Here is a 221,597-nt window from a genome sequence, read left to right on the forward strand (position 1 = left end):
CCGCCTACCACAATGGCAAGTTCGTCGATGTGTCCGATGCTGACGTGAAGGGCAAGTGGGCCGTGTTCTTCTTCTACCCGGCCGACTTCACCTTCGTGTGCCCGACCGAGCTGGGCGACCTGGCCGACAACTACGCTGAATTCCAGAAGCTGGGCGTGGAAATCTACGGCGTGTCCACCGACACCCATTTCACCCACAAGGCCTGGCACGACACCTCCGACACGATCCGCAAGATCCAGTACCCGCTGATCGGCGACCCGCTGTGGACCCTGTCCAAGAACTTCGAAGTGCTGCGCGAGAACCAGGGCCTGGCCAACCGTGGCACCTTCATCGTCGATCCGAACGGCATCGTCCAGGCTGTCGAAGTGACCGCCGAAGGCATCGGCCGCGACGCCCAGGAACTGCTGCGCAAGGTGAAGGCTGCCCAGTACGTGGCTTCTCACCCGGGCGAAGTCTGCCCCGCCAAGTGGAAGGAAGGCGAAGCCACCCTGGCCCCCTCGCTGGACCTCGTCGGCAAGATCTAAGCCGCTGTTGCCCTCCCGGGCTACCCGCCCGGGAAGCAGAATCGACAGCCGGCCCCGAGCCGGCTGTGTTTTATGTGCGCCGCTACCGCGGGTACTGCATTCATCACGGATGGAATCATCATGCTGGACGCCAACATCAAGACCCAACTGAAAGCCTACCTGGAGAAGGTCACGCAGCCGATCGAGATCGTTGCGTCGCTGGACGCTGGCGACAAGTCTCGTGAAATGCAGGGCCTGCTGAGGGACCTCGCCGAGCTCTCCGACAAGATCACGGTGACCGAGTCCCGCGACGACGGCAATCGCAAACCCTCGTTTTCGCTCAACCGCAAGGGCGGCGACATCGGCGTGCGTTTCGCCGGCCTGCCGATGGGCCATGAATTCACCTCGCTGATCCTGGCCCTGCTGCAGGTGGGTGGTCACCCGCCCAAGGCCGAGGCCGACGTCATCGAGCAGATCCGCAACCTCGAAGGCAAGTTCGAGTTCGAGACCTACATCTCGCTGTCCTGCCACAACTGCCCGGAAGTGGTGCAGGCGCTGAACCTGATGGCGGTGATCAACCCCAACATCCGCCACACCATGATCGACGGCGCGCTGTTCCAGGGCGAGGTCGAGCAGCGCCAGATCATGGCGGTGCCCACCGTGTTCCTGAACGGCGAGCACTTCGGCCAGGGCCGCATGGAGCTGGGTGAGATCCTCGCCAAGATCGACACCGGCGCGAGCAAGCGCGCGGCGGAAAAGATGGCTGCCAAGGAAGCCTTCGACGTGCTCGTCGTCGGCGGTGGCCCGGCCGGCGCGGCGGCGGCGATCTATGCCGCGCGCAAGGGCATCCGCACCGGCATCGTCGCCGAGCGTTTCGGCGGCCAGGTGATGGATACGCTGGGCATCGAGAACTTCATCTCGGTGAATTACACCGAGGGCCCCAAGCTGGTCGCCAGCCTGGAAGAGCATGTGAAGCAGTACGAAGTGGACGTGATGAACCTGCAGCGCGTGGCCGCCATCGTGCCGGGTGACCTGGCCGAGGTGAAGCTGGAGAATGGCGCCGCGCTGAAGGCGAAGACGGTGATCCTGGCGACCGGTGCGCGCTGGCGCGAGATGAACGTGCCCGGCGAGAAGGAATACCGCGGCAAGGGCGTGGCCTACTGCCCGCACTGCGACGGCCCGCTGTTCAAGGGCAAGCGGGTGGCGGTGGTGGGCGGCGGCAACTCCGGTGTCGAGGCCGCAATCGACCTCGCCGGCGTGGTTTCCCATGTGACGCTGCTGGAGTTCGCCGACAAGCTGCGGGCGGACGCGGTGCTGCAGAAGAAGCTCTTCAGCCTGCCCAACGTTACCGTGCTGACCAATGCGCAGACCACGGAGGTGACCGGTACTGACAAGGTGAACGGCCTGGTCTATAAGGACCGTGTGTCGGGCGAGAGCAAGCGTATCGACCTGGAAGGCATCTTCGTCCAGATCGGCCTGTTGCCCAACACCGATTTCCTGAAGGGCACGGTGGAACTGTCGAAGTTCGGCGAGATCGTGGTCGATGCCAAGGGCCAGACCTCGGTGCCGGGCGTGTTTGCCGCCGGTGATTGCACCACGGTGCCGTACAAGCAGATCATCATCGCCATGGGCGAGGGCGCGAAGGCCTCGCTGAGCGCCTTCGATCACCTTATCCGCACCTCGGTCGAGGCCTGAGCTTCTGACCACCGGGCCTGAAGACGGGCCCACGAAAAGCCAGCGTAGCCCCAACCACAACAGAGAGTCGCCCCGCCCAGTGCGGGGCTCTTTTTTTGTGCGGCGGGATGTTCGCGCCCGACGGGAGGGCGCGGCGAGGAAGGCGTTCCGGCTGGGCTCTGTTCGCCTGAGGGCCGGCCAGCCCGAACGTCCTCCCGGACCGTTCAGGCCCTTCGCCGCAGTGAGCACCCCAAGCAGACGGCGACCGGAATGCCCAGCCCGATCCAGGCGGCGACGTCGCCCAGTCCATCCGACACCAGCCCCGCGGCCAGTCCGCCGGCCGTCAGCAAAGCCAGCACCACAGGCCATGCCCAGATGCGCATCATGGCTTCGCCTCCTGGCCGCCGCGGCGCCACCACAGGTAGAGGCCGCTGCCGAGCACGACGATGGTGATGAGGTCCAGCAGCGCCCACAGCGCCTTCATCGGCAGCCCGCCGTAGTCGCCGAAGTGCAGGGGCTCGGAGAGCTGCAGCACGGTGACGTACCAGGGCCGGCCGCTGGCTTCCAGCACCTCGCCGTTGTCAGCATCCACCAGCAGCGCCTGTGTCAGCCGGGCGGTGAGCGGGGTGTCGCCGCTCAGCAGTACCGCGTGATGGGTGGGCGTGCTGCGCAGGGTGCCGGGGAAAGCGATCATGTCGACCTTCATGCCCGGCGCGGCCAACAGGGCGCGCTCCATCGCGCGTTGCACGCTGCCATCGGCGGCCGCTGCGCCAGCGGCATCGGGCGCCAGCACGGTGTGGGTCGCGCCCGCCTGCAGCGCGGCCACCTGCTCCGCCTGCCAGGCCTTGAAGATGAGTTCCGCCCAGGTGTTCACCACGCCGGTGAAGCCCACCACCAGCGCCCATACCACGGTGACGATGCCCAGCAGGTTGTGCAGATCCAGCCAGCGGGTGCGGGTGGCGCGCTGGCGTCGTACCGTGCCGAAGTCCAGCTTGCGCATGAAGGGCGCATACAGCACCACGCCGGAGACGATGGCGGTCACCAGCAGCAGCCCCATCGCGCCGAGGAAGAGCTTGCCCGGCAGGCCGGCGTACATGTCCACATGCAGCCGGTACATCACGCTCATGAAGCCCGAGTCGAACTGCGGCTCGCCCAGTACTTCGGCGGTACGGGCATCGACCAGCACCAGGCGGGAGGCGCTCTCGTCGGTATCCACCCGGGTGTCGAGCTTGACGTACCACAGGTTCGGATCGTCTTCCCCGGCGAAGAAGTAGAGCGGCACCAGACTGGGATAGTGGGCGACGGCAGCTTGCGCCACCGCGTCTAGGCTGGCCCGTGGCGTGTCGGCCGGCATCTCGGGCGCATGGATGCCATCGCCTGCCAGATGATCGATCTCATGAGAGAAGATCAGCGGCAGGCCGGTGAGGCAGAGCAGCAACATGAAGAGCGTACAGACGAGGCTGGACCACTTGTGGATCCAGCCCCACCGCCGCATCGCAGCGGCCGTCATCAGAAGTCGACGGTGGCGCTGAGCACGAAGGTGCGTGGTGCGCCTTGCACCAGGTAGTAGGAGTTCGGATAGCCGCCGGTAGAGGCCCAGTAGTCTTTGTTGGTGACGTTATCCACCCGGGCGCGGAAGGTGACCACCTGGCCGCCCAGGGTGGTCAGGTAGCGGGCGCCGAGGTCGTAACGGGTCCAGGACGGGATCTTGTAGGCATTGTTTGCACTGGCGTATTGGGATGAGGTGTGGATCGCCCGGGCATTGAGCGACAGACCGGGCACGCCAGGCACCTCCCATTCGGTGCCGAGATTCAACTGCGTGGAGGGAACGCCGATGGCGCGTTTGCCCTCGGTGGCGCTGTCGCCGGTCTTGCGCTGCTCCGCGTTGAGGAAGGTGACGCCGCCTAGTACGCGCAGGCCGTTGATCGGTTCGCCATAGGCGGTAATTTCCAGGCCGCGGTTGCGTTGCTCGCCGGCCTCCTGGAATTCGCCGTCTTTATCCGCGCCAAAGGGGCGTGCGGTCTGAAAGATCGCCACCGCGCCGCCCAGTTTGCCGCCATCGTACTTCAGGCCGATTTCACCCTGCTTGGAACGGTAGGGAGAGAGCACCCGGCCCGGTGTCGCACTGGAAGTACCGGCGGTTTCGCCTTTTTGCAGGCCTTCGATGTAGTTGGCGTAGGCGGAGAATTGCGGCGTCAGCTTGTAAACAACGCCCACCATGGGCGAAATCGCGCTCTTGTCATAACTCGCGCCACGGGCGCCGGTCACGTTGTCGTAGGCCTTGGTTTCCAGGTTCTGGCTGCGGATGCCCAGGGTCAGCAGCAGGCTGTCGTCCATGAAGCCCAAGGTGTCGGCGATGGAGATGCCGCTGGCCGTGGTGCGGTCGGTGGTGCGCGGCGAGGACAGGTCGCCGGAGCTGGCAACAGCCGGCATGGGCAGTTCGACCGGGTTGTACAGGTTGCTGGGCAGCGGACCGCCGGAAGCAAAGGCATTGCTGGAGTCCAGGCTGTAGCGGGAGGCCGAGACGGCCCAGGCGTGGGAGATGCTGCCGGTACGGGTGCTGCCCCGCATGCCGACTTCGCCGGTGCGGACGATGTCCTCGCGGGCGTTGTCGAAGCGGGAGCCGGAGAGCACGCCGTCCGCGGTGGAGCGCGGGTTAGCCAGCACGTTCTTTTCGCGGCCCACGCGCATGCCGGCGGCCAGCCAGGCCGTCACGCTGCTGGAGAAGTCGAACTCGGCGCGGAAGGTGCCGAAGGTTCCACGTTCCTGGGAGTAGGTCCAGGGCTGGGCATAGTTGTCCTCCGCATCCGGCACGCTGGGGATGGCGCCGGTGGGCGTGACGCTGGGGCGGGGCTCATCGAAACGTTGGTATTGGTAGCCGGCATCGGCGGAGAGGCGGAAGCTGTCGCCGCGGTAGTCGAGGCCGATGGAGAACATGTCCAGTTCCCGGCTTTCCTTGTCTACTGCGGTGTCGCCGTCGCGCCGGGCGGCGTTGATGCGCACGCCCAGGCGATTGTCCGGGCCGAAGCGGCGGGCGACGTCGGCAGCCACAAAGGCCTGGCCACCGCTTTCCACGCCGACGGTGATCTGGGTCAGCGGATCGTTGGGGGCACGCTTGGGCAGGAGATTGACTGCACCGCCTATTCCACTGCCGCCCGGGGCGGCGCCGTTGAGAAAGGTGTTGGCGCCACGGAACACCTCGACTCGCTCCAGAAACTCGGTGGCGACGTACTGGCGCGGCAGCAGGCCGTAGAGGCCGTTGTACATCATGTCGTCGGAGTACACCGGGAAACCGCGGATGACGTACAGCTCCTGGAAGTTGCCGAAGCCGCGGGCGGTGCGAACGGAAGGATCGTTCAGCAGCACGTCGGCCACGCTCCTGGCTTGCTGATCCTGGATCAGCTCCGCGGTGTAGGCGGTGGTGTTGAAGGGCGTTTCCATGATGTCGCGGTTGCCCAGCAAGCCGACGCGGCCGCCGCGGGCGACCTGGTTGCCGGCGAAGTTGGGCGGCAGGCCGGCGGCGGAGGCGTCGGCGCTGGCGTTCACCGTGACGGTGGCGAGTGCGGTGGCGCCGTTGCTGGAACTGGGCGCGATTTCCACGGTGAAGGTGCGCTCGTCGCGGGCCTGCAGCCGCAGGCCGCTGCCGGCGAGCAGGCGTTCCAGCGCTTCGCGCGGGGTGTAGTCGCCGCGTAGCGCCGGGGCGCGGCGGCCGGCGGTGATGTCGGAGGCGAAGAAGACCTGCACGCCGGCGCGGCGTGCGGCTTCGTTCAGGGCGCGGTCCAGCGGCTCGGCTGCCTGGTCGAAACGGACGGGAGCGGTTTGCGCGTGGGCGGCGCAGGCGAGCAGCACGCCAGCGGCCAGCGTGGACAGGCGCAGGGCGGCGCGGGGCAGGAGAGAGGAGGAGCGAGCCACGGGTTTTCCTTGAAAGTGAGGACTTCAAGGACCATGTCGAGCGCCGCCGCGCCCAACCCTACCTCTCCCGGCAGAAAAATTTTCAGCGCGGGCTGATATCCACGCTGCCGTCGGCTTGCGGGCTTACCCGCACGGGCAGGATGCGCGGCAGCAGGGAGAGCGCCTGGTCGGTGTTGGCGGTGTCGAACACGCCGGAAACCTCCAGGGCGGCGAGGTGCTCGCCGTGCAGGCGCACCGGCTGGCTGCGATAGCGGGCGATTTCTGCCAGGGCTTCGCTCAGCGGGGTGTGGTCGAACACCAGCCGGCCTTCGCGCCACGCGCTTTCACGTTCCAGATCCACCTGGCCGGTCTGTGCGGCGCTTCCGTTGCGAGTGGACAGGCGCTGGCCGGGTGCCAGCCGGCTTGTGCTGCCGTCGATGGCGGTTACCTGGACGACACCCTCGCTCAGGGTGACACTGGACTGTTCCGGGCCGCGCACCACGTCGAACATGGTGCCGACCACCTGCACGCTGAAGCGGCCTGCATCCACCTCGAAGGGGCGGACGAGCATGGGGGCGACGGCGAAGGAGGCGCGGCCCTGCTCCAGCATGCTGCGGCGGCTGCGCAGATGCCAGGACACGCGCAGCGCGCTGGCGGTGTCCAGCGTGATCTGGCTGCCATCCGCCAGCGTTACCGTGCGCTGCTCGCCGACGGCGGTCTGGAAGCGCTCCTCGGCGTAGGGCGGGTCGAGCAAGATCAGCGCCGCCAGCAGCAGGCTGCCGCCGATGGCCGCCGCTACCCGCTCCTTCCGCCTGGGCTTCTTCCGCGCCCGCGGGACGCTGCCGGGCAGCGGAAAGAGCTGCTTCAGCGCTTCCCGCTCCTCGCTCAGCAACTCGTCCAGGGCAGTGGCGGGGGCTTGCGTATCGTCGGAGGGTGGGCAGGAGTTAGCTCGGTGCGGGGGCATTGCGGGGCGCGGGCGCGGGACGTGGCGGCGTGGAGGAGGCCGCGATTGTATCGTCCAGGGCAAGGCGGCAGGCTGCCATGCCCAGGCGCAGGTGCTTCTCTACTGTCTTCAGCGAGATGCCGAGTTGGTCGGCTACTTCGGCCTGTTGCATCTGGTGGATCTTGTGCATCACGAAGACATCGCGGCAGCGCGGCGGCAGCGCCTCGATGGCGGCGGCGAGGCAGGCCAGGCGCTCGCGGCCGGCGAAGAGCTGCGCCGGGTCGCGGCCGAAGGGCGAGGGGTCGGCGCACTCCGGCAGGTCTGCCGCATGCTCCAGCCACTGCCGTTGGGCGGTTTCGCTGCGATAGCGGTCGATGGCGCGGCGGGAGGCGATCTCCCGCAGAAAGGCCAGCGGTACCCGGATCTCGCCTTCGGGCGGGCGTTCGATCAACTCCACGCAGACATCGTGCACCACGTCCTGGGCTTCGGCCCGGTCGCCGCCGCGGCGACCGATATGCTGGCGCACGTGGCTGACCAGATCGTCGTAGTGGCGGACGATGGCCGCCAGCAAGCGGCTGCCCTTGGGGGTGGGGCTGCTGGTGCTGCAGGAGAGGGGGGAGGTGGCGACGGGCAAACGCTTGGATTCCGGACTGGCGGAGCGGAGCTGCCGCAGGGATGGCTTTAATGAGAATTATTACCATTCCTTTTCCTGCCTGCAAGCATCCCGCGTCGCCAAGTCTCTCCGTCGTGGCGCGATGGTCTCAGGCCGCGCAGGCAGTCCGCCGGTCCAGCCGGCCGCTCCAGGTGGTCAGGCCGAAGGCCAGCAGCACCACCAGCGCGCCGACCCAGGGCGTGTTCATCAACCCGGCCTCCGCCACGATCAGCCCGCCCGCCCAGGCGCCGCCGGCGATGCCGAGGTTGAAGGCGGCGATGTTCAGGCCGGAGGCCACGTCCACCGCATGCGGCGCGTGACGCTCGGCCTGCTGCACCACGTACACCTGCAGCCCCGGCACGTTGCCGAAGGCGACCGCGCCCCACAGCAGCACGGTGAGCAGTGCCAGCACCGGATGCGGCGCGGTGAAGGTGAGCATCAGCAGCACCGCGGCAAGCAGCAGGAAGATGAGTTGCAACGCGCGTATCGGCCCATGGCGGTCTGCCAGCTTGCCACCCCACAGATTGCCGACCGCAACCGACACCCCGTAGACCAGCAGCACCAGGCTGACCGCGCCGGCGCTGAAGCCGCTCACCTGCTGCAGGATGGGGGCGAGGAAGGTGAAGGCGATGAAGGAGCCGCCATAGCCCAGCGCCGTCTTCGCATACACCATCAGCAGCCGCGGCTGGGCGAGCACCTCCAGCTGGCGCAGCAGCGAGGCCGGCGGCGTGTGGGGAATGCGAGGCGGGACGAACAGCAGGCTGGCGAAGAACGCCACGACTCCGAGTGCGGAGACCGCGAGGAAGGTGGCGCGCCAGCCAAAGTGCTGGCCGATGAAGGTGCCCAGCGGAACACCGGTGACCAGCGCCACCGTCAGCCCGGTGAACATGATCGCGATGGCGCTCGCTGCCCGTTCCTTTGGAACCAGCCCGGTGGCGATGGTGGAGCCGATGGAGAAGAACACGCCGTGCGCCAGTCCGGTGAGCACCCGGGCGGCGATCAGCGACTCATAGCCCGGCGCATGCCAGGCCAGCAGGTTGCCGGCGGTGAACAGCGCCATCAGCGCCAGCAGCAGCTGCTTGCGCGGCATGCGGCCGGTGAGGGCGGTGAGCAGCGGTGCGCCGATGGCGACGCCCAGTGCATAGAGGCTGACCAGCAGGCCGGCCGAAGGCAGGCTGACGGCAAGATCGGCGGCGATGGTCGGGATCAGGCCGACGATGACGAATTCGGTGGTGCCGATGGCAAAGGCGCTTACGGTTAGCGCCAGCAGGGCGATGGGCATGGGAGCACTCCGGGTTGGGGAGTGCGCAGTCTGGCGCCGGTATTGCTGCGGAAAAACGCGGCTTTCGTGGAAGGATAATTGCGGTGGGGGCAAGAATCGCCGGCTGGCGTCTGCGCTCGTCGCAATGAAAGCAGGCCGGAAAGCAAAAAGGGCCTGGTTGCCCAGGCCCTTCTGCCGAATCCGTGTGGTGGTGATGGGCGGAATCGAACCGCCGACCTACGGGTTATGAATCCGTCGCTCTAACCGTCTGAGCTACATCACCAACCGAGCTCGCGAATATAGCGGGCACCCGAGAGGCCGTCAATATCGCTTTTGCGATGCGGAATGCGACTTTTTGCGTAGGCAATCGGCTTTGCGATGGCAGAGGGCTTGATTTATAAGGCTTTTGGATTGACATCGCTTGGTGCTTCGGGGATGATCGCGAACTATCTTTCCCTAAGTCCCGGCCCTGCCGGTTCGCCTTGCGCACCTCCCGCTTCCTTGCTCTTGGTCTGATCCTGTCCGTCTTCGGCGGCCAGCTTGGCTGCGCGTACGCACTGCGCCCTTTTCCGGTGGCAGCGAAGAAGATGGAGATGAGCTTCGCCGGCGGCGACAGCGTCGCGGTGGATGACACCGCCTACCGCCTCAGCCCAGGCGCGCAGATCCGGGACACGCGCAACTTCATCGTGCTGCCCAGCCACCTCCGTGGCGAGTACAAGGTGCGGGCGGTGATGGACAACAATGGCCAGGTCCACCGGGTATGGTTGCTCACCCCGGAAGAGGCCGCGGTGGTCGACCCCAAGCAGTGATCAAGCGAATTCCATGAAGAAGCTGTACATCCGCACCTTCGGGTGCCAGATGAACGAGTACGACTCCGACAAGATGGCAGACGTGCTCGGCGTGGCCGAAGGGCTCACCAAGACGGACAACGTGGAAGAGGCGGATGTGATCCTCTTCAACACCTGTTCGGTGCGCGAGAAGGCGCAGGAGCGGGTGTTCCACGACCTCGGCCGCGCCCGGCTGCTGAAGCAGCAGAAGCCGGAGCTCATCATCGGCGTCGGCGGTTGCGTGGCCAGCCAGGAAGGTGAGGCCATCGTTGCCCGCGCGCCCTATGTGGACGTGGTGTTCGGGCCGCAGACCCTGCATCGCCTGCCGGCGCTGATCGAAGCGCGGCGGCGCAGCGGCCGCTCGCAGGTGGACATCTCCTTCCCCGAGATCGAGAAGTTCGACGCCCTGCCGCCGGCGCGGGTCGAGGGCGCCAGCGCCTTCGTCTCCATCATGGAGGGCTGCTCCAAGTACTGCACTTTCTGCGTAGTGCCCTACACCCGCGGCGAGGAAGTCTCCCGTCCGCTGGACGACGTGCTGGCCGAGATCGCGGGGCTTGCGGGCCAGGGCGTGAAGGAAGTGACCTTGCTCGGCCAGAACGTGAATGCCTGGCGTGGCGCCATGAGCCGCGACGACGAGGAGGCCGGCGACTTCGCCTTCCTGCTCGAATGCGTGTGCGAGATCCCCGGCATCGAGCGCGTGCGCTACACCACCTCCCATCCGCGCGAGATGACGCCGCGCATGTTCGAGGCCTATGCCCGCCTGCCCAAGCTGGTCTCCCACTTGCACCTGCCGGTGCAATCCGGCTCCGACCGCATCCTGGCGGCGATGAAGCGCGGCTATACCGCGATCGAGTTCAAGTCGGTGGTGAAGAAGCTGCGCGCGGCGCGGCCGGACCTGTCGCTGTCCTCCGACTTCATCGTCGGCTTCCCCGGCGAAACCGAGGAAGACTTCGACAAGACAATGAAGCTGATCGAGGAGATCGGCTTCGATTCTTCCTTCAGCTTCGTCTACAGCGCCCGCCCCGGCACGCCGGCGGCCGAGCTGGAAGATCCGGTGCCGCAGGAAACCAAGCTGGCCTGGCTGGCGCGGCTGCAGAAGCGCATCGACGAGCAGGCCAGCGCCATCAGCCAGGCCATGGTCGGCACGGTGCAGCGCATCCTGGTGGAAGGACCGTCCAAGAAGAACCCGGACGAGCTGGCCGGCCGCACCGGCAACAACCGGGTGGTGAACTTCATCGCGCCCTCGCCCAACCGGGCGCGGCTGATCAACCAGTTCGTAGACGTCCGCATCACCGCCGCGCTGCCCCACAGCCTGCGGGGCGAGATCGTCGTCCGGGAGTCCTGATGCCTGATCTCGAAGTCGTGCTGGAGCCGGTGGACAACATCCGTCTAGCCAACCTCTGCGGCGTGCTGGACGAGAACCTGCGCCAGATCGAAAGCGCCTTCGACGTCACCATCGCCCGCCGCGGCGAGCGCTTCGCCGTGCATGGCGACACCGCGCGCAGCCAGCTGGCGGCGCAGGCGCTGCGCCAGTTCTACGGCCGCGCCGGCAATCACCTGTCGGTGGACGACATCCAGCTCGGTCTGGTGGAAATCGCCAACCGTACCGAGCCGCTGCTGCCGGCGGCGCCGGCGCTGCTCACCCGCCGCAGCGAGCTGCATGGGCGCACGCCGCGCCAGGTCGAATACCTGCGCAACATCCAGGATCACGACATCACCTTTGGCATCGGCCCCGCCGGCACCGGCAAGACCTATCTGGCGGTGGCGAGCGCGGTGGACGCCTTCGAGCGCGACCTGGTCGAGCGCATCATCCTCACCCGGCCGGCGGTGGAGGCGGGCGAGCGCCTGGGTTTCCTGCCCGGCGACCTGGCGCAGAAGGTCGACCCCTACCTGCGGCCGCTGTATGACGCGCTCTACGACCTGATGGGCTTCGACCGCGTCGGCAAACTGTTCGAGCGCGGCAGCATCGAGATCGCGCCGCTGGCCTTCATGCGTGGCCGCACGCTGAACAACGCCTTCATCATCCTGGACGAGGCGCAAAACACCACGCCGGAACAGATGAAGATGTTCCTCACCCGCATCGGTTTCGGTGCCCGCGCGGTGGTGACCGGCGACCTCACCCAGGTGGACCTGCCGCGCGGCATGCGCAGCGGCCTGCGCGAGGCGCGCGACGTGCTGGCCGGCGTGCGCGGCCTGGCTTTCACCGAGTTCCACAAGGAAGACGTGGTGCGCCATCCGCTGGTCGCGCGCATCGTCGATGCTTATGACACCCAGGCTGCGCGTGTCGCGCGGGCCGAAGAAGAGAAGAAGAGGGAGCGTGGAGATGCCTAAGCAGGCAGCCAGTCCGAAGATCGTCGCCATCGGTGCCGACGGCAAACGCAGCCGGATCAAGGCCGAACGGCTGGAGATCGAGATCGGCGACGGCCGCCGCCTGCTGCTGGGCTTCCCGCCGCAGGGCTGGGGCGAGCTGGAGATCGAGGCCGAGACCGCCGACGAGGCGGAGGTGCCTGTCGTCAGTGTGCAGGCCAGCGCCTGCAATGTGCTGACGCTGCGGGTGGATGTGCACCGCGACCTGCTGCCGGTGGAATCCTTCTCCCTGCCGGAACAGGCCACGCCGCCGGCCCTGGCGCTGACGGTGCAGAAAGCGCTGGACGGCGCCGACAAGGCCGCCGCGCCGAAGAAGCACCTGTTCCGCCGCTGGGCGCAGGCCGCGCTGCTGCGCGACGCCGAGGTCACCATCCGCCTGGTCGGCGAGGACGAAGGGCGCACGTTGAACCGGGATTTCCGCGGCAAGGACTACGCCACCAACGTCCTCACCTTCGTCTATGGTGAAGAGGGCGAGGCAGGCGTGCCGCTGTTCGGCGATCTGGTGCTGTGCGTGCCGGTGGTGCTGCGCGAGGCCGTCGCTCAGGGCAAGACCGCGGACGCCCACTTCGCCCACCTGGTGGTACACGGCATGCTGCACCTGCAAGGCCACGACCATGAGAACGACCGCGAAGCCGAAACCATGGAAGACCTGGAGCGCGAGATCCTGAAGCGCCTGGGTTATGCCGACCCTTACGCCGCCGAGCGCGCCTGACGGCGCAGGCCTCGGGTGAGGCGTCAGGAGTGGGGCGGCATGCAACTTGCGTGCGCTTCACTCCTTACTCCTTACCTCAACACCCCTAATGGACAGTCCCTCAGGCAAACCGCAACCGTCACTGATAGAACGCTTCTCCGCACTGCTCTCGCGCGAGCCGGAAGACCGCGAGGAGTTGCTTGCGCTGCTGCACTCCGCCTTCGAGCGCAACCTGCTCGACGCCGACGCGCTCTCCATCATCGAGGGGGCGCTGGAGATGTCGGACCTGCAGGTGCGCGACGTGATGGTGCCCCGCGCCCAGATGGATGTAATCCGGGTCGAAGACCCGATGGACAAGATCGCCGACTTCGTCATCGATACCGCCCACTCCCGCTTCCCGGCCGTGGGCGAGAACAAGGATGACGTCATCGGCATCCTGCTCGCCAAGGATCTGCTGCGCTTCTTCGCCGGCCGTGAGTTCGACTTGCGCGGCATGCTGCGGCCGGCGGTGTTCGTGCCCGAATCCAAACGCCTCAACGTGCTGCTGCGCGAGTTCCGCGTCAGCCGCAACCACATGGCCATCGTGGTGGACGAATACGGCGGCGTCGCCGGCCTGGTCACCATCGAGGACGTGCTGGAGCAGATCGTCGGCGACATCGAGGACGAATACGACTTCGACGAAGTGGGCGACGCCATCCGCCTCGACCAGTACGGCCATTACCGCGTCAAGGCCACCACCGAGGTGGACGCGTTCAATGCCGCCTTCGCCACCGACTTCAGCGATGACGACGCCGACACCATAGGCGGCCTGGTCATCCGCGAGCTGGGCCACCTGCCCAAGCGCGGCGAGAGCGTGGTGCTGGGCGACCTGCGCATCCAGGTGCTGCGCGCCGACAGCCGGCGCATCCACACCCTGCTGGTAGACCGCATCCCGGCGATCTCCGCCGCCAACGGCAGCTGACCCGCGATGCGCTTCCTGATCGCGCTGCTCGCGGGCAGCGCCAGCGTGTTCGCCTACGCGCCCTTTGGCGCCATGCCGCTGGCCTTCTTCTCCCTCGCCGTGCTGGCCGCCCTGCTGACTTGCGCCCCCGGCGCGCGCAGCGGCTTCCTGCTCGGCTTCGCCTGGGGTTTCGGCGCCTTCGTGGCGGGCGTGTCCTGGCTGTTCGTCGCGCTGCACCGCTACGGCGGCATGCCGGCGCCGCTGGCGGCGCTCGCCATCGGCCTGTTCTGCGCCTATCTCGCGCTCTTCCCCGGGCTGATCGGTGCATTGCAGGCGCGCCTGCAGCAAGGTGGTGCATGGCGCCGTGCAGCCCTGTTCGCCGGCCTGTGGACGCTGGGCGAATATCTGCGCGGCGTGCTGTTCACCGGCTTTCCCTGGCTGGCGGTGGGCTACACCCAGGTGCCGCCGTCGCCGCTGGCCGGTTTCCTGCCCGTGCTGGGCGTGTATGGCGTCGGCGGTCTGGTGGCCTTCGTCGCCGCGCTGGCGGTGGCGGCCGACTGGCGTCGGCGGCGGCAGGTCGTCGGTGTGGCCGCGATGGTGGCGCTGCTCTTCGTCGCCGGCGCCGGCCTGCGCCAGATCGCCTGGACCCAGCCGGTGGGCGAGCCGCTCAAGGTTGCGCTGCTGCAGACCAACATCGAACAAGACCTGAAGTGGGCGCCGGCGCGGCTGCAGGACTGGCTGCAGGTCAACGCCCGCATGGTGGCGGACAACCCGGCGCAGCTGGTGGTGCTGCCGGAGACCACGCTGCCGCTGCTGTCCGACATGCTGCCCCGCGGCTACCTGGACCTGCTCGCCGACTATGCCCGGGCAGGCGGCGGCGACCTGGTGCTGGGCCTGTTCACCCGCGACGCCGACGACAACATCTACAACGCCGCCGTCAGTCTCGGCAGTGCGCCATCGCAGCACTACGCCAAGCGCCACCTGGTACCTTTCGGCGAATACTCGCCGCCGCTGTTCGGCTGGTTCTACCAGCTGGCGGATATTCCGATGTCCGACCAGACCCGCGGCGCGCCCCATCAGCCGCCGCTGGCCGTGGGTGGCCAGAAGGTGGCGGTGAACATCTGCTACGAAGACCTCTTCGGCGCCGAGCTGCTCGACAGCCTGCCGGAGGCCACGCTGCTGCTGAACATCTCCAACCTCGCCTGGTATGGCGACTCGCTTGCGCTGCCGCAACACCTGCAGATCGCCCGCGCCCGCGCGCTGGAAACCGGCCGGCCCATGCTGCGCTCCACCAACACCGGCATGACCGCGGTGGTGCAGCCGGATGGTGAGGTCAGCGCCCGGCTGCCGGCCTTCGAATCGGGCGCGCTACACGCCGAGGTGCGCGGCTACCAGGGTCTGACGCCCTACGCCCGCTGGGGCGACGCCGCAGCGCTGGGCCTGGCGGCGCTGGCACTGCTGGGCGCGGTGTGGCTGCGCAGCGGGAGAGGTCGCGCCGCCTGAGGCGCCTCCTGCGGCGATGGGCTGCTGGCAAGCAGGCCATCGCGCCGCAGCGCTGGCCTGCTCCCTTTCCCCTTGCGGGAGAGGGTGCGCCCCGAAGTGGCGGCTCAACGCGAGCCCAACCCTCGCGCCCCCTCTCCCCCGGCCCCTCTCCTGCGAGGGGAGAACGCCATGGGAGCGCCCCCGGCCAGCATCAGCTTCCCCTGCGCCTGTTGCAAGCCAGCCTTCCTACTATCCGGAAAATGCAAACCCTCTCCTGGGCGCTTTATGTTCAGGCCAAGGTTTCCCTAAACTGCCCGGACCCCGCCTGCCGCGTCCGTCAGAGAAGCGCGGGCGGGCCCGGTCTGCCTGAGTCTCCGTGCTGGAGCGGGGCGGCCCGAGGGACCGCTTGGCGGTCTTTCCCTTTCCCCAACAAGCAGGAGCTCCTATGCACGCGTTTTCCAGAAAGCTGGCCGGTGGTCTGTTGGCCGCCGGCGTCTTCGCCACGGCCTCCAGTGCGGCGGCCGAAGAAGTGATCAAGATCGGTTTCGTCGGCGAGATGTCCGGCAGCTTCGCCGAGTTCGGCCGGCAGATGCAGACTGGCATCCGCGCCTACCAGAAGCAGCATGGCGACACCGTGGCGGGCAAGCGCATCGAGGTGGTGTATCGCGACGTCGGCGGACCCAAGCCGGAACTGGCGAAGCGGCTGGCGCAGGAACTGGTGGTGCGGGAGAAGGTGCAGGTGCTGGCGGGCTTCGGCTTCACGCCTAACGCGGCGGCGGTGGCCCCGGTCGCCACCGAGGCCAAGGTGCCCATGGTGGTCATGAACGCCGCCGCCGGCGGGCTCACCAAGCTGTCGCCCTACATGGCGCGGGTGTCCTTCACCTATCCGGACATGGTGCCGCCCATCGCCGAATGGGCGGTGAAGCAGGGCTACAAGCGCGCCTATGTGCTGGTGGCGGACTACGCCCCCGGCTTGGATGTGGAGGCCGCCTTCATGAGCGCCTACAAGAAGGCCGGCGGCGAGGTGATCGGCAATGTCCGGGTGCCGATGACCACGGTGGAGTTCGCGCCCTACCTGCAGAAGGTGAAGGATCTGAAGCCGGACGTGCTGTTCAGCTTCGTCAATGCCGGCGACGTCTCGCCCGCCTTCATGAAGGAGTTCCGCGCCCGCGGGCTGGACCAGGCCGGCATCAAGCTCATCGGCACCGGCGACATCGTCATGGAGAACAGCCTCAAGGCCATCGGCGACAACGGCCTGGGCGTGGTCAGCGTCTATCCCTACTCTGCGCTGCACGGCTCGGAACTCAACCAGCGTTTTGCCAAGGACTTCGTCGAGCTGGGCGAGAAGCATGAGCCGCCCACCATCATGGGCGTGGCCGCCTACGACGGCATGGCTGCCATCTACGCCGCGCTGCGCAAGACCGGCGGCAAGGCCGACGGCGAGAGCCTGATGGCGGCGCTGAAGGGCGTCAGCTTCGAGAGCCCGCGCGGCCCGCTGAGCATAGATGCCACCACCGGCGACGTGGTGCAGAACCACTACATCCGCCGGCTGGAGAAGGTGGGCGCGGTGGCCGGCGCCGAAGGCGGGCTGGGCAACGTCGAGTTCGAAACCTTCGCCCCGGCGCGCTGAGCCATGAGTCGCGCAGATCGCCCGCTCCACGCCTGGAGCGCGGCGGAGATGGCCGCCGCTTACGCCGCCGGCGAACTGTCGCCGGTGGCGGTGGCGGAGAGCCTGTTCGCCGCCATCGCCGACGACCGCCACGCCATCAACGCCTTCACCCTGCTGGACCGGAAAGGCGCGCTGGCGGCGGCCGCCGCTTCCGCCGCGCGCTGGCGTGCTGGCCGGCCGCTGGGGCCGCTGGACGGCGTGCCGGTGTCCATCAAGGACATGAGCAACGTCGCCGGCTGGCCCACCCGGCGCGGCTCGCTGGCCACCGCCGACGAGCCGCTGCCGCCGGCGGACGCGCCCGCGGTGGCGCTGCTGCGCGCAGGCGGCGCGGTGCTGTTCGGCAAGACCACCACCACCGAGTTCGGCTGGGCGGTGATGTCCGAGAGCCCGCACGGCGGCGTCACCCGCAACCCGCATGCGCCGGCGCACACCGCCGGCGGCTCCAGCTGCGGCGCCGCCGCCCAGGTAGCGATGGGCTGGGGGCCGCTGGCGCTGGGCAGCGATGCCGGCGGTTCGGTGCGCATCCCGGCAGCCTACTGTGGCCTGGTCGGGCTGAAGCCGACCTTCTCCGCCATTCCCAACCCGCCGCAGAGCGCCTTCGCCGAGTTCGCCCACCTCGGCCCGCTCAGCCGCAGCGTGGCCGACTGCCGGCTGGCGATGCAGGTGCTGGCCCGGCCGGATGCGCGCGACCCCGCTTCGCTCTACCCGCGCCAACCCGGCGGTTTGCCACGACGACCGCTGCGCCTGGCCTGGGCGGCGCGGCTGGGGGGGCAGGCGATGCTGGACGAGGACATCGCCCGCGGCTTCGCCGGCCTGGTGGAGACGTTGGCGGCGCAGGGGCATGAGTTGGTCGAAGTGCCGCTGGACTGGCTGGACACCGCGGAGGAGGGCTGGAACCTGTGGGCCTCGCGGCTGCACGAGTCCTTCGTCGACTGGCCGGCCGAGCGCCAGGCGCTGCTGGACCCGCGGCTGCTGCGCACCTGCCGCCTCGGCGGCGCGCTGGATGCGGCGGCGCTCGCCCGCGCCCGCAGCCGGCTACGGGTGGCGGCCAACCGCCTCACCAGCGTGTTCGTCGACCACGATTTCCTGCTGACGCCGGCCACCGCCACGCCGGCGCCGCCGCTGGGCTGCCTGGCACCGGCAGCGCATCCGCAGGCAGCGCGCATCGAGCAGGAAAGCGGCAACTGGTTCGCCCTCACGCCCTACACCTACCCCTTCAACCTCACCCAGCAGCCGGCGCTCGCCCTGCCGTTGGGCTGCACCGCGCAGGGCCTGCCCTTCGGCGTGCAGGTCGTCGCCCAGCGCTACGCCGACGAAACCCTGCTGGATTTCGGCGAGCAGCTGGAAGCGCTGCTCGGCAAGGTGGTACCGGCGCCGGCAAGCGCGCCTTATCTGGGCTGAGCCCAGGGGCCGGCGCAGGCCGCCCGGCAATCGGCAGCCCGACCGCCGCTCGGGCTGCGTCCTCCGGCGGGCCAGGGCGGGGCTTGCCCAGGCCCTGCCCTGCGACCTGCCAGTCCGGAGCGAGGCCGCAGAGGCTGAAGAAGCTCCGGCGAGGCTTGCTTGCCGGCCGATGGTGCGAGGGGAAAAGGCGGCGGCGACGCGGGAGGAGGGCGGCTCTCGTGGCGGGTGAACGCCGTCGCCACGCCTTTCCCTGTCATTTGCTCACCAATGTGGTGCGAACAGCATGGCTGCGGTGATAGGCTGGCGGCCGTTTTGCCGGTGTTCCGCGACGCCGGCCTGGACCCTCACCAGCCCCCGAACCGCTCCGCCGCGCCGCAAGGCGGGGGAGCATGACCTCCGCCTGCCGCCCATGAACCGCCACCTGCCCCGCCTCGCTGTCCTCGCGCTCCCCGCCGCCCTCTTCGTATCCCTCTCGGCGACCTACTTCTTGATGCCGTCCTTCGCCGCGAGCGCTGCCGACAAGGCTGACGCGGCGGCCCAGCGCCCGGCGCTCACGGTGACGGTGGACGTGCCCCGGCGCGACTCGCTGCCGCTGCGCCTGAGCGCCAACGGCGACATCGCCGCCTGGCAGGAAGCCAGCATAGGCGCCGGCGTGGCCGACCTGCGGCTCACCGAAGTGCGGGTCAATGTCGGCGACGTGGTCAAGGCCGGCCAGGTGCTGGCGGTGTTTGACGAGGAAACGGTGCGCATCGACCTCGCCCAGGCGCAGGCGGCGGTAGCCGAAGCCGAGGCGGCGGTGGCGGAGGCGGCGGCCAATGCCCAGCGCGCCCGCGAGCTGCAGGAGAGCGGCGCGTTGAGCCGCCAGCTCATCACCCAGTACCTCACCGCCGAGCGCACCGCCCAGGCCCGGCTGGCCTCGGCCAGCGCGGCGGCGGACGCCCAGGCGCTGCGGCTGAAGCGCACCAGGGTGCTGGCGCCGGACGACGGCGTCATCTCCGCCCGCAGCGCCACCGTGGGCGCGGTGAACGCCATGGGCACCGAGCTGTTCCGCATGGTCCGCCGCGGCCGGCTGGAGTGGCGCGCGGCGTTGACCTCCGCCGAGCTGGGCAAGGTCGCCGCCGGCACCGGGGTGACGCTGACGCTGCCCAGCGGCGAGCAGGTGGCCGGCGCGGTACGCATGGTGGCGCCCACGGTGGATACCCAGTCCCGCTCCGGCCTCGTCTATGTAGACATTCCGCGCCCCGGCGGCGCCCGCGCCGGCATGTTCGCCCGCGGCGAATTCCAACTCGGCGCCAGCGAGGGCATGACGCTGCCGCAGCAGGCGGTCGTGGTGCGCGAGGCCTTCAGCTACGTCTTCCGCGTGGGCGACGACGGCCGGGTGAGCCAGCTCAAGGTGCGCACCGGCCGTCGCGTCGGCGAGCGGGTGGAGGTGCTGGAAGGGCTGCCGGCGGAGGCCAGGGTGGCGGTGGTCGGCGCCGGCTTCCTCAACGATGGCGACCTGGTGCGGGTGGCGGAGGCGCCGGCGCCCGCCGCCGTGCCCGCCGCACGCTGAGGCCGCGTCCATGAACGTTTCGGCCTGGTCCATACGCAATCCGATTCCGGCGGTGATGCTGTTCGTGCTGCTCACCTTCGCCGGCCTGCTGTCCTTCAACGGCATGAAGGTGCAGAACTTCCCCGACATCGAGCTGCCGACGGTCACCGTCACCGCCTCGCTGCCGGGCGCCACCCCCGGCCAGCTGGAGAACGACGTCGCGCGCAAGATCGAGGACGCCATCGCCACCCTGCAGGGCCTGAAGCACATCTACACCAAGGTGCAGGACGGCGGCGTCGTCATCACCGTCGAGTTCCGCCTGGAGAAGCCGGTGCAGGAGGCGGTGGACGACGTGCGCTCGGCGGTGGCGCGGGTGCGCGCCGACCTGCCGGGCGATCTGCGCGACCCCATCGTCAACAAGGTGGACCTGGCCGCCCAGCCGGTGCTGGCCTTCACCATCAGCTCGCCGCGCATGGATGACGAGGCGCTGTCCTGGTACGTGGACAACGACGTCTCCCGCCGCCTGCTGGCGGTGCGCGGTGTGGGCGCGGTGAACCGCGTCGGCGGCGTCACCCGCGAGTTCCGCGTCACCCTGGATGCGCTGCGCCTGCAGGCGCTGGGCGCCACCGCGGCGGACGTATCGCGCCAGCTGCGCCAGGTGCAGACCGAGAGCGCCGGTGGCCGCGCCGACCTGGGCGACGGCGAGCAGCCGATGCGCACCCTGGGCACGGTGAGCGGGGCCGAGGAGTTGTCGCGGCTGGAGCTGGCGCTGTCCGACGGCCGCCACATCCGCCTGGCCGACGTCGCCACGGTGGAAGACACGGTGGCCGAGCGCCGCGCGCTGGCGCTGCTGGACGGCAAACCGGTGGTGGGCTTCGAGGTCTCCCGCAGCCGCGGCGAGAGCGAGGTGGAGGTGGGCGCCGCGGTGCAGGCGGCGCTACAGGAGCTGCACGCTGCGCGGCCGGACATCCAGATCACCGAAGCCTTCAACTTCGTCGCCCCGGTGCAGGAGGAGTACGACGGCTCCATGCACCTGCTGTACGAGGGCGCGCTGCTGGCGGTGGTGGTGGTGTGGCTGTTCCTGCGCGACTGGCGCGCCACCCTGGTGTCGGCGGTGGCGCTGCCGTTGTCGGTGATCCCCGCCTTCATCGGCATGTACCTGTTCGGCTTCTCGGTGAACGTCATCACCCTGCTGGCGCTGTCGCTGGTGGTCGGCATCCTGGTGGACGACGCCATCGTCGAAGTCGAGAACATCGTGCGCCACCTGCGCATGGGCAAGTCGCCCTTCCAGGCGGCGATGGAGGCGGCGGACGAGATCGGCCTGGCGGTGATCGCCACCACCTTCACCCTGATCGCGGTATTCCTGCCCACCGCCTTCATGAGCGGCGTCGCCGGCAAGTTCTTCAAGCAGTTCGGCTGGACCGCCGCGCTGGCGGTGTTCGCCTCGCTGGTGGTGGCCCGCATGCTGACGCCGATGATGGCCGCCTACCTGCTCAAGCCCACTGCCGACCACCCCGAGCCGCGCTGGCTGGTGCGCTACGAAGGCTGGGCGCGCAGCTGCCTGAAGCACCGCGGGCTGACGCTGCTGGGCGCGGCGCTGTTCTTCATCGGCTCGCTGATGCTGGTGCCGCTGCTGCCCACCGGCTTCATTCCGCCGGACGACAACTCCCAGACGCAGATCTACCTGGAGCTGCCGCCGGGCAGCACGCTGAAGCAGACCGAGGCGGTGGCCGAGCAGGCCCGCCAGCGGGTGGCGGCGCTGCCGCAGGTGCAGAGCGTCTACACCACCATAGGCGCCGGCAGCGCCGGCGGCGATCCCTTCGCCCCGCAGGGCACGGCCGAGGTGCGCAAGGCCACCCTCACCGTGCAACTCACCCCGCGCGGCGAGCGGCCGCGCAAGCAGGGCATAGAGAACGACATCCGCCACGAGCTGGAGAGCCTGCCGGGCGTGCGCAGCAAGGTCGGCCTCGGTGGCTCGGGGGAGAAGTACATCCTGGTGCTGGCCGGCGAGGACCCGCGCGCGCTGCAGAGCGCCGCGCTGGCGGTGGAGCGCGACCTGCGCACCATCCCCGGCCTCGGCAGCATCGCCTCCACCGCCAGCCTGATCCGGCCGGAGATCGCGGTGCGGCCGGACTTCGCCCGCGCGGCGGACCTCGGCGTCACCAGCAACGCAATCGGCGAAACGCTTCGGGTGGCGACGCTGGGCGACTACGACGTGTCGCTGGCCAAGCTCAACCTCGCCCAGCGCCAGGTGCCCATCCTGGTGCGGCTGGACGACGCCGCGCGTAAGGACCTCGCGGTGCTGGAGCGGCTGGCGGTGCCGGGCGCGCGAGGACCGGTGCTGCTGGGCGAGGTGGCGACGCTGGAAGTGGCCGGTGGCCCGGCGGTGATCGACCGTTACGACCGCTCGCGCAACATCAACTTCGAGATCGAGCTCTCCGGTGCGCCGCTGGGCGACGTCACCGCCGCGGTGGCGCAGCTGCCCTCGGTGCGCAACCTGCCGCCGGGCGTGCGGGTGGTGGAGGTGGGCGACGCCGAGGTGATGGGCGAACTGTTCGCCAGCTTCGGCCTGGCGATGCTCACCGGCGTGCTGTGCATCTACGTGGTGCTGGTGCTGTTGTTCAAGGACTTCCTGCACCCGGTGACCATCCTGGCGGCGCTGCCGCTGTCGCTGGGCGGCGCCTTCGTCGGCCTGCTGCTGGCGCAGAAGAGCTTCTCCATGCCCTCGCTGATCGGCCTGATCATGCTCATGGGCATCGCCACCAAGAACTCCATCCTGCTGGTGGAATACGCCATCGTCGCCCGCCGCGACCACGGGCTGTCGCGCTTCGACGCGCTGCTGGACGCCTGCCGCAAGCGCGCCCGCCCCATCATCATGACCACGCTGGCGATGGGCGCCGGCATGATGCCCATCGCCCTCGGCTCCGGTGCCGCCGACGCCAGCTTCCGCTCGCCGATGGCGATCGCGGTGATCGGCGGCCTCATCACCTCCACCGTGCTCAGCCTGCTGGTGGTGCCGGCGGTATTCACTTATGTGGACGATGTCGGGCAGTGGGTGAAGCGGCGTTTCATGCCGCGCAAGGCGGAGTGATGGCGGTGGCTTTGCGGGCTTTTCTTTCCGCAAGGCCAGTCGTTGCCGCAATGGGTTTTTCCTTCCTCTTCTGTCGCGGGGTGTTGGGGCGCAGAGAGGCTACGCAGGCAGGGGGGGGGAGATAGGCTGAGCCGCCTGAATCGGCTATTGGCGTCCTGTCGGACGCGCCCCTCTGCCCGGCCCTCCCCCGCAAAGGGGGAGGGAGCAAGACCTGGCGCCGGGGTAGCGGTCTCGCGCGGAAAGGACACATAACAGGTCGGCGCGGAAGCGCGGTTTTTATCTCCTTTCCCCTCGCGGGAGGGCCGGGGAGAGGGGGAAGCGCCCGCCAGGGCGCCAGCGGCGGAACGAGCGCCACGGCCCTGCGAGGGGAGAGGAGCAAAATCGCGTCTCCGCTGGCTCGGGCTCCTGATTTTGGCTCCTGATGGCCCTGCACCGAGTTCCACCCTCACATCTGGTAATTCACCGTCAGCATGAGGTTGCGCGGAGCGCCGTACTGGTTGCCGCCGTGGCTCAGCCCGTGCCTTCGCAATACTTGCGGTCGAACAGGTTGTTCACGTTCAGCCGCCATCTTTGCGCGGGCCCACTTTCAATGGGGTTATTTAATAAATAAGAATCGTTCTCTTATAGAATCACGCTTTTGCCGTTCCCGGTCACGTCAATGTCCGCTCCCGCCGCCGTCAGCCCGCTGCTCGCCAGCTTCCATGCCGCCTACCGCGACCTGGTGCGCTTCCTGACCCGCCGCACCGGCTGCGCCGAGACCGCCGCCGATCTCGCCCACGAAACCTGGCTGCGGCTGGCGGAGCGGGAGCGCGCCGGGGGCGGCGCGGGCGAGCTGGCGTCTGCCGCGGGCGAGGGCGGTGACGGCCGCCGCGCCTATGTGTTCGCGGTGGCGGCCAACCTGGCGGTGGATCATCTGCGCCGCGGCGGCCGCAGCCTGGAGCGCTTCGTCGCCGTCGGCGACGGCCTGGAGGATCTGGGGCCGGCGGTGCCGGACGTGGCGGACACCCACCTCTATCGCCAGGCGCTGGAGAAGGTGCTGGGCGCGCTGAACACGCTGCCGCCGCGCACCCGCGACGTCTTTCTCGCCCACCGGCTGGACGGCACCTGCCATGAGGAGCTGGCTCGCAGCCACGGGGTTTCGGTGAAAACGGTGGAGCGTGACGTGATCCGCGCCATGGACTGCGTGCAGGCGGCGCTGCTGCAGTGGCGCGGCAGCAGCGCGGCGCCGCGGCGCGGCCGGCGCAAGGCGCTGTCCGCCCTGCTGGGCTTCGCCGGGCTGGGCCTGAGCGGCGGCCTGGGCTGGCAGGCCTGGCGGCAGTGGGTGGCGGATTTCCGCCTGGAACTCGCCACCGCCACCGGCCGCTTCACCGAGCGGGCGCTGCCGGATGGCAGCCGGGTACAACTGGATGCCGACAGCCGGCTGGAACTCTCCTATTACCTGGCGCGGCGGCATGCGGTGCTGCTGCGCGGCGCCGCCTTCTTCGCCGTCGCCCGCGACGAGGCGCGGCCCTTCGTGGTGGATGCGCTGGATGCGCGCATCACCGTGCTCGGCACCCGCTTCGCGGTGGATGTGCAGGGCGGCGCGGTGGCGGTGGCGGTCGAATCCGGCCGGGTCCGGGTGGCCGCCGGCGATGGCGAGCTGCGCGAACTGGGCGCCGGCGAGCGGCTGCGGCTGCAGGCCGGCGGCGGCATCGTCGCCAGCGGCCAGGCGGCGGAAGCGGCGCCGTGGCGCGAGGGCTGGCTGGATTTCGACGGCGTCGCGCTGGGCGAGGCCGTCGCCCGGCTGGGCCGCTACCGCGCCCAGGCGGTGGCGGTGGCGCCGGAGGCGGCGACCCTGCCGGTGCTCGGCCGGGTGCGCATCGCCCACAGCGAACAGTGGTTGCAACTGCTGCCGCGCAGCCTGCCGGTAACGCTGCGGTCGCAGCCCGGCGGCGGCCTGCTGATCGCCCGCCGCTGAGGCGGGATACAGGGCGCGCAGCCTGGCCGTGCAAGTTCTTGCCCATGCGCCTGAGGGAATCCGCGGGCCTGTTCGTTCCAGTCGTAGTAGCTCCCAAAACGACAGGAAACCGAACGCCATGATCTGCCGCTCTCCCTTGCTCGCCGTCGCCGCCTTGTCCCTGGCGGTGCCGGCTGCCTTCGCCCAGGTCGGTGCCAGCGCCGCCGCTGCCGAATTCGATATTCCCGCCCAGGCGCTGGACCAGGCCCTCAGCGCCTTCGCCCGCCAGGCCGGACTGCAGCTGCTGGCGGCGCCGGAGCTGGTGCGCGGCCTGCGCAGCCAGCCGCTGAGTGGCCGCGGCGACACCGCTGCCGCGCTCGCCGAGCTGCTGCGCGGCAGCGGGCTGCGCGGCCGCATCGAGGGCAACATCCTGGTGATCGAGCCGGCCACCGGCGGGCGCACGCTGTCGGAAGTGCGGGTGTCGGCTACAGGCATCTCGCCCTCCGAACTGCCGCCCGCTTATGCCGGCGGTCAGGTGGCCAGCGGCGCGCGGCTGGGCGTGCTGGGCAACGTCGATGTGATGGACGCGCCCTTCAACATCACCGCCTACACCGCGCAGACCATCGCCGACCAGCAGAGCGCGACGGTGGCCGAGGTGCTGCGCAACGACCCCTCGGTGCGCTACACCACCAGCGACGGCCATAACGCGGAGAACTTCACCGTCCGCGGCTTCGACCTCACCTCCACCGAGCTGGCCTTCAACGGCCTCTACAACATGCTGCCCGGCACCCATGTGCCCACCGAGTTCCTGGAGCGGGTGGAGGTGTTCAAGGGGCCGGGGGCGATGCTGTCCGGCATCGCCCCCAGCGGTGGGGTCGGCGGCGTCATCAACCTGGTGCCCAAGCGCGCCGGCGGCGAGCCGCTGACCCGCCTCACCGCCAGCTACGCCTCCGCCTCCCGCTTCGGCATCGCCGCCGATCTCGGCCGCCGCTTCGGCGAGGAGCAGCGCCTGGGTGTGCGGGTCAACGCGTCCTCCAGCGACGGCGAGACCACGCTGGAAGACCAGAAGAAGAAGGAGCGCTTCCTCTCCCTCGGCATGGACTACCGCGGCGACGGCTGGCGGCTGGAGCTGGACGCCTATTCCTCCAAGCAGGACCAGTCCAACGGCAGCCCGCTGTGGGTGGGCTTCACCACGCTGGGCCATGTGCTGAAGGCGCCGGACCCGACCAAGAACGCGCTGCGCGGTACCTATGTGAAGCAGCAGACCGAGGGCGCGGCCCTGCGCGGCGAGTACGACCTGAACGCGCACTGGACGGCCTGGGCGGCGGTGGGCGGCTCGCGCTACCACTACAAGGGCTACCTCAACGGCACCCTGGTCGAGGTGCTCAACGACGCCGGTGATGCCCGCGGCCAGACCAATCACCAGAAGGGCTTCACCAAGGGTCTGTCGGCCGAGGCCGGCGTGCGCGGCAGCTTCACCACCGGCGCGGTGGCACACCAGCTGGTGGCCAGCGCCTCCTCGGTGCAGATGCGCTCCAGCGGCGGGCGCGTCGGCCTGGCGACCGGTGCCGCCTACGTCACCAACATCTACGAGCCCATCCCGAACCCGACGCTGGCCGGCCCCTACGGCGCGGTGTGGACCACGGTGGACAACACCTACACCAGCTTCTCGCTGGCCGACACGCTGTCCATGCGGAACGACTCGGTGCTGCTGACGCTGGGCGCGCGGGCGCAGCGGGTGCGCCAGTCCATGGCCACGCCCACCGCCTACGACGAGAGCGCGGTGACGCCGCTGGTGGGGCTGGTGCTCAAGCCCTGGGGGCCGGCGGTGTCGCTGTACGCCAACTACATCGAGGGCCTGAGCCCGGGCATCACCGTCGGCATCACCTACGCCAACGCAGGCGAGACGCTGACGCCTTACCGCACCAAGCAGGCGGAAGTCGGCGTCAAGTGGGAAGCCGGCGTGGGTGATGAAGACGGCGTGCGCTTCACCAACACCCTCAGCCTGTTCCAGATCGAGAAGCCCTTTGCGGTGTCGGTGGCTACCGGCGCGCCGCTGCCGACGCTGAAGCTGGATGGCGAGCAGCGCAACAGCGGCGTGGAATGGAACGTCTTTGGCGAGGTGGGCAAGGGCCTGCGGCTGCTGGGCGGCGGCGCCTACACCCATGCCGAGCAGGTGCGCGCCTCCAGCACCGCCAACAACGGCAAGGACATGCCCGGCGTGCCGAAATGGACCGCCAACCTCGGCACCGAATGGGACACGCCGCTGCTCGCCGGCCTGACGCTGAGCGCGCGCTGGATCTACACCAGTTCGCAGTACCTGGACGTCGCCAACCGGCTGGAGATTCCGGCCTGGCACCGCTGGGACATCGGCGCCCGCTACGCCACCCGCATCGCCGGCAAGGCGGTGGTGGTGCGCGCCAGCGTGGAGAACCTGGAGGACCGCCACTACTGGTCCGGCCGCTTCTACCCCGGCGGCCAGGCCACGCTGGGCGCGCCCCGCACTTTCAAGCTTTCAACCTCCGTGGATTTCTGACATGAACCTGGCTGTCGCCTCCGGACTGCTGCTCGCGCTCGCGGGCTGCACCGCCTTCTATCTCGCGTCGCCCCAGCAGCGCTGGCGCGCGGCGCCCCTGCCGGCGCGGCCGGCGCGCTTCGCCGCCGGCGCACTGCTCGTCGCCGGCATGGCGGCGTTGTGCCAGGCGCTGCAGCCGCTGGCCGCCATTTACGTGCTGCTGACCTGGGTGATGCTGTTGCTGGTGCTGCTGCCCTATCTCGGCGCGCTGCTCGCTCTCAGGCGGGGGGCTTGAGATGAGCGCCTCTTCCGCGCCCCCCATCCGCCGCGACTGGCTGGCCAAGACCGTGGCCGGCGTGCTGCTCGGCTTCACCCTCGCCATCGGCTGCAGCGGCGTGTTCGCCTGGCTGGCGGACGGCATGCAGATGAGCGTGCGGGCGCAGCTGGCGATGTGGATGGTCATGCCCATCTGGCTGGGCATCTTCAGCGGCGTCTATTTCTTCCGCAGCGGCCTGCGCGCCTGGGCCTGGCTGGGCGGCGCCAACGCGCTGGTGTTCGGCGCCCTGGCCGCCGCGCAGTGGCTGTGACTCGACAAGGACTTTCCCCATGCGCTCGGAACTGATCCGCATCTACAAAGCCGTCCATACCTGGACCGGCATCCTCACCGGCATGGCGCTGTTCATCGCCTTCTACGCCGGCGCCCTCACCGTGTTCAAGGCGCCGCTGGCGCGCTGGGCCTCGCCGCCCGCCCTTGCTGGCGAAGCGGCCGCGGTGCCGCTGGCCGAAGCGCCGGCGCTGATCGCCGCCACCCTGGCCGCGCGGCCGGAGACGGCGCGGGACTTCTCCCTCAACCTCAAGCTGGACGAGCACCAGCCGGCGCGCCTCAGCTGGCAGGTGCGCGACCCCGACGCCGACGACCACGACAGCTTCTCGGTGCGTCACTACGCCGCCAGCCTGACGGCGGAGGGCGACGTCAGCATCGAGGAGGCGCAGCCCTCCAAGCTGGCGGAGTTCATCGACGTGCTGCACCGGGTGGTCGGCCTGCCGGCGGACACCGACCCCAACCGCTGGTTCATGGGCGTGGTGGCGGCGCTGTACGCGGTGGCGCTGGTATCCGGCGTCATCGTGCTGCTGCCCTCGCTGGTGAAGGACTTCTTCGCCCTGCGGGTGGGCAAGAACCTGAAGCGGATGTGGCTGGACGCGCACAACGTGGTCGGCATCGTCAGCCTGCCTTTCCACCTGGTGATGGCGATCACCGCGGTCGGCTTCGCCTACCACGACGGCATCTACGCCCTGCAGAACAAGATGCTGCACGGCGGCGGCCTGGCCGCCGCTTTCTCGCCGCGTGGCGGCGGGCCGCAGGAGGCGCCGCCGCGCGACCCCGCCGCCATGCTGCCGCCGGCCGAGCTGCTGGCGCGGGTGCATGCGCTGTCGCCCGGCTTCGAGCCGGAGCGGCTGCAGTACGCCCAGGTGACCGGCCCGCGCGCCACCGTGCGCGTCTGGGGGCACGACGCCACCGCCTTCTCGCCGCGCTTCGTCGGTGGCTTCGTCGCCCTCGATCCCTACAGCGGCAAAGTGGTGAACACCGAATACCTGCCCGGCCAGCAGGATGCGCCGCACGCCACCGTCAGCAGCCTGTTCGCGCTGCACTTCGGCGCCTTCGGCGGCACGCCGGTGCAGTGGATGTACTTCCTGCTCGGCATGGCTGGCGCCTGGCTGTTCTACGGCGGCAACCTGCTGTGGATAGAAAGCCGCCGCCGCAAGGCGCCGCGCGACGGCAGCGGCATGCCGGTGCAGCGCCTGGACACCCGGCTGATGGCCGCCGCCACCGTGGGCGTCTGCCTGGGCTGCGTCTGCGGCATCTCGCTCAGCATCGTCGCCGGCAAGTGGCTGCACGGCCAGGTGGCCGACCTCGGCAGCTGGCACCGCTACAGCTATTACGCCGCCTTCTTCGGCTGCCTGGCCTGGGCCTTCCTGCGCGGTGGCGCGCGTGCCTCGGTCGGCCTGCTGTGGCTGGCGGCCATGCTCACCTTCGCCATTCCGGCCACCAGCCTGCTGGGCGCGCTGGTGCCGGCGCTGGGGCTGTGGGCCCACCCGGCCGCGGCGACGCTGGGGGTGGACCTGACCGCCGCCGCCGGTGGGCTGTGCTTCGTCTGGATGGCGCGCGCCACCGCACGGCGGGTGCATGGCGGGCCGGCGGACAGCGTGTGGTCGGCGCGGGCGCCGGACGCGGGCGGGCTGGCGGAGGGGGCGGCGACTGTCGCCAGCACGCGCTGAGGCGGGTGGAGCAGCGGCCGGCGGCCTCAGCCGGCCCGCTGGCGAGGGTGACGAGGCCGCGCTGCCGGCGGAAACCGTGGTTTCCGCTGCCAAGCAGGTGCGCGCCAAGGGCGGAATGCCAGTAAAATCCGCTCCTTTGCGTTCGCTGCGCGGCGCTCGCCGCCCGAGACCATGTCCCTGTCCAAACCCACCTTCCAGCAAATCATCCTCACGCTCCAGCAATTCTGGGGCGACCGCGGGTGCGTGCTGCTGCAGCCCTACGACCTCGAGGTCGGCGCCGGCACCTCGCACACCGCCACCTTCCTGCGCGCCATCGGCCCGGAGCCGTGGAACGCCGCCTACGTGCAGCCCTCGCGCCGTCCCAAGGATGGCCGCTACGGCGAGAACCCCAACCGCCTGCAGCACTACTACCAGTTCCAGGTGGTGCTCAAGCCCTCGCCGCTGAACATCCAGGAGCTCTACCTGGATTCCCTGCGCGCGCTGGGCATAGACCCCAACAGCCACGACATCCGCTTCGTCGAGGACGACTGGGAGAACCCGACGCTGGGCGCCTGGGGCCTCGGCTGGGAAGTGTGGCTGGACGGCATGGAGGTGACTCAGTTCACCTACTTCCAGCAGGTCGGCGGCCTGGACTGCAAGCCGGTGCTGGGCGAGATCACCTACGGCATCGAGCGCCTGGCGATGTATCTGCAGGGCGTGGAGAACGTGTACGACCTCACCTGGGCCGTGTATCCGGACGGCACCCGTGTCAGCTACGGCGACGTCTTCCACCAGAACGAGGTGGAGCAGTCCACCTACAACTTCGAGCACTCCAACGTCGATTTCCTGTTCTCGCTGTTCAACAACTACGAGTCCGAGGCCAAGCGCCTGATGGAGGTCGGGCTGGCGCTGCCGGCCTATGAAATGGTGCTGAAGGCGGCCCACAACTTCAACATGCTGGATGCCCGCGGCGCCATCTCGGTGACCGAGCGCGCCGCCTACATCGGCCGCATCCGCAACCTGTCGCGCGCCGTCGCCCAGGCTTATTTCAAATCCCGCGAAGCGCTCGGCTTCCCGATGCTGCCGCAACAGAACAAGGAAGCCGCGTGATGACGGCCCAACATTCCCTGCTCGTCGAACTGCTGACCGAGGAGCTGCCGCCCAAGGCCCTGCCGCGCTTGGGCGAAACCTTCGCCACCAAGATCGCCGACGGCCTCAAGAGCCGCGGCCTGGCCGCCGCCGATGCCGGCTTCCGCTGGTTCGCCAGCCCGCGCCGCATCGCCATCCTGATGCCGGCGGTGTTCGCCGCGGGCGAGGCGAAGCAGGTCACCGAGAAGCTGATGCCGGTCACCGTCGCGCTGGACGCCGATGGCCAGCCGACGCCGGCGCTGCTCAAGAAGATGGAAGCCAAGGGCATTCCGGCGGACGCGGTGGCCGGCTTCGAGCGTCGCATGGACGGCAAGGCCGAAGCCCTGTTCCACACCGCCACCGTGGCCGGCGCCAAGTTGGCGGACGTGCTCGCCGCGGTGGTGCAGGACGCGGTGAAGGCGCTGCCGATTCCCAAGGTGATGCGCTGGGGCGACGGCGACGCCACCTTCGTGCGCCCGGTGCACAAGCTGGTGATGCTGCACGGCGCCGAGGTGGTGCCGGGCCGCGTGCTGGATCTGGAGTCCGGCCGTATCACCAAGGGCCATCGTTTCATGAGCCGGGGCGAGATCGAGATCGCCAGTGCCGAAGCCTACGAGCCGACGCTGCTGGCCGAGGGTAAGGTCGTGCCGGACTTCGCCGAGCGCCGCGCCGACATCGAGCGCCAGCTGCTGGCCGAGGCCGAGCGCCAGGGCGGTCGCCTGGGCGAATACGCCGACCTGTTGGACGAGGTGACCGCGCTGGTCGAGCACCCGACGGTGTACGTCGGCGAGTTCGAGGCCGAATTCCTCGCCGTGCCGCAGGAATGCCTGATCCTCACCATGCAGGCCAACCAGAAGTATTTCCCGTTGTTCGACGCCGCCGGCAAGCTGCAGAACCGCTTCCTCATCGTCTCCAACATGCGGGTCGCCGATCCGACCAACATCGTCACCGGCAACGCCCGGGTGGTGCGGCCGCGCCTGTCCGACGCCCGCTTCTTCTTCGAGACCGACAAGAAGCAGAAGCTGGATTCCCGCCTGCCGCGGCTGGCCAACGTGGTCTATCACAACAAGCTCGGCAGCGTGCTGGAGCGGGTCGAGCGCCTGGAAGCGCTGGCCGGCCGCATCGCGGTTCGCCTGGGGGCGGACGAAGCCGCTTCCCGCCGCGCCGCCCGCCTGGCGAAGGCCGACCTGGTGACCGAGATGGTCGGCGAGTTCCCCGAGCTGCAGGGCATCATGGGCCGCTACTACGCGCTGGCCGATGGCGAGGGCGAAGTCGTCGCCGACGCGGTACAGGCCCACTACCAGCCGCGCTTCGCCGGCGATGCGCTGCCGGCCGGCAACGTAGCCGCCGCGGTGGCGCTGGCGGACAAGCTGGACGCGCTGGTCGGCTTCTTCGGCATCGGCCAGGTGCCCACTGGCGACAAGGACCCCTTCGCCCTGCGCCGCGCAGCGCTGGGCGTGCTGCGCATCCTGATCGAAACCCCGCTGCCGCTGGATCTGGCCGAGCTGATCGCCGACAGTGCCGCCGGCTTCAAGCCCGGCCTGCTCACCGCCGAAGGCTTCCAGACCCAGCTGCTGGAGTTCATGCGCGAGCGCCTGAAGAACCTGCTGCGTGGCGAAGCTGGCGGCAAGGCCGCCGACGCCGCCGTGGTGGACGCGGTGCTGGCGCTGGCGCCGACCCGCATCGACCTGGTGCCGGCCAAGCTGGCCGCGGTGGAAGCCTTCCGCGCGCTGCCGGAATCGGCCGCGCTGGCCGCGGCCAACAAGCGCATCGTGAACATCCTGAAGAAGGCCGAGGGCACGCCGGGCGAGCCGGATCCGGCGCTGCTGCAGGAAGCCGCCGAGAAGGCGCTGTTCCACCGCGTGGTCGAGATCGCGCCGCTGGTGAAGTCGCACATGGCCGGCGAGGGCTACACCGAGGCGCTATGCGCGCTGGCCGGCCTGCGTGGCGAGGTGGATGCCTTCTTTGAGTCGGTGATGGTGATGGCCGAAGAGCCGCTGATCCGCCAGAACCGCCTCGCACTGCTGGCCCAGCTCGCCGGCCTGATGAACCAGGTCGCCGACATCTCGCGGCTCTCGGCATGAGTCGCACCGTTCGCCCGGCCGCTCGCGCGCCGGGCGGCGTCCTTCACCGTCGTAGAGGGCTGGCATGAAACTGATCGTTCTCGATCGCGATGGCGTCATCAACCAGGACTCGGACCAGTTCATCAAGTCGCCCGAGGAATGGAAGCCGATACCCGGTTCGCTGGAGGCCATCGCCCGCCTCAACCAGTGGGGCTGGCGGGTGGTGGTGGCGACCAACCAGTCCGGCGTCGGCCGCGGCCTGTTCGGCATGGACACGCTGAACGCCATCCACGAAAAGATGGTGAAAAGCCTGGCGCAGGCGGGCGGCCGGCTGGATGCCATCTTCTTCTGCCCGCATGCGGCCGACTCCACCTGCGATTGCCGCAAACCCAAACCCGGCCTGTTCCACCAACTGGCCGAGCGCTTCAACGTGGACCTGACCGGCGTGCCGGCGGTGGGCGACAGCCTGCGCGACCTGCAGGCCGGTACCGCGGTGGGCTGCACGCCTTACCTGGTGCTCACCGGCAAGGGCATCAAGACCAAGGACGATCCCGCGCTGCCGGCGGGCACCCTGATCTATCCGGACCTCGCGGCGGTCGTCGCCGATCTCACCACCTGAGTTTCATCGTGATCTTCCTGCGTTCCCTACTGTTCGCCCTGGTCCTCATCGTCGTCACCCCGCCGTATGCGATTTTCGGCGCGTTGACCTTTCCCCTCCCGCTGCGGATACGCCATCGCATCGTCACCTCATGGGCACCCTTGGTGCTGTGGTTCGTGCGTCATCTGCTGGGCATCCGCTATACCGTCATCGGCAGGGAGAACATTCCGGCCGGGCCGGCGGTGATTCTGTCCAAGCACCAGTCGGCCTGGGAGACCATGGCGCTGCAGGTGATCTTTCCGCCGCTATGTTTCGTGCTCAAGCGCGAGCTGCTGCGCATCCCTTTTTTCGGCTGGGGGCTGGCCCAGATCGCCAGCATCGCCATCGACCGCGCGGCCGGCAAGGATGCGCTGGCGCAGGTGGTGGAGCAGGGGCGGGCCCGGCTGAAGGCGGGCTACTGGGTGGTGGTGTTCCCGGAAGGCACCCGGGTGGCGCCCGGTACCACGCGGCGCTACAAGGTGGGCGGCGCCTGGCTGGCGCGCCGCGCGGGGGTGCCGGTGGTGCCGGTGGCCCACAACGCCGGCGAGTTCTGGCGACGCAATGCCTTCCTCAAGTACCCGGGCGAGATCACCGTCAGCATCGGTCCGGCGATCGATGTGAGGGGCATGAAGGTGGAGGCGATCAATGCCCAGGCCGAGGCCTGGATCGAAGGCGAGATGCGGCGCCTGTTCCCGCACCACTATCCCAACTCCGGCATTCCGACCCTGATCCCGGAGCAGGAAGAAGCAGCGCTGTAAAGCATGCGGAGCAGCGGTGGCCTTGGCTTTCCCCCGAACGGCGTCGTTCGATGGCCCCCCTCGGAAGCCGGTGAACAAAAAAAGCCCCGCGTGAGCGGGGCTTTTTTTCTCCCTACCTGATTCTTTGATCAGGCAGCTTTCTTGCTGGCCTTGGCCGAGGCGCTGACAGCCTTGACGGTGGCGTTGGTCGCGGCAGCCACGTTGGCTTCGGCGATCTCGGCGACCTGCTTGGCGGTCTTGCTCAGGCTGTCGTAGGCGCTGTTGGCGGCGGCGATGGCGGACTTCACCGCGGCGACAGCAACGTCGGAGCCGGCCGGAGCGGACTTGGCGGCCTGGTCCAGCGCGCTGGCGATGCCCTTGTTCAGCTCGGCGACCTGGGCTTCCAGCAGCTTCGAAACTTCTTCCTGGCTCTGCGAAGTGATCTCGTAGACGCTGCGGGTGTAGGCCACGACCTTCTCGACCAGCGGCTGGGCCAGGGAGCTCTGCAGGCTCACCAGCTCCTGCACGTCCTTGGCGGCCAGCAGGGCCTTGGTATTGGCAACGCCGTCTTCAAGCACGGAACGGGCGGTGTTCAGGTTCAACGCGGCAAGACGCTCGGCGTTGGCGAATGCGGTGTTCGCCAGCGAGAGCAGGGTCTCGACGTTGGCCTTGTTGATGGTGATGAATTGCTCAGGGGTAGCAGTCATGACAAGCTCCTTGGTGAGGAAGGTGGCATCGCGGAACAGGAAAACCGATGCCGGATGTTGCGTCGCAACACTGAGGTGATTATAGGGGGGATACCCCTGCTGTCAACCCCGTCATTGTGCATTGCACAATTCAGTGCGGATTATCATCGTCCCTGCTTACGGCAGCCTGACTGCTTGCAAATGAAATACCCGTAATGAGCAGCAGCGAAAAGCAACCTGCATGTAATCCACTTGAAATGTTGCGGAGCAGGTTGCCCAGGATGATGTCGCCGGCGTTACGCGCTTAGTCGTGCTTGAAATCCGGTTTGCGCTTCTCGACGAAGGCGGCCATGCCTTCCTTCTGGTCGTTGAGCGCGAAGGCGGAGTGAAAGACGCGTCGTTCGAACAGCAGACCTTCGTTCAGGCTGCTTTCGAAGGCGCGGTTCACCGACTCCTTGATCATCATGACCACAGGGAGGGAGTAGCCGGCGATGGTCTCGGCGGCCGCCAGCGTCTCCTCCAGCAGCTTGTCGGCCGGCACCACACGGGAAACCAGGCCGGCGCGCTCTGCTTCAGTCGCATCCATGAAACGGGCGGTGAGGCACATGTCCATCGCCTTGGCCTTGCCGACCGCACGCGGCAGGCGCTGGGTGCCGCCGGCGCCGGGCAGGATGCCGAGCTTGACCTCCGGTTGCCCGAACTTGGCGGTGTCGGCGGCGATGATGATGTCGCACATCATCGCCAGTTCGCAGCCGCCGCCGAGGGCGAAGCCGGCCACTGCGGCGATGACCGGCTTGCGGCAGGTCTTCACCCGTTCCCAGTTGCGGGTGATGTAGTCGCCCTTGTAGGCGTCCATGTAGGAGAAGGTGGCCATGGCGCCGATGTCGGCGCCGGCGGCGAAGGCCTTCTCCGAACCGGTGATGACGATGGCGCCTATGCCTTCATCGCTCTCGAAGCCGTCCAGCGCCTTGCCGATCTCGTCCACCAGGTTGTCGTTCAGGGCGTTGAGCGCCTTCGGCCGGTTCAGAGTGATGAGGCCGACACGGCCGCGGGTTTCGACGAGGATCAGTTCATAGGACATGCTGCGGTCTCCTGCTCTTTGCGTTGGGGATTCGCCGCCCGGCCGTTTGGGGTAGCACCGGCTCGCTTGCGACCTGGTTGAAGCGGGTTGAGCGACGCCGCTCAGCGGTTCTCGTTCTTGGGCTGGATGACGGCGCGCACGCGGCCGTCGCCGGTTGCCGTCGGCTTGCTGCCCGGGGCGTTGGTGACGAGGTAGTTCTCGCTGATGGAGTCGTACTCGATGTAGTGGCCGCGCACCTCGTCACCGCCGCTGTTCACCATCGCCCGGTTGAACAGGCGGGCCTTCTCGGCGCGGCTGTCGTATTCGATGCGCTCGGCTTCACCGTATACATACTCGTCGCTGCCGTCGCGCTTCTGGCGGAAGGAGGCAAGCCCTTTGTCGTTGGTGGCGACGCCGTTCTGGAAGCCGTCCGCCCCCTGGGTGACGACCAGCTTCTCGCCCTTGATCGTCAGCGTGCCCTGGGTGAGCACCACCGCGCCTTCGAAGATGTGGACCTTGTTGCGGTCGTCCACGGTGACGCGGTTGGCTTCGATGTTGACCGGCTTGTCACGGTCGGCGCGTTCGGCGTGGGCGAGCGGGCTGGCGAGGAGCAGGGCCAGCAGGAGGGCAGGCAGGCGTGGTGTCATGAGGGATTCCGGGGGCGGCGCGGCATGTTGACCTTGGCGTCGCCGATCAGGGTGAGGTTGCCGAACAGGTTGTCTGCCCGCAGGCCGCGGGCGGTGGCGGTGGACTGGCCCTGGGTGAGCACCACCGGGGTGTCGGTGGCGGCACGATGATCGTCGGGCCAGACGGTGAGCTTTTCCGAGGCGAAGGTGATTTCCGGGCGGTCGGCGCCACCCTCGCGGCGGCCACGCACCTCGCCGCTCATGTCCACCCGCTCGCCGCCGGGGGAGACGTCGGCCTCGGCGGAGGTGAGGCGCAACTGGCGGCCTTCGCTCTGCATGGTGAGGCGGGGTTGGTCCAGCTTGGTCGTGTCGTCCTGCGGGTAGTGGGTGAGGCGTTCGGAAATCAGCTCGTAGCGCTGCCGGCCGTCTGAGCCGAAACCAAGGATGCGGGTCTGCTCGGCGATGAAGTCAGGGCCGGTGCGCTGCGCGCCGGCGGCCGCCGGGTCTTCCACCCGCGAGACGCGTTCCAGCCACACCGTGCCGGCTGCGAGCAGGGCGAGGGCGAGTACCGGGTAGAGGCGGTCGATGGAGGCGCGCATGCTCAGTCCAGGTAACGCTGTAGCATGACATCCAGTCTGCCCTGGGCGGCGAGCAGGAAGTCGCAGGTTTCGCGCACTGCGCCGCGGCCGCCGGGCTGGCTGGTGACGAAGCCCACATGTTCGCGGACGAAGGCGTGGCCATCGGCCGGCGTGGCGGAGAAGCCACAGGCGCGCAGGATGGGCAGATCCACCACGTCGTCGCCCATGTAGCCGGCGGCGCTGCGTGGCAGGCCGCGGCGGGCGAGGATGCCGTCCAGGCAGCCGCGCTTGTCCTCCACGCCCATGTGCAGTTCGGCGATGCCGAGGTTGGCGGCGCGCAGTTCCAGCGCACGGGAGCTGCGGCCGCTGATGATGACGACTTCGATGCCTGCCTGCTGCAGCATCTTCAGGCCATGGCCGTCGAGGCTGGAGAAGACCTTGATCTCATCGCCGTTGGGGGTGAAGTAGAGGCTGCCGTCGGTGAGCACGCCGTCCACGTCGAAGCCCATCAGGCGGACGGCGGCGGCGCTTTCCCGGGCATGGTCGATGCTGCGCATTTCAGATCACCTTGGCGAGCATGAGGTCATGGGTGGTGAGGGCGCCGGCGAGTTCGCCCTGGGCATCCACCACCAGCAGCTGGCTGATGCGCAGCCGTTCCATCATCGCGGCGGCCTCCACCGCCAGTGCGGCGGGGGAGATGGTGCGCGGATTGCGCGTCATGACGTCCGTCAGGCTGGCGCTGCGCACGTCCACGCCTCTCTCCAGCGCGCGGCGCAGGTCGCCGTCGGTGAAGATGCCCTGCGGCGCGGCGCCGGGTGCGGCGATCACCGTCATGCCCATGCCGCCACGGCTCATTGCCAGCAGGGCTGCACTCAGCGGGGCATCGGGGGGGACGACAGGCACTGCATCGGCGTCGCGCATCACATCTTCGACATGGGTCAACAGACGGCGGCCAAGGGCGCCGCCGGGGTGGGAGCGGGCGAAGTCGTCGGCGCCGAAGCCGCGGGCATCGAGCAGCGCCACCGCCAGCGCATCGCCCAGCGCGAGGGCAGCGGTGGTGCTGGCCGTGGGGGCGAGGTTGAGCGGACAGGCTTCCTCCGCCACCGCGGCATCCAGGTGTACGTCGGCCTCGCGCGCCAGCGGCGAATCCAGGCGGCCGGTCATGGAGATCAGCCGCGCGCCCTGGCGCTTCACCAGCGGCACGATGGTCAGCACTTCCTCGCTGCTGCCGGAGTTGGACAGGGCGATGACGACGTCTTCGGGCGTGATCATGCCGAGGTCGCCATGAGCGGCCTCGGCGGCGTGTACGAAATACGCCGGGGTGCCGGTGCTCGCCAGGGTGGCGGCGAGCTTGCGGGCAATGTGGCCGGACTTGCCGATGCCGGTGACGATGACCCGGCCACGGCGCTGCAGGATGATCTCCACCGCGCGCTCGAAGTCGTCGCCAATGCGTTCGGCCAGCGCGGCGACGGCGGCGGCCTCGATGCGCAGCACCTCGCGGGCGAGCGCGGCGATGCGATGCGGCTGGGCAGGTTGCGGCGGAAGTGGGGTCATGGGGGCGCTGCGGTTAAACTGGCGCGCAATGCGCCGAAAGGCCGGCAGCGCGGCGATTCCCACGGGCGCGGCCGGTCCGGTAGCCCGCGATTGTATAACAGTCGGGTCTCCCGCCGGGGGAGGCCCAGTTGCCGGAAGCCGAAGGCGCCGATGCTGAATACCCTGGATTTCGTCCTGCTGCTGCTGGCCGCGGCAGTGGTCGTGGTGGCCCTGTTCCGCAGTCTCAATCTGCCGCCAGTGCTGGGTTACCTGCTGATCGGCGCGCTTGGCGGTCCGCATGCGCTGGACCTGCTGCACGAGCCGGCCACGGCCCAGCATCTGGCCGAGTTCGGCGTCGTTTTCCTGATGTTCTCGATAGGTCTGGAGTTTTCCCTGCAGCGGCTGTATGCGATGAAGCGCATCGTGTTCGGCCTGGGCGCGGCGCAGGTGCTGGGGACGACCCTGCTGACCATGGCGTTCGGCCACCTGGGTGGCTTGGGCTGGGGCGCCAGCTTCGTGCTCGGCGGCATCCTGGCGATGTCCTCCACGGCCATCCTGTCCAAGCTGCTGACCGACCGGCTGGAACTGGATCGCCCGCATGGGCGCGAAACCATAGGCGTGCTGTTGTTCCAGGATCTGGCGGTGGTGCCGCTGCTGATCATGTTGCCGGCGATGTCACGGCCACCGGAGGCGCTGTTGATCACCCTGGGGCTGGCCGCGGTGAAGGTGGTGGTACTGCTGGCGCTGGTGTTGGGGTTCGGCCAGCGGCTGATGCATCGCTGGTTCACCGTGGTGGCGCGGCGCAAGTCCGGCGAGCTGTTCATGCTCAATGTACTGTTGATCACCCTGGGGCTGGCGTGGCTGTCGGATCTGGTCGGCCTGTCGCTGGCACTGGGCGCCTTCCTCGCCGGCATGCTGATCTCGGAAACCGAGTATCGCTACCAGGTGGAGGAGGACATCAAGCCTTTCCGCGACGTGCTGCTGGGGCTGTTCTTCGTCACCGTCGGCATGTTCCTGGATGTGGGCGTGATCGCGCGCAGCCTGCCGGCAGTCTTCGGCCTGCTGCTGGCGCTGCTGCTGTGCAAGTTCCTGATCGTCTTCGCCGCCTCCCGCGCCTTCGGCTCGCCGGCCGGTACCGCGATGCGGTCCGGCCTGTGGCTGTGCGCCGGTGGCGAGTTCGGCTTCGTGCTGCTGTCGCAGGCGGTGGATCTGAAGCTGCTGCCCGGCGGTATCGAGCAGGCGACGGTGGCGGCGCTGGTGCTGTCCATGCTGCTGGCGCCGCTGATCGTGCAGGTGAGCGACAAGCTGGTGATGCGCTTCGTCGCCTCCGAATGGCTGCTGCGCTCCATGGAGCTGACGCGGGTGGCAGCGCAGTCCATCAACACCGAGAAGCACATCATCGTTTGCGGCTACGGCCGCAGCGGTCAGTACATGGCGCGCTTCCTGGAGCAGGAGAACGTCAGCTACATGGCGCTGGACCTGGACCCGGAGCGGGTGCGCGAAGCACGGGCCGCCGGCGACAGCGTGGTCTACGGCGACGCGGGCAGGCGGGAGACGCTGATGGCGGCCGGCATCCTGCGGGCGAGCGCGCTGGTGATCTCCTTCGCCGAGGTGGAGACCGCGCTGCGCGTCATGCATCACGCCCAGGCCTTGCGGCCGGGCTTGCCCATCGTGGTGCGGGCGGCGGACGAGGCGGAGATGGATAAGCTGTCGGCCGGCGGTGCGGCGGAGGTCGTGCCGGAGGCCTTCGAGGGCAGCATCATGCTGGCCTCCCATGCACTGGCGCTGATCGGCGTGCCGCTCAACCGTGTGGTGCGGCGCATCCGCGACATCCGCAACCAGCGTTATGCGCTGATGCGTGGTTTCTTCCACGGCGTGACCGACCTCGGCGAGCCGGAGGCGGTGCAAGCCAGGCTGCAGTCGGTGACGGTGCCGCCGGGCGCGCCGGCGGTGGGGCGCTGCATCGGCGATCTTGCGCTGGAGGAGATCGGCGTCGGCGTGTCCGCGGTGCGGCGCCGGGGCATACGCGGGGTGTCGCCAGCGGCGGAAACCCGGGTGGAGGAGGGAGACATCCTCGTGCTGGTGGGCCTGCCGGCGGGCCTGGAGGCTGCCGAAGCACGTTTGCTGAAGGGTGTCTGAGCGGCCCGTAAGGCTGTGGATGAGATGCGTACAGCATTGTTCCGTGTGGCTGAAAAGACAATATCGTTGCCGCGCTGCAACAGTCCGGGGCGTCGCCAGGGGGCTGTCTGGTAGACTGCGCGGTTTGCAAGTTTTCAACGACGAGCCGTGGCGATCGAAAGCCCTGAACTTCCTCCGCTGGTCAGCCTCCGTGGCGTCCGCTTCGCGTACGGCGAGCGCGAGGTGCTGCGCGGCATCGATCTGTCGGTGCATCGGGGGCAGGTGGTCGCCATCATGGGCGGCAGCGGCTGCGGCAAGACCACGCTGCTGCGCCTCATCGGCGGTCAGTTGAAGGCCACCGGCGGTACCGTGGAAGTGGCCGGCCACGATCTCGCAGCCCTGGGAAACGCGGACCTCTACGCGCTGCGCCGGCGCATGGGCATGCTGTTCCAGTTCGGCGCGCTGTTCACCGACATGTCGGTGTTCGACAACGTTGCCTTCCCGCTGCGCGAGCACACCGATCTGCCGGCCGGCATGGTGCGCGACCTGGTGTTGATGAAGCTGCAGGCGGTGGGGCTGCGCGGCGCGGCGGCACTGATGCCCTCCGAGCTTTCCGGCGGCATGGCACGGCGGGTAGCGCTGGCCCGCGCGGTGGCGCTGGATCCGATGCTGATCCTGTATGACGAGCCCTTCGCCGGGCTGGACCCGATCTCGCTCGGCATCATCGGCCAGCTCATTCGCCGGCTGAACGATGCGCTGGGCGCGAGTTCGGTCATGGTCACCCACGATGTGCACGAGTCGCTGGGCATCGTCGATTACGTCTATTTCGTTTCCGAAGGGCGCATCGTCGCGCGCGGCACGCCGGACGAGATCCGCGCCTCCACCGATCCCTTCGTGCATCAGTTCGTGAATGCCGAGGCCGACGGGCCGGTGCCCTTCCACTATCCGGCGCCCGCCATCGCCGAGCAGCTCGGCGGAGGGGTGGGATGAGCGGCCTGGCGAATTTCCTGCGCCGCATCGGCGCGATGGCGGTGGACGGCGTTTGGCGGCTGGGTTTCGCCACCCGCTTCCTCGGCCTGGTGTTGCTGTATTCCGGCCAGTCGCTGCGGCGGCTGCCGCTGACCATACGCGAGATCTACTTCAGTGGCGTGCTGTCGCTGCTGATCATCCTGGTGTCCGGCCTCTTCGTTGGCCTGGTGCTGGGCTTGCAGGGCTACGACATCCTGCAGCGCTTCGGTTCCAGTGACGCGCTGGGCACCATGGTGGCGCTGTCGCTGCTGCGCGAGCTGGGCCCGGTGGTGGCCGCGCTGCTGTTCGCCAGCCGTGCCGGTTCGGCGGTGACCGCCGAGATCGGCCTGATGAAGACCACCGAGCAGCTGAAGGCGATGGACATGATGGCGGTGAATCCCATCGCCCGCGTGGTCGCCCCGCGCTTCTGGGGCGGCGTGATCTCCATGCCGCTGCTGGCGGCGATGTTCTCCGCCATGGGCATCTTCGGCGGCTGGTTGATCGGCGTGGTGTTCATCGGCGTGGATGACGGCGCGTTCTGGTCGCAAATGCAGGCGGCGGTGGATGTGCGCTACGACGTGATGAATGGCGTCATCAAATCCTTCGTGTTCGGCGTCGCGGTGTCGCTGATCGCGGTCTTCGAGGGCTATGACTGCACGCCCACGGCCGAGGGCGTATCGCGGGCCATCACCCGCACGGTGGTGAGTTCCGCGCTGGCCATCCTGGCCCTCGACTTCGTACTGACTTCCTTCATGTTCCGGGGACAATGATGAGTCGCAAAACGCTGGATCTTTGGGTGGGGCTCTTCGTCGTTCTCGGCTTTGGCGCCCTGGTGTTCCTCGCGCTCAAGGTGGGCAACTTCTCCGGCCTGGGCGGCAACGCCACCTATTCGATAGAGGCGCCTTTCGACAACATCGGCGGCCTCAAGGTGAAGGCGCCGGTGAAGAGCGCCGGCGTGTTGGTGGGCCGGGTGGCCGACATCCGTTTCGACGAGAAGAGCTTCCGTGCGATGGTGCGGCTGGATATCGACAGCCGTTACGAATTTCCGCGCGACACCATCGCCACCATCCTCACCTCAGGCCTGCTCGGCGAGCAATACGTTGGCCTGGAGCCGGGCGCGGACGAGGCCGTGTTCAAGAACGGCGACCGGGTGCAGATCACCCAGTCTGCCGTCGTGCTGGAAAAACTGATCGGGCAGTTCCTGTTCAACAGGGCTGCCGAGCCTTCCGCCGAGCCGCAGAAGTGAGCCGGTGTCCGCAAGGGGAGAAGAGACCGATGAGGAACGCTGCCGCTTCATCCGCCCGCAGCAAAGTGCTGGCGCTGGCCTGTGTCAGCCTGCTGGCGGTCGGGTGTGCGAGCCGTCCGGCCAATCCGGAGGATCCGCTGGAGGGCTACAACCGGGCGATGTTCTCGTTCAACGAGCAGGTCGACCGCGCGGTACTGAAGCCGGTCGCGCAGGGCTACGACACTGTCACGCCCACGCCGCTGCGCATTGCCATCGGCAATGTGTTCAGCAATATCGGCGATGTCTGGATAGGCGCCAACAACCTGCTGCAGGGCAAGCCGCAGGAGGCGCTGTCCGACGGCATGCGGGTGCTCGTCAATACCTTCTTCGGCTTCGCCGGCATTCTCGACATCGCCAGCGAGATGGGCTTCACCAAGCACGACGAGGACTTCGGCCAGACCCTGGGCACCTGGGGCGTGGGCGAGGGCGCCTACGTGGTGCTGCCCTTCTTCGGGCCTCGCACGGTACGCGACAGTGCCGGCCTGGCGCTGGACCTCTACGCCGATCCGGTGACCGGCATCAGCGACGTCCCGGTGCGCAACTCGCTCACCGGGTTGCGCGTGATCGATACCCGTGCCCGCCTGCTGGGTACCGAGCGCACGGTGGACGAGGGTACGCTGGACAAGTACGCCTACATCCGCGACTTCTACCTGCAGCAGCGCCGCTACAAGGTGAACGACGGCAACCCGGCGAATATGTACGAGGATTTCGACGCCGAGGATGGCGCCGCGGCGCTGGGCCGCGGAACCGATGCCGCCGCCCATTCGGCGGTGGAGCGGCTTGAACTGGTCGCGGTGGGGAATGTCGGAGCTACTCCGGCGGCCCTGGCCGCTGCCCCCAGGAATCGGGACACAGAATGAGAAAACTCCTTGCTTGCCTGGCGGTCTTGATGACCGCCTTCCTTACCCCTGCGCAGGCGGCCGAACCCAATGGCGCGCCGGATGCGCTGGTGCGCGACGTGACCAATGAAGTACTCGCCATCGTCCGCCAGGACAAGGCCATCCAGGGCGGCGATACCCGCAAAGTGCTGCAACTGGTGGACGAGAAGGTGCTGCCGCACTTCAACTTCCGCCGCATGACCATGCTCGCCGTCGGCCGCGACTGGCGCAGCGCTTCGCCGGATCAGCAGCAGGCACTGACCGACGCCTTCCGTACCCTGCTGGTGCGCACCTACTCCAATGCGCTGACCCAGTACCGCGACCAGACCATAGACTTCAAGCCGCTGCGCATGGCGCCGGCCGATACTTCGGTGCAGGTGCGTACCGAAGTCCGCCAGCCCGGCGCCCAGCCCATCGGCATCGACTACATGCTGGAGAAGGGCAACGACGGCTGGAAGGTGTTCGACGTCATCGTCGCCGGCGTCAGCCTGGTCACCAACTACCGGGGCACTTTCGCTCAGGAGATCCGTACCGGCGGCGTCGATGGCCTGATCCGCTCGCTGCAGGAAAAGAACCGCGCGCTCGAAAGCGGCAAGGCCGGCGCATGAGCCTGTCCGGCCCTTTCCTGGCGACGGTGCGGGTGGTGCGGTGAGCGAGGCGGGCGTGCTGCGCCTCAATGGTCCGCTGACCATGCGGACCGCGCCCGAAGTCCTGCAGCGCGGGCGCGATGCTATTGCCGCCGGAGACGTGGTGATAGACTTCGCCGCCATCGCCGAGGCGGACTCCGCCGCCCTGGGCCTGCTGCTCGACTGGCTGCGTGCGGGCCGCGAAGCCGGTCACCAGGTTCAGGTGCGCGGCCTGCCCCGCGGCCTGCAAAGCCTCGCCGAACTCTACGGTATCCAAGACCTCCTGCCGCTGGCCCCCTGAAAGCTGTTTCGATGACCCTGCCCGCAATCCGCATTTCCGGTGTCACCAAGCGTTATGGCGCGCTGCAGGCGCTCGGCGGGGTCGATCTGGAAATCGAGCAGGGCGAGTTCTTCGGCCTGCTCGGCCCCAACGGCGCCGGCAAGACCACGCTGATTTCCGCCCTCGCCGGGCTGGTGCGACCGGATGGCGGGACGCTGGAAGTGATGGGCCACGATGTGGTTTCCGACTACCGCAATGCCCGTCGCCGGTTGGGCGTGGTGCCGCAGGAACTGGTGTTCGATCCCTTCTTTTCGGTGCGCGAGATGCTGCGCATCCAGTCCGGCTACTTCGGTATCCGCGGCAACGACGACTGGATAGACGAGATCCTCGCCAACCTTGACCTGACCGCCAAGGCGCATCAGAACATGCGCGCCCTGTCCGGTGGCATGAAACGCCGGGTGCTGGTCGCCCAGGCGCTGGTGCATCGGCCGCCGGTCATCGTGCTGGACGAGCCTACCGCCGGTGTGGATGTCGAGTTGCGCCAGGGGCTGTGGCAGTTCATCCGCAAGCTGAACCGCGACGGCCATACCATCGTGCTGACCACTCATTACCTGGAGGAGGCGGAAACGCTATGCGGCCGCATCGCTATGCTGAAAGGCGGCCGGGTGGTGGCGCTGGACTCCACCGCCAACCTGCTGCAACGCTTTGCCACCCATACGCTGAGCGTGCGAGTGGAGCGACCGGAAATCGCAGCTAGCCTGGGCGGTGTAAATGGCGAGGCAGGCTGGATGGAGTTCGCCTTCGAGAGCTATCACGAGGTCGAGCCCCTGCTGGCGCGCCTGCGCGAAACGGGCGCCGGCCTGATCGAGATGCGGCTGGGCGAGCCGGATCTGGAACGGGTCTTCGTCGAGGTGATGCACAGTGCCTGAAGTGTCGCAACAACCCCGCCAGCCGGCCGAACTCCCCCCGGTGGGACGCGAGGTGCCGCTGGCCGGCTTCCGCACCCTGCTTTACAAGGAAGTGCTGCGTTTCTGGAAGGTGGCTTTCCAGACGGTGGCGGCTCCGGTGCTCAACGCGGTGCTCTTCCTGCTGATTTTCGCCCATGTGCTGGACCGCCACGTGACCGGCTATGGCGAGGTGGACTACACCGCCTTCCTGGTGCCCGGCCTGGCGATGATGTCGCTGCTGCAGAACGCCTTCGCCAACAGCTCGTCTTCGCTGATCCAGAGCAAGATCACCGGCAACATCGTGTTCGTGCTGCTGCCGCCGCTGTCCTACCGCGAGTTCTATTCGGCTTATGTGATCGCCTCGGTGCTGCGCGGGCTGTTCGTCGGCGCCGGCGTGCTGCTGGTGTCCATCCCCTTCGTCCATTTGCCGCTGGCGCATCCGCTGTGGATACTGGCCTTCGGCGTGCTCGGCGGCGCCTTCCTCGGCTCGCTGGGCGTCATCGCCGGCATCCAGGCGGACAAGTTCGACCAGCTCGCTGCCTTCCAGAACTTCCTGATCATGCCGCTTACCATGCTTTCCGGCGTGTTCTACTCCATTCATTCCCTGCCGCCGCTGTGGCAGGATGTGTCCCACGCCAACCCGTTCTTCTACATGATCGACGGCTTCCGTTACGGTTTCTTCGGCCAGTCCGATGTCTCGCCGTGGCTCTCCCTGGCCGTGGTCGGTTTCTGTTTCGTTGCGCTCGCAGTGCTTACCCTGGCCATGCTCGCCCGGGGTTACAAGCTGCGTGCATGAGGTGATCAAGACATGTTCGACGCGAATGAAATCAAGCGCCTGATCGGCGCCAGCCTGCCCTGTGACTTCGTCGCCATCGAGGGTGACGACGGCGTCCACTTCACCGGCATCGTTGTCAGCGCTGCCTTCGAAGGCAAGCCCATGGTGCGCCAGCACCAGGCGGTGTATGCCTCGCTGGGCGCGCTGATGGGCAACGAGATCCATGCCCTGCAGTTGCAGACCTACACGCCGGCCAAGTGGGAAACGGTGCGCGGCGAACTCGGTCTCTAAACGGAACCACGATGGATAAATTGTTGATCGCCGGCGGGCGCCCGCTCGCTGGCGAAATTGCCATTTCCGGCGCCAAGAATGCGGCGCTGCCCATCCTCTGCGCCGCGCTGCTCACCCGCGAGCCGGTGACCTTCACCAACGTTCCCCGCCTCAACGACATCGCCACGCTGTTCAAGCTCTTGGCGCAGATGGGCGTGAAGGTGGAACGCGGTGCCGGCGATGAGGTGACGCTGGATGCGTCCGGCCTGGACAATCCGCTGGCGCCCTATGAAATGGTGAAGACCATGCGTGCCTCCATCCTGGTGCTGGGGCCGCTGGTGGCGCGCTGCGGCGAGGCCAGGGTGTCGCTGCCGGGCGGCTGCGCCATCGGCGCACGCCCGGTGGATCAGCACATCCGCGGCTTGCAGGCGATGGGCGCCGACGTGCGGGTGGAGCATGGCTACGTGCAGGCCAGCGTGCCGCGCCTGAAGGGCGCGCGGTTGTTCACCGACATGGTGACGGTGACCGGCACCGAGAACCTGATGATGGCGGCCTGCCTGGCCGACGGCGAAACGGTGATCGAGAACGCAGCCCGCGAGCCGGAAGTGGTCGATCTCGCCAACTGCCTGGTCGCGATGGGCGCGCAGATTTCCGGTGCCGGTTCGGACGTGATCCGCATCCGCGGCGTCGAGCGGCTGCACGGTACGACCCACCGCATCATGCCGGACCGCATCGAGACCGGGACTTACCTGTGCGCGGCGGCGGTGACCGGCGGCGAAGTCCGGCTTACCGGCACCTCGTCCTGCTATCTGGATGCGGTGGTGGACAAGTTGATGGACGCCGGCTGCGATGTCACCAGCGAGCGCGAAGCTATCCGCATCAAGGCGCCTGCCCGGCTCAACTCGGTAAGCCTGCGTACCGCGCCCTATCCCGCCTTCCCCACCGACATGCAGGCGCAGTTCATGGCGCTGAACTGCGTGGCCCAGGGGGCCGCGATGATACGGGAAACCATTTTCGAGAACCGCTTCATGCATGCGGTGGAGTTACAGCGCCTGGGGGCCGACATCCGCATCGACGGCAATACCGCGGTAGTGCACGGCGTCGAGCGGCTGCAGGGGGCGACGGTGATGGCGACCGATCTGCGCGCCTCCGCCAGCCTGGTCATCGCCGGCCTGGTGGCAGAGGGCGAGACCACGATAGAGCGCATCTACCACCTGGACCGCGGCTACGAGCGCCTGGACGACAAGTTGGCCGCGCTGGGCGCCAGCGTCCGGCGTCTGAGCTGAGCGCGATCCCTGCCGGCGCGGCGGTGCTTGCAGCCACCGCGCCCGCGACGGGCATCAGAGGTCGTACTGGCCGGCCGCTTCCGGCTGCCAGGTGACCTCCAGCACCTTCAAGCGGATGGCTTTGCCGTCCGGCGTGGCCCAGTCGATGCTCTGGTTGGCCGACAGGCCGAGCAGGGCGGCGCCGGCCGGGGTGAACACCGAGACCTTGCCGGCGGCGGCGTCCGCTTCGCGCGGATAGGCCAGCGTCAGCTCATACTCGCGGCCGGTGTTTTCCTCGCAGAAGCGGGCACGGCTGTTCATGGTGATGACGTCGGCCGGCATGTCCTCCGGCTCGCGCACGTCGGCGCGCTCGAGTTCGTCGCGCAGGGCATCGAGATCGCCGCGGGCGCGGGCCGCCGGGGCGAACAGCAGTGCCTCCAGGCGTTCGAGGTCGCGGGACGAAACGATGATTTCCGGTTTCATGGTTCTGCTCCTGGGTAATGAAGTCGAGAGCACGCATCGCGATTATGCGATACGGGAAAACTCGAGCGGATTACGGGGGCGGGGAGTCCGCCGGAAAAAGTAAAAGGCCGAACCGCCGTCGGCGGTTCAGCCAGTGGGTCGGAGGCTAACAGAAGCCACCACGGGTTACAATGTCGGCCCAATCCCCGCAAGGTTTTCGTCCGTGTCCAGCATCACCCTCGCCCTGTCCAAGGGCCGCATCTTCGAGGAAACGCTGCCGCTCCTGGCTGCCGCCGGCATTGTGCCGACCGATAATCCCGAGTCTTCGCGCAAGCTCATCATCGGCACCAACCGGCCGGACGTGCGCCTGGTCATCGTGCGCGCCACCGATACGCCCACCTATGTGCAGTACGGCGCCGCGGACCTCGGCATCGCCGGCAAGGATGTGCTGCTGGAGCATGGTGGCGCCGGCCTGTACCAGCCGCTGGACCTCAACATTGCCCGCTGCCGCCTGTGTGTGGCTGCGCCCAAGGGCTTCGATTACGCTGCGGCGACGCGGCCCGGCGGGCGCATCCGCATCGCCACCAAGTACATCGACAGCGCCAAGGCCCACTTCGCCGGCAAGGGAATGCATGTGGACCTGATCAAGCTGTACGGTTCGATGGAACTGGCGCCGCTGGTCGGCCTGGCCGACGCCATCGTGGATCTGGTGTCCACCGGCGGCACCCTGCGGGCTAACAACCTGGAGGAGGTGGAGGAGATCATGGACATCAGCTCCCGCCTCATCGTCAACCAGGCCTCCTTGAAACTGAAGCGCGACCTCATCCAGCCAGTGCTGGAGGCCTTTGCCGGAGCCGTGAAGCCATGAGCAAGACCGCCATCCGCCGCCTGGATGCCCGCAATCCTGGCTTCCTCGCCGAACTGGACGCGCTGCTCGCCTTCGAGTCGGAGGCGGATGAGCGCATCGACAACGCGGTGACCGAGATCCTGCGCGGCGTACGCACCACCGGCGATGCGGCGCTCATCGAATACACCCGCCGCTTCGATCATCTCGATGTGAGCGATATGGCGGCGCTGGAGCTTCCAAAACATGAGCTGCAGGCGGCGCTGGCCAGTCTTTCCTCCGCCCAGCGCGATGCGCTGGTGATCGCTGCCGAGCGGGTGCGCGCTTATCACCAGCGTCAGAAGGCGGAGTCCTGGGAGTACGTGGAGGCGGACGGCAGCCGGCTGGGGCAGAAGGTGACGCCGCTGGACCGCGTCGGCCTCTACGTACCGGGCGGCAGGGCCTCCTACCCGAGCTCGGTGCTGATGAACGCGATTCCGGCCAAGGTGGCCGGCGTTGGTGAGCTCATCATGGTGGTGCCGACGCCGCGCGGCGAGAAGAATCCGCTGGTGCTGGCGGCGGCCGAGATAACCGGCGTGGACCGCGTCTTCACCATAGGCGGGGCCCAGGCGGTGGCGGCGCTGGCCTACGGCACCCAGACCATTCCGCAGGTGGACAAGATCGTCGGCCCGGGCAATGCCTTCGTCGCCGAGGCCAAGCGCCGGGTGTTCGGCACCGTGGGCATCGACATGGTGGCCGGGCCCTCCGAGGTATTGATCATCTCGGATGGCAGCGGTCATGCCGACTGGGTGGCGATGGACCTGTTCGCCCAGGCGGAGCACGATGAACTGGCGCAGTCCATCCTGCTCTGCACCGACCCCGCCTTCATCGACGCAGTGCACGAGGCCATAGACCGGCTGCTGCCGACCATGCCGCGGCTGGAAACCATCGCCAAGTCGCTGGCCAACCGCGGTGCGCTGATCCATGTGGACAGCCTGGAGCGGGCCTGCGCCATCGCCAACCGGATCGCACCGGAACACTTGGAGCTGGCGATGGAGAAGGCGGAGGATTGGATAGACCACATCCGTCACGCCGGCGCCATCTTCGTCGGCCACTGGGCGGTGGAGGCGCTGGGCGACTACTGCGCCGGCCCCAATCACGTGCTGCCGACCATGCGCAGCGCGCGCTTCTCCTCGCCACTCGGCGTGTATGACTTCCAGAAGCGGACCAGCATCGTCCATATCTCGGAAGCCGGCGCCCAGCACCTGGGCAAGATCGCTTCAGTGCTGGCTCACGGCGAGGGCTTGCAGGCCCATGCCAGGTCGGCGGAGATGCGGCTCAAGGTCTGAGCCGGCGTTTGACAGAACCGGCCCTGCGATCGCGGGGCCGAGTGCTTTCAGGCCAGGATTTCTCCCAGCGCGGCAAGCAGTGCATCGCACTGTGCATCGGTGCCTATGGTGATGCGCAGGAACTGGTCAATGCGCGGTGCCCGGAAGTGGCGCACGATGATTGCGCGCTCGCGTAGCGCCGCCGCCAATCCGGCGGCGTCGCGCCGGGGATGGCGGGCGAAGACGAAGTTCGCCACCGACGGCAGCACCTCGAATCCTAGTTCTGAGAGTTGCTCGGTCAGGCGGCTGCGGCTGGAAATCACCCGGTCGCAGCTATCGCGGAAGTGCGCTTCGTCTTCCACCGACGCGACCGCGCCAGCCAGTGCGAGCCGGTTCAGCGGGTAGGAGTTGAAGCTGTTCTTTACCCGCTCCAGCGCTTCGATCAGATCCGGGTGGCCCACGGCGAAGCCCACCCGCAGGCCCGCGAGGGAGCGGCTCTTGGAGAAGGTCTGCACCACCAGCAGGTTCGGGTAGCGTTCCACCAGCGGGATCGCGCTCTCGCCGCCGAAGTCCACATAGGCTTCATCCACCAGCACCACTGCATCCGGGTTGCCGGCCACGATGCGCTCCACTTCCGTCAATGCGAGCAGGCGGCCGGTCGGGGCGTTGGGGTTGGCGAAGATGATTGCGCCCGCCCGCCGGCCCGCCAACGGCAAATAGTCTTCCGGACGCAGACTGTAGTCATCGGCCAGGGGGAGGGTTTCGTAGGCGATCTCGTAGAGACCGCAATACACCGGATAGAAGCTATAGGTGATGTCGGGGAACCACAGTGGGTGGTCCTGCTTCAGCAAGCCGAGGAAGGCATGGGCCAGCACCTCGTCCGAGCCGTTGCCGACGAATACCTGCGCCGGGGTGAGCCCATGGCGCTGCGCCAGTACGGCTTTCAGCTTGTCTGCATTCGGATCCGGATAGAGGCGCAGGCTGTCGTCCGCCGCTTCACGGATCGCAGCGACTGCCCGCGGCGACGGGCCGTAGGGGTGCTCGTTGGTATTAAGCTTGATCAGCTTGTCGAGCTTGGGCTGCTCCCCCGGCACGTAGGGTGTCAGGCGGTGAACGATGGGGCTCCAGTAACGGCTCATGATGGCTTGATGGGTCCGAGTGCGAGAGGGCCGGGCAGGTGCCGCCAGGCCAGACGGCAGCAGCATGGCAAGGCCGAAACCCCGCGCCGAGGCGGGTTTTGCCCGAAGCTTGCTTTGCTGCTGCGGAGCCGGGCGATGTTATCATGGGCCTCGATTCCCACCTGTAGTGATGTTTCAAGCCATGCGGCAAGCAGACGTAAAGCGCGACACCCTGGAAACCCGGATCTCCGTCCGGATCGACCTCGACGGTACCGGCAAGGCGACACTCGCCACCGGGGTGCCCTTCCTCGACCATATGCTGGATCAGATCGCCCGCCATGGTGCCATCGATCTCGAAGTGAAGGCGGAGGGGGACGTGCACATCGATGACCACCACACGGTGGAAGACGTCGGCATCACGCTGGGCCAGGCCTTTGCTCGCGCCATCGGTGACAAGAAGGGCATACGCCGCTACGGGCATGCCTACGTGCCGCTCGACGAGGCGCTGTCGCGGGTGGTCGTTGATTTCTCTGGCCGTCCGGGGCTTCACTACTTCGTCGAATATACCCGCGCGCGTATTGGCAGCTTCGATGTGGATCTGGCGCGGGAGTTCTTTCAGGGCTTCGTGAACCACGCCGGAGTCACCCTGCACATCGACAATCTGCGGGGCGACAACGCGCACCATCAGTGCGAAACCATCTTCAAGGCCTTCGGGCGGGCACTACGTATGGCTGCTGAGCGCGATGATCGTGCCCTGGGCGCCATTCCCTCCACCAAGGGCGCGCTCTGAGCAGCGCTGGCTGCCCGGGCGCACCTCTCATCCAGACAGACGGATACCAGCGATGACCTGTGTGGCCATCATCGATTACGGCATGGGCAATCTGCGCTCGGTCGCCAAAGCAATCGAGCATGTCGCTCCGGGGCGTGAGGTCGTGGTGACCTCCGATCCCGCGGTTGTTGCGGCGGCCGAGCGGGTCGTCTTTCCCGGCCAGGGGGCGATGCCGGACTGCATGCGAGAGCTCGATCTGCGCGGCCTGCGCCCGGCAGTGCTGCAAGCAGCGGCAAGCAAACCCTTTCTCGGGATCTGTATCGGCCAGCAGATGTTGTTCGAGCACAGCGAGGAAGGCGATGTGCCCGGTCTGGGCGTGCTGGCGGGCAAGGTGGTGCGGTTTCCCGAGGCGCGCATGGCGCTTGCCGACGGAGCTCGGCTGAAGGTTCCGCACATGGGCTGGAACGAGGTCTGGCAGCGGACGGCGGCCCACCCGATGTGGGAGGGTATCCCCGACGGAGAGCGCTTCTACTTCGTCCATAGCTACTTCGTGTCGCCGGCGGATGATGCCGTGACCGCCGCCGAGACCGACTATGGCCTGCGCTTTACCAGTGCGGTAGCACGGGCTAATATCTTTGCGGTCCAGTTCCACCCGGAAAAGAGCGCGCAAGCAGGTTTGCAGCTGCTTTCCAACTTCATACGCTGGGCGCCGTGAGCGCAACCGGTTCCTTTCTTCATCCCTTACTGTTTCAGATCCCGGTATGTTGCTGATTCCCGCCATCGACCTCAAAGACGGTCACTGTGTTCGCCTGAAGCAGGGCGAAATGGACGATGCGACGGTCTTCTCCGAAGATCCGGCTGCCATGGCGAAGCACTGGCTGGACCAAGGCGCACGTCGCCTGCATCTGGTAGACCTCAACGGCGCCTTTGCCGGCAAACCGAAGAACGAGGCTGCCATCCGCGCTATCACTCAGGTGGTCGGCGACGACATTCCGGTGCAATTGGGTGGCGGTATCCGCGATCTCGACACCATTGAGCGTTATCTGGACAACGGTATCACCTACGTCATCATCGGTACTGCGGCGGTGAAGAATCCCGGTTTCCTGCACGATGCCTGTGGTGCCTTTCCCGGCCACATCATCGTCGGTCTGGATGCGAAGGACGGCAAGGTTGCGGTGGATGGCTGGTCCAAGATGACCGGCCACGACGTGGTCGACCTGGCGAAGAAGTTCGAGGATTACGGCGTCGAGGCCGTGATCTACACCGATATCGGTCGCGACGGCATGCTTTCTGGCGTCAACATCGACGCCACCGTGCGTCTCGCCCAGGCGCTCCGTATTCCGGTAATCGCCAGCGGTGGCATTGCTTCCGTGACCGACATCGACGCGCTGTGTGCGGTCGAGGCGGAAGGGGTGATGGGGGCCATCACCGGCCGGGCGATCTACGAAGGCACCCTGGATTTCGCTGCAGGTCAGGCGCGCGCCGATGAACTCAACGGCGCCGCTTCCTGATGCTCGCCAAACGCATCATCCCCTGCCTCGACGTGAATGCGGGGCGCGTGGTGAAGGGTGTCAACTTCCTTGAGTTGCGGGATGCGGGCGACCCGGTGGAGGTTGCCCGGCGGTACGACGAGCAGGGCGCGGATGAGATCACCTTCCTGGACATCACTGCCAGCTCCGACGACAGGAACATCATCCTGCACGTCGTCGAGCAGGTAGCGGACCAGGTCTTCATTCCTCTGACGGTGGGCGGTGGCGTGCGCACGGTGGAGGATGTGCGCCGGCTGCTGAACGCGGGGGCGGACAAGGTCAGCATCAACACCGCGGCGGTGAACAATCCGCAGGTGGTGCAGGAAGCCAGCGACAAGGTCGGCAGCCAGTGCATCGTGGTCGCGATTGACGCCAAGCAGACTGCGCCGGGCAAATGGCAAGTGTTCACCCATGGTGGCCGCAACAACACCGGACTGGATGCAGTCGAGTGGGCGCAGCGGGTTACCCGTCTCGGCGCGGGGGAGATCCTGCTGACCAGCATGGACAGGGATGGCACCAAGGCCGGTTTCGACCTGGGGCTTACCCGGGCGATTGCCGATGCGGTGGCGATTCCTGTGATCGCCAGCGGAGGCGTGGGTTCGCTTGAGCACTTGGCTGAAGGTGTCTCTCAAGGCCGCGCGGATGCGGTGCTTGCCGCCAGCATCTTCCATTTCGGGCAGCACACGGTGCGGGAAGCCAAAGAGTTGATGCGAGAGCGGGGAATCGAGGTCAGGCTGTGAGTGCGAGTACCAAGTGGTTGAATGAGGTCAAGTGGGACGAGCACGGCCTGGTGCCGGTCATCGTGCAGGAAGCGGCCACTGGTGACGTGCTGATGTTTGCCTGGATGAACCGCGAGGCGCTGCAACGCACCGCGGAATTGCGCGAGGCGGTGTATTGGTCCCGCTCCCGGCGCAAGCTGTGGCACAAGGGCGAAGAGTCTGGCCATGTACAGAAGGTCCTGGATATCAGGATCGATTGTGACAACGATGTGGTGCTGCTCAAGGTCGAGCAGGTTGGCGGCATCGCCTGCCACACCGGGCGGCACAGCTGCTTCTTCCAGCGCTATCTCGCGGATGGCCGGTGGGAGGCCGTCGAGCCGGTTCTCAAGGACCCGAAGGATATCTACAAATGATCGATATCGAAGTGTTGCACCGTGTGGCAGCGACCATAGCGGAGCGCAAGGGCGCCTCTCCCGAATCCTCTTACGTCTCCAGCCTCTATGCCAAAGGTACTGACGCGATCTGCAAGAAGGTCGCCGAAGAGGCGGCCGAGACCATCATGGCGGCAAAGGACGGCGAGCGCCTGCACATCGTTCGCGAGGTCACCGACCTCTGGTTCCACTCCCTGGTGTTGCTGGGGCACTATGGTCTTTCCGTAGACGACGTGCTGGCGGAGTTCCGCCGTCGTGAAGGCGTGTCCGGCATCGACGAGAAGCGGTCGCGCAAGGGCTGAGAGGCGGCGATGAGCGGGTGCATCTTCTGCCGTATCGTTGCTGGAGAGATTCCGGCGCGCAAGATCTTCGAGGACGAGCATGTCCTCGCCTTTCACGATATCCAGCCTCAGGCTCCGGTTCATATCCTCGTCATCCCCAAGGTTCATATTCCTTCGATGGCCGAGCTGGTCGCAGAGCACGAAGCTGCCATGGGGCGTGCGATGGTGGTTGCGGGGCGGCTGGCCCGGGAACAAGGCTGTGCTGATGGGTTCAGAGCCATCGTGAACACCGGGCGGGTCGGTTTGCAGGAGGTGTATCATCTTCATGTTCACGTGTTGGGCGGGCCGGACCCCCTGCCGCCCATGCTGAAGCGTTAAGGAGAGCGGTATGGGTTCATTGAGCATCTGGCACTGGCTGATCGTGCTGGTCATCGTGCTGCTGGTTTTCGGCACGAAGAAGTTGCGCAACATCGGGCAGGACCTGGGTGGTGCGGTCAAGGGTTTCAAGGACGGGATGAAGGAGGCTGACGGCGGCGCCGATGCCGCATCCCAGCAGAAGATTTCCGGCCACGGCCAGACCATCGATGGCGAGGCGCGGGAAAAGGTCGAGAAGACCCATTCCTGATCTACGCGTAACCCGCGAGGCGAGGGGCGCCCACAGGAGCGCCCCTTCGTTTTCGCAGCGGACCTGAAATCATGTTCGATTTTGGTTTTTCGGAGCTGCTCATCATCGGAGTGGTGGCGTTGATCGTCATCGGGCCCGAGCGCCTACCCAAGGTGGCGCGCACGGCGGGGCATCTGCTGGGGCGATTGCAGCGCTATGTTTCGGACGTGAAGTCGGATATCCAGCGTGAAATGCAGCTTGAGGAATTGAAGTCGCTGCAGCAGCAGGTGCAACAACAGGCCAGCGACCTGGAGAACTCCATGCGTTCCCAGATGGCGAAGGTGGAGGCTGAAGTTCATCAGACGGCGGAAGAGGTTCGCGCTGCTCTGCCGGAGGTCGCGCAAACGCAGGCCAAGGTGGAAGGGGGGGGCGCACCGGTTGGAGAGGCGCCCGTCGTACCGGCCGAGCCCAGCCCTCAGCTTGAACTTGGCTTGGGGGGCGACCAGGCCAAGGAGCCTGCGGCTTCATCGTCGGCCAGTGACACGCCCAGGATTGCGGACAAGGCATGAGCGAGCAGCACGAGACTTTCATCGCCCATCTGGTTGAGCTGCGTGATCGCCTGCTGCGGGCAATCATCGCCATCGTCGTTGTATTCGTCTGCCTGATGCCTTGGGCCGGCACCATCTACGACTTGCTCGCAATGCCGATGATGCGCACTCTCCCCGAAGGTACGCACATGATTGCGACCGGCGTGGTCACGCCGTTCTTCGTGCCGGTAAAGGTGACCATGCTGGTGGCTTTCGTGATTGCGCTGCCCGTGGTGCTCTATCAGGCCTGGGCCTTCATCGCACCGGGGCTGTACGCCCACGAGCGGCGGCTGGCGATTCCGCTGGTGCTCGGCAGTACGGTGCTGTTCCTGATGGGAATGGCCTTCTGCTACTTCTTCGTATTCGGCACGGTCTTCAAGTTCATTGCCGAGTTTGCGCCGAAGAGCATTGTTCCTGCGCCGGACATCGAACAGTACCTCTCCTTCGTCATGTCCATGTTCCTTGCCTTTGGCATCACTTTTGAAGTGCCGGTCGCCGTCATCCTGCTGGTCAAGGCCGGGCTGGTGGAAATCAGCAAGCTGAAGGAAGTGCGGCCCTATGTGATCGTAGGGGCTTTCGTGATCGCCGCCATCGTCACGCCGCCGGACGTGGTGTCGCAGTTCATGCTGGCAGTGCCGATGTGCCTGTTGTACGAACTGGGCATTCTCCTGGCGCGTTTGGGTGAGAAGAAGCCGGGCATGGGCACGGCCGTGGCGACTACCGCCGCGCTGGATAAAGAGCTGGATCGTATTGAGGCTGAGGAAGGCAAGGGCAAACAGGGCTGAGGCCTGTTTCCAGGCCCCGATCTCTCACTTGTTGCTCAGTTGCTGCGGTGGGGGGCGGCGGCCGACTTCCACCTGCAGATCCAGTTCGTTGTTCTGGCGGCGGATACGGAAGTGCGCGCTGTGACCGGGTGGCAGCGCGGCGACCAACTCAAGCATACTTTTGGGGTCGGCTACGGTCTTTTCATCAACCGCGACCAGTACGTCCCCTGGTTTGATCCCTGCTTTTTCCGCCGGGCTGCCGCGCAACACGCCGGCGATCAGTGCGCCCTCGGTGCTGCCCAGGCCAAAGCTCTCCGCCATGTCCGGGGTGATCTCCTGTATCTCCACGCCGACCCATCCGCGAGTGACCATTCCGGTGGTGACAATCTGCTCCAGGACGTTGCGCGCCAGCGAAACCGGGATGGCGAAGCCAATACCCAAGGAGCCGCCGGAACGCGAATAGATCGCCGTATTGATGCCCACCAGGTTGCCGCGGGCGTCTACCAGCGCGCCGCCGGAATTGCCTGGGTTGATGGCGGCGTCGGTCTGGATGTAGTTCTCGAAGGTGTTGATGCCAAGATGGGTGCGTCCCAGCGCGGAGACAATGCCCATGGTGACCGTTTGGCCGACACCGAAAGGGTTGCCTATGGCCAGTACCACATCGCCCACCTTCAGGCCTTCGGCGCCGGCGAAAGTGATGGCCGGCAACTGGGCATCTGTTTGGATCCGTAGCACAGCGAGGTCGGTTTCCGGGTCCTTGCCCACCATGCGGGCGGGGAATTTCCGCCCGTCGTTCAGTGCCACCTCGATTTCATCTGCGGCGTCGATGACATGGTTGTTGGTAAGGATGAAGCCGTCCGGGCTGACGATGACGCCCGAACCGAGGCCCGCGCTGCGCTGGCTGTCATTGTTGCCGTTGCCTTGGCGGTCACCGAAAAAGTGGCGAAAGATGGGATCGTCCAGCAGGGGATGGCGTGGATTCTGGACGGCCTTGCTGGTATAGACGTGGACGACCGCCGGCATGGAGCGCTGTGCAGCGCTTGCATAAGAGCCGGGGGCCGCGGCGGTATCGCCGCCGTTCTCTTCCGGCGCCTGCAGGATGGCGACCACCGAGGCGGGTGCTGCGTCGCGCAGCCATTCAGGCTTGAGCGTATTCAGAACGAACAGGGCCGCGACGCTGATCGTCACGGCCTGGGCGAAGATCAGCCACAGGCGGCGCATAATGTTGCCCGGTCTAGGCAAGGGGCCAGTGTGGCGCTTGCCGGAGTTGGTAGGTAGAAGAGAGGGGGAGATCGCATGCAACTCATCGAGCTGCAAACTCACTTGGATGAACTGCTGGAAGTCCCGCGGCTTCGCGATTATTGCCCAAACGGTTTGCAAGTGGAAGGACGCCCCCAGGTGCTGCGAGTGCTGTGCGGCGTGACCGCCAGCCAGGCATTGGTTGATGAAGCGGTGGAGCGGGGCTATGACGCAATCTTCGTTCATCACGGCTACTTCTGGCGCGGAGAAGATGGCCGGATCACCGGCATTCGCAAGCGCAGGCTGACTGCTTTGCTGAAGCACGATATCAGCCTGTTTGCCTATCACCTGCCTCTGGATCTGCATCCGGAACTGGGTAATAACGCTCAACTCGGCAAGTTGATGGGCTGGCATGCCGAGTCCCGCTTCGCCGATCAGGATCTGGGGTGGCTGGGGAGGCCTGCTGCGGTGCCGGGAGCGGAAACCGCCGGACAATTGGCGCGCTCGATCGCGGCGCGGCTGGGCAGGGACCCGACGCTGGTGGGGCCGGGGGAGCGCCTGGTGCGGAAGGTGGCTTGGTGTACCGGCGGTGCCCAAGGCTACTTCGAGCAGGCAATCGCCGCTGGGGCGGATGTGTACATTTCCGGGGAGTTGTCGGAGCAGACGACTCACCTCGCGCGCGAAGCTGGGGTGCCTTACATTGCCGCCGGCCATCATGCCACCGAGCGTTACGGTGCGCGGGCGATGGCGGATTACATGAAGAACACACTGGGATTGGAGGCCGTGTTCTGCGATATCGACAATCCCGCCTGAGGCACTTGAGGCTGATCAGGCCGTAGCGTCTGTCTCTTCCTGGGTCGGGCGGTAAGGTCCCAGTTCCATTTCCAGAATGGCGGCGAGGGTCAGGATGTCGTCGATGACATTGAGCGGGAAACCTTCCCGGGTGCCGTCGCGATTGTCCCGCAGCAGGGTCTGCAGGTAGGCCTGGGCTTCGCGGGTGCCCCAGGTGGCTTGGAGCGCGCTGATGATGTGCGGCATCTGCTCAAGGGTGGCGGTGGCGCGGCGTGCCTGGTCGAAATTGTCCCAGGTGACGGCTTTCACGTTGAAAGTCTTGTTCAGTTGCCGCGCCAGCCCGTCGAACTCGGAGCGCAGCCCCGCCGCCCGATAGACCTCCAGCAGCTTCAGCCACGGCGTCACTGCCTGCTTTGGGTTGCTGCGGATGAATTCGGCCAGCGTTTCCGCGGCTCCATGCACCCGGCCGAAACTCATCATGATCTCCGCCAACTCAATTGCGGAGTCGTGTTCTTCCACGTTCTCGTCTTCCGGTTCCAGCGGGGCGACTGCCCGGCGTTCTGCTTGCGAGACTGGGCTGCCGTCCCAGTCCAGCGGGGCAACGCCGGAGATGTGGGTCAGCGGCTGGGGCGTGGGAGCAGGTTCGGTTGCTGGGGCCTCAGGAGGCAGACTGGGGGGCACCTCGGAAAAGGCAGCCCTTGTCGTGACGGGGAATGTCTCGAGCCGCCTTTCCCGCTGCCGCAGGAACAGCAGGACGAGCAGGATCACGACCGCTGCGAGCAACGCCGGAATCTGCCAGGCGGTGTCGTCGTTGGTGTCGGACGGGGTGGTCGCAGGCGGGGCGGCTTCCGGAGCTGGCGGTGTTGTTGCTGTCTGCGTGGAAGGCGGATCTTCTTCTGCGGGGGGCGTCTGAGGTTCAGCGAATACTGCCGGCGCAGATGGCTCCTCGGCCGCAGGAGGAGGGGCCTCGGGCGGGGGGGAAAGCGGCTCTGGCAGGGGGCTGACTGAGGGACGCTGCAATTCTGGCGGCAGGGCAATGCCGAGGCGCGCGGCGCGGGCGCTCAGCTGGGCCTGCATTTCCTCCAGCTCCTTGATTCGCGCCAGGAGTTCCATTTGGGCGACGATGGTTCTATCGACCGCGCCGGCCAGCGCTTGCTCTTTGCGAACCCACCCCGGGGAGTCGGGCTCGGCGCTGTAGTTCCGGGGGGGCGTCGCCTCTTGCTCGCCGACGACCAGCCGGTCGTTCCTGCTTCGAGCCGGGGCTGTGGGGTTGCCCTGCTCGCCCGCCGGGATTTGGCGCTGGCGCGAGGGGGTATCCGGCGACAGGGCGGCAGCTGCCTGTTCGGTGGGGTGGCTCCTGGTCCGTGCCTGTTGCGCAGGCGAGGGTATGAGTAGATCGGTGCCGGGAGGCAGTTCCCGGGAATGCGAGCCTGCGTTGGGAAAGCGTTCGGGGTTGGCGCGCGCCGTTGCGGCGATGAAGCGCCGCTGCGCTGCGCGATCCTGCGGGTGCAGGGCTTCGGCCAATGACGCCAGGGATTCCCCGGGGGCCGTGGTCCAGTGCTGCCCGGCAGCAGCCGGGGCGGGCGCATGCCCGCCGCTGGCGGGCGTTGTTTGCGTGGCGGCGGCTGAGGGAGGGCTGGCGGCTGATGCGGCCGGCCGCTGGGGGGCGTCCGCCACCTGATCCGGGAATGGAAGCAGCAGGGTGTAACGGCGCTGCAGCCGCGAGTCGCAGGCGTTCTGCAGGGTCAGCTGGACGGCCGGTTCGTTTACCGCCGCTGCGCTGCTGATGATGATGCGGGCACTAGCTCCGCTACCGGTGGCCGAGATGCGGACATTGCGCACAGCCGGAAGTTCGCCTCCCTCTTCGGTGGCGACCCGCAGGCACTCGCCCGCGTCGTCCACCCGGCCATCGAGCGAGCGGAGCTCGACCCGGAAAGGGGTGCCTAGAGGCGAAACCGAAGTTACTTCGCCAAGGACTACCGCCCCGGCAATGCCGGGCCAGGCAAGGGGCAACAACATGACGAGCGCGGTAAGCGAAGGTCCTTGTGATCTCATCGTTCCGCGGGTCCGTGGGGGGAAGGTTGCATGTCGGCGTTTTATCAGAGTCTTGGGCGCTATTCCAGCGCCTGCGCCGCATCCCGTCGCATGGCTGCATGCCGTCGTCGATTTCTGTTGCAGTAGGGGGCGAAGTAGGCGTGGCGACAGGGGATGCGGCAGTGCAACGTGAAGCTGCTGCCGGAGTAAGATCGGGGCATTTCCATACTTAGCCGTACGTTCATGCCGCTTTCCAATTCTTCCCTTGGCCGCAAGCGGGTTCATCTGCGTCGTATCGAGGTGGAGGGCTACCTGCGCAATGATGGCCTGTTCGAGCTCGAGGCGTCGCTGTGCGATGTCAAGGATGTCGATTATCCGCTGGCGTCGGGTGTCCGCCCGGCGGGCGAGCCAGTGCACCTGATGCGACTGCGGCTTACGCTGGACGCCACCTTCAACATCCTCGCCGCCGAGGCTTGTTCCGACCGTGTGCCTTATCCCGGAAGTTGCGACACCATTGGACCCGCCTACCAGCGGCTGGTCGGCCTCAACCTGGTGCAGGGCTTCCGCCGCACCATCGCCGAGATGTTTGCCGACGTCGCCGGGTGTACTCATATCACCGAGTTGCTGAACAGTCTGCCGACGGCAGCGATCCAGACCTTCGCCACTTTTCAGCGCGACGTCGATGACAGCGGCGGAAAGCCCTTCCAGCTCGACCGCTGCCATGCGCTCGAAACAACTTCGGAGGCGGTGCGACGCTACTACCCGCGCTGGTATCGGGGGCAGAGGGAGCCGGTCTGAAGCGTCCTGTGCGCTGCGGAAAACCGGTTATAATCCCGAGGTTCTTACGGTTACCACGCCTTGACAGCGAGGCCTCCGATAGACACGGCGTGGGCAGGGTTTTTGCCCGGGTCAGAAGCGGCAGGTGCCGGACGAGGGAGACGGTGCCCGTCGCGGAGCGAAGCTCCGAAGCGTCCCATCAACCTGTTCGCGGCGAGGAGTGCGCCGCGGCTTCGATCGAAGGGCAACCATGAAGATTCATGAGTATCAGGCAAAAGAACTGCTGAGAAAGTACGGCGTGGTCACGCCGCGCGGCATCCCCTGCTTTTCCGTTGATGAAGCGGTGAAGGCAGCCGAGGAACTCGGCGGCAACATCTGGGTGGTGAAGGCCCAGATCCACGCGGGCGGCCGTGGCAAGGGCGGCGGCGTCAAACTCGGCAAGTCGCTGGACGAGGTGCGCACCCTGGCGGGTCAGATCCTCGGCATGCAACTGGTGACGCACCAGACCGGCCCGGAAGGCCAGAAGGTCCGCCGGCTGCTGATCGAGGAAGGCGCCGACATCAAGAAGGAATACTACGTCGCCGCGCTGACCGACCGCGCCACCCAGAAGGTCGCCATGATGGCGTCCTCCGAAGGCGGCATGGACATCGAAGAAGTTGCCCACAACACCCCCGAGAAGATCATCAAGGTCTTCGTCGATCCGCTGGTCGGCCTGACCGACGAGCAGGCCACCGAGCTCGCCAAGGGCATCGGTGTGCCGGAAGGCTCCATCGCCAAGGCGGTGGATGCGTTCAAGAAGCTCTACACCTGCTACATGGAAACCGATGCCTCGCTGGCGGAAATCAACCCGCTGATCCTCGAAGGCAACGGCAACATCAAGGCGCTGGACGCCAAGTTCAATTTCGACTCCAACGCGCTCTTCCGTCATCCGGAAATCGTCGCCTACCGCGACCTGGATGAAGAGGATGCCGACGAAATCGAAGCTTCCAAGTTCGATCTCGCCTACATCTCGCTGGACGGCAACATCGGCTGCCTGGTGAACGGCGCCGGTCTGGCCATGGCCACCATGGACACCATCAAGCTGTTCGGCGCCGAGCCGGCCAACTTCCTCGACGTCGGCGGCGGCGCCACGACCGAGAAGGTCACCGAAGCGTTCAAGATCATGCTCAAGAACCCCAAGGTGAAGGGCATCCTGGTGAATATTTTCGGCGGCATCATGAAGTGCGACACCATCGCCACCGGCGTGGTCACCGCGGCCAAGGAAGTGAACCTGTCCGTGCCGCTGGTCGTGCGCATGAAGGGCACCAACGAAGACCTGGGCAAGAAGATCCTCGCCGAATCCGGCCTGCCGATCATCGCGGCCGACACCATGGCGGAGGCGGCGACCAAGATCGTCGCTGCGGTCAAGTAAAGGATAAGGGAGAGAACGAATGTCCATCCTGATCAACAAGGACACCAAGGTCATCACCCAGGGCATCACCGGGAAGACCGGCCAGTTCCACACCGAGAAGTGCCAGGAGTATGCGAACGGCAAGAACTGCTTCGTTGCCGGCGTGAACCCGAAGAAGGCTGGCGAGAAGATCTTCGACATCCCCATCTACGCTTCGGTCAAGGAAGCCGCCGGTGAAACCGGCGCCACGGTTTCCGTGATCTACGTGCCGCCGGCCGGTGCTGCAGCGGCGATCTGGGAAGCGGTCGAGGCCGACCTGGATCTGGCGATCTGCATCACCGAAGGCATTCCGGTCCGCGACATGCTGGAAGTGCGCAACAAGATGAAGGCCAAGGAAGCGGCCGGTGGCAAGAAGACCTTGCTGCTGGGCCCGAACTGCCCTGGCCTGATCACCCCGGAAGAGATCAAGATCGGCATCATGCCGGGCCACATCCACCGCAAGGGTCGCATCGGCGTGGTCTCCCGCTCGGGCACGCTGACCTACGAGGCGGTCGCGCAGCTGACCGAGATCGGTCTGGGCCAGTCCTCCGCCGTCGGTATCGGTGGCGATCCGATCAATGGTCTGAAGCACATCGACGTGATGCAGCTGTTCAACGACGATCCGGACACCGATGCGGTGATCATGATCGGCGAGATCGGCGGTCCGGATGAAGCCGAAGCCGCTCAGTGGTGCAAGGCCAACATGAAGAAGCCGGTGGTTGGCTTCATCGCCGGTGTCACCGCTCCGGCCGGCAAGCGCATGGGCCACGCCGGTGCGCTGATTTCCGGTGGTGCGGACACGGCTGACGCCAAGCTTGCCATCATGGAGGAGTGCGGTTTCAAGGTGACCCGTAACCCGTCCGAAATGGGCCGTCTGCTGAAGTCCCTGCTGTAAGAAAAACGGACTTGCCGTCTTGAAAAGCGCCGGCTCATGCCGGCGCTTTTTTGTCTACGCCGGCATGGGGCCACGCTAGAATGAAACGATAGGTCCGGAACGGGCCGACAGCAGGCGGGGCGTGCCCCTGATTTTGCACAGAGCGGCCGCGATTGCCGGCCGATTCAACGATGACAGCTGCGGGCGGCATCGCGGAGCCATCAGGCAGGGAGCGTGTGTGGCGGTAGTGGAAACGCAGGGAGGCGCACCGCTGTTGCGCTGTGCCTGCCGAACCGATGTCGGCCGGGTAAGGGCGCGCAACGAGGACGCGTACCGGACTGTGCCGGACCGGGGCTGGCTGGTGCTGGCCGACGGTATGGGCGGCTACCGCGGCGGCGACGTGGCTGCTGCCATGGCGGTTGACGCGGTAGTCTCCCGCCTCGAGGCTGAACAGGCGGTATTGAAGGATGCCGCTGCCTTGACGCAAGTGTTGCGCTCGGCCGTAGCCGAGGCCAATGCAGAGATTCATGACGTTGGATTGAGGCGCGTCGAAGTGGCCGGAATGGGTTCGACCATAGTGATAGCGACCTTTCTGCCCGGAGTCATGGTGTGCGCGCATGTCGGCGACTCCCGCCTCTATCGCTTTCGGGATGGCGTCCTGACCTTGCTGACGAGGGATCACACCTTGTTGCAGGAGCAGGTGGACGCCGGCATGATTCACCCCGACGAAGCGCGGCGTTCCCGTTTCCGTGGCATGCTCACGCGCGGTCTCGGAATAGAACGGATGGTTGAGCTGGACGTGGCCGAGCATGAAACGCAGTGGGGCGATTGCTACCTGCTGTGCTCCGATGGTCTGACGGACATGCTGATGGATGACGAAATCGAGGCCGAGATCGGCGTCGGCGGTAGCCTGGACGATATCGCCGGGCGGCTGGTCGATCTCGCCAACATGCGCGGCGGGCGGGACAATGTGACCGTCATTCTTGCCCAGAGCGCGGGAAGCAGATAATGAAAGCAATGAATGCGTCCGTACGAGCGGGCGAACCGGGGAGCGGGTGCTAGCAATGCCGAAGTTGATCCTCAGCATGGACGGGCTGGTGCTCAAAGAGATCGTCCTGAACAAGGGGCGGACTTCGATCGGGCGCAAGCCGAACAACGATATCCAGATCGACAACCTGGCAATCAGCGGCCAGCATGCTGTCATCACCTGCATCCTCGAGGATGCCTTTCTTGAAGACCAGAACAGCACCAACGGCACCTATGTAAACGGGCAGCCGATCAAGAAGCATGTGCTGCAGAACAATGATGTGGTCGAACTCGGCAAGTACCGCCTCAAGTTTTTGGCGGATGCGTCCCAGCCCGGGCTCTCTCCTTCCGAGATGGTGGAAACGGCTGCGCTGAAGCCCTTCGAGATCGGAACCATCGCCACCGACTCGGTCGACGCCCGGCCGCTGAGGGGCGCGGCGACGGCGACGCAGACCCAGGTCCTGCCGGCGGACGCGCTGCAGCGGGAGGAATTGCTGGCGGATGATCGCCAGGGCTTCGTGCAGGTGCTCAGCGGTGCCAATGCCGGGCGGGAACTGGCGCTGACCAAGTCGCTCACCACGCTGGGCAAGCCGGGCAAGCAGGTGGCAGTGATTGCCCGCCGGCCGCACGGCTACTTCATCACCCATGTCGAAGGCACGACCTTTCCGGTGGTGAATGGCCGCACGCTGGACGTGCAGGCGCACAAGCTGGGTGACCACGACATCATCGAGATCGCTGGCGTGAAGATGGAGTTCTTCCTCCGCGCCTGAGCCTGCTCCCGGCCCCTTTCCTGGCGGCGGGGATGGGCGTGATTTTTTCCATAGGCCTCCGGCTGGGCCAGATGCTAAGGTCTCCACCTGATCACAGGGGAGCAGGACGGCAGGTGCGAGGGCACCGGCGCCGCGCAGCGATCTTTCATGAAACTCAAGGTTCTGGGATGTAGCGGGGGCATAGGCGGCGCGGGAATGCGCACCACCGCCTTTCTCGCCGACGACGACATCCTGGTCGATTGCGGTACCGGCGTGGGCGATCTGGAACTGGACGCCCTGCGCCGCATCGACCACATCTTCATCACCCATGCTCATCTCGATCACATCGTCTCGATTCCCCTGATGATCGATTCGGTGGGCGACAGCCGCAGCGTGCCGGTCACCGTCTATGCCTCGGCGGAGACGATCCGCATCCTCCGCTCCCACGTCTTCAACTGGCTGGTGTGGCCTGATTTCAGCGCCATACCTGACCGCCACCGCCCCTTCCTGCGCTTCCAGCCACTCAAGGTCGGCGAGTCCGTAAAGCTTGGGGCGCGCACCATCACGGCCCTTCCTGCGCACCATACGGTGCCCGCTTTCGGCTACTGCCTGGACGGCGGCGACGGTCAGCTGGTGTATTCCGGCGACACGGCCTATTCCAGTGAACTCATTGCCGCGATCAACAAGGTGCCGCGCCTGCGCCACCTGATCGTGGAGACCGCTTTTTCCGACGAGCAGCACGGCCTGGCGGTGGCTTCCCGGCATCTCTGCCCCAACATGCTTACCGCCATGCTGGATGAGATCCACGGCCATCCTGAAGTCCATGTGAGCCACCTCAAGCCCGGCCTGGGCGAGCGCATCATGGCGCAGCTGGCGGCCTACCGGGGGCCGCTGCGGCCCCGGCAGCTGGAACAAGGGCAGGTTCTGGAGTTCTGAACTGTTTCATGGGATGTGCGGACGCTTGCCGGGCTGGCGACCGCCGCGCGGATAAAATGGGCGCAATCGGCCCTTCATCTCGACAAGCGAACCCCTTATGAACGCAAACCCCGCAAAAGCCCCCGCTGGTGGCAGCGCGGTTGCCAGCCGCCTGGCCTTCTTCAAGGGCCTGCAGGCGATCACCACCCGCATCCACGCCGCCCATGACATCGACGAGATCATCTTCGAGCTGTCCGCCGATCTGTGCGCGCTGTTCGATGCCGAGCGCCTGTCCATCTACATGGTGGAGGAGGGGGGCAATGCCATCGTCACCCGGGTGAAGACCGGCTTGCAGGCGGCGCAGAGCATTCGGCTGCCGATCGCCGAGAACAGCGTCGCCGGTTACGTCGCCAGCAAGCGGCAGATGCTCAACATCGCCGATGTCTATGACCGCGAGGAACTATCCGCCTTCTCTCCCAAGCTGGAGTTCCGCCGCGAGGTGGATGAGACCACCGGCTTTCGTGCCCGGCAGATGCTGGCCGCGCCGGTGATCGACCCCGACAGCGGCACGCTGCAGGGCGTCATCCAACTGATCAACAACGCCGCCGGCGGGCGCTTCTCGGCGGTGGCCGAAGAGGGCCTGATGGGCCTGGCGCAGACCCTGGGCGTGGCTTTCGCACGGCGGGCCAAGGCGCCGGCGCAGCTGCGTTCCCGTTTCGATGCGCTGGTGGCGGATGGGCGCATCACCGCCGACGAACTGGCCGAGGCGACGCGGGAGGCGCGCGCTGGCGGCAAGTCGACCGAGACGGTGCTGATAGAACGCCTGAACGTGTCGGCGGCCGAGATCGGTGCCGCGGCCGCGCGCTTCTACGGCGTGGCCTATGAGCCCTTCCGCCAGGAACGTGTCAAACCCATGGATCTGCTGCGCAACATCAAGCGCGAGTATGTGCTGCAGAGCCTGTGGTTGCCGCTGGAGGAGACCACCGAAGGGGTGGTCATCATGGCGGTGGATCCGGAGCAGGTGCGCGGCTCGCGGGTGGCACAGAACGTCTTCCCCAAGAAGCGGCTGGCCTTCCGTGTCACCACCCGGGAGGAGTTCGAGCGTACCGCCAACCAGATGTTCGAGCGCTCGCTGGACTCGGGCTCGGCTTCCGACCTGCTGTCCGACATGGACGAGGACGGCGACGATGCTTCCCTGTCCGACGATGTGAATGCGGCGGCGGACAACGAGTTGGTCAAGCTGGTGAACCGCGTCATCGTCGATGCCTATCGCCAGGGGGCTTCCGACATCCACATCGAACCGCGCGGCGGCAAGGAAAAGACGCTGATCCGTTTCCGCAAGGACGGTACCCTGGTGCCCTACATCGAGGTGCCCGCCAGCTACCGCAACCCGCTGGTCACCCGCATCAAGATCATGTGCGACCTCGACATCTCCGAGCGCCGCAAGCCGCAGGACGGCAAGATCAAGTTCCGCAAGTACGCGCCGCTGGACATCGAGCTGCGGGTGGCCACGGTACCCACCGCCGGCGGCCTGGAGGATGTGGTGATGCGCATCCTCGCCCATAGCGAGCCCATTCCCATCCGCGAACTGGGCCTCAGCCCGCACAACCTCGCCGGCGTGGAGCGCACCGTCGCCAAGCCCTACGGCATCTTCTTCGTCTGCGGCCCCACCGGCTCGGGCAAGACCACCACGCTGCATTCCATCCTCGGTCACATCAACACGCCGGAGACCAAGATCTGGACTGTGGAGGACCCGGTCGAGATCACCCAGAAGGGTTTGCGGCAGGTGCAGGTGAACCGCAAGGCCGGGCTGGACTTCGCCACCATGATGCGGTCCTTCCTCCGTGCCGACCCGGACGTGATCATGGTCGGCGAAATGCGTGACAAGGAAACGGTGTCCATCGGCATCGAAGCCTCGCTCACCGGCCACCTGGTGTTCTCCACGCTGCACACCAACAGCGCGCCGGAGTCGGTGGTGCGCCTGCTGGACATGGGCATGGACCCGTTCAACTTCGCCGATGCGCTGCTCGGCGTGCTGGCCCAGCGCCTGGCCAAGCGCCTGTGCCGCCACTGCAAGCTTGCCTACGAGCCGGACGAAGCCGAACTCAACCACCTGCTCGACGAGTACTGCGAAGACATGCACGGCACGCCGGACTTCCGTGCCGGCGCCGGGGCCGCGCGGGCTGCCGTCCTCGCGCGCTGGCGCAAGGAGTACGGCGATGGGCAGGGCCGCTTCACCCTCTATCGTGCCGCTGGCTGCCCGGAATGCACTCAGGGCTACAAAGGCCGGGTGGGCCTGCATGAGCTGATGCTGGGGTCGGACGAGATCAAGCGCCTGATCCAGGAGCGGGCGCGGGTTGCCCAGTTGCTGGAGACGGCGCTGGGCGAGGGCATGCGTACCCTGCGCCAGGACGGCATCGAAAAAGTGCTGTCCGGCGTCACCGACCTCAAGCAGGTCCGCAAGGTCTGCGTGCGCTGACGCCGGCCGGCTTGGTGCCTGATGGGGGCGGAGTAGAATCCGCCCCTCTGTTTTTGTTCTTCCGCTTTACCGGAGTGCCTCCATGTTCCGCATCGCTCCCAGCATCCTCTCCGCCAACTTTGCCAAGCTCGGCGAGGAGATCACCAACGTCATCGCCTCCGGGGCGGACTGGATCCACTTCGACGTGATGGACAACCACTACGTCCCCAATCTCACCATAGGTCCGATGGTGTGCGAGGCCATCCGCCCGCTGACCCAGGCGCCCATCGATGTGCACCTGATGGTGAAGCCGGTGGATCGCATCGTTCCCGACTTCGCCAAGGCCGGCGCCAACGTAATCACCTTTCATCCGGAAGCTTCCGACCATGTGGATCGCACCCTGGGCCTGATTCGCGAGCACGGCTGTCAGGCCGGCCTGGTGTTCAACCCGGCCACGCCCCTGAGCTACCTGGACTACGTGCTGGACAAGGTGGACATCGTGCTGCTGATGAGCGTGAACCCCGGCTTCGGCGGGCAGAAGTTCATCCCTGCCGCGCTGGACAAGCTGCGCGAGGCCCGCGCCCGGCTGGACGCCTACGAGGCCAGGAGCGGCCGCCACATCCTGCTGGAGATAGACGGCGGGGTGAAGGTGGACAACATCGCCGGGATCGCCGCCGCCGGCGCGGACACCTTCGTTGCCGGCTCCGCCGTGTTCGGCGCCGCCCGCGAGACGGACGCGCACCGCTATGACAGTGTGATCGCCGAACTGCGGCGCGAACTGGCCAAGGCCGGGGCCTGACATGGCGGCGGTCGAGCGCTTCCCGGTGCGTGCCGTCCTGTTCGACCTGGACGGCACCCTGCTGGACACCATAGGCGACCTGGTCGAGGCCGCCAATCGCATGCTCGCCGAACTGGGCCGTCCGCTGCGCAGCCCGGCGCAGATCCACAGCTTCGTCGGCAAGGGCGTTGCAATGCTGGTGCGCCGCTGCCTCACCGAGGATGCTCACGCCACCGAGGTGGAAATCGAGCGTGGCATTGAGGTGTTCCGTCGTCACTATGCCGAAATCAACGGCGACACCACCCGCATCTACCCGGGCATAGAGGACACCTTGCAGGCGATGCGGACGCTGGGGCTCAAGCTGGCTGTTGTCACCAACAAGGCCGAAGAGTTCACGCTGCCGCTGCTGGAGCGCATGGGTTTCGCCGGCCGCTTCGACGCCGTCGTCAGCGGCGATTCGGTGGCGACCAAGAAGCCGGACCCCGCCATGCTGCACCACGCCTGCGGCCTGCTTGGCATAGGCGCGGCGCAGGCGCTGATGATAGGCGACTCCGCCAACGACGCCCTCGCCGCGCGTGCCGCCGGCATGCCGGTGCTGCTGGTGGACTACGGCTATAGCGAGGGCATGCCGGTGGACACCATCGAATGCGATGGGCTACTATCCTCGGCACTCGAAGCGCTGGACCGGATCGCAGTGGCATAGGCAGCCCCTAGGCAATACCCAGGCCCGCACCGGAAAACTCTTCCAAACAGCCCTCGCAGCACATCCAACACCTCCCATCGTGACTCTCGCAAACCGGGTTTCGGACAAGAAGATCGCAACCGACCGTAGCATCCAGCTGTGCTGGCGTGCCGGTTGGTGGTGGCCTGCGGGCCAATAAAAGCGCACCCCTTCGCGGGGGCCGCCGGTAGTTCCAGGCCGCCGCCCGCACCCAGTCCGAATCGTCCCCGAGTTTTGTGGAGCCACCATGCTCGAACAAGAATTCAATGCCCTGGCCGCCCAGGGCTATAACCGCATCCCGGTTACCCTCGAGACCTTTGCCGATCTCGACACCCCGCTGTCCATCTACCTGAAGCTCGCCAACGAGTCCTACACCTACCTGCTGGAGTCGGTGCAGGGCGGCGAGCGTTTTGGCCGCTATTCCTTCATCGGCCTGTCCTCCCCCACCCGCATCGAGGTCTATGGCCGCTCGGCGTTGCTGCTCACCGGCAACCGCCTGGTGGAGCGGCGCGACTACGGCGATCCGCTGAACTTCGTCGGCGAGTTCATGAACCGCATCAAGGTGCCGCCCAGCGACAGCCTGCCGCGCTTCGCCGGCGGCCTGGTCGGCTGCTTCGGCTACGACACCGTGCGCTACATCGAGCCGAAGCTGGCCAAGGCGGAGAAGCGCGACGAACTGGGTACGCCGGACATCCTGCTGCTGTTGTCGGAAGAAGTGGCCATCGTGGACAACCTCTCCGGCAAGCTCACCCTGGTGGTCTATGCCGAGCCGGAAGTGCCGGGGGCCTACAAGCGCGCCAAGCGCCGGCTGCGCGAACTGCTGGCGCGGCTGCGCGAGCCGGTGAGCATTCCGGAGGAAATCCGTGCCGAGCCGCAGCCGGAGGTCTCCAGCTTCGGCGAAGAGGCCTTCAAGGATGCGGTGCGGCGCGCCAAGCAGTACATCGTCGATGGCGACGTCATGCAGGTGGTGCTGTCCCAGCGCATGAGCAAGCCCTACGCCGCTAGCCCGATGGCGCTGTACCGCGCCATCCGCAGCCTCAACCCCTCGCCCTACCTGTTCTACTTCAACTTCGAGGACTTCCACGTCGTCGGCGCCTCGCCGGAGATCCTGGTGCGGCTGGAGGATGGCGACGTCACCGTGCGCCCCATCGCCGGCACCCGCAAGCGCGGCGCCACCCCGGCGGAAGACCTGGCGCTGGAGCAGGACCTGCTCGCCGACGAGAAGGAGCGCGCCGAGCACCTGCAGTTGCTGGACCTCGGCCGCAACGACGCCGGCCGGGTCGCCGAGATCGGCTCGGTGCGCGTCACCGAGAGCTTCGCCGTCGAGCGCTACTCCCATGTGATGCACATCGTCTCCAACGTCGAGGGCCGGCTGAAGGAAGGGCTGAATGCGCTGGCGGTGTTGCGCGCCACTTTCCCGGCGGGCACGGTATCCGGTGCGCCCAAGGTGAGGGCGATGGAGATCATCGACGAGCTGGAGCCGGTCAAACGTGGCATCTACGCTGGCTCGGTGGGCTACATCGGCTTCCATGGCGACATGGACCTCGCCATCGCCATCCGCACCGCGGTGCTGAAGGATGGCCAGATCCACGTGCAGGCCGGCGCCGGCATCGTCAGCGATTCTGATCCGGATGCTGAATGGCAGGAAACCCGCAACAAGGCGCGCGCCATGTTGCGCGCGGCGGAGATGGCCGAGGGAGGCCTGGATACCCGGGTGGAGTGAGCGGATGAACGCCCAGCGCCTTTCCGCGATACCAGCTCCGCCCCGGCAAACCCTGTTTCACCCGCAGCGCCCGGCAATGGCGGCGGAGCGATGGCGGCCCTGGCTCGCCTCCCTGCCGCGCCCGGTGCGCAACCCACTTCCAGAAACGAGACCTGCGGGGTCGAAATGCTGCTGATGATCGACAACTACGACAGCTTCACCTACAACCTGGTGCAGTACTTCGGCGAACTGGGCGCCAAGGTGAAGGTTTATCGCAACGATGAAATCACCCTAGAACAGATCGCCGCGCTGCAGCCCGAGCGTCTGGTGATCTCGCCTGGGCCGTGTTCGCCGGCGGAGGCGGGCATTTCGGTGGCCGCCATCAAGGAGTTTGCCGGCAAGCTGCCCATCCTCGGCGTCTGCCTGGGCCACCAGAGCATAGGTGCGGCTTTCGGCGGCAAGGTGGTGCATGCGCAGCGGCCGATGCACGGCAAGACCTCGCCAGTGCGCCACCGCAACAGCGGCGTGTTCGCCGGCCTGCCTGACCCGCTGTGCTGCACCCGTTACCACTCCCTCGCCATCGAGCGCGCCTCGCTGCCGGACTGCCTGGAAATCACCGCCTGGACGGAGGATGGCGAAATCATGGGCGTGCGCCACCGCGAATTCGATGTGGAAGGCGTGCAGTTCCATCCCGAGTCCATCCTGACCGAGCGTGGCCACGACCTGCTGCGCAACTTCCTCCGCGCGGCGGCCTGAGCGGCCCGCCCCGGCTTCCGCTACGAACAGACAAGGAAAAGAGCATGAGCATCACCATCCAGCAGGCGCTGCAGCGCACGATAGAGCACCGCGAAATCTTCTTCGACGAGATGCTCTCCCTGATGCACCAGATCATGGCCGGCGAGGTGTCGCCGGTGATGACCGCCGCCATCCTCACCGGGCTGCGCGTCAAGAAGGAAACCATAGGCGAGATCACCGCCGCCGCCACCGTGATGCGCGAACTGGCGACCAAGGTGGTCGTGGCGCCGCCGCATGATCACTTCCTCGACGTCGTCGGCACCGGCGGCGACGGCTCGCACACCTTCAACATCTCCACCGCCACTATCTTCGTCGCCGCCGCGGCCGGCGCGCGCATCGCCAAGCACGGCAACCGCAGCGTGTCGTCCAAGTCTGGCAGCGCCGACGTGCTGGAGGCGCTGGGCGCCAACATCGTGTTGACGCCGGAGCAGGTCGCCGAGTGCGTGGAAGCGGTGGGCATCGGCTTCATGTTCGCGCCCAGCCACCACAGCGCGATGAAGAACGTGGCCGCGGTGCGGCGCGAGATGGGCGTGCGCACCATCTTCAACATCCTCGGCCCGCTGACCAACCCGGCCAGCGCGCCCAACACGCTGATGGGCGTGTTCCATCCCGACCTGGTCGGCATCCAGGCCAGGGTGATGCAGCGCCTGGGCGCCAACCATGTGCTGGTGGTCCATGGCCTGGACGGCATGGACGAAGTCAGCCTGGGCGCGGCCACGCTGGTCGGCGAGCTGAAGGACGGCCAGGTGCGCGAGTACGAGATCCATCCGGAAGACTTCGACCTGGCCATGGCCGGCAGCCGCAACCTGCGGGTGGAAGACGCCGACGAGTCGCGCCAGACCCTGATAGGCGCGCTGGAGAACCGCCCCGGCCCGGCGCGCGAAATCGTCATCCTCAACGCCGGTGTGGCACTCTATGCGGCCAATCTGGTCGACTCCATCGGCGCCGGCATCCTGCGCGCCCGCGAGATCATCGCCTCCGGCGCAGCGCGGGCCAAGCTGGACGAGTTCGTGCGTTACACCCGCCGTTTCGGAGCCCCGCAATGAGCGACATCCTTGCCAAGATCGTCGACGTTAAGCGTCAGGAAGTGGCGGCGGCGCTGACGCAGAAGCCGCTCGCCGCGGTGCGCGCCGAGGCGGAGGCGGCCGCGCCGGCGCGGGATTTCGTTGGCGCGATGCGGGCGAGGATGGCCGCCGGCCGGCCTGCGGTCATCGCCGAGATCAAGAAGGCCAGCCCCTCCAAGGGCGTGATCCGGGCGGATTTCGATCCTCCCGCCATCGCCGCCTCCTACGCCGCCGCTGGCGCCGCCTGCCTGTCGGTGCTCACCGACCGCCCCTTCTTCCAAGGCGCGCCGGAGTACCTGCAAGCCGCCCGCGCCGCCTGCGAGCTGCCGGCGCTGCGCAAGGATTTCCTCGTCGACACTTACCAGGTCTATGAAGCGCGGGCGATGGGCGCGGATGCCATCCTGCTGATCGCCGCCTGCCTGGACCTGGCGCAGATGCGCGACATGGAAGCCATCGCCTGGCAGCTCGGCATGGCGGTGCTGGTGGAAGTGCATGATGGCGCCGAGCTGGAGCAGGCGCTGCAGCTGCAGACGCCGCTGGTCGGGGTGAACAACCGCAACCTGCGCACCTTCGAGGTTTCGCTGGAGAACACGCTGGCGCTGCTGCCGGCGATGCCGGCCGACCGCATCGTGGTCACCGAGTCCGGCATCCTGCAGCCGGCCGACGTGGCGCTGATGCGCGGCCGCGGCGTCAATGCCTTCCTCGTCGGCGAAGCCTTCATGCGCGTGCCGGAGCCGGGCGACGGCCTGCGCGCGCTGTTCGGGTAAGGACGGATGACGGGGCCGGACGCCAGCCAGCAGACGCCCGCCCGCCCCCAGGGCCGCCTGCGCCGCTGCGCCTGGTGGCTGCTTTCCGCCATCCTGCTGCTGGTCGCGGTGGCGCTGGCCGCCGCGGCCTGGCTGCTGGGCACCGAATCCGGCCTGCGCACGGCAGCCGGGCTGGCGCAGAGGGCTGGCGTGGAGATCGAAGCGCCCACCGGCTCCCTGGCTGGTCCGCTGCGCCTGGGCCGGCTGCATTTCGTCAGCGCCGATCTGGTGCTGGACCTGCGCGGGCTGGAACTGGACTGGCGGCCATCGGCGCTGCTGTCCGGCCAGCTGGCCATCCAGCGCCTGCGGGCGGAGGAGGTCGATGTGGCCCGCCGTGCCGTGCCGGACGACCAGGCCGATGCTCCGCTCACTGCACCCGGCAGCCTGCGTTTGCCGCTGGCCGTGGCGGTGGACAGCCTGGAAGTGGATCGCTTCGCCCTGCGTGATTTGGACGATCCGGCCGCGCCGCCCGCTTTCTCCTTCGACACCCTGCGCGCCGCCTTCCACAGCGATCGCGAGCATCACCGCCTGGACGGCCTGCAGCTCCGCCTGCCTTTCGGCGACGCCACCCTGGCTGCCGAACTCGGCGCCGCCAGCCCCTTTCCGCTCCAGGCCGAGGCCAGCCTCGCCGGCCAGCGCGAGGCGCATGACTACCGGCTGAATCTCAGTGCCGATGGCGATCTGCTCGCGCCGCGGCTGCAGTTGCAGGCCGAGGGCGCCGGCATGCAGGGCACCGGCCAGGTCGAAGCCACGCCCTTTGAACCGTTGCCGCTGCGCAATCTGCAACTCGAACTGAGCGGGCTGGACCCCGCGCGCTTCGCGCCGGAAGCGCCAAAGGCGCTGCTCGACCTCAACGCCGACCTGCAGGCGCAGGCGACCGCGGACGGCGGCATCGGCCTGCGAGGGCCGGTGCGCTTGAGCAACCGCCAGCCGGACACCTGGGACCGCGGCGGCCTGCCGGTGGATGGCCTGGCCGGCCAGATCTACTGGCGCGGTGCGGAAGCCGGCGTGGAAGGGCTGGAGCTGCGCCTGTCCGGCGGCGGCCGCATCAGCGGCAGCGCCAGCCGCAAGGCGCCGGACGCCCCGCCTGTGTCTGCTGGCGAACCGGTCGCGGATGAGCCGGCTGCCGTCATCGGCCAGGTGTTTGCCGCGCTGCGCCTGGAAGGCATAGACACCTCCCGGCTGGACAGCCGCCTGCCGCGCCAGCGCATCGGCGGCTCGCTGCGGGCGGAGGCGGACGACGCCCGCCAGCAGGCCGAACTGGCCTTGCAGGTGGGCAGCGCCAGGCTGGACGGCAAGGTCGAGCTGCAGGCCGAGGCGGACGGCACCCGCCGCTTCGCCGCCAGAACACAGCTGCGCAACCTGGACCCGGGCGCGGTCTATCCCGGCGCGCCGTCGGCAAGGCTCAACCTGGATCTGGATGCCAGCGGCCGCCTGGCTGAGCCGCTGACGCTGGACCTCGCCTTCGCCATGCCGGAAAGCCGCTTCCAGGGCCATCCGCTGACCGGCAGGGGCAAGCTCAGGCTGGAGGGCGAGCGCCTGCCGCTGGTGGATCTGGCGCTGGACGTGGCCGGCAACAAGGTCGCCGCCAACGGCGCCTGGGGCGGCAAGGAGGATCGCCTGACGCTGAACGTGGATGCCCGCGCGCTGGCCGCGCTGGGCTACGGCCTTGCTGGCCAGGCCAGCCTGCAGGGCGAAGTGCGCGGCGGGCTGGAAGAGCCGGCCGGCTCGATGCAGCTCTCTGCCAACGCGCTTGGCTTGCCCGGCGGCTTGCACATCGCCAACGCCCAGGGGCAGGGCTCGCTGGAGCCGGGCAGGAGCGGCCGCTTCGCGCTGGCGCTGGACGTGCTCGGCGTTCGTCAGGCGGGCGAGTCAGGCACGCTGGTGGACCACGCCAATCTCAACGCCCAAGGGCAGCGCGATGCCCATGTGATCGAACTCGCCGCCGAGGGTCTGCAGCACGACACCCTGAGCCTGCGCCTGGAAGGCGGCGCGGATACCCCCGCCAGCGGCCCGCGCTGGCGCGGCAGTCTCGCCCGGCTGGAGATCGGCGGCCGCTTCCCGCTCAAGCTGGAGGCGCCGGCGGCGCTGGAGCTGGCGGCCGATCGCGCGCAGCTCGCTGCTGCTTCCTTCTCCGCCGGCGAGCGCGGCCGCATCCGGCTGGAGGAAACCCGCTGGTCGCCCGCTTCCAGCGCGGTGCGCGGTTCGCTCACCGGCCTGGTGCTGGATCTGGCCGCCCTGCAGGAAGGCCGGCGGCGCAGTCGCGGCGCGCTGACACTGGGCGCCGAATGGGATCTGCGCCTCGGCAACACGCTGGATGGCGAAGCGCGGCTGTTCCGTGAGTCCGGCGACCTCAGGCTGGATACCGGTGCCGGGCTCAGCCTGGGGCTGGAGACGCTCGAAGCCCGGCTGACCGCCCAGGCCAACCGGCTGGGGCTGAGCTTCAACGCCCGCGGCAGCGAGCTGGGCGAGGTCGCCGGCTCCGCCAGCACCCAGTTGTCCCGCACCGCGGACGGCGGCTGGCAGCTGGCGCCGGATGCGCCGCTGGCCGGCTCGGCCACCGTGTCCATTCCCTCCATCGCCTGGGTGGGCCGCCTGCTGGAGGAGAGCGTGGAGACTGCTGGCAGCCTGAACGCCGAGTTCTCGGTCGGCGGCACGCCGGAGGCGCCCCAGGCCGCCGGCACCATCCAGGGCGCCGGCCTGCAGATCGCGCTGGTGGACCAGGGCCTGATCCTGTCCGGCGGCGAGCTGGATGCCGCCTTCGACCGCGAGCGCCTGCGCCTCAACAAGCTGGCCTTCGTTTCCCCCAACCGGGCGAGGCCGCGCGACAACCGGGTGCCTTTCGCCCGCCTCACCGCCACCCCCGGCACGCTGGAGGCCAGCGGCGAGGTGGCACTGGAAAGCGGCGACGGCCGCTTCCAGTTCAGCGCCGACCGCCTGCCGCTGCTGCAGCGGGCGGACCGCTGGTTGATCCTCTCCGGCAAGGGCGAGGCGCGCACCACCTGGACCTCGGCCAACATCGACGCCGCCTTCCGCGCCGATGCCGGCTACCTGGAGATGGGCGAGTCGGCGCCGCCGGCGCTGTCGGAAGACGTGGTGGTGATCGGTCGCAACGACCAGCCGGCGGGAGAGGGCGGCGGCTTTGCGCTGACCGCGGATGTGCGGGTGTCGCTGGGCGATGCCCTCTACCTCTCCGCACTCGGGCTGGACACCCGCCTCGGCGGCGAGCTGCGCCTGCGCCAGCAGCCCGGCCGCGGCCTCAGCGCCACCGGCACCGTTTCCACCGTGGACGGCAGCTTCCGCGGCTACGGCCAGAACCTGTCGATAGAGCGCGGCCTGGTGAACTTCCAGGGCCCGGTGGACAACCCCGGCCTCAACATCATCGCGCTGCGCAAGGGCTTGGCGGTGGAGGCCGGTGTGGCCATCACCGGCAGCGCGCGGCGGCCGGAGGTGAGGCTGGTGTCCCAGCCCAACGTGCCGGACCCGGAGAAGCTGTCCTGGATCGTGCTCGGCCGGGCGCCGGACGCCGCCGGCGGCGCCGACCTCGCGCTGCTGTTGCCGGCGGCGCAGGCGCTGCTGGGCGGCCCCGGCGGCGGCATGACGGAGGAGCTTAGCCGCAGCCTGGGCTTCGACAGCTTCTCCATTGGCCAGGGCGAACTCAACAGCGCCTCCCGCACCGCTACCAGCCAGGTGGCCGGTGGCGGCAGCACGGTGAGCGACCCCACCGTCACCGGCCAGGTGCTGTCGGTGGGTAAGCGGTTGTCTTCCGATCTGGTGCTGTCCTTCGAGCAGAGCCTGGGCGGCGCGGAGACGCTGGTGAAGCTCAGCTACCAGCTCAGCCGCCGGGTGTCGCTGGTCGCCCGCGGCGGCACCGACAACGCGCTGGATGTGTATTACTCCCTCTCTTTCCGTTGATATCGGGAACCGACGCTTGAATGCGGCGTCGGCTATGTTGTCTTATGAGCAAAATCCCAAGAGAACAGAGAGAGGCGAACGAAATGACGACGACTAACGAAAGCCGGCGAGAGACGGCGATTCTGGGCGGCGGATGCTTTTGGTGCCTGGAAGCGGTGTTCCTCGAAGTGGAGGGGGTGGAGTCGGTGGTCTCCGGCTACAGCGGCGGCCACCTGGAGGCTCCCACCTACCGTCAGGTGTGCGCCGGCGGCACCGGCCATGTCGAAGTGGTGAAGATCGAGTTCGACCCGGCGCGCATCAGCTTCCGCGAACTGCTGGAGATCTACTTCACCATCCATGACCCCACTACCCTGGACCGTCAGGGCAACGACATCGGCACCCAGTACCGCTCGGTGATCTACTTCACCTCCGACGAGCAGTTCCACACCGCGCTGGCGCTGATCGAGGAACTGGGCGAGGCGCGCGTCTACCCGCACGCCATCGTCACCCGCGTCGAGCGCGCCGGCCCCTTCTGGCCGGCCGAGGTGGAGCACCAGGAGTACTACGCCAACAACAGCGACCAGCCCTACTGCCAGTACGTGGTGGCGCCCAAGGTGGCCAAGTTCCGCGAGAAGTTTGCCGGCCGCCGGCGGCAGGGCGGGTAGAATCGCCGCTTTTCGATCACGCAGGAGAACCCCGATGACCCAGACCACCACGCCCAGCGGCCTCGTCTACGAGGACATCGAGAGTGGCAGCGGCGACCTCGCCGAGAAGGGCGCCATGGTGTCGGTGCACTACACCGGCTGGCTGACCGACGGCACCAAGTTCGACTCCAGCAAGGATCGCAACGACCCGTTCAACTTCCCGCTGGGCGCTGGCCACGTGATCCGCGGCTGGGACGAAGGCGTGCAGGGCATGAAGGTGGGCGGCACGCGCAAGCTGACGATTCCGCCGGAACTGGGCTACGGCGCGCGCGGCGCCGGTGGCGTGATTCCGCCGAACGCCACCCTGGTGTTCGAAGTGGAACTGCTGAAGGTGCTGTGAGCCGCTTCAGACCGCTCATGCAGCAAGGAGGAACGCCGGCTCGTGCCGGCGTTTTCATTCGGGCGCCCGGGTAGCACGGGTCCCGCCTCAGTTCGTCTCCGCAATCACCTGCAGGATGGCATCGCCGTAGGCGTCCAGCTTGCGGTCGCCGATGCCGGAGATGCCGGCCAGTTCATCGCGGCTGGCGGGTCGGGCGACGGCGATCTCGCGCAGCGTGGCGTCGTGGAAGATGACGTAGGCCGGCACGTTGCGCTCCTTGGCCGTTTCGGCGCGCCAGGCGCGCAGGCGGTCGAACAGCGTGGTCGGGATGCCGCCGGGAATGTCGATGCGGGCCGGGCGCTTGCTGCGGCGCTTGTCGCGCTCCGGCACCAGCCGCATCAGGAACTCGGCCTCGCCGCGCAGCAGCGGGCGGGCGAGGTCGGTAAGCGCCAGCGCACCGTAGCGTTCGTGGTCCACCGCCACGTATTCGCGCGCCACCAGCTGGCGGAACAGGGTGCGCCACTGCTTCTCGTCCAGCTCGGCGCCGATGCCGAAGGTGCTCACCTGGTCGTGGCCGCGCTCCAGCACCTTCTCGCTGCGTTCGCCGCGCAGCACGTCGATGAGGTGGCCGGCGCCGTAGCGCTGGCCGGTGCGATAGACGCAGGACAGCGCCTTGCGCGCGGCGTCGGTGGCGTCCCAGGTCTGCGGCGGGTTCAGGCAGTTGTCGCAGTTGCCGCAGGGGGCGGCGTCCTCGCCGAAGTAGGCGAGCAGGTGCTGGCGCCGGCAGGTGGTGGCTTCCACCAGGCCGACCAGCACGTCGAGCCGGTTGCGCGCCAGGCGCTTGAAGTCCTCGCCGGCCTCGGATTCGTCGATCATCCGCCGCTGCTGCACCACGTCCTGCGCACCCCAGGCCATCCACGCCTGCGCCGGCAGGCCGTCGCGGCCGGCGCGGCCGGTTTCCTGGTAGTAGCCCTCGATGGAGCGCGGCAGGTCGAGGTGGGCGACGAAGCGCACGTCCGGCTTGTCGATGCCCATGCCGAAGGCGATGGTGGCCACCATCACCAGGCCGTCCTCGCGCAGGAAGCGGGTCTGGTGCTCGGCGCGCTGTTCGGCGGGCAGGCCGGCGTGGTAGGGCAGGGCATTGACGCCCTGCTCGCACAGCCAGGCGGCGGTCTCTTCCACCTTGCGGCGGGACAGGCAATAGACGATGCCGGCGTCGCTGGGGAATTCCTCGCGGATGAAGCCGAGCAGCTGGCGCCGCGCATCCTGCTTGTCCACGATGGTGTAGCGGATGTTGGGGCGGTCGAAGCTGGAGACGAAGCGGCGCGCGTCCTCCAGCCGCAGGCGCTGGGCGATCTCCTCGCGCGTCTGGCGGTCGGCGGTGGCGGTGAGGGCGATGCGCGGAATCGACGGGTAGCGCTCCGGCAGGATGGAGAGCTGCAGGTATTCCGGGCGGAAGTCGTGGCCCCACTGGGACACGCAGTGCGCCTCGTCGATGGCGAACAGCGCCAGCCGGCCGGTGTCGCGCAGGTGGTCGAGCTGGTCGAGGAAGCGCGGCGTCATCAGCCGTTCGGGGGCGACGTAGAGCAGGTCCAGCTCGCCGTCGTAGAGCGCGCGCTCCACCGCGCGGGCGCGGTCCATGTCCAGGCTGGAGTTGAGGAAGGCGGCGGAAACGCCGGCCTCCACCAGTGCGCTCACCTGGTCGTGCATCAGCGCGATCAGCGGCGACACCACGATGGCGGTGCCTTCGCGCAGCAGCGCCGGTACCTGGTAGCACAGCGATTTGCCGCCGCCGGTGGGCATCAGCACCAGAGCGTCGCCGCCGGCGGCGACGTGCTCCACGATGTCCTGCTGCGGACCGCGGAAGGCGGTGTAGCCGAAGACGTGTTCGAGGACGTGGAGCGCGGAGGGGGCGGGCGGCATGGGCGACATCGGCCGCTATTCTACCGGCGAGCGGGGGCGCTGTATGCGGCGTGGCTTCGCTGCTCTAAACTGCGGCATCCTGCCGTCCGTCGGACAGTGTTGCGGACGACACGCACATAGCGCCAGTAACGGAGCCTGCATGAGCGACGACGATCTGCTCGAGTTTGCCGATGAACCGCAACCCGTAACCGGGCCGCACAGGGAAAGAAACAGGCAGGCGTGGAAGATACTGATCGTCGATGACGACGAGGACGTACATCGCAGCACCGAGCTGAGCCTGTCCGGCACCGAGATCCTCGGGCGGCCACTGCTTTTCCTGCATGCCCATTCCGCCGCGGAGGCGCGCAGCTTCTTCGCCGACGGCGCCGATCTGGCGGTGATCCTGCTCGACGTGGTGATGGAGACCGAAGATGCAGGTCTGCGGCTGGTGGAGGAGATCCGCAACCGCTACGCCCTGCGCGAGACGCGCATCATCCTGCGCACCGGCCAGCCCGGCTACGCGCCGGAACTGGAAGCGATACGCGACTACGACATCAACGACTACAAGAACAAGACCGAGCTTTCCCGCGGCCGGCTGTACGCGGCGCTGACAGCGGCGATCCGCACCTACATGCAGATCCACGTCATCAACGCCGGCCGCATCGGCCTCAGCAAGATCGTCAATGGCAGCGCGTCGCTGTTGCAGACCAGCGGCATCGCCGAATTCGCCGCCGGCGTCATCACCCAGATCGCCGCCTTGCTCGGACTGCAGCCGGAGGGCCTGGTCTGCGCCCGCCGCGACGGCGACACCCGGCCGGTGGTGATCGCCGCCGCCGGGCGCTTCGAGCACGCCATCAGCCATCCGCTGTCCGCCATCGGCGACCCGCTCATCGCCGACATGCTGGAGCGCGCGCTGGTGGAGGGCGCCACCGTGCTGGAGGCGGGCAACGGGCTGGCGCTGCACATCGGCGGCGGCCCTGACTGCGCGCTGGCCGCCTATGTGGATGCGGAGCTGATGGACGAAGGGCTGGATGCCCATCTCATCCAGGTGTTCTGTGCCAACGTCTCCGTCTGCCTGGACAACGCCCATCTGCTGGAGCGGCTGAACGCGTATTCCTATTACGACCAGTTGCTCAACCTGCCTAACCGGCGCCACCTGATCGAGATGGTGGACCAGCACCTTGCCGCCGGTACCCGGGCAGACGGCCTGCTGGCGGTGATCGACGTGGATCATTTCGGCGAGATCAATGGCGCTCTCGGCCACCGCTTCGGCGATTGCCTGCTGCAGGCGGTGGCGGAGCGCTTGGCGCATGGCTGCGGCGATGCGCAGGTGGCGCGGGTGGGCAGCGACACCTTTGCGGTGTTCTGGCGCGGCTGCAGCCCGGACGAGGCCGTCCTCGCCGGCCTGTTCGAGCGGCCGCTGGCGGTGGAGGGCAACGAGATCACCGTCTCCGTCACCATAGGCGTGGTGCGGCTGAAGGAGGTGCAGGGCGATGGCAGCGAAGCGCTGGAGGATGCCTTCCTTGCCCTCAAGCAGGCCAAGCGCGCCGAGCGCGGCAGCCTCACCAGCTACACCCGCCGCATCGGCGAGGAGATCCGCGACCGCGTCAATCTGCTCAACGAGCTGCGCAAGGCCTTCGCCGACGACCACCTCTTCCTCGTCTATCAGCCGCAGATCGAGCTGGCGAGCGGCCGCTGCGTCGGTGCCGAGGCGCTGCTGCGCTGGCGCGCCGCCGATGGCCGCATGGTGCCGCCGGACCGCTTCATCGCCCTGGCCGAGCGCTCCGGCCTCATCACCCCGCTGGGCGAATGGGTGATACGCCACGCTTGCCGCCAGGCCGCCGAGATGGCGGAGCTGGGCTTCGACCTCCGCATGGCGATCAACGTCTCCTCCATCCAGTTCCGCGACCCCAGCTTCCTCGACAAGCTGCGCGCCGCGGTGGCCGATAGCGGCGTGCGGCCGCACTGCATCGAGCTGGAGATCACCGAATCGGTGGCCATGGGCGAGCCGGGGCGGATGATAGAACTGTTCGACCAGATCAAGGCCATGGGCCTGGAGGTGGCGATAGACGACTTCGGCACCGGCTTCTCCTCGCTCTCCTACCTGCAGCAGATGCATGTGGACCGGCTGAAGATAGACCGCAGCTTCGTCTCCGAGCTGGACCGCCCGGGCAAGGGCGCGGAGATCGCCGAACTGGTCTGCGGTCTGGGCCACCGCCTCGGCCTGGAACTGGTGGCCGAGGGCATAGAAACCGAGGCCCAGGCCGCGGCCCTGCGCGCCATGGGCTGCGAACTGGGCCAGGGCTGGCTCTACGCCAAGCCGATGCCGGCGGCCGAGTGGCTGGCCTGGCTGCGCGCCCACGCCGGTGCTCGCGGCTGACATGGGCGCCGGCCGGGTCGCGGGCTGGCGTCGCTTCGCCGCCGGTGCGCTGACCCTGGCGGCGGTGCTGGCCGCCGGCGCCTGCGCCAAGCCGGAACCGGTGCGCATCGGCTTCATCGGCAGCCTCAGCGGACGCTTCTCGGACGCCGCCATCGAAGCGCGCAGCGGCGTGCTGCTGGCGCTGGACGACGCCAACGCCAGCGAGCCCGGCCGCCGCTTCGAGCTGGTGGTGAGGGACGACGGCCAGCGCCCGGATACCGCGCGTGAGGCCATGAAGGCGCTGATCGATGCCGGCGCGGTCGCGGTGATCGGGCCGATGACCAGCTCGGTGGCCGAGGTGGTGGTGCCGATGGCGAACGAGGCCGGCATCACCCTGCTGTCGCCTTCCGTCACCGGCAGCCAGCTGGCCGGGAAAGATGATTACTTCCTGCGCGTGGTCTCCACCGCCCAGACCTATGGCTCGGTCAGCGCGCGCTACTTCCTGGAAACCGAAGGCAGCCGGCGGGTGGCCTTGATCACCGACGAGGCCAACGCCGCCTATACCGCGGACTGGGCCGACAGCTTCGAGAGCGCCTTCAAGGCCGGCGGCGGCAGCGTGGTGCGCCGGGAGTCCTTCCGTGGCGACACGTCGTCCAGGCTGCGCCCCCAGGTCGAGCGCATCCTGGCCGCCCGGCCGGACCTGGTGGTGGCGGTGGCCAGCGTGGTGGATGTGTCGCGCATCGCCCGGCTGGTGCGGGCGCGGGAGCCGCGGCTGCGCCTGGCGGCGTCGGAATGGGCCGCCACCGAGCAGTTGATTGAGATAGGCGGCCGAGCGGTGGAGGGCATGTACGTGCCGCAGTTCTTCGATCGCGACAGCAGCGCGCCGGCCTACATCGCCTTCCGCCGCAGTTACATCGAGCGCTTCCAGGTGGCGCCCGGCATCGTCAGCGTGGCCGCCTACGACGCCGCCCATCTGCTGCTCGACACCCTGCGCGAGGCGCCGGACGCGAGCCGCGCCGAGGTGCGCCGGCGCCTGCTCGCCCACGGCGGCTTCGACGGCCTGCAGCACAGGGTGGCGCTGGACGCCTACGGGGATTCCCGCCGCGATCTCTTCATGGCGGCGGTGCGAGTGGGCCAGTACCGCAAGGTGGCGCTGCTGGACGGGGAGGAAACCCGGTGAGCGGCCAGCCGGACCCCGGTTCCAGCCTGCCGCCGCGCTGGCGCGCGCGGCTGCGGCTGCCGGGGGCGCGGCTGTCGCACCTGCTGTTCCTGCGTTCCATCCTGGTCGCCACCATCACCTTCGCCATCGTCTATCCGCTGGTGGTCGGCTGGCTGCTGCCGCAGAACGAGGGCGAGGTGGAGCGCCGCCAGATCCAGCTCGCCCGCGCCATCCGCGCCCAGGTGGAGTCGGTGCTGGATGGGCCGCGCTTCGCCGTCTCCAGCTTCGCCCGCATTCTCGCCGACCTCGGCCGCGGGCCGGAGGCGACGCTGTCCGCCCGGCTGGATGCCTTCGTCGATGCCGGCAGCGGCTTTTCCAACGTCTACCTGCTGGACGGCCTGGGCATGGTGGTCGGCGTCGGCGTGGAGTCGGAGCGCCGGCTGCTGCGCAATGAGTTGATCGGCATCGACTTCTCCTCCCATCCCCTGTGGCGGCTGGCGCAGGACGCCGCCGACGTGCGCTGGACGGACGCCTTCCTGTCGCCGGTCAGCGCCCGCCGCACGGTGGCGGTGGCCTACCGCATCGGCGCCCACACCGTCATCGCCGAACTGCAGCTGAAGGATTTCATGACGCGGGTGCAAGGCCTCAGCGAGGGCAGCAGCGTGGCCACGCTGGTGCTGGACCGGCGCGGGCATGTGTTGGTGGACTCCTCCGCCGACCCGGACACCCACTACCTGGATTTCAGCGGGTTCGACTTCGTCCGCGACCGCAGCCGCGATGAGCTGCCGCTGGTGCATTTCGAGCTGATGGGCGAGGAGATGGTCGGCTCGCTGCTGCGCATCCCTGAGCTGGACTGGGGGGTGCTGGTGATGCGGCCCACGGCGGAGGCCTATCGGCCCGCGCGCACCGCCGGCACCATCATGATGCTGGGCCTGCTGTGCGCGGTCGTGCTGGGGCTGGCCGGCGCCGGCATGCAGGCGGCGCTGTTCGGCCGCCAGTTCCGCAGCCTGGGCGAGTTCGCCGAGCGCATCGCCCGTGGCGACTACGGCCTGCGCTGGCGGCGCTCGCGGGTGGTGGAGTTCAACGAACTGGCCGCGGCCTTCGGCGGCATGAGCGAGGCCATCCATAGCCGGGAAGAAGCCATCGCCGCCAGCCAGGCGGCTTACCGCGAAATCCTGGAGAGCACCTCCGAGCTGGTGCTGAGGCTGGACGACGCGGCGCGGGTGGAATACGCCAACCCCGCCGTCTGCCGCCTGCTGGGCGTCGCGCCGGAGGCGCTTGCCGGCCAGCCGCTGGATGCCTACTTGCAAGGCGGGGAGGGCGCCGGTGGCCGCTGGTGCGACGCGGCCCTCGCCGCGCTGCGGGCCGGGGCGCCTACCGCCTCTTTTGAAGGCCAGGTGGTGGACTGCGCCGGCGGCCATCACCGGGTGGCGTGGACGCTGCACCTGGGCGAGCAGGGCAAGGGCGGCATCGCTGCCATCGGCCACGACCTCACCGCCCGCTGGCTGGCGGCGGAGGCGCTGCGCCGCAGCGAGGCCCGCCTGCGGGCGATGCTGGACAACGCCACCGAGGTCGCCATCCGGTGGTATGACGCCGCCGGCCGGGTGGTCTACTGGAACCCCGGCTCCGAGCGCCTGTACGGCTTCACCGCCGAGCAGGCCATGGGACGCACGCTGGAGCAGCTGGTGCTGTCGCCGCGGCAGGCCGAGCAGTATGCGCAGATGCTGGCCGGCATAGACCGCGCCGGCGGAACCCGGGGCCCGGAACTGATGGCGGTGCGTCGCGCCGACGGCCGGATGCTGCAGGTGCTGGCCACGCTGTTCGCCATTCCGGCGGAGGAGGAGGGCGACTACTACATCGTCGGCATCGACCTCGACGTCACCGCGCAGCTGGAAGAGGAGAGTGCCCGGCGCGAGGCGGAGCGCAAGTTCTCGGCGGTGTTCCAGGCTTCGCCGGTGCCGATGGCGGTGTGGTCGGAGGACCTGCGGCTGGTGGATGCCAACGCCGCCTGGGAGCGCTTGTTCGGTTTCGATGCCGAGGCTTCCCGCGGCCGGGCGAATCACACCTTCGGCTTGTGGTGCGATACCCGGCAGCGGGCGAGCTTCTTCGAGCGCATCGCCGCCGCGCCGCTGGTGCAGGCGGAAGAGGCCTGGATGCAGCCGCAGGGCGGCGGCGACCGGCGGCTGTGCGAGGTCTCGGGCAACAAGGTGGAGCTGGCCTCGCTGGGCGTGATGTTCGTCGTCGCCTACGAGGACATCACCGCCGAGCGCGAGGCGGCGCAGCAGCTGCGGGAGCTCAACGACACGCTGGAGCAGCGGGTGAGCGAGCGCACCGCCGAACTCAGCGCCGCGCTGGATCACCTGCGGGTGACGCAGGAAGGCCTGCTGCGCTCGGAGAAGATGGCGGCGCTGGGCTCGCTGGTGGCGGGCGTTGCCCATGAGCTGTCCACCCCGCTGGGCAACAGCCTGATCGCCTCCAACACGGTGCGCGATCACACCCGCGCCATGCAGCGCGAGCTGGCGCAGGGGTTGAAGCGTTCCTCGCTGGAGCGATACCTGGAAGAGACGGTTTCAGGCAACGACATCATAGAGCGCAACCTCGGCCGGGCCGCCGAGCTGGTGGCCAGCTTCCGCCAGGTTGCGGTGGACCAGGCGAGTTCGCAGCGGCGGGAGTTCGCCCTCACCGAGGTGGTGGACGAGATCGCGATGACGCTGCGCCCGTCGCTGAAACGCCTGCCCTACGCGTTGGAGACCGAGGTGGCGGAGGGCTTGATGCTGGACAGCTACCCCGGCCCGCTGGGGCAAGTGCTGACCAACCTGATCAACAACGCCATCACCCACGCCTTCGAGGGCCGCGACAGCGGCCGGGTGAAGGTCAGTGGCCGCGCGGACGGCGAGGCGCATGTGCTGATCGAAGTGAGCGATGACGGCTGCGGTATTCCGCCCAGCCATCTGCGCCGCATCTTCGACCCCTTCTTCACCACCCGGCTGGGCCAGGGCGGCAGCGGGCTGGGCCTGCACATCGTCGATTCGCTGGTGCGCGACCTGCTGGGCGGCAGCATAGACGTAAGCAGCGCGCCCGGCTGCGGCACCACCATGCGCCTGCGCCTGCCGCGCCGGCCGGGTGGCGGAAGCAGGGCGGAACAGCGGGCGGCCGGAACGGACGGGCCGGGCCCGGTCTGAGCGACGGCCCGCGGGGCGGTTGGGGCGGGTCCGGGGCCGGACCTCGTCCTTCGTTCAAGCGCTTCTTCGCCGGCCACCGTGGGCCTGGGTACGCGGGGCAAGGCGGGCCCCAGCGGCGCCGGTCAGGCGCTGCTCAGAGGCATTCCAGTTCGTAGTAGAGGAAGAAGTCCTTGCCCACCGGCTCGCTGCGCTCGGCGTACTTGCGCCAGCCGTTCGGGCACAGTCCGGCCATCTGCTTGTGCATGGCGGTGACCACGTGCAGGGCGGAGTAGGGCGTGTCGTCGCTGCGGTCCAACGTGTAGCGCTCGCGGATTTCGTAGCGCAGGCCGCGGATTTCCTCGGCCGGTGCGGCAGCGGCAGCCTTGGCCACCGGGGCTTTTGCGGCGGCTGGCGGGGCGGCACTGGCGGCGGCAGGCTTGCCCGCGGGGGCGCCTTCCTCATAGGTCTTCACCATGGGCTTGCGCCGGCCGCTTTCGATCTTGCCGTCGGTTTCGCGCCAGACCTTGATCGAATCGCTCTTGTCCTCGAAGAACTGCTGGAAGCGCAGGGAATCGGCCTGGTCGACGTCGGACTCGGCCATTGCCGGGCCGGGCAGCAGACTGGCGAGCAGGAGGAGGGAGAGTTGCAGGCGGGAGCGGGTCATCTGGAACGTCCTGTAGCGGGGGCCGCGATGCGGCGGCGGATGCGGGGGATTGTTTTCAGCAGGCAAAGGCACCGGCGGGGAAACCCGCCGATGCCGATGCGATGAAGCGAGAAGCCGGGGAAGCGGAGATCAGAAGTTGATCTCGTAGCCCACGCCTATGGTCTTGTCCGACGGCTTGCCGGTGCTGTAGGCGCTGTCGCCTTCGACGTCGACCTGGGCGTAGTAGCCGTAGAACTTGGAGTTCTTGTCCAGCTTGTAGTCGATGCCGACGGCGATCTGGGTGGCTTCGGCATCGGAGCGGTTGGCGGTCAGCGGCTTGCTCTCGGAGTAGCCGTACTGGGCCTTCAGCACGATGGCCTTGGTCGCCGCCCATTCGCCGCTCAGCAGCCAGGCGTCCTGCTTCTCGAAGCTGCTGCCGAACTGGTTGATGCCGGAAGGAACGCCGGCGATGGCGTCTTCGCTCTTGTGCTGGCGGGCGGTCTGGTACAGCGCGCCCACCTTCACCGCGCCCAGCTTCACTTCGCCGACCAGGCGGGTGATGTCCGAGCTGCCGGCGCTGCTGTTGCTGGCCATGTTCTGCTCGTGGGCCAGCGCCAGGTAGAGGTCTGTGCCGGCGCCATAGGTCAGTGCGAAGGAGGCGGAGTCGGCCAGGCTGTCGTCTTCCTTGCCGTCGGCGCCGATGGCGCTCTCGCCCGGCGAGAAGGCGGCGGTGAGGTTGAAGCCGCGGAAGTCCGGCGAGGTGTACATGATCATGTTGTCGCGGCGGAACTCGCCGACGAGGAAGTTCGACATGTCGCCGATCTGCAGGTCGTTGAAGCGGTCGACCTTCTCCTGGATGAGCTTCAGCGGCGTGTCGTGACGGCCGAACAGGAAGGTGCCCCAGCTGCCTTGCAGCCCGCCGACGATGTTGCGGGCGGCGAATTCGCGGCCGTTGCTGTTGGTGCCGGTATCGACCGAGATCTCGTACTCGAGCTTGTAGACAGCCTTAAGACTTTCGTTGATGTCGTAGTCGCCCTTGACGCCGATGCGGGACGCATTGCTGCGCATCTGCCAGTCGTCGCGCTCGCTGACGACCTGGCCGCCGCTGATCTGCTCCATGTCGAACTTCTGCAAGGAAGCGTTCACCTTGCCGTAAACCGTCGGGCCGGCGGCGAGGACGGTGGCGGGCGCGCTCAGTGCGAGGCCGGCCAGCAGCAAGGGCAGTGCTTTGAGTTTCATCCAAAATCTCCAGATCGGGCTGCCTGTTTGGCTGCCCGGGGTTCCTGTCTGACGGACGGCGGTATGGGAGGGGCCCGCCGTAAGGGAGTCCGCTATTGCGGCGGGCGCCAGTGTGTCCGTCCTGTTTTGCAGGAATTTAAATAGGAGGTTTCAGAAAAATTAAAGAAAGCTGTATGTCATGAAGCGAGGCCGGCTGCCCTTCTTCAGCCGGGCCGCTATCACTTTCCGCGGATACGGCGGATCAGCGCGGTGGTGGAGCGTTCTACTTCGAAGGGAATAGAGTGGACTTCGCCGCCCCAGGCGCGTACTTCCGGCGCACCGACGATGCGTTCGGGCGCCCAGTCGCCGCCCTTCACCAGGATGCCGGGGCGTGCGTCGAGGATGCGGGCGATGGGCGTGTCCTCGTCGAACCAGGTGACGAGATCCACGCTTTCCAGCGCGGCCATCACCGCCAGGCGATCTTCCAGCGGGTTCATCGGCCTGTCGTCGCCCTTGCCCTGGCGCCTCACCGAGGCGTCGGTGTTGAGGGCCACCACCATGGCTGCGCCCAGCGCCCGCGCCTGCGCCAGGTAGGTGACGTGACCACGGTGCAGGATGTCGAAGCAGCCGTTGGTGAACACCAGAGGCTGCGGCAGTGCGGCTGCGCGTTCGGCCAGTTGCTCCGGCGGGCAGAGCTTGGATTCGAAGGCGGGGCGGGCGTAGGAGCGGGTGCTCATGGTCGGAAGCGCCTGGGCAGGAGGAAAGGGCGGAATTCTAGCCCGCCGCCAGGGCGGCGCGCGGCAGCGGGATCAGGCAACGTCGGCCAGCTCGGCGGTCTGGGCGTCGCCGTCCTGCGGTTCCACCGCGCCGCAGTCCAGCGCGGCGAGGTGGCGCGCCGCCTTGGCCGCCTGCTCGGCCGCCCGCCGCAGCAGGCTGGCCTGGCGCAGCCGCTCCTGCATCTCGTGGATGTTGAGGCGGGCGTGGGCTCCGGCGGCGAGCAGGCTCTCCTTCAGCCGGGCATAGTCGCTCTCCACCCGCAGCAACTGCTCTTCCAGCGCGGCGGCGCGGAAACCCTCGGCGTCGGTTTCCGCCTGGCGGGCGAGTTCGGCGGTGGCAGTGGTGAAGGCGAGCGCGGCGGCGGCGAGTTCCTCGTCCGCCAGCGGGCCGAGCAGGCCGCCGAGTTCGGCGGCGTGGCGGCCGTAGTCGGTGCCGGTCTGCTGGTATTGCAGCACCCGCAGGCTGCGAGCGAGGCGCTCGCCCAGCGCCAGCGGCAGGCTGAGGGAGGTGATGCGGCCGCTGTAGCGGTCTATGGCTTCGGCCAGGGTTTCCAGCCGGGCGCGGGCCGTCTGTACGCCGGCGGCATTGGCCGGCTGGGCGGCGGCGCAGGCCAGCGCGGCGCAGGCGTACTGCTGGGTGCGGCCGAGCTCGCGGCGCAGGGCGCGTACCGCGAGGTCGGGCACGGCGACGGCGTTGTCGTCCAGGTACTGCGGCCGGGTCTCGTTCCCGTCGCCGCCGAAGCGGGCGGAGAGAATGCGCAGCAGCCGGTCGGCCAGCGGCACCATCAGCAGCACGCCGAGCACGTTCACCGTGGTGTGGAAGAGGGCGATCATCACTGCCGGCGTCGGCGTGCCGCCGAACCAGCCGCCGATGCGCTCGACGAAGGCGATCAGCAGCGGCAGCAGCATCAGCGCCACCGCGCTGGCGATGAGGTTGAAGAACACATGCGAGGCGGCCAGCCGCTTGGCGTTGGGCGTGGCGCCGATGGCAGCGAGGATGGCGGTGAAGGTGGTGCCGATGTTGGTGCCGATGGCGATGGCACAGGCGGTTTCGATGGGCACCAGGCCGGTCTGGGCGGCGGTGATGACCAGGGCGATGACCGCGCCTGAGGCCTGCATCAGCAGCGTCAGCACCGTGCCCAGGCCGACCAGCAGCAGGTAGCCGGTGATGCCGGGAATGGCGAGGGCGGCGAGGTCGAAGCCGCGGCCGAAGGCGGAGAAGGTGTCCTGCAGCACGCCGATGCCGATGAACAGCAGGCCGAAACCGGCCAGCGCCTGGCCCAGCGCGCGGCCGCGCACCGCGCGGGTGGCGACCATGAGGATGGCGCCGATGCCGACGAAGGGCAGGGCGAAGGCGTCGATCTTGAAGCCGAAGCCGAGCGCGGCCACCAGCCAGGCGTTCATGGTGGAGCCGACGTTGGAGCCGAAGATCACCCACAGCCCGTTTTGCAGCGACAGCAGCCCGGTGTTCACGAAGCCGATGCTGGCCAGGGTGACCGCGGTGGAGGACTGCACCAGCGAGGTGATGAGCACCCCGGCGGCGAGGCCGCGCAGGCGGGTGGAGGTGGAACGTTCCAGCATGTCTTCCAGCGCGCGGCCGGCGGCGAGCTTGAGGCCGTCGGTGAGCAGGTGCATGCCGAGCAGGAAGAGGCCGATGCCGCCGAAGAAGCCGGAGGCGGTTTCGAATGCGGAGGGGAGAGCGGTTTCCAGGATGTTGTCCTTCTCTGCAGTGCCCCGTGCGCTGCGGGGCAGGGTGTGAAGCGTAATACGGCAGCGGGGCCGGGGAGAAGCCTGCGCTTCTGCCCGGCCCCGCGGTGTTGCTGCCGGAGGGCGGTGGGGATCCCGCGCGGGATCAGGCCTCCAGGTGGGAGTACAGCGCGGTGGATAGGTAGCGCTCGCCGAAGGAGGGGACGACGACGACGATGAGCTTGCCCTTGCTCTCCGGCCGCTTGGCGATTTCCAGCGCGGCCTGCACCGCGGCGCCGGAGGAGATGCCGACCAGCAGGCCTTCCTGCGCGGCCAGCGCGCGGGCGACGGTGAAGGCGTCCTCGTTCTTCACCCGGACGACTTCGTCGTAGACCTCGGTGTTGAGGATGGCGGGCACGAAGCCGGCGCCTATGCCCTGGATGGGGTGCGGGCCCTTCTGGCCGCCGGACAGCACCGGGCTGGCATCCGGCTCGACGGCGACGATCTTCACGCCCGGGCGGCGCGCCTTCAGCACTTCGCCGACGCCAGTGATGGTGCCGCCAGTGCCCACGCCAGAGACGAAGATGTCGACCTGGCCGTCGGTGTCGCGCCAGATTTCCTCGGCGGTGGTGTTGCGGTGGATTTCCGGGTTGGCCGGGTTCTCGAACTGCTGCGGGATGAAGTAGCGCGGGTCGGCCTCGGCCAGGGCCCTGGCCTTGGCGATGGCGCCGCCCATGCCGTCCGGCCCTGGCGTCAGGATCAGCTCGGCGCCGTAGGCCTTCATCAGCAGGCGGCGCTCGCGGCTCATGGTTTCCGGCATGACGATGGTGCACTTGTAGCCGCGTGCGGCGCAGACCATGGCCAGGCCGATGCCGGTGTTGCCGGACGTGGGCTCGAGGATGATGGTGTCCGGGCCGATCTTGCCGGCCTGCTCGGCGGCGTCCAGCATGGCCGCGGCGATGCGGTCCTTCACGCTGTGGGCCGGGTTGAAGAACTCGAGCTTGAGGGCGATGGTGGCGTCCAGCCCCGCGGCCAGGCGGTTGAGGCGGACGAGCGGGGTGTTGCCGATCAGTTCGGTGACGTTGCTGGCGATCTTCATCTGGATTCCTCCGGGGAAAAGTCGGGTCGCGCCATTCTAGGAGGATTCGCCGGCGTGCCTAAGCACCTGAGCCTATAAGTTCAGAACTAAGGCAATGCAGCGGCCGGCCCGCGCGTGATGCGGGCGCGGGCCGGTCGCCGCCTTACATCTGGCCGCCGCGCAGGTAGCGCAGATGCCAGGACAGGGCCTCGTCCAGCAGGTGCGGCGTCTGCTTGCCCTCGGAGTGGAGCAGGGCGCGCTTGTAGTAGTCGTTGAGCGCCGGGCGGAAGTGCGGGTGGGCGCAGTTCTCGATGACCACCTTCGCCCGCTGCTTGGGCGACAGCCCGCGCAGGTCGGCCAGGCCCTGCTCGGTGACGATGATCTGCACGTCGTGCTCGGTGTGGTCCACGTGCGAGGCCATCGGCACGATGCAGGAGATCTCGCCGCCCTTGGCTTGCGAGGGCGTCATGAAGATGGAGATGTAGGCGTTGCGGGCGAAGTCGCCGGAGCCGCCGATGCCGTTCATGATGCGGGTGCCCATGACGTGGGTGGAATTGACGTTGCCGTAGATGTCGGCCTCTATCATCCCGTTCATCGCGATCACGCCCAGGCGGCGGATCAGTTCCGGATGGTTGGAGATCTCCTGCGGCCGCAGGATGATGCGCTCGCGGTAGCGGGCGAGGTCGGCATTCAGCTCGGCCAGCGCCGCCGAGGACAGCGAGAAGGCGGTGGCGGAGGCGCACGCCAGCTTGCCGGACTTCAAAAGGTCCAGCATGCCGTCCTGCAGCACCTCGGTGTAGGCGGTGAGGTTGTTGAAGGGGCCCTGGTCCAGCCCGGCCATCACCGCGTTGGCGATGTTGCCGACGCCGGATTGCAGCGGCAGCAGTTCTGCCGGCAGCCGGCCCTTCTTCACTTCATGTTGGAAGAATTCCAGGATGTGGCCGGCGATGAGGCGGGAGCTTTCGTCCGGCGGGCTGAAGGCGGAGTTGCGGTCCGGCGTGGTGGTTTCCACCACCGCGATCACCTTGCTCGGGTCGCAGCGCAGATAGGGTTCGCCGATACGGTCATCCACTTTCACCAGCGGGATGGGCTTGCGGTGGGGCGGCAGCGCGGTGCCGTAGTAGACGTCGTGCATGCCCTCCAGCGCGCTGCTCTGCCAGGTGTTCACCTCCAGGATGATCTTGTCCGCCTGCTCCAGCCAGGTCTTGTTGTTGCCCACCGAGGAGGATGGGATGAGGCGGCCGTCCTCCAGCACGCCGGCCACTTCCACCACCGCCACGTCCAGCTTGCCGAGGAAGCCGAACCAGACGAACTGGGCGACCTGGGACAGATGCATGTCCAGGTATTCCATTTCGCCGGCGTTGATGCGCTTGCGGCAGGTGGGGTCGGACTGGTAGGGCAGGCGCAGCTCGACGCCGTCCACCATGGCGAGGGCGCCGTCCAGCTCGGGCGCGGTGGAGGCGCCGGTCCACACGCCGATCTTGAAGTTCTTGCCGTGCAGGTTGGCGTCCATGATGCGCTTGGCCAGCGCACCGGGAACGGCCTTGGGATAGCCGGCGCCGGTGAAGCCGCTCATGCCGACATTGACGCCGGAGGGAATGAGCGCGGCGGCGGCTTCTGCGCTCATCAGCTTGGAACGGAGTGCGGGAGACAGGATACGGTCGGAAGAGGTCATGACGATGGAAAGCGTAGGGGGAACCATGGGCGCACCTCGGGTGCGTCCTCCTTTGCCTCCTTCACGCCCCGGTCGTGATGCCGGGCCCGCGGGTGGCGGGCCTTGTGTCTGCCGAATGGGGATCGGGCCTTGGGCCTCTTGCTGATGTCGGGCGGTCGGGATCGCCGGCCGCCTGCGAAGCGCGGAATTATACGGCCATTTCCATTCGGTAGCGTATGGAAATAGGGCTGCGATAGGTGCAAATGCCTTGCAGATCAAGGTGTTTTCATATTGCGGCGCAGCATTTTTACCGGTGGGAAAACCCGGACTGCATCCCCGTGCCGCACGCCCCTTCTTGCGCTTAGCAAATATCGCGCTGCAGCATATTGACTTTCATCAAAATATCGTATTGCGACCGAGAAATTCACTATGGCATGATCGGATCGACCGTGCGGAAAGGCCGGGAACCACGAAAAACAAGGCTTTCCGCGATGGAGGATCGTTCCGGCCGATGCGGCGGACGATGGCGGTGCCCGTTTCCAGCCCCAAAGCTGTGATTCCTGGATGCGCACTTGTGCGGCCCGAGTTGGCTGCGCGCCATTGTTCCGCCTGTCGCCGAAACTGCATCGATGGGGGTTGGGACATGGGTCTTGCCGCTCGCATTGCAGCTTCAACGCTTCTTCTCGTCCCGGCTGCGGCGGCGCAGGCCCAGGGCGCGCCCGCGCGCTACAACCTGCAGACACCGGTTACCGGCCTGGCCGAGCAGATCCACGACATGCATACGCTGATGCTGGTGATCTGCCTAGTCATCTTCGTCGGCGTGTTCGGGGTGATGTTCTGGGCGGTGATCCACCACCGCCGCTCCCGTGGCGCGGTTGCCGCCAACTTCCACGAGAACACCACGGTGGAGATCGCGTGGACGGTGATCCCGGTGCTCATCCTGCTCGGCATGGCCTGGCCGGCGACCAAGACGGTGATCGCCATGAAGGACACCTCCGAGGCCGATCTCACCATCAAGGCCACCGGCTACCAGTGGAAGTGGGGCTACGACTATCTGCAGGGCGAAGGCGAGGGCATACGCCTGTTGTCCAGTCTCTCCACGCCGCGCGAGCAGATCGAGGGCGGCGCCGCCAAGGGCGAGAACTACCTGCTGGAGGTCGATAACCCGGTGGTGGTGCCGGTCGGCAAGAAAGTGCGGATGCTGCTGACGGCCAACGACGTCATCCATTCCTGGTGGGTGCCGGCCTTCGGGGTGAAGCAGGATGCGATTCCCGGTTTCATCCGCGATGGCTGGTTCCGCGCCGACAAGGAGGGGGTGTACCGGGGCAATTGCGCCGAGCTGTGCGGCCGCGACCATGCCTTCATGCCGATCGAGGTGCATGTGGTGTCGGCGGAGAAGTACGCCGCCTGGGTGGCGGAGCACCGGGAGAAGGCGGCCGGCGCCGCCGCCGACGAGGCCCGCGAGTGGTCCATGGCGGAGCTGATGACGCGGGGCGAGCAGGTGTTCGGCACCATCTGCGCCGCCTGTCACCAGGCCAATGGCAAGGGCTTGCCGCCCACCTTCCCGCCGCTGGATGGCTCCCAGGTGGTGCTGGGCGACAAGGCCGGGCAGATCGACATCGTGCTGCACGGCCGGCCGAACACCGCCATGGCGCCTTTTGGCGGCGCGCTGTCGGACGCCGACGTCGCCGCCGTCATCACCTACACCCGCAACAGCTGGGGCAACCACACCGGCGAGGCGGTACAGCCGGCGGAAGTGAAGGCGGGGCGAAACAAGAGCTGAGCGCCGCAGGCGAAATCAAGGGCAACCCAGGCAGGAGGCACCGCATGGCCGCCGTCATCCCGGATCCGCTGGACCACCATCATCACCACGCGCCGTCGGGGCTGATGCGCTGGCTGACCACGACGAACCACAAGGACATCGGCACGATGTACCTGATCTTCAGCTTCGTCATGTTCCTGTCCGGGGGCGTGATGGCGCTGACGATACGGGCCGAGCTGTTCCAGCCCGGCCTGCAGGTGGTACAGCCGGAGTTCTTCAACCAGCTCACCACCATGCACGGGCTGGTGATGGTGTTCGGCGCCATCATGCCGGCCTTCGTCGGCTTCGCGAACTGGCAGATCCCGCTGATGATAGGCGCCAGCGACATGGCCTTCGCGCGCATGAACAACTGGAGCTTCTGGCTGCTGCCGCCGGCCGCCATCCTGCTGCTGGGCTCCTTCTTCGTGCCGGGCGGCGCCACCGCTGCCGGGTGGACGCTGTACGCGCCGCTGTCGGTGCAGATGGGCATGGGCATGGACTTCGCCATCTTCGCCATCCACATCATGGGGCTGTCGTCCATCATGGGGGCGATCAACATCGTCGTCACCATCCTCAACATGCGTGCGCCCGGCATGGCGATGATGAAGATGCCGCTGTTCTGCTGGACCTGGCTGATCACCGCCTATCTGCTGATCGCGGTGATGCCGGTGCTGGCCGGCGCGGTGACCATGATCCTCACCGACCGCCACTTCGGCACCAGCTTCTTCAATGCCGCCGGCGGCGGCGATCCGGTGATGTACCAGCACATCTTCTGGTTCTTCGGCCATCCGGAGGTCTACATCATGATTCTCCCGGCCTTCGGCATCGTCAGCCAGATCATCCCGGCCTTCGCGCGCAAGCCGCTGTTCGGCTACGCCTCCATGGTGTATGCCACCGCCTCGATCGCCATCCTGTCCTTCGTGGTGTGGGCCCACCACATGTTCGCCACCGGCATGCCGGCGGTCGGCCAGCTGTACTTCATGTACGCGACCATGCTGATCGCGGTGCCCACCGGGGTGAAGGTGTTCAACTGGGTGGCTACGATGTGGCGCGGCTCGCTGAGCTTCGAGCCGCCCATGCTGTGGGCGACCGGCTTCATCTTCGTGTTCACCATCGGCGGTTTCACCGGCCTGATCTGCGCGATCGCGCCGATCGACATCCAGATCCACGACACCTATTACGTCGTCGCCCATTTCCATTACGTGCTGGTGGCCGGCTCGCTGTTCGCGCTGTTCGCCGGCGCCTATTACTGGCTGCCCAAGTGGACCGGCCACATGCCCAGCGACAGGCTGGGCAAGCTGCATTTCTGGTGCTCGCTGGTGTTCTTCAACGTCACCTTCTTCCCGATGCACTTCCTCGGCCTGGCCGGCATGCCGCGGCGCATTCCGGATTACGCCCTGCAATTCACCGACTTCAACGCGCTGGCCACCATAGGGGCTTTCGGCTTCGGGCTTTCGCAGTTGATCTTCCTGGCGGTGGTGGTGAAGTGCGCCCGCGGCGGCAAGCCGGCGGCGGCCAAGCCGTGGGACGGCGCCGAAGGGTTGGAATGGACGGTGCCTTCGCCAGCGCCGTACCACACCTTCGAGGAAGCTCCGCTGGTGAAGTGAGCGCGGGCGAGAAGAGGAGGCTGCGAGATTGGAACGCCAACGGGAACGCCAGCGGCAGAACCTGTGTACCGGCCTGGGGCTTGCGGTGGTGGCGCTTGCCTTCTTCGTCGCGGTGATCCTGAAGTACAAGGTGTTGGGCGCATGAAGGGGGCGGCGCGGGGCGCCTCGCGGCCGGCTTCATGCCCTGTGTGGAGGAACTGCTCATGAACGCAGCCAGAGCCGTTCGCCTGGAACGGCAGAACCGGAAGCTGCTCCTGCGGCTGTGCGTCGGCGCGCTGGTCATGTTCGGCTTCGGCTTTCTGCTGGTTCCTTTCTACGAAAAGATCTGCGAGGTCACCGGCCTCAATCAGTTGCTGAGGCCGGATCACATTGGCGTGTTCAACACCCAGGTGGATGCCTCGCGCACCGTGGTCGTCCAGTTCGACGCCAATACCCATGACCTGCCCTGGCGCTTCGAACCGCAGATGCGTTCCTTGAGGGTGCATCCCGGGGAGTTGGTGCAAGTGGCTTACGAGGTATCCAACGTGCGCGGGGAGCCGGTGACCGGGCAGGCGGTGCCCAGCTACGGGCCGCAGCTCGCCGGCCAGTTCTTCCGCAAGATGGAGTGCTTCTGCTTCCAGCAGCAGACGCTGGAGGCGGGCGAGCGGCGGCTGATGCCGGTGGTGTTCGTCGTTGATCCGGCGTTGCCCGCCGATGTGCACACGGTGACCTTGTCCTACACCTTCTTCGAGGTCGAGGGACGGCGTCAGACTTCCGAGGCGCCGCCGCCCAAGGCCGGCCCCCGGCAGCGAACAAGTTGAGCGCCGGGGAATGGCGGGCGACAGGGCGGGCTTCCTGGCGACCTTGAGGGCGGTGCTGTGGTCCTTCCTCGGCGTGCGCAAACGCCGTGGCTACCAGGAGGACGCCAACTCCCTGGACCCGAAGGCGGTGATCGTCGCCGGACTCATTGCCGGGCTGGTGTTCGTGCTGGTGCTGGTTGCGGTGGTGCGGGTGGTGGTGGGCGGGGCGTGAGCGGCGGCGGTGGGGACGGGCGGACAGGCCGATGTTGTTCGGCCAAGTTGCTTACGCCGCGAGTGGTGTTTTTCTTCCTCCCTCTCGCGGGGGAGGACCGGGGAGAAGGGGCGCCCTGCAGGGGCGGCTTCAGTTCAGCTCAACCGCCGCCCCTCTCCCCCTGCCTCTTCCCGCGAAGGGAAGAGGGCAGCAAGACTGGCATCGCCGGCTGAACCGAATTGACAGCAATCCGGTTCAGCGAGTGAGGCAGGCAGGACAGCAGAGTGCTTGCGGACAGCCGTCGTGCCGCCTGGCCGGACCGATGGCAGCTGGAGGGTGAAGCTCATGAGTGAGACGCTGGAACGCTACTTCGTGCCGGAGCCCTCGCGGTTCCCCATCTTCGGCTCCGTGGCGCTGCTGCTGTTCGGCGCCGGCGCGGCGCTGTGGGTCAACCAGGTCAAGGCCGGGCCGTGGATCTTCTTCCTCGGTATCGCCATCCTGATCTACATGCTGTTCGGCTGGTTCGGGCAGGTGGTGCGGGAGTCCCAGGGCGGCAAGTACGGCACCCGGGTGGACGCTTCCTTCCGCTGGTCCATGGGCTGGTTCATCTTCTCCGAGGTGATGTTCTTCGCCGCCTTCTTCGGCGCCCTGTTCTACGTGCGGGTACTGACGGTGCCGGCGCTCTCCTCCGGCGAGAATGAGGCGCTGCTGTGGCAGGGCTACAGCGGCGCTTGGCCGAACGCCGGGCCGCGCGCGCTGGACACCGCGGCGGTGGAGCCCTTCACCCCCATGGGCGCCTGGGGCATACCGGCGATCAACACCCTGATCCTGCTCACCTCCGGCGCCACGCTTACCTGGGCGCACTACGGCCTGCTCAAGGACAAGCGCGGCCAGTTGAAGCTGGGCCTGCTGCTCACCATCCTGCTCGGCGCCATCTTCCTCGGCTTCCAGGCCTACGAGTACGTGCATGCCTATGGCGAGCTCAACCTGCGGCTGGATACCGGCATCTACGGCTCCACCTTCTTCATGCTCACCGGCTTCCACGGCCTGCATGTGACAGTGGGCGCGATCATGCTCACGGTGATGCTGTGCCGCGCGGTCGCGGGCCACTTCAACTCCCAGCACCACTTCGGCTTCGAGGCCGCCGCCTGGTACTGGCACTTCGTGGACGTGGTGTGGCTGATCCTCTTCGTCGTGGTGTATTGGCTCTAGCCCCGGCGGCCTCAGAGCTTGCCGTCGATGAGACCACTGGCGAAGCCGGCCATCAGCAGCAGGAACAGGGTGATGGACAGGCCCACGCGTATCGCCAGCGCCCTGGCGGTGCGCGCGCCCCGGCCGCGGTCGCGCAGCAGGAAGCCGAGGGCGGACGCCAGGCTGGCGACGATGAGCACGAGAAAGGCGATGACGACGATGCGCATGGCTGAACTCTCCGGTGAGCGTCTGCAGTGTAGGGGCGAGGCCCCGTCGCCTGCCAGCGCGGCGGGAGTGGGCACGAGGCGCCCTGCGAGGCGGCTCAGTCGTATGCGCTACGACAGCGGGAGGATGCGCCGGTGCACCGGTTGATCCTCCGTGCGCTGCCGGTGCTGGCCTGCCTCGCACTGGCCTTGCTCACGCTGCAACTGGGCAATTGGCAGCTGCGTCGCGCTGATGAAAAGAGCGCCCTGCAGGTGCGGCTGGACGCCCTCGCGCAACAGGCGCCCAAGGCGGTGGATGCCCGGGCGAGGCCGGAGGAGGGGCAGCCGCTGGTGCTGCTGGGGCGTTGGCGCAGCAGCGGCACCGTTTTTCTCGACAACCGCACCCACGAGGGCCGCGCGGGCTACCAGGTTTTCACCCCGCTGGAACTGGCGGATGGCTCCGGGCTGGTGCTGGTGAATCGGGGCTGGATCGCCGCCGGGCTGGACCGGGCTCGGCTGCCGGAGGTACCGGCGCCCGCCGGCACTCAGAATGTGGAGGGGCGCGCGCACTACTCCCCGCCAGCCGGCTTCGCGCTCGGTGGCGAGGGGGCGGATGGGCCGCGCTGGCAACGGGTGGACGCCGAGCGCTACACGGCCCGCACGGGAACGCCGGTTGCTGCCTGGCTGCTCTGGCAGACCTCGGCCGCGGACGACGGCCTGCTGCGGGACTGGCCGCGGCCGGATGCCGGCGTTGATCGCCACCGCGGCTATGCGCTGCAGTGGTACGGCCTGGCCGCGCTGGCGACGGTTTTTGGCGGCATCAGCGGGTGGCGCGCCCGGCGTGGCCTTGAACGGAGGGTTCGACATGGAAACGAGAAGGCCGGCAATGGCAAGTGCGACCCTGTCTGAGGCACCGTCTCCCGCGCTGCGGCGCCGCAGCCAGGGGCGGCGCACGCTGCTGACGCTGGCGCTGGTCTGCGTGTTGCCGGTGCTGGCTTCCTACCTCGCCTTCTATGTCTGGCAACCGGCCGGCAGGGTCAATTTCGGCATGCTGCTGACACCCCTGCCGCTGGGGGCTGAAACCTTGCCAGGGGTGGCGGGGCAAGCGGAGTTCTCCGCAGACGAACTGCGCGGCCGCTGGACGCTGGTGCTGGCGGCGCCGGCCGCGTGCCCCTCGGTTTGCCTGGACGCCCTCTACCGCATGCGCCAGACGCGCCTGGCGCAAGGCAAGGAGATGGAGCGGGTCGCGCGCTTGTGGCTGGTGAGCGATGAAGGCCGGCCGGGGACGGCGCTGCTGGCGGAGCACGCCGGCCTGCGGGCGGCGCGCGCCAGCAGCGCGTGGTTGCAGAACCTGCCGGAGGCGAATGCCGGGCGAGTCTTCCTGGTCGATCCGCGCGGGCAGGTAATGATGCGTTTCCCGGATGCAGTGGATGCCACCGAAGACACCCGCGGCATGATGCGGGACCTTCAGCGGCTGCTGAAGTACTCCGCCCTGGGCCGGGGAGAGGGGCAATGAAGGCGGCGGCCGGGGGCGTGATGAAGGCCTATCGCCGCTGCGTCTTTGTCGCGCTGGCGCTGACGCTGATCGTGGTCGTCGCCGGTGCCTACGTGCGCCTCTCCGATGCCGGCCTCGGCTGTCCGGACTGGCCGGGCTGCTATGGTCAGCTGAGTCCGCATCACGCCGCTGACGACATCCTCGCTGCCCATGCTGCCGATCCATACGGCCCGGTGAGCCTGGCGAAGGCCTGGAAGGAGATGATCCACCGCTATCTGGCCGGCGGCCTCGGCCTGCTGCTGATCGCCATCGCCGTGCTGGCCTGGCGTCTGCGCGGCGAGCGCGAGGGGGCGGCGCGCAGCGCCCCGGTAGCCGCATTGCTGTTGCTCGCGGTGGTGGTGCTGCAGGGCTTGCTCGGCAAATGGACGGTGACCCTGCTGCTGAAGCCGGCCATCGTTACCGCCCACCTGCTGGGCGGTATGGCGGTGCTCGGCTTGCTGGCCTGGATCGCGCTGCGGGCTTCGGGTGTCCGGCGAGTGGCTGCCGCGCCAGCAACGGTGGCGGCGCTGCGGCTGGGCTTGCTGCTGCTGGTCGGCCAGATCGCGCTGGGCGGTTGGACCAGCACCAACTACGCCGCGCTCGCCTGCCCGGATTTCCCCACCTGCCACGGCAGCCTGTGGCCGGAAACCGATTACCGCAACGCCTTCCATGTGGTGCGCGAACTGGGCATGACGGCCGACGGCGAGCCGCTGTCCTTTGCCGCGCTGACGGCGATCCACTGGATGCATCGCATCGGCGCGGCGCTGGTCGGCGGCTTCCTGCTCGTTGTCGGTTGGCGTCTGAGCCGGCAGTCGTCCTCGGCGCTGATGGGGGCGGCGCTGATCGGCGGCGTGCTGCTGCAGGTCACCATCGGCATCGCCAATGTGCTGTTCAGCCTGCCGCTGGGGCTGGCGGTGGCGCACAACGCCGGCGCCGCGCTGCTGCTCGGCATCCTGGTGTGGATCAATCACGGCTTCTGCCTGCGGACCGCGCCTGCGGGCCTGCGCTTCCGTGCCCGGCCGGGTCTTGTCCGGATCGGATGGTCGGCAGCGGCACATTCCCATGGGCAGGTGCTGCCCTTCCGGCCGACGGCCATGCGCAAGAGGGGGCATGCATGAAGACGATTACCCTGAACCCCGGCGACGGTCTGCGCCGCCTGCATTCCTTCGTTGCACTGACCAAACCGCGGGTTAATGCCTTGATCGTGTTCTGCGCGGTAATCGGCATGTTCCTGGCGGTGCCCGACGGTCTGCCGGCGCCCGCGCTGGTGTTCTGCGCCACGCTGGGCATCGCCTGCGTCGCTGGCGCGGCGGCTGCGGTCAATTGCCTGATAGAACAGCGGCTCGACGCCCGGATGGCACGCACACGCGGCCGGCCGCTACCGCGGGGCGATCTGGGCAGCGCGGAGGTGCTGGTCTTCGCCGCCCTGCTCGGTGGCGCCGGCCTGTGGCTGCTGGGCGGCGCGGTCAATACGCTGACGATGTGGCTGACGCTGGCGACCTTCCTCGGCTACGCGGTGGTCTACACGGTGTTCCTCAAACCGCGCACGCCGCAGAACATCGTCATCGGCGGCGCGGCCGGTGCGATGCCGCCGGTGCTGGGCTGGGCGGCGGTGAGCGGAGAGGTGGGCGCGGACGCGCTGCTGCTCTTCCTCATCATCTTCGCCTGGACGCCGCCGCACTTCTGGGCGCTGGCCTTGTACCGCACCGCCGACTACGCCCGCGCCGGCCTGCCGATGCTGCCGGTGACCCACGGCGCGGAATTCACCCGGCTGTCGGTGCTGCTCTACACTCTGGTGTTGTTCGCGGTCACCCTGCTGCCCTTCGCTACCCGCATGAGCGGGGCACTTTACCTCGCGACCGCGGTACTGCTGGGCCTGCGTTTCATCGGCTATGCCTGGCGTCTTCACCGCGATTACAGTGACGCGCTTGCCCGCCGAACTTTCCGCTTTTCCATCGTCTACCTATCATTGCTGTTTGCCGCGCTGCTGGCAGACCACTACCTGAGCCCCTGAGATACCTTCCTGATGCTTCGACCCCTGATCCTGGCGGCAGCGGTTTCGCTGGCCGCCGCCCTTGCCGGCTGCACCCCCTCCGCTCCCGGTTTTCATTCCACCGACATCACCGGTGCCGACTACGGCAAGCAACTCGCGCTCAAGGATCACACCGGCAAGGCGCGCACGCTGGCCGATTTCCGCGGCAAGGCCGTCACCCTATTCTTCGGCTTCACCCAATGCCCGGACGTCTGCCCCACCAACCTCGCAACCATGGCCGAGGTGATGCGCCAGCTCGGCCCGGAGGCCGACAAGGTGCAGGTGCTGTTCGTGACGGTGGACCCGGAGCGCGACACCGAGGAATTACTGGCCCAGTACGTCCCCGCCTTCGACCCGCGCTTCGTCGGCCTGCACGGCAGCCTGGAGGAAACCGCCGCCGTGGCGCGTGATTTCCGCGTCTTCTATCGCAAGAGCGGCGACACCAGTGGCAACCACTACACGGTGGATCACTCTGCCGGCACCTACGTCTTCGATCCGGAGGGCAAGCTGCGCCTCTATGTGAAGCACGGCGAAACGGCGGAAAACATCGCTGCTGACCTGAAGCGCTTGCTCGCAGGGCGCTGAAAAGAAAAACGGCAGCGATAACGCTGCCGTTTTCTCATCCCGTGCGGCAGGGGCTCAAACCGCTTCCGCCAGCATTCCCCGCATCTTCTGCATCGCCTTGGCTTCGATCTGGCGGATGCGCTCAGCCGATACGCCGTACTCGGCCGCCAGCTCATGCAGGGTTGCGCTCTGCTCTTCGTTCAACCAGCGGCGTTGCACGATCTGCCGGCTGCGGTCGTCCAGCGAGGCCAGGGCGTTGCGCAGTCCGCTGTCCTGCAGATGCGCCATCTGCGCCTGCTCCAGCACTTCCGAAGGCTCGGCATGCGGGTCGGGCAGATAAGCGATCGGGGCGTAGCGATCCTCTTCATCGTCGCTGCCTGCATCCAGCGGGATGTCCCGGCCGCCGAGACGGGTCTCCATCTCCACCACCTCTTCGGGCTTCACGCCCAGCTGGGTCGCCACCGCGCGAACCTCGTCGCTGCTCAGCGTGCCGCTGTCCTGCTTCATGCTGCGCAGGTTGAAGAACAGCTTGCGCTGCGCCTTGGTGGTGGCGATCTTCACCAGCCGCCAGTTCTTGAGGATGTACTCGTGGATCTCGGCCTTGATCCAGTGGATGGCGAAGGACACCAGCCGGACCCCGCGCGTCGGGTCGAAGCGTTTCACCGCCTTCATCAGGCCGATATTGCCTTCCTGGATCAGGTCGGCATGGGGCAGGCCGTAGCCGAGGTAGCCGCGCGCGATCGCCACCACCACGCGCAGGTGGGACATGACCAGCTTGCGCGCCGCTTCAACGCTGCCTTCGTCGCGCAGCCGGGTCGCCAACTCCACTTCCTCCTGCTCGCTGAGCAGAGGCATGCGATTCACCGACTGGATGTACTGGTCGATGCTGCCCGCAGCGGGAATCGGGAACGACAGGGCTTGAGACATGTATGTATACCTCCGTGTGCCGAATCTTAGCACTCGAGGTTTGAGAGTGCTAATAGGGTGGAGAGTTCCGGAGGCTCCTGGGGTGCAAACCGGCAACGAGACAGGAGACCTTGTTCGCCCTGAGCATGCCGAGGGGGACAAGGTGGCCGCAAGATCTGGCTCGAAGCTGCCGAACGACCCGGCCGCCGGAGTATGGGGGGCGGCGGTTGCCTGGACGGGAGAGCCATCCCTTTTTCGCTTCGGAGAGAGGCGGGCTGGGGGAAGGCCGTCCTCCCTTCGACTTCCGGGCAGTTCGCCTTTGATGCCAAGGGTTTGACGCGGATGTGCCTCATCGCCCTCCGTTCAAGGCCGCTGGCGGCTGTTGCACACATGCAACAGCTTCGTCGCCAAACTGTCGGTTTCCTCACATCGTGCTTGCGCCGGGTCCTTCCCAATTTGCAAAATCGCCGCAACCCCTCGTTAGAGAGGTAAGTCGGGCCCGGGCCCTGCCCAGCGGTCTCAACTTCAATTAGAGGAGAAGCAAATGCAGAAGAAACTGATCGCGCTGGCTGTTGCTGGCCTGATGTCCGCGCCGGCTTTCGCGCAGTCCAACGTGACGATCTACGGTGTGGTCGACTACGGCTACCAGTGGACCGGTGACAGCCGTGTTAGCGGTGTTGATTCCCGCAGCGCGCTGGACGGCGGTGTCAGTGCTGGTAACCGTATCGGCTTCAAGGGTACTGAAGATCTGGGAAATGGCCTGAAGGCTGGTTTCGTATATGAAATGGGCTTTGGCCGTAGCGAAACCTCTGGTGGCACCATTAGCTCTCTCAACCGCCAGTCTTACGTTTCCCTGTCGGGTGGCTTCGGTACCGTCGCGCTGGGTCGTCAGTATGCCCCGCAACACTTGATGATCGTTCAGAACATCGACCCGTTCGGTTTCGGCAAGGGTACCGTTGCGTCGCTGGCGAACGTTTACAAGGGTGATGCCCGTCTGGACAACCTGGTTGCCTACGTTTCTCCGAACTGGGGTGGCTTCAGTTTCGTGGCGGGTTGGACTAACAACTTTGCTAACGATGAGTCTGTGGAAAACGGTTACGGCGCCGGTGCATCTGCTGACGGTCGCGCGTGGGCATTCTCTCCGTCGTACAAGAATGGTCCGATCTATGTGGGTGCCAACTTTCACCAGATCCACTTCAACGGTGCTGCGGGTTCGAGTTTGACGCCGGCTCAGGTTCTTGCTGGCCAGGTGGTTAGCCTTGACGCGATTAAGGTTTGGGACCTGGCTGGTACGTATGATTTCGGTGTTGTCAAGCTTGGCGCCATTTATGGCGTTCGTGATGAGCAAGGTAGCCTCGCTAATACCGATGTGAAGCTCAAGCAGTGGGCTGTGACGGCCTCTGTGCCGGTTGGTGCCGCAGGCAAGATCCAGGCCGTTTATGGTCGTCGTAAGGCTGAGTTCGATGCCGGTAGCGATGGTAAGTCTAGCCAGTGGGGCGTTGGTTACGAGCATGCGCTCTCCAAGCGCACGGCTATCTACACGGCGTATGCTGATGTGAACAACAATAGCTCCGCTGAAACTACTCGTAATGGCTACGCGGCCGCGAATATCACTGACGCGACCGAAGGTAACGGCGTCGCTGGTGGTGGTTACGAGCGTGGCTTCAACGTTGGTATCCGTCACTCCTTCTAATCTCGTCTAGTACGAGCTTGGATGAAAAACGGGCGCTTCGGCGCCCGTTTTTTGTTTACGCCGTGTCGGCATGCGGTGCCTGCGAGCTTGCAGGAGGGTTGAGAGTGATGCACATTTGCATCATTCTTGATTCGGAGGTTGATCATGCGCACGACCGTTACCATTGACGATGCGCTTTACGAAAAGGCGCTCGAAATGGCCGACCCGGGCATGGACAAGTCGGAGATATTCCGGGAGGCCATCAAGACCTTCGTGCGGGTGCAGGCTGCCAAGCGCCTCGCTGCGCTGGGCGGTGCCATGCCCGGAATTCAGGATGTGCCGCGCCGCCGGGAAGAGCCTGCCTCGCAATGAGCGTGCTCATCGATACATCTGTGTGGATAGATCACTTCCGTAAAGGTAGCGATGCGCTGATCGACTTGATTGGACGGGATCTTGCGTTGGTCCATCCCATGGTGATAGCCGAAATCGCCTGCGGAACGCCGCCCGCCCGCAGCCAGACACTGCAGAACATCGGCCTGCTGCGGTTCAGCGACCAGGCAAGCCTGCACGAGGTAATGGCCTTCATCGAGCGTGAAAAGTTGTATGGACTCGGGTGCGGGCTCGTCGATATGGTCCTGTTGGCCTCGACGCTCATCACGCCGGGTGCCCGTTTGTGGACGCTGGACCGGCGACTCGCGGATTTGGCCGGCCGTTTCGGTGTGGCGTACCAACCGATTCTGCATTGAATGCCGCGAGCCTGGGCAAACCTCCCATTCACGGGTGCCATCGGAATGCTTTGCTCGGGCGACCTTGCTCTATGCTGCCTCGTGGCCCCGGAGGTCGAACATTACTTTCGCCATGCCGATGCCAGCATGGCATAGCCGAAGACGAGGGTGTTGCTGCCGCTATATCGGTTATGCCGATGGAGTTGCCTCGGCGGTGGTTGTCGGCGTGGCTTCAACGTTGGTATCCGTCACTCCTTCTAATCTCGTCTAGTACGAGCTTGGATGAAAAACGGGCGCTTCGGCGCCCGTTTTGTTTTTCCGGAGAGGTCTTCCCCTCCGTATAAATGTCATTACTCGAGACGCTTCAGATACTCCCGAGTAAACACACGCTCCGGCAAATCGCGCAGCGCCATGTTTTCGTAGCTGAGGACGGATTTTTCCCCCTTCTTCAGCGCGTCCTCCATTATCAGGCGGGTAGGGCGCATCCGTCCGGCCATCTCCTTGAAGTCCTCGTAGTAGCAGGTCTTGAGCAGTCTTCCGGAAAGTGCATAGAACTCCGCCTTCATGGGGCGGCCGTCCTGCTCGCGGATCCAGTACTTCACCTTGGAATAGGTAACGCTACGGTCCACTGCCGTGAGTTCAAGGACTTGAGCTGCTTGACCATCCACTGTTTCGGTGCCGACAAGGCTAGGGTTGTAATCCCCGGCGAAATTGGCACGGGCTAGGTCTCCATTGGCGACTTGGCCGGTCAGTCTCTGCGCCAGGGAAAGGCGCACCGGCTGGGAGACGCTGGGCAGGAAAACCCATAGGTCCCGGCCGCGCATCAGTAGGGCCTGGCCGCGTTCAGAGGCGGGCTCCAGGGTGAGGACGATGGTGTTCTCGTTGCCACGAGACAGGACACGGAATTTCCGTGTCTCGCCTTCCTGTTCGCCGCTGAAGTTGGTAATGGTGATTTCCGTCTGGAAACTCTCGCGCGGGAAGCGGATCTCGTCGGCTCGCGCGACCAACTGGTTGGCCGCCTCGTCTTTCTTGACCTCTGTGTTTTCCGTCTCGGCCGCCCAGGCCAATGCCGGAGCCGCAGCGCCCAGTGCGAGCGAGGCAAGCAGGTGCAGCCGGGATCGTTCGGTGTGGGACATGGATGCTATCCTTATGGCGTTCTCATTCATCGATGGCTTGCTACATGGCGATCGTACGCGTAGAGGGCGTAAGCAAGCGCTACAGACTTGGAGACCAGGAGGTTCAGGCGCTCAGTGATGTCTCGCTGGCTGTCGAGCCCGGGGTATTCCTGGCGATTGCAGGCCCATCCGGTAGCGGCAAGTCTACCCTCCTCAACATCATAGGTTGTATCGATACCCCCAGCGAGGGGCGGGTCGTCGTGGATGGCAGGGATGTATCCGGGCAGACGCCGGATCAGCTTGCCGAACTCAGGGCGCGGACGCTGGGTTTCATCTTCCAGACCTTCAATCTCCTGCCGGTATTGTCTGCCGAGGAGAACGTGGAGTATCCGCTGCTGCAATTGCCGGAGCTCAGTAAGGCGGAGCGCAAGGAGCGGGTGGCGCACTATCTGGGTATGGTGGGCTTGAGCAAGTATGCCGATCATCGCCCGAATCAGCTCTCCGGCGGTCAGCGGCAGCGAGTTGCAATTGCGCGCGCCCTGGTGACGCATTCAAAAATGGTGTTGGCCGATGAGCCCACCGCTAACCTCGACAGCAAGACCGGCGAGAGCATCCTGCGCCTGATGCGTGAGATCAACCGCAAAGCCGGCACCACGTTTGTCTTTTCTACTCATGATCGCAAGGTGATGAACATGGCGGACCGTCTGGTGCGTATCGCCGACGGCCAGATTACCGCCTTGGGCATGAGGTCCGAGCGTAAGTGGGTGTTCGTCCAGGATCGCCGCGCTTCGGGCGAAGAGGATCCGGAAGTCTAAAGGGGTCATCGATGCGTTTTTTGGGAGTGGTGCTGCTGGCGATTGCCTGCAGTGAGGCTGCGACGGCTCGTGCGGCGGAGGATGGCGATCTGGATTCGCTCTTTGATGTCGGTTCCAACCCGGCGGTTGAGGCGGGCGTGGGCGGTGGGCTGAAGCTGGGTGGCTATGCCGATTTTTCAGGGGCTTACACTGTCGGCGAGCCCCAACATTGGTCCAAACTGCGAGCCAGGCTGGAATTGGGGGCTAGTGGCGCGGCTGCGGGAATCAGGTGGAAGTTGTCAGGGCGTGCGGAAGGCGATGCAGCCTATGACCTTGAGAGTGGGCACTATCCCTCTTCCGTCCGGGATGATCAACGCGCGGGCTTTTCCTTGCGCGAGGCCTATCTGGACTTTGGCTCAGGGGACTGGGAGTTCCGGCTGGGGCGTCAACATGTCGTGTGGGGCGAAATGGTCGGGCTCTTCTTTGCAGATGTGGTTTCCGCGCGAGACCTGAGAGAGTTTTACCTCCCCGAGTTCGAAGCCTTGCGTATTCCCCAATGGGCTGCGCGAGCCGAATACTTTGCTGGCGACACGCACTTCGAATTGCTGTGGATTCCGGCACCCAGTTTCGACAAGATCGGGAAGCCTGGCGCTGATTTTTTCCCTTATCCCGATATTCCCGCGGGAACGCATATCAAGGAGCACAAGCCGACAAACGGTTTTGACAATGGAAATTGGGGGGTGCGGGCATCCCACCTGGTGGGCGGCTGGGATTTGAGTGCTTTCTATTACGAAAGTCTAGATGTCTCACCCACTCTCTATCGCACCTCGCTCGCTCCCACCTTTGAATTCCGCCATGACCGGATCCGGCAGGTCGGGGCGACCATGAGCAAGGATCTTGGTGAGTTTGTTCTAAAGGGAGAGGCGGTTCATACCCGGGGGCGCCATTTCCTTACCAGTGATCCGGGCGCGGCCAGCGGGCTGCAAGCCTCCGATACGCTGGATTATGTTGTGGGCGTCGATTTGCCCATCCAGGATATCTGGCGCTTCAATGTTCAGTACTTTGGCCGTACTTACTACGATCGCGACTTTGGCATGAAGGAGGGGCGCGATGAGCAAGGGATGACATTCCAGGTCGTGAGGCATTTCGGCGATGACCTGGAGTTCGAATTCCTTGCCGTGTCGAGTTTCAATCGAGAGGATTACATGCTGAGGCCAAAGCTGACCTGGAAATTCGCTCCCGAATGGCGTGCTCAGTTCGGAGCGGATGTGTTCGGCGGTCGTTCGGTCGGGCTTTTCGGCCGCTACGATAATAGTGACCGGGTGTACGTCGAGTTGAGGCGCTGGTTCTGATTTTCAGCAGTTGGCGCTCGCCGGCGACAAGGTGAGCGTTAGCGCTGCCAGGTCGCGCAGTGGCGAGGAGAATTTATAGAGGTTGCGTTCCCTGCTCATCGGCTTGCCGGCGAATTGGCGAAGTTGGGCGTCTGCGTACTCGAGTGGCAAATGCAGCAGTACGGCAGGGGCGCCAACACGCGGGCAGATTTTTTCTGGTCCTGCAATCCTGTATCCGAGCATCCGGCGATAGAAGCCGGCATGGCGGGGGTGAACTTCAATAAAAAGATCTGTCATCCCGTGGATGAGTCGGGACATTACATAGACGAGTTGGAAAATCGAGGCCATCACGTCGTGGGAACCGTACTCAGGGTCGATCGCGAGCCGTGTTACTTCGCAGACCTTCCTTCCCTTGGCACGGATTGCATCAATCTGGGGGCGGTAAAGCGTGTCGGCAAGCAAGCCGGCCTTGGAGTCCAGGCCCAGGGTGAGGGTGCCGAACAGGTGCTCGCCCCGGCAGGCAACCAGGATTGCGCGGCTGGGGTGAAGGTCTTGAATCGCGTGATATACGTGCAGCCCTCGGGAGCCATACATCCGCTCCACCAGAGACGCGAGCTTGTTGCGCAGGACTTCACTGCCTTGCGCAAAGCAGATTCGGTAATCTGCACGCTCGAAAATGAATTCATCATTGAGCGAAAAGCTGTCCTGCTTTATCTGCGCCCGCAGGCGGGTAGGCAGCGAAAGCGCCACGTCTGGAGACGGCTTGGCGTGGCCAGCTGTTTCGATCATCATAGGTTCAAAGGCACTCTTTGGACGAGCCCGCAGCCGGGCGGCGTATAGGGAATTCTGTGCCTTTCGACAGATATCCCTCCCTGGGTCGCCAGACTCTAATTGCGGAGCAGATATCTGGCTGTAACCGCTTGTGTGTGTTTTTTCCTTGGGGCCGGCAGGTGCATCTTGGTAGCATTTTTGCCACCCACAGGGCGTATCATAGTCGCCGTTCCGGTGAAGGGGTATGTTGACAATGAGCAAAAGCGCTTCGATTGTGTTGGCTGGAGGCCGTCGATTGCTGGCCCTTGGCATGATGATCGGTTTGGTTTCCGGCTGTGCCACCTCATATCCGCCGGCTCCCTCGGCGGCGGCCAGCGCGGATTACAACTACGTTATCGGGCCTGGTGACGCAGTTAACGTGGTCGTCTGGCGCAATCCTGAATTGTCCATGTCTGTACCCGTACGTCCTGATGGAAAAATCACTACCCCGTTAGTAGAGGATTTGCCCGCTTTGGGCAAAGATGCCAGCACGCTGGCTCGGGACATCGAAAAGGAGCTTGGCAAGTACATCAGGGAACCGGTTGTCACCGTGATCGTGACCCAGTTCGTCGGCCCCTATTCCGAGCAGATCCGGGTCGTCGGCGAGGCAGGCAAGCCGCAGGTTCTGCCGTACAGCCAGAAAATGACCTTGCTGGACGTAATGATCGCAGTGGGCGGAATGACTGCCTATGCTGATGGCAATGCGGCGACCATTCTTCGCACCGCTGAAGGCAATAAGCAATACAGCGTCCGCATCAAGGATCTCATCAAGCGTGGCGACGTGACCGCGAACGTGGAAATGCGGCCGGGCGACGTGCTCATCATCCCGCAAAGCTGGTTCTGAGTTTTTCCACATCTTCGTTCCGCCCTTGGTTTTCAACCGGGGCGGATTGCATTGTTTGGTACCCGGGCTACTAGATGGAAGAACTCGTCAGGCAGGTTGTTGGCTATTTGCGCGGCATGTGGCGTTTTCGCTGGTGGGGTTTGGCGCTGGCGTGGATCGTCGGGATAGCGGGCGGTGTCGTGATCTACATGATGCCGGACAAGTATGAGTCTACTGCGCGGGTGTATGTGGACACCCAGTCTGTGCTCAGGCCGCTTATGTCCGGGTTGGCCGTGCAGCCGAACGTGGATCAGCAGATTGCCATCCTCAGCCGGACGCTGATCAATCGTCCCAATGTCGAGAAGCTGATCACCATGGCGGATCTCGATCTCGGGGTCCGGGATCGGCAGGACAGAGAGGCGCTGATTGCCCAACTGACGCGCGATCTGAAGATCCGCGGCACCGGTCGGGACAACCTTTTCACGCTCGCCTATGAGGATGCCCGCCCGGATCGGGCGCAGCGCGTGGTGCAGGCTCTGGTTTCCCTGTTCGTCGAGTCCGGCTTGGTGAACAAGCGGCAGGATACCGACGCCGCGCGGCGCTTCATCGAGGATCAGATCAAGACCTACGAGCAGAAACTGTCCGAGGCTGAGAATCGCTTGAAGGACTTCCGGCTGCGCAATATGGGCCTGCTGGGAGATGGCGCCCGGGATTACGTGACGCAGATCGCGCAGACCGAGCAGCAACTGGCGCAGGCGCGTCTTGAACTGCGGGAGGCGGAGAATTCTCGCGACGCCATGCAGCGTCAACTGGTCGGCGAGGATCCGGTGTTGTTGCCGCAGGCGCCTGGGGGCGCCGCCAACTCGGTCTCCATTCCCGACCTGGACAATCGTATCGATGTGCTGAAGAAGAATCTGGACAGCATGTTGCAGCGTTACACCGACCAGCACCCGGATGTGTTGGGCGCTCGTCGCGTGCTGGCTCAGCTTGAGAAGCAGAAGCAGGAAGAGGTCGATGCGATGCGCAAGGCCGGGCCGGGGCGCTTCGATTCAGTGAATTCCAACCCGGTGTATCAGCAGATGAAGCTGTCGCTGGCGGAATCCGAAGCCAGGGTTGCCTCCTTGCGCGCGCGGGTGGGAGAGTACGAAGGCCGCCTGGTCCAGCTGCGGGCATCCTCTGAGCGCCTGCCGGAGTTGGAGGCCGAGATGGCCCAGCTGAACCGGGACTACGACGTCCATAAGCGCAACTATGAGAGCCTGGTGGCACGGCGCGAGTCGGCCAATATTTCGGTGGAAATGGACGCGCAGTCGGGGATCGCGGAGTTCCGGCAGATCGATCCGCCCAGTCTGCCCAACAAGCCTTCTGCGCCCAACCGGGTGCTGCTGATGCCCTTGGTCGGTCTGGTGGGGCTGGCAGTAGGGGTCGCCCTCACCTTCCTCATCAGCCAGTTGAGACCAGCGTTCAGCGACGGCCGGACTCTGCGGGAGGTGACCGGGCTTCCCGTGCTGGGTGCTGTCTCCTTGCTGCAGACGCCTGAGCGGGCCAAGGCAAGAAGGCGGGGTTTGCTGGCTTTCTCGGGAGGCGTTGCCGGTTTCGTTGGTGTAGTTGGAGTGGCGACGCTCCTGCTCAGTATGTTGCAGAAATAGCGGGGGACGGGATGAGCCTCATAGAGAAAGCGGTCCAGCGGCTGGACCAGCTCAAGCAGGCAGGCGGCGACGTGGCGCCTTCGATGGTTGTCGCGGAGGAGGCCCAGATCGCGCCAGCGACGCCCTCGGCCGGGATTACGGCCCCTGCTGCGATTGCCCCTGAAGCGGCTGTCGAGACGGCCGCTCCGGCGTCGCGCAGCATCCACATCGATCTCGGACGGCTGGCCCAGATGGGCATGGTCACGCCGGACCAGCCGCGTTCCCCTCTGGCCGAGGAGTATCGCGTCATCAAGCGCCCGCTGCTGCGCAATGCCCAGGGTCTGGGGGCGGGAGTGATTGCCAATGGCAACCTGATCATGGTTACCAGTGCGCTGCCGGGAGAGGGCAAGTCCTTCTCGGCGATCAATCTGGCGATCAGCATGGCGATGGAACTGGACCACACCGTGCTGCTGGTCGATGCCGACGTATCGCGCCCCTCAGTACTCAACCGCCTGGGTTTGCCACCTCAGCGCGGGCTGATGGACGTCTTGTCCGGCGATATCGCTGATCTGGGCGACGTCCTGTTGCGTACCAATATCGAGAAGCTCTCCCTGCTGCCCGCTGGCATGCCGCATCAGCGGGCAACCGAGTTGCTCGCGTCCGATGCGATGAATCGCATGCTGGAGCAGATGGCCACCCGCTATGCCGACCGTGTGATCGTCTTCGACTCGCCGCCCTTGCTGGTGACGACCGAGGCGCGCGTGCTGGCGACGCACATGGGTCAGGTGGTGATCGTCGTCGAGGCGGCGAAGACCACCCATGCGACGATCAAGCAGGCGCTCTCCACGATAGAGAATTGCCCCGTCAAGCTGATGGTGCTCAACAAGGCGCGGGAGCGTGGCGCCGGGGGCTACTACGGATATGGTTATGGCTACGGTTACGGTTCGGATGCCAGGTCCGAGGCGGCCTGAGGTGTCCGCTCAGACGTTCAGGCTCAAGGCCGTGGCGGCGGCGCTGGGCTGCGCTTTGGCCGCGGTTGGCGGTCTGGTGCATGCCCAGGAGACGGACGTCCGTCCCTCCGTCCAGACGCGGCTCACATGGACCGACAACGGCGGTGCGTCGCGCGATAGCAAGGAGTCTGACTGGATTGCGGAAGTGACGCCCTCGCTGGCCGTCTCGCGTCGAGGCGGGCGTTTCAACGGCAACATGAACGCGCAGTTCCGCAATACCTTCCATACCAACGACAGCAAGGGCGATACCTCCTACCTGGCGTTTCAGGGGCGAGGCGAGCTGGAGGCGGTGGAGGACCTGTTTTACGTGGACATGGGTGGCTCCATTTCGCGGAACAACCTCTCCGCTTTCTCCGGCCGTGCTGCCAGCGATGACCTCAATACCAGCAAGAACGACGAGACCCGTACCTGGTCGCTTGCTCCGCGCCTGCAGTTCCGGTTTGGCGACACCGCCACGGCGAAACTCGGCTACATGTCGCGCTGGTACGACGGCGGCAACAATCTCAAGGGTTCGCGTCTCGGCCAATGGACCGGACAGGTGATGGATCCCGCACCGCAGCGTCTGTTCGGCTGGGGCGTGGATTACACGCGCAGCGAGACGGAGTTCGACAACAGCGTCAATGCTCGCGGGATCCAGGAGGCTGGCCGGGCAACGCTGTACATCAATGTGACCCCCCAGTTCCGTCTCAGGGCCATCGCGGGACATGAGTCGAACGACTATGGCGCGGGGAACAAGCAGAGTGGAGCAATTTATGGCGGGGGCTTTGACTGGGAGGCTTCCGAGCGCTCCCGGCTGTCTGCCACCATCGAAGACCGGGTGTTCGGTACCGGCTACAACTTCAGCTTCGATCACCGTACCGCAAGGACCCAGTGGCGCCTTAGCTACATGCGCGACGTGACCTCCACGGTGCAATCCTTCTCCTCCGAGCCCCTGATCGAAGCCCAGTGCCGCGCGATCGCGGACAGCGGCATGGAGTGGAACGGCTGGCAGTTGGACCCGGACGTGATGTACGCGCTGTGTATGGCCAACCTGGGGGCTTCCAGCGCGCAGAACGTTGTTTCTAACGCCTATTTCCTGCAACGCAGTTTGCGGGGGAGCGTGACGCTGCTGGGCGAGCGCAACAGTCTTACCCTGTCGGTCACGCGCAGCCAGCGCTCCAGTCTCAACGCCATCAGCGGCCTTCCGGTAGGCGACGATTTCGCCTTGAGCACCTCGATCAAAACCAGCGCGGCCAGCGCCAGCTTCTCCCACCGGCTTACGCCGATCACCTCGTTGATATCGACGCTGACCCGCTCCCGTACCGAAGGCTCGTCCGCCAGCGGGCTGGAGACCCGCCGGCTGCTGATGTCGGTTGGCTTGAACACCGAGTTTGGCCCCAAGACCTCCGGCGGGCTCAACTACCGTTATCAGCGCGCAGAAGGCTCCGGCGGGGGCAGCGACTTCACAGAGAACGCCATCATCGCCAATCTCGGCCTCAGATTCTGATCGGGTTCACGATGTACGAAGCTTATTTCCAGCTCAGCAACAAGCCCTTCCAGCTCAACCCAGATCCCGCCTTCTTCTTCGGCAGTCGGGGCCATCGGCGGGCAATGGCCTACCTCGAGTATGGTCTGCACCAGAGCGAAGGATTCATCGTCATCACCGGGGAGATCGGTGCGGGCAAGACCACGCTGGTGCGCAGCCTGCTCGAGCACCTGGACCCGGCCAAGGTGGTAGCCGCCAATCTGGTCAGCACCCAGATCGATGCGGACGATACGTTGCGCATGGTGGCCGCTGCCTTCGGACTGCCCAGCCGGAATCTCGACAAGGCCGGGCTGCTGCTGGCGCTCGAGACCTTCCTGGTCTCCACCACCGCGGGGGGCAAGCGCGCGCTGCTGATCGTGGACGAGGCACAGAACCTCACGCCGGCGGCGGTGGAGGAGCTGCGCATGCTCTCCAACTTCCAGCTCGAAGACCATGCGCTGCTGCAGAGTTTCCTGATCGGGCAGCCAGAGTTTCGCGACATCATGCAAGGCGCGGAGATGCAGCAGCTGCGCCAGCGGGTGATCGCCTCCTATCACCTGGGGCCGCTCGACGCGGAGGAAACCCGTGCCTACATCGAGCACCGCCTGCACCACGTCGGATGGAAGAGCGATCCGGAATTCGCCACCTCGGCTTTCTCCGCGATCTACGCTCATACCGGCGGCATTCCTCGCCGTATCAATACCTTGTGCGACCGGCTGTTGCTGTCGGCCTTCCTCAACGAGCGTCATCAGCTCGGCGAGGCCGAGGTGCGTGAAGTGGTGGAGGAGCTGAAGGAAGAGTTCTCCACGCCGGCCCGTGCGCAAGCCCCGGCCTTGGCGGGCGGCGCGTCTGGCGCGGTGCTTGATCTGGACCTCTCCCGGCTGCAGGTTTCCGCGGCGCTGGCGGAGCAGGTGGCCGGGCTGGCTGCTGGTGTGGACGTTCAGCGCATCGAGGCGAGGCTCACCCAACTCGAGCAGTCGGTATCCGCCACGCTCGGGGTACTGAATCAATTGTTGCAGGCGGTTCGGCGCGAGTCGGCCCCGGAGGAGCCGCGCCAATGAGTACCGCAAAGCTGCCGCCGAAGGCGGAGCAACCCGTCATCTGCGTCGTCGGCGCGCGTCCGAACTACATGAAGATGGCGCCCATCATCCGGGCGTTCGCAGCCTACCGGCCGGCGCTGAAGACCTTGCTGGTCCATACCGGCCAGCACTACGACGCGGCGATGAATGATCGCCTGTTCGCCGACCTGCAGCTGCCGCGGCCGGACATCAACCTGGAGGTGGGGTCCGGCTCCCACGCGGTGCAGACCGCCGAGGTCATGAAGCGCTTCGAGCCGGTCATCGAGCAGCATGGCGCGCGCGCGGTGCTGGTGGTGGGCGACGTGAACTCCACGCTGGCCTGCGCGCTGGTGGCGGCGAAGCGCCATATCCCGGTGATCCATGTGGAGGCGGGGCTGCGCAGCGGCGACCGAAAGATGCCGGAAGAGATCAACCGCATCGTCACCGACCAGATTTCCGATTTGCTCTATACCACCGAGCGCAGCGCCCACGCCAACCTCCAGCGCGAGGGCGTGGCCGAGGAGCGCGCCGTCTTCGTCGGCAACGTGATGATAGACAGCCTGATGGCCAGCCTGCCGCAGGCGGTGGCGCCGGCCGAGCTGCTGGCCGCGGCGGGCCAGAATCCCGAACGTCTGGCGCAGGGCTATGGCGTGGTGACGCTGCATCGGCCGTCCAACGTGGACAGCGCGGACACACTGGTGCCCATCATCGGCGCGCTGCGCGAAGTCGCGGCCCGGCTGCCGTTGGTGTTCGCGCTGCACCCGCGTACCCGGGGCAACCTGGAGCGTTTCGGACTGCTGCGGGAGTTGGAGGCGGAGAACTTCATCATCCTGCCGCCGCAGGGTTACCTGGAGATGCTGGGGCTGATGGCCGGCGCGACGCTGGTGCTGACCGACTCCGGTGGCATCCAGGAAGAGACCACCGCGCTTGGCGTGCCCTGCCTCACCATCCGCGAGAACACCGAACGGCCCATTACCGTGGAGCAGGGTACCAATACCCTGGTCGGCGTTGCGCCGGAAGCAATCGTCACCGCGGCGCGCAGCGTGCTGGAAAGCGGCGGCAAGCGCGGCCGGGTGCCCGAGTACTGGGACGGCCATACCGCCGAGCGCATCGCGGCTCACCTCGCAGCCTGGCTGAAGACTGCTGAAGTGGAGGCCTAGCTATGGCGGCGGAAATCACCAACGCGCTCACCATCGACGTCGAGGATTACTTCCAGGTGTCGGCGCTGGCGCCCCATTTCCCGCGCCAGGAATGGGATGCCGTGCCCTGCCGCGTGGAGCAGAACGTCGATCTCATCCTCTCGTTGTTGCAGGAGCGGGACGCCAAGGCGACCTTCTTCACGCTCGGCTGGGTGGCGGAGCGCTATCCCCACCTGGTGAGGCGCATCGCCGATGCCGGCCACGAGGTCGCCAGCCACGGCTATGGTCACGAGCGGGCCAGCGCGCAGACGCCGGAGGCCTTCCTGGCGGACATCTCCTTGGCCAAGGCGGTGCTGGAAGACATCGTCGGCGAGCCGGTGAAGGGCTACCGCGCGCCCAGCTTCTCGATCGGCAAGTCCAACCTGTGGGCGCACGAGTGCATTGCGCGCGCCGGCTACAGCTACAGTTCCAGCGTCTATCCGGTGAAGCACGATCACTACGGCATTCCGGATGCGCCGCGCTTCCCCTATCGCCTGGAGTCCGGGCTGATGGAGATTCCGGTGACGACCATGCGCTGGCTGGGGCGCAACTGGCCCGCGGGCGGCGGAGGCTATTTCCGCCTGCTGCCCTACGCCGTCTCGCGCTGGCAGATCGCCAAGGTGAATGCGGACGACCGTCGCCCGGCGATCTTCTACTTCCACCCCTGGGAGGTAGACCCCGAACAACCCCGCGTGCCCGAAGCGACCGCCAAGACGCGCTTCCGCCACTACGTCAATCTCGACCGCACCGCGGAGCGCCTGCGCCGCCTGCTGGCCGATTTCTCGTGGGGCAGGGCCGACCACGTATTCCGCGACGCCGCCTGAGCGGCACAGGACGTGAACCGATGGATCGCACGCCCGTTGTCGTCAAGGCTTTCGCCGCGCAGGACGCCGCCCGCTGGGACGCTTTCGTCCACGCCACGGCAGAGGCCACGTTCTTTCACCTCTCCGCCTGGCGCGGAATCATGGAAGAGGTGTTCCGCCATCGCACCTATTATCTGTACGCCGAGCGGGCCGGTGCCATCGTCGCCGTGTTGCCGCTGGCGGAGGTCAAGAGCCGCCTGTTCGGCCATGCGCTGACCTCATTGCCCTTTTGCGTCTACGGCGGCATCGTCGGCGATGATGAGGCCGCGGCCCTGCTGGAGGCGGAGGCGGAGGCCCTGGCGCTGCGGCTGGGCGTACAGCATCTGGAGTACCGCAATCTCACCGCCCGGCATCAAGACTGGCCGAGCCAGGCGCTCTACGTCACCTTCCGCAAGGAAATCCTGCCGGAGGTGGAGGCCAACATGCTGGCCATCCCGCGCAAGCAGCGGGCGATGGTGCGCAAGGGCATCAAGAACGGCCTGGTGGCGACGCTGGATCCGGATGTGGACCGCTTCTTCGCGCTGTATTCGGACAACGTGCTGCGCCACGGCACGCCGGCCCTGTCGGTGCGCTTCTTCCGCCGGCTGCGGGAGGTGTTCGGTCAAGCCTGCGAGGTGTTGACGGTGACGGATGCCGGTGGACGCTCCTTGTCCAGCGTGCTCGGCTTCCGTTTTCGTGGCGAGGTGCTGCCCTATTACGCGGGCGACGATGTCGCCGCCCGCGACTTGGCCGCCAACGACTTCAAGTACTGGGAACTGATGCGCATCGCCTGCGAGCGCGGCGACCACCTGTTCGACTACGGCCGCAGCAAGATCGGCACCGGGCCGTGGAGCTTCAAGAAGAACTGGGGCTTCGAGCCCCAGCCGCTGTCCTACGAATACCGCCTGTACAAGCGCGACGGCGTGCCGCAGAACAACCCGATGAACCCGAAGTACCGGGCCTTCATCGCGCTGTGGCGGCGGCTGCCGCTGGGCGTGGCCAACGCGCTCGGGCCGCACATCGTGCGCAACCTGGGGTAGGCCGTGCAGGATACGCGCCCGCCCCTGCTCTACCTGGTCCACCGCATTCCCTACCCGCCCAACAAGGGCGACAAGGTGCGGTCCTTCAACATCCTGAGGCAGCTCGCGCGGCACTTCCGGGTGTATCTCGGTACCTTTGTCGACAGCCCGGAAGACCGCTGCTACGTCGAGCGCTTGGGAGAGTGGTGTGCCGGCTGGAAGGTCATTCCGCTGGACCCGCGGCGCAGCCGGCTTGCCAGCGTACGCGGCCTGCTCTCCGGCGAGGCGCTGAGCCTGCCTTATTACCGTGATGCCGGTCTGGCGGAGTGGGTCAGGCGCACGGTACGTGAGCAGCGCATCAGCCAGGCGGTGGTGTTCTCCGGGCCGATGGCCCAGTACCTGGACGTGCCTGGCCTGGCCTGCCGGGTCATCGATTTCTGCGATCTCGACTCCGCAAAATGGACGCAGTATGCCGCCGGGCGCAGTTGGCCGATGTCCTGGCTCTACCGCCGCGAGGGGCGCCGCCTGCTGGCCTTCGAGCGCCGTGCGGCGGCCGCGGTGGATGCTGCGCTCTTCGTCACCGAGGCCGAGGCCGAACTGTTCCGGTCGGCGGCGCCGGAAGTGGCGGCGCGGGTCGGTGTGATGCAGAACGGCGTGGATGCGGACTTCTTCTCGCCGGCCCAGGGCGGTGAATCTCCCTACCCGGCGGGTGGCCCGGTGCTGTTGTTTACCGGTGCCATGGACTACTGGCCAAACATCGATGCCGTGACCTGGTTCGCACGCGAGATCCTGCCGGCGCTACGTGCCCGGCTGCGCGGAGTACGCTTCTGGATCGTCGGCATGAACCCGGCTCCCGCGGTACAGGAGCTGGCCGCTGCCGACGTGTTCGTGACTGGCCGCGTGGCGGACGTGCGCCCCTGGCTGGCTCATGCCGATGTAGTGGTCGCGCCGCTGCGGGTCGCGCGCGGCATCCAGAACAAGGTGCTGGAGGCGATGGCGATGGCCAAGCCGGTGGTGGTATCCGCAGCCTCGGCTACCGGACTGGTCGCGCAGCCGGGCAAGGAGTGCGAAGTGGCGGAGACGGCGGACGATTATCTGGACCGCATCACCGGCCTGCTCGCCGACGCTATGCGCGCGGCGGCGATGGGCGAGGCGGCACGACAGCGGGTGCTGGAAATCTATAGCTGGCAGGCCCATCTGGCCGCCCTCGACCGCTTGCTGGCAGGCCATGAGGCCAAAGGCGCATGACAATGAAACGGGATATACCGCTGCCTCCGCTGGATGAACAGATGCTGACTGGTGCGGAGGCCTCCCGCTCGCTGGCCTGGGTGGCTGGAGCCATCGCCTTCGTGCTCGCCTGGCTGGTCACCTGGTACTGGGGGACGGCGACCGAGATCGCCGGGATCTGGTGGCGTTCGGATACCTTCGCCCACGGTTTGATCGTGTTACCGGTGTTCGGCTGGCTGGTCTGGCGCCGCCGGGAATGGCTCGCCGGCTCCAGGCCCAGTGCCTGGGCCGCGACGGGCTTGCTCGCTTTGCCGCTGGGGCTGGGTTGGTTGATTGCCGAGCTTGGCAGTGTGGCCGGCGCGGCGCACTTCATGTTCGTCGCCATGGTGGTGACCGGCTGCGTGGTCATGCTGGGGCGCCGGCTCGCCGCCCTGTTGCTGTTTCCGCTCGCCTTCCTGTTCTTCGGCGTGCCCATCGGCGAGTTCCTGCTGCCGGTGATGATGCAGCACACCGCGGATTTCGCCGTCGCGGCGCTGCGGCTTTCCGGCATCCCGGTCTATCAGGAAGGGCTGTACTTCGTCATCCCCAATGGTCGCTGGTCGGTGGTGGAGGCCTGCAGCGGGGTGCGTTACCTGATCGCCTCGCTCATGGTCGGGGCGCTGTACGCCTATCTGAACTACAACCGCTTGTCCCGGCGTCTGGCCTTCATGGGCGTGGCACTGGTGGTGCCCATCGTGGCGAACTGGGTGCGCGCCTACATCACAGTGATGGTGGGTTACCTGTTCGGCAACGAGGCGGTCGAGGGTTTCATCCACATCGTCTATGGCTGGGTGTTCTTCGGCATCGTCGTCTTCCTGATGTTCTGGATCGGCAGCTACTGGCGGGAGGAAGAGCTGGCGGCGCCGGCCGTCGCCACAGTCATGCCGGCGCCGCAGGCGGCGCGCTACTGGCTGGCCTGCCTGCCTTTCCTGGCGATCACTGCAGCCTTTCCGTTGCTGCTGCGCAGCCTGGAGGCGCCGGTGCCGGCATTCTCGGTGGCGCTGGAACTGCCGGAGGCTGCGCCCGGTTGGCAGCGGATGCCGGCTGAGCAGCCGGTGTTCACGCCCAGCTATCACGGCCAGCGCGGCGAGGCGTCGGCGATATACCGGGGCGAGGACGGCGGTGATGTGTTGCTGTATGTGGCCTATTACGCACGCCAGCAGCGTGGGCACGAGATGGTGACCTGGGGCAACGGCCTGCTCGGAGCGGATCGGCCGGGCTGGCGCATCCTCAGGAGTGACGTTGCCGAACTGCCGCAGGGCGGCAAGGCCAATCACGGGCAGATCACCAATGGGGTGTTGCGGTTGGATGCCTGGCACTGGTACCGGATGGACGAGCGGGTGGTAACCAGCGATTACCTCGCCAAGGCTTTCCTGGCGCTGGACCGCAGCTTCGGCCGGCCGGACGATTCGGCTGTGGTCGTGGTGCTGGTGAATGCGACGGAAGCGCCGGAGTTGGCACGCAAGCGGGCGCTGGCCTTCATCGAGGCGCATCGGCCCGCGCTCGAGCGCAGCCTGGACGCGGTGGAGATTCCCCGGTGAGGCTGCAGGATTCGCGTCCGCTGGTGGTGCACGTCGTCTACGGTTTCCGCGTCGGCGGGCTGGAGAACGGCGTGGTGAATCTGCTCAATCACATGGACCACGGCCGTTTCCGCCACACGGTGGTGGCGCTGAGCGAGTGTGATCCCGCCTTCTGCGCCCGGGTGACGCGGGCGGATGTGACGTTCATCTCGCTGCACAAGCCGGCAGGCCACGGCTTCCAGATCTATCCGCAGCTGTTTCGGCTGTTCCGGCAGTTGCGGCCGGCGGTGGTGCACACCCGCAACCTCGCCGCGCTGGAAACGGTGGTGCCGGCCTGGGCCGCGGGCGTGCCGGTGCGCATCCACGGCGAGCATGGCTGGGATGCGCGCGACCCGGACGGCACCCGGCGCAAGTTCCAGTTCCTGCGGCGCATTTACCGCCCCTTTGTCACGCATTACATCGCCCTGTCCGGACACATCTCCAGCTACTTGCAGGGCCGCATCGGCGTGCCGGCGGCCCGAGCCAGCCGCATCTGCAACGGGGTGGATACCCAGCGCTTCCGGCCTCGGGGCAATGATGGCGAGGTGGCGGCCGGCTTCCCCTACGCAGCCGGCCGCGATTTCGTTTTCGGCACGGTGGGGCGCCTGCAGGAAGTCAAGGACCAGCTCAACCTGGTGCGCGCCTTCGGGCTGCTGGCGGCGCGTTTCCCGCTGCGGCAGGACCTGCGCCTGGCCATCGTCGGCGATGGTCCGCTGCGGGGCGCGGTCGAGGCGGAGATCGCCCGGCTGGGCGTCGGTGGCCAGGTCTGGCTGGCCGGCGAGCGTTCCGACGTTGCCGATCTCATGCGCCAGCTGGACGTCTTCGTGCTGCCGTCGCGTGCCGAGGGCATCTCCAACACCATCCTCGAAGCCATGGCTTGCGCCCTGCCGGTGGTGGCGACCGATGTCGGTGGCAGTGGCGAGCTGGTCGTTGCCGGCGAAACCGGCGCGCTGGTGCCGCCCAGCGATCCGCGGGCGCTGGCCGATGCCATGGCTGCCTACGTGACGCAGCCGGCACTGGCGCAGTCGCAGGGGCTGGCCAGCCGGCGGCGGGTGGAGGAGGGCTTCAGCCTGGAAGGCATGGTCGGCCGCTACGCCGACCTCTATGCGCGCCTGCTCGACGATGCGGGGCATCCGCTGCCCGTGCTTCAACAATAGAAAGGATGTTCCATGTGCGGGATTGCCGGACTTTTCCATCTACGCGACAAACCTGAGTTCGACCGCGCCCTGGTGCAGCGGATGAACGATGTGCAGTTCCACCGTGGCCCGGACGAAGGCGGCTTCCATTTCGAGCCGGGGGTGGCACTGGCTCACCGCCGCCTGTCCATCATCGACCTTTCCACCGGCCAGCAGCCACTGTTCAACGAGGATGGCTCGGTGGCGGTGGTGTTCAACGGCGAGATCTACAACTACCAGGAACTGGTGCCCGAGCTGGAGGCCCTCGGCCACGTTTTCCATACCCGCAGCGACACCGAGGTGATCGTGCACGCCTGGGAGGCCTGGGGCGAGGATTGCGTGCGGCGCTTCCGCGGCATGTTCGCCTTCGCCCTGTGGGACCGCAAGCAGGACACCCTCTTCCTCGGCCGCGACCGCCTGGGCGTGAAGCCGCTCTACTACGCGCTGCTGCCCGACGGCACCTTTGTCTTCGGCTCCGAGCTCAAGGTGCTGATGCAGCATCCGGGGCTGGCGCGGGAGATCGATCCGCTGGCGGTGGAGGACTACTTCGCCTACGGCTACATCCCGGAGCCGCGCACCATCTACACCGGCGCGCGCAAGCTGGGCGCCGCCGAAACCCTGCGGCTGGTACGCGGCCAGCCGATGCCGGCGCCGCGCGCCTACTGGGATGTGCGCTTTACCCTGGACAACAAGCTGTCGCTGGCCGACGCCACCGAGGAGCTGGTGGAGCGGCTGCGGGCCTCGGTGAAGCTGCGCATGATCTCCGAGGTGCCGCTGGGCGCCTTCCTCTCCGGCGGCGTGGACTCCAGCGCGGTGGTGGCGACCATGGCCGGCCTGTCGGATGCGCCGGTCAACACCTGCTCCATCGCCTTCGACGACCCCGCTTTCAACGAGTCCGAATACGCGCGCATGGTCGCCGAGCGCTATGGCACCAACCACTACGTCGAGACGGTGAAGTCGGACGACTTCGATCTGCTCGACAAGCTGGCCGCGCTCTACGACGAGCCCTACGCCGACAGCTCCGCCATGCCCACCTGGCGCGTCTGCCAGCTGGCGCGCAAGCGCGTCACCGTCGCCCTGTCCGGCGATGGCGGCGACGAGAGCTTCGCCGGCTACCGCCGCTACCGCCTGCATGCGATGGAGGAGCGCCTGCGCGGCGCGTTGCCGCACGGGGTGCGCCGGCCGGTATTCGGCCTGCTCGGCCGGCTCTACCCCAAGGCGGACTGGGCGCCGCGGATGTTCCGCGCCAAGACCACCTTCCAGGCGCTGGCGCGGGATTCGGTGCAGGCCTATTTCCACGCCGTCGCCATCATGAACGACGACATGCGCCGCCGGCTGTTCACGCCTTCCTTCCGCAACAGCCTCGGCGGCTACCGCGCCATCGAAGTGTTCCAGCAGCACGCGGCGCGTGCCGGCACCGACGATCCGGTGGCGCTGGTGCAGTACATCGACACCAAAACCTACCTGGTGGACGACATCAACACCAAGGTGGACCGCGCCAGCATGGCCCACTCGCTGGAAACCCGCGAGCCGCTGATGGACCACGAACTGGTCGAATGGCTGGCGACGCTGCCCTCCGGCCTCAAGATCAAGGGCAACGAAGGCAAGTTCCTGTTCAAGAAGGCGCTGGAGCCCATGCTGCCGAACGACGTGCTCTACCGGCGCAAGATGGGCTTCGCCGTGCCGCTGGCGCGCTGGTTCCGCGGTCCGCTGAAGGACAGGGTGCGCGAAGCGGTGCTGGGCGACACGCTCGCCGCCACCGGTTTCTTCGAGCGCCGCTACCTGCAGCATCTGCTTGATGCCCACCAGTCCGGCGCCCGCGATTACAGCGCGCGCCTGTGGTCGCTGGTCATGTTCGAAGCCTTCCTGCGCAACAGCGGCCAGGCGGCCGAAGTCCGGCGCGCCGCCTGATACGGAATTCCCATGCGAGTCCTGCACGTATTCGATCATTCCATTCCGCTGCACAGCGGCTACACCTTCCGCAGCGCTGCCATCCTGCGCGAACAGCGCGCGCTGGGCTGGGAAACCTTCCACCTCACCTCGCCCAAGCAGGGCCAGGTCGCCGAGCCGGTGCAGGAGGTGGATGGCCTGCGCTTCTACCGCTGCACCGAGCGGCCGACCAGCACGCTGCCGGTGGTGGGGGAGTTGCAGCTGATGCGCATCCTGGAGACGCGCATTGCCGAGCTGGGGCGCGAGCTGAAGCCGGATCTGATCCATGCCCATTCGCCGGTGCTGAACGCCATTCCCGCGCTGCGCGCCGGCCGCAGCGCGGGCATCCCGGTGGTGTACGAGATCCGCGCCTTCTGGGAGGACGCCGCGGTGGATCACGGCACCACCCGCGAAGGCAGCCTGCGCTACCGGCTCACACGGGCGATGGAAACCTGGGCGCTGAAGCGGGTGGACCACGCCTTCACCATCTGCGAAGGGCTGCGCGCGGACATCGTCGCCCGCGGCATCCCGGCCAGCAAGGTCACGGTGATCCCGAACGCGGTGGACGTGGAGTCCTTCCAGCTCTCCGGCGATCCGGATACGGCGCTGAAGGAAAAGCTTGGCCTGGAAGGCCGGACGGTGATCGGCTTCGTCGGCTCCTTCTACGCCTATGAAGGCCTGGACCTGCTGCTGGCAGCGCTGCCGGCGTTGGTGGCGGCGCGGCCGGACCTGCGGGTGCTGCTGGTCGGCGGCGGGCCGCAGGAGGCGAACCTCAAGGCCCAGGCTGCCAGCCTCGGCCTGGCCGATCATGTGATCTTCACCGGCCGGGTGCCGCATGCCGAGGTCAGCCGCTACTACGACCTCATCGACCTGCTGGTCTATCCGCGCCACTCCATGCGCCTCACCGAGTTGGTGACGCCGCTGAAGCCGCTGGAAGCGATGGCGCAGGGGCGCATCTTCGTCGCCTCCGACGTCGGCGGCCACAAAGAACTGATCCGCCACGGCGACACCGGTCTGCTGTTCCGCGCCGGCAGCGCCGAGGCGCTGGCCGCGGCGGTGCTGGACGCGCTGCAGCGCCAGACTGCGTGGCCGGAGCTGCGCGCCGCCGGCCGCCGCTTCGTCGAGAGCGAGCGCACCTGGCGCCGCAGCGTGGCCGCCTACCAGGCCGCCTACGCCACCTGCCTGGCCTGAACCGAAGCGAGTACCCGCGATGCGCGACATACTGCTGATGCTGATCGTGGTGCCGGGCTCGGTGATCGCGCTGCGCCACCCCTACGTCGGCATCCTGCTGTGGACCTGGGTCAGCATCATGAACCCGCACCGGCTGGCCTACGGTTTCGCGCGCGAAATGCCCATCGCCATGCTGATCGGCGCCTGCACCCTGGTCGGCCTGATGATGACGCGGGAAAAGCGCCAGCCCTTCATCAACACCCCGCCGCGCGTCATGCTGCTGCTGATGCTGTGGATGTTGCTGACCACCCTCTTCGCCTTCGATCCGGCCGGCAGTTCCATCCAGCTCGAGAAGGTGATGAAGATCGACATCATGGTGCTGGTGGCGCTGATGCTGGTGCGCACCAAGCGCGAGATGATCCTGTTCTGCTGGGTGTTCGTGCTGTCGCTGGCCTTCTACGGCATCAAGGGCGGCATCTTCACCATCGCCACCGGCGGCAGCTTCCGCGTCTGGGGGCCCTACGGCTCCTACATCTGGGACAACAACCACCTGGCGGTGGCGCTGATCATGAGCATCCCGCTGCTGCGCTTCCTGCAGACCACGCTGGAAGGCAAGTGGCCACGGCGGGCGATGACGCTGGCGATGGTGCTGTGCGCCGCCTCGGCCATCGGCTCCCACTCCCGTGGCGCGCTGCTGGCGATCACCGCCATGGCGCTGCTGCTGTGGTGGCGCGGCAAGAACAAGGCCGCCACCGGCATCGTCCTGATCATGGTGGCGGCGGGCGTGCTGATGATGATGCCGGAGGAATGGTGGGCGCGGATGCACACCATGCAGACCTACGAGCAGGATCAGTCCGCGATGGGCCGGATCAACGCCTGGTGGATGGCCTTCAACCTGGCGAAGGACAATTTCTTCGGCGCCGGTTTCCGCGCCTATACGCCGCTCACCTTCGGCCTCTACGCACCGGATCCGGAACACCTGGTGGCGGCGCACAGCATCTACTTCTCGATGCTGGCCGAGCACGGCTTCCCCGGCCTCTTCATCTACGTCTCCTTGTGGCTGGCGACGCTGCACAGTGCCCGCTGGCTGCGCAAGAACGCCGCCGGCCATCCGGAGGCGGCCTGGTGCGTGCAGCTGGGGGCGATGGCCGAGGTGTCCATCATCGGCTTCCTGGTGGGGGGCACCTTCCTCAGCCTGTCCTACTTCGATTTCCCCTACAACCTGATGGCGCTGGTGGCGGCCGCCCGCTACTGGGTGGCGACCAAGGCCTGGGAGCGGGAGCCGCCGCCGCCCAAGATGCGTACGCTGTTCGGGGTGAAGCTGTTCTTCGGCGACCGCCTGCCGCGGCCTGGCGACCCGCGTTCAGCGCCGCAGCAGGCGTAGCGCGTAGTTGCGCAGGTCGGCGAAGAAGGGGCCGGCGTCGTCGCTGCGCCACAGGTAGTAGCGCACCCGCGGGCGCAGGAAGTCGGTGAAGAATCGCCGCACTTCCTGCAGCGGCTGACGGCGGAAGAAGGGGTCGGCGATGCGGCCGGGTTGCAGCAGCAGCCTCACCAGCCGCTTCACCTCGGTGCTCACCATGCGGCAGCGCAGATCTTCCCGTACCGCCGGCAGCGCCGGGACCACGCCGCAGCCTTGCACCTGGTAGGCCAGCAGGGCGAAGCCGGCACCGGCATGCACCGCCAGCGGGAAGCTGCCCCAGAAACGGCCGTTGATCTCCATCAGCACCGCGTCGCCGGTGGCTTCGTCCAGCCGGTACTCCACCATCGCGCAGCCTTCCCAGCCTATGGCCTTCAGCAGCGCGATGGATTGCTCCTGCAATTCCCGGTGGCGCGATAGTGGCACCGCGTCGCACACGCTGGAGAAGCCGCCTTCGGGCGGCCACTCGGCGATGCGCAGATGCTGGAAGCGGCGCAACACCTCGCCCTTGTGCAGGTAGAAGAACTGGCCCAGGCCACGGCCGGGGCAGTATTCCTGGATCAGCGGCCAGATGCCGGCGGCCTGGAAGCGCTCGCCGATGCGCCGCAGCGCGGCCTCATCCCGCGCGTACTCCAGCTTCTCCCAGGCGATGCCATGGGCGCGCAGTACCGGGATGGCGGTGATCGGGTCGGCCCACTTCACCACCGCCGGGTAGCGCACCTGGGCGGCGGCCGCATGCCATTCGTCCAGCGTGGCGGCGGAGAAGCCGCGGGGTACGTGCAGGCCCAGGCCGGCGGCGGTTTCCAGCGTCAGCCGCTTGTCCAGCACGCGGCGGAAGGCGTCTTCCGGCGGCGCGATGGCGCGGATGCGGCCGAGCTGGTCGCGGTGGGCGATCAGCCAGCTGAGGTCGGCCTCGGAGACGGCCAGCAGCACCGCGTCACCCAGCTCCTCGCCGAGGCGGTGCAGGGTGGCTATCAGCTGCGCATCCCGCTTCGGCCCGACGACGATGCCGCGCTCCAGGTAGCGGGAGGACAGCCCCACCGAGTTCGGCCGGCTGGCGAGGCCGATGACGCGCACGCCGGCCCGGCCGAGCTCGCGCACCACGGCGACGCCGATCTGGCTTTCGATGCCCAGCACCAGGCAGGGCGGATGGGCGTTGCTGGTGGCGGCAGGCGGCGGAGAGTTCATCGCAGGGGACTGAGGGCGGGCGGCAGCCGGCGCAGGGCCTGCTCCGCGTAACGGGTGAGGGTGGCGAACTTGCCGACCCGGGGCGGCGCCAGCCGTGTGGCAGTGCGTGGCGGCGCATAGTCGGCGAAGCCGCGGGTCGGCAGCCGCTCGCGGTGGGCGGCGAGATGGCGGCACAGGGCCTCGAAGCGGCGTACCACCACCGCATCCGGCAGGCTGGTGCCGCTGCGCAGCAGTTCGAAGTTGTGCGACAGGATGACGAACTGGCCGCGGCCCTGGGCCTGGGCGTCGTCCATCGCCTGGCGCAGCTCGGCAAAGCTGCAGGCGCCGATCTGGGCGTGGCGCAGCTTGCCCAGCCCATCGTGGAAGATGCTCATCGGCGCCAGCTCCACGCCGTTCCAGCGCTGCGGCGTCTCCAGGTCCAGCTCGCCGCGCAGATCTTCGCCGGATAGCGGGTAGGCGGCATTGAGGCTGCTATCCACCGCGATGCCGTTCGCGGCCAGGGCGGCCAGGGTGTCGCGGTTGGCGGCGAAGCTGCCGGCGCGGAAGGCACTGACCGCCGTGCCGGCGGCGGCTTCCAGCAGTTCGCGGCCGAGCGCGACCAGCCGGGTCTGCTCGGCGCGGTCGTAATGGATCAGGTGCTGGCGCTTTTTCAGCGGCTTGTCGGGGAAGACCGGCGGGCGGATCTCATCGGTCCATTCCGGGTGCAGATGCAGCTGGATTTCCTGGCCGGCGTTCCGGATCAGCTGACAGATCCGCTCCAGCCAGGCGGAGCCGAAGCGGGCGGAGAACAGTGGCTCGACGAAGAACACGCCACGCAGGCCGTGGCGGTTCAGGATCTCCAGCGTTTTCGGCAGGGCGTACTCGCCGGCGGCGGAGCGGCCGTGGATGTAGCGTTCGAAGGCCGGCGGAAAGCGCGCGTCCAGCTCCTGCCAGCTGCCGCACCAGACCTCGATGTCGAAGGTCAGGTAGACATTCATCGCCGGGTGCAGGGGCTGGCGGCCAGCCGCAGTTCGCGTATCAGGTGCAGCACCGCCGGCTGGATCACCGCGAAGCAGCTGCGGAAGTACTCGGGCGACAGGGTGTGCGGATCGTGGATGTGATAGCGCAGCGGCCGTGCCCAGTGGCCCAGCAGCACAATGTTCCCGGCCGGAATGCCGCGGGCGGCGAGGCGCTGGGCGTGGCGCAGCTCCATGACGACGTAGAGGTCGCCTTCGCCCGCCTCGAAATCCGCCAGGTTGGTGGCCTGGTGGCTATCCAGCGCATAGCCCAGTTCGGCCGCGGTGGCGATGGCCTCCGGTGTAGCGGGGGCGCCGCTGGTGGTGGACAGGCCGATGGAGCAGCAGCTCACCGCTTCGCGGCCGGCCACCGCGCAGGCGAAGGCGCTGCGGTTGATGTTGCCCAGGCAGACGAACACCAGCCGGCGTATCGCCGCCGGCTGGAGCTGGCGGAAGCGCGCCGGCGGACCGGCGATGCCGTCCCACTGGCCGAGCAGGTAGCGCACCCAGCCGCGCGGGGTGCCGTAGTTGGCGGCGACCAGCGCGCGGGCACGGGCCAGTGGACCGCTCACAGGCCGTACTCCGGCGCATGGGCACGCAGCCACAGCTCCAGCACCACCAGGACCCACACCATTTCGCCGTAGTAGCCGGGGTGCGAGGGCAGCAGGCGGCCCACCAGGTCGTCGATGAAGGCGGGCTGCACGATGCCGCGCTGCTTGAGGCCGTTCAGCGCGTCCCGTGTCAGGTCGCGCAGGCCGTCGTGGCGGCCGGCCCAGACGCCGAAGGGCAGGCCGAAGCCATGCTTCTTCTTGCTGATGATTTCGTCCGGCAGGAAGCCGCGCAGCGCTTCCTTGAAGAACCAGCGCAGCGTCTGGCCGCGCAGCTTCCATTCCTCGGGCAGGGTCAGCGAGAAGGCGATCAGCTCGTCGGCCAGCAGGGGGAAGGAGACCGACACGCCGGCCAGGTCGGCGGTGCCGATGACCTTGGGCAGGTCGTTGTCCGCCAGGGTGTATTTCCAGTCGAAGGCCAGCATGCGGTCCAGCAGCGAGGCGCCGGCGCTGCGTTCCCAGGTGCGGCGCTGGGCCTGCAGCGGGGCGTCGGTGGCCACGCGGGAGAGGAAGCTCGGCTCGAACACGGTGTCGAAGCCCAGCCGCAGCAGCAGGTTGTACATCTCCAGCCGGTCGGGCAGCGGCACCTTGGCCTGTTCGACATAGCTCGCCGCCTTGCGCGTCAGCGTCAGGCCGCCCATGCCGGGCAGGCCGAGCACCGGCTCCAGCAGGCCGCGGCGGACCAGGCCGGGCACGCGCTCGTAGAGGCCGAACACCTTCTGCTTGGCGTAGCGGGCGTTGCCGCCGAAGAGTTCGTCGCCGCCGTCGCCGGCCAGCATGTGAGTGATGCCGTCGGCGTGGGCGCGGCGCACGCAGACCCAGGCCGGCGCACCGGAGGAGTTGCCGAAGGGCTGGTCGTAGTGGGCGGCGACCTTGGGAATGGCTTCCAGCAGGTCGTCCGGCGTCACGTAGTACTCGTGGTGCTCGGTGCCGAAGTGGCGGGAAGCAAGGCGGGCGTACTCCATCTCGTCGTAGCCGCTGGCGTCGAAGCCTATGGAGTAGGTCTGCGCCGGCTTGCCGAAGACCTTGCACAGCATGCCGGAGACGGTGGAGCTGTCGGTGCCGCCGGAGAGGAAGGCGCCGATGGTGCCGTGGGCGGCCTCGCGCGCTACCGAGCGTTCGACGATGTCGAGGAACTCCGCCTTGCTCGCTTCCAGGTCGCGGTGGGGATCCGGGGCGAAGCGGGGCGTCCAGTAAGGCACGACCTCCTGCACGCCGCCGCGCCAGCTCAGTACATGGGCGGCGGGCAGCCGCTGCACGCCCTGGAAGATGGTGCGCGGCGCGGGAATGACGTGGAAGTAGAGGTAGTCGAAGATGGCCTGCGGGTCGACCTCGCGGCGCTCGCCGGGTACCGCCTCCGCCCGGTTGGCGAAGGCGCAGCGCTCGGTATCGGCCGCGTAGCACAGGGGGTAGGTGCCGAAACGGTCTACCGCCAGGTGCAGGGTCTGGCCATCGGCCAGGGCGACGGCGAAGCGGCCGCCTACATGGGCCGCGGCCTGCGCGCCGTGGGTGCGGAAGGCTGCCAGCCAGGCCGCGGCAATGCCTTGCTGTTCAGCCAGTTGTTGCAGGGCTGCGTCGTCGAAGCGCGGTGTGCCCCAGGCCAGGCAGGCGGCCTCGCCGTCGCGGGACAGTGCGGCGGCGCCGGCTGCGTGGCCGAGAAAGCCGTGGCCGAGTTCGGTGATGGCAAGCCCTTCGGCCGGGGCGGGGTACTGCGGGGGAGCGGAGCGCGAGAGCATTCCGGCGATGGTCGCAGGCAAGCGGGCCTCCTTGGATTCTGTGGTGATCATTGCGCCATCAGCGAGGATAACGCCTTCATCATGTTTTTTTGCACCTGCCCGGCTTCATAGGTTTCCAGGAAGCGGGCGCGGCCGCTGGCGGCGATGCGGGCCCGCAGGGGCTCGTCCTTGAGCAGGCGGATGCACGCCTCGGCGAAATCCGCTGGCGTGTCGGCGATGAGCAGGTCTACGCCCGGCCGCAGGTCCAGGCCTTCGGCGCCTATGGTGGTGGAAACCACCGCGCGGCCAAGGGCCAGCGCCTCCAGGATCTTGATGCGGGTACCGCCGCCGTAGCGGATGGGGACCAGCACCACGTCCGCCGCCTCGTAGCAGGGCTCGACCCGCTCCACGCCGGCGGTGACGGTGACCTCCGGCAACTGGGCCAGCGCCAGTACCTGCGGTGAAGGTCCGCGGCCGACCACGTCTACCGTGAAGGGCTGGCCGCAGCGCTGCCGCAGCAGCGGCAGGATCTCGGCGCAGAAATAGAGGATGGCGTCCTCGTTCGGCTTGAACGACAGGGTGCCGAGAAAGAGCAGCCGGGCGGGGCCGTCCTGCAGCGCCTCCGGCAGTTGGGGGAGGGCGGGAAAGGAGTTGGGCAGGATGCTGATCGCCGCCTTCGTGCGCCGCCTGGCGAGCTTGGCCGCATCCACGCTTGAACACACGCCCACCGCGTCGGCGCGCTGCAGCGCGTCGCGCTCGCTGGCGCGGGCGCTGGCCGCGTCTGCCAGGATCAGCAGCCAGCGCTCCAGGCCGAAGTCGCCCCGGCGGGCGAGGAACTCGCGCCACAGCACCTGGGACTCGATGTCGTCCAGGTCCACGAAACGGCGCAGCCAACGCAGGCCGGCGCGCCGGCCGACTTCATCCAGCAGGGCGTGGCTGCGCAGGCGGAAGCAGAAGGCGAGGTCGTAGGCCGTGGGCGGCAGCAGGCTGTCGGTGGTGTCGTTCTCGATGTCGTACAAGGGGCCGGGGAACAGCGGCAGCCGGCGCAGCAGCGTCAGCCCTGGCAGGCGGCCGGCGGCGCGGCGGGCGGAAGGGCGTATCGGCAGCACGGCGACATGGCGGCACAGCGCCGCCGCCGTCTGCAGTGTCCGGGGGTCGGTGGCGCGGCGCTGGGCGGGCAGCAGGCATAGCACCAGGTCGACCTCCGCCTCGGCGGACAGCGCCTGCAGGTGCGACCAGGCGCGCTTCTCCCAGCCGGAGCCGGTGGCGCTGGGGATGGCGGGGGAGAGGAAGAGGATGCGTTTCTTCAGGGGCTGCTGGATCACGCGGCGGTCCGGCTCAAGAGTTGGTTGAATTCGCCGACGGCGTCCTCCAGCTGGGCCAGCTTGCTGTCGAACACCTGCGAGGAAGAGAGGAAGCGGCGCTTGCCGCCGGCAATGGCGCGCAGGCGCTGCTCGATGAGTTTGCGCTTGAGGTAGCCGCGGGCGCTCGCCACCATGCCAGTGGCAGGCCAGATGGGCGGAATGCGCTCAGGCTGGAACGCCAGGTCCACCGACTGGCACCAATCCGTCCACTTGAAGGTGTTGGTTTCCCCCTCGTGGCCGGCGTTATGGGCGCAGATGGGGAACCAGGGGACGCGCAGAGCATCCGCGAGAATGGCGCCGTGCATGGCCTCGGTGATGACGAAGCTGCAGTGGGACAGCTCGTCGAGAAAGGTCCTCACGTCCAGGTGCGGCGAGATGTAGCGCATGCCGAGTCCCTCGGCGATCTGTCGCCAGATACCGTGCGGTGACGTGAAATAGGGAACGAAGCCTATGGCATCCGCCGCACCGCGTTCTGCCTGGTAGTGCCGCACGATCAGTGCAGCCGGATCTATGGTCGCGTACCGAGGCGCAAGCTCCAGCGCGCGCGCGGTGAGCGGACCGCGCACCGCGTAGCAGTGGAGGTCTGTTTCAGGGGCGATGCCGTGCTGATGCTGCCGGGCCCCGCTGCCAAGCACGTACTTGGGGCCGGGGGTGTTGAGGCGCTTGTCCAGGATGGAGCCGATACCGTACAGGGTTCCTGCCTGGGAGGTCTGTGCCAGGGCGGGCAGTACCTTGGGCCACAGCCATACGTTCAGGGCGTCGCCCACGTTGGTGGGATTGGATTCATACCAGTACAGCTCCATGTCTACACCTTGGGCGTTGAGGGCGGCGGGGGTAAAGGCTGGATCTGCCCCAGCACGGAAAGAAGGTCAGCGATCAGCCTTTCCGGGCGGATTTCGGCGCGGGCGGCGTACTCGGTGGCTGCGCGGGATAGCGCTTGCTCCTGCTCCGGATTGTCCCAGATGCGCCGGAGAGCCTGGTGCCACGCGTCGATGCCGGCGGAGGGTGGGACGAGCAGGCCGCCATGACCAACGCTCTCGGGCAGGCCGCCGATTTTGCTCGCCAACACCGGGATACCGCTGAACTGCGCTTCCGTGGCAACCCGACCCCAGGCTTCGGGCGATCGGCTGGGTACCAGCAGCAGACGGGCGCCATGGTAGACATTTTTCATATCCAATGTGGGTCGACGTAGCTCCACGTTTGCCAGGGTGGCGCTTTGTCTGGTGAGACTGCGTCTTGCCTCGTCACCCAGTGGCCAGCTCTCCAGCAACAGGAAGGGAATGTCCGGATTGCGCTTGGCCAGTTCGAGTACCGTCTCCAGTCCCTTGGATGCTACCGGGTTGATGAAAAGGGCGTAGCGTGGCCGTCTGGTCGTGGCATAGGCGGTCGAGTGTACGAGTGGCGGGATGACCTCTGCCTTGACATTGAAGCTCCGCTCCACCTCGGCCGCGGTGAAACGGGAGTTGGCGACGAAGCGGAGCAGAGGGTGACTCTGGATTTCTCCACCCAGGCGGTCGAAGACCACGTCGCGAAAATAGAGCAGTGTCGGTATGCCGGCGGCGACCAATGCGCGGGCCAGCGGCACTGGATGCCCGGCCTGCACGACGGCGGCATCCGGTTTGAAGCTGGCTGCTACCTCGTGTATCGCCGCGGCACCGACCTCATAGCCACGGAAGACCCGGTAGGGACGGAAGGTGTCGGCCGGGAAGTGCTTGCGGGAAATCCCCTTGATGACGCGGTTGCGCAGCCAGGTGCTGTCGCCAGTGCTCAGGCCGCACAGCACCGCCGGCTCGTGCCCCTGGGCCAGCATCTCCTTTGCCAGGTCGTGGGTGGAGGCTTCCGAGCCGCCGACGCGCTGGGGCAGATAAGTGTGGGTGGTGGCAAACAGGATCCGCATGGTGATAAGAGGCTTACCGTCGCGCCCGCGGATTGAGCCGGCTCAGCAACAGGCCCAGCTCCGATTTCAGCGGGTGGTCGTGCATCTGGATGCCGATGAACCAACCCACGGCTGCCAGCGGCAGGGAGAGGGACAGGATGAACAGCGCGGGCAGCGCCAGTCCGAGGAAATCGTCCGCGGCCAGCACCAGCGCTGGCCCGGCGAGGGACCACAGCACCAGGTAGTAGGAGCTGCGGGTGGCCCGCCACAGCTGGCCGGCGCTGACGTCGAAGACCACGTTCAGCGCCTTGAAGTACAGCAGCAGCTCGACGACGTAGGCCAGGCTGAAGGCCAGCACCACGCCTTCCAGCGGCCACCACAGTGAAGATGCAAGCGCGGCCATGCGCACGCCCTGCAGCCACAGCTGGGCGCGCATGACCACGTCGACCTTGCCGACGGCGGTGAGCGAGGTGCTGACCATGGAGGTGGAGGTGGACAGCACCGCGAAGCCGCACAGCAGGGAGGCGAGCGGTGCCGCCCTTTCCCACTGGTGGCCGAACAGGAAGAGGATCAGCGGTGACGCCAGCAGCGCCAGCAGCGCCAGCGCCGGCGCGGTGAAGGCGATCATGTAGGGCATGGAGCTGCAGTACATCTCGCCCGGATGGCCGCCCTCCCGCACCCGCTTGGCGAAGGAGGGGAAATAGACGCCGCGTACCAGCACGAAGAGCTGGCCCAGCGTCATCTTGCGCAGCGCGTCGGCGCGGCTGAAGAAGGCCACGTCAGCGAAGCCCAGGGTGCGGCCGAGGATGAGGTCGGGCGCGCTGGAGCCCAGCTCGGTGAGCAGCGAGCTAGTGCTGGCCATGGAGCCGAAGCGCACCACTTCCCCCAGGCCGCGGGTGGTGGGCAGCATGAAGATCTGGCCGCGGCGGATGAAGTTGAGCAGCACCACGTTGGCGACGTTGCCGGCGATCGCGCCCCAGGCCATGCTCAGGTAGCTCTCGCCCAGGTAGGCGGTGATGACGGTCACCGTGCTGGCCACCAGCGCATTGACGATGTTGACCAGGGCGATCTTGTCGAACTGCAGCTCCCGCCGCAGCAGGGACAGCAGCGGCGAGCCGAAGGGCAGGATGACGAAGTTGATCGAGATGAGGCCGAGCACGCCGGCCACGCCCGCGTTGTCGTAGAAGGCCGCGGCGGGATGGCGCAGCAGCAGCAGCAGCAGCGCGATGGTCCAGGAGATGGCCAGCGTCACCGTGAAGGCGGCGCGCAGCCGTTCGCGGGTGATCTCCTTGGCCTGGATCAGGAACTGGCCGACGCCGAATTCGCGGAAGACGTGGGCGAAGGCGAGGATGGAGGCGGCCACCGAGAAGATGCCGATCTCGCTCGGTGTCAGCAGCCGCGAGACGATGATGACGCTGGCGAAATTGATCGCGAAGGTGGAGAACTGGGAGAACGCGCTGATTCCCAGCGAACGGCGGATGCTCATTGCGGACGTTGCGGTTCGCCGGCGGTCTTCTCGATGAAGTAGCGCGGGCGTTGCTTGGTTTCCAGGTAGATCTTGGCCAGGTACTCGCCGATGATGCCGACACACAGCAGCTGCACGCCGCCCAGCAGGTAGATGGGCACCACGGTGGACGCCCAGCCGGGCACCGCATGGTCGGAGAACAGTTTCACCCACAGCGCCCAGGCGGAGATGGCGAAGCTGCCCAGCGAGATCAGCAGGCCAAGGCCTGTGATCATGCGCAGCGGTGCCGCCGAGAAGGAAGTGATGCCCTGCCAGGCGAAGGCCAGCATCTTGCTCAGCGGGTACTTGGATTCGCCGGCGAAGCGTTCGGCGCGGTCGTAATACACCGTGGCGGAGGGAAAGCCCAGCTGCGGGATGATGCCGCGCAGGAAGAAGTTGCTCTCGCCATACTCGCGCAGCGCGCTGACGGCGCGCCGGCTGAGCAGGCGGTAGTCGGCGTGGTTGAAGACGATTTCCACCCCCATGCGCGCCAGCAGTTTGTAGTAGCCCTCGGCGCTGGCGCGCTTGAAGAAGGTGTCGGTTTCGCGGCGACGGCGCACGCCATAGACCACGTCCATGCCGGCGAGGTGGGCATCCACCATCTGGGCGATGGCTTCCAGGTCGTCCTGCAGGTCGGCGTCCACGCTGACCATGGCGTCGCCGTCGGCATGGAAGAGGCCGGCCAGCAAGGCGTTCTGGTGGCCGCGGTTGCGCGACAGCTTGATGCCGCGTATCCATTTCGATTGGGCGGAGCACTCCTCGATCAGCGTCCACGTCCGGTCCTTGCTGCCGTCGTCCACCAGCAGCGCATGGCTGTCGGCGTCGATGCGGCCCTGGCTGCTCAGGCGCTCCAGCAGCTCGGCCAGGCGCTTGACGGTCTCGGGCAGGACCGCTTCCTCGTTGTAGCAGGGGACGACGATGGACAGTCTCATTGCAGCGCTTTTTCCTTGCTGGACGAGGAGGCCGAGCTGGCGCGGAAGGTCCACAGCCGGTTCAGCAGGAAGTTCCAGACCAGCGTGCCCAGGGTGGCACCGAACTGGGCGGGGACCGGATGCAGCCCGAGCTGGGTGAGGCCGGCCAGGATGGCTGCATTGAGCGCCAGCCCCACTGCCGCGGTGGCGACGAAGCGAGGCAGGGCCTCGGCATGCCGCCGGCGAGAGGCGAAGGTGTAGCGCCGGTTGAGGTGGTAGTTGAAGCCGGCACTGATGATGAAGCCGGTGCTGCTGGCCGCCACCGGCGTCACCCCGAGCAGGAGCAATACCAAGTAGATGGCGTAGTGCAGCACGGTGGCGCCACCGCCGACGACGAGGAAGCGGAACAGCTGGCGGCGCAGCATCAACGAGCGTCCCGGCGGCCCAGGTGCGCGAGGTAGCTGCCCAGCAGCACCGGCAGCACCCACAGCATGGGCACGTGGTACTTGCCGGCGCTCTCGAACACGCTGTGCAGCGTGAAGAGGTAGAGCCACAGCCACAATGGCAGCCTTGCCAGCGCGGGGAAGGCATTCGCGCGATTGCGCAGGGCCAGCGCCGCGGCGACCAGCACCGCCCACATCGCCAGCCACCAGGCATTCGCCAGCGCTTTCAGCGCGGCGTACAGGCGGTCGTCATCGCTGGCGCCGCCTACCTTGAAGGTGCCGTAGACCCCGGCGGCATCGTCGCCCATGAAGCGGGCCTGCTTTTCCGGGATCAGCGCGGCGAAGTCCGCCGGGGCCGATTTGATCCACTCCATCGCCAGGCGCTTGCCTTCACGGTCGCGCTCCAGTTCGCCGAGGCTCCCGAGGTCGACCTCGCCGCGCTTGGTGTAGCCGCCAGTGGCCTGCGGGTTGTTGGCGCGATAGAAGTTGTCGCCGCCATTGGTGGAGACGAGCACGAACTGGCCGAACACCTGGTAGTTGCGCAGCGTCCACGGCGCGATGGCCAGCGCGGCGCCCAGGCCGAGCAGCAGGCACAGCAGCAGCGCCCGCGCGGTGGGGCGCAGGCCGACCAGCAGCAGTATCCAGAAGGTCGGCAGCAGGAACTGCAGCGCCGGCTGCACCAGCACGCAGGCGCCCAGCATCAGGCCGGCCGGAACGGCGTGCCAGCTCCGGCCGGCGCCGCGCAGGGCGCCGACGATGACGAGGCATACCCAGGGCAGCAGCGCGACCACCACCATTTCCTTCTCGGGCGTGGCGGTGTTGGTGAGCAGATTCGGCCAGATGGCGAACAGCAGCGCCGCCAGCCGGCCGGCCGCGGTGCCGCCGAGCTGGCCGGCAAGCCGGCCCACACCCCAGCAGGCGACGACGAAAAGCACCAGGTTGGAGACCAGCCAGGCGGCCTTGCCGGTGCCCAGCATGCTCATCCAGGCGGCCAGGAACAGCGGGTAGCCCACCGGCCAGTAGGCGCTGGTGCCGGAAATCTCGTAGGGCTGGCCTTCGACCAGCTGACGGGCGAGGGCGGTGTAGATGGCGCCGTCCGAACCGGGCTCAGCGGGGAAGAGCAGCATCCAGCCCAGGCGCAGCAGCAGACCCAGCGCCAGGATGGCAGGCAGGGACAGGCGGGTGCAGCGCTCTGTCAGGCAGGCGGAGCAGGCCGGCAAGCGCCGCGCCAGCCACAGCACGAACACCGCGAACACCAGCGTGCAGGCGCCGGCCACCGCCGCCATGCGCGGCCCGCTCCAGCTGGTGGTGAGCCGCAGCGTCAGCAGCGGCGTGGCATAGGCCGCCAGCAGCGCCAGCGCGAACAGCGGGAGATCCAGCCAGCGGCCTGCGATCAAGGGCTGGACGGCGGCGCGGAAACTGCCCGTGTGCGGTTCCGGGGCGAGCGCGGTCGCGGGCGTGCTCATCGGTCGCTGCGATTCAGACCAGCACCTCGACCACCGCCGGGTGGCCGAGGAAGGCTTGCGGACTGGCGCTGGCGCCGTAGGCGCCGGACTGGAAGACAGCGATCAGGTCGCCGGGGCCGGCGCAGGCCAGCTCCATGCGGTCGGCCAGCAGGTCCAGCGGGGTGCACAGCGGGCCGACCACCGAGACGGTCTCGGTGGGGCCGTCCGCGCTGCGGGTGCCGACGGCCACCGGGTAGTTCTTGCGGATCACCTGGCCGAAGTTGCCGGAGGCGGAAAGGTGGTGGTGCAGGCCGCCGTCGGTGACCAGGTAGACCTGGCCGCGCGACACCTTGCGATCCACCACCCGGCTCACATAGACGCCGGCTTCGCCCACCAGGTAGCGACCGAGCTCGATCACCAGCTCGGCTTCCGGCAGCTCGGCCGCCGCCCGCTCGGCGAGCTGGGTGAGGTTGGCGGCGATCGGCGCCAGGTCCAGCGCCTGTTCGCCGGGGAAGTAGGGAATGCCGAAGCCGCCGCCGAGGTTGAGGAAGCGCACCGGCGAAGGCGCATCGGCGGCCAGGCGCAGCGCCAGCTCGTAGCACTTGCACTGGGCCTCGACGATGGCCTCGGCCTTGAGGTTCTGCGAGCCGGCGAAGAGGTGGAAGCCTTCGAAGGCGAGGCCGGCCTTGCCAATGGCGGCGAGCAGGGCGGGCACTTCCTCCGCGTCCACGCCGAACTGCTTGGGGCCGCCGCCCATCTTCATGCCGGAGCTCTTCAGTTCGAAGTCCGGATTCACCCGCACGGCCACCCGCGCCGGCCAGCCGGTGTCGGCGCAGAGCGCGGCCAGCTGGTCCACTTCGCGGAAGGACTCGATGTTGATCAGGATGCCGGCGGCGATGGCCTGGCGCAGCTCGGCGGTCTGCTTGCCGGGGCCGGCGAAGCTGATTTCCCGCGGATCGCCGCCGGCGTCCAGCGCGATCTTCAATTCGCCGCCGGAGGCGACGTCCAGCCCATCGACCAGTCGCGCCATATGGCCGACCACCGCCGGCATCGGGTTGGCCTTGATGGCGTAGTGCAGCTTGATCGCCTGCGGCAGCGCGGCGCGCAGTTCGGCGACACGGGCGTCCAGCAGGCCGCGGTCGTAGGCGTAGAAGGGCGTGCGGCCGACTCGGTCGGCCAGGCGCGCCAGCGGGATGCCGCCGACGGTGAGCTGGCCTTCCCGCTCGGGGAAGCCGCTGCGCGGCGCGTGGCGGGGTGGCGTGCGGACGGCGTCGTTCATGCGCGGGATTCCGGAGCGTAGGTGGCGGACAGGGCCTTGCGGTCTATCTTGCCGTTGGGGTTGCGCGGCAGCGGGCCAGCGTGGACGGTGATCGCCGCCGGCACCATGTAGGCCGGCATGCGGGCGCGGCAGGCGGCCAGCAGTTCGGCCGGCTCCAGGCTGCCATCCTGCGGCGGCGTGGCGACCACGTGGATGGCCTGGCCCAGGGTGTCGTGGGCGACGCCGAAGGCAGCGCATTCGCCCACCAGCCGGGTGGCGTAGAGGATTTCCTCGACCTCTGTGGGGCTGACGCGGTAGCCGGAGGTCTTGATCATCTCGTCGCGGCGGCCGATGAAGTAGAGGTAGCCCTCGTCGTCCATGCGCACGGTGTCGCCGGAGAACACCGCGATCTCCGGCAGCACCAGCCCGGCTTCGCGGCCGGGGGCCTTGCCCGGCAGCGGCTTGAAGCGCTCGGCGGTCTTCTCGGCGTCGTTCCAGTAGCCCATCGCCACCAGCGCGCCGCGCTGCACCAGTTCGCCGGGCTCGTTGGGCGCGCAGGGCGAGCCGTCCTCGCGCAGCACCATCACCTCGGCGTTGGGAATGGCTTTGCCGATGGAGTCCGGCCGGCGGTCGACTTCGGCGGGCGGCAGGAAGGTGGCGCGGAAGGCTTCGGTGAGGCCGTACATCAGGAAGGGACGGGTGCGGGGGAAGTGTTCCCGCAGCCGGGTCAGCGTCTCCAGCGGCATGCGGCCGCCGGTGTTGGCGATGTAGCGCAGATGTCCGGTGACGGTCTCTGGCCATTTCAGCTGGGCGAGTTGTATCCACAGCGGCGGCACCGCGGTGAGGCCGGTGACCTGCTCGCGCACGACCGCGTTGAGCACGTCGCGCGGCATCAGGTAGTTCAGCAGCACCACGCGGGCGCCGCTGTGGAAGGCGGTGGTGAGCTGGGAGAAGCCGGCGTCGAAGGACAGCGGCAGCGCGGCCAGCAGGGTGTCCTCGGCGCAGTTCTCCAGGTAGCTGGCAACGCTCTTGGCGCCGGTGACCATGTTGCGGTGGGACAGCACCACGCCCTTCGGGCGGCCGGTGCTGCCGGAGGTGTAGAGGATGGCCGCCATGTCGGTGTCGATGACGCGGTGGCCGGCCGACGGCGCGCTGCCGGCGAGGTCGTCCCAGCGATGCACCGAGGCGCCGGCCACTTCCGGCAGCGCTTCCGGATTGCCGGTGAGCACGACGTGGCGCAGGTCGTGGCAGTCGGCCAGCACGGAAGCGAGGGCATCCAGCCGTTCCGGCGAGGTCACCAGGACGCGGACGTTGCAGTCGCGCAGGATGTAGCCCACCTGGTCCGGCTTGAGGATGGGATTCACCGGCACGAAGACGCCGCCGGCGGCGCTGGTGCCGAAGGTGGCGACGACGTTGGCGATGCTCTTGTCGAGGAAGATGCCGACGCGTTCGCCACGGTCCAGGTGCAGCCCGAGCAGGCCGCCGGCGAAGGCGGCGATGCGGGCGGCGAGTTCGGCGTAGGGCAGGTGTTCCGCCGCGGCCGTCAGCGCGACGCGCTCGGGGGCGCGGGCGGCGGAATCGGCGACGAGATGGTGAAGCAGGTAGGTAGCGTTCATCGGCGTCTTGGGCGGGGCATGCTGTCTACATGGCGGGCGCAAGTCTATACGAATGTGGATGCCGCTTTTGCGACATCCTTCTCCGCCGCGCCCATTCAGGGATGGGGGAAGCTCGGGGCTCAGCCTCTGCGCAAGGCCAGCCGGCCGGCCTTGCGCGCGGCCCGTAACGGCAGGGCGCCGAGGAAGCGGCCGAGGGCGAGGAGGAAGGGCTGGGGATCGGACAGGCTGGCGAACAGGCCGCGCACGCCGCGGGCGAGCAGGAAGCCCGGCTGGCGGGCGGCGAGCCAGAGCAGGGCGCCGGGGTCGCGCTCGCCGTTCATCCACACGCGGCGGTCCTGCTGGATGGCGGTGGGCAGCGGCAGTCCGGCCTGGTGGCAGTACTCGATCAGCGGCAGGTTGACGCCGTTGGCGACGCAGAGGTCGGCCCAGAAGTCGGTGCGGCCCACGGTCGGTTCGATGACCCACTGGGTGCCGTCCGGTGCCTGCTTGAGCTCCAGCGACACCGGGCCGGAGAACTCCAGCCCGTCGAAGAAGCGCAGCGCGAGGCGGTGAATGTCGTCGTCCACAGCGGAGACCGCGAGCGTGGTATGGCCCATTGGCCGGGAGCGCAGCTTGCGGCCTTCGAAGCGGGCGAGCGGCTTGCCGTGGTCCAGATAGAGCGCGCCGAAGCGGATGGCTTCGTCACCGCCGGGAATGAACTCCTGCACGATCACCGGCAGGCTGCCGCTGATGCGGCCGCGCGCGGCTGCCAGCGCCTCGGCGCTGTCGGCCACTACCGTCTTGAAGGCGGACACCGGCCGCGTCGGCTTGGCGATCACCGGGAAACGCAGGCCGGCCAGGTGCTCGTCGATGCGTTCCAGGTCTTCCAGCACCACGGTGCGGGGATAGTTGTGTCCGGTTTCGCGGCAGCGCCGCTCTATGCTGTCCTTGCCCAACAGGGGCAGCAAGCGCTCGGCGGCATCTCCCCAGGCCAGTTTGTAGTGCGGCAGGATGCGGCCGACATGGCGACCCACCGTCTCCACCATGCGGTCGCTGGTCAGCAGCAGCACGGGTTTGGGCGAGGCGGGAAGCTCTGCAGCGAGGGCAATGAGTGAATCGATCAGCCCTTCGCGGTTGATGTCCGGCACAATTCGTACTTTGGCGCAGCGGGTGCGCACCCCGGGAAGCCGGGTGTCCGCCTCCAGCGCGATGACTGGAACGCCGTTGCGGTGCAGCGCGCGGACGATGCCGAGGCCGTGGCCGCAAAGCCCCACGACGATGGCTGCAGGGCGATCCAGGGAAGGCGTCATGACGTTGGCGGAGTGTTGGACCACCGCATTTTGTCACGAGAACGGGCTTCCCGCTTACATATAATCCCGGTTCTGCGGAGACAGTACCGGTCTTCAGCCTGGAGATTGATTTTGGACGTGTTCAAGGAAGTAATCGCCATTCTCGACGACGTGCTCAGCCTGCAGGGGCGGGCGGCGTCGATGACGGCGGAAACCCCGCTGCTGGGCGCGGTGCCCGAACTGGATTCGATGGCGGTGGTGGGCATCATCGGGGCGCTGGAGGAGCGCTTCGAAATCGTCTTCGACGACGATGAAATCGACGGCCAGACCTTCGCCACCGTGGGTTCCCTGGTGGCCGCCGTGGCCGGCAAGCTGGGCTGAAGTCCTTGGTCTCCCCGGTGCGGCGCGCCCAGCCGGAAGCCTTCCACCTTCCGGCGCCGGACGGCTTCCGTTTCTGCGTGGCATGGCAACCGCCCGCCGGTGTCGTGCGGCGCGGCGCGGTGGTGCACGTGCCGGCCTTCGCCGAGGAGATGAACAAGTCGCGCCGCATGGTGGCGCTGCAGGCCCGCGCCTGGGCTGAACAGGGCTGGACCGTGCTGGTGCCGGACCTGCGTGGCTGCGGCGACAGCGCTGGCGACAGCGGCGACGCCAGCTGGGACGACTGGCTGGAAGACGTGCGCCGTGCCTTCGACTGGACGCGCGCCCAGGGTAACGGCCCGGTGTGGCTGTGGGGCCTGCGCCACGGCGCGCTGCTCGCTACCGCGGCGGCGATGCGTTTCGGGCTGGCTTGCGGGCTGTACCTGTGGCAGCCGGTTGCCAATGGCAAGCAGCATCTGCAGCAGTTCCTGCGGCTGCAGTCCATGGCGCATGTGGTCGGCAAGGCCAAGGATGAGCGCGCGCCCGGCCCGGACCAGATCCTGCAGGCGGGCGGCCTGGTCGAAATCGCCGGCTACCGCCTCTCCCCGGCGCTGGCCGAGGGGATGCGCGCCGCCACGCTGACCCTGCCGCCAACGGCGCGCAGCTTGTGCTGGCTGCAGTTGGGGCCGGGCGACGATGCCGGGCCTACGCCGGCGGCGGAGCGCCTGTCCAGGGCGTGCGAGGAGGCGGGGCGCGGCTTCATGTTCGAGCGCATCGCCACCCCCTCTTTCTGGCAGACGCAGGAGATCGAGGTGTCGGAGGCGCTGACGGTCGCCGGTTGCCGTCTGCTGGCGATGGAATCCGCGGAGGCGCTATGCCCGTGAACGAGACGCCGCTCAATTTCGACTGCGGTGAGGACAGGCTCATCGGCGTGCTGCATCGCCCCGAGGGGCCGGCGGCGCGCGGCGTGGTGGTGATCGTCGGCGGTCCGCAATACCGCGCCGGCAGCCATCGCCAGTTCGTCGAACTGGGGCGGGGGCTGGCTGAAGGCGGCCACGCCTGCCTGCGTTTCGACTACCGCGGCATGGGCGACAGCAGTGGCGAGATGCGCGACTTCCGCCACGTCGGCGAGGACGTGCGCGCCGCGGTGGGTGCGCTGCTCGCAGCCTGCCCCGAACTGAAGAGCGTGGTGCTGTGGGGCTTGTGCGACGGCGCTTCTGCCGCGCTGATGTATGCCCCGCAGGACGCCCGCGTCGCCGGCGTGGTGGCGGTCAATCCCTGGGTGCGCAGTGCCGAGTCACTGGCGGAGGCGCGGGTGCGCCACTATTACCTGCAGCGCCTGCTGCAGCCGGAGATGTGGCGCAAGATCGCCAGCGGCCGCTTCGAGTGGCGGCGTTCGGTGCAGGGTGCGGTGGAGGCGGTGGCGCTGATCGCCGGCCGCATGCTGAGGCGCCGGCGCTCGCCGCCCGCCGCCGAACCCAGCTTCCAGCAGCGGATGGCCCATGGCTGGCAGGGGCTGCGCGACAGCACCCTGTTCGTGCTCAGCGGCCGCGATATCACCGCCCAGGAGTTCTTCGATCATGCCTGCAGCGACCCCGCCTGGCAGCCCTTCGACGGCAGCGAGGGGCCCGGCCTGCGCCGGGTGCCGGAGGCCGATCACACCTTCGCCGCGGCGGCCTGGAATCAGCAATTGATCGCCCACACCCTTGCCTGGCTGGATGCAGCCCCCATCGCTTCTAGGAGTCTCCCATGAGCCAGCAGGCCGGCACCGCCGCCGAGCAGGGCCTCGTCTCGGTCGTCATCCCCGCTTACAACGTGGCCGAACACATCGGCGAGGCCATCGCCAGCGTGCGGGCGCAGAACTGCCCGCAACTGGAAATCATCGTGGTGGACGATGGCTCCAAGGACGGCAGCGCCGAACTGGTGGAACGCGAGCATCCGGACGTGCGCCTGTTCCGCAAGGAGAACGGTGGCGCCGCGTCCGCCCGCAACCTGGGCATGCGGGAAGCCCGTGGCGAATACGTCGCCTTCCTCGATGCGGACGACGTCTGGTTGCCGGGCAAGCTGGAGGTGCAGATCGCCTATCTGCGCGCGCGGCCCCAGGTCGGCCTGGTCTGCTCCGGCTTTTCCCACTGGGAGGCGGATGCTGACGGCCACTTCCCCGATCCGCAGGCGCGCTACCCGGAACCGGCCGGCATGGCGGTGGACAGCCTCCGTTCCGGCTGGATCTACCACAAGCTGCTGCTGGACAACTTCGTGTGGACCTCCACCGTGCTGATGCGCCGCAGCCTGATCGAGAAGATCGGCTATTACGACGAATCCCTGCGCCTGGGTCAGGACTACGAGTACTGGCTGCGCGCCGCGCGCGACACCGAGATCCACCGCCTGGCCGGCATCATGGCGCTCTACCGCAAGCATCGTGGCAGCGCCACCGTGCGCGGTGCAGACGTGAACTACGCCGCGCGGGTCGTGGCCGGCGCGGTCGAGCGTTGGGGGCTGGCGAGCCCGAACGGCGAATCCATCACCCAGGAAGCCTTCCGCGAGCGTCTGTCGCGCATCCATTTCATGATGGGCTACGGCCACTATCAGCGCGGCAACGCCTCCACCGCGCTGCGGGAGTTCCTCGCCTGCGCCAAGCTCCGGCCAGCCCATGTGAAGTCCTGGGCCTATGTGCTGCTGGCAGGTGCCCGCTCGCTGACCCGGTCGGCAGACCGCTAGCCTGCGGGCGGCGTTTTCAGCTGCCGGACAGCTTGCGGGGCCTGCATTTCAGCTGGCTGCAACCTGCGCGGCGACCCGGTTTGCGCGCCATCGCTGGAGGGCGTAGAAAGGCGGTCGCCCCCCTTCCGCCCGGAGTACCGGACATGGCTTTTCCCCGTCCCGCACACTGCCCCGCTGCCTTCCTCCGCTGGCTGGCCTGCCTGTTCTCCAGCGTGCTGCTGATGGCGACCGCGGTAGCCGGCTACCGGGTCGAGGGCACACCGATGGCCGAACTGGCGGGACGCCTGGAGCCGGGGCAGTTCGCCGAGTTGCAGACCACGCTGCCGCCTGGCTACAAGCGCTTCTACGATGTGTTGCGGGTGAGGCTGGACGACGGCCGCGGTATCGAGATCGACGGCTGGACCGACTCCGCCGGGTGGGATCCCGGCCGCGCCCGCAGCTACTTCATCGGCGAGCGCCAGTACAAGAAGTTCATCTCCTACGACGCCGTCGCCAACACCTGGCGCGAGCTGGGCTGGGAGGGCGAGCCGCCGCCCAAGTACGAGCAGTACGGCCACACCTATGGCCGCACCGCGCTGGACAGCAAGCGCGGCGATTACTACCTGCTATCCGGAGCCAGCCTGTTCCGCTACCACATCGACAGCGCCCGTTGGAGCGCGCTGGGCGAGGCGCCGATCAAGGGCTTCCTGTCGATGGCCTGGCACGAGAAGCTGGACAAGCTGGTCGCCGTCAGCCCCGGCCACCAGGTGTACGCCTTCCGCGACGGCGAGTGGACCACGCTGGGCAAGTCGGCGGTGGACGGCTACCACTCCCTCGGCCGCTACAACCGCAAACGCGGCGACATGCTGGTCGCTGGCGGCAACGAAAGCCTGCGCAAGGTCGATCTCATCGACGGCCAGGGCCACATCAAGTCCATGCCGGACGCGCCCTTCGACATCGCCATCAAGGACACCGCCCTCACTTACGACCCGCTGAGCGGCAATTACCTGGTGTTCCGCCGCAACCAGCGGCAGCTCTATGAACTCGATCCCGACCGCGGCGAATGGCGTCTCGCCGAAGACTGGAACAAGGGGGGCTGGCCCTTCGGCCAGTACGGCTACCACGTACCCATTGTCATCGACGAACTCGGCGTGATCCTGTGGCAGCACGAAGGCGGCCCGCGCCTCTATCGTCACCGCAGCGCTTTTGCTGCCGGCGCGTCTGCCGCGCCGGCAGCCGACAAGGCCGACAAGGCCGACAAGGCCGACAAGGCCGACAAGGCCGACAAGGCCGACAAGGCCGACAAGGCCGACAAGGCCGACAAGGCCGACAAGGCGGAGAAGGCGGAGAAGGCGGAGAAGGCGGAGAAGGCGGCCTCTGCTGCTCCCCGGCAGGCCGCCCATGCGCCTCAGGAGGGCGGGCCGCCGGGCCTGCCGGTACCGGAGGCCTATGCGCTGCCCGACCCCAAACCATATGCCTTGCCTGGCATGAAGACGGAGGCGACGGAGACGACTTCGTCCAAGGCGCCCGTCAATTCCAGTGGCCGCGCCCGGACGGGCGAGCATGAGCAGGCCGCCGCCCCCGCTGCGCCCAAGGCCACGCCAGAGCTGAAAGCCGAGAAGGCAGACAAGGCAGGAAGAGCAGAGAAGGCGACTCCTGCCGCCTCACCCCAATCCGCCGCCGGCCATGCCGCCCAAGGCCCGTCGGCGCGTGGCGGCCCGCCGCCGGCACCGGTGCCCCCGGCCCGCATGTCGGCGCTGCTGAAGCAGATGAAACCGGGGGAATGGAAGCTGGTGCCGACCACGCTGCCGCAGGGCTACAACAAACTCTCCGAAGTCTTCTTCGTTCGCTTCTGCCCGCTGGAGTCCGGCCAGGGCACCTATGGCAACGGCTGGATGGACGCCTTTGTCTACGACCCCTCGACCCAGGCCTTCTTCGCCATGCTGATGCGGGACAAGAGCGAGAAGCGGCTGGTGTGGCTGGATGCCGAACTGCGCTGGCACCTGGCCTCCAACCCGGAAGGCGTGGGCGACTGCTCCTACAACCGCCGCGCCTTCAACCGCCTTTCCATCGTCGATGGCCAGCTCTACTGGCCGCCCGCCTTCTGGGGCAACGACCGCAAGCGGGTGGGCGAATTCCGCCGCGCACCGACGCGTGCCTTCATCGAGCACGGCAATGCCCGCTTCGACGACTACGGCGTCGGCATCGGCATCACCAGCCTGGGCCAGGCGGGCGACCACGCTGCCGAGTGGTTCCCGGAGCTGGGGGGCTGGATCATGCACATCGCCGGCAGCGACACCCGCAACGCCGACGACGCCCATTGGCCCGCGCGCGGCGGCCACACCGAACAGGGCGCGGCGGAGAACAAGGTCTTCGCCGGCCGCATCTTCCTCTACCACCCGGGCGACGCCGGCTGGACCTACCTGGACCGCACCTACAGCCAGGGCTTCCGCGGCCGCCTGGTATACAACCCGATACGCCACGAGATGCTGGTCGCCCCCGGCGGCTACGGCCCGGACGACGAGTTCGCCCGCATCACCGCCGAGGGCAAGGTGGAAAAGCTGGACCGGGCCCGGCTGGAGAACGGCGAGGTGTTGCACTACCACACCAGCAACAACAACCTCACCTACGACCCGGTGACCGGCGACTACCTGTGGTGGAGCTACAACCACCAGCGTATCTGGCGCAGCAAGGACGGCCGGGTGTGGTCGGAGTACGAGGATTTCGCCCACTACCGTTTCAACGGCGAAGGCGGCTTGTTCGGCGCCAGCAGCTTCATCCAGGTGGCGCCGATAGCGGGCACGGATGGGCTGGCGTGGTTCGATCCGAACCGCGGGCTGATCTTGCATCGGCTGCGCCATTGAGGGTGGTGCTTGCCACTGCCTGCTGCGCTTGAGCTGGCTTGGCAGCAAGGTGGTCAGGCAGACAACGGCAGTGGTTTTCTCCGCGGGGCGCGGAGCAGGGCTTGAGGGAAAGGGGCTCCGTGGGGCTGAAAGGCAGCCGCCCCTTTGGGGCGCCGCCTCTCCCCGGCCCTCTCCTGCGAGGGGAGGGGAAGCAAACCCCAGCGTCTCCCTCGCGATTACATCTACGCGCCTAGCGCCGTAGCAGCAAGCGCAGCAAGGTGGCCGGACCGCTCAGCAACAGCCCCGTATCCTGCTTCAGCAACTCGAAGAACTCACCCGGCACCGCCTCGCGCCGGCGCAGGCAGGCGAACAGCCCCTGCCAGACGTCGCGGCGCCCCACCGCGATGCGCTCTCCCAGGCGTTCGGCCGCCACCGGAAAACCCTGCACCAGCGGCTTCATGGCGATGCGCGATTTCAGGTAGTAGAGGCTGCGCAGGAAGGCGGCGCGGGAGTTCCAGCCGCCTTCGGAGAAGATGTTCACCCCGCGGCCGCGCACGGTATCCACCCGGCTGGAGATCAGCATGCGCGGCCGGCGCGCGGCCAGCATGGTGACGAAGAGGCCGTCCTCGCCTGAGGTGCGCAGCCGGCTGTCGAAGCGGATGTCGGCTATCAGTTCGCGGCGCACCGTCAGCACGCTCAACTGGCCGATGGGCCCGCACACCGAGTAGTTGATGAGCTCGTCCGCCAGCGCCCGCGCCCAGGGTGGGTCCTGCAGCGGCGTCAGTCGCAGGCGGTCGCCATAGAAGCGGGCGTGGGCCAGCTTGTCGCCGCCATCCACCTGCCAGTCCGAGGTGTAGGCGTCGTAGCCCAGCTCGAAGGCACGCAGCGCGGCGCTGAGGTGGTCCGGCTGCCAGCTGTCGTCCGAGTCCAGGAAGGCGACGTAGCTTTCCTCACCCAGTGCATCCAGCGCTAGATTGCGCGCCGCGCCGGGGCCGCCGTTGGGCTGCTTGAGGATGCGGAGCTGGAAATTGGCCGGCCAGGAAACCTGGGCCACCTCCGGCTCCGGCGGCGCGGGCGACGCGTCGTCGGCGACATAGACATGCACCGGCAGGGCCACGTCCTGGGCGGCGACGGAGCGCAGCGCGGCGGCGAGGATGCCGGGCTGGCGCTGGTAGTAGGGAATGATGACGGCGAACACGATGGGCGGCTCGAGAGCTTACTGATCTGGGGACGGCGGCAGCGCCAGAGCCAGCCGCCAGCGGTGGGTGCCGGCGGCGAGCCGGCGGCGCGGCAGGCAGCGGCCCAGGCCGCCGGGCAGCGTGACGGGCAGCGCGCACTCCTGCCAGCTTTGGTCGGCCGGCGCGTGTGGTTCGGCTTCCGCTAGCTGCCAGCCGGCGTCGGCCATCAACGCATGGCCCTGGGGATTCAGGTACTCGATGGCGCCCTGCGCGCTCACCTCCAGCTGCAGCTCGCGGCTGATGCGCGGCGGCGCCAGGCCCAGCTCCATCACCAGCCGGCCTTTCAGGCCAGGCAGGCGCTGGCGACGCAGGGATTCGCTGCGGCCGAGGCGGCCGCTGAGGAAGCGCCAGTCGAAGGCGGCGACCAGCCGGCGCCAGGCGGTGTCGGGCGGCCTGCGGGTCAGCGCGCGCGCGCTGCCGTCCAGTACGACGCGGCAGCCTTCGGCCTGGGGCTCGATGGTCACTTCATCGAAATCGCTCAGCGCGTACAGCCGGCCGCCGGCGCGGAACAGCGGCGTCCAGCCGGCGAGGGCGGGTTGGGCGAGCAGTTCGGCGAGCGGGCGGCGCAGCGGCGGCGGCAGCAAGGGCTGGCCGTCGGCGGAGACGAAATGGAAAGGCTGGCCACCGGCGTAGCGCAGTTCGGCTTCGTTGAGGCTGAAGGCCTGCGGCAGCTGGCCGCGGGTGCCAAGCGTGAGGCTGGCGCCGCTGGCGCTGCGCAGGCACAGCAGGCCGGCGGCTTCGTCATGGAAGCGGGCGGGGCGCTGGCCGCCTTGCCACTGGATCTCGCGGAGGGCGGCCGGTGCTTCGGTGTGCTTGCTCAGGTGCAGGGCGAAGGCGACGACGCCGGCGGTCCAGGCGTTGTACACCGACAGATGCATGTAGTTGTCCCAGCCGGCATCGGCGGCCCAGGCGCCAGCGGGGGTCAGCCACAGCAGGCCGTCGGCGCGGAACTGGCTGGCCAGTCGGGTAGCCAGGGCGGCGGCTGGGGCCGGGCCGTCGCAGCGGGGGGCGAGCAGCAGCAGGGCGGCGAGCAGACAGCCATCGCCGAACAGGGCGTGGCTGCTGCGGCCCAGGCCGCCGGCGAGGGCGGCCGCGTCCCAGTAGCGGGCGGCCCAGTCCAGCAGGCGCCGGGCCTGGGCGGCGAGCGCTGCATCGCCATCCAGCCGGGCGAGCAGGGCGGTGAGGAAGAGTGCCTTGTGGTGATAGGCCTGCGGCGTGGCGACGTGACCGGCCGGGCGGGCGGGAAAGTCGATGAAGCCACCGTCGGCGGTCGTCCAGCGCTGGAGCAAGGCGAGGAATTCGTCGCGCGCCTCGATGCGCTCCTGGCTGTCGCCCCCAGTCTCCAGAACTTGGGTGGCGGCGGCCAGCAGGCTCCAGTTGTTGGACGGGTAGGGCGGCCGCAGCGGGCAGCGGGCGAGGCCGGCGGCGAGCTTGGGGGCGAGGGCTGCGTCGTCTGTCTGCAACTGGCGCAGCAGCAGGAGTAGCAGGCGATTGAAGGGCAGGTGGCCCAGCTTCTCGGCCGGCGTGGCCAGCCAGGCGTCCAGCGCGATGGTCGCGGCAGCGGCTTGGCCGGCGGCGGACAGGGCCAGCGCGGTGCTCAGGTTGCCGTAGTGATCCGGTGGCGTCGGCGCGTCCAGCAGCGGATCGTGCAGGCCGCCGGCCGGCCGCAGCTGTGCGGCGAGCGCAGGCAGCAGGCGGGCGAGCAGGGCCTCGGCCGCGGCGGTGGCGCGGTCCATCAGTGGTAGAGGTTGCGCAGCAGACGCAAGGCGAAGCGGCCGGGCGTCTTGTCCCACGGGGTGAAGCGCGGCAGCTGGTAGGGGTCGCTGTCCGCGCTGGCGGCGCCGTAGTTGGTGGAGACGGCGGCGTCGAAGCCGCAGGAGCGGGCCAGCGCGACGTGTTCCTCGGTGTAGTCCTTGCCCTTGCGGCCGTTGGGGTAGGCGAAGAGGCGCGGCGATTCGCCGAGGATTTCCTCCAGCCTGGCCTTGCCGAGGCGGATCTCCTGCTCGGCGGCGGCGAGGTCCTGGCGCGCCAGGATGGGGTGGCTGTCGGTGTGGCCGCCGATCTCCATGCCCAGGGCGCGCAGTTCGCGCAACTGGGCGCTGCTCATCATCAGGTCGTCCGGCAGGGTGACGCCGAAGCTGGCGGCCAGCGCCTCCGCGGCCTGCAGCCGGGTTTCAGGCGGCAGGTACTTGAAGTGGGACACGAGCACGCCGACCAGTTTGTGGCGGTCCGCCGCGCTGGCGAGCGGATGGCTGCCAAGGCCGAGCGCGGAGAGGTCGCACCGTTCGCCGGGCAAGCGGCGGGCGAGCTCGATCAGGGTGTCGTTGAACATGCGGCCGCCGTCCAGGTAGCCGGTGGCGATGAAAAAGGTGGCCGGCAGGCCCAGCTCGCGCAGGATGGGCGCGGCGATGGTGAGGTTGTCGGCGTAGCCGTCGTCGAAGGTGACGCAGGCGGCGCGCGGCGGCAGGCTGCCCTCGCGCAGGCGTTGCACCGCCTCGCCCAGCGGCAGGACGTTGAAGTGCCGTGCCAGGGTGCGCATCTGCCAGCGGAAGGTGGCAGCGTCCGGGTCGCCGGGCAGCAGCGGGTCGGGCGCTGGCAGCACGCGGTGGAAGATCAAGGTGCTGAGGCGGGCGCGGCGGCCGCCGGGGGAGGCGAGGCCGAGGGCGGCGCGTACCGCCGGGGTGAGCAGGGCGTCGGCGTTCATGCGGGCTGTTCTTCGCGGGCGTGGGGCGGGGCAGGCTGGGCGGTGTCGACCAGGCAGACGATGTGGCGGAACTTGCCGTTGGGCATGGGCGGGATCTCGTCGACGGCGTCTACCGCGACCGCGACGTCCCCGCCCAGGCGGGCGCGGAAGGCGGCGATCAGCGCGTCGGCGACGCCGGCCGGCACGCCGCCCTGCATGCGCAGCAGCAGGCGCACCTGGTCGCGGCGCTCCTGCACGATGCGGTAGGCCTCCAGGCCGGCGAGATCGCGCAGCAGGTGGTTGAAGGCGCTGCCGTGCACCCAGGCGCCGTCGCTGGCGATCAGGCCGTCGTTGGCGCGGCCGCCGATCTCGGCCAGCAGCGGCAGGCCGCGGCCGCAGGCGCAGGGCGTGGCGGACAGGCGGCCGCGGTCGCCGGTGCGGTAGCGGATGAAGGGGAACTCCGGGCCGGCGAGGTTGGTGACGACGATGTCGCCCTCTTCGCCGGCTGGCAGGCGGTGTCCGGCTTCGTCCACGACTTCGACGATGACTTCTTCCGCCGTCAGGTGCAGGCCGCCCTGAGGGCATTCGCGGGCGAGGAAGCCGGCGTCGCGCGCGCCATATTCATTGGCGACGCCGCAGCCGAAGACCTGGCCGATGGCCTCGCGCCATTCCGGCCGCAGCACTTCCGAGGTGCAGAAGGCGACACGGATACCGAGCTCGTCCATGCGCAGGCCGCGGGCGCGGGCATGGAAGGCGAGTCGGGACAGCGCCGAGGGGTAGCCGAACAGCATGCGCGGCCGGCTGCGGCGCAGGTCGGCGAGGATGGCGTCCATGCGCGCCGGGGTGAGGTCGTGGGTGGGAATCAGCCGGGAGCGCAGCAGGCGGTCGCGCCACTCGCGCAGTCTGTCCTGGGCGCTATGCTCGATGGCCGAGCCCCACAGCACCGCTTCCGGATCGCCGATGTCCACGTCCCACCAGCGCATCGCCCGCCACTTGGCGGCGATGTCGAAGCTGACGCGATGGCGGCCGAGCAGGAAGCGCAGCGGCTCGCCGGAGGAGCCGCTGGTCTGCTGCCAGGCGGCGTCGACCGCGCCTTCGGCCTGCCAGGCGCTGCCCTGGCTGCGGATCAGCGCCTTGTCGGTAACGGGCAGCAGGGCGAGATCGTCGAGCGAGCGGAAATCCGCCGCGGTCAGCTTCGCCTGGGCGAACAGTTCGCGGTAATAGGGGACGCGGGCGGCGGCCTGGGCCAGCAAGCGGCGCAGCCGCTCCAGCTGCAGGGCCTGCAGGCCGGCGGTGTCCAGCCACTGGCTGCGCTCCAGTTCGCGCAGGATGGCGACGGTGTCGTGGCGCTTCAGGCGCTCGTGCAGCGGGAACAGCAACCGGGAGGCGAACAGGGTGTAGGCGCTCATGGAGGGGGTCTGGCGGCGCTACTTCGCGCCGTCGGCCAGGCCGTCGCCGGCGGCCGGCACGGCAGCCGCCGCGGGCGCGGTGATGGCCTGGAAGGCGGCGAGCAGCTGCGGGATGCGTGTCTGCCAGGCGTTGATGCGGGCGTGTTCCAGGATGGCCTCCCGCTTCCACTCGCGCTCGAAGGCCGCGCGCAGGGCGTCGCGCAGGGCGTCGGCATCGCCATAGGGCACCAGCAGGCCGACATCGTCCGAGCTGACCACTTCCGCATTGCCGCCGACCCGGGTGGTGACGATGGGCAGGCCGCAGGCGGAGGCTTCGAGGAAGACGTTGGCCCAGCCCTCGAAGCGGGTGGCGAGCACGAAGACGTCGCCGGCGGAATAGACGTAGCGCAACTCGTCCGGCGACTTCGCGCCTATCAGGTGCACGCAGTCCTGCAATCCGAGGGCGGCGATCTGCGCCTCCAGCTCGGCGCGGTTGTTCCCTTCCGGGCTGGCGCCGCCGGCGACCACGAAGTGGATGTCGCCATGGCTCTGGCGCAGCTGCGGCAGCACCTCGATGACGCGGTGGAAGCCCTTGCGCTCGGTGAGGCCGCCGACGGACACCAGCATGCGCACGCCTTCCGGCAGGCCGAGGCGGCGGCGGCTTTCTGCCTGGTCCTCGGGGCGGAAGCGGTCCAGGTCCACGCCGTTGCCGACCACCTGTAGGTGAGCCGGGTCGTGGCCCCAGGAGATGGCGTCCTGGCGCAGCGAGTCGGCGACCGAGAACACCCGGGCAGCGTCGTGTATGGCCTGGTCGATCTGGCGCTTCTGCGCCTTGCTGCGGCCGAAGCGCAGCAGGCTGCCGCGCAGGGTGATGGTGTAGGGCACGCCTAGCCAGCGCGACAGCAGGCGGGCGGCGGCGCCGTCCGGATAGACGAAGTGGGAATCGATCAGCTCGTAGCCGAATTCCCGCTTCAGCCGGCGCATCAGCGGCAGGCTGCCCAGCGCCTGCAGCCAGGCGTCGCTCCACTTCAGGACGCCGGGGAAGCAGAAGAAGCGCGGGTGATAGACGCGGATGCCGTCCTGCTCCTCATAGGCCGGCACTGCCGGCCGGTAGTGCGGCCGCAGGCGGCGCAGCAGGCCCTGGAAGGGGAACCAGGGCACCGGCGCCACCACCACCAGGTCCAGCTCGGCGGCCACGCGGCGCATGCGTTCGCGCACGAACAGGCCATAGTTGGGCTGGGCGCTGTTGGGATAGACGCGGGTGTAGACCACCAGGCGGGGGCGCGGATGGGTCACGCTCCGGGAACTCCTGCAAGATGTACGTGGGGGACGGCAAGCGCGCTGCCGGCCGGAACAGTAGCAGATTATCCCGGCTTTCCCGGCGTCATGTCTCGGAGATATTTCCCACCGGCGGACACCGCGAATGCTTGCAGTATCATCATGGGCCGGCGGCGCGGGCGGCCGGGCCTTGCGGCCTTATCGAGGAACACGGGATGCAGATGGGCAACAGAATTCGGAGTGTGGCGCTGGCCGGCTGGGCCTTGCTGGCGAGCGGGAGTGCGCTGGCGCTGGGCAGCGAGTGCGGCGACCCCTTCCACAACGCCACCGGGCCGTTCGACTACCGCTATCCCGAAGGCAAGATGCTGGGCATGGTGGAACACCGCCACTACACCGAAGACATCCGCCAGCTGCGACGTGGCACCACCGGTGCCCTGGCGGGCGACCTGGCTTACACGCTGCGCGTCTTCCCCAACCACTATCGTGCCTTGCAGACGATGAGCGAATGGTCGTTCAAGACCAGGAGCAAGAAGCCGGAAGGCCAGCCCTACGTGGTGGAGTGCTGGTTCGAGCGCGGTCTGCATTACGCGCCGGACGATCCGATGGTGAAGCTGGTGTACGGCATCCACCTGATCAAGGCGGGGCGGCCGCAGGACGCGGTGAAACAGCTGGAGGCAGCCATCGCCGAGGATCCGAACAATGCCAGCAGCTACTACAACCTGGGCCTGGCGTACGCCGATCTGAAGGACTACGAGAAGGCGCTGCCGAACGCGCAGCGGGCGTACGAACTGGGCTTTCCGCTGCCGGGGCTGCGCCAGCGCCTGGTGAAGGCCGGCGTGTGGCGCGAGCCCGAGCCGAAGGCGCCTGAGCAGGGCGCAACGGGGGAGAACAAAGAAATTCCGGCGGCCAGCCCGCCGGTTGAGGATGCGCCCGCTGCGGGCGCGCCTGCCGCGGCGCAGTAAGGCGGGCAAGGCCCGTTCCGGCCCTGGAGCCGGAGCGGGCGACGTTCTTACTTGCTCTTGATCATGGTGCCGACGCCGTGGTCGGTCAGGATCTCCAGCAGCAGGCAGTGTTCGACGCGGCCGTCGATGATGTGCACCGACTTCACGCCGTTGCGCGCCGCGTCCAGCGCGGAACTGATCTTGGGCAGCATGCCGCCGGACAGCGTTCCGTCGGCCACCAGGTCGTCGATCTGGCGCGGGGTGAGGCCGGTCAGCAGGGTGCCGGCCTTGTCCAGCACGCCCGGCGTGTTGGTGAGCAGCACCAGCTTTTCCGCCTTCAAGATCTCGGCCAGCTTGCCGGCGACCACGTCGGCGTTGATGTTGTAGGTCTCGCCTTCCTCGCCGACGCCGATGGGCGCGATCACCGGGATGAAATCGCCCTGGTCGAGGAAAGAGATCAGGCTGGGGTCGATCTGGGTGATCTCGCCGACCTGGCCGACATCCACCGTGTCTCCCGGCGGCGCGTCCTTCTTCTGCATCAGCAATTTCTTGGCGCGGATGAAGCTGGCGTCCTTGCCGGTGAGGCCGACGGCCTTGCCGCCGTGCTGGTTGATCAGGTTGACGATCTCCTTGTTCACCTGGCCGCCCAGCACCATCTCCACCACTTCCATGGTCTCGGCATCGGTCACCCGCATGCCCTGGATGAACTCGCCCTTCTTGCCGACGCGGTTCAGCAGGCTCTCGATCTGAGGTCCGCCGCCGTGCACCACGACCGGGTTCATGCCGACCAGCTTGAGCAGCACCACGTCGCGCGCGAAGCTGTCCTTCAGCTTGGCGTCCGTCATGGCGTTGCCGCCGTACTTGATGACGATGGTCTTGTCGAAGAAGCGCTTGATGTAGGGCAGGGCTTCGGCAAGGATTTCGGCCTTCAGGCCGGGGGTGACCGGGAGGGGCGTAGCCGGGGCGGTGCTCATGTCTTGGGTCCGTCTGGGGTGGTGGGGCGAATTCTAGGCGATACGCCGGCGGGGCGTCGAACCGCTGCCGCGGCGTACCGGCACGGCGACACGGCTGCGGGCGAAGGCGAAGGCCAGGCAGAGCGCCAGCAGCGGGTCGGTGATCTCGGCCGTGCGGCCGGGCACCCACAACTGGAGGAACTCGATCACCGCCAGCCACAGCGCGGCGGTGAAGGCGGCCGCGCCGGGGCGGGAGCCGTTCTGCTGCAGCAGGTAGAGCAGGGCGCCGTAGAGGTAGCACTTCTCGATCAGGTTCAGGGTGTTGCGCGCCATGTTGCCTTCGAGGAAGCCGTTGAACGGCAGCCATTCGAAACGCCCGGGCGTGGAAACGAAATCGTAGGGCGCGATGCCGCTCAGCAGCAGTGCCAGGAACAGGCCGGCGCAGGCGAGCGCGGCTGCGTGCGGGCGGCGCGCCAGCGGCAGGGCGAGCAGGGCCACGCCCAGCCCGGCGAGGTTGTTCAGGGCCAGCCGGTTGCCGACGAAGAAGGGCTGCAGCGCGGTCACTGCCAGCGCCGCGGCACCCAGCAGCCACAGTGGCCAGCGCCGCAGCGGCGTCGCCCCGGCGATGACGAACCAGGCGAACCAGGCCACTGCGGTGTGGAAGATGCGAGTGGGGTCGACCTGCGGCGACAGGAACACCGGCTTCACCGCGTTGCGCACGTTCTGCAGGTCCAGCGTCGGCACCAGCGGGAACCAGCGATAGGCCAGCCACAGCAGCAGCAGGGTGAGCGGCACCAGCATCGCCGCGTCGGCGGAGAGGCCCAGTGACAGCAGGCGCTTGCCGGCTAGTGCGCCGAGGGCGAAGCCGATGGCCAGGCCCACGGTGTTGAGGATGGCATCGCCGATGGCGGGCACCCGCGCCGGCAGCCACACCTGCGCCACCTGCAGCGCGACCGCCAGCAAGATGCCCAGCAGGGCGATGGCCCAGCCGCTGTACGCCGGCCGTGGCGAGTGCTGTGCCGCCAGCTGGCCGACGATGCCGTAGGGCAGGAAGAGCAGGATGTTGCCGACGATGTCGCCGCGGGTGGTGGGGATGTCCAGGTCCGCGAGCAGCCCCAGCAGTTCGGCCATGCTGCCCTCGTGGGCGGCGAACTCGAAGGGGTAGAGCGAGCCGTAGGAGATCAGGAAGGCAACGAGCAGGAGTAGGGCGCGCATGCGGCTATTCGGCGGATGGGGTTTGAACGGCGCCGGGAGCGAGCGCTTGCGCGGGATCCAGCTGGCGCGTGCCGCGCGGCGGAATGAATTCCCAGCGCGGCGTCAGCTCGCCGTACTGGGTGGCGGGGCCGTCGAAGCGTTGGCCGCGCAGAGGTGAATCGGCCGGCAGGCGAAAATCCGGCGCGGCGGGCGTGCCGGCCTGGCCGGCACGCAGGCGGTGGTTGCCGCCTGAATATTCGTCGTCGGCAATGTCGAAGGCGCCGTTGCCGATCAGCAGGTTGTTGCGCGCCACCACGTCTATGCCGTTGGTGAAGCTTTCGCTCCAGATGCGGACGAAGCGGCCGCCGGCGGGCAAGTCGTCCAGCAGGGTGTTGTGGGCGAGGTAGAGACCATTCTCCGGCCAGAAAGCCTTCTCCGCGCCGTAGGCGATCAGCGAGATGTTCTGGGTGTTGCGCGACTGGCCGATGATGTTGCCCACCACCACCGCGCGGCCGCCCTGGGGAAACTCCAGCTCGTAGGAGGCGCCGCCATCGCTGCCGTCCACCAGGCGGTTGTAGAGGATGAAGTTCTCCCGCGCGCGGGACTTCAGCAGGTGGCCGCGGTAGCCGCCGTGGAAGCTGCTGCCTATCACCGTCAGCCGTGCCATGCGGCCGGCGTAGAGCAGATGGGGCAGCCACTGGTCGTTGTGCGGCGCGTCGCCGAATTCGCTGCCCATGACGATGAGCTCGGACACGCCGTCATTGGAGCTCATGATGCCGGTCTGGTTGTCGAGGAAGCGGCAGTTCACCACCCGCAGACGGCCGTGCTCGAAGCGGATGCCGGCGCCGTTGTTGTACTTCACCCGCGCGCCGCGGAAGGTGAGGTTGTGGATGTCGAAGTCGCCGTTGCGTATCACCCAGATGGCCTTGTTCTCGGCGCTGGCGCCGTCGGCGATGAGCACCGCGCCGCTACCCAGGCCGCGTATGGTGAGGCGGCGCTGTGTCCACACTGCAACGTCGCCGCGGTACTCGCCGGCGGCGATCTCTATCGTGTCGCCATCGGCCGCCGCGCGCGCGGCATCGCTGATGCGGAGGTAGGCCTCGCCCGGCCCCACGCGCAGGGTGGCGGCCCAGGCCGGCAGGCTGACGAGGGCGCAGAGCAGGAGGGCAGGGATCCAGCGCGGCATGGCGAGTGGTGGCGAGTGCGGCGGGTGGCGGAAGGGGAGGCATGAAACGCCCGCGGGATTGTCACCGCTACCGCCGCCATGTTCAATCGCTGGAAATACAAAGGCCGCCCCGGATCGCTCCGGGGCGGCCTCCTTTTCGGCTGCAGGGCCGCCGGAGGGCGGCCGCGCTCAGGAAATGTTCAGGCGCTTGGCCTGGGCGGTCGGCTTGCGCGGCAGCTTCAACGTCAGCACGCCATCGACGAAGCTGGCCGAGGACTGGCCCTCGTCGATTTCCTGGCCAAGCTGGAAACTGCGCGACACCTTGCCGAAGTAGCGTTCGGTGCGCAGCACCCGCTCGCCGTTCTTCACTTCCTTCTCCTGCTTGCGTTCCGCCGAGATGGACACCACCGGGCCGTCGATATGGACGTGAATGTCGTCCTTGGCGATGCCGGGCAGCTCGGCCAACACCTCGTAGCCTTCGGGGTTCTCCTTGACGTCCACCCGCATCTGCGGGGCATCGGCCGCGACGTTGGAGCCGAACTCCACCGGCCGCACGAAGAAGCCGCGGAAGAAGTCTTCCAGAGGATCATGACGGGTCAGGTTGCTCATTTTCGCTCTCCTTTTCGGACCATGCCGGTATTCCCGGCCTCGGTGGAAATATGGGTTCGGGCTGCTAGGTTTCAATACCCCTGCTGCGGGATTCCGATCCATGGCGAGCGACGGCGGCGGCTATGATGGTCTCGGTACGATTGCCGGCGGGGAGCTGTGGTGGAAGAGAAGAAGGAGAGCGTTGCCAGCGTTTGTGCCCGTTGTGGGCAGCGTTTCGTCTGCGGCATGACGGCGGGCGAGGAGAAGTGCTGGTGTGCCGCGTTTCCACCCATCTTCGCGGTGCCGGCCGAGGGCGGCGCCCAGGGCGGCTGCTACTGTCCGGCCTGCCTGGAGGCGCTGGTGGCGGAGCGCCTGAGGAAAGCCGTCCGGCCCTGATCGTGGGTGTGCTCAACCGGCGTCTAACTCGGCGCCCAGCGCCAGGATGGCGTCGCGGTTGGTCCAGGAGCTGGCCTGGGCGGCGGCTGCGCGCCAGCCCAGCCAGTGCAGGTCGCGGTGCTCTGCGGGCGACAGCCGGATCGGCAGTTGCCGGGGCAGCCGCAGGCTGAACCAGTGCTCGGTGTTCTCGCGCACGTCGGGGGCGTAGCGATGCCGCCACGCCGGCAGGATGGGGAAGCGCACGCTGTGCCGGTGGTCGCGGAATTCGCCTGCCTCGGTGGTCAGCCCGGTTTCTTCCTCCAGTTCCCTGCGCGCGGCCTGCTGCGGTGTTTCGCCTGGCTCCAGACTGCCGGTGACCGACTGCCAGAAACCGGGCGGGGTGGCACGCTCAAGCAACAACACCTCGCCAGCGGCGGTATGGACGACGACCAGTACCGAGACCGGCGTCTTGTAGCCGGCGGTTCGCGTCATGCCTCGGCGGCGGTGAGGAAGACGTGGAAGGGCGTGCCATGCTCCCGCCACAGCTCGGCCGCCTCGGCGAGGATCTCGAGCAGGGTTTCCCAGCTGGAGGGGTCGGCGCTGCGCAGCTGCCGGCTGCGAGACAGCACGATGAGGTAGCCCTCAGCGGCCAGCCAAGAGAGATCGCCCAGGCAGTCGGCAAGGGCGTCCCAGTTGTGGCCGAACCAGTCCGGGAAATCCAGGGTGCCGGCGAGGCGGGCCAATAGCCCGGGCTTGTCGACGCAGCCCTCCAGATCGACGGTGAAGGCGCTCAGGCCGGCCGCCCGGCATTGCGCCGGCGGCGGCAGAGGATCGCCTTCAGGATGGATGCCATTGTGCGCGGCGGAGAGTATGGGGTCGGTCATGGCGCGGGGGTGATGCGGCGGAAGCTGCGGTAATGGTCTTCGGTGTAGTAGAAGACCTCGGGCGGTGTGCCGCCGGCGACGATGCGGCGGGCGCCGCGGTTCTGCGCGCCGGGCGTCGGGACGGTGAACTCGCGGTAGTAGCCGCGCTCGGCCTTGGGCAGCAGGCCTTCGCGGTTCTGGAAGACGGTGCCGTCCTTGCGGTAAGGGTAGGGGCCGCCGCGGGCGATCAGTGCCAGCGTGGCATGGGCTTCCGGCGGCAGATCGGCGGCGCGGCCGGCATCGGAGGTGGCGGGGCCGCAGCCGGCAAGGCCGAGGCAGAGCAGAAGCAGGGCGAAGAGGCGGACCAGCATTGCGGAATCGGGAGCGGTAAAGGGGTGGAGCTTACGCCGGGCGGCGCGGAATCCCCTGCGGGCGGATGCCGTAGCGTTGCAGCAGGCTGTGCATGAACTCGCTGATGGCCGACAGCTTGGGATAGGCCGGTGCCAGCCGGCGGGCGCGCTCGATCAGGCCGCGGGCCTGGGCGGCGAAGCGTTCGTTCCAGCCGCGGTGCTCGATGTGCCGCAGCAGGGCGAGGGCGGCGTTGAACAGCACATGCGGGTTGCCAGGCATCTTGCGGGCGGCGTTCATCATCTCGGCGACCGCGCCGTCGTAGTCGCCGGCCCGCGCCTTCTCGGCGCCGGTGCTGATCAGGCCTTTCACCTCGGTCTGGATGCGCTGCTCGATCTGGCGCGAGAGTTCTTCCAGGCCGCGGGAGCGCAGCACCGCGCGGGTGCTTTCCACCGTCTGCTCGTCCGCGGCGTTGCGCAGGATGTCCATGACGACTTCGGTGCCCTGGTCGCCCAACTGGTTGTCGAAGCAGGCTTTGACCAGTTCCTGTTTCAGGCCGACCGAGAGGTGGCCGGCGGCGGCACTGCTCCTGGCTGCCTCCAGCAGTGCTTCCTGGGCGCGCAGCACGTCGCCGCTGCGGGCGTGGACCAAGGCGCTGGACAGGGCCTTGCACAGCTTGGCCTTGGGCATCTCGCCCATGCTCTTGTCCAGGTCGGCGATGGTGGCCTCGGCGCTTTCGAGCTTGCCTTGGTCCAGCTGCGCTTGCACCAGCCGCACATGGTCCTCCGGGTCGCGGAAGTCGGAATATTTGCCCTTGCGCACCACCTCGGCCATGGTGTTTTCGGCGGCGGCGGCGTCACCCAGGGTGAGGGCGAGTTCGCCCAGGTGGCGCAGGCGGTTCAGGCGGTGCGGCGAGCGTTTGGCCGCGGCCTCCACCACCTCGCGGGCCTCGCCGGTGCGGCCGTTCTCCTCGCGGCAGCGGGCGAGCAGATCATAGGCATCGAGGTAGAGGTCGTTTTCGGCGATGAGGTCGGTGAGGAATTCCTCCGCTTCCTCGTAGCGCTTGCGGGTGTAGAGGATGCGCGCCAGCCCCAGCCGCGCCCAGGGCGTGGTGCGGGATTCGAGGATGAGGCGGTAGAGGCTCTCCGCCTGCTCCACATGGCCCATGGCGGCGTGCAGCTCGGCCTGCAGGCGCAGGAAATCGATCAGGTACTGCGGGTATTCGTCCTGCGCCTGCTCGCAGTAGGCCACCGCTTCCACCGAGTCGCCCATCTCGATCAGCTTCCAGGCCGGCAGGAAGGCCTCGCGCTTGTCGAAGGCGCGTTGCAGGCGGGCACGCAGGGTTTCGGCGGTGAGCGGCTTGAGAATGTAGTCGTTGGGGGCGAGTTCGGCGGCGCTGACGACGCGCTCATAGTTGCGCTCGCCGGTGATCATGATGAACAGCGTGTCCAGCGGAATGATCTCGTGGTTGCGCAGGTCTTCGAGCAGGTGCTGGCCGTCCTGCCCCTCGCCGAGGTGGTACTCGCACAGCAGCAGGTTGTAGCGGCGCTCGCGCAGCCGGCGCACCGCCATGCCGGCGGAAGCGGCGAACTGCACCTGTTCCAGGCCGATGGAGGCCAGCATGGTGCGCAGCTGCGCGCGCATGGTGGGCTGGCTTTCTATGACCAGGACGGAGATACCGGCAAGAGAGGCCATGTTCTTGGTCGTATCGGGCGTAAGCGGCCGGGGCTGGCTGGAAAAGCTTACGGCAAATCCGGGGGCGGGCTGAAGGCCCGCCGGACGAAAAAAAAGCGGATGGGATTCATCCGCTTTTTATCGGGGGGCCGGCAAGGATCAGTCGCGGGCGACTTCCACCTGGGTTTCCACCTTCTGACGCAGGCGGATGTGCAACTCGCGCAGCTGCTTCTCGTCCACCTCGCCCGGGGCGTCGGTGAGCAGGCACTGGGCGCGCTGGGTTTTGGGGAAGGCGATGACGTCGCGGATGGATTCAGCACCGGCCATCATGGTGACCACCCGATCCAGGCCAAAGGCCAGGCCGCCGTGCGGCGGCGCGCCGTACTTCAGCGCATCCAGCAGGAAGCCGAACTTGACCTGCTGCTCCTCGGCACCAATGTTGAGCGCCTCGAACACCTTAGCCTGCACGTCGGCGCGGTGGATACGCACCGAGCCGCCGCCGATCTCCCAGCCGTTGAGGGCGAGGTCATAGGCCTTGGCGACGCAGGCGCCCGGGTCGGTGGCGAGCAGGTCCACGTGCTCGTCCTTCGGGCTGGTGAAGGGGTGGTGGCAGGCGGTCCAGCGCTTGTCGTCCTCGTCGTACTCGAACATCGGGAAGTCCACCACCCACAGCGGGCGCCAGGTCTCGCCGGTGACGTAGCCCTTCTCGTGGCCGAGCTTGGTGCGCAGCGCGCCCATGGCGTCGTTCACTACCTTGGCCTTGTCGGCGCCGAAGAAGATGAGGTCGCCGGACTGGGCGCCGGTGCGCTCCAGCACGGTGCGCAGCGCGGTTTCGTTGAGGTTCTTGACGATGGGCGACTGCAGGCCTTCCTCATTCACCTTGGTGACATCGTTCACCTTGATGTAGGCCAGGCCCTTGGCGCCGTAGATGCCGACGAACTTGGTGTACTCGTCGATCTCTCCCCGGCTCAGGCTGGCGCCGCCAGGCACCCGCATGGCGGCGACGCGGCCGCCGCTGTTGGCCGGGCCGGAGAAGACCTTGAAGGCGACGTCCTGCATGGCGTCGGTGACTTCGGTCAGCTCCAGGGTGACGCGCAGGTCAGGCTTGTCCGAGCCGAAGCGACGCATCGCTTCAGCGTAGGTCATGCGCGGGAAGGGGCTGGGCAGCTCCACCGCCAGGGCTTCCTTGAACACGAAGCGGATCATGTCTTCCATGATCGCGGTGATCTCGGTCTCGTTCAGGAAGGAGGTTTCGATATCGACCTGGGTGAATTCCGGCTGGCGGTCGGCACGCAGGTCCTCGTCGCGGAAGCACTTGGTGATCTGGTAGTAGCGGTCGAAGCCGGCGACCATCAGCAGTTGCTTGAAGAGCTGCGGCGACTGCGGCAGGGCGAAGAATTGCCCCGGGTGCACGCGGGACGGCACCAGGTAGTCGCGCGCGCCCTCTGGCGTGCTCTTGGTCAGCATCGGCGTTTCGATGTCGATAAAGCCGGCGCCATCCAGGAAACGGCGGAAGGCCATCGCGACCTTGTAGCGCAGCATCAGGTTCTTCTGCATCTGCGGGCGGCGCAGGTCGATCACCCGGTTGGCCAGGCGCACCGTTTCCGACAGGTTGTCGTCGTCGAGCTGGAACGGCGGGGTGACCGAGGCGTTCAGGATCTGGATGTCGTGGCACAGCACCTCGATCTCGCCAGAGGTGAGGTTGGCGTTCTCGGTGCCGGCCGGGCGGCGGCGCACCTTGCCGCTCATCTGCAGCACGAACTCGTTGCGCACCGACTCGGCGATCTTGAACATATCGGCACGGTCCGGATCGCAGACGACCTGGACCAGGCCCTCGCGGTCGCGCAGGTCGATGAAGATGACGCCGCCGTGGTCGCGGCGGCGATGCACCCAGCCGTTCAGCGTGACGATCTGGTCAAGGTCGGCGGCGGTGACTTTTCCGCAGTAATGAGTTCGCATGGTGTGGAGTTCCGGCAATTCAGAAGGCGGCGCAGGCCGCCGGGGAAGGCAAGGTGCGTTATTCGTTCAACAGCGCGGGCCGCTCGTTCAAGCGGCGCGGCGCGGGGGCGACGACGCCCATCGAGATGATGTATTTGAGGGCCTCGTCCACGCTCATTTCCAGCTCGATGACGTCCGCCGCTGGCATCATCAGGAAGAAGCCCGAGGTCGGGTTGGGCGTGGTAGGCACATAAACGCTGACATAGTCGCCGGCCAGGTGCTGCGCTGCATCGCCGCCGGGCTTGCCAGTCAGGAAGGCAATTGTCCAGGCGCCCTCGCGCGGGTACTGCACCAGCAAGGCCTTGCGGAAGGCTTGGCCGTTACTGGAGAAAAGCGTGTCGGAAACCTGTTTGACGCTGTAGTAGATGGATTTGACCACCGGGATCCTGGCCAGCACCGCCTCCCAAACCTGGACCAGCTTCTGCCCCAGCACATTGGCCGCCACCAGGCCGGTGGCGAGAACGATGAGCACGCTGAGGACCAGCCCGACGCCGGGAATGTTGAAGCCGAACATCACCTTGGGCTGCACGCCTTCCGGCAGCCACAGGATGATTTGGTCCAGGGTGTTTACGATCCAGGCCAGCACCATGAAGGTGATGGCCAGGGGAATCCAGATCAGCAGGCCGGTGATCAGATACTTTTTCACGGGTGACCGGCGCTGCCTGTCAGGAAGGATGACAGGCGCAGCCACCGCCGCAGCCGGCTGCCGGCGCGCTGTCGCTGGACGACGAAGCAGAAGACGAACTGGCGGATTTGCCGCCGCCGTTCTTGAAATCGGTGGCATACCAGCCGCTGCCCTTCAGCTGGAAGCCGGCGGCAGACAACAGCTTGGTGTAGCTCTCCTTGCCGCAGGACGGGCAGGTGGAGAGCGGGGCGTCGCTCATCTTCTGCAGATGTTCTTTCTGGTACCCGCAACTCTCGCAACGATATTCATAGATAGGCATGACGACCTCCGAAAAGGCAAGCGCGTAAGTCTAACGCAACGCAGCATCGGGAAGAAGGGAGGCTGTTCCGTCCCGTAAGCCGGCAACACCGGCTCCGGGGAGAGGGGCAGCTTCGCCGGGATGTGGGGGGCGAAAGCCCGGTTTTCAAGGCCGGATGCTACAGGCGAGCCAGGTAGTAGGCAGTGATCGTGTCACCCCAGAACAGCGCTAGCACACCAGCTGCGGCCAGGTAGGGGCCGAAGGGGATGGGAACGTTGCGCCCATGGCGGGCGAACAGGATCAGTGCGATGCCGACCAAGGCCCCCACCACCGACGAGAACAGGATGGTGAGCGGTAGCATCTGCCACCCCAGCCAAGCGCCGATTGCTCCCAGCAGCTTGAAGTCGCCATAGCCCATGCCTTCACGGCCGGTGAGCAGCTTGAACAGCCAGTACACCGACCACAGGGTGAGATAGCCAGCTGCTGCGCCGACCACCGCATCGGCCAGCGGGGCGTAAGTGGCGCCGAGATTCAGCAGCAGCCCGGCCCACAGCAACGCCAGTGTCAGGCTGTCCGGCAGCAACTGGGTGTCCAGGTCGATGAAGGCGAGCGCGATCATCACCCAGATGAAGAACAAGGCGCCGAGGCCGGCGGTTCCCCAGCCGAAACGCCAGGCCGCATAGCCGGATAGCGCGGCGCTCAGCAGCTCCACGATGGGGTAGCGGATACCGATGCGCGCGCCGCAGTGGCGACAGCGGCCACGCAGTACCAGATAGCTCACCACCGGGACGTTCTCGATGGCGCTGATCTGATGGCCGCAATGGGGGCAGCTGGAGCGCGGCGTGGCCAGGTTATAGCGGGCGGAGGTCGGCGGTTCCTCACCCCGCAGCTCCGCCGCCTGCGCATGCCACTCCTGTTCCAGCATGCGGGGAAGGCGATGGATGACGACGTTGAGGAAGCTGCCGACGAACAGGCCAAGCAGGGCGGCCAGTAGGGTGAAGGCAAAAGGCTCGTGCAGGATTTCTAACATTGACGCGTCGTGGTGAGCCGTCGGAGCGGCAGGCCGGGTCAGACCACCGAGCCGAGTTTGAAGATGGGCAGGTACATGGCAACCACCAGGCCGCCGATGACCGTGCCGAGGAAGACCATGATGATGGGCTCCAGCAGCTGGGACAGGCCGGCGACCGCATCATCCACTTCCTGCTCGAAGAAGTCCGCAACCTTGGCCAGCATGGAGTCGAGCTGGCCGGATTCCTCGCCGATGGACACCATCTGCACGACCATGGTGGGAAACACGTTGGCGTTCTGCATCGAGACGGTGAGGCTGGTGCCGGTGCTGACCTCGTTCTGGATCTGCTTGGTCGCGGTGAGATAGACGTAGTTGCCTGACGCTCCGCCCACCGAGTCCAGCGCTTCGACCAGGGGTACACCGGCTGCGAACATGGTGGACAGGGTGCGTGCCCAGCGGGCGACGGTGGCCTTGCGGATGATCTCGCCGATCACCGGCATCTTCAGCACCATCCGGTCCACCGCGATCTGCATGGCGGAAGATCGTCGATAGGTGTAGGCGATGCCGACCACGGTACCGATGATGATGCCGAACACCAGATACCAGTATGAGACGAAGAAGTCGGACATTGCGATCACCAGCTGCGTCGGCGCTGGCAGGTCCGCACCGAAGCTGGTGAACACGTTCTTGAACTCCGGGATGACGAACAGCATCATCACCGCGACCACCAGCGCGGCGACCACCACCACCGCAATCGGGTAGAACAGGGCGGACTTGATCTTGCTCTTGATCGCCAGGATCTTTTCTTTGTAGGTGGCGATGCGATCCAGCAGGTTGTCCAGGATGCCGGCCTGTTCGCCGGCGGCGACCAGATTGCAGAACAGCTTGTCGAAATAGACCGGATGGCGGCTGAAGGCCTGGGACAGGTTGGAGCCGGTCTCCACGTCGGTGCGCACCTCATTCAGCAGCCGGGCGAGGCTGGGGTTACCCGAGCCCTTGATGCCGATGTCGAAAGCCTGCAGCAGCGGCACGCCGGATTTCATCATCGTTGCCAGCTGCCGGGTGAAGAGGGCGATGTCCTTGTCGCTGATCTTGTGGCCGCGGGAGAGCTTCTGTTTCTTGACCTTGGTGACGAGGATGCCTTGCCGGCGCAGGGTGGCCTGGACCACCGCTTCGCCAGTGGCGCGCATCTCGCCACGAACGATCTTGCCGGTCTTGTCCTTGCCTTCCCAGCTGTAGAGGTCTTCCTTGGGGCCGGTGGCCGCGGGGCGGCGGGGGGCACGGCTTGCTGTGGCCATGATGCGCTTCCTGTTTCCTTATTCGTTGGTCGAAGCCAGCACTTCTTCCAGGGAAGTCACCCCCTGCCTGACCTTGAGCAGGCCGGACTGGCGCAGGTCGCGTATGCCCTCCCGCTGCGCCTGTGCGGCGATGTCCATCGAGTTGCCGTTGGTCATGATGATGTGGGCGATGTCCTCGCTGATCGGCATTACTTGATAGATGCCGACGCGGCCCTTGTAGCCGCTGCCCTTGCAGCGTTCGCAGCCATTGGGCGCGTACGGCTGCCAGCTGCCGTCGAGGTCTTCTTCGCTGAAGCCGGCTTCGAGCAGGGCCTCGATCGGGATGTCCGCCGGCTTCTTGCAGGAACACAGGCGGCGCGCCAGACGCTGGGCGGTGATCATGATCACCGACGAGGCGATGTTGAAGGGCGCGACGCCCATGTTCTTGAGGCGTTCCAGCGTGGTCGGGGCGTCGTTGGTGTGCAGGGTGGACAGCACCAGGTGACCGGTCTGAGCGGCCTTGACCGAGATCTCCGCCGTTTCCAGGTCGCGGATTTCGCCGACCATGATGACGTCCGGATCCTGCCGCAGGAAGGCGCGCAGCGCGGCGGCGAAGGTGAGGCCGGCCTTGTCGTTCACATTGACCTGATTCACCCCCGGCAGATTGATTTCCGCCGGATCCTCGGCGGTGGAGATATTCACGCCGGCCTTGTTCAGGATGTTGAGACAGGTGTAGAGCGAAACCGTCTTGCCCGAGCCAGTGGGGCCGGTGACCAGGATCATGCCGTAGGGGCGCTGCACTGCGTCCAGCAGAGCCTTCTTCTGCTCCGGCTCGTAGCCTAGCGCGTCCACGCCCAGCATGGCGGAGCTGGGATCCAGGATACGCATGACGATCTTCTCGCCATACAGCGTGGGCAGCGTGGAGACACGGAAGTCGATGGCCTTGCTCTTGGACAGCACCAGTTTCATCCGGCCGTCCTGGGGAACCCGTTTCTCGGAGATGTCCAGGCGGGAGATGACCTTGATACGAGCGGCGATCTTCTCTTTCAGCACCAGCGGCGGCTGGGCGATCTCGCGCAGCACGCCGTCGGTGCGTACGCGGATGCGGTAATACTTCTCGTAGGGCTCGAAGTGGATGTCGGAGGCGCCTTCGTTGATGGCGTCGATCAGCACTTTCTGGATGAATTTGACGACCGGAGCGTCGTCGACCTCGTTGCTGCTGTCTTCTGCTGCTGCCTGCTCGCCGGGGGCCTCCTGCTGCAGGAGGTCCATATCGAACTCGTCGCCAGTGAGGTCCTTCAGCGTCTGCTCGGTGGATTCGGACAGCGCCTCTGCGAGCTTGGCGAGCTTGTCCGCTTCCACGACCACCAGATCCACTTGCAGACCGGTCTGAAAGCGGATTTCGTCCAGTACCCGCATGTTCGAGGGGTCTGCCACCGCCAGCAGCAAGCGGTTCTGGCGCCGCCCCAGCGCGACCACCTGATGCTTGCTCATCAGCTTGCGGTCCACCGCGTCGCGGGGAAGGGTGCTGCGATCTACTGCGGCGAGGTCGAGTTGGGGATAGCCGAAAGTTTCAGCGGCAAAGCGGGCGACGTCCCGAGGCGCGAGCAGGCCGCGTTGGGCGACTTCGAGAAGAAAACCGTTGGTGGAACCGCTGGCGTTGGGGGCACAGGCCAGGGCGTCGGCCTCGGAAAGCCGGCCATGCTGGATCAGCGCCCGTGCAAGTCCGCTCAGCGCGGTCTGGGGGTTTGCGGCCATGTCCCGCTCTTAACTAACTGACATTTGATCTTGCACGCCGGGCCGATTCTTGTAAAGGGCGGTGTTTCCTGGCTGTGCGGGGCATCGCGTCAGGCGGCGCGGTGGAGCAGGACTTCGATGACGAAGCGGCTGCCGACGTAGGCCAGCATCAAGGCGATGAAGCCGGCGAGCGTCCATCGCAGCGCCACCCGGCCCCGCCAACCCCAGACCCTGCGGCCGAAAAGCAGGGCGCCGAACAGGAGCCAGGAGATGATGGCGAACACCGTCTTGTGGTCCACCCGGAAGGCGGTGCCGAACAGGCTTTCGGAGAACACGACGCCTGAGGCCAGCGTCAGCGTCAGTAATACGAAAGCGATGCTGATCAGGCGGAACAGCAGCGCTTCCATTGTCAGCAGCGGGGGCAGGTTGACCAAGGTGCGGGTGAGTCGAGCGTTATGCAGCCGGCGCTCGGCGACCGCCATCAACATTGCGTGCAGGGCCGCCAGCGTGAACAGGCTGTAGGCCAGCATGGCGACGATGAAGTGAGCACGGAAGGCCGGTGAGCCGGCATTGGCCAGGATGTGCTGCCCGGGGAAAAAGGCGGGGATCAGGCTGGCGACAGCGCCCGCCGGCATTGCCAGCGCGTGCAGTCCCTCGAGCCGGGTGTACAGCGTTTCCACCCAGTAGAAGCAGATGGCCAGCCACACCATCAGTGAGATGGCGACTCCAAAGCCAAAGCGCATCTCCTGCCCGGGGAACAGGGCTTCGTGCAATGCCAGCCCATGCGCCAGTAGTGCCACGAGCAGGACGAGACGTTCCCGGGACGACATGCCTTGTCGCAACTCTGCTTTCTGCCGCAGCACGCAACTGCGCCAGAACCAGGCGCACAGGCCTGCGTAAAGCGAGGCAGGGAGGAGATGAAGTAGAATCGGGGGCATAGATTCCAGCAGTTTACTCCAAGTCATCCAGGCCGAAGGTTCCATACATGCTAGATAATCTCACCCAGCGCCTGTCCAAGGTCGTCAAGACCCTGCGCGGGCAGGCCCGCCTGACCGAGGACAACATCCAGGAGGCGATGCGGGAGGTCCGCATGGCGCTGCTGGAAGCCGACGTCGCCCTGCCGGTGGTGAAGGACTTCATCGCCAAGGTCCGGGAAAAGGCGGTGGGGCAGGAGGTGGTCGGTTCGCTGACACCGGGCCAGGCGTTGGTGGGTGTCGTCCATGACGAACTGAAACTGCTGATGGGGGGCACCCATCAAGGGCTGGATCTGGCGGCCCAGCCGCCGGCCGTGATCCTGATGGCCGGTTTGCAGGGCGCGGGCAAGACTACCACCACCGGCAAGCTGGCCAAGCTCCTCAAGGAGCAGATGAAGAAAAAAGTGCTGGTGGTGTCGGCGGACGTCTATCGTCCCGCGGCCATCGAGCAGTTGAAGACGGTTGCGGCTCAGGCCGGCGTCGACTTCTTCCCTTCCACTGCTGCGCAGAAGCCGGTGGATATCGCACATTCGGCGCTCGACTACGCGCGCAAGCACCACATGGATGTGCTGCTGGTTGATACCGCCGGCCGGCTGGCGGTGGACGAAGCCATGATGGCGGAAATCACGGCGCTGCATGCGGCGGTGAATCCGGTGGAAACGCTGTTCGTGGTGGACGCCATGCTGGGGCAGGACGCGGTGAATACCGCCCGTGCCTTCAATGAAGCCCTGCCGTTGACCGGCGTGGTACTGACCAAGCTGGATGGCGACTCCCGTGGTGGGGCGGCGTTGTCCGTGCGGCATGTGACCGGCAAGCCGCTGAAATTTGCCGGCGTCGGCGAGAAGCTCAGCGGACTGGAGCCTTTCCATCCGGACCGCATGGCCAGCCGCATTCTCGGCATGGGCGATATCCTTGGCCTGGTCGAGGAAGCACGGCGCGGCGTCGATGAAGAGAAGGCCAAGGCCTTCGCTCAGAAGCTCAAGACGGGCAAGGGCTTTGACCTCAACGACTTCAAGGAGCAGATCGCCCAGATGCGCAAGATGGGCGGCCTTTCGTCCATGCTCGACAAGCTGCCTGCGCAGTTCGCCCAAGCAGCCGGACAGTTGCAGGGCGGCGTTGAGGAGAAGGCGATAGGCCGCATCGAGGGCATCATCAATTCCATGACGCCGCTGGAGCGGACCAAGCCCGAACTGCTCAAGGCCAGCCGGAAGCGGCGCATCGCTGCGGGCGCTGGGGTGACAGTGCAGGAAGTGAACCGGCTGCTGAACCAGTTCGAGCAGACGCAGAAGGTCATGAAGCAGTTCTCCAAGGGCGGCATGCAGAAGCTGATGCGCGGCATGAAGGGCATGCTGCCGGGGATGCCGCGCTAAGCGATGCGCGACATCCTGCTCGCTTTCGGTCGGGCGCTGCGCAGTCTGGCGCGGCGTGACATCTTCTGGCATCTGGTGTGGCCGGGCATCGCTGCGGCGCTGGTGTGGCTGGTGATCGCGATCTTCTCGTGGACCGCGCTGGTCGCGGCAGTCATGGGCTGGATCGAGGGCTGGGCGCTGATCGGTGGCTGGCTGAACGGCTCGGAGGTGTTCGCGGCAGTCACGCTGATCATGGTGAAGATCACGATCGCGCTGGCCTTCGTGCCGCTGGTGTACCTCACGGCAGCATTGCTGGTTGCGGCGATTGCCTTGCCGATGATGCTGGAGAGGGTGGCGAAGCGAGACTACATCGATCTTGAACTGCGCCGGGGCGGGAGTAATCTCGGGAGTGCTTGGAATGCGGTGCTGGCCTCCGCGCTTTTCCTGGCTGGCTTGTTGATTTCCCTGCCGTTCTGGCTGATTCCCGGCGTGGGCCTGCTTGCCTCGGTATTGCTCACCGGCTGGCTGAACCAGCGCGCCTTTGGCTACGACGCGTTGATGCTGCATGCAGACGGGGAGGAAATGCGGCGCCTGCGTACGACGCAGCGCATGCCCATGCTGGTGCTGGGCGGCTGTTGCGCCCTGCTGGCCTACATTCCGGTGGTGAACCTTGTGGCGCCGGCGTTTTCTGGTCTGGCTTTCGTTCATTTGATGCTGGAGACGCTGAGGCGGGAGCGCCTGCGCAACGGCGTCACGCTGCTGGATCCCGAGCCTGACATTTCCACGCTTCCGGAGCGCTTGTAATGAATTTTGGTGCCTTGATCATCGGTGACGAGATCCTGTCCGGCCGGCGCAGCGACAAACATCTCACCAGACTGATCGAACTGCTGGGCGTGCGCGGGCTCAAGCTCTCCTGGGCGCGCTACGCAGGCGACGATGGGCCGCGTTTGGTCGAGACCCTGCGGCAGACCTTTGCCACCGGCGACATCGTCTTCAGCTTCGGCGGTATCGGCGCCACGCCCGACGACCGCACCCGCCAATCGGCTGCCGAGGCGCTGGGGCTGGAGCTGGCACTTCATCCTGAGGCGGAAGCGGAAATCCGTGCCCGCTTTGGTGACGAGGTGACGCCGGAGCGCCTGCAGATGGGCGTCTACCCAGTGGGCAGCGAGATCATCCCGAACGGCTACAACAGGATTCCTGGTTTTTCCATCCGTCAGCATCACTTCGTGCCCGGCTTCCCGGTCATGGCCTGGCAGATGGTCGAGTGGGTGCTGGATTCCCGCTACGCTCATCTGCACCACGCCGAAGACTACGTGGAGGCGGCAGTCACCGTATGGGATGCCTACGAGGGGCAGCTCATCCCGTTGATGCGCGAGTTGACGGAGGCCTTTCCAGAAGCAACGCTCTTCAGTCTGCCCACCATTGCTGGCGACGGCGAACGCCGCTCCCTCGAACTCGGCATGAAAGGGCGGGCGCACGATGTCGAGGCCGCCATGCTCAGGCTGAAGGCCGGCGTGGCCGCACAGGGCTATGTTTGGGAAGACAAGGTTTAGTCCGCCAAGGCTGAGGCAGGCCGCTCGCCAGCCGAGCGAAACCCCCTGTCGCCTGGTGCTGGAGGGCAGGGAGGTGGTGCTGACCCTGCGTCGTTCCGCCCGCCGTTCCCTGGCGCTGCAGATCGATCATCGCGGGCCGCGGGTCTCCGTGCCTTACGGGCTGGCTCAGAGCGAGGTCGAGCGCTTCGTGCGCAGCCACACCCGCTGGCTGCTCGACAAGCTGGATGAGCGCAGCGAGCGCCCGCTTCCCGAACCCATGTCCTTGCGGGATGGTGCGGAGTTCCCGCTGCTGGGTGAGGGCGTCCGCCTGCGCATCGGGCCGGCATCACCGCGGCAGGTCCGCTGGAGATTGGGGACCGATGGCCGCGAAGAGCTGTGGTTGCCCGCCAGCGCTGTGCTGGACAGAACCCTGGTGAAAGCGCTGCGGGCAAGGGCGCTGGCCTGGTTCGGCGGCCGGGTGGAGGAGTTCTGCTTCCGACTGAACCAGGAAGTGCCGGCGGTACGCCTGACCAGTGCGAATACCCGATGGGGAAGCTGCAGCCGCAGCAGTGGTATCCGCCTCCACTGGCGTTTGATCCATCTGCCGCCGGCGTTATCCGACTATGTGGTGGCTCACGAGGTTGCCCACCTGGAAGAAATGAATCATTCGCCGCGTTTCTGGGCGGTTGTCGAGTCGCTTTACCCGGATTGGCGGGCGGCCCGGCAGGCGCTGAGAAAAGCGGCGGAGACTTTGCCGCTTATCGGCGGCGAGCCCGACCCCACTCCACAAGAGGACTGAACCATGCGACTGCTTCACACCATGCTGCGCGTTGGCGATCTCGACCGCTCACTGAGTTTCTACACCGAGGTGCTGGGCATGCGCCTGCTGCGCCGGCAGGACTACCCGGACGGCAAATTCACCCTGGCATTCGTCGGCTATCAGGATGAAGCCGAGGGCGCGGTGATCGAGTTGACCCACAACTGGGATACCGACAAGTACGAACTGGGCAACGCCTACGGCCACATCGCGCTGGAGGTGCCGGATGCCCGGAAGGCCTGTGATGAGATCCGTAACCGAGGTGGCAAGGTGGTGCGGGAGGCTGGGCCGATGAAGCATGGCACCACGGTGATTGCTTTCGTCGAGGACCCGGACGGCTACAAGGTGGAGTTGATCGAGCAGCGGCCCGCCTGAACGGCGTGCTGATCGCCCCCTGTCTGGCTGCGGGCCGAAGTGAGGCTAAAAAAGAGAAACGCCGATCCAGCGGATCGGCGTTTCTCTTTTGACAGTGGTGGGCCCTGCGGGACTCGAACCCGCAACCAAAGGATTATGAGTCCTCTGCTCTAACCGATTGAGCTAAAGGCCCGGAAATCTGGCCGCCCGATGTTCCGGGCGACGGGCCTTCAGGCGTCGCTGTCGAGGAAGCTGCGCAGCTTCTCGGAGCGGCTCGGATGGCGCAGCTTGCGCAGCGCCTTGGCTTCGATCTGACGGATGCGCTCGCGGGTGACGTCGAACTGTTTCCCGACTTCCTCCAGCGTGTGATCGGTATTCATCTCGATACCGAAGCGCATGCGCAGCACCTTGGCTTCGCGCGGGGTAAGGGAGTCCAGCACCTCCGCGGTGGCGTCGCGCAGGCCGGAGTACATCGCCGCTTCCGCCGGTGCGAGCGTGGCGGTGTCCTCAATGAAGTCGCCCAGGTGGGAGTCGTCGTCGTCGCCGATGGGCGTCTCCATGGAGATCGGCTCCTTGGAGATCTTCATGATCTTGCGGATCTTCTCCTCGGGCATCTCCATCTTCTCCGCCAGCGTCGCAGGGTCCGGCTCCTGGCCGGTTTCCTGCAAGATCTGGCGGCTGATGCGATTCATCTTGTTGATCGTTTCGATCATGTGCACCGGGATGCGGATGGTGCGCGCCTGGTCGGCGATCGAACGGGTGATTGCCTGCCGGATCCACCAGGTGGCGTAGGTGGAGAATTTATAGCCACGGCGGTATTCGAACTTGTCCACCGCCTTCATCAGGCCGATGTTGCCTTCCTGGATGAGGTCGAGGAACTGCAGGCCGCGGTTGGTGTACTTCTTGGCGATGGAAATCACCAGGCGCAGGTTGGCCTCGGTCATCTCGCGCTTGGCGCGGCGCATCTTGGCTTCGCCGGTGGACATCTGGCGATTGATGTCCTTCAGCTCCTTGAGGGAGATGCCGATGCGTTCCTGCAGGTCGATCAGCTTCTGCTGCTCTTCCAGCACTGCCGGATGCACCCGCATCAGGCCTTCGACATAGCCCTTGCCGCCGGCGATTTCCTGTTTCAGCCAATCGAGATCGGCTTCATGGCCGGGGAAGCTCTTGATGAAGTGCTGGCGCGGCATGCCGGCCCGGTCCACGCAGAGTTGCAGGATCTGGCGTTCATGGGAGCGCACCTGCTCCACCATGTGGCGCACCGAGTCGCACAGACGCTCGATGGACTTGGCGGTGAAGCGGATGTTGAGCAGTTCATCGGAGATCTGCTGCTGGCTGTCGAGATAGGCCTTGTCCTGCGAGCCCTTCTTGGCCAGGCTGGCCATCATCTTCTCGTAGTGACCACGGATGGTTTCGAAGCGCGCCAGCGCGTCGGTCTTCAGCTGCAGCAGCGACGCCGCATTGGCGCTGTCGCCGCCATCGCCACCGTCGCCGTCGTCCTCTTCGCTTTCGTCATCCGCGTCATCCGCGGAGGCGTTCGCGGAGTCGTCCTCGGATTCGGCGAGGGCGGCCTCTTCCGCGGCGGCGTTCGGATCGATCAGGCCGTCGACCAACTCGTCGATCCGCATTTCCTCGCGGCTGACCTTGTCGGCCGTATCCAGCATCTCGGCGATAGTGGTCGGACAAGCGGAGATGGCCTGCACCATGTGCTTCAGGCCATCTTCGATCCGTTTGGCGATCTCAATCTCGCCCTCGCGGGTGAGCAACTCGACGGTGCCCATCTCGCGCATATACATGCGCACCGGATCGGTCGTACGGCCGAACTCGGAGTCTACGGAGGACAGCGCCTGCTCGGCTTCTTCTTCAGCAACATCCTCATCGACCGGATTGGCGACGTTGTCCGACATCAGCAGGTCTTCGGCGGCCGGAGCCTCGTCGAAGACCTGGATGCCCATGTTGTTGAAGGTGGCAATGATGCCTTCGATCTGCTCGGCGTCGGCGACGTCATCCGGAAGGTGGTCGCTGATCTCGGCGTACGTGAGGTAGCCGCGCTCCTTGCCGAGCGTGATCAGTGTCTTCAGACGGGTGCGGCGAACTTCGGCGTCGAGGGGGGCGACTTCCGGGCTGTCGACAACCAGTGCAGCCTTGTCCTTCGCCTTGGAGGCACGCCCCTTGGGGCTGTCCTTGCGCGAATCCTTGGCTTTTTCGCGTGCCATGGCACTCCTCAGTCAGGCCAGAAGAGAATGGGAAACAGGAAATTATACTATAAATCTGAGACTTTGCCTGCCGTGACGAGGTTCCGCTTCTCCATGAGCAGTTCCGCGAGGCGGTGGGCGAGTTGGCGGCTTTCGTCGGATGAGAGTCCGCCTTCGCGGATACGGCTCTCCAGTTGGGCGATTTCCCGCGTGACCGTGTCGGCATGCAGCTTGCGCAGGGTGTCCTCGAACAGGGTCTCGACGACCGCTTCGTCGAACTCGGTTTCGACCTGCTCGCTGGCTACGCGGGCGAAGGTTTCGCTATGCGGGGTTTCGCGGAAGCGCTCGATGAGTGCTCCGAGTCCGCCGGCTGGAATCGGTTCCCCGAGGCTGACCAGGTCCACGATGGCAATCAGCGCACGGCCCTCGTCGTTATCGTTGGGCAGGAGGTCCACCGGCAGGCGTGCGGCCCAGTTAGGGTGCTGGAGTACAAGGCGGAGCAGCGTGCCGGACGTGGAGGGCGGCTTGCGCCGGCCCTGGGGCCTGGCATTGCGCTGCGGTGAGGGCGGGAAGAAGTCGTCACGTCGGCCGGACTTTCTCTCCTCTCGCTGGCGTGGCTGGTTCTGGCTTTGAAAGCCGAAGGCATGCTCGATTTCCTGCTGGCTCAGTTCGCTGGCTTCGGCGAGGCTTTTCACCAGTTGCAGGCGCAGCAGCGGCGCGGCGACGCGGGTGATCAGTGGGCGTGCTTCATGCACCAGCCGTGCGCGCCCTTCCGGAGTGTCCGGCGGGCAGCGCTGAATGAGTTCCTGCATGAGGAAACCGGTCAGCGGGAGCGCGGCTTTCGCGGCGCTGCGGAAAGCGTCGGCGCCTTCGGCGCGGACGAAGGAATCCGGGTCGTGCTCCGCCGGCAGGAAGAGGAAGGCCAGTGCCGAGTCGTCCCGAAGCGCTTCCAGCGAGTTCTCCAGCGCGCGCCATGCGGCGCGTCTGCCGGCGGCATCGCCGTCGAAGCAGAAGACGATGCGATCCGTCTGCCTCAGCAAGGTATTGATGTGGTGGGGCGTGGTCGCCGTACCCAAGGTGGCGACCGCGTTCTCGACTCCGTACTGCGCCAGTGCGACGACATCCATATAGCCCTCGACGACCAGCGCGAAGCCGTTGTCGCGGATCGGCTTCTGGGCGAGGAACAGGCCGTACAGCTCCCGGCCCTTTTCGAACAGGGGCGTTTCCGGGGAGTTCAGATACTTTGGTTCGCCGCTGTCCAGCACCCGCCCGCCGAAGGCGATGACCCTGCCGCGTCTGTCATGGATAGGGAAGATGATGCGGTTGCGGAAGCGGTCGTAGCGCCGGCCGGCGTCATTGTCGATGACCAAGCCTGCATCGGAGAGCGACTTGCTCTGATAGTCCTTGAAGATCTGCTGCAGTGCCTGCCAGTTGTCAGGCGCAAAGCCGATGCCGAAGCGGGCGGCGATTTCGCCGCTGAGGCCGCGGCGTTTCAGGTAATCGATCGCAACCGGCGCGTGCTTCAACTGCTCGCGGTAGAAGCGCGATGCGGCGGCGGTGGCTTCCAGGAGTTGATCGTGGCCGTCGTCCTGATGCTGCGCCTGTTTGCCATCGTCCGGCACTTGCAGGCCGACCTGGCCGGCGAGTTCCTTGACGGCTTCGACGAAGCCGAGGCCGCTGTACTCCATCAGGAAGCCGATCGCGCTGCCGTGCGCCCCGCAGCCGAAGCAGTGATAGAACTGCTTGCTCGGGCTGACCGAAAAGGAGGCGGACTTCTCCCCATGGAAGGGGCAACAGGCGAAGTAGTTCGCGCCGCCTTTCTTCAGGGGGAGGTAGCGTTCGATGACGTCGACGATGTCGACTCGGGCGAGGAGGTCCTGGACGAAGGACTGAGGAATCATCGCGCAGAAAAACGCGGCGCCGGGCGGAACCCTTGGAGGGTTTCCGCCCGGCGCGCGAGCAACCGGACTAGCCGGAAGAAAATCAGTACAGCTTCGGCGGCAGCATCTGGCTGCGGAGGCGCTTGTGGTTGCGCTTCACTGCGGCAGCCAGCTTGCGCTTGCGCTCGGCGGTGGGCTTCTCGTAGAACTCGCGAGAGCGAAGCTCAGTCAGCACACCGGTCTTCTCGATGGTGCGCTTGAAGCGGCGGATCGCAACTTCAAACGGCTCATTTTCCTTGACGCGAATACCCGGCATTGCTACTTCCTCGGATGTCTGGTGGACAGAAAGGTCGCGAATATAACCGCTCGCTCAGTCCGTGGCAAGCGCCGCTGGTCCCGAAGTCGCTGGCGGGTGGTTAGAATGTGCGCCCGAATCAACTGGATGGTCGCTATGAAGGTGCTGGGCATCGAAACGTCTTGTGATGAGACCGGCGTTGCGGTGTATGACACCGAGGCGGGGCTTCTCAGCCACCGTCTGCACTCGCAGATCGAACTGCATGCCGAGTACGGTGGCGTCGTGCCTGAACTGGCTTCGCGCGATCACATCCGTCGACTGCCGTTGCTGATTAGGCAGACGCTGGCCTCGGCAGCTCTTGAAGTCGGCGATATTGATGGTGTTGCTTACACGGCGGGGCCGGGCCTGGCGGGGGCCTTGCTGGTGGGGGCCAGCGTGGCCGAATCCTTCGGCCTGGCGGCGGACATCCCCGTCTTGCCGGTGCACCATCTCGAGGGGCATCTGCTGTCGCCGCTCCTCTCCGCGGATCCCCCGGCCTTTCCTTTCATCGCATTACTGGTTTCGGGCGGTCACACCCAGTTGATGCGGGTGGCGGGGGTGGGCGATTACACCCTCCTCGGTGAGTCGCTGGACGACGCCGCTGGCGAGGCCTTCGACAAGACGGCCAAGTTGCTCGGTCTGGGGTATCCCGGCGGTCCGCAATTGGCCCGCTTGGCGGAGCAGGGGCAGGCCGGACGGTTCCGCCTGCCGCGGCCCATGTTGCACTCGCATGATCTGGATTTCAGCTTCAGCGGGCTGAAGACGGCTGTGCTGAACGTGGTGTCTTCGGAGGCCTGGCAGCCCCGGGACGCGGCCGATCTGGCGGCCGATTTCCAGCAGGCGGTGGTGGAGGTCCTATGTGCCAAGGCGCTGGCGGCGATGAAGGCCGCTGGACTGAAAACCCTGGTGGTTGCAGGTGGCGTTGGTGCGAACCGGGCGCTGCGACTGCAGTTGGATGCGGCCACCGCTAAGCGCGGCTGGCGAGTGCATTACCCGGAGCCAGAATTGTGCACCGACAATGGTGCAATGATCGCCTTCGCTGGCGGGCTGCGTTTCGCCGCGGGAGAGCGGCCGGCTCAGGTGCCCGCCGTGCGGGTGAAGCCGCGCTGGCCGCTGATGGAGCTCAGGCCGCCGCAGGTGGCCTGAGCTGTTATTTATTGGCCGGCCTCTACCTCTTTTACCCTTTCTTGGCGCCTATCCGGCTCTCGGTGCCGGCCATCAGGCGCCTGATGTTTGCGCTGTGGCGCCACAGCAGGACTGCGCTCATTGCCAGCACGGCCAGGCTTGCAGCCTGGGGGCCTAACACCAGCAGCGCCGCCAGGGGGGCGGCGACGGCCGCTGCAACTGCGGCCGCAGAAGAATAGCGGCTGAAATAGGCGGTCGCGATCCAGATTGCCAGGCAGGCGAGCGCAATGCGGTAATCCAGCGCGGCGAGCACCCCCAGGGCGGTAGCAACCCCCTTGCCGCCATTGAAGCGCAGGAAGATGGTGAACACATGGCCGAGGAAGGCGGCAAAGCCGGCGAGGGCGCACCAGGTGAGATCGAAGCCGAGCGCGCCGGCAATCCAGACTGCCAGCCAGCCCTTGATGCAATCTCCCAGCAATGTCAGCGCGGCGGCCTTCTTGTTTCCGCTGCGTAATACGTTGGTTGCGCCGGGGTTGCCGGAGCCATAGTGACGTGGATCTTCCAGGCCGAGCAGGCGGCTGCTGACGATGGCGAAAGGAATGGAGCCGAGCAGATAGGCGCCTATCAGTAGCAGAAGGTGTTCCAGGGGCATTGTTTCTCCAGATTGCGCAACCGGGGCGCTGGCCAGATCAGGGTGTTTGGAGGCGCTACAGCAACGGCCAAGCTAAAATCGCGGCGATTCTAATCGGGAACGAGCATGGATTTCATCTTCATCGAAGAACTCAGGGTGCAGGCTTGGGTGGGAATATATACGCGGGAAAAGGCTGCCCCCCAGACGGTGGAACTCAACCTGACCTTCGGCGTGCCGGATAGTGCGGCACAGCATGACGATATTGCGGATACGATCAATTATGCGGATGTTATCGAGCGCATCCGGCAGGAGTTGTCGGCCAGGCATTTCAACCTGATAGAAACGCTGGGAGAGTTTGTGGTTGCTCTGCTGTTCGACGAGTTCGGTGCGCCCTGGGTCAAGATCCGGATTGCGAAGATCGGAGTAATGAAAGGAGTGCGTCGCGTGGGGGTTTTTATTCAGCGGGGCCGGGAAGGAATTTCCTTGCCGGATTCCAGCCTGATTGCAGGGCCCGAGGGAAAACCCTAGCCCTGGAAACTGAAAAACCGCCGGGCAGGCGGTTTTTCAATTCTTCATTCTGGGAGCAGGAATCAGGCTGCAAGTTCGTCCAGCGATTTTCCCTGCGCCAGCCAGTCCAGTGCCCATTGCGGCTTGCGACCGCGGCCGCTCCAGCCAACACCCGGATTTTCCGGGTGGCGATACTTGACCACGGACGGGCTGGCCTTCTTCGGGCCCGCGCGCCGGCCACGTTTTGCCGCAGGCGCGGCCTTGTCAGCATCCTGGGCGTTGCCGAGAAGATCGTCCAGTGACAGGCCTTCTTCCGCGGCCATCTTCTGCATCCGCTTCAGCAAATCGCGGCGGGTGGAATCGCTCCGACGACGGATTTCGGATTCAACCTTAGATTGCAGGCGGCGCAGTTCGGTCAGCGACATTTTGCCAAGATCCATGATTTCTCCACTTGTTTGGTCTTCCCGGATTTCTCGACTTAATTCAGCGAGGGAATGACCTTGTATAACGTGCTCCGGATTCTGCCACCAATATCCGGGAAAAAGAAATACCCGTTATGCGTGGGTCCGGAAATTAACGGAATTCAGCGGCCTTTTTCATTGCGCCACCGTGACCAGAGTGGGTTGCAGGCTGCGGAGAATGTCTTGGGGATGGAGGCCGACAAGATATCCCCGCCTGCCTCCATTGATATAGATCAATGAGAGGTCAAGTATCGTCCTCTCCATGAATACGGGCATTTTCTTCCTCGTTCCGAAGGGAGAGGTGCCGCCGACGAGATATCCGGAATGCCGATTCGCGGTTTCCGGCTTGCAGGGTTCAATGCGCTTGCATCCAGCCTGGCGTGCGAGTTCCTTTGTCGAGACTTTACGGTCGCCATGCATCAGGACGATGAGCGGGCTGCCGTTCTCGTCTTCCATGATCAGGGTTTTAACCACTGCGTGCTCGGGGACATTCAGTGAGCGAGCCGAAACTGTCGTGCCGCCATGTTCCTCGTATTCATAGAGATGGTCGGAATGCGAGATTCCGTGTTCCTTGAGGAAACGGGTGGCTGGTGTTTCAGGTGCGTTCTTGCCGGGCTTGCTCATGATTGCAGGAGTGTAGTCGGAGTGACGTTTTTTTTCAGATCGGTGCTTCTTAAGCGCGTGGATGATGCGTGGTATGCAATTGCTTCAGGCGTTCGCGGGCGACATGGGTATAGACCTGAGTGGTGGATATGTCAGCGTGGCCGAGCAGCATTTGCACGACGCGCAGATCGGCGCCGTGGTTAAGGAGGTGTGTGGCAAATGCATGGCGCAATGTGTGGGGCGATATCCTGTCCGTCGGGATGCCGGCTTGCATGGCGCGCTGTTTGACGATACGCCAGAACATCTGCCGGGTCATCGCCTGGCCGCGGCGGGTCAGGAATATTTCATCCGAGCGCTGAGCGCCGAGTAATGCACTCCGCGCCTCCCGCATATAGCGGATTATCCACTCCGCCGCGATATCGCCCAGCGGCACCAGGCGCTCCTTGCTGCCTTTGCCGATGACACGAACCAAGCCTTCGTTCAGAGAAACGGCAAAGGTCTTCAGGCCGATGAGTTCGGAAACCCGCAGGCCGGTCGCGTAGAGCACTTCCAGCATGCAGCGGTCGCGCAGGCCGAGCGGCGAATCGTCATCCGGTGCAGATAGCAGGGCCTCGACCTGTTTCTCGGACAAGGTGCGTGGAAATCGCTGCGTAGGCAGCGGGGCGTCCAGAATGAGTGTGGGATCCTCGCTTATTTCTCCTTGGGCGAGTTGCATGCGGTAATAGCGCCGCCACGCGGATAACAGTCTGCGCTGACTGGCGGGTTTTGCGCGCAGGCTGAATTCCGCGAGATAGGCCGCGAGTTCGTTGCCTCTGGCCTGTTTTAATTCGATGCGGCGTTTCTTCAGCCAGGCGGCGAATAGCGCGAGATCGCTGCGATAGCCAGCCAACGTATTGCGCGCCAGGCCGTGCTCAAGCCAGAGTGTGTCGGTGAAGCGATCCAATTCGCTCCGGGTGGCCGGATCGAGCCCGCTTTCGGCGGCGTTCAAATCGCGCCCTCGTTTTGCAGTAACCAGCGCTTGGCGGCGAGCAAATAGCCATCCGTGGCATTGGCGAATCCCCCGAGGCCCTGCCGGGACACGACTCTGTGGCAGGGGGTGAGCAAGGGAAACGGATTTGCACCGCAGGCCTGGCCGACCGCGCGTGGGCTGCCCCCAACCAGTCGGGCGAGTTCGCCATAGGTGCGGGTCTGGCCGCAGGGAATGGCGCGGATTGCTTTCCACACGGCTCGCTGGAACGGAGTCCCATGCTCGGTCGGCAGCACGTTGACGGCGGTGTCGGGCGCGGCCAGCCAGGCACATATCTGCTCAGTAACCCTTCGAGCGTGCGGAGTGCCCGGTGGTACAGCTGGTGCCTCCGGTGGGAGAAAGCGCAATTCGGTTAGCTGCTCGTCCGCGAAGCGCAGGCCGAAGCCGCCGAAGGGCAATTGGAGGATGGCGCTGAAGCTGGAGAGGTCGGGGGGGGAAGGGGGCATGACCATGCTCGCTGGATGTTGCCGGCGCGGCCTGCTGAGAGGTGGGTGCGGCGGAACCCGAGGATCCCGCCGACCCGATTGCTCTACCCCAGAGCAAAACTGCGGGCCAAAAAACTGCCCTTAGGACGGATTATGCCACGGGCTCGATACTCAACGCGTACAAAGGACTACGTAATTGTTCGGATAACGTTGACGTTAGCGTAAGCCAGAAGGAGGGTAAGGAGGCCGCGCACTCGGTCGGAAAGGTGCTTGTTTCCTTGCTTTCCGCCGAGGGGCGTACCCTTCCCTGTTCTATCTGTGCCCGTTCTAGGCGCGCGTAGTATGCAACGAAAGGCAAATGCCCACCGGAATGGGCATCGCGCTTTGAGAAGGGGCGGCGGGAAGCGGTCATGCGGCTGAGAGGTCTCTCCGGGGGCGCTGGGACGCCGCCGCCTCAGCGTCGTACTTCGCCGTTGCCGAACACGATCCATTTCTGGCTGGTCAGCCCTTCTAGGCCGACCGGGCCGCGGGCATGGATCTTGTCGGTTGAAATGCCGATTTCCGCGCCCAGGCCGTATTCGAAGCCGTCGGCGAAGCGGGTGGAGGCATTTACCATCACTGAAGCGGAGTCCACCTCACGCAGGAAGCGCATCGCGCTGCTGTAGTTCTCGGTGATGATGGCTTCGGTGTGCTGCGAGCTGTAGGTGTTGATGTGTTCGATGGCGGCATCCAGCCCGTCGACCACCTTTACCGCGATGATGGGTGCGAGATATTCCTCCCGCCAGTCTTGCTCGGTGGCTTCCCGCAGATGCTGCTGGCCGATGCCGGCCTCGCGCAGTATGGCCAGCGTTTTCGGGCAGCCGCGTATTTCAACACCCTTGCCAGTCAGCATGCGGCCGATTTCGGGCAGGAAGCGCTGGGCGACGCCGCGGGCGACGACCAGGCTTTCCGTGGTGTTGCAGGGCGCGTAGCGCTGCGTCTTGGCGTTCTCGACGATGGGGACGACCTTGGCAGGATCGGCGTCGTCGTCCACATAGACGTGGCAGTTGCCGTCCAGGTGCTTGATCACCGGCACGCGGGCATCGCGGGAGATGCGCTCGATCAGGCCCTTGCCGCCGCGGGGGACGATCACGTCCACATACTCCGGCATGGTGATCATGGCGCCGACGGCGGCGCGGTCCGCGGTTTCCACGACTTGAACTGCGCTCTCAGGCAAGCCGGCTTCGGCCAGGCCGGCGCGCACGCAGGCGGCGATGGCCTGGTTGCTGTGCAGGGCTTCCTTGCCGCCGCGCAGGATGGCGGCGTTACCCGACTTGAGGCAAAGCGCGGCCGCGTCGGCCGTCACGTTGGGGCGGGATTCATAGATGATGCCGATTACGCCCAGCGGCACCCGCATCTTGCCGACCTGGATGCCGCTGGGGCGGCGCTTCATGTCGGTGATCTCGCCGACAGGGTCCGGCAGCGCGGCGACCTGCTCCAGGCCTTCGGCCATGGTGGCGATGACCTTGTCGGTGAGTGCCAGGCGGTCGATCAGCGCGGCGTCTAGGCCGGCGGCGCGGGCGGCCTCCAGATCGCGCGCGTTGGCGGCGAGCAGGGATTCGCGCTGGGCGCGGACGGCGGCGGCCATGGCCCGCAGGGCGCGGTTCTTGGCGTCGGTGGATGCGGCGGCGAGTTGGCGGGAAGCGGCGCGGGCCTGGCGGCCCAGGGCTTCCATATAGGCTTGGGTGTCCATCGGCTTCTTCGGTGCTGAGACGCAAACGTCAATTAAAGCACCGAACCGTGCTGGCCGGCGAGCGCGGGCAGGCGTAGCGGGCTTAGCGGGAGCGGCTCAGGCGCAGCGCCAGGAGCAGGAATTCGTCCCAGATGTCGCCGGGTACCAGGCCCTTGACCATGCGGTCTATGCGGGCAGCGTGCATCAGCGCGGCGCGCAACGTGCCGATGGAGAGCCGGCTCACTGCCTTGCCCAGCGCCTGGCGGCGGCGTTCGTCGAACACCCGTTCCGCCTTCATCAGCGCTTGCAGGGGTTGGCCTTCATCCTGGCCGCTGCGCAGTGCCGCCAGCGTGCGGGTTTCGTTTGCCAGCGCCCACAGCACCAAGGGCGGAGCGGCGCCTTCGCCGCGCAGGCCGTCTAGCAGGCGGGCGCAGCGCGCCGGGTCGCCTTCCAGAATGGCGTGGCGGAGTTTGTCGATGTCGTAGCGGGCGACGTTCAGCACAGCGTCCTGCACCTGTTCCAGCGTCAGGGCGCCTTCCGGGTGCAGCAGGCCGAGCTTGCGGATTTCCTGGTGGGCGGCGAGCAGATTGCCTTCCACATGGTCCGCGATGAAGGCGAGGGCTTCGGGCGCTGCGGTCTGTTTCTGTGCGGCCAGCCTGTGGGCGATCCAGTCCGGCAGACGCTCGCGCTCGGGCGCGTTCAGCTCCAGCACATTGCCCTGGTCTGACAGGGCCTTGAACCAGCTGGTCTTGCGCGCCTGCCAGTCGATTTCCGGCAGGGTGAGCAGGGTGATGGTGCCAGCGGGCAGGTTGGCCGCATGACGCTGCAGGGCTTCGCCGCCGTCGCGGCCGGGCTTGCCGGTGGGTATGCGCAGGTCGATCAGCTTGGAGCCGCCGAACAGGGACATGTTGCCGGCGGCCAGCGTCAGGCTGTCCCAGCGGAATCCTTGGCCGACGACCAGGGTTTCGCGCTCTTCGTAGCCTTGTTTCTTCGCTGCCGCGCGGATGGCGTCGGCCGCCTCCAGCACCAGCAGCGGCTCGTTGCCGTGTACCGTCCACAACGGTGCCAGCGCTTTGCCGAGCTGGGCCTGGAGCTGGTCGGGACGCAGGATCACGGGTTGCGATGAACCGCCGCGAGGCGGCGCATGATCTGCATCACCAGGTCGCTCTGCATGTCGTTGTAGAGCAGGTTCTCTTCCTGCTCCTTGCCCAGCACCTGGGAGTCGTCGAAGGTGTATTCCCGGCGCGCCAGGATGGTGGTGGGCGGGATGAGGTCGCTGCCGCCCTTGTCCACCAGCCGGAAGCGGATGCGCTGGACGAGCTGGTATTCGCGCACCTTGCCGGCGCCGGTCAGGCTGAGGATCTCGCGTTCGCGTTCGTTGGCCAGGATCTGCAGCTTGACGTCGGCTGCGGCCGGGTCATCCACCACGGTGGTGCTGCCGCTGGTGGCGATGTGCCGGCGCAGCGAGATGCCGAGGTCGGAATACTGGCTGGCGCCGACGTGGATGGTGGCGAAGTCCAGCGGTTGCGGTCCGCGCAGGCGGAAGCCGCAGCCGGCCAGCAGTGCGGCGGCCAAGCCGGCGCTGGCACCGGTGAGGAAGCGACGCCGGTTGAAGGAGGAAGGCATCAGGGGTGTCCTCAGACCACGATATTGACGAGACGGCCGGGGACGACCACCACCTTCTTCGGCGGCTTCCCTTCCATGAACTTCTGCGCTGCTTCGGAGGCGAGCGCCTGGGCTTCGATGGCGCTCTTGCTGGCGTCGGCCGCTACCTTCAGGCTGCCGCGCAGCTTGCCGTTCACCTGCAGCACCAGTTCCAGTTCGTCCTGCTTAAGCGCCGCCTCCAGCGGCTCCGGCCAGGCGGTGGCGAGCAACTCTCCGCCGAAGCCGCAGTCCTGCCAGAGTGCGTGGGCAATGTGCGGGGTGATGGGCGATAGCAGGCGCACCAGGATGGAGAAGCCTTCTTCGACCACTTCGGCGTGGGCAGCCGCGTCTTCGCGTGGCGCCTTTTCCAGCGCGTTCAGGATCTTCATCGCGGCGGAAACCACGGTGTTGAACTGATGCTTGCCGAAGTCGTAATTGGCCTGCTTCAGATGGGTGTGGATCTCGCGGCGCACATCGGCCAGCGCGGCCGGCAGTTCGCCGGCGACCAGCTTGCGTACCGCCGGCAGCGCCGGGCGGATCTCGGTGGCGAAGACATGGCCAAGGTTCCAGACGCGACGCAGGAAGCGGGACGCGCCCTCGACGCCGGAATCGGACCACTCCAGCTGCTGGTCGGGCGGTGCAGCGAAGATGATGAACAGGCGGGCGGTGTCGGCGCCGTACTGGTCGACCAGGGCCTGCGGATCCACGCCGTTGTTCTTCGACTTGGACATCTTCTCGGTGCCGCCGATGACCACCGGCTCCCCGTCGCTGGCCAGTCTGGCGGCGACGATGCGGCCGCGCTCATCGCGCTCGACCTGGACGTCCGCCGGGTTCAGCCACAGCTTCTTGCCGCCTTCGGTTTCGCGGTAATAGGTCTCGGCCACCACCATGCCCTGGGTGAGCAGGTTGGTGAAGGGCTCGGAGACCTCCACCAGGCCGCAGTCGCGCATCGCGCGGGTGAAGAAGCGGGAGTAGAGCAGGTGCAGGATGGCGTGCTCGATGCCACCGATGTACTGGTCGGCGGGCGCCCAGTAGTTCACCCGCTCATCCACCATGGCGCCGGCGTTGTCGGCGCAGGCGTAGCGCAGGAAGTACCAGGACGACTCGACGAAGGTGTCCATGGTGTCGGTTTCCCGGCGCGCCGGCTTGCCGCACTTCGGGCAGCTGCATTCGTAGAACGAGGCCATCTTGGCCAGCGGCGAACCGCGGCCGGTGATCTCGACATCTTCCGGCAGCACCACCGGCAACTGCTCGTCCGGCACCGGTACGTCGCCGCAGTCGCTGCAGTGGATCATCGGAATCGGGCAGCCCCAGTAACGCTGGCGCGAGATGCCCCAGTCGCGCAGGCGGTACTGGACGCGTTTGGCGCCCAGGCCCTTGGCGGCGAGGTCGGCGGCGATGGCGTCCACTGCGTCCTGGAAGTGCAGGCCATCGTACTTGCCGGAATTGACCAGCCTGCCGTGCTCGGCGTAGGCGTCCAGCCAGGGGGCGGCCACGTTTTCGTAGGCGTCGTGGGTGGAGCGCACCACCATCTTGATCGGCAGGCGGTATCTGTGGGCGAAGGCGAAATCGCGTTCGTCGTGCGCCGGCACCGCCATCACCGCGCCTTCGCCGTAGCCCATCAGCACGTAGTTGGCGACCCACACCGGCAGGTATTCGCCAGTGATCGGATGCACGACTCGCAGGCCGGTGGGCATGCCCTTCTTTTCCATCGTGGCGAGGTCGGCCTCGGCTACGCCGCCCTGCTTGCATTCTTCGATGAAGGCGGCCAGTTCCGGGTTGCCGGCGGCGGCCTGGGCGGCGAGCGGGTGCTCGGCGGCCACCGCCACGTAGGTCGCCCCCATCAGCGTATCGCCGCGGGTGGTGAAGACCTTGAGCACGCCGGACTTGCCGATGGTGGAGAGGTCGTAGGGGAAGTGGACTTCCAGCCCTTCGGAGCGGCCGATCCAGTTCTTCTGCATCAGCTTGACCTGCTCCGGCCAGCCGGAGAGGCCGTCCAGCGCTTCCAGCAACTCGTCGGCGTAAGCGGTGATCTTCATGTAGTACATGGGGATCTCGCGCTTCTCCACCAGCGCGCCGGAACGCCAGCCGCGGCCGTCGATGACCTGCTCGTTGGCGAGCACGGTTTCATCCACCGGGTCCCAGTTCACCGTGCCCAGCTTCTTGTAGATCAGGCCCTTTTCATACAGGCGGGTGAACAGCCACTGTTCCCAGCGGTAGTACGCGGGCGTGCATGTAGCCAGTTCGCGCGACCAGTCGATGGCGAAGCCGAGGCGCTTCAGCTGCGCCTTCATGTACTCGATGTTGGCGTAGGTCCATTTCGCCGGCGGCACGTTGTTCTGGATCGCGGCGTTCTCAGCTGGCATGCCGAAGGCATCCCAGCCCATGGGTTGCAGCACGTTGTAGCCGCGCATGCGGTGGTAGCGCGCCAGCACGTCGCCGATGGTGTAGTTGCGCACGTGGCCCATGTGCAGCTTGCCCGAGGGGTAGGGGAACATCGACAGGCAGTAGTACTTCGGGCGGGCGGTGTCCTCCACGACGCGGAAGGCCGAGGTGGATTCCCAGTGCTGCTGGGCGGCCGTTTCCACGGCTGCGGGCTGGTATTTGTCCTGCATGGGCGGGGTGCGCGAATTCAAGGCGTTGAAAACGCGGAAGTATATCCCGAAGCCGCCGGAGGGCGCGTGGCGGTTGGGAAAGCGGGCGCTCGGGCAGGGCAAAAAAACGGCATCCAGTGGGAACTGGATGCCGAACTCCATTAAGGAGAGGGAGGGAGACGGTTTCCCCGCGGCGGGGAGAAAAATTCGAGGGAGGCGCGTGCTGCTCAGGCTGCTTCGCGGCTGCGGCCGGTGCCGCGCTGGAAGCCTTTCTGCCACTCGGCCGACACCACGCTCACCACGTCTTCCATGGCGAGCAGGGGCAGACGCCACATCATGTTCTGGCTGCGCAGCAGGGGGGTGACGCGCGGGGTGCAGCGGCTGTTCTTTTCCTCTTCCAGCTGGCGGAGGAAGCTGTCCATGGCCGCGCCCCAGTATTCAGAGTTGCCGACCCAGCCGGTATCGGCGGTTGCCTGGCGGACGGCGCGGCGCCAGAGGACGGCGGCGCGCTCGGTCGAGACGCCAGCCTTGCTGGCGTACCAAGGAAGGAGCTTGGGCGTTTGCATCTGGTGTTTCTCCTGGGGGCTCCGGTAGAGCCCGTTGCAGGGCGGCGCTCTTTTGAAGCGGCCGTCATGCGTGTTCTTGTTGTACTGCAAAATCCGTTGCCGGAGCTTATTTATGCTCGATTCTACGGATTCTTCGAGTATTGGGGCGTGACGAAGTTCCTGCTTTTGCTGCTATGCACAAACCCAAGATATTTCAGTGTTGAAGCGATTTCAAGTTTCTTGTTGCAGCGACGCAACAGTGGGTGCGGCGAGGGTGAAAAGGGGACGGAGGGCGGGCCGCGGGTAGAATGCCCCCCTGGAAAGGAAGCTCCCATGTCGAATCTGCTAGCGAACCTGAACAACGAACAGATGCAGGCGGTCACGCTGCCGCCCCAGCATGCGCTCATCCTGGCCGGCGCCGGCTCGGGCAAGACGCGGGTGCTGACCACCCGCATCGCCTGGCTGATCCAGACCGGCCAGGTCGATCCTTCCGGGCTGCTGGCGGTAACCTTCACCAACAAGGCGGCGAAGGAAATGCTGGCGCGGCTGTCGGCCATGCTGCCGGTGAGCCCGCGTGGCATGTGGATAGGGACCTTCCACGGACTGTGCAACCGCCTGTTGAGGGCGCACTACCGCGATGCCGGCCTGCCCCAGCTGTTCCAGATCCTGGACTCCGGTGATCAGCTGGCGGCGATCAAGCGCCTGCTGAAGACGCTGAACATCGACGATGAGAAATATCCGCCGCGTGATCTGCAACACTTCATCAACGGCCAGAAGGAGGCGGGCAACCGGCCGGCGGCGGTCGAGGCCTGGGACGACCACACCCGCCAGCGCGTCATGCTCTACACCGAGTACGAGGCCCAGTGCCAGCGCGAAGGCGTGGTGGATTTCGCCGAACTGCTGCTGCGCTCCTACGAACTGCTGGAGCGCCACGAACCGCTGCGGCGCCATTACCAGCGCCGCTTCCGTCACATCCTGGTGGATGAGTTCCAGGATACCAACCGCCTGCAGTATCGCTGGCTGAAGCTGCTGGCGGACGATGGCCGGGAGGGCGGCGCGGCGTTGTTCTGCGTTGGCGACGACGACCAGTCCATTTACCGCTTCCGCGGCGCAGAGGTCGGCAACATGCGCGACTTCGAGCGCGAGTTCCGTGTCGCCAACGTGATCCGGCTGGAGCAGAACTACCGCTCCGGCGGCAACATCCTGGACGCGGCCAACGCCATCATCCGCTACAACGCCAACCGTCTCGGCAAGAACCTGTGGACCGATCAGGGTGCCGGCGAGCCCATCCGGGTGTTCGAGGCTTTCTCGGATGGCGACGAAGCGCGCTGGATTGTCGAGGAAATCCAGTCGCTGGTGCGGGACGGCGCCTCGCGCGGCGAGATCGCGCTGCTCTACCGCTCCAACGCCCAATCGCGGGTGCTGGAACACCAGCTCTTCAGCGCCGGCATTCCCTATCGCGTCTATGGCGGCCTGCGCTTCTTCGAACGCCAAGAGATCAAGCACGCGCTGGCCTACCTCCGGCTGATCGCCAACCCGGATGACGACACCGCTTTCGCCCGGGTGGTGAACTTCCCCGCACGCGGTATCGGCGCCCGCTCGCTGGAGTCGCTGCAGGATGCCGCGCGCACCTTCAACACCAGCCTCTACGCCACCGTGCCGCATCTCAGCGGCAAGCCGGGTACCGTGCTGGCGCAGTTCGTCCGGCTGGTGGAGACGCTGCGGACCGAGACCGCGCCTTTGCCGCTGCCGGAACTGGTCGACCACGTGCTGCACGGCGCCGGCCTGCGCGACCACTACCTCGCCGAGAAGGAAGGCCGCGAGCGGCTGGAGAACCTGGACGAACTGCTCAATGCTGCGGCCAACTTCGTCGCCGAATCCGACGCCGATGCCGAGACCCTGAAGCAGCCGCACGCGCTGCTGGCGGACTTCCTCGCCCACGCTTCCCTGGAGGCCGGCGACCATCAGGCGGAGCAGGGCGCCGAAGCGGTGCAACTGATGACGGTGCATTCGGCCAAGGGCCTGGAGTTCAACGCCGTCTTCCTGTCCGGCCTGGAGGAGGGCCTGTTTCCGCACGAGAACAGCATCCTCGAGACCGAGGGCCTGGAGGAGGAGCGTCGCCTGATGTACGTGGCGGTGACACGGGCCCGGGAGCGGCTCTACATCACCTGCGCCCAGAGCCGCATGCTGCACGGGCAGACCCGCTATCACCCGCGGTCGCGCTTCCTGGAGGAGATTCCCGCCGGCCTGCTGAAGTGGCTGGCGCCACCCAAGCCGCGCGCCAGCGCTTCAACGTCCGGCTCCGCCGGCTATTCGTCCTCCAGCTACCGCGCCAACGCGGCGCCGGCGAGCCGGCCGGAGCTGGGCGGCCTGCGCATCGGCCAGGGGGTGAGCCACGCCCGTTTCGGCCAGGGCGTGATCGTCGCCGCCGAAGGGAGTGGCTCGGATGCCCGGGTGCAGGTGAATTTCGGTCCGGCCGGCATCAAGTGGCTGCTGCTGGGCGTGGCCAAACTGGACCCGATCTGACTCCGCTGCCCGCAGGCGGCACCTCAGGTGCCGTAACGGGCGGCCAAGGCGTCGTGCAGGGCGACGAACTCCTGCGCCAGCTTGTGACGGGCGTCCAGGTGGATCATCGGCCGCGCCTGCTCGTGGGATTCCTTGATCTTCACCGAGGCGGAGAGATAGGGCGACAGCACCGGCAAGCCCTCGTCTATCAACTCCTGTACCACTTTCTGCGGCAGGCTGGCGCGTGGCTGGAACTGGTTGACCACGATGCCTTCCACCTCGAGGTGGCGATTGTGGTCGGCCTTGATCTCCTCCACGTTCTCCAGCAGCGAGTACAGCGCCCGGCGGGAGAAGTCGTCGCAGTCGAAGGGGATCAGGCAGGCGTCGGCGGCGATCAGCGCCGAGCGGGTGTAGAAGTTGAGGGCCGGCGGCGTGTCGATGTAGACCTCGTCGTAGTCCTCCGCCAGTTCCTGCAGCGCGTCGCGCAGCTTGTAGATCTTGTAGCGCGACTCCAGCTTGCTCTGCAGCTCTTCCAGCAGTGGATGCGAGGGCATCACGTGCAACCCTTCGTAGGGCGAGGCGACGATGAACTCCTCGGTACCTTTGGGGTTCAGCTTGAAGTTCAGCGTCTGGTCGAAGAAGCCGGCCAGGGTCAGCGCCTGCTCGGTATCGGCGTTGCCGAGCAGGTACTGGGTGGAGTTGCCCTGCGGGTCCAGGTCGACCACCAGCGTGCGCTTGCCGCGATGGGCGCTGATGGCGGCCAGGTTGCAGGTAATGGTGGACTTCCCGACGCCGCCCTTCTGATTGAATACCACACGCCGCATAGTTTCCCCCTCGAGTCGTGTGCCCATTGTGCCAAAAAGCCTTGCCGGCGGGATAAGGCTGCCGTGGCCGGGGAGTGCGACGCCGGCCCTGCCGCCCAAGGTTACGCGCCTTGAGCTAAACTGCCGCCTCGTCAGTCATGCCGGTTCTGGCTGTTTTTTCAGTCGGATGGCATGCGGGTTCCGATCGGAACCCGCTCTGCGGCACGGCGTTGTCGGCGCCGACATCAACAATCAGGCTGCGGATGGTCGCAATTGGCGAGGCGACGGTGCGCGCCTATTGTTGCGCCCCACATTACTCATACAAACACCTCACCGTTCCGAGAGGGAAAGCAATGGATCAGGATTTCATCGCCGCGGCGCTGGACTATCACCGTGCGCCGACGCGCGGCAAGATTTCGGTCGTGCCGACCAAGGGCCTCACCAATCAACGCGATCTGGCGCTCGCCTATTCGCCCGGCGTGGCCGCCGCCTGCGATGCCATCGTCGCCGATCCGGCGGAAGCACGCGAGCTGACCAGCCGCGGCAACCTGGTCGCGGTGGTGACCAACGGCACCGCGGTGCTGGGGCTGGGCAACATCGGCCCGCTGGCGTCCAAGCCGGTGATGGAGGGCAAGGGCTGCCTGTTCAAGAAGTTCGCCGGCATCGACGTGTTCGACATCGAACTGGCCGAGAACGACCCGGACAAGCTGATCGACATCATTGCCGCGCTGGAGCCCACGCTGGGCGGCGTGAACCTGGAAGACATCAAGGCGCCGGAGTGCTTCTACATCGAGCAGAAGCTGCGCGAGCGCATGCACATCCCGGTGTTCCACGATGACCAGCATGGCACCGCCATCATCTCCGCCGCCGGCCTGATCAACGGCCTGAAGGTGGTCGGCAAGGACATCGCCAAAGTGAAGCTGGTGTGTTCCGGCGCCGGTGCCGCCGCCATCGCCTGCCTGGACCTGATGGTGGGCCTGGGGCTGAAGCGCGAGAACGTCTATGTGTGCGACTCCAAGGGCGTGATCTTCCACGGCCGCGACGAGAAGATGGAGCCGAACAAGGCCCGCTACGCGCAGACTACCGAAGCCCGCAGCCTGGGCGATGTGATCCAGGGCGCCGACGTCTTCCTCGGCCTGTCCACCGCTGGCGTGCTGAAGAAGGAAATGGTCGCGAAGATGGCCGACAAGCCGCTGATCTTCGCCCTGGCCAACCCGAACCCGGAAATCCTGCCGGCCGACGCCAAGGAAGTGCGCCCGGACTGCATCATCGCCACCGGCCGCTCCGACTTCCCCAACCAGGTCAACAACGTCCTCTGCTTCCCCTTCATCTTCCGCGGTGCGCTGGACGTGGGCGCGACCAAGATCAACGAAGAGATGAAGCTCGCCTGCGTGAAGGCCATCGCCGAGCTGGCCCAGGCGGAGCAGAACGACGTGGTGGCCTCCGCCTACGGCGGCGCCGAGCTGTCCTTCGGGCCGGACTACATCATCCCGCGGCCTTTCGATCCCCGCCTCATCGTCAAGATCGCGCCGGCTGTGGCCCGCGCCGCGATGGAGTCCGGCGTGGCGACCAAGCCGATCGAGGACTTCGACGCCTACATCGCCAGCCTGACCGACTTCGTCTATACCACCGGCATCGTCATGAAGCCGGTGTTCTCCGCCGCCAAGCGCGTCCCGATGGAGCAGAAGCGGGTGATCTACGCCGAAGGCGAGGATGAGCGTGTGCTGCACGCTGCCCGCGTGGTGGTGGACGAGGGCCTGGCGCGTCCCATCCTCGTCGGCCGTCCCAGCGTGATCGAGATGCGGATCAAGAAGATCGGCCTCAACCTGGTGCCAGAGCGGGATTTCGACATCGTCAACCCGGAATCCGACCCGCGCTACCGCGACCTCTGGAACGAGTATTACCGTCTGATGGGCCGCGATGGCGTGACGCCGGAAATCGCCAAGGCCAAGATGCGCCGCGACACCACGCTGATCGGCGCCATGCTGCTGCGCACCGGCGACGCCGACGCGCTGGTGTGCGGCACCTTCGGCACCTACGACTATCACATGCAGCACGTGGTGGACGTCATCGGCCTCAAGGCCGGCGCCAAGCAGTTCGCCGCCATGAACCTGCTGCTGCTGCCCAAGCGCACGCTGGCCATCACCGACACCTATGTGAATGAGAACCCGAGTGCGGCCGAAGTGGCGGAGATCGCGCGCATGGCGGCGGAAGAGCTGCGCCGCTTCGGCATCGAGCCGCGGCTGGCGCTGCTGTCCCACTCCAACTTCGGCAGCTCGCGCTCTTCCTCCGCGCGCAAGATGCGCGAGGCGGTCGGCCTGCTGAAGCAACTGGCGCCGGATCTGGAGTGCGACGGCGAAATGCATGGCGATGCCGCGCTGTCGCCTGAAATCCGCGCCAAGGTGCATCCGGACTCCACCCTGGTCGGAGAAGCCAACCTGCTGGTGATGCCCAACCTGGACGCCGCCAACATCTCCTTCAACCTGATGAAGATGGCCAATGGCGACGGCGTGTCGGTCGGTCCCATCCTGCTGGGCGCGGCCAAGCCGGTGCACATCCTCACCCCGTCGGCCACCGTGCGCCGGCTGGTGAACATCACCGCCCTGGCGGTGGTGGATGCGCAGGAGGTGCGCGCTAGCGCCGCCCGCTGAGCCTCCTCGCTCCGCAATAAGAAAGAGCCCGTGCCGCGTCCTGCGGCGCGGGTTTTTTTGCGCCGCAGGAAACCTGCTGTCACGCCCGTTCCGGGGAGCGCCTGCTACGCTATCGCCACCCCCTACTAAAGAGAATTCTCGTGAAAGATCCGCGAGTTCCCCTCCGCCTGGCCAGGATATTGGCCACCACCTTCGTCGTACTCTCCGCCCCTTCCGCTTTCGCCGCTGACTGGCTGCTCGCCACGCATGAGCCGCGTGTCGTGCCGGGCGAGGTTTTCACCGTCACCGTCGTTGGCGACGGCACAGGTCCGCTGCCGGATACGCTGGCGGCGGTGGTGGAGCTGCCCGGCAATGCGCCGCGCATCGCGGTGCCGCTGGTGGCCAGCGCCGCCGAGGCCGGCGGGCGCCGCGCCTACGCCGCGCGCTGGCCGCGGGAGGTCACCGGCATGGCCGTGCTGGCCCTGCAGGATGCGGCGGCGGCGCGACTCATCATCGATGCCTCGCTCGCCAACGAGGCCCAGTCGCAGCTGGCGGCCCAGAGCGCGGCGCCGGCGGGGGAGTTCATGCGCCAGCCGGCCTCGGCAGAACCGGTGGAGTCCGCGCCGCTGGGCTTCCATGAGCCGATGTACTTCCTGGTCGGCGGCAACCCCAACACCGCCCGCTTCCAGTTCAGCTTCCGCTATCGCCTGTTCGACTCCCACGGCGTCGTTGGCGAGACCTTCCCGGTGGTGCGCGGGCTTTACTTCGGCTTCACCCAGACCTCGATGTGGGATCTGGCTGCCGACTCCAAACCCTTCCACGACACCAGCTTCCGCCCTTCGCTGTTCTACCAGTGGCGCGTCTCCAACCCGCTGGATGGCAACTCGGTGAACCTGCAGGGCGGCTACGAGCACGAGTCCAACGGCAAGGACGGGCTGGAGTCGCGCAGCATAGACACCCTGTTCCTGCGCGCCGACGCCCGCTACTACTTTGCCGACGGCCGCACCTATCTTGGCGTCGCGCCCAAGGTCTGGACCTACCTGGACAAGGACGACAACCCGGACATCACCGGCTATCGCGGCTACGGCGAGCTTGGCCTGCGCTTCGGCCGCGACGACGGCCTGCTGCTGAACGCCCAGCTGCGCCGCGGCACCAAGGGCAAGGGCAGCACCCAGCTGGACCTGTCCTACCCGATCCGCCTGAGCATCTTCTCGGGCGTCGGCGCTTTCGCCCACCTGCAGTACTTCAACGGCTACGGCGAAACGCTGCTGGACTACAACGAGCCGAAGACCGGGCAGTTTAGAATCGGCGTTTCCATCGTCCGCTGAGCCGCCGGGCCGCAGATCCGGTGCTTATCCAGGAGGCAGCCATGACCCACGCGATCCGATTCCACCGTACCGGCGGTCCGGAGGTGTTGCAGTGGGAGGCGGTCGAATTGCCGCTGCCCGCAGCCGGGGAAGTGCGGCTGCGCCAGCATGCGGTGGGCCTCAATTTCGTCGATACCTACTACCGCAGCGGCCTGTATCCGACGCCGCTGCCCTCTGGCATCGGTGCCGAAGCCGCGGGCGTGGTCGAGGCGCTGGGCGAGGGTGTTACCGATCTGCAGGTGGGCGACCGCGTGGCCTACGCCGGCGGACCGCAAGGCGCCTACGCCGAGGCGCGCAACCTGCAGGCGGACCGGCTCGTCCGCCTGCCGGAAGCACTGAGCTTCGAGCAGGGCGCGGCGATGATGCTGCAGGGGCTCACCGCCCAGTACCTGCTGCGGCGCACCTACCGGGTGCAGCCCGGCGACACCGTGCTGATCCATGCCGCGGCCGGCGGTGTCGGCCTGCTCATGTGCCAGTGGGCGAAAGCACTGGGGGCCACGGTGATAGGCACCGTCGGCTCCGACGCCAAGGCGGAACTGGCGGCCGCCCACGGCTGTGACCATCCCATCGTCTACACCCGCGAGTCTTTCCCGGCGCGGGTCAGGGAGCTCACTGGCGGCGAGGGCGTGCCGGTGGTGTACGACTCCATCGGCAAGGATACTTTCATGGACTCGCTTTCCTGTCTGCGGCCGCTGGGCATGATGGTGAGCTTCGGCAATGCTTCCGGCCCGGTCGGCGATGTGGACGTCGGCCTGCTGGCTCGCATGGGCTCGCTGTTCCTGACCCGCCCCAGCCTGTTCACCTACGCCGCCCGGCGCAGCGACCTGCTGGAGATGGCCAGGGAACTGTTCGAGGTGGTGCTGTCCGGCAAGGTGAAGCTGCAGATCCACCAGCGCTACGCCTTGAAGGACGCCGCCCGGGCGCAGGCCGACCTGGAAGCCCGGCGCACCACCGGTACTTCGCTGCTGCTCCCCTGAGCGAGGCTTGCGGCAAGGCCCCGTGGGTGTGCGTGATCATATGTTTGTTGCAAAGTAGTTTGCGCTGGCATAAGTTCGGTCCCTGATCGCGCTGGCGGGGCGGCTGCGCCCGGGGCCGGCGTGGTGACGTCAACCATGCACCGGAGATCAGCACCGATGGAACCGAACACCCTCACCGGCAGCCTGCAGGCCACCCTGGGCGGCCAGTTGCCCGCCATCCTCGCCGCGGTCGCGGTACTCGCGCTGGGCTGGTTCGCCGCCGTCGCCGTGCGCGCCGGCAGCCGTCGACTGCTGCGCCTGGGCGCGCTCAACGACCGCCTGCGCAACGGCACCGGCCATGCGCTGGACGTGGAAACGCCGATCGCCCTCGGCCTTTTCGGTCTGGTCATGTTGGTGACCATCGTCGCCGTGCTCAACATCCTCAGCCTGGAAATGCTGTCGGCGCCCTTTGCCGCGCTGCTGGTCCAGATCACCACCTACCTGCCGCATCTGCTCGCCGGCGTGGTGCTGGCGGTGGTGGCGTGGACGGTGGCCACCGTGCTGCGTGCGATCACCGCCCGGGTGCTGGCGGCGACCACGCTGGACGACCGCCTCGCCGCCGAGGCCGGCATGGAGCCGATGAGCCGCAATCTCGCCAACGTCGCCTTCTGGCTGGTGATGCTGCTGTTCCTGCCGGCCATCCTCGGCGCCTTCCAGCTGGATGGCCTGCTGCAGCCGGTGCAGGGCATGGTGGACCGGGCACTGACGATGGTGCCCAACATCTTCGCCGCCGGCATGATCGGCTTCGTCGGTTGGCTGGTGGCCAGCGTGCTGCGCGGCCTGGTCGCCAACCTGCTGGCCGCGGTCGGCGCCGACCGCCTCGGCGCCCGGCTGGGGCTGGACGCCAGCGTCAGCCTGTCGCGGCTGGCGGGTACGCTGGTGTTCATCTTCGTCTTCGTGCCCAGCCTGATCGCCGCGCTGGACGCGCTGCGCATCGAAGCCATCTCGGCGCCGGCCATCGGCATGCTGGACCAGTTCTTCGCCGCGGTACCGGAGATCTTCGCGGCGGCGCTCATCCTGGCGATCACCTGGTTCGTCGCCCGTTTCGCCGGTGCGCTGGTCGCCCGCCTGCTGGGCGGCATCGGCTTCGACCTGCTGCCGGCCAAGCTCGGCCTGGGCCACGCCTTCGGCCTGGGCCACGCCTCCGGCCTGGGCCACGCCTCCGGCCCTGAACTGACGCCTTCGATGCTGGTTGGCCGGCTGGTGGTGTTTTTCGCCATGCTGTTCGCGGTAGTGGAAGCGGCGAGCCGGCTGGGCTTCGATCAGGTGAGCGGGCTGGTGGAGGTTTTCATCCGCTTTGGTGGCGACATCCTGCTGGGCAGCGTGATCCTGATCGCCGGCTTCTGGCTGGCCAACATCGCCGCCGAGGCCATCGCCCGCGCCAGCGGCGCTCAGGCCGGTGGCCGCTCCGTCGGCCTGGCCCGCATCGCCCGCGTCGCCATCCTCGGCCTGGTCATCGCAATGGGGCTGCGGGCGATGGGCATCGCCGACGATATCGTCAATCTCGCCTTCGGCCTGGGCTTCGGCGCGGTGGCGGTCGCAGTGGCGCTGTCCTTCGGCCTGGGCGGCCGCGAGGCGGCGGGACGGCAGATGGAGTACTGGCTGGCCAAGCTGCGCAAGGACGAGGCCGGCCGCGACTGAGCCGACCTTGCCGGGCCCCGGCCATGGTCCGATGGTCGGGCCGGCCGGGGTGGGGTCGGGTAAAATCCCGCCCCATGAATGCCCCACATCAGCCCCGTTTCGTCCATCTCCGCCTGCACTCCGAATACTCGATCACCGACGGCATCGTCCAGATCGACCAGGCGATTTCCGCCGCTGCCGCCGACGGCATGCCGGCGCTCGGCATCTCCGACCTCGCCAACCTCTTCGGCATGGTCAAGTTCTACAAGGGGGCGCGCGGCAAGGGCGTGAAGCCGGTGATCGGCGTGGACGCCTGGATCCAGAACGAGGTCGAGCGCGACAAGCCTTATCGTGTGCTGCTGATCTGCCGCGACCGTGCCGGCTACGGCCAGCTGTGCGAACTGCTCACTCGCGCCTACCTGGAGAACAAGTACCGCGGGCGCGCCGAGTTGCGCCGCGAATGGTTCGAGGGCGGCGCCGCCAGCGGCCTGCTGTGCCTGTCTGGCGCCATGGATGGCGACATCGGCCACGCCCTGGCCAACGGCAACGCCGACCTCGCCGAACGCCTGGCCGCCGACTGGGCCCGGCTGTTCCCGGATGCCTTCTACATCGAGGTGCAGCGCGCCGGCCACCCTGGCACCGAGACCTACATCCGCCACGCGCTGCAGATCGCCTCCCGGCTGGACCTGCCGGTGGTAGCCACCCACCCGGTGCAGTTCCTCAAGCGCGAGGATTTCCAGGCTCACGAGGCGCGCGTGTGCATCGCCCAAGGCTATGTGCTGGCCGACAAGCGCCGGCCGCGCGACTTCACCGAGGAGCAGTACCTCAAGAGCCAGGACGAGATGTGCGCGCTGTTCGCTGACATCCCGGAGGCGCTCGAGAACGCGGTGGAGATCGCCAAGCGCTGCTCGCTCACCGTGCAGCTGGGCAAGAACTTCCTGCCGCTGTTCCCGACGCCGGATGGCATGAGCCTGGACGACTTCCTGGTGCTGGAAGCGAAGAAGGGGCTGGAGGAGCGGCTGATAGAGCTCTACCCGCATCCGGAGGAGCGGGAGAAGCAGCGCCCGCGCTACGAGGAGCGGCTGAAGTTCGAGACCGACACCATCATCCAGATGGGCTTCCCCGGCTACTTCCTCATCGTGGCGGACTTCATCCAGTGGGGGAAGAACAACGGCGTGCCGGTCGGCCCCGGCCGGGGCTCGGGCGCCGGCTCGCTGGTGGCCTATTCGCTGAAGATCACCGACCTCGATCCGCTGGAGTACGCGCTGCTGTTCGAGCGCTTCCTGAACCCGGAGCGGGTGTCCATGCCCGACTTCGACATCGACTTCTGCCAGGACAACCGCTACCGCGTCATCGAATACGTGCGCGAGCGCTATGGCAAGGACGCGGTGAGCCAGATCGCCACCTTCGGCACCCTGGCTTCCAAGGCGGTGGTGCGCGACGTCGGCCGCGTGCTCGACATGCCCTACGGCCTGTGCGACCGCTTGTCCAAGCTGGTTCCCATCGAAGGCGCCAAGCCGGTGTCGCTGGCGCGCGCCTACGAAATGGAGCCGCAGATCGGCGAGATGATGAAGGACGGCAACGACGGCGAGGCGGTGCAGACCCTGTGGGGCCTGGCCGAGCCGCTGGAGGGCCTCACCCGCGGCGTCGGCATGCACGCCGGCGGGGTGCTCATCGCACCCGGCAAGCTCACCGACTTCTGCCCGCTCTACATCGCCGACGGCGACGACGCCACGCCGGTGTCGCAGTTCGACAAGGACGACGTCGAAGCGGTCGGCCTGGTGAAGTTCGACTTCCTCGGCCTGCGCAACCTGACGATTATCGAGCTGGCGCTGGACTACGTGGAGCGCCTGACCGGCGAGCGGGTCGACCTGATGAGCTTGGGCTTCCAGGACCCGGCCGCCTACCAGATCCTGAAGGACGCCAACACCACCGCGATCTTCCAGGTGGAATCGGACGGGATGAAGAAGCTGCTGAAGAAGCTGGCGCCCGACCGTTTCGAAGACATCATCGCGGTACTCGCGCTCTACCGCCCGGGCCCGCTGGGCTCGGGCATGGTGGACGATTTCATCCTGCGCAAGAAAGGCCAGCAGGAGATCGACTACTTCCACCCCGACCTCAAAGCCTGCCTGGAGCCGACCTACGGCGTCATCGTGTACCAGGAACAGGTGATGCAGATCTCGCAGATCATCGGCGGCTACACCCTGGGTGGCGCCGACATGCTGCGCCGCGCGATGGGCAAGAAGAAGCCGGAGGAGATGGCCAAGCACCGCGCCACCATCGCCGACGGCGCCAAGCAGAAGGGCTACGACCCGGCGCTGGCCGAGCAACTGTTCGACCTGATGACCAAGTTCGCGGAGTACGGCTTCAACAAGTCGCACACCGCCGCCTACGCGGTGGTCACCTACCACACCGCCTGGCTGAAGGCCCACCACTGTGCCGCCTTCATGGCGGCCACCATGTCCTCCGACCTGGACAACACCGACACCGTCAAGATCTTCTACGAGGATACCCTCGTCAACAAGATCGCCATCCTGCCGCCGGATGTGAACGAGTCCGACTACCGCTTCGTGCCGGTGGACCGCAAGACCATCCGCTATGGCCTGGGCGCGGTGAAGGGCTGCGGCGAGCCGGCGGTGCGCGCCATCATCGCCGCCCGCGGCAGGAAGCCTTTCCACGACCTGTTCGATTTCTGCGAGCGGGTGGACCGCCGCCTGGTGAACCGCCGGGTGGTCGAAGCGCTGATCCGCGCCGGCGCCATGGATCCGCTGGAAGGCCACAAGGGCCGCGACCGCGCCCAGCTCATGGCCACCGTGCCGCTGGCGATGGAGGCCGCCGAGCAAGCCGCCGCCAATGCCATGCAGGGCGGTCTGTTCGACATGGTGCCGGAGGCGGCCGGCGCGGCGGTGGAGTTCGTCAGCGTCCGCCCTTGGAGCGAGCGCGAGCGGCTGAAGGAAGAGAAGATCGCCATCGGCTTCTTCCTTTCGGGCCATCCGTTCAACGCCTTCAAGGCCGAGGTGCGCCGCTTCGTCCGCCGTACCCTGGCGCAGATCGAGCCCTCGCGCGACCTGGTGATGATGGCGGGCGTGGTAATGGAAGCGCGGACCAAGATGGGCAGCCGCGGCAAGATGACCTTCGTGCAACTGGACGATGGCACCACGCCGCGGGAGATCGCAGTGTATTCGGAGGTGCTGGAGGCCAACCGCGGCAAGATCGTCACCGACGAAGTGCTGGTGGTGGAAGGCAAGGTCAGCAACGACGAGTTCTCCGGCGGCTACCGCATCATCGCCGACAAACTGCTGACCCTGGGCGAGGCACGCAGCCGCTTCGCCCGCGCCCTTAACCTCAGGCTGAACGGCGAGGTGGGCGAGGCCGGCGGCCCGGCCGCGGCGGCGGACCGGCTGCAGAACCTGCTGGCGCCTTTCCGCGACGGCACCTGCCCGGTGCAGGTGCGCTACCGCAATGCCCACGCAGAAGCGGATCTGCCGCTGGGGCGGGCGTGGCGGGTGCGGCTGGAGGAGAACCTGCTCGACAGCCTGCGCGAATGGCTGCCGCCGAACGCGGTCGAGATCGACTATCCGTCCTGACGCGGGCGGCTTGCCGTTCGCTTTTCAGTAGGTGGGGCGCACGCCGAAAGGTCCGGCGGGCGCTTCCTCGGCGGCCGGGCTGCAGGCCACCTCGGCCACCTTCGCCGCCGGCGGGCCGGAGCGGCTCCATTCCACGAAGCGCTCCACCGCCTCTTCGCTGCCGGCAACCAGTGCTTCCACGCTGCCGTCGGCGCGGTTGCGCACCCAGCCCTGCAGGCCCAGCCGCAGGGCCTCGGCCTGGGCGGCGGCACGGTAGCCCACGCCCTGCACCTTGCCACGGACCCTCAGCACCAGGCTGGTCGCAGGCTTGGAATGATCAGGCATAGGAAACCTCGGCGGCGGGCGGCTGTACCTGCCGCGCGCGGGCGACGGCGGCAGCGAGATCGGTGGCAATGTTGTCCGCCCCCAGCCGCTCGCTGAAGCCGGAGCGCTGCACCAGCGAGCCGGGCTGGGGATTGAGGCCGCACAGGATCAGCTCCGCGCCGCGCTTGTGCAGGTTGCGGTGCAGCGTCTGCAAGATGTCTAGGCCGGTGGTGTCGATGTTGATCACCTTGTCCAGGTCCAGGATCACCACCGCCGGATGCCCATCCTGCATCAGCAGCAGGTTCTCCAGTTTGTTGGCGGCACCGAAGAACAGGCTGCCGAACAGGCGGTAGGCGAGGATGCGCGGCGTGCCGTCGCTGGCGTTCCCGCCATCGATCTGGATGCGTTCGATGCGGGTGAGGTCGGACATGCGGTAGATGAAGAACAGGCTCGCCAGCACCATGCCCAGTTCCACTGCCAGCGTCAGGTCGAACACCACGGTGACGAAGAAGGTGCCGAGCAGGATGGTGCGGTACTGCACCGAGTAGCGGCGCAGCTCGGCGGGCGCGAAGGCGTGCCATTCGCCCATGTTGATCGCCACCACCACCACGATGGCCGACAGCGTGGCCAGCGGAATGGCGCTGGCCAGCGGCGCCAGCACCAGCACCACTGCCAGCAGCACCAGCGCGTGGATGGCGCCGGCCACCGGCGTGCGGCCGCCGGTGCGGATGTTGGTGGCGGTGCGGGCGATGGCGCCGGTGGCGGCGAAGCCGCCGAACAGCGGCGCGGCGATGTTGGCGATGCCCTGCGCCATCAGCTCCTGGTTGGGATCGTGGCGGTCGTCGATCTGGCTGTCGGCCACCCGCGCAGACAGCAGCGATTCGATCGCGCCCAGCAGGGCGATGGTGAGCGCGGGCGCGATCAGCTTGCCCAGGGTGCCGAGGGAGAGCTCGGGCAGGGCGATGGCGGGGAGGTCGCGCGGGATGCCGCCGAAGCGGCTGCCTATGGTGTCCACCGGCAGGCTGAACAGCGCGTTCAGCGCGGTCATGATCACCAGCGCCGCCAGCGGCCCCGGCATCCGGCGCATCCAGGGCGTGCGGGCGGCGCGCCGGTTCCAGGCCAGCAGCAGCAGCAGCGAGGCGACGGCGACCGCCACCGTCGGCAGGTGCAGCGTCGGCAAGGCATCGATCAGCGCCTTCATCTTGCCGAAGAACTCGCCTGGCAGATTGGCGATCTGCAGGCCGAGGAAATCCTTGATCTGGGAGAGGAAGATCACCACCGCGATGCCGTTGGTGAAGCCGATGACGACCGACAGCGGGATGAAGCGGATCATGCTGCCGAGGCGGAAGGCGCCCATGGCCAGCAGCATGGCGCCGGACATCATGGTGGCGATCAGCAGGTTCTGCACGCCATAGTCGACGACGATGGCGTAGATGATGGGGATGAAGGCGCCGGTGGGGCCGCCGATCTGCACCCGCGAGCCGCCGAGCACCGAGATGAGGAAGCCGGCGACGATGGCGGTCCAGATGCCGGCCGCCGGGCTGAGGCCGGAGGCGATGGCAAAGGCCATGGCCAGCGGCAGCGCAAGTACGCCGACGGTGATGCCGGCCGATAGATCCTGGCTGAAGCTCGCCCTGCCGTAGCCGGGCAGGGTGTCAAGCAGTCTGGGGCGAAAGGAAATTTTCATGGCGTCTCCACAGCGGGTTTCCGGTTCGGTGCGTGCCCAGGCGGGCGGCTGGCGGAAACGCCCGGCCCGGTCGGGTTCGCTGCTGCACGATCCAGCGCTTGGAAGGCGTCAGTGGCATTTCCGGGTTCCGGGGAGACGGATGGGAAGGAGAGGGACAGGCGTGGAAAAACGAGCGCCCATTGTTCGCCTCGCCGGCCGCCTTGTCCAGCGGCCGGCGGGCGCGGTTTACTTCACCCGCATGCCGGGCGTGGCGCCGCTGTCGGGCGACAGGATGTAGAGGCCGCCGGTGTGGCCCTCCGGATCGGAGGCGGCCAGTACCATGCCCTCGCTCAGGCCGAACTTCATCTTGCGTGGCGCGAGGTTGGCCACCATCACGGTCAGCCGGCCGACCAGTGTGGCCGGGTCGTAGGCGGACTTGATGCCGGCGAACACTTGGCGCGGTTTGGGCGCGCCGGCCTCGTCGGTTTCGCCGATGTCCAGTTGCAGGCGGATCAGCTTGTCGGCGCCCTCCACATGCTGGGCGTCGACGATGCGGGCGATGCGCAGATCGACCTTGGTGAAGTCGTCGATGCTGATGTGGCCCGCGTCGGCGGCAGCTTTTTCCGCCTTGGCGGCCTTGTCGGCGTTTTCCGCTTTCCCGGTCTTGGCCGTTGCGGCGGTGGCTGCGGGGGCGGCCGGTGCCAGAGAGTCGCGGTTGGCTTCCAGCAGGGCGTCCACCTGCTTGCGCTCGACCCGCGTCATCAGGTGCTGATAGGGCTGGATGCGGTGGCCGGCCGGCAGTGCCTGCCAGCCGGCCTGCCAGTTCAGCGGAGCGATGGCGAGGAAGGCTTCGACCTGGGCGGCCAGCGCCGGCAGCACCGGCTTGAGGTAGAGGGTGAGGTCGCGGAACAGCGTCAGCGCGGTGCTGCAGACTGCATGCAGCTTCGCTTCCTGGCCTTCCTGCTTGGCCAGTTCCCAGGGCTTGTGGTCGTTCACATACTGGTTGGCGACGTCGGCCAGCCGCATGATTTCGCGCAAGGCGCGGCCGTAGTCGCGTTCCTCGTAGGCGCGGGCCACTGTCTCGGCCTCGAAGGCGGCCTGGAATTCGGCGGTGGCGGCGGCATCGCTGGCGCCCAGCACGCCGTCGAAGCGCTTGGCGATGAAGCCAGCGCAGCGGCTGGCGATGTTGACGAACTTGCCGACGAGGTCGGAATTGACCTTGGCGATCATGTCGTCGAGGTTAAGGTCCACGTCTTCCATCGTGCCGTTGGACTTGCTGGCGAAGTAGTAGCGCAGCCACTCGGCGTTGAGGCCCTGGTCGATGTAGGAGCGGGCGGTGATGAAGGTGCCGCGGCTCTTGGACATCTTGGCGCCGTCCACGGTCAGGAAGCCGTTCACGCACAGCTGGCTGGGCGTGCGGTAGCCGGCGAATTGCAGCATGGCCGGCCAGAACAGGGCGTGGAAGTAGAGGATGTCCTTGCCGATGAAGTGCACCAGCTCGGTGCCGGCGGCCTCGGCGCGGGTGGCCTCGATGAAGTCCTCCACCGCGATGCCGCTCTTGCGGTCGGCGAGGTTGCGGAAGCTGGCGAAGTAGCCGATGGGCGCGTCCAGCCAGACGTAGAAGTACTTGCCGGGCGCGCCGGGAATCTCGAAGCCGAAGTAGGGGGCGTCGCGGGAAATGTCCCAATCGGACAGGCGGTTGTCGCCTTCCTCACCCAGCCATTCCTTCATCTTGTTGGCGGCTTCGGCCTGCAGGCGGCGCTGGCCGGCGGCGTTGCTGCCGCGTGTCCATTCGCGCAGGAAGCTGGCGGCGCGGGGATCGGAGAGGCGGAAGAAGTAGTGTTCCGAGGTCTTCATCACCGGCTTGGCGCCGGACACCGCCGAGTAGGGGTTCTTCAGCTCGGTGGGCGTGTAGGCGGCGCCGCAGACCTCGCAGTTGTCGCCGTACTGATCGGCTGCGCCGCACTTGGGGCACTCGCCCTTGATGAAGCGGTCCGGCAGGAACATTTCCTTGACCGGGTCGTAGAACTGTTCGATGTCGCGGGTTTCGATCAGGCCTGCCTGCCGCAGCCGGCCGTAGATTTCCTCGGCGTAGGCGCGGTTTTCGGGGCTGTGGGTGGAGTGGTAGTTGTCGAAGGCGACGCCGAAGTCGGTGAAGTCGCGCAGGTGCTGGGTATGCACCCGGGCGATCAGCTGTTCCGGCGTGATGCCTTCCTTTTCGGCCCGCAGCATGATGGGCGTGCCGTGGGTGTCATCCGCACAGACGTAGTGCACCTCGCTGCCGCGCATGCGCTGGAAGCGAACCCAGATGTCGCCCTGGACGTAACCGACCAGGTGACCGAGGTGGATGTCGCCGTTGGCGTAGGGCAAGGCGTTGGTGACGAGGATCTTGCGGGACATGATGGGGCCGGGAAACGGGGAAAAGCGCGAGTTTAGCAAACGCGCCCGGGCCGCCGGCGGCGGTCGGGCGCGTTTTGTGCGTCCACGTGCCCGCTGCGGCGCGGCCCAGGCCGGCGCCGTGGCGGGCGTGGATGCATCAGGGCATGGCGCGCAGGTAGATCTCCACGCGGCGGTTGCGGGCGCGGCCGGGTTCGCGGGCGTTGTCGGCGATCGGCTCGGCTTCGCCCTTGCCGTCGGAGCTCAGGCGTTCCAGCCCCAGGCCCTGGCTGCGCAGGTATTCGGTGACCGCCTCGGCGCGGGAAATGGAGAGCTTGAGGTTGTACATCTCGCTGCCGATGCTGTCGGTATGGCCGACGACATGGATGGCGACGCGCGGGTAGGCGGCCAGCGGGGCGACCACTGCGTCCAGCATGCGGGTGAGCGGCTGGCGCGGCACGGCCTTGCCGGAATCGAAGCCATTGCTCACCGGGAGCCGCAATTGCAGGCCTTCGGGGGCGGGGCTGATCTCCACGTCGGGCACGCCCTTGAGGGCAGTGGCGAGGTCGGTGCGCAGGGTGTTCCAGTTGACCGTGCTGGCGCCGTTGGCGGTTGTGGTGGCGGTGCGCGGTGCGCTGCCGGTGCTGGGCGCGGCGCCGCTGCCGCGCGCGGCTTGTGGGTTGCCGGCCGGCGGTGTGGCGGCGCAGGCGCAGAGCAGCATGGCGAGGCAGGCGGGAAGAAGCTTGGATCGGATCATGGTGTCTCGAGTGGTGTTGTGCGTACGGAACATTGGCGCGGAAGCCCTTTGCTTACCTTGGCGACCCTTTTTCAGGATAGGTAAAACCCCGCGGCGACGGTGGGTGAGGCGCGGGAAGCGGTCCGGTATGATGCGGTCCGTTCCCGCCTGCTTGCTCCCGGGCGGCGCGATTATCGAGGAAAACCGACATGAGCTTGTCTCAGGAAACCGTAACAGAAGCGCTGAAATCCGTAATTGATCCAAACACAGGCAAGGACCTGGTGAGCACGCGCTGCATCCGCAATCTCACCGTGTCGGGCGCCGACGTGCGCTTCGAGGTGGAACTGGGCTATCCGGCGAGAAGCCAGCACGAGCCCATTCGCGCCCAACTGCAGCAGGCGCTGGCCGGCCTGCCGGGGCTAGGCAAGGTGGATATCGAGGTGCACAGCCGAGTGGTGGCGCACGCGGTGCAGCAGGGCGTGAAGCTGCTGCCGGGGGTGAAGAACATCGTGGCCGTGTCGTCTGGCAAGGGCGGTGTCGGCAAGAGCACCACCGCCGCCAACCTGGCGCTGGCGCTGGCCGCCGAGGGCGCGAGGGTGGGTATCCTGGATGCGGACATCTATGGCCCTTCGCAGCCGCAGATGCTGGGCATAGGCGGTCGCCGGCCGGAAACCCGCGACGGCAAGACCATGGAGCCGCTTGAGGCGCTCGGCCTGCAGGCGATGTCCATCGGTTTCCTGATCGACACCGACACGCCCATGGTGTGGCGTGGCCCGATGGCCACCCAGGCGCTGAACCAGATGCTGAAGGAAACCGCCTGGAAGGACCTGGACTACCTCATCATCGATATGCCACCGGGCACCGGCGACATCCAGCTGACGCTGTCGCAGAGCGTGCCGGTGACTGGCGCGGTGATCGTCACCACACCGCAGGACATCGCCCTGCTGGACGCGCGCAAGGGCCTGAAGATGTTCGAGAAGGTAGGCGTGCCCATTCTCGGCGTGGTCGAGAACATGAGCATGCACATCTGCTCCAAGTGCGGCCACGAAGAGCACATCTTCGGGACCGGCGGCGGTCAGAAGCTGTGCGCCGACTACGGCATCCCCTTCCTTGGCGCGCTGCCGCTGGACATCCAGATCCGCCAGGAGGCGGATGGCGGCCTGCCGACGGTGGCGGCGGAGCCGGATGGCCGCATCGCCGCCATCTACAAGGAGATCGCGCGCAAGGTCGCGGTGCGCATCGCCGAGAAGGCGAAGGACATGACGCACAAGTTCCCCAATATCGTCATTCAGAACACCTGATCACCCGCAAGCGGGCAATGCTTGGCAGCCGCTTTCGGTCTGCCGGTCATTGCCCTACACTACGCGGATTTTTCGCGGCCGCCAGGCCGGCAAGTCAGGAAAGCGCGCCCGATGTCCATCAAGTCCGACAAGTGGATCCGCCGCATGGCGGAGCAGGAAGGCATGATCGAGCCCTTCGCTCCGGAACTGGTGCGCACCAGCGAGGGCGAGAAGATCGTTTCCTACGGCACCTCGAGCTACGGCTACGATGTGCGCTGCGCCAACGAATTCAAGATCTTCACCAACATCAACTCCACCATCGTGGACCCGAAGGCCTTCGACGAGCGCAACTTCGTCAATTTCACCGGCGAGGTCTGCATCATCCCGCCGAACTCCTTCGCCCTGGCCCGTACGGTGGAGTACTTCCGCATCCCGCGCAGCATCCTCACTGTCTGCCTGGGCAAGAGCACTTATGCGCGCTGCGGCATCATCGTGAACGTCACACCGCTGGAGCCGGAGTGGGAAGGTCATGTGACGCTGGAGTTCTCGAACACCACGCCGCTGCCGGCGAAGATCTACGCCAACGAGGGCGTGGCGCAGATGCTGTTCTTCGAATCGGATGAAGTGTGCGACACCTCCTATCGTGACCGGGGCGGGAAATATCTCGGTCAGACCGGTGTCACCCTGCCCAAAATCTGACCGGGCAGAGGGGATCAGGAGACAGGATCGGGGGGCCGGGTATCCGGCCCCCTTGTGCTTTCCGGTAACGCGAAAGCAAACATGGGGCGGGTAACATGCCCGCCGGCCTGCAAGGGCACGCCGCTGGAGAACTGAAGGATGCGATTCCACTTTCCCATCATCATCATCGACGAGGACTTCCGCTCGGAGAACACCTCCGGGCTGGGTATCCGCGCGCTAGCGAAGGCCATCGGCGATGAAGGCATGGAAGTGCTGGGGGTGACGAGCTACGGCGACCTCACCTCGTTTGCCCAGCAGCAGAGCAGGGGCTCTGCCTTCATCCTGTCGATAGACGACGAGGAGTTCTCCTCGCCGGAGGCCTCGGCCAAGGCGATCGCCGACCTGCGCGCCTTCGTCGAAGAGATCCGCTTCCGCAACGCCGACATTCCCATCTTCCTCTACGGTGAAACGCGCACCAGCCGCCACATCCCCAACGATGTGCTGCGGGAGATGCACGGCTTCATCCACATGTTCGAGGACACACCGGAATTCGTCGCCCGCTACATCGTGCGCGAGGCCAAGAATTACCTCGAGTGCCTGCCGCCGCCGTTCTTCCGCGCGCTGACCCACTATGCCGCCGACGGCTCCTACTCCTGGCACTGCCCCGGTCACTCCGGCGGCGTCGCCTTCCTGAAGAGCCCGGTCGGCCATATGTTCCACCAGTTCTTCGGCGAGAACATGCTGCGGGCGGATGTCTGCAATGCGGTGGACGAGCTCGGCCAGCTGCTGGACCACACCGGCCCGGTGGCCGCCTCCGAGCGCAACGCAGCGCGTATCTTCAACTGCGACCACCTGTACTTTGTCACCAACGGCACCTCCACCTCGAACAAGATGGTGTGGCATACCACGGTGGCGCCGGGCGACATCGTGGTGGTGGACCGCAACTGCCACAAATCCATCCTCCACTCCATCATCATGACCGGCGCGGTGCCTGTGTTCCTGACGCCGACGCGCAACCACTACGGCATCATCGGCCCGATCCCGCTGCAGGAGTTCTCGATGGAGAACATCCAGAAGAAGATCGAGGCCAACCCCTTCGCCCGCGAGGCCAAGAGCAAGAAGCCGCGCATTCTCACCATCACCCAGTCCACTTACGACGGCGTGGTGTACAACGTCGAGACCATCAAGGAGATGCTCGACGGCCGGATAGACACCCTGCACTTCGATGAAGCTTGGCTGCCGCACGCCGCCTTCCACGACTTCTATGGCGACTACCACGCCATCGGCGCTGACCGCCCGCGCTGCAAGGAGTCCATGGTGTTCTCCACCCAGTCCACCCACAAGCTGCTGGCCGGCCTCAGCCAGGCCTCGCAGATCCTGGTGCAGGACTCGCAGACCCGCATGCTGGACCGCGACATCTTCAACGAGGCCTACCTGATGCATACCTCGACCTCGCCGCAGTACGCGATCATCGCTTCCTGCGACGTGGCGGCGGCGATGATGGAGCCGCCGGGCGGTCCCGCGCTGGTGGAGGAGTCGCTGATGGAGGCGGTCGAGTTCCGCCGCGCGATGCGCAAGGTGGACGCCGAGTTTGGCTCCGAGGACTGGTGGTTCAAGGTCTGGGGGCCGGACTACCTCGCCGAGGAAGGCCTGGGCGAACGCGAGGACTGGATGCTCAACGCCGGCGAGCGCTGGCATGGCTTCGGCGATCTCAGCCCCGGCTTCAACATGCTGGACCCGATCAAGGCCACCATCATCACCCCGGGGCTGGACATGGATGGCGACTTCGCCGACCACACCGGCATCCCGGCCGCCATCGTCACCAAGTACCTGGCCGAGCACGGCATCATCGTCGAGAAGACCGGCCTGTACTCCTTCTTCATCATGTTCACCATCGGCATCACCAAGGGGCGCTGGAACACGCTGGTGACCGAGTTGCAGCAGTTCAAGGACGACTACGACCGCAACCAGCCGCTGTGGCGGGTGATGCCGGACTTCATCGCCAAGCATCCGCGCTATGAAAAGGTCGGCCTGAAGGATCTCTGCGCCCAGATCCACAGCTTCTACAAGGCACACGACGTGGCACGGCTCACCACCGAGATGTACCTGTCGGACATGGTGCCGGCGATGAAGCCGGCGGATGCCTTTGCCAAGATGGCGCACCGCGAGATCGAGCGAGTGTTCATCGACGAGCTCGAAGGCCGGGTCACCGCGATGCTGGTGACGCCCTACCCCCCGGGCATCCCGCTATTGATCCCAGGCGAGCGCTTCAACGCGACCATCGTCCGCTACCTGCGGTTCGCGCGCGACTTCAACGCCCGTTTCCCCGGCTTCGAGACCGACATCCACGGTCTGGTGAAGGGCGAGGACGGCCGCTACGCGGTGGATTGCGTCCGCGCCGACTGAACGGCCGTTCGCTCCCAAGAAAAAGGGCCGCAAGTGCGGCCCTTTCTTGTTTGCTCCCGAGCGTTTCCTGCAGGTGCGTGGGATGACGCGTCAGCCCTTGCGCTGATACTCGACGATGTCGAAGGCGAACTCGTTGTCCGCATCCGCTGGGATGTATTCGCGGCTCAACTCTATATAGGCAGTGCGGTCCAGGGCCGGAAAATGCGCGTCGCCTTCGACGTCCGCCTGCACTTCGGTGAGGATCAGGCGCTGAGCCTGATCCAGCAACTGCAGGTACAACTGCGCGCCGCCGATCACGAACAGGGTCTGATCTGCCGGCACCGCGGCAATGGCGGCTTCCGGGCTGGGGAAGAGTTCGGCGCCCTGGGCCCGGTAGCCGGCGTCGCGGGTGACCACCAGATTGCGCCGGCCGGGCAGGGGGCGGCCCAGCGACTCCCAGGTCTTGCGCCCCATCAGGATCGGGTGCCCCAGCGTTCTGGCCTTGAACCGTGCCAGATCCGTCTTCAGGCGCCAGGGCAGGGTATTGTTCCGGCCGATGACACCGTTGCGGGCAACCGCGGCCAGCAGCACGACCTCCGCTTCTCTCGTCATACCGCCACCGGTGCCTTGATGTGAGGGTGAGGATCGTAGCCTTCCAGCACGAAGTCCTCGTAGTGGAAGGCAAAGATATCCCTGTTCTCCGTCGCAATGCGCAGTGTGGGCAAGGCGCGTGGCTCCCGGCTCAACTGTTCCCGGGCCTGCTCCAGGTGGTTGAGATACAGGTGGCAGTCGCCGCCCGTCCATACGAAATCGCCGGGCGCCAGATCGCAGGCCTGCGCAACCATATGCGTCAGCAAGGCGTAGGAGGCAATGTTGAAGGGCACGCCGAGGAAAATGTCCGCGCTGCGCTGATACAACTGGCAGGATAGCCGGCCGTTGGCCACATAGAACTGGAACAGCGCGTGGCAGGGCGGCAGCGCCATGCCTTCCACCTCGCCGGGATTCCAGGCGGAGACGATGTGGCGGCGGGAGTCCGGATTGCGCTTGATGCCCTCGATCAGGCGGGCGATCTGGTCGATGCTACGCCCGTCGCTTGTCTCCCAGCGTCGCCACTGCTTGCCATAGACGGGGCCGAGGTCGCCGTTCTCATCCGCCCATTCGTCCCAGATGGAGACGCCGTTGTCCTTCAGGTAGCGGATATTGGTATCGCCCCGCAGGAACCACAGCAGTTCGTAGACGATGGAGCGGGTGTGCAGCTTCTTCGTCGTCAGCAGGGGAAAACCGTCTTCCAGGTGGAAGCGCATCTGCCAGCCAAAGACCGATAGCGTGCCGGTGCCGGTTCTATCGGTCTTGCGATCGCCGTGCTCCAGCACATGACGCATCAGTTCAAGGTATTGCTTCATCGCATCGCCCGACCAAAACGGCGATTCTACCTCCGCTCGTGTGCCGCTGACCGAGCGTCCCGGGGACTGCAGATCGTGGACCGTCCCTCTCTATGCGAGGGCCATGTGCTACTCTCCCGCGACGGAGAGGGCCGGCGGCTTGGCGGCCCGGGCGGTGCAAGCTGGGGGATGGAGGGGGCGGTGAAAGACGCAAATGTCGCAGGTAACGGCCGAGGCAGCGCCTTCGATTTCACCTTGACGCATGGGGTGCGCTCAAGTGACGCGCTTGAGCGCTTGTCGGTCCTGAGCGAGGATTTGAAAGCGCTTCAGTTTTCCAGCACGCCGAGCAGCCGGGAGATTCAGCATCTCTATGCGCTGGATGATGAACTGCGCCGCGCCGTAAGCCAGGTTCTGTCTGCGCCGGATGAAACCGAACTTCCAGTGCTTGACCGCGTGGAAGGCGTACGCAGCGCTCATGTGGTCCTGTTCGACGCCTATCGTTCCCTGGCACACAGTACCGGCCGCGCGGCTGATCCTGCGTTTCTGACCCGCTATTCGGCTGCGGGTACCGAGAGAATCAAGTGGCACGGCCACGCCCGCCATATCCCGGATGAAGTCGTGTGGAGTGAAATCGGGGCGTTGTTCGCGTCCACCTTGAACGCGGGGGCAGGCATGGTGGTAGGCCATGACGAGGGCGTGCGCCAGGAGTATCTCCGCGCGCTGGGTTTTCACTCCGCCGCGCTGGAGCAACTCTCCTTGCCGGTCTTCCTGGCGGTGGACAGGTTGGTGAGCATAGCGCTGCCCTTCCTCGTATTGGTCAGGGAGCCGCTGCCCTGCGTCTGCTATGTAATAGATCCGCTGAATGCACCACTGCCGAGGCGCTCCACGCGGCCCGGGTCTGCCCAGGGATGGTTCTTCTCATCCGCCGCTGCACTGGAGTTGCTGGCCGAACTGGCCGAGCAACTGCGCCAAGGTGTTCTGCCGGCAGGACTCGACGACGGCAACTTCCCTACGCTGACGTGGCTCACGGCAGTCGTGCATCTTCAGCGTCACTGGTCTCCGTCCCCGCCCCTGCGGCGCTTTCGCAGGCATTCCGTGGCCGCTCACTTGTTGGTGGTGTCTGGCTTCGACGCAGTCGTGAAAGTTTTCGACTCCGACGTGCTGGACGTGGGGCCCGACGTCTGGGTGATCCGGGACCTGAGCCGGGGGGGCGTCGGGGCGGCTATCGATGACCCTGCTGCCAGCGCTCCTGAACTGGGTAGCTTCCTCGCCGTCCGCCCCCAGGATGGAGATAGCTGGCATCTCGGAATCGTCCGCAGGGTCCGTCGCAATGAGAGCGGGGTGGAGATAGGCGTCGAAACGCTATCCCAGCGGCCCTTCTTCGTCAGCGCGGACGACGGCAGGGCGCCCTTGAAGGTATTCCTATGCGATCAGCCCCTCAGAGGGGAGGCCGTGCGGGTTATTGCTGGAGCAGGGGCGCTGCAAGTGGCCACCCCGCTTTTCATCACTTCAGAGGGCGCGATTCAAAAGCTCAAGCCTCTCGATATCTCATTGAGCGGTGAGGGGTTCGATCTGCGTGTTTATCAGGTGCTGTAGAGCGTTGCGGACTGATCGGAAATTTTTTGGTTTTGAGGGTTGACGGTATTTGTGTGGTGTCTATAATGCGCACCTCTTCAGCGCTGCAGCGGAACGCGGCGGAGCTGAAAGGCTTGAGAAGCAAGGCGTTCT

At 67.0% G+C, this 221,597-nt stretch carries 198 protein-coding genes and 2 tRNA genes (1 of these 200 only partly in view); 117 read left to right on the plus strand and 83 right to left on the minus strand.

Features of this window, described 5'->3' with window-relative positions; all coding sequences use genetic code 11:
- On the plus strand, positions 1-524 hold the 3' portion of the coding sequence (gene ahpC, locus C7389_RS06195; RefSeq protein ID WP_133589439.1) for an alkyl hydroperoxide reductase subunit C. The gene continues 40 nt to the left of window position 1, outside the view; the window shows 524 of its 564 coding nt (coding positions 41-564); the start codon falls outside the window, past its left edge; its stop codon occupies positions 522-524.
- Positions 525-644: 120 nt separating this feature from the next.
- Entirely contained in the window at positions 645-2,198 is a 1,554-nt protein-coding gene (gene ahpF, locus C7389_RS06200) for an alkyl hydroperoxide reductase subunit F (RefSeq protein ID WP_133589441.1), read from the plus strand.
- Between the two features lie 203 nt (positions 2,199-2,401).
- Here the strand turns inward: ahpF and C7389_RS24830 are convergent, their stop codons facing one another.
- The 7 genes from C7389_RS24830 to C7389_RS06230 form a co-directional block, all read right to left on the minus strand.
- Complete coding sequence (locus tag C7389_RS24830) at positions 2,402-2,563, minus strand: hypothetical protein (RefSeq protein ID WP_162851686.1); 162 nt, start codon at positions 2,561-2,563, stop codon at positions 2,402-2,404.
- Complete coding sequence (locus tag C7389_RS06205) at positions 2,560-3,687, minus strand: PepSY-associated TM helix domain-containing protein (protein ID WP_133589443.1); 1,128 nt, start codon at positions 3,685-3,687, stop codon at positions 2,560-2,562. Before C7389_RS06205 ends, C7389_RS24830 begins: the two co-directional genes overlap by 4 nt.
- Positions 3,687-6,089, minus strand: coding sequence for a TonB-dependent receptor (locus tag C7389_RS06210; RefSeq protein WP_133589445.1), 2,403 nt, complete (start codon positions 6,087-6,089; stop codon positions 3,687-3,689). Before C7389_RS06210 ends, C7389_RS06205 begins: the two co-directional genes overlap by 1 nt.
- An 82-nt stretch (positions 6,090-6,171) precedes the next feature.
- Positions 6,172-7,032, minus strand: a complete 861-nt coding sequence (locus tag C7389_RS06215; RefSeq protein WP_133589447.1) for a FecR family protein — start codon at positions 7,030-7,032, stop codon at positions 6,172-6,174.
- On the minus strand, positions 7,013-7,645 hold the full coding sequence (locus C7389_RS06220) for an RNA polymerase sigma factor (protein ID WP_211168189.1): 633 nt from the start codon (positions 7,643-7,645) through the stop codon (positions 7,013-7,015). Before C7389_RS06220 ends, C7389_RS06215 begins: the two co-directional genes overlap by 20 nt.
- Before the next feature lie 127 nt (positions 7,646-7,772).
- Positions 7,773-8,945, minus strand: coding sequence for an MFS transporter (locus tag C7389_RS06225; RefSeq protein ID WP_133589450.1), 1,173 nt, complete (start codon positions 8,943-8,945; stop codon positions 7,773-7,775).
- Between the two features lie 185 nt (positions 8,946-9,130).
- Positions 9,131-9,207 (minus strand) — tRNA-Met (locus C7389_RS06230).
- 310 nt (positions 9,208-9,517) lie between these two features.
- On the opposite strand from C7389_RS06230, the gene C7389_RS06235 reads away from it, so the two are divergent.
- The 19 genes from C7389_RS06235 (at position 9,518) to C7389_RS06325 (ending at position 34,216) form a co-directional block, all read left to right on the plus strand.
- Positions 9,518-9,733, plus strand: coding sequence for a hypothetical protein (locus C7389_RS06235; RefSeq protein WP_246034656.1), 216 nt, complete (start codon positions 9,518-9,520; stop codon positions 9,731-9,733).
- A gap of 13 nt (positions 9,734-9,746) precedes the next feature.
- Positions 9,747-11,096, plus strand: a complete 1,350-nt coding sequence (miaB, locus tag C7389_RS06240; RefSeq protein WP_133589452.1) for a tRNA (N6-isopentenyl adenosine(37)-C2)-methylthiotransferase MiaB — start codon at positions 9,747-9,749, stop codon at positions 11,094-11,096.
- Entirely contained in the window at positions 11,096-12,082 is a 987-nt protein-coding gene (locus C7389_RS06245) for a PhoH family protein (RefSeq protein ID WP_425455561.1), read from the plus strand. Before miaB ends, C7389_RS06245 begins: the two co-directional genes overlap by 1 nt.
- Positions 12,075-12,830 (plus strand): rRNA maturation RNase YbeY, encoded by a 756-nt coding sequence (gene ybeY, locus C7389_RS06250; RefSeq protein WP_133589454.1) that lies wholly within the window; start codon positions 12,075-12,077, stop codon positions 12,828-12,830. The genes C7389_RS06245 and ybeY overlap by 8 nt, the downstream gene beginning before the upstream one ends.
- Positions 12,831-12,918: 88 nt before the next feature.
- Positions 12,919-13,770 (plus strand): CorC family transporter, encoded by an 852-nt coding sequence (locus C7389_RS06255; RefSeq protein WP_133589456.1) that lies wholly within the window; start codon positions 12,919-12,921, stop codon positions 13,768-13,770.
- Positions 13,771-13,776: 6 nt separating this feature from the next.
- Positions 13,777-15,252, plus strand: coding sequence for an apolipoprotein N-acyltransferase (gene lnt / locus C7389_RS06260; protein ID WP_133589458.1), 1,476 nt, complete (start codon positions 13,777-13,779; stop codon positions 15,250-15,252).
- 424 nt (positions 15,253-15,676) lie between these two features.
- On the plus strand, positions 15,677-16,861 hold the full coding sequence (locus C7389_RS06265; RefSeq protein ID WP_133589461.1) for an ABC transporter substrate-binding protein: 1,185 nt from the start codon (positions 15,677-15,679) through the stop codon (positions 16,859-16,861).
- A gap of 3 nt (positions 16,862-16,864) precedes the next feature.
- A complete protein-coding gene (locus C7389_RS06270) occupies positions 16,865-18,301 on the plus strand; it encodes an amidase (protein ID WP_133589463.1) in 1,437 nt (478 codons plus the stop codon).
- A gap of 409 nt (positions 18,302-18,710) precedes the next feature.
- Complete coding sequence (locus C7389_RS06275; RefSeq protein WP_133589465.1) at positions 18,711-19,853, plus strand: efflux RND transporter periplasmic adaptor subunit; 1,143 nt, start codon at positions 18,711-18,713, stop codon at positions 19,851-19,853.
- Positions 19,854-19,863: 10 nt separating this feature from the next.
- Positions 19,864-22,923: an efflux RND transporter permease subunit gene (locus tag C7389_RS06280; RefSeq protein WP_133589467.1), complete on the plus strand. Its 3,060-nt coding sequence runs from the start codon at positions 19,864-19,866 to the stop codon at positions 22,921-22,923.
- Positions 22,924-23,581: 658 nt separating this feature from the next.
- Positions 23,582-24,880, plus strand: coding sequence for a sigma-70 family RNA polymerase sigma factor (locus C7389_RS06285; protein ID WP_133589469.1), 1,299 nt, complete (start codon positions 23,582-23,584; stop codon positions 24,878-24,880).
- Positions 24,881-24,998: 118 nt separating this feature from the next.
- Positions 24,999-27,395 (plus strand): TonB-dependent receptor, encoded by a 2,397-nt coding sequence (locus tag C7389_RS06290; protein ID WP_133589471.1) that lies wholly within the window; start codon positions 24,999-25,001, stop codon positions 27,393-27,395.
- Position 27,396: 1 nt separating this feature from the next.
- Positions 27,397-27,669 carry a hypothetical protein gene (locus tag C7389_RS06295; RefSeq protein ID WP_133589473.1) on the plus strand — a complete coding sequence of 91 codons (273 nt, stop codon included), beginning with the start codon at positions 27,397-27,399 and terminating at the stop codon, positions 27,667-27,669.
- Between the two features lies 1 nt (position 27,670).
- Entirely contained in the window at positions 27,671-27,961 is a 291-nt protein-coding gene (locus tag C7389_RS06300) for a hypothetical protein (RefSeq protein WP_133589475.1), read from the plus strand.
- Positions 27,962-27,980: 19 nt separating this feature from the next.
- On the plus strand, positions 27,981-29,651 hold the full coding sequence (locus C7389_RS06305) for a PepSY-associated TM helix domain-containing protein (protein WP_133589477.1): 1,671 nt from the start codon (positions 27,981-27,983) through the stop codon (positions 29,649-29,651).
- A gap of 171 nt (positions 29,652-29,822) precedes the next feature.
- The gene (gene glyQ, locus C7389_RS06310; RefSeq protein WP_133589479.1) at positions 29,823-30,740 is read left to right on the plus strand and encodes a glycine--tRNA ligase subunit alpha; all 918 of its coding nucleotides are present in this window, start codon (positions 29,823-29,825) and stop codon (positions 30,738-30,740) included.
- Complete coding sequence (gene glyS, locus C7389_RS06315; RefSeq protein WP_133589481.1) at positions 30,740-32,842, plus strand: glycine--tRNA ligase subunit beta; 2,103 nt, start codon at positions 30,740-30,742, stop codon at positions 32,840-32,842. The genes glyQ and glyS overlap by 1 nt, the downstream gene beginning before the upstream one ends.
- Before the next feature lie 64 nt (positions 32,843-32,906).
- Positions 32,907-33,440 (plus strand): D-glycero-beta-D-manno-heptose 1,7-bisphosphate 7-phosphatase, encoded by a 534-nt coding sequence (gmhB, locus tag C7389_RS06320; protein WP_133589483.1) that lies wholly within the window; start codon positions 32,907-32,909, stop codon positions 33,438-33,440.
- Between the two features lie 8 nt (positions 33,441-33,448).
- Complete coding sequence (locus tag C7389_RS06325; protein ID WP_133589485.1) at positions 33,449-34,216, plus strand: lysophospholipid acyltransferase family protein; 768 nt, start codon at positions 33,449-33,451, stop codon at positions 34,214-34,216.
- Positions 34,217-34,344: 128 nt separating this feature from the next.
- Here the strand turns inward: C7389_RS06325 and C7389_RS06330 are convergent, their stop codons facing one another.
- The 6 genes from C7389_RS06330 to C7389_RS06355 all read right to left on the minus strand — a co-directional run bounded on the left by C7389_RS06330 (position 34,345) and on the right by C7389_RS06355 (position 38,699).
- Positions 34,345-34,902 carry a phasin family protein gene (locus tag C7389_RS06330; protein ID WP_133589487.1) on the minus strand — a complete coding sequence of 186 codons (558 nt, stop codon included), beginning with the start codon at positions 34,900-34,902 and terminating at the stop codon, positions 34,345-34,347.
- A 283-nt stretch (positions 34,903-35,185) separates the two neighbouring features.
- Positions 35,186-35,962 carry an enoyl-CoA hydratase gene (locus C7389_RS06335; RefSeq protein WP_133589489.1) on the minus strand — a complete coding sequence of 259 codons (777 nt, stop codon included), beginning with the start codon at positions 35,960-35,962 and terminating at the stop codon, positions 35,186-35,188.
- A gap of 101 nt (positions 35,963-36,063) precedes the next feature.
- The gene (gene lptA, locus C7389_RS06340) at positions 36,064-36,588 is read right to left on the minus strand and encodes a lipopolysaccharide transport periplasmic protein LptA (protein ID WP_133589491.1); all 525 of its coding nucleotides are present in this window, start codon (positions 36,586-36,588) and stop codon (positions 36,064-36,066) included.
- Positions 36,585-37,166, minus strand: a complete 582-nt coding sequence (gene lptC, locus C7389_RS06345) for an LPS export ABC transporter periplasmic protein LptC (RefSeq protein WP_133589493.1) — start codon at positions 37,164-37,166, stop codon at positions 36,585-36,587. The genes lptA and lptC overlap by 4 nt, the downstream gene beginning before the upstream one ends.
- A 2-nt stretch (positions 37,167-37,168) precedes the next feature.
- Positions 37,169-37,702 (minus strand): KdsC family phosphatase, encoded by a 534-nt coding sequence (locus C7389_RS06350; protein WP_133589495.1) that lies wholly within the window; start codon positions 37,700-37,702, stop codon positions 37,169-37,171.
- Between the two features lies 1 nt (position 37,703).
- The gene (locus tag C7389_RS06355) at positions 37,704-38,699 is read right to left on the minus strand and encodes a KpsF/GutQ family sugar-phosphate isomerase (protein ID WP_133589497.1); all 996 of its coding nucleotides are present in this window, start codon (positions 38,697-38,699) and stop codon (positions 37,704-37,706) included.
- Positions 38,700-38,849: 150 nt separating this feature from the next.
- On the opposite strand from C7389_RS06355, the gene C7389_RS06360 reads away from it, so the two are divergent.
- From C7389_RS06360 to murA, 11 genes are all read left to right on the plus strand, one after another.
- Positions 38,850-40,817 (plus strand): monovalent cation:proton antiporter family protein, encoded by a 1,968-nt coding sequence (locus tag C7389_RS06360; protein WP_133589499.1) that lies wholly within the window; start codon positions 38,850-38,852, stop codon positions 40,815-40,817.
- Between the two features lie 147 nt (positions 40,818-40,964).
- Positions 40,965-41,786: an ABC transporter ATP-binding protein gene (locus C7389_RS06365; RefSeq protein WP_133589501.1), complete on the plus strand. Its 822-nt coding sequence runs from the start codon at positions 40,965-40,967 to the stop codon at positions 41,784-41,786.
- Positions 41,783-42,574 carry a lipid asymmetry maintenance ABC transporter permease subunit MlaE gene (mlaE, locus tag C7389_RS06370; RefSeq protein WP_133589503.1) on the plus strand — a complete coding sequence of 264 codons (792 nt, stop codon included), beginning with the start codon at positions 41,783-41,785 and terminating at the stop codon, positions 42,572-42,574. The genes C7389_RS06365 and mlaE overlap by 4 nt, the downstream gene beginning before the upstream one ends.
- Entirely contained in the window at positions 42,574-43,050 is a 477-nt protein-coding gene (mlaD, locus tag C7389_RS06375) for an outer membrane lipid asymmetry maintenance protein MlaD (RefSeq protein WP_211168200.1), read from the plus strand. The genes mlaE and mlaD overlap by 1 nt, the downstream gene beginning before the upstream one ends.
- Before the next feature lie 29 nt (positions 43,051-43,079).
- Entirely contained in the window at positions 43,080-43,949 is an 870-nt protein-coding gene (locus tag C7389_RS06380; RefSeq protein ID WP_133589507.1) for an MlaA family lipoprotein, read from the plus strand.
- Complete coding sequence (locus C7389_RS06385; protein WP_133589509.1) at positions 43,946-44,575, plus strand: MlaC/ttg2D family ABC transporter substrate-binding protein; 630 nt, start codon at positions 43,946-43,948, stop codon at positions 44,573-44,575. Before C7389_RS06380 ends, C7389_RS06385 begins: the two co-directional genes overlap by 4 nt.
- Before the next feature lie 55 nt (positions 44,576-44,630).
- Positions 44,631-44,894: an STAS domain-containing protein gene (locus C7389_RS06390; protein ID WP_246034657.1), complete on the plus strand. Its 264-nt coding sequence runs from the start codon at positions 44,631-44,633 to the stop codon at positions 44,892-44,894.
- Positions 44,895-44,905: 11 nt separating this feature from the next.
- Entirely contained in the window at positions 44,906-45,802 is an 897-nt protein-coding gene (locus tag C7389_RS06395) for an ABC transporter ATP-binding protein (protein WP_133589511.1), read from the plus strand.
- Between the two features lies 1 nt (position 45,803).
- The gene (locus C7389_RS06400) at positions 45,804-46,616 is read left to right on the plus strand and encodes an ABC transporter permease (RefSeq protein WP_425455564.1); all 813 of its coding nucleotides are present in this window, start codon (positions 45,804-45,806) and stop codon (positions 46,614-46,616) included.
- A 12-nt stretch (positions 46,617-46,628) separates the two neighbouring features.
- Positions 46,629-46,886 carry a BolA family protein gene (locus tag C7389_RS06405; RefSeq protein WP_133589515.1) on the plus strand — a complete coding sequence of 86 codons (258 nt, stop codon included), beginning with the start codon at positions 46,629-46,631 and terminating at the stop codon, positions 46,884-46,886.
- Positions 46,887-46,897: 11 nt separating this feature from the next.
- A complete protein-coding gene (gene murA, locus C7389_RS06410; RefSeq protein ID WP_133589517.1) occupies positions 46,898-48,151 on the plus strand; it encodes a UDP-N-acetylglucosamine 1-carboxyvinyltransferase in 1,254 nt (417 codons plus the stop codon).
- Between the two features lie 54 nt (positions 48,152-48,205).
- On the opposite strand, the gene rnk is transcribed toward murA, so the two are convergent.
- Positions 48,206-48,613, minus strand: a complete 408-nt coding sequence (gene rnk, locus C7389_RS06415) for a nucleoside diphosphate kinase regulator (RefSeq protein WP_133589519.1) — start codon at positions 48,611-48,613, stop codon at positions 48,206-48,208.
- 202 nt (positions 48,614-48,815) lie between these two features.
- Here rnk and hisG point away from each other — a divergent pair, with 202 nt between their 5' ends.
- Together hisG and hisD are read left to right on the plus strand one after the other, a co-directional pair.
- Positions 48,816-49,460: an ATP phosphoribosyltransferase gene (gene hisG / locus C7389_RS06420; RefSeq protein ID WP_133589521.1), complete on the plus strand. Its 645-nt coding sequence runs from the start codon at positions 48,816-48,818 to the stop codon at positions 49,458-49,460.
- Entirely contained in the window at positions 49,457-50,764 is a 1,308-nt protein-coding gene (gene hisD, locus C7389_RS06425; protein ID WP_133589523.1) for a histidinol dehydrogenase, read from the plus strand. Before hisG ends, hisD begins: the two co-directional genes overlap by 4 nt.
- Positions 50,765-50,811: 47 nt before the next feature.
- Here the strand turns inward: hisD and hisC are convergent, their stop codons facing one another.
- Entirely contained in the window at positions 50,812-51,882 is a 1,071-nt protein-coding gene (gene hisC / locus C7389_RS06430; protein WP_133589525.1) for a histidinol-phosphate transaminase, read from the minus strand.
- 181 nt (positions 51,883-52,063) lie between these two features.
- Here hisC and hisB point away from each other — a divergent pair, with 181 nt between their 5' ends.
- The 10 genes from hisB to tatC all read left to right on the plus strand — a co-directional run bounded on the left by hisB (position 52,064) and on the right by tatC (position 57,566).
- Positions 52,064-52,651, plus strand: coding sequence for an imidazoleglycerol-phosphate dehydratase HisB (hisB, locus tag C7389_RS06435; protein WP_133589819.1), 588 nt, complete (start codon positions 52,064-52,066; stop codon positions 52,649-52,651).
- Positions 52,652-52,703: 52 nt separating this feature from the next.
- On the plus strand, positions 52,704-53,345 hold the full coding sequence (hisH, locus tag C7389_RS06440) for an imidazole glycerol phosphate synthase subunit HisH (protein WP_133589527.1): 642 nt from the start codon (positions 52,704-52,706) through the stop codon (positions 53,343-53,345).
- 46 nt (positions 53,346-53,391) lie between these two features.
- Entirely contained in the window at positions 53,392-54,141 is a 750-nt protein-coding gene (hisA, locus tag C7389_RS06445) for a 1-(5-phosphoribosyl)-5-[(5-phosphoribosylamino)methylideneamino]imidazole-4-carboxamide isomerase (RefSeq protein ID WP_133589529.1), read from the plus strand.
- Entirely contained in the window at positions 54,141-54,899 is a 759-nt protein-coding gene (hisF, locus tag C7389_RS06450; RefSeq protein WP_133589531.1) for an imidazole glycerol phosphate synthase subunit HisF, read from the plus strand. The genes hisA and hisF overlap by 1 nt, the downstream gene beginning before the upstream one ends.
- Positions 54,896-55,291 carry a phosphoribosyl-AMP cyclohydrolase gene (hisI, locus tag C7389_RS06455; RefSeq protein WP_133589533.1) on the plus strand — a complete coding sequence of 132 codons (396 nt, stop codon included), beginning with the start codon at positions 54,896-54,898 and terminating at the stop codon, positions 55,289-55,291. The genes hisF and hisI overlap by 4 nt, the downstream gene beginning before the upstream one ends.
- Positions 55,288-55,611, plus strand: a complete 324-nt coding sequence (locus C7389_RS06460) for a phosphoribosyl-ATP diphosphatase (RefSeq protein ID WP_133589535.1) — start codon at positions 55,288-55,290, stop codon at positions 55,609-55,611. Before hisI ends, C7389_RS06460 begins: the two co-directional genes overlap by 4 nt.
- A 9-nt stretch (positions 55,612-55,620) precedes the next feature.
- On the plus strand, positions 55,621-55,968 hold the full coding sequence (locus C7389_RS06465) for a histidine triad nucleotide-binding protein (RefSeq protein ID WP_133589537.1): 348 nt from the start codon (positions 55,621-55,623) through the stop codon (positions 55,966-55,968).
- Between the two features lie 10 nt (positions 55,969-55,978).
- Entirely contained in the window at positions 55,979-56,215 is a 237-nt protein-coding gene (gene tatA, locus C7389_RS06470; protein ID WP_133589539.1) for a Sec-independent protein translocase subunit TatA, read from the plus strand.
- Positions 56,216-56,286: 71 nt separating this feature from the next.
- Positions 56,287-56,763 (plus strand): Sec-independent protein translocase protein TatB, encoded by a 477-nt coding sequence (gene tatB, locus C7389_RS06475; RefSeq protein ID WP_133589541.1) that lies wholly within the window; start codon positions 56,287-56,289, stop codon positions 56,761-56,763.
- Positions 56,760-57,566, plus strand: a complete 807-nt coding sequence (gene tatC / locus C7389_RS06480; protein WP_133589543.1) for a twin-arginine translocase subunit TatC — start codon at positions 56,760-56,762, stop codon at positions 57,564-57,566. The genes tatB and tatC overlap by 4 nt, the downstream gene beginning before the upstream one ends.
- 24 nt (positions 57,567-57,590) lie before the next feature.
- On the opposite strand, the gene C7389_RS06485 is transcribed toward tatC, so the two are convergent.
- Complete coding sequence (locus tag C7389_RS06485) at positions 57,591-58,766, minus strand: Do family serine endopeptidase (protein WP_133589821.1); 1,176 nt, start codon at positions 58,764-58,766, stop codon at positions 57,591-57,593.
- Positions 58,767-58,841: 75 nt separating this feature from the next.
- Here C7389_RS06485 and C7389_RS06490 point away from each other — a divergent pair, with 75 nt between their 5' ends.
- Positions 58,842-59,597, plus strand: coding sequence for a Nif3-like dinuclear metal center hexameric protein (locus tag C7389_RS06490; protein ID WP_133589545.1), 756 nt, complete (start codon positions 58,842-58,844; stop codon positions 59,595-59,597).
- A gap of 15 nt (positions 59,598-59,612) precedes the next feature.
- Here C7389_RS06490 and C7389_RS06495 read toward each other — a convergent pair whose 3' ends face one another.
- Complete coding sequence (locus C7389_RS06495) at positions 59,613-61,595, minus strand: type IV pilus assembly protein FimV (RefSeq protein WP_133589547.1); 1,983 nt, start codon at positions 61,593-61,595, stop codon at positions 59,613-59,615.
- Between the two features lie 258 nt (positions 61,596-61,853).
- Between C7389_RS06495 and C7389_RS06500 the strand changes: the two genes are divergently transcribed.
- From C7389_RS06500 to C7389_RS06575, 16 genes are all read left to right on the plus strand, one after another.
- Complete coding sequence (locus C7389_RS06500; RefSeq protein ID WP_133589549.1) at positions 61,854-62,408, plus strand: DUF2889 domain-containing protein; 555 nt, start codon at positions 61,854-61,856, stop codon at positions 62,406-62,408.
- A 229-nt stretch (positions 62,409-62,637) separates the two neighbouring features.
- Positions 62,638-63,798, plus strand: coding sequence for an ADP-forming succinate--CoA ligase subunit beta (gene sucC / locus C7389_RS06505; RefSeq protein ID WP_133589551.1), 1,161 nt, complete (start codon positions 62,638-62,640; stop codon positions 63,796-63,798).
- A gap of 19 nt (positions 63,799-63,817) precedes the next feature.
- On the plus strand, positions 63,818-64,711 hold the full coding sequence (sucD, locus tag C7389_RS06510) for a succinate--CoA ligase subunit alpha (RefSeq protein WP_133589553.1): 894 nt from the start codon (positions 63,818-63,820) through the stop codon (positions 64,709-64,711).
- Positions 64,712-64,928: 217 nt separating this feature from the next.
- The gene (locus tag C7389_RS06515) at positions 64,929-65,699 is read left to right on the plus strand and encodes a PP2C family protein-serine/threonine phosphatase (protein ID WP_133589555.1); all 771 of its coding nucleotides are present in this window, start codon (positions 64,929-64,931) and stop codon (positions 65,697-65,699) included.
- Positions 65,700-65,754: 55 nt separating this feature from the next.
- On the plus strand, positions 65,755-66,486 hold the full coding sequence (locus tag C7389_RS06520; protein ID WP_133589557.1) for an FHA domain-containing protein: 732 nt from the start codon (positions 65,755-65,757) through the stop codon (positions 66,484-66,486).
- A 147-nt stretch (positions 66,487-66,633) separates the two neighbouring features.
- Positions 66,634-67,401: an MBL fold metallo-hydrolase gene (locus tag C7389_RS06525; RefSeq protein WP_133589560.1), complete on the plus strand. Its 768-nt coding sequence runs from the start codon at positions 66,634-66,636 to the stop codon at positions 67,399-67,401.
- A gap of 97 nt (positions 67,402-67,498) precedes the next feature.
- Positions 67,499-69,859, plus strand: coding sequence for a GspE/PulE family protein (locus C7389_RS06530; protein WP_133589562.1), 2,361 nt, complete (start codon positions 67,499-67,501; stop codon positions 69,857-69,859).
- An 82-nt stretch (positions 69,860-69,941) separates the two neighbouring features.
- On the plus strand, positions 69,942-70,637 hold the full coding sequence (gene rpe, locus C7389_RS06535; RefSeq protein ID WP_133589564.1) for a ribulose-phosphate 3-epimerase: 696 nt from the start codon (positions 69,942-69,944) through the stop codon (positions 70,635-70,637).
- 1 nt (position 70,638) lies between these two features.
- Complete coding sequence (locus C7389_RS06540; RefSeq protein WP_133589566.1) at positions 70,639-71,319, plus strand: phosphoglycolate phosphatase; 681 nt, start codon at positions 70,639-70,641, stop codon at positions 71,317-71,319.
- Positions 71,320-71,584: 265 nt separating this feature from the next.
- A complete protein-coding gene (trpE, locus tag C7389_RS06545; protein ID WP_133589568.1) occupies positions 71,585-73,060 on the plus strand; it encodes an anthranilate synthase component I in 1,476 nt (491 codons plus the stop codon).
- Between the two features lie 165 nt (positions 73,061-73,225).
- Positions 73,226-73,795: an aminodeoxychorismate/anthranilate synthase component II gene (locus C7389_RS06550; RefSeq protein WP_133589570.1), complete on the plus strand. Its 570-nt coding sequence runs from the start codon at positions 73,226-73,228 to the stop codon at positions 73,793-73,795.
- A 44-nt stretch (positions 73,796-73,839) separates the two neighbouring features.
- Positions 73,840-74,880, plus strand: a complete 1,041-nt coding sequence (gene trpD / locus C7389_RS06555; RefSeq protein ID WP_133589572.1) for an anthranilate phosphoribosyltransferase — start codon at positions 73,840-73,842, stop codon at positions 74,878-74,880.
- Complete coding sequence (gene trpC, locus C7389_RS06560) at positions 74,877-75,665, plus strand: indole-3-glycerol phosphate synthase TrpC (RefSeq protein ID WP_133589574.1); 789 nt, start codon at positions 74,877-74,879, stop codon at positions 75,663-75,665. The genes trpD and trpC overlap by 4 nt, the downstream gene beginning before the upstream one ends.
- A 6-nt stretch (positions 75,666-75,671) precedes the next feature.
- Positions 75,672-79,619 (plus strand): translocation/assembly module TamB domain-containing protein, encoded by a 3,948-nt coding sequence (locus C7389_RS06565; RefSeq protein WP_133589576.1) that lies wholly within the window; start codon positions 75,672-75,674, stop codon positions 79,617-79,619.
- Between the two features lie 83 nt (positions 79,620-79,702).
- Entirely contained in the window at positions 79,703-80,263 is a 561-nt protein-coding gene (gene msrA, locus C7389_RS06570) for a peptide-methionine (S)-S-oxide reductase MsrA (RefSeq protein WP_133589578.1), read from the plus strand.
- 34 nt (positions 80,264-80,297) lie between these two features.
- Positions 80,298-80,642 carry an FKBP-type peptidyl-prolyl cis-trans isomerase gene (locus C7389_RS06575; RefSeq protein ID WP_133589580.1) on the plus strand — a complete coding sequence of 115 codons (345 nt, stop codon included), beginning with the start codon at positions 80,298-80,300 and terminating at the stop codon, positions 80,640-80,642.
- A gap of 87 nt (positions 80,643-80,729) precedes the next feature.
- Here C7389_RS06575 and recQ read toward each other — a convergent pair whose 3' ends face one another.
- Positions 80,730-82,544 carry a DNA helicase RecQ gene (recQ, locus tag C7389_RS06580; RefSeq protein WP_246034658.1) on the minus strand — a complete coding sequence of 605 codons (1,815 nt, stop codon included), beginning with the start codon at positions 82,542-82,544 and terminating at the stop codon, positions 80,730-80,732.
- 139 nt (positions 82,545-82,683) lie between these two features.
- On the opposite strand from recQ, the gene C7389_RS06585 reads away from it, so the two are divergent.
- From C7389_RS06585 to C7389_RS06595, 3 genes are read left to right on the plus strand one after another with little or no spacing between them, the layout of a single operon-like run.
- Entirely contained in the window at positions 82,684-84,903 is a 2,220-nt protein-coding gene (locus tag C7389_RS06585) for a putative bifunctional diguanylate cyclase/phosphodiesterase (RefSeq protein ID WP_133589584.1), read from the plus strand.
- Positions 84,890-86,062 (plus strand): ABC transporter substrate-binding protein, encoded by a 1,173-nt coding sequence (locus C7389_RS06590; protein WP_133589586.1) that lies wholly within the window; start codon positions 84,890-84,892, stop codon positions 86,060-86,062. The genes C7389_RS06585 and C7389_RS06590 overlap by 14 nt, the downstream gene beginning before the upstream one ends.
- Entirely contained in the window at positions 86,059-89,223 is a 3,165-nt protein-coding gene (locus tag C7389_RS06595; protein WP_133589588.1) for a PAS domain S-box protein, read from the plus strand. The genes C7389_RS06590 and C7389_RS06595 overlap by 4 nt, the downstream gene beginning before the upstream one ends.
- Positions 89,224-89,356: 133 nt before the next feature.
- Here the strand turns inward: C7389_RS06595 and C7389_RS25095 are convergent, their stop codons facing one another.
- The 6 genes from C7389_RS25095 to scpC form a co-directional block, all read right to left on the minus strand.
- Positions 89,357-89,866 carry a hypothetical protein gene (locus tag C7389_RS25095; protein ID WP_211168187.1) on the minus strand — a complete coding sequence of 170 codons (510 nt, stop codon included), beginning with the start codon at positions 89,864-89,866 and terminating at the stop codon, positions 89,357-89,359.
- Positions 89,867-89,995: 129 nt separating this feature from the next.
- Positions 89,996-91,084 carry a porin gene (locus C7389_RS06605; protein ID WP_133589590.1) on the minus strand — a complete coding sequence of 363 codons (1,089 nt, stop codon included), beginning with the start codon at positions 91,082-91,084 and terminating at the stop codon, positions 89,996-89,998.
- A gap of 218 nt (positions 91,085-91,302) precedes the next feature.
- Positions 91,303-91,800, minus strand: a complete 498-nt coding sequence (gene rfaE2 / locus C7389_RS06610; RefSeq protein WP_133589592.1) for a D-glycero-beta-D-manno-heptose 1-phosphate adenylyltransferase — start codon at positions 91,798-91,800, stop codon at positions 91,303-91,305.
- A 72-nt stretch (positions 91,801-91,872) separates the two neighbouring features.
- Positions 91,873-93,474 carry a Na/Pi cotransporter family protein gene (locus tag C7389_RS06615; RefSeq protein WP_133589594.1) on the minus strand — a complete coding sequence of 534 codons (1,602 nt, stop codon included), beginning with the start codon at positions 93,472-93,474 and terminating at the stop codon, positions 91,873-91,875.
- A gap of 217 nt (positions 93,475-93,691) precedes the next feature.
- Complete coding sequence (gene cysK, locus C7389_RS06620; RefSeq protein ID WP_133589596.1) at positions 93,692-94,624, minus strand: cysteine synthase A; 933 nt, start codon at positions 94,622-94,624, stop codon at positions 93,692-93,694.
- Positions 94,625-94,766: 142 nt separating this feature from the next.
- The gene (scpC, locus tag C7389_RS06625) at positions 94,767-96,305 is read right to left on the minus strand and encodes a succinyl-CoA:acetate CoA-transferase ScpC (protein WP_425455563.1); all 1,539 of its coding nucleotides are present in this window, start codon (positions 96,303-96,305) and stop codon (positions 94,767-94,769) included.
- A 595-nt stretch (positions 96,306-96,900) separates the two neighbouring features.
- Between scpC and coxB the strand changes: the two genes are divergently transcribed.
- The 5 genes from coxB to C7389_RS06650 all read left to right on the plus strand — a co-directional run bounded on the left by coxB (position 96,901) and on the right by C7389_RS06650 (position 101,867).
- A complete protein-coding gene (gene coxB / locus C7389_RS06630; RefSeq protein WP_133589598.1) occupies positions 96,901-98,040 on the plus strand; it encodes a cytochrome c oxidase subunit II in 1,140 nt (379 codons plus the stop codon).
- 44 nt (positions 98,041-98,084) lie between these two features.
- Positions 98,085-99,665, plus strand: a complete 1,581-nt coding sequence (gene ctaD / locus C7389_RS06635; protein ID WP_133589600.1) for a cytochrome c oxidase subunit I — start codon at positions 98,085-98,087, stop codon at positions 99,663-99,665.
- Between the two features lie 203 nt (positions 99,666-99,868).
- Entirely contained in the window at positions 99,869-100,465 is a 597-nt protein-coding gene (locus C7389_RS06640) for a cytochrome c oxidase assembly protein (RefSeq protein WP_133589602.1), read from the plus strand.
- A gap of 10 nt (positions 100,466-100,475) precedes the next feature.
- On the plus strand, positions 100,476-100,676 hold the full coding sequence (locus C7389_RS06645) for a DUF2970 domain-containing protein (RefSeq protein WP_133589604.1): 201 nt from the start codon (positions 100,476-100,478) through the stop codon (positions 100,674-100,676).
- A gap of 324 nt (positions 100,677-101,000) precedes the next feature.
- The gene (locus C7389_RS06650) at positions 101,001-101,867 is read left to right on the plus strand and encodes a cytochrome c oxidase subunit 3 (protein ID WP_133589607.1); all 867 of its coding nucleotides are present in this window, start codon (positions 101,001-101,003) and stop codon (positions 101,865-101,867) included.
- An 11-nt stretch (positions 101,868-101,878) separates the two neighbouring features.
- Here C7389_RS06650 and C7389_RS06655 read toward each other — a convergent pair whose 3' ends face one another.
- Positions 101,879-102,073 (minus strand): twin transmembrane helix small protein, encoded by a 195-nt coding sequence (locus C7389_RS06655; protein ID WP_133589609.1) that lies wholly within the window; start codon positions 102,071-102,073, stop codon positions 101,879-101,881.
- Between the two features lie 132 nt (positions 102,074-102,205).
- On the opposite strand from C7389_RS06655, the gene C7389_RS06660 reads away from it, so the two are divergent.
- Genes C7389_RS06660 through C7389_RS06680 form a run of 5 tightly spaced genes read left to right on the plus strand, consistent with a single transcriptional unit; the run spans position 102,206 to position 106,200 of the window.
- Positions 102,206-102,958, plus strand: coding sequence for an SURF1 family protein (locus C7389_RS06660; protein WP_133589611.1), 753 nt, complete (start codon positions 102,206-102,208; stop codon positions 102,956-102,958).
- Positions 102,936-103,565 carry an SCO family protein gene (locus C7389_RS06665; protein ID WP_246034659.1) on the plus strand — a complete coding sequence of 210 codons (630 nt, stop codon included), beginning with the start codon at positions 102,936-102,938 and terminating at the stop codon, positions 103,563-103,565. Before C7389_RS06660 ends, C7389_RS06665 begins: the two co-directional genes overlap by 23 nt.
- Positions 103,562-104,701, plus strand: a complete 1,140-nt coding sequence (locus tag C7389_RS06670; protein WP_246034660.1) for a COX15/CtaA family protein — start codon at positions 103,562-103,564, stop codon at positions 104,699-104,701. Before C7389_RS06665 ends, C7389_RS06670 begins: the two co-directional genes overlap by 4 nt.
- Positions 104,698-105,597, plus strand: a complete 900-nt coding sequence (cyoE, locus tag C7389_RS06675; protein ID WP_133589613.1) for a heme o synthase — start codon at positions 104,698-104,700, stop codon at positions 105,595-105,597. Before C7389_RS06670 ends, cyoE begins: the two co-directional genes overlap by 4 nt.
- A gap of 12 nt (positions 105,598-105,609) precedes the next feature.
- Positions 105,610-106,200, plus strand: coding sequence for an SCO family protein (locus tag C7389_RS06680; protein WP_133589615.1), 591 nt, complete (start codon positions 105,610-105,612; stop codon positions 106,198-106,200).
- 54 nt (positions 106,201-106,254) lie between these two features.
- On the opposite strand, the gene rpoH is transcribed toward C7389_RS06680, so the two are convergent.
- Complete coding sequence (gene rpoH / locus C7389_RS06685; protein WP_133589617.1) at positions 106,255-107,106, minus strand: RNA polymerase sigma factor RpoH; 852 nt, start codon at positions 107,104-107,106, stop codon at positions 106,255-106,257.
- Between the two features lie 523 nt (positions 107,107-107,629).
- Between rpoH and C7389_RS06690 the strand changes: the two genes are divergently transcribed.
- The 3 genes from C7389_RS06690 to C7389_RS06700 all read left to right on the plus strand — a co-directional run bounded on the left by C7389_RS06690 (position 107,630) and on the right by C7389_RS06700 (position 109,503).
- Positions 107,630-108,778: a porin gene (locus C7389_RS06690; RefSeq protein WP_133589619.1), complete on the plus strand. Its 1,149-nt coding sequence runs from the start codon at positions 107,630-107,632 to the stop codon at positions 108,776-108,778.
- A 144-nt stretch (positions 108,779-108,922) separates the two neighbouring features.
- Complete coding sequence (locus tag C7389_RS06695) at positions 108,923-109,129, plus strand: type II toxin-antitoxin system VapB family antitoxin (RefSeq protein WP_133589621.1); 207 nt, start codon at positions 108,923-108,925, stop codon at positions 109,127-109,129.
- Positions 109,126-109,503 (plus strand): type II toxin-antitoxin system VapC family toxin, encoded by a 378-nt coding sequence (locus C7389_RS06700; protein ID WP_133589624.1) that lies wholly within the window; start codon positions 109,126-109,128, stop codon positions 109,501-109,503. The genes C7389_RS06695 and C7389_RS06700 overlap by 4 nt, the downstream gene beginning before the upstream one ends.
- Positions 109,504-109,832: 329 nt before the next feature.
- On the opposite strand, the gene C7389_RS06705 is transcribed toward C7389_RS06700, so the two are convergent.
- Entirely contained in the window at positions 109,833-110,618 is a 786-nt protein-coding gene (locus tag C7389_RS06705; protein WP_133589626.1) for an outer membrane lipoprotein-sorting protein, read from the minus strand.
- Positions 110,619-110,662: 44 nt separating this feature from the next.
- On the opposite strand from C7389_RS06705, the gene C7389_RS06710 reads away from it, so the two are divergent.
- Both C7389_RS06710 and C7389_RS06715 read left to right on the plus strand, forming a co-directional pair.
- A complete protein-coding gene (locus tag C7389_RS06710; protein ID WP_133589627.1) occupies positions 110,663-111,412 on the plus strand; it encodes an ABC transporter ATP-binding protein in 750 nt (249 codons plus the stop codon).
- An 11-nt stretch (positions 111,413-111,423) separates the two neighbouring features.
- Positions 111,424-112,743, plus strand: coding sequence for a DUF1302 family protein (locus C7389_RS06715; RefSeq protein ID WP_133589629.1), 1,320 nt, complete (start codon positions 111,424-111,426; stop codon positions 112,741-112,743).
- Between the two features lie 3 nt (positions 112,744-112,746).
- Here the strand turns inward: C7389_RS06715 and C7389_RS06720 are convergent, their stop codons facing one another.
- Positions 112,747-113,514, minus strand: a complete 768-nt coding sequence (locus C7389_RS06720; RefSeq protein ID WP_133589630.1) for an N-acyl amino acid synthase FeeM domain-containing protein — start codon at positions 113,512-113,514, stop codon at positions 112,747-112,749.
- A 289-nt stretch (positions 113,515-113,803) separates the two neighbouring features.
- On the opposite strand from C7389_RS06720, the gene C7389_RS06725 reads away from it, so the two are divergent.
- From C7389_RS06725 to C7389_RS06790, 14 genes are all read left to right on the plus strand, one after another.
- Positions 113,804-114,376, plus strand: coding sequence for an XrtA/PEP-CTERM system exopolysaccharide export protein (locus tag C7389_RS06725; RefSeq protein WP_133589829.1), 573 nt, complete (start codon positions 113,804-113,806; stop codon positions 114,374-114,376).
- A gap of 74 nt (positions 114,377-114,450) precedes the next feature.
- Complete coding sequence (locus tag C7389_RS06730; protein WP_133589632.1) at positions 114,451-116,001, plus strand: XrtA system polysaccharide chain length determinant; 1,551 nt, start codon at positions 114,451-114,453, stop codon at positions 115,999-116,001.
- Between the two features lie 11 nt (positions 116,002-116,012).
- Positions 116,013-116,951: an XrtA-associated tyrosine autokinase gene (locus C7389_RS06735; RefSeq protein WP_133589634.1), complete on the plus strand. Its 939-nt coding sequence runs from the start codon at positions 116,013-116,015 to the stop codon at positions 116,949-116,951.
- Position 116,952: 1 nt separating this feature from the next.
- On the plus strand, positions 116,953-118,476 hold the full coding sequence (locus tag C7389_RS06740) for a TIGR03016 family PEP-CTERM system-associated outer membrane protein (RefSeq protein ID WP_162851687.1): 1,524 nt from the start codon (positions 116,953-116,955) through the stop codon (positions 118,474-118,476).
- A gap of 11 nt (positions 118,477-118,487) precedes the next feature.
- The gene (locus tag C7389_RS06745; protein ID WP_133589638.1) at positions 118,488-119,555 is read left to right on the plus strand and encodes an XrtA/PEP-CTERM system-associated ATPase; all 1,068 of its coding nucleotides are present in this window, start codon (positions 118,488-118,490) and stop codon (positions 119,553-119,555) included.
- Positions 119,552-120,712: a non-hydrolyzing UDP-N-acetylglucosamine 2-epimerase gene (gene wecB / locus C7389_RS06750; RefSeq protein ID WP_133589639.1), complete on the plus strand. Its 1,161-nt coding sequence runs from the start codon at positions 119,552-119,554 to the stop codon at positions 120,710-120,712. The genes C7389_RS06745 and wecB overlap by 4 nt, the downstream gene beginning before the upstream one ends.
- Positions 120,713-120,714: 2 nt before the next feature.
- Positions 120,715-121,554 (plus strand): XrtA system polysaccharide deacetylase, encoded by an 840-nt coding sequence (locus tag C7389_RS06755; protein WP_133589641.1) that lies wholly within the window; start codon positions 120,715-120,717, stop codon positions 121,552-121,554.
- Between the two features lie 20 nt (positions 121,555-121,574).
- Positions 121,575-122,612: a FemAB family XrtA/PEP-CTERM system-associated protein gene (locus tag C7389_RS06760; protein ID WP_133589642.1), complete on the plus strand. Its 1,038-nt coding sequence runs from the start codon at positions 121,575-121,577 to the stop codon at positions 122,610-122,612.
- A 3-nt stretch (positions 122,613-122,615) separates the two neighbouring features.
- The gene (locus C7389_RS06765; protein ID WP_133589644.1) at positions 122,616-123,839 is read left to right on the plus strand and encodes a TIGR03087 family PEP-CTERM/XrtA system glycosyltransferase; all 1,224 of its coding nucleotides are present in this window, start codon (positions 122,616-122,618) and stop codon (positions 123,837-123,839) included.
- 2 nt (positions 123,840-123,841) lie between these two features.
- The gene (gene xrtA / locus C7389_RS06770; protein WP_246034661.1) at positions 123,842-125,398 is read left to right on the plus strand and encodes an exosortase A; all 1,557 of its coding nucleotides are present in this window, start codon (positions 123,842-123,844) and stop codon (positions 125,396-125,398) included.
- 2 nt (positions 125,399-125,400) lie between these two features.
- Positions 125,401-126,573, plus strand: a complete 1,173-nt coding sequence (locus tag C7389_RS06775) for a TIGR03088 family PEP-CTERM/XrtA system glycosyltransferase (RefSeq protein WP_133589833.1) — start codon at positions 125,401-125,403, stop codon at positions 126,571-126,573.
- 12 nt (positions 126,574-126,585) lie between these two features.
- Positions 126,586-128,502 carry an XrtA/PEP-CTERM system amidotransferase gene (locus C7389_RS06780; protein ID WP_133589646.1) on the plus strand — a complete coding sequence of 639 codons (1,917 nt, stop codon included), beginning with the start codon at positions 126,586-126,588 and terminating at the stop codon, positions 128,500-128,502.
- 12 nt (positions 128,503-128,514) lie between these two features.
- Entirely contained in the window at positions 128,515-129,711 is a 1,197-nt protein-coding gene (locus C7389_RS06785; protein WP_133589648.1) for a TIGR04063 family PEP-CTERM/XrtA system glycosyltransferase, read from the plus strand.
- 19 nt (positions 129,712-129,730) lie between these two features.
- A complete protein-coding gene (locus C7389_RS06790) occupies positions 129,731-131,074 on the plus strand; it encodes a putative O-glycosylation ligase, exosortase A system-associated (RefSeq protein ID WP_133589650.1) in 1,344 nt (447 codons plus the stop codon).
- Here the strand turns inward: C7389_RS06790 and C7389_RS06795 are convergent.
- The 14 genes from C7389_RS06795 to C7389_RS06860 form a co-directional block, all read right to left on the minus strand.
- On the minus strand, positions 131,054-132,295 hold the full coding sequence (locus C7389_RS06795) for a carboxylate--amine ligase (protein WP_133589652.1): 1,242 nt from the start codon (positions 132,293-132,295) through the stop codon (positions 131,054-131,056). The two genes, C7389_RS06790 and C7389_RS06795, sit on opposite strands and share 21 nt — an antisense overlap.
- Positions 132,292-133,272: a polysaccharide deacetylase family protein gene (locus C7389_RS06800; RefSeq protein WP_133589654.1), complete on the minus strand. Its 981-nt coding sequence runs from the start codon at positions 133,270-133,272 to the stop codon at positions 132,292-132,294. Before C7389_RS06800 ends, C7389_RS06795 begins: the two co-directional genes overlap by 4 nt.
- Entirely contained in the window at positions 133,269-133,862 is a 594-nt protein-coding gene (locus C7389_RS06805) for an arsenate-mycothiol transferase ArsC (protein WP_162851688.1), read from the minus strand. Before C7389_RS06805 ends, C7389_RS06800 begins: the two co-directional genes overlap by 4 nt.
- The gene (locus C7389_RS06810) at positions 133,859-135,685 is read right to left on the minus strand and encodes an asparagine synthetase B family protein (protein ID WP_246034662.1); all 1,827 of its coding nucleotides are present in this window, start codon (positions 135,683-135,685) and stop codon (positions 133,859-133,861) included. The genes C7389_RS06805 and C7389_RS06810 overlap by 4 nt, the downstream gene beginning before the upstream one ends.
- On the minus strand, positions 135,682-136,938 hold the full coding sequence (locus C7389_RS06815) for a glycosyltransferase (RefSeq protein WP_162851689.1): 1,257 nt from the start codon (positions 136,936-136,938) through the stop codon (positions 135,682-135,684). The genes C7389_RS06810 and C7389_RS06815 overlap by 4 nt, the downstream gene beginning before the upstream one ends.
- The gene (locus tag C7389_RS06820) at positions 136,935-137,780 is read right to left on the minus strand and encodes a polysaccharide pyruvyl transferase family protein (RefSeq protein ID WP_133589660.1); all 846 of its coding nucleotides are present in this window, start codon (positions 137,778-137,780) and stop codon (positions 136,935-136,937) included. Before C7389_RS06820 ends, C7389_RS06815 begins: the two co-directional genes overlap by 4 nt.
- Positions 137,781-137,782: 2 nt before the next feature.
- The gene (locus C7389_RS06825) at positions 137,783-138,874 is read right to left on the minus strand and encodes a glycosyltransferase (RefSeq protein ID WP_133589662.1); all 1,092 of its coding nucleotides are present in this window, start codon (positions 138,872-138,874) and stop codon (positions 137,783-137,785) included.
- A 13-nt stretch (positions 138,875-138,887) separates the two neighbouring features.
- Entirely contained in the window at positions 138,888-140,339 is a 1,452-nt protein-coding gene (locus tag C7389_RS06830; protein WP_133589664.1) for an oligosaccharide flippase family protein, read from the minus strand.
- Entirely contained in the window at positions 140,336-141,289 is a 954-nt protein-coding gene (locus C7389_RS06835) for a glycosyltransferase family 2 protein (protein ID WP_133589666.1), read from the minus strand. Before C7389_RS06835 ends, C7389_RS06830 begins: the two co-directional genes overlap by 4 nt.
- Positions 141,286-141,693, minus strand: coding sequence for a GtrA family protein (locus C7389_RS06840; protein WP_133589668.1), 408 nt, complete (start codon positions 141,691-141,693; stop codon positions 141,286-141,288). The genes C7389_RS06835 and C7389_RS06840 overlap by 4 nt, the downstream gene beginning before the upstream one ends.
- Positions 141,693-143,177 carry a glycosyltransferase family 39 protein gene (locus C7389_RS06845; protein WP_133589670.1) on the minus strand — a complete coding sequence of 495 codons (1,485 nt, stop codon included), beginning with the start codon at positions 143,175-143,177 and terminating at the stop codon, positions 141,693-141,695. Before C7389_RS06845 ends, C7389_RS06840 begins: the two co-directional genes overlap by 1 nt.
- A gap of 13 nt (positions 143,178-143,190) precedes the next feature.
- Entirely contained in the window at positions 143,191-144,435 is a 1,245-nt protein-coding gene (locus C7389_RS06850; RefSeq protein ID WP_133589672.1) for a pyridoxal-dependent decarboxylase, exosortase A system-associated, read from the minus strand.
- Complete coding sequence (locus tag C7389_RS06855; protein ID WP_133589674.1) at positions 144,432-146,030, minus strand: acyl-CoA ligase (AMP-forming), exosortase A system-associated; 1,599 nt, start codon at positions 146,028-146,030, stop codon at positions 144,432-144,434. The genes C7389_RS06850 and C7389_RS06855 overlap by 4 nt, the downstream gene beginning before the upstream one ends.
- 119 nt (positions 146,031-146,149) lie before the next feature.
- Entirely contained in the window at positions 146,150-147,319 is a 1,170-nt protein-coding gene (locus C7389_RS06860) for a carboxylate--amine ligase (protein WP_133589676.1), read from the minus strand.
- Positions 147,320-147,436: 117 nt separating this feature from the next.
- Here C7389_RS06860 and C7389_RS06865 point away from each other — a divergent pair, with 117 nt between their 5' ends.
- The 5 genes from C7389_RS06865 (at position 147,437) to C7389_RS06885 (ending at position 153,216) form a co-directional block, all read left to right on the plus strand.
- A complete protein-coding gene (locus C7389_RS06865; protein WP_342773495.1) occupies positions 147,437-147,679 on the plus strand; it encodes an acyl carrier protein in 243 nt (80 codons plus the stop codon).
- Between the two features lie 17 nt (positions 147,680-147,696).
- Positions 147,697-148,539: a hydrolase 2, exosortase A system-associated gene (locus C7389_RS06870; RefSeq protein WP_162851690.1), complete on the plus strand. Its 843-nt coding sequence runs from the start codon at positions 147,697-147,699 to the stop codon at positions 148,537-148,539.
- Positions 148,536-149,408 (plus strand): hydrolase 1, exosortase A system-associated, encoded by an 873-nt coding sequence (locus C7389_RS06875; protein ID WP_246034663.1) that lies wholly within the window; start codon positions 148,536-148,538, stop codon positions 149,406-149,408. The genes C7389_RS06870 and C7389_RS06875 overlap by 4 nt, the downstream gene beginning before the upstream one ends.
- Positions 149,405-150,373, plus strand: coding sequence for a glycosyltransferase family 2 protein (locus C7389_RS06880; protein WP_133589683.1), 969 nt, complete (start codon positions 149,405-149,407; stop codon positions 150,371-150,373). Before C7389_RS06875 ends, C7389_RS06880 begins: the two co-directional genes overlap by 4 nt.
- A 143-nt stretch (positions 150,374-150,516) precedes the next feature.
- On the plus strand, positions 150,517-153,216 hold the full coding sequence (locus C7389_RS06885; protein WP_133589685.1) for a hypothetical protein: 2,700 nt from the start codon (positions 150,517-150,519) through the stop codon (positions 153,214-153,216).
- Positions 153,217-153,445: 229 nt separating this feature from the next.
- Here C7389_RS06885 and C7389_RS06890 read toward each other — a convergent pair whose 3' ends face one another.
- From C7389_RS06890 to C7389_RS06910, 5 genes are read right to left on the minus strand one after another with little or no spacing between them, the layout of a single operon-like run.
- Positions 153,446-154,393: a glycosyltransferase family 2 protein gene (locus C7389_RS06890; RefSeq protein WP_162851691.1), complete on the minus strand. Its 948-nt coding sequence runs from the start codon at positions 154,391-154,393 to the stop codon at positions 153,446-153,448.
- A gap of 18 nt (positions 154,394-154,411) precedes the next feature.
- A complete protein-coding gene (locus C7389_RS06895; protein ID WP_133589689.1) occupies positions 154,412-156,169 on the minus strand; it encodes a hypothetical protein in 1,758 nt (585 codons plus the stop codon).
- Entirely contained in the window at positions 156,169-157,137 is a 969-nt protein-coding gene (locus tag C7389_RS06900; RefSeq protein ID WP_133589690.1) for a polysaccharide deacetylase family protein, read from the minus strand. Before C7389_RS06900 ends, C7389_RS06895 begins: the two co-directional genes overlap by 1 nt.
- Positions 157,134-158,525, minus strand: coding sequence for a phenylacetate--CoA ligase family protein (locus C7389_RS06905; protein ID WP_133589692.1), 1,392 nt, complete (start codon positions 158,523-158,525; stop codon positions 157,134-157,136). Before C7389_RS06905 ends, C7389_RS06900 begins: the two co-directional genes overlap by 4 nt.
- Positions 158,526-158,543: 18 nt before the next feature.
- On the minus strand, positions 158,544-159,800 hold the full coding sequence (locus C7389_RS06910; RefSeq protein WP_211168185.1) for a glycosyltransferase: 1,257 nt from the start codon (positions 159,798-159,800) through the stop codon (positions 158,544-158,546).
- Positions 159,801-159,997: 197 nt separating this feature from the next.
- Here C7389_RS06910 and C7389_RS06915 point away from each other — a divergent pair, with 197 nt between their 5' ends.
- A complete protein-coding gene (locus tag C7389_RS06915) occupies positions 159,998-160,744 on the plus strand; it encodes a tetratricopeptide repeat protein (RefSeq protein WP_162851692.1) in 747 nt (248 codons plus the stop codon).
- Positions 160,745-160,791: 47 nt separating this feature from the next.
- On the opposite strand, the gene argB is transcribed toward C7389_RS06915, so the two are convergent.
- The 4 genes from argB to C7389_RS06935 all read right to left on the minus strand — a co-directional run bounded on the left by argB (position 160,792) and on the right by C7389_RS06935 (position 164,644).
- Positions 160,792-161,697 (minus strand): acetylglutamate kinase, encoded by a 906-nt coding sequence (argB, locus tag C7389_RS06920; protein WP_133589696.1) that lies wholly within the window; start codon positions 161,695-161,697, stop codon positions 160,792-160,794.
- Positions 161,698-161,730: 33 nt separating this feature from the next.
- Positions 161,731-162,891, minus strand: coding sequence for a VanZ family protein (locus C7389_RS06925; RefSeq protein ID WP_133589698.1), 1,161 nt, complete (start codon positions 162,889-162,891; stop codon positions 161,731-161,733).
- Positions 162,892-162,895: 4 nt separating this feature from the next.
- Entirely contained in the window at positions 162,896-164,056 is a 1,161-nt protein-coding gene (locus C7389_RS06930) for a right-handed parallel beta-helix repeat-containing protein (RefSeq protein ID WP_133589700.1), read from the minus strand.
- Positions 164,057-164,224: 168 nt separating this feature from the next.
- Positions 164,225-164,644, minus strand: a complete 420-nt coding sequence (locus C7389_RS06935; RefSeq protein ID WP_133589702.1) for an Hsp20/alpha crystallin family protein — start codon at positions 164,642-164,644, stop codon at positions 164,225-164,227.
- Between the two features lie 159 nt (positions 164,645-164,803).
- Between C7389_RS06935 and C7389_RS06940 the strand changes: the two genes are divergently transcribed.
- Positions 164,804-165,019 carry a cysteine-rich CWC family protein gene (locus C7389_RS06940; protein ID WP_246034664.1) on the plus strand — a complete coding sequence of 72 codons (216 nt, stop codon included), beginning with the start codon at positions 164,804-164,806 and terminating at the stop codon, positions 165,017-165,019.
- A gap of 12 nt (positions 165,020-165,031) precedes the next feature.
- Here C7389_RS06940 and nudB read toward each other — a convergent pair whose 3' ends face one another.
- From nudB to C7389_RS06995, 11 genes are all read right to left on the minus strand, one after another.
- Positions 165,032-165,490, minus strand: coding sequence for a dihydroneopterin triphosphate diphosphatase (nudB, locus tag C7389_RS06945; protein ID WP_133589704.1), 459 nt, complete (start codon positions 165,488-165,490; stop codon positions 165,032-165,034).
- The gene (locus C7389_RS06950; RefSeq protein ID WP_133589706.1) at positions 165,487-165,882 is read right to left on the minus strand and encodes a barstar family protein; all 396 of its coding nucleotides are present in this window, start codon (positions 165,880-165,882) and stop codon (positions 165,487-165,489) included. Before C7389_RS06950 ends, nudB begins: the two co-directional genes overlap by 4 nt.
- Positions 165,879-166,232: a guanyl-specific ribonuclease gene (locus C7389_RS06955; protein ID WP_133589708.1), complete on the minus strand. Its 354-nt coding sequence runs from the start codon at positions 166,230-166,232 to the stop codon at positions 165,879-165,881. The genes C7389_RS06950 and C7389_RS06955 overlap by 4 nt, the downstream gene beginning before the upstream one ends.
- A 31-nt stretch (positions 166,233-166,263) precedes the next feature.
- Entirely contained in the window at positions 166,264-167,904 is a 1,641-nt protein-coding gene (locus tag C7389_RS06960) for a response regulator (protein WP_133589710.1), read from the minus strand.
- A 138-nt stretch (positions 167,905-168,042) separates the two neighbouring features.
- Positions 168,043-169,842, minus strand: a complete 1,800-nt coding sequence (gene aspS, locus C7389_RS06965) for an aspartate--tRNA ligase (protein WP_133589712.1) — start codon at positions 169,840-169,842, stop codon at positions 168,043-168,045.
- 58 nt (positions 169,843-169,900) lie between these two features.
- Positions 169,901-170,527, minus strand: coding sequence for a DUF502 domain-containing protein (locus C7389_RS06970; RefSeq protein ID WP_133589714.1), 627 nt, complete (start codon positions 170,525-170,527; stop codon positions 169,901-169,903).
- Positions 170,528-170,546: 19 nt separating this feature from the next.
- A complete protein-coding gene (locus C7389_RS06975; RefSeq protein ID WP_133589716.1) occupies positions 170,547-170,825 on the minus strand; it encodes an FmdB family zinc ribbon protein in 279 nt (92 codons plus the stop codon).
- A 157-nt stretch (positions 170,826-170,982) separates the two neighbouring features.
- Positions 170,983-171,834 carry a prepilin peptidase gene (locus tag C7389_RS06980; protein WP_133589718.1) on the minus strand — a complete coding sequence of 284 codons (852 nt, stop codon included), beginning with the start codon at positions 171,832-171,834 and terminating at the stop codon, positions 170,983-170,985.
- 38 nt (positions 171,835-171,872) lie between these two features.
- On the minus strand, positions 171,873-173,111 hold the full coding sequence (locus tag C7389_RS06985; protein WP_133589720.1) for a type II secretion system F family protein: 1,239 nt from the start codon (positions 173,109-173,111) through the stop codon (positions 171,873-171,875).
- Between the two features lie 18 nt (positions 173,112-173,129).
- The gene (gene pilB / locus C7389_RS06990; RefSeq protein WP_133589722.1) at positions 173,130-174,848 is read right to left on the minus strand and encodes a type IV-A pilus assembly ATPase PilB; all 1,719 of its coding nucleotides are present in this window, start codon (positions 174,846-174,848) and stop codon (positions 173,130-173,132) included.
- An 89-nt stretch (positions 174,849-174,937) separates the two neighbouring features.
- A complete protein-coding gene (locus C7389_RS06995) occupies positions 174,938-175,765 on the minus strand; it encodes a cytochrome C assembly family protein (protein WP_133589724.1) in 828 nt (275 codons plus the stop codon).
- A gap of 47 nt (positions 175,766-175,812) precedes the next feature.
- Here C7389_RS06995 and ffh point away from each other — a divergent pair, with 47 nt between their 5' ends.
- Genes ffh through gloA form a run of 5 tightly spaced genes read left to right on the plus strand, consistent with a single transcriptional unit; the run spans position 175,813 to position 179,874 of the window.
- A complete protein-coding gene (gene ffh, locus C7389_RS07000; RefSeq protein WP_133589726.1) occupies positions 175,813-177,171 on the plus strand; it encodes a signal recognition particle protein in 1,359 nt (452 codons plus the stop codon).
- Between the two features lie 3 nt (positions 177,172-177,174).
- On the plus strand, positions 177,175-177,954 hold the full coding sequence (locus C7389_RS07005) for an EI24 domain-containing protein (RefSeq protein ID WP_133589728.1): 780 nt from the start codon (positions 177,175-177,177) through the stop codon (positions 177,952-177,954).
- Entirely contained in the window at positions 177,954-178,703 is a 750-nt protein-coding gene (locus tag C7389_RS07010) for a competence/damage-inducible protein A (RefSeq protein ID WP_133589730.1), read from the plus strand. The genes C7389_RS07005 and C7389_RS07010 overlap by 1 nt, the downstream gene beginning before the upstream one ends.
- Positions 178,681-179,481: a M48 family metallopeptidase gene (locus C7389_RS07015; RefSeq protein WP_133589732.1), complete on the plus strand. Its 801-nt coding sequence runs from the start codon at positions 178,681-178,683 to the stop codon at positions 179,479-179,481. Before C7389_RS07010 ends, C7389_RS07015 begins: the two co-directional genes overlap by 23 nt.
- Before the next feature lie 3 nt (positions 179,482-179,484).
- Positions 179,485-179,874 (plus strand): lactoylglutathione lyase, encoded by a 390-nt coding sequence (gene gloA, locus C7389_RS07020; RefSeq protein WP_133589734.1) that lies wholly within the window; start codon positions 179,485-179,487, stop codon positions 179,872-179,874.
- Between the two features lie 95 nt (positions 179,875-179,969).
- Here the strand turns inward: gloA and C7389_RS07025 are convergent.
- From C7389_RS07025 to rpsU, 4 genes are all read right to left on the minus strand, one after another.
- Positions 179,970-180,046: transfer RNA gene (locus C7389_RS07025), tRNA-Ile, on the minus strand.
- A 37-nt stretch (positions 180,047-180,083) separates the two neighbouring features.
- Positions 180,084-182,069, minus strand: a complete 1,986-nt coding sequence (gene rpoD / locus C7389_RS07030) for an RNA polymerase sigma factor RpoD (protein WP_133589736.1) — start codon at positions 182,067-182,069, stop codon at positions 180,084-180,086.
- Between the two features lie 47 nt (positions 182,070-182,116).
- Entirely contained in the window at positions 182,117-183,949 is a 1,833-nt protein-coding gene (gene dnaG, locus C7389_RS07035) for a DNA primase (protein ID WP_133589738.1), read from the minus strand.
- A gap of 82 nt (positions 183,950-184,031) precedes the next feature.
- Positions 184,032-184,244 carry a 30S ribosomal protein S21 gene (gene rpsU, locus C7389_RS07040; RefSeq protein WP_004260978.1) on the minus strand — a complete coding sequence of 71 codons (213 nt, stop codon included), beginning with the start codon at positions 184,242-184,244 and terminating at the stop codon, positions 184,032-184,034.
- 135 nt (positions 184,245-184,379) lie between these two features.
- Here rpsU and tsaD point away from each other — a divergent pair, with 135 nt between their 5' ends.
- Complete coding sequence (tsaD, locus tag C7389_RS07045) at positions 184,380-185,408, plus strand: tRNA (adenosine(37)-N6)-threonylcarbamoyltransferase complex transferase subunit TsaD (protein WP_133589740.1); 1,029 nt, start codon at positions 184,380-184,382, stop codon at positions 185,406-185,408.
- A gap of 31 nt (positions 185,409-185,439) precedes the next feature.
- Here the strand turns inward: tsaD and plsY are convergent, their stop codons facing one another.
- Positions 185,440-186,033 (minus strand): glycerol-3-phosphate 1-O-acyltransferase PlsY, encoded by a 594-nt coding sequence (gene plsY, locus C7389_RS07050; protein ID WP_211168194.1) that lies wholly within the window; start codon positions 186,031-186,033, stop codon positions 185,440-185,442.
- 111 nt (positions 186,034-186,144) lie between these two features.
- Here plsY and C7389_RS07055 point away from each other — a divergent pair, with 111 nt between their 5' ends.
- Entirely contained in the window at positions 186,145-186,546 is a 402-nt protein-coding gene (locus C7389_RS07055; protein WP_133589744.1) for a dihydroneopterin aldolase, read from the plus strand.
- Between the two features lie 62 nt (positions 186,547-186,608).
- Here the strand turns inward: C7389_RS07055 and C7389_RS07060 are convergent, their stop codons facing one another.
- From C7389_RS07060 to C7389_RS07100, 9 genes are all read right to left on the minus strand, one after another.
- Entirely contained in the window at positions 186,609-186,965 is a 357-nt protein-coding gene (locus C7389_RS07060) for an H-NS histone family protein (RefSeq protein WP_133589746.1), read from the minus strand.
- A gap of 156 nt (positions 186,966-187,121) precedes the next feature.
- Positions 187,122-187,610 (minus strand): Cys-tRNA(Pro) deacylase, encoded by a 489-nt coding sequence (gene ybaK / locus C7389_RS07065; protein ID WP_133589748.1) that lies wholly within the window; start codon positions 187,608-187,610, stop codon positions 187,122-187,124.
- A 49-nt stretch (positions 187,611-187,659) separates the two neighbouring features.
- Complete coding sequence (xerD, locus tag C7389_RS07070; RefSeq protein WP_133589750.1) at positions 187,660-188,577, minus strand: site-specific tyrosine recombinase XerD; 918 nt, start codon at positions 188,575-188,577, stop codon at positions 187,660-187,662.
- Positions 188,574-189,062, minus strand: a complete 489-nt coding sequence (locus C7389_RS07075; protein ID WP_246034666.1) for a methylated-DNA--[protein]-cysteine S-methyltransferase — start codon at positions 189,060-189,062, stop codon at positions 188,574-188,576. The genes xerD and C7389_RS07075 overlap by 4 nt, the downstream gene beginning before the upstream one ends.
- 433 nt (positions 189,063-189,495) lie before the next feature.
- On the minus strand, positions 189,496-190,773 hold the full coding sequence (locus C7389_RS07080) for a glutamate-5-semialdehyde dehydrogenase (protein ID WP_133589754.1): 1,278 nt from the start codon (positions 190,771-190,773) through the stop codon (positions 189,496-189,498).
- Between the two features lie 82 nt (positions 190,774-190,855).
- Positions 190,856-191,866 carry a DNA polymerase III subunit delta gene (gene holA / locus C7389_RS07085; protein ID WP_133589755.1) on the minus strand — a complete coding sequence of 337 codons (1,011 nt, stop codon included), beginning with the start codon at positions 191,864-191,866 and terminating at the stop codon, positions 190,856-190,858.
- Positions 191,863-192,378: an LPS-assembly lipoprotein LptE gene (locus C7389_RS07090; RefSeq protein ID WP_133589757.1), complete on the minus strand. Its 516-nt coding sequence runs from the start codon at positions 192,376-192,378 to the stop codon at positions 191,863-191,865. Before C7389_RS07090 ends, holA begins: the two co-directional genes overlap by 4 nt.
- A gap of 11 nt (positions 192,379-192,389) precedes the next feature.
- A complete protein-coding gene (leuS, locus tag C7389_RS07095; RefSeq protein ID WP_133589759.1) occupies positions 192,390-195,011 on the minus strand; it encodes a leucine--tRNA ligase in 2,622 nt (873 codons plus the stop codon).
- Between the two features lie 206 nt (positions 195,012-195,217).
- Positions 195,218-195,556, minus strand: a complete 339-nt coding sequence (locus C7389_RS07100) for a hypothetical protein (protein WP_133589761.1) — start codon at positions 195,554-195,556, stop codon at positions 195,218-195,220.
- 312 nt (positions 195,557-195,868) lie between these two features.
- Between C7389_RS07100 and C7389_RS07105 the strand changes: the two genes are divergently transcribed.
- Complete coding sequence (locus C7389_RS07105; RefSeq protein WP_133589763.1) at positions 195,869-198,061, plus strand: UvrD-helicase domain-containing protein; 2,193 nt, start codon at positions 195,869-195,871, stop codon at positions 198,059-198,061.
- Between the two features lie 23 nt (positions 198,062-198,084).
- Here the strand turns inward: C7389_RS07105 and C7389_RS07110 are convergent, their stop codons facing one another.
- Entirely contained in the window at positions 198,085-198,864 is a 780-nt protein-coding gene (locus C7389_RS07110) for a ParA family protein (protein WP_133589765.1), read from the minus strand.
- A 332-nt stretch (positions 198,865-199,196) separates the two neighbouring features.
- Here C7389_RS07110 and C7389_RS07115 point away from each other — a divergent pair, with 332 nt between their 5' ends.
- From C7389_RS07115 to dnaE, 5 genes are all read left to right on the plus strand, one after another.
- Positions 199,197-201,494, plus strand: a complete 2,298-nt coding sequence (locus C7389_RS07115; protein ID WP_133589767.1) for an NADP-dependent malic enzyme — start codon at positions 199,197-199,199, stop codon at positions 201,492-201,494.
- A 140-nt stretch (positions 201,495-201,634) separates the two neighbouring features.
- Positions 201,635-202,801, plus strand: coding sequence for a phospholipase A (locus tag C7389_RS07120; protein ID WP_246034667.1), 1,167 nt, complete (start codon positions 201,635-201,637; stop codon positions 202,799-202,801).
- A 41-nt stretch (positions 202,802-202,842) separates the two neighbouring features.
- The gene (locus C7389_RS07125) at positions 202,843-203,817 is read left to right on the plus strand and encodes a quinone oxidoreductase family protein (protein ID WP_133589771.1); all 975 of its coding nucleotides are present in this window, start codon (positions 202,843-202,845) and stop codon (positions 203,815-203,817) included.
- Between the two features lie 156 nt (positions 203,818-203,973).
- Positions 203,974-205,497, plus strand: coding sequence for a mechanosensitive ion channel (locus tag C7389_RS07130; protein WP_133589773.1), 1,524 nt, complete (start codon positions 203,974-203,976; stop codon positions 205,495-205,497).
- A 74-nt stretch (positions 205,498-205,571) separates the two neighbouring features.
- Positions 205,572-209,063: a DNA polymerase III subunit alpha gene (gene dnaE, locus C7389_RS07135; RefSeq protein ID WP_133589775.1), complete on the plus strand. Its 3,492-nt coding sequence runs from the start codon at positions 205,572-205,574 to the stop codon at positions 209,061-209,063.
- 24 nt (positions 209,064-209,087) lie between these two features.
- On the opposite strand, the gene C7389_RS07140 is transcribed toward dnaE, so the two are convergent.
- The 4 genes from C7389_RS07140 to C7389_RS07155 all read right to left on the minus strand — a co-directional run bounded on the left by C7389_RS07140 (position 209,088) and on the right by C7389_RS07155 (position 214,165).
- The gene (locus tag C7389_RS07140; RefSeq protein ID WP_133589777.1) at positions 209,088-209,387 is read right to left on the minus strand and encodes an acylphosphatase; all 300 of its coding nucleotides are present in this window, start codon (positions 209,385-209,387) and stop codon (positions 209,088-209,090) included.
- Positions 209,380-211,053: a SulP family inorganic anion transporter gene (locus C7389_RS07145; RefSeq protein WP_133589779.1), complete on the minus strand. Its 1,674-nt coding sequence runs from the start codon at positions 211,051-211,053 to the stop codon at positions 209,380-209,382. The genes C7389_RS07140 and C7389_RS07145 overlap by 8 nt, the downstream gene beginning before the upstream one ends.
- A 225-nt stretch (positions 211,054-211,278) precedes the next feature.
- Complete coding sequence (metG, locus tag C7389_RS07150) at positions 211,279-213,432, minus strand: methionine--tRNA ligase (RefSeq protein ID WP_133589781.1); 2,154 nt, start codon at positions 213,430-213,432, stop codon at positions 211,279-211,281.
- A gap of 136 nt (positions 213,433-213,568) precedes the next feature.
- Positions 213,569-214,165: an OmpA family protein gene (locus C7389_RS07155; protein ID WP_246034668.1), complete on the minus strand. Its 597-nt coding sequence runs from the start codon at positions 214,163-214,165 to the stop codon at positions 213,569-213,571.
- 188 nt (positions 214,166-214,353) lie between these two features.
- On the opposite strand from C7389_RS07155, the gene apbC reads away from it, so the two are divergent.
- From apbC to C7389_RS07170, 3 genes are all read left to right on the plus strand, one after another.
- A complete protein-coding gene (gene apbC, locus C7389_RS07160; protein WP_133589783.1) occupies positions 214,354-215,445 on the plus strand; it encodes an iron-sulfur cluster carrier protein ApbC in 1,092 nt (363 codons plus the stop codon).
- Between the two features lie 111 nt (positions 215,446-215,556).
- Complete coding sequence (dcd, locus tag C7389_RS07165; protein ID WP_133589785.1) at positions 215,557-216,123, plus strand: dCTP deaminase; 567 nt, start codon at positions 215,557-215,559, stop codon at positions 216,121-216,123.
- A gap of 138 nt (positions 216,124-216,261) precedes the next feature.
- On the plus strand, positions 216,262-218,508 hold the full coding sequence (locus C7389_RS07170; protein WP_133589787.1) for an arginine/lysine/ornithine decarboxylase: 2,247 nt from the start codon (positions 216,262-216,264) through the stop codon (positions 218,506-218,508).
- A gap of 90 nt (positions 218,509-218,598) precedes the next feature.
- On the opposite strand, the gene C7389_RS07175 is transcribed toward C7389_RS07170, so the two are convergent.
- Positions 218,599-219,099 (minus strand): dihydrofolate reductase, encoded by a 501-nt coding sequence (locus C7389_RS07175; protein ID WP_133589789.1) that lies wholly within the window; start codon positions 219,097-219,099, stop codon positions 218,599-218,601.
- The gene (locus tag C7389_RS07180) at positions 219,096-219,890 is read right to left on the minus strand and encodes a thymidylate synthase (RefSeq protein ID WP_133589791.1); all 795 of its coding nucleotides are present in this window, start codon (positions 219,888-219,890) and stop codon (positions 219,096-219,098) included. The genes C7389_RS07175 and C7389_RS07180 overlap by 4 nt, the downstream gene beginning before the upstream one ends.
- Positions 219,891-220,070: 180 nt before the next feature.
- Here C7389_RS07180 and C7389_RS07185 point away from each other — a divergent pair, with 180 nt between their 5' ends.
- Complete coding sequence (locus tag C7389_RS07185; RefSeq protein ID WP_133589793.1) at positions 220,071-221,465, plus strand: hypothetical protein; 1,395 nt, start codon at positions 220,071-220,073, stop codon at positions 221,463-221,465.
- Positions 221,466-221,597: the final 132 nt, after the last annotated feature.

The organism is Azoarcus indigens (assembly GCF_004361735.1).
Lineage (GTDB): Bacteria > Pseudomonadota > Gammaproteobacteria > Burkholderiales > Rhodocyclaceae > Azoarcus > Azoarcus indigens.

Bases quoted from the DNA above. Each gene is read 5' to 3' on its own strand.
- ahpF (WP_133589441.1), top strand. From the start codon at position 645: ATGCTGGACGCCAACATCAAGACCCAACTGAAAGCCTACCTGGAGAAG.
- C7389_RS24830 (WP_162851686.1), bottom strand. From the start codon at position 2,563: ATGATGCGCATCTGGGCATGGCCTGTGGTGCTGGCTTTGCTGACGGCC.
- C7389_RS06205 (WP_133589443.1), bottom strand. From the start codon at position 3,687: ATGACGGCCGCTGCGATGCGGCGGTGGGGCTGGATCCACAAGTGGTCC.
- C7389_RS06215 (WP_133589447.1), bottom strand. From the start codon at position 7,032: ATGCCCCCGCACCGAGCTAACTCCTGCCCACCCTCCGACGATACGCAA.
- C7389_RS06225 (WP_133589450.1), bottom strand. From the start codon at position 8,945: ATGCCCATCGCCCTGCTGGCGCTAACCGTAAGCGCCTTTGCCATCGGC.
- C7389_RS06235 (WP_246034656.1), top strand. From the start codon at position 9,518: ATGAGCTTCGCCGGCGGCGACAGCGTCGCGGTGGATGACACCGCCTAC.
- miaB (WP_133589452.1), top strand. From the start codon at position 9,747: ATGAAGAAGCTGTACATCCGCACCTTCGGGTGCCAGATGAACGAGTAC.
- C7389_RS06245 (WP_425455561.1), top strand. From the start codon at position 11,096: ATGCCTGATCTCGAAGTCGTGCTGGAGCCGGTGGACAACATCCGTCTA.
- ybeY (WP_133589454.1), top strand. From the start codon at position 12,075: ATGCCTAAGCAGGCAGCCAGTCCGAAGATCGTCGCCATCGGTGCCGAC.
- C7389_RS06255 (WP_133589456.1), top strand. From the start codon at position 12,919: ATGGACAGTCCCTCAGGCAAACCGCAACCGTCACTGATAGAACGCTTC.
- lnt (WP_133589458.1), top strand. From the start codon at position 13,777: ATGCGCTTCCTGATCGCGCTGCTCGCGGGCAGCGCCAGCGTGTTCGCC.
- C7389_RS06265 (WP_133589461.1), top strand. From the start codon at position 15,677: ATGCACGCGTTTTCCAGAAAGCTGGCCGGTGGTCTGTTGGCCGCCGGC.
- C7389_RS06270 (WP_133589463.1), top strand. From the start codon at position 16,865: ATGAGTCGCGCAGATCGCCCGCTCCACGCCTGGAGCGCGGCGGAGATG.
- C7389_RS06275 (WP_133589465.1), top strand. From the start codon at position 18,711: ATGAACCGCCACCTGCCCCGCCTCGCTGTCCTCGCGCTCCCCGCCGCC.
- C7389_RS06280 (WP_133589467.1), top strand. From the start codon at position 19,864: ATGAACGTTTCGGCCTGGTCCATACGCAATCCGATTCCGGCGGTGATG.
- C7389_RS06285 (WP_133589469.1), top strand. From the start codon at position 23,582: ATGTCCGCTCCCGCCGCCGTCAGCCCGCTGCTCGCCAGCTTCCATGCC.
- C7389_RS06290 (WP_133589471.1), top strand. From the start codon at position 24,999: ATGATCTGCCGCTCTCCCTTGCTCGCCGTCGCCGCCTTGTCCCTGGCG.
- C7389_RS06295 (WP_133589473.1), top strand. From the start codon at position 27,397: ATGAACCTGGCTGTCGCCTCCGGACTGCTGCTCGCGCTCGCGGGCTGC.
- C7389_RS06300 (WP_133589475.1), top strand. From the start codon at position 27,671: ATGAGCGCCTCTTCCGCGCCCCCCATCCGCCGCGACTGGCTGGCCAAG.
- C7389_RS06305 (WP_133589477.1), top strand. From the start codon at position 27,981: ATGCGCTCGGAACTGATCCGCATCTACAAAGCCGTCCATACCTGGACC.
- glyQ (WP_133589479.1), top strand. From the start codon at position 29,823: ATGTCCCTGTCCAAACCCACCTTCCAGCAAATCATCCTCACGCTCCAG.
- glyS (WP_133589481.1), top strand. From the start codon at position 30,740: ATGACGGCCCAACATTCCCTGCTCGTCGAACTGCTGACCGAGGAGCTG.
- gmhB (WP_133589483.1), top strand. From the start codon at position 32,907: ATGAAACTGATCGTTCTCGATCGCGATGGCGTCATCAACCAGGACTCG.
- C7389_RS06330 (WP_133589487.1), bottom strand. From the start codon at position 34,902: ATGACTGCTACCCCTGAGCAATTCATCACCATCAACAAGGCCAACGTC.
- C7389_RS06335 (WP_133589489.1), bottom strand. From the start codon at position 35,962: ATGTCCTATGAACTGATCCTCGTCGAAACCCGCGGCCGTGTCGGCCTC.
- lptA (WP_133589491.1), bottom strand. From the start codon at position 36,588: ATGACACCACGCCTGCCTGCCCTCCTGCTGGCCCTGCTCCTCGCCAGC.
- lptC (WP_133589493.1), bottom strand. From the start codon at position 37,166: ATGCGCGCCTCCATCGACCGCCTCTACCCGGTACTCGCCCTCGCCCTG.
- C7389_RS06350 (WP_133589495.1), bottom strand. From the start codon at position 37,702: ATGCGCAGCATCGACCATGCCCGGGAAAGCGCCGCCGCCGTCCGCCTG.
- C7389_RS06355 (WP_133589497.1), bottom strand. From the start codon at position 38,699: ATGACCCCACTTCCGCCGCAACCTGCCCAGCCGCATCGCATCGCCGCG.
- C7389_RS06360 (WP_133589499.1), top strand. From the start codon at position 38,850: ATGCTGAATACCCTGGATTTCGTCCTGCTGCTGCTGGCCGCGGCAGTG.
- mlaE (WP_133589503.1), top strand. From the start codon at position 41,783: ATGAGCGGCCTGGCGAATTTCCTGCGCCGCATCGGCGCGATGGCGGTG.
- mlaD (WP_211168200.1), top strand. From the start codon at position 42,574: ATGAGTCGCAAAACGCTGGATCTTTGGGTGGGGCTCTTCGTCGTTCTC.
- C7389_RS06380 (WP_133589507.1), top strand. From the start codon at position 43,080: ATGAGGAACGCTGCCGCTTCATCCGCCCGCAGCAAAGTGCTGGCGCTG.
- C7389_RS06385 (WP_133589509.1), top strand. From the start codon at position 43,946: ATGAGAAAACTCCTTGCTTGCCTGGCGGTCTTGATGACCGCCTTCCTT.
- C7389_RS06395 (WP_133589511.1), top strand. From the start codon at position 44,906: ATGACCCTGCCCGCAATCCGCATTTCCGGTGTCACCAAGCGTTATGGC.
- C7389_RS06405 (WP_133589515.1), top strand. From the start codon at position 46,629: ATGTTCGACGCGAATGAAATCAAGCGCCTGATCGGCGCCAGCCTGCCC.
- murA (WP_133589517.1), top strand. From the start codon at position 46,898: ATGGATAAATTGTTGATCGCCGGCGGGCGCCCGCTCGCTGGCGAAATT.
- rnk (WP_133589519.1), bottom strand. From the start codon at position 48,613: ATGAAACCGGAAATCATCGTTTCGTCCCGCGACCTCGAACGCCTGGAG.
- hisD (WP_133589523.1), top strand. From the start codon at position 49,457: ATGAGCAAGACCGCCATCCGCCGCCTGGATGCCCGCAATCCTGGCTTC.
- hisC (WP_133589525.1), bottom strand. From the start codon at position 51,882: ATGAGCCGTTACTGGAGCCCCATCGTTCACCGCCTGACACCCTACGTG.
- hisB (WP_133589819.1), top strand. From the start codon at position 52,064: ATGCGGCAAGCAGACGTAAAGCGCGACACCCTGGAAACCCGGATCTCC.
- hisH (WP_133589527.1), top strand. From the start codon at position 52,704: ATGACCTGTGTGGCCATCATCGATTACGGCATGGGCAATCTGCGCTCG.
- hisA (WP_133589529.1), top strand. From the start codon at position 53,392: ATGTTGCTGATTCCCGCCATCGACCTCAAAGACGGTCACTGTGTTCGC.
- hisF (WP_133589531.1), top strand. From the start codon at position 54,141: ATGCTCGCCAAACGCATCATCCCCTGCCTCGACGTGAATGCGGGGCGC.
- C7389_RS06460 (WP_133589535.1), top strand. From the start codon at position 55,288: ATGATCGATATCGAAGTGTTGCACCGTGTGGCAGCGACCATAGCGGAG.
- C7389_RS06465 (WP_133589537.1), top strand. From the start codon at position 55,621: ATGAGCGGGTGCATCTTCTGCCGTATCGTTGCTGGAGAGATTCCGGCG.
- tatA (WP_133589539.1), top strand. From the start codon at position 55,979: ATGGGTTCATTGAGCATCTGGCACTGGCTGATCGTGCTGGTCATCGTG.
- tatB (WP_133589541.1), top strand. From the start codon at position 56,287: ATGTTCGATTTTGGTTTTTCGGAGCTGCTCATCATCGGAGTGGTGGCG.
- tatC (WP_133589543.1), top strand. From the start codon at position 56,760: ATGAGCGAGCAGCACGAGACTTTCATCGCCCATCTGGTTGAGCTGCGT.
- C7389_RS06485 (WP_133589821.1), bottom strand. From the start codon at position 58,766: ATGCGCCGCCTGTGGCTGATCTTCGCCCAGGCCGTGACGATCAGCGTC.
- C7389_RS06490 (WP_133589545.1), top strand. From the start codon at position 58,842: ATGCAACTCATCGAGCTGCAAACTCACTTGGATGAACTGCTGGAAGTC.
- C7389_RS06495 (WP_133589547.1), bottom strand. From the start codon at position 61,595: ATGTTGTTGCCCCTTGCCTGGCCCGGCATTGCCGGGGCGGTAGTCCTT.
- C7389_RS06500 (WP_133589549.1), top strand. From the start codon at position 61,854: ATGCCGCTTTCCAATTCTTCCCTTGGCCGCAAGCGGGTTCATCTGCGT.
- sucC (WP_133589551.1), top strand. From the start codon at position 62,638: ATGAAGATTCATGAGTATCAGGCAAAAGAACTGCTGAGAAAGTACGGC.
- sucD (WP_133589553.1), top strand. From the start codon at position 63,818: ATGTCCATCCTGATCAACAAGGACACCAAGGTCATCACCCAGGGCATC.
- C7389_RS06520 (WP_133589557.1), top strand. From the start codon at position 65,755: ATGCCGAAGTTGATCCTCAGCATGGACGGGCTGGTGCTCAAAGAGATC.
- C7389_RS06525 (WP_133589560.1), top strand. From the start codon at position 66,634: ATGAAACTCAAGGTTCTGGGATGTAGCGGGGGCATAGGCGGCGCGGGA.
- C7389_RS06530 (WP_133589562.1), top strand. From the start codon at position 67,499: ATGAACGCAAACCCCGCAAAAGCCCCCGCTGGTGGCAGCGCGGTTGCC.
- rpe (WP_133589564.1), top strand. From the start codon at position 69,942: ATGTTCCGCATCGCTCCCAGCATCCTCTCCGCCAACTTTGCCAAGCTC.
- C7389_RS06540 (WP_133589566.1), top strand. From the start codon at position 70,639: ATGGCGGCGGTCGAGCGCTTCCCGGTGCGTGCCGTCCTGTTCGACCTG.
- trpE (WP_133589568.1), top strand. From the start codon at position 71,585: ATGCTCGAACAAGAATTCAATGCCCTGGCCGCCCAGGGCTATAACCGC.
- C7389_RS06550 (WP_133589570.1), top strand. From the start codon at position 73,226: ATGCTGCTGATGATCGACAACTACGACAGCTTCACCTACAACCTGGTG.
- trpD (WP_133589572.1), top strand. From the start codon at position 73,840: ATGAGCATCACCATCCAGCAGGCGCTGCAGCGCACGATAGAGCACCGC.
- trpC (WP_133589574.1), top strand. From the start codon at position 74,877: ATGAGCGACATCCTTGCCAAGATCGTCGACGTTAAGCGTCAGGAAGTG.
- C7389_RS06565 (WP_133589576.1), top strand. From the start codon at position 75,672: ATGACGGGGCCGGACGCCAGCCAGCAGACGCCCGCCCGCCCCCAGGGC.
- msrA (WP_133589578.1), top strand. From the start codon at position 79,703: ATGACGACGACTAACGAAAGCCGGCGAGAGACGGCGATTCTGGGCGGC.
- C7389_RS06575 (WP_133589580.1), top strand. From the start codon at position 80,298: ATGACCCAGACCACCACGCCCAGCGGCCTCGTCTACGAGGACATCGAG.
- recQ (WP_246034658.1), bottom strand. From the start codon at position 82,544: ATGCCGCCCGCCCCCTCCGCGCTCCACGTCCTCGAACACGTCTTCGGC.
- C7389_RS06585 (WP_133589584.1), top strand. From the start codon at position 82,684: ATGAGCGACGACGATCTGCTCGAGTTTGCCGATGAACCGCAACCCGTA.
- C7389_RS25095 (WP_211168187.1), bottom strand. From the start codon at position 89,866: ATGACCCGCTCCCGCCTGCAACTCTCCCTCCTCCTGCTCGCCAGTCTG.
- C7389_RS06605 (WP_133589590.1), bottom strand. From the start codon at position 91,084: ATGAAACTCAAAGCACTGCCCTTGCTGCTGGCCGGCCTCGCACTGAGC.
- rfaE2 (WP_133589592.1), bottom strand. From the start codon at position 91,800: ATGAGCACCCGCTCCTACGCCCGCCCCGCCTTCGAATCCAAGCTCTGC.
- C7389_RS06615 (WP_133589594.1), bottom strand. From the start codon at position 93,474: ATGCACCTGCTCACCGACGGCCTCAAGCTCGCCGCCGGCCGCGCGCTG.
- cysK (WP_133589596.1), bottom strand. From the start codon at position 94,624: ATGAAGATCGCCAGCAACGTCACCGAACTGATCGGCAACACCCCGCTC.
- scpC (WP_425455563.1), bottom strand. From the start codon at position 96,305: ATGGTTCCCCCTACGCTTTCCATCGTCATGACCTCTTCCGACCGTATC.
- coxB (WP_133589598.1), top strand. From the start codon at position 96,901: ATGGGTCTTGCCGCTCGCATTGCAGCTTCAACGCTTCTTCTCGTCCCG.
- ctaD (WP_133589600.1), top strand. From the start codon at position 98,085: ATGGCCGCCGTCATCCCGGATCCGCTGGACCACCATCATCACCACGCG.
- C7389_RS06640 (WP_133589602.1), top strand. From the start codon at position 99,869: ATGAACGCAGCCAGAGCCGTTCGCCTGGAACGGCAGAACCGGAAGCTG.
- C7389_RS06645 (WP_133589604.1), top strand. From the start codon at position 100,476: ATGGCGGGCGACAGGGCGGGCTTCCTGGCGACCTTGAGGGCGGTGCTG.
- C7389_RS06650 (WP_133589607.1), top strand. From the start codon at position 101,001: ATGAGTGAGACGCTGGAACGCTACTTCGTGCCGGAGCCCTCGCGGTTC.
- C7389_RS06655 (WP_133589609.1), bottom strand. From the start codon at position 102,073: ATGCGCATCGTCGTCATCGCCTTTCTCGTGCTCATCGTCGCCAGCCTG.
- C7389_RS06665 (WP_246034659.1), top strand. From the start codon at position 102,936: ATGGCAAGTGCGACCCTGTCTGAGGCACCGTCTCCCGCGCTGCGGCGC.
- C7389_RS06670 (WP_246034660.1), top strand. From the start codon at position 103,562: ATGAAGGCGGCGGCCGGGGGCGTGATGAAGGCCTATCGCCGCTGCGTC.
- cyoE (WP_133589613.1), top strand. From the start codon at position 104,698: ATGAAGACGATTACCCTGAACCCCGGCGACGGTCTGCGCCGCCTGCAT.
- C7389_RS06680 (WP_133589615.1), top strand. From the start codon at position 105,610: ATGCTTCGACCCCTGATCCTGGCGGCAGCGGTTTCGCTGGCCGCCGCC.
- rpoH (WP_133589617.1), bottom strand. From the start codon at position 107,106: ATGTCTCAAGCCCTGTCGTTCCCGATTCCCGCTGCGGGCAGCATCGAC.
- C7389_RS06690 (WP_133589619.1), top strand. From the start codon at position 107,630: ATGCAGAAGAAACTGATCGCGCTGGCTGTTGCTGGCCTGATGTCCGCG.
- C7389_RS06695 (WP_133589621.1), top strand. From the start codon at position 108,923: ATGCGCACGACCGTTACCATTGACGATGCGCTTTACGAAAAGGCGCTC.
- C7389_RS06700 (WP_133589624.1), top strand. From the start codon at position 109,126: ATGAGCGTGCTCATCGATACATCTGTGTGGATAGATCACTTCCGTAAA.
- C7389_RS06705 (WP_133589626.1), bottom strand. From the start codon at position 110,618: ATGTCCCACACCGAACGATCCCGGCTGCACCTGCTTGCCTCGCTCGCA.
- C7389_RS06710 (WP_133589627.1), top strand. From the start codon at position 110,663: ATGGCGATCGTACGCGTAGAGGGCGTAAGCAAGCGCTACAGACTTGGA.
- C7389_RS06715 (WP_133589629.1), top strand. From the start codon at position 111,424: ATGCGTTTTTTGGGAGTGGTGCTGCTGGCGATTGCCTGCAGTGAGGCT.
- C7389_RS06720 (WP_133589630.1), bottom strand. From the start codon at position 113,514: ATGATGATCGAAACAGCTGGCCACGCCAAGCCGTCTCCAGACGTGGCG.
- C7389_RS06725 (WP_133589829.1), top strand. From the start codon at position 113,804: ATGATGATCGGTTTGGTTTCCGGCTGTGCCACCTCATATCCGCCGGCT.
- C7389_RS06730 (WP_133589632.1), top strand. From the start codon at position 114,451: ATGGAAGAACTCGTCAGGCAGGTTGTTGGCTATTTGCGCGGCATGTGG.
- C7389_RS06735 (WP_133589634.1), top strand. From the start codon at position 116,013: ATGAGCCTCATAGAGAAAGCGGTCCAGCGGCTGGACCAGCTCAAGCAG.
- C7389_RS06745 (WP_133589638.1), top strand. From the start codon at position 118,488: ATGTACGAAGCTTATTTCCAGCTCAGCAACAAGCCCTTCCAGCTCAAC.
- wecB (WP_133589639.1), top strand. From the start codon at position 119,552: ATGAGTACCGCAAAGCTGCCGCCGAAGGCGGAGCAACCCGTCATCTGC.
- C7389_RS06755 (WP_133589641.1), top strand. From the start codon at position 120,715: ATGGCGGCGGAAATCACCAACGCGCTCACCATCGACGTCGAGGATTAC.
- C7389_RS06760 (WP_133589642.1), top strand. From the start codon at position 121,575: ATGGATCGCACGCCCGTTGTCGTCAAGGCTTTCGCCGCGCAGGACGCC.
- xrtA (WP_246034661.1), top strand. From the start codon at position 123,842: ATGAAACGGGATATACCGCTGCCTCCGCTGGATGAACAGATGCTGACT.
- C7389_RS06780 (WP_133589646.1), top strand. From the start codon at position 126,586: ATGTGCGGGATTGCCGGACTTTTCCATCTACGCGACAAACCTGAGTTC.
- C7389_RS06785 (WP_133589648.1), top strand. From the start codon at position 128,515: ATGCGAGTCCTGCACGTATTCGATCATTCCATTCCGCTGCACAGCGGC.
- C7389_RS06790 (WP_133589650.1), top strand. From the start codon at position 129,731: ATGCGCGACATACTGCTGATGCTGATCGTGGTGCCGGGCTCGGTGATC.
- C7389_RS06795 (WP_133589652.1), bottom strand. From the start codon at position 132,295: ATGAACTCTCCGCCGCCTGCCGCCACCAGCAACGCCCATCCGCCCTGC.
- C7389_RS06800 (WP_133589654.1), bottom strand. From the start codon at position 133,272: ATGAATGTCTACCTGACCTTCGACATCGAGGTCTGGTGCGGCAGCTGG.
- C7389_RS06810 (WP_246034662.1), bottom strand. From the start codon at position 135,685: ATGATCACCACAGAATCCAAGGAGGCCCGCTTGCCTGCGACCATCGCC.
- C7389_RS06820 (WP_133589660.1), bottom strand. From the start codon at position 137,780: ATGGAGCTGTACTGGTATGAATCCAATCCCACCAACGTGGGCGACGCC.
- C7389_RS06825 (WP_133589662.1), bottom strand. From the start codon at position 138,874: ATGCGGATCCTGTTTGCCACCACCCACACTTATCTGCCCCAGCGCGTC.
- C7389_RS06830 (WP_133589664.1), bottom strand. From the start codon at position 140,339: ATGAGCATCCGCCGTTCGCTGGGAATCAGCGCGTTCTCCCAGTTCTCC.
- C7389_RS06835 (WP_133589666.1), bottom strand. From the start codon at position 141,289: ATGAGACTGTCCATCGTCGTCCCCTGCTACAACGAGGAAGCGGTCCTG.
- C7389_RS06840 (WP_133589668.1), bottom strand. From the start codon at position 141,693: ATGCTGCGCCGCCAGCTGTTCCGCTTCCTCGTCGTCGGCGGTGGCGCC.
- C7389_RS06845 (WP_133589670.1), bottom strand. From the start codon at position 143,177: ATGAGCACGCCCGCGACCGCGCTCGCCCCGGAACCGCACACGGGCAGT.
- C7389_RS06850 (WP_133589672.1), bottom strand. From the start codon at position 144,435: ATGAACGACGCCGTCCGCACGCCACCCCGCCACGCGCCGCGCAGCGGC.
- C7389_RS06855 (WP_133589674.1), bottom strand. From the start codon at position 146,030: ATGAACGCTACCTACCTGCTTCACCATCTCGTCGCCGATTCCGCCGCC.
- C7389_RS06860 (WP_133589676.1), bottom strand. From the start codon at position 147,319: ATGACGCCTTCCCTGGATCGCCCTGCAGCCATCGTCGTGGGGCTTTGC.
- C7389_RS06880 (WP_133589683.1), top strand. From the start codon at position 149,405: ATGAGCCAGCAGGCCGGCACCGCCGCCGAGCAGGGCCTCGTCTCGGTC.
- C7389_RS06885 (WP_133589685.1), top strand. From the start codon at position 150,517: ATGGCTTTTCCCCGTCCCGCACACTGCCCCGCTGCCTTCCTCCGCTGG.
- C7389_RS06895 (WP_133589689.1), bottom strand. From the start codon at position 156,169: ATGGACCGCGCCACCGCCGCGGCCGAGGCCCTGCTCGCCCGCCTGCTG.
- C7389_RS06900 (WP_133589690.1), bottom strand. From the start codon at position 157,137: ATGAACGCCGACGCCCTGCTCACCCCGGCGGTACGCGCCGCCCTCGGC.
- C7389_RS06905 (WP_133589692.1), bottom strand. From the start codon at position 158,525: ATGAGCGCCTACACCCTGTTCGCCTCCCGGTTGCTGTTCCCGCTGCAC.
- C7389_RS06915 (WP_162851692.1), top strand. From the start codon at position 159,998: ATGCAGATGGGCAACAGAATTCGGAGTGTGGCGCTGGCCGGCTGGGCC.
- argB (WP_133589696.1), bottom strand. From the start codon at position 161,697: ATGAGCACCGCCCCGGCTACGCCCCTCCCGGTCACCCCCGGCCTGAAG.
- C7389_RS06925 (WP_133589698.1), bottom strand. From the start codon at position 162,891: ATGCGCGCCCTACTCCTGCTCGTTGCCTTCCTGATCTCCTACGGCTCG.
- C7389_RS06930 (WP_133589700.1), bottom strand. From the start codon at position 164,056: ATGCCGCGCTGGATCCCTGCCCTCCTGCTCTGCGCCCTCGTCAGCCTG.
- C7389_RS06935 (WP_133589702.1), bottom strand. From the start codon at position 164,644: ATGAGCAACCTGACCCGTCATGATCCTCTGGAAGACTTCTTCCGCGGC.
- nudB (WP_133589704.1), bottom strand. From the start codon at position 165,490: ATGACGCGAACCGCCGGCTACAAGACGCCGGTCTCGGTACTGGTCGTC.
- C7389_RS06950 (WP_133589706.1), bottom strand. From the start codon at position 165,882: ATGACCGACCCCATACTCTCCGCCGCGCACAATGGCATCCATCCTGAA.
- C7389_RS06955 (WP_133589708.1), bottom strand. From the start codon at position 166,232: ATGCTGGTCCGCCTCTTCGCCCTGCTTCTGCTCTGCCTCGGCCTTGCC.
- C7389_RS06960 (WP_133589710.1), bottom strand. From the start codon at position 167,904: ATGGCCTCTCTTGCCGGTATCTCCGTCCTGGTCATAGAAAGCCAGCCC.
- aspS (WP_133589712.1), bottom strand. From the start codon at position 169,842: ATGCGAACTCATTACTGCGGAAAAGTCACCGCCGCCGACCTTGACCAG.
- C7389_RS06975 (WP_133589716.1), bottom strand. From the start codon at position 170,825: ATGCCTATCTATGAATATCGTTGCGAGAGTTGCGGGTACCAGAAAGAA.
- C7389_RS06980 (WP_133589718.1), bottom strand. From the start codon at position 171,834: ATGTTAGAAATCCTGCACGAGCCTTTTGCCTTCACCCTACTGGCCGCC.
- C7389_RS06985 (WP_133589720.1), bottom strand. From the start codon at position 173,111: ATGGCCACAGCAAGCCGTGCCCCCCGCCGCCCCGCGGCCACCGGCCCC.
- pilB (WP_133589722.1), bottom strand. From the start codon at position 174,848: ATGGCCGCAAACCCCCAGACCGCGCTGAGCGGACTTGCACGGGCGCTG.
- C7389_RS06995 (WP_133589724.1), bottom strand. From the start codon at position 175,765: ATGCCCCCGATTCTACTTCATCTCCTCCCTGCCTCGCTTTACGCAGGC.
- ffh (WP_133589726.1), top strand. From the start codon at position 175,813: ATGCTAGATAATCTCACCCAGCGCCTGTCCAAGGTCGTCAAGACCCTG.
- C7389_RS07005 (WP_133589728.1), top strand. From the start codon at position 177,175: ATGCGCGACATCCTGCTCGCTTTCGGTCGGGCGCTGCGCAGTCTGGCG.
- C7389_RS07010 (WP_133589730.1), top strand. From the start codon at position 177,954: ATGAATTTTGGTGCCTTGATCATCGGTGACGAGATCCTGTCCGGCCGG.
- C7389_RS07015 (WP_133589732.1), top strand. From the start codon at position 178,681: ATGTTTGGGAAGACAAGGTTTAGTCCGCCAAGGCTGAGGCAGGCCGCT.
- gloA (WP_133589734.1), top strand. From the start codon at position 179,485: ATGCGACTGCTTCACACCATGCTGCGCGTTGGCGATCTCGACCGCTCA.
- rpoD (WP_133589736.1), bottom strand. From the start codon at position 182,069: ATGGCACGCGAAAAAGCCAAGGATTCGCGCAAGGACAGCCCCAAGGGG.
- dnaG (WP_133589738.1), bottom strand. From the start codon at position 183,949: ATGATTCCTCAGTCCTTCGTCCAGGACCTCCTCGCCCGAGTCGACATC.
- rpsU (WP_004260978.1), bottom strand. From the start codon at position 184,244: ATGCCGGGTATTCGCGTCAAGGAAAATGAGCCGTTTGAAGTTGCGATC.
- tsaD (WP_133589740.1), top strand. From the start codon at position 184,380: ATGAAGGTGCTGGGCATCGAAACGTCTTGTGATGAGACCGGCGTTGCG.
- C7389_RS07055 (WP_133589744.1), top strand. From the start codon at position 186,145: ATGGATTTCATCTTCATCGAAGAACTCAGGGTGCAGGCTTGGGTGGGA.
- C7389_RS07060 (WP_133589746.1), bottom strand. From the start codon at position 186,965: ATGGATCTTGGCAAAATGTCGCTGACCGAACTGCGCCGCCTGCAATCT.
- ybaK (WP_133589748.1), bottom strand. From the start codon at position 187,610: ATGAGCAAGCCCGGCAAGAACGCACCTGAAACACCAGCCACCCGTTTC.
- C7389_RS07075 (WP_246034666.1), bottom strand. From the start codon at position 189,062: ATGCCCCCTTCCCCCCCCGACCTCTCCAGCTTCAGCGCCATCCTCCAA.
- C7389_RS07080 (WP_133589754.1), bottom strand. From the start codon at position 190,773: ATGGACACCCAAGCCTATATGGAAGCCCTGGGCCGCCAGGCCCGCGCC.
- C7389_RS07090 (WP_133589757.1), bottom strand. From the start codon at position 192,378: ATGCCTTCCTCCTTCAACCGGCGTCGCTTCCTCACCGGTGCCAGCGCC.
- leuS (WP_133589759.1), bottom strand. From the start codon at position 195,011: ATGCAGGACAAATACCAGCCCGCAGCCGTGGAAACGGCCGCCCAGCAG.
- C7389_RS07100 (WP_133589761.1), bottom strand. From the start codon at position 195,556: ATGCAAACGCCCAAGCTCCTTCCTTGGTACGCCAGCAAGGCTGGCGTC.
- C7389_RS07105 (WP_133589763.1), top strand. From the start codon at position 195,869: ATGTCGAATCTGCTAGCGAACCTGAACAACGAACAGATGCAGGCGGTC.
- C7389_RS07110 (WP_133589765.1), bottom strand. From the start codon at position 198,864: ATGCGGCGTGTGGTATTCAATCAGAAGGGCGGCGTCGGGAAGTCCACC.
- C7389_RS07115 (WP_133589767.1), top strand. From the start codon at position 199,197: ATGGATCAGGATTTCATCGCCGCGGCGCTGGACTATCACCGTGCGCCG.
- C7389_RS07125 (WP_133589771.1), top strand. From the start codon at position 202,843: ATGACCCACGCGATCCGATTCCACCGTACCGGCGGTCCGGAGGTGTTG.
- C7389_RS07130 (WP_133589773.1), top strand. From the start codon at position 203,974: ATGGAACCGAACACCCTCACCGGCAGCCTGCAGGCCACCCTGGGCGGC.
- dnaE (WP_133589775.1), top strand. From the start codon at position 205,572: ATGAATGCCCCACATCAGCCCCGTTTCGTCCATCTCCGCCTGCACTCC.
- C7389_RS07140 (WP_133589777.1), bottom strand. From the start codon at position 209,387: ATGCCTGATCATTCCAAGCCTGCGACCAGCCTGGTGCTGAGGGTCCGT.
- C7389_RS07145 (WP_133589779.1), bottom strand. From the start codon at position 211,053: ATGAAAATTTCCTTTCGCCCCAGACTGCTTGACACCCTGCCCGGCTAC.
- metG (WP_133589781.1), bottom strand. From the start codon at position 213,432: ATGTCCCGCAAGATCCTCGTCACCAACGCCTTGCCCTACGCCAACGGC.
- C7389_RS07155 (WP_246034668.1), bottom strand. From the start codon at position 214,165: ATGATCCGATCCAAGCTTCTTCCCGCCTGCCTCGCCATGCTGCTCTGC.
- apbC (WP_133589783.1), top strand. From the start codon at position 214,354: ATGAGCTTGTCTCAGGAAACCGTAACAGAAGCGCTGAAATCCGTAATT.
- dcd (WP_133589785.1), top strand. From the start codon at position 215,557: ATGTCCATCAAGTCCGACAAGTGGATCCGCCGCATGGCGGAGCAGGAA.
- C7389_RS07170 (WP_133589787.1), top strand. From the start codon at position 216,262: ATGCGATTCCACTTTCCCATCATCATCATCGACGAGGACTTCCGCTCG.
- C7389_RS07175 (WP_133589789.1), bottom strand. From the start codon at position 219,099: ATGACGAGAGAAGCGGAGGTCGTGCTGCTGGCCGCGGTTGCCCGCAAC.
- C7389_RS07180 (WP_133589791.1), bottom strand. From the start codon at position 219,890: ATGAAGCAATACCTTGAACTGATGCGTCATGTGCTGGAGCACGGCGAT.